Source organism: Arthrobacter mangrovi, assembly GCF_026011795.1.
GTDB lineage: Bacteria > Actinomycetota > Actinomycetes > Actinomycetales > Micrococcaceae > Crystallibacter > Crystallibacter mangrovi.
The window spans coordinates 1-173,545 of the sequence record NZ_BRVS01000003.1 but is presented as its reverse complement, the minus strand read 5'-3'; the positions used below and the strand labels follow the sequence as shown (position 1 = coordinate 173,545).

160 protein-coding genes, 2 tRNA genes and 1 riboswitch are annotated in these 173,545 nt (G+C 69.0%); of the genes, 41 read left to right on the top strand and 121 right to left on the bottom strand.

Features of this window, described 5'->3' with window-relative positions; all coding sequences use genetic code 11:
- Positions 1-592 precede the first annotated feature (592 nt).
- The 12 genes from tyrS to argC form a co-directional block, all read right to left on the bottom strand.
- Positions 593-1,903 carry a tyrosine--tRNA ligase gene (gene tyrS, locus AHIS1636_RS04100; RefSeq protein WP_264794534.1) on the bottom strand — a complete coding sequence of 437 codons (1,311 nt, stop codon included), beginning with the start codon at positions 1,901-1,903 and terminating at the stop codon, positions 593-595.
- A gap of 13 nt (positions 1,904-1,916) precedes the next feature.
- Positions 1,917-4,175: a HelD family protein gene (locus AHIS1636_RS04095; protein ID WP_264794533.1), complete on the bottom strand. Its 2,259-nt coding sequence runs from the start codon at positions 4,173-4,175 to the stop codon at positions 1,917-1,919.
- 107 nt (positions 4,176-4,282) lie between these two features.
- Complete coding sequence (locus AHIS1636_RS04090; protein ID WP_264794532.1) at positions 4,283-4,822, bottom strand: adenine phosphoribosyltransferase; 540 nt, start codon at positions 4,820-4,822, stop codon at positions 4,283-4,285.
- Between the two features lie 30 nt (positions 4,823-4,852).
- A complete protein-coding gene (locus tag AHIS1636_RS04085) occupies positions 4,853-5,479 on the bottom strand; it encodes a DNA-3-methyladenine glycosylase (RefSeq protein WP_264794531.1) in 627 nt (208 codons plus the stop codon).
- A complete protein-coding gene (locus AHIS1636_RS04080; RefSeq protein WP_264794530.1) occupies positions 5,479-6,480 on the bottom strand; it encodes an SRPBCC domain-containing protein in 1,002 nt (333 codons plus the stop codon). Before AHIS1636_RS04080 ends, AHIS1636_RS04085 begins: the two co-directional genes overlap by 1 nt.
- Before the next feature lie 167 nt (positions 6,481-6,647).
- On the bottom strand, positions 6,648-8,072 hold the full coding sequence (argH, locus tag AHIS1636_RS04075) for an argininosuccinate lyase (RefSeq protein ID WP_264794529.1): 1,425 nt from the start codon (positions 8,070-8,072) through the stop codon (positions 6,648-6,650).
- A gap of 106 nt (positions 8,073-8,178) precedes the next feature.
- Positions 8,179-8,706 carry an arginine repressor gene (locus AHIS1636_RS04070; protein ID WP_264794528.1) on the bottom strand — a complete coding sequence of 176 codons (528 nt, stop codon included), beginning with the start codon at positions 8,704-8,706 and terminating at the stop codon, positions 8,179-8,181.
- Positions 8,703-9,686, bottom strand: coding sequence for an ornithine carbamoyltransferase (argF, locus tag AHIS1636_RS04065; protein WP_264794527.1), 984 nt, complete (start codon positions 9,684-9,686; stop codon positions 8,703-8,705). Before argF ends, AHIS1636_RS04070 begins: the two co-directional genes overlap by 4 nt.
- Positions 9,683-10,948, bottom strand: coding sequence for an acetylornithine transaminase (locus tag AHIS1636_RS04060; RefSeq protein ID WP_264794526.1), 1,266 nt, complete (start codon positions 10,946-10,948; stop codon positions 9,683-9,685). The genes argF and AHIS1636_RS04060 overlap by 4 nt, the downstream gene beginning before the upstream one ends.
- Positions 10,945-11,865, bottom strand: coding sequence for an acetylglutamate kinase (gene argB, locus AHIS1636_RS04055; RefSeq protein WP_264794525.1), 921 nt, complete (start codon positions 11,863-11,865; stop codon positions 10,945-10,947). The genes AHIS1636_RS04060 and argB overlap by 4 nt, the downstream gene beginning before the upstream one ends.
- Positions 11,866-11,901: 36 nt before the next feature.
- Complete coding sequence (argJ, locus tag AHIS1636_RS04050; protein ID WP_264794524.1) at positions 11,902-13,053, bottom strand: bifunctional glutamate N-acetyltransferase/amino-acid acetyltransferase ArgJ; 1,152 nt, start codon at positions 13,051-13,053, stop codon at positions 11,902-11,904.
- Positions 13,050-14,081, bottom strand: a complete 1,032-nt coding sequence (gene argC / locus AHIS1636_RS04045; protein WP_264794523.1) for an N-acetyl-gamma-glutamyl-phosphate reductase — start codon at positions 14,079-14,081, stop codon at positions 13,050-13,052. The genes argJ and argC overlap by 4 nt, the downstream gene beginning before the upstream one ends.
- 165 nt (positions 14,082-14,246) lie before the next feature.
- Between argC and AHIS1636_RS04040 the strand changes: the two genes are divergently transcribed.
- The 3 genes from AHIS1636_RS04040 (at position 14,247) to AHIS1636_RS04030 (ending at position 20,539) form a co-directional block, all read left to right on the top strand.
- Positions 14,247-15,212, top strand: a complete 966-nt coding sequence (locus tag AHIS1636_RS04040) for a quinone oxidoreductase family protein (RefSeq protein WP_264794522.1) — start codon at positions 14,247-14,249, stop codon at positions 15,210-15,212.
- 63 nt (positions 15,213-15,275) lie between these two features.
- The gene (locus AHIS1636_RS04035; protein ID WP_264794521.1) at positions 15,276-19,148 is read left to right on the top strand and encodes a Pls/PosA family non-ribosomal peptide synthetase; all 3,873 of its coding nucleotides are present in this window, start codon (positions 15,276-15,278) and stop codon (positions 19,146-19,148) included.
- Entirely contained in the window at positions 19,145-20,539 is a 1,395-nt protein-coding gene (locus tag AHIS1636_RS04030) for a M1 family metallopeptidase (protein ID WP_264794520.1), read from the top strand. Before AHIS1636_RS04035 ends, AHIS1636_RS04030 begins: the two co-directional genes overlap by 4 nt.
- Here the strand turns inward: AHIS1636_RS04030 and AHIS1636_RS04025 are convergent.
- The 3 genes from AHIS1636_RS04025 to pheS form a co-directional block, all read right to left on the bottom strand.
- The gene (locus AHIS1636_RS04025; protein WP_264794519.1) at positions 20,505-21,221 is read right to left on the bottom strand and encodes a 4'-phosphopantetheinyl transferase family protein; all 717 of its coding nucleotides are present in this window, start codon (positions 21,219-21,221) and stop codon (positions 20,505-20,507) included. The genes AHIS1636_RS04030 and AHIS1636_RS04025 overlap by 35 nt on opposite strands.
- A 112-nt stretch (positions 21,222-21,333) precedes the next feature.
- Entirely contained in the window at positions 21,334-23,874 is a 2,541-nt protein-coding gene (pheT, locus tag AHIS1636_RS04020; protein WP_264794518.1) for a phenylalanine--tRNA ligase subunit beta, read from the bottom strand.
- 3 nt (positions 23,875-23,877) lie between these two features.
- On the bottom strand, positions 23,878-24,957 hold the full coding sequence (gene pheS, locus AHIS1636_RS04015) for a phenylalanine--tRNA ligase subunit alpha (protein ID WP_264794517.1): 1,080 nt from the start codon (positions 24,955-24,957) through the stop codon (positions 23,878-23,880).
- Between the two features lie 146 nt (positions 24,958-25,103).
- Here pheS and AHIS1636_RS04010 point away from each other — a divergent pair, with 146 nt between their 5' ends.
- Positions 25,104-25,565 (top strand): DUF4157 domain-containing protein, encoded by a 462-nt coding sequence (locus AHIS1636_RS04010; RefSeq protein ID WP_264794516.1) that lies wholly within the window; start codon positions 25,104-25,106, stop codon positions 25,563-25,565.
- 135 nt (positions 25,566-25,700) lie between these two features.
- Positions 25,701-26,771: an Rv2578c family radical SAM protein gene (locus AHIS1636_RS04005; RefSeq protein WP_264794515.1), complete on the top strand. Its 1,071-nt coding sequence runs from the start codon at positions 25,701-25,703 to the stop codon at positions 26,769-26,771.
- A gap of 18 nt (positions 26,772-26,789) precedes the next feature.
- Here the strand turns inward: AHIS1636_RS04005 and AHIS1636_RS04000 are convergent, their stop codons facing one another.
- Complete coding sequence (locus AHIS1636_RS04000) at positions 26,790-27,236, bottom strand: (deoxy)nucleoside triphosphate pyrophosphohydrolase (RefSeq protein WP_264794514.1); 447 nt, start codon at positions 27,234-27,236, stop codon at positions 26,790-26,792.
- 162 nt (positions 27,237-27,398) lie between these two features.
- Here AHIS1636_RS04000 and AHIS1636_RS03995 point away from each other — a divergent pair, with 162 nt between their 5' ends.
- Positions 27,399-28,658, top strand: coding sequence for an MFS transporter (locus tag AHIS1636_RS03995; protein WP_264794513.1), 1,260 nt, complete (start codon positions 27,399-27,401; stop codon positions 28,656-28,658).
- Positions 28,659-28,778: 120 nt separating this feature from the next.
- Here AHIS1636_RS03995 and AHIS1636_RS03990 read toward each other — a convergent pair whose 3' ends face one another.
- From AHIS1636_RS03990 to infC, 4 genes are all read right to left on the bottom strand, one after another.
- Entirely contained in the window at positions 28,779-29,687 is a 909-nt protein-coding gene (locus tag AHIS1636_RS03990) for a TrmH family RNA methyltransferase (protein ID WP_264794512.1), read from the bottom strand.
- A 45-nt stretch (positions 29,688-29,732) separates the two neighbouring features.
- The gene (gene rplT / locus AHIS1636_RS03985) at positions 29,733-30,404 is read right to left on the bottom strand and encodes a 50S ribosomal protein L20, sunset domain variant (protein ID WP_264794511.1); all 672 of its coding nucleotides are present in this window, start codon (positions 30,402-30,404) and stop codon (positions 29,733-29,735) included.
- A 110-nt stretch (positions 30,405-30,514) separates the two neighbouring features.
- Entirely contained in the window at positions 30,515-30,709 is a 195-nt protein-coding gene (rpmI, locus tag AHIS1636_RS03980; protein WP_262104161.1) for a 50S ribosomal protein L35, read from the bottom strand.
- A 136-nt stretch (positions 30,710-30,845) separates the two neighbouring features.
- Positions 30,846-31,817, bottom strand: coding sequence for a translation initiation factor IF-3 (infC, locus tag AHIS1636_RS03975; RefSeq protein ID WP_373875781.1), 972 nt, complete (start codon positions 31,815-31,817; stop codon positions 30,846-30,848).
- A gap of 341 nt (positions 31,818-32,158) precedes the next feature.
- Between infC and AHIS1636_RS03970 the strand changes: the two genes are divergently transcribed.
- Positions 32,159-32,575, top strand: coding sequence for a DUF1844 domain-containing protein (locus AHIS1636_RS03970; RefSeq protein WP_262104159.1), 417 nt, complete (start codon positions 32,159-32,161; stop codon positions 32,573-32,575).
- A 158-nt stretch (positions 32,576-32,733) separates the two neighbouring features.
- Here the strand turns inward: AHIS1636_RS03970 and AHIS1636_RS03965 are convergent, their stop codons facing one another.
- From AHIS1636_RS03965 to AHIS1636_RS03935, 7 genes are all read right to left on the bottom strand, one after another.
- Positions 32,734-33,612 (bottom strand): SseB family protein, encoded by an 879-nt coding sequence (locus AHIS1636_RS03965; RefSeq protein ID WP_264794509.1) that lies wholly within the window; start codon positions 33,610-33,612, stop codon positions 32,734-32,736.
- Between the two features lie 3 nt (positions 33,613-33,615).
- Positions 33,616-34,359: a bifunctional 1-(5-phosphoribosyl)-5-((5-phosphoribosylamino)methylideneamino)imidazole-4-carboxamide isomerase/phosphoribosylanthranilate isomerase PriA gene (gene priA, locus AHIS1636_RS03960; RefSeq protein WP_264794508.1), complete on the bottom strand. Its 744-nt coding sequence runs from the start codon at positions 34,357-34,359 to the stop codon at positions 33,616-33,618.
- Positions 34,360-34,392: 33 nt separating this feature from the next.
- Positions 34,393-34,554: a CG2302 family histidine operon protein gene (locus tag AHIS1636_RS03955; protein WP_336711715.1), complete on the bottom strand. Its 162-nt coding sequence runs from the start codon at positions 34,552-34,554 to the stop codon at positions 34,393-34,395.
- A 7-nt stretch (positions 34,555-34,561) separates the two neighbouring features.
- Positions 34,562-35,197 (bottom strand): imidazole glycerol phosphate synthase subunit HisH, encoded by a 636-nt coding sequence (gene hisH / locus AHIS1636_RS03950; RefSeq protein ID WP_264794507.1) that lies wholly within the window; start codon positions 35,195-35,197, stop codon positions 34,562-34,564.
- Between the two features lie 2 nt (positions 35,198-35,199).
- Positions 35,200-35,820, bottom strand: coding sequence for an imidazoleglycerol-phosphate dehydratase HisB (gene hisB / locus AHIS1636_RS03945; RefSeq protein WP_264794506.1), 621 nt, complete (start codon positions 35,818-35,820; stop codon positions 35,200-35,202).
- Positions 35,821-35,895: 75 nt separating this feature from the next.
- A complete protein-coding gene (locus AHIS1636_RS03940; RefSeq protein WP_264794505.1) occupies positions 35,896-36,990 on the bottom strand; it encodes a histidinol-phosphate transaminase in 1,095 nt (364 codons plus the stop codon).
- A gap of 61 nt (positions 36,991-37,051) precedes the next feature.
- Positions 37,052-37,414: a LysM peptidoglycan-binding domain-containing protein gene (locus tag AHIS1636_RS03935; protein ID WP_264794504.1), complete on the bottom strand. Its 363-nt coding sequence runs from the start codon at positions 37,412-37,414 to the stop codon at positions 37,052-37,054.
- Positions 37,415-37,666: 252 nt separating this feature from the next.
- On the opposite strand from AHIS1636_RS03935, the gene lexA reads away from it, so the two are divergent.
- Entirely contained in the window at positions 37,667-38,428 is a 762-nt protein-coding gene (lexA, locus tag AHIS1636_RS03930; protein WP_264794503.1) for a transcriptional repressor LexA, read from the top strand.
- Positions 38,429-38,446: 18 nt separating this feature from the next.
- Here lexA and AHIS1636_RS03925 read toward each other — a convergent pair whose 3' ends face one another.
- Both AHIS1636_RS03925 and hflX read right to left on the bottom strand, forming a co-directional pair.
- A complete protein-coding gene (locus AHIS1636_RS03925) occupies positions 38,447-40,402 on the bottom strand; it encodes an ATP-dependent DNA helicase (protein WP_275116363.1) in 1,956 nt (651 codons plus the stop codon).
- 46 nt (positions 40,403-40,448) lie between these two features.
- Entirely contained in the window at positions 40,449-41,999 is a 1,551-nt protein-coding gene (gene hflX, locus AHIS1636_RS03920; RefSeq protein ID WP_264794501.1) for a GTPase HflX, read from the bottom strand.
- Positions 42,000-42,401: 402 nt separating this feature from the next.
- On the opposite strand from hflX, the gene AHIS1636_RS03915 reads away from it, so the two are divergent.
- Entirely contained in the window at positions 42,402-43,022 is a 621-nt protein-coding gene (locus AHIS1636_RS03915) for a class I SAM-dependent methyltransferase (protein WP_264794500.1), read from the top strand.
- On the opposite strand, the gene dapF is transcribed toward AHIS1636_RS03915, so the two are convergent.
- From dapF to AHIS1636_RS03885, 6 genes are all read right to left on the bottom strand, one after another.
- Positions 43,012-43,944, bottom strand: a complete 933-nt coding sequence (gene dapF / locus AHIS1636_RS03910) for a diaminopimelate epimerase (RefSeq protein WP_264794499.1) — start codon at positions 43,942-43,944, stop codon at positions 43,012-43,014. The genes AHIS1636_RS03915 and dapF overlap by 11 nt on opposite strands.
- Complete coding sequence (gene miaA / locus AHIS1636_RS03905) at positions 43,941-44,864, bottom strand: tRNA (adenosine(37)-N6)-dimethylallyltransferase MiaA (RefSeq protein ID WP_264794498.1); 924 nt, start codon at positions 44,862-44,864, stop codon at positions 43,941-43,943. Before miaA ends, dapF begins: the two co-directional genes overlap by 4 nt.
- A 10-nt stretch (positions 44,865-44,874) precedes the next feature.
- Entirely contained in the window at positions 44,875-46,395 is a 1,521-nt protein-coding gene (miaB, locus tag AHIS1636_RS03900) for a tRNA (N6-isopentenyl adenosine(37)-C2)-methylthiotransferase MiaB (protein WP_264794497.1), read from the bottom strand.
- A 126-nt stretch (positions 46,396-46,521) separates the two neighbouring features.
- Positions 46,522-47,076, bottom strand: a complete 555-nt coding sequence (locus tag AHIS1636_RS03895; protein WP_309298562.1) for a regulatory protein RecX — start codon at positions 47,074-47,076, stop codon at positions 46,522-46,524.
- 5 nt (positions 47,077-47,081) lie between these two features.
- Positions 47,082-48,140 carry a recombinase RecA gene (gene recA, locus AHIS1636_RS03890; RefSeq protein ID WP_264794496.1) on the bottom strand — a complete coding sequence of 353 codons (1,059 nt, stop codon included), beginning with the start codon at positions 48,138-48,140 and terminating at the stop codon, positions 47,082-47,084.
- A 206-nt stretch (positions 48,141-48,346) separates the two neighbouring features.
- Positions 48,347-48,568: a DUF3046 domain-containing protein gene (locus tag AHIS1636_RS03885; protein ID WP_264794495.1), complete on the bottom strand. Its 222-nt coding sequence runs from the start codon at positions 48,566-48,568 to the stop codon at positions 48,347-48,349.
- 62 nt (positions 48,569-48,630) lie between these two features.
- On the opposite strand from AHIS1636_RS03885, the gene AHIS1636_RS03880 reads away from it, so the two are divergent.
- Positions 48,631-49,089 carry a MarR family winged helix-turn-helix transcriptional regulator gene (locus tag AHIS1636_RS03880; protein WP_264794494.1) on the top strand — a complete coding sequence of 153 codons (459 nt, stop codon included), beginning with the start codon at positions 48,631-48,633 and terminating at the stop codon, positions 49,087-49,089.
- Positions 49,090-49,270: 181 nt separating this feature from the next.
- Here AHIS1636_RS03880 and AHIS1636_RS03875 read toward each other — a convergent pair whose 3' ends face one another.
- The 6 genes from AHIS1636_RS03875 to dapA form a co-directional block, all read right to left on the bottom strand.
- The gene (locus tag AHIS1636_RS03875) at positions 49,271-49,711 is read right to left on the bottom strand and encodes a helix-turn-helix domain-containing protein (protein WP_275116362.1); all 441 of its coding nucleotides are present in this window, start codon (positions 49,709-49,711) and stop codon (positions 49,271-49,273) included.
- Between the two features lie 160 nt (positions 49,712-49,871).
- On the bottom strand, positions 49,872-50,366 hold the full coding sequence (locus tag AHIS1636_RS03870) for a CinA family protein (protein ID WP_264794493.1): 495 nt from the start codon (positions 50,364-50,366) through the stop codon (positions 49,872-49,874).
- Between the two features lie 3 nt (positions 50,367-50,369).
- On the bottom strand, positions 50,370-50,960 hold the full coding sequence (pgsA, locus tag AHIS1636_RS03865) for a CDP-diacylglycerol--glycerol-3-phosphate 3-phosphatidyltransferase (protein WP_264794492.1): 591 nt from the start codon (positions 50,958-50,960) through the stop codon (positions 50,370-50,372).
- A gap of 21 nt (positions 50,961-50,981) precedes the next feature.
- Positions 50,982-53,837, bottom strand: coding sequence for an FtsK/SpoIIIE family DNA translocase (locus tag AHIS1636_RS03860; protein ID WP_264794491.1), 2,856 nt, complete (start codon positions 53,835-53,837; stop codon positions 50,982-50,984).
- A gap of 93 nt (positions 53,838-53,930) precedes the next feature.
- Entirely contained in the window at positions 53,931-55,622 is a 1,692-nt protein-coding gene (locus tag AHIS1636_RS03855) for a ribonuclease J (protein ID WP_264794490.1), read from the bottom strand.
- An 8-nt stretch (positions 55,623-55,630) separates the two neighbouring features.
- Positions 55,631-56,542, bottom strand: coding sequence for a 4-hydroxy-tetrahydrodipicolinate synthase (gene dapA / locus AHIS1636_RS03850; RefSeq protein ID WP_264794489.1), 912 nt, complete (start codon positions 56,540-56,542; stop codon positions 55,631-55,633).
- Between the two features lie 151 nt (positions 56,543-56,693).
- Here dapA and AHIS1636_RS03845 point away from each other — a divergent pair, with 151 nt between their 5' ends.
- Complete coding sequence (locus AHIS1636_RS03845) at positions 56,694-57,884, top strand: heparan-alpha-glucosaminide N-acetyltransferase domain-containing protein (protein WP_264794488.1); 1,191 nt, start codon at positions 56,694-56,696, stop codon at positions 57,882-57,884.
- Positions 57,885-57,921: 37 nt separating this feature from the next.
- Here AHIS1636_RS03845 and AHIS1636_RS03840 read toward each other — a convergent pair whose 3' ends face one another.
- The 10 genes from AHIS1636_RS03840 to AHIS1636_RS03795 form a co-directional block, all read right to left on the bottom strand.
- Entirely contained in the window at positions 57,922-58,413 is a 492-nt protein-coding gene (locus AHIS1636_RS03840; RefSeq protein WP_264794487.1) for a hypothetical protein, read from the bottom strand.
- Entirely contained in the window at positions 58,406-59,164 is a 759-nt protein-coding gene (gene dapB, locus AHIS1636_RS03835; protein WP_264794486.1) for a 4-hydroxy-tetrahydrodipicolinate reductase, read from the bottom strand. Before dapB ends, AHIS1636_RS03840 begins: the two co-directional genes overlap by 8 nt.
- A 16-nt stretch (positions 59,165-59,180) precedes the next feature.
- The gene (locus AHIS1636_RS03830; protein ID WP_264794485.1) at positions 59,181-59,612 is read right to left on the bottom strand and encodes a molybdenum cofactor biosynthesis protein MoaE; all 432 of its coding nucleotides are present in this window, start codon (positions 59,610-59,612) and stop codon (positions 59,181-59,183) included.
- Entirely contained in the window at positions 59,612-60,190 is a 579-nt protein-coding gene (locus AHIS1636_RS03825) for a MogA/MoaB family molybdenum cofactor biosynthesis protein (protein ID WP_373875780.1), read from the bottom strand. The genes AHIS1636_RS03830 and AHIS1636_RS03825 overlap by 1 nt, the downstream gene beginning before the upstream one ends.
- Positions 60,187-60,672 (bottom strand): cyclic pyranopterin monophosphate synthase MoaC, encoded by a 486-nt coding sequence (moaC, locus tag AHIS1636_RS03820; RefSeq protein WP_373875782.1) that lies wholly within the window; start codon positions 60,670-60,672, stop codon positions 60,187-60,189. The genes AHIS1636_RS03825 and moaC overlap by 4 nt, the downstream gene beginning before the upstream one ends.
- On the bottom strand, positions 60,669-61,883 hold the full coding sequence (locus tag AHIS1636_RS03815) for a molybdopterin molybdotransferase MoeA (protein ID WP_264794483.1): 1,215 nt from the start codon (positions 61,881-61,883) through the stop codon (positions 60,669-60,671). The genes moaC and AHIS1636_RS03815 overlap by 4 nt, the downstream gene beginning before the upstream one ends.
- Positions 61,884-61,945: 62 nt before the next feature.
- Positions 61,946-63,016: a sulfate/molybdate ABC transporter ATP-binding protein gene (locus tag AHIS1636_RS03810; protein ID WP_264794482.1), complete on the bottom strand. Its 1,071-nt coding sequence runs from the start codon at positions 63,014-63,016 to the stop codon at positions 61,946-61,948.
- The gene (locus tag AHIS1636_RS03805; protein ID WP_264794481.1) at positions 63,013-63,870 is read right to left on the bottom strand and encodes an ABC transporter permease; all 858 of its coding nucleotides are present in this window, start codon (positions 63,868-63,870) and stop codon (positions 63,013-63,015) included. The genes AHIS1636_RS03810 and AHIS1636_RS03805 overlap by 4 nt, the downstream gene beginning before the upstream one ends.
- Positions 63,867-64,736, bottom strand: coding sequence for a molybdate ABC transporter substrate-binding protein (gene modA, locus AHIS1636_RS03800; RefSeq protein WP_264794480.1), 870 nt, complete (start codon positions 64,734-64,736; stop codon positions 63,867-63,869). Before modA ends, AHIS1636_RS03805 begins: the two co-directional genes overlap by 4 nt.
- Positions 64,733-65,152 (bottom strand): TOBE domain-containing protein, encoded by a 420-nt coding sequence (locus tag AHIS1636_RS03795; RefSeq protein ID WP_264794479.1) that lies wholly within the window; start codon positions 65,150-65,152, stop codon positions 64,733-64,735. Before AHIS1636_RS03795 ends, modA begins: the two co-directional genes overlap by 4 nt.
- A 114-nt stretch (positions 65,153-65,266) precedes the next feature.
- On the opposite strand from AHIS1636_RS03795, the gene moaA reads away from it, so the two are divergent.
- Both moaA and AHIS1636_RS03785 read left to right on the top strand, forming a co-directional pair.
- The gene (moaA, locus tag AHIS1636_RS03790) at positions 65,267-66,358 is read left to right on the top strand and encodes a GTP 3',8-cyclase MoaA (RefSeq protein WP_373875779.1); all 1,092 of its coding nucleotides are present in this window, start codon (positions 65,267-65,269) and stop codon (positions 66,356-66,358) included.
- The gene (locus AHIS1636_RS03785; protein ID WP_264794478.1) at positions 66,359-66,625 is read left to right on the top strand and encodes a MoaD/ThiS family protein; all 267 of its coding nucleotides are present in this window, start codon (positions 66,359-66,361) and stop codon (positions 66,623-66,625) included.
- Between the two features lie 13 nt (positions 66,626-66,638).
- On the opposite strand, the gene AHIS1636_RS03780 is transcribed toward AHIS1636_RS03785, so the two are convergent.
- From AHIS1636_RS03780 to rimP, 13 genes are all read right to left on the bottom strand, one after another.
- The gene (locus AHIS1636_RS03780; protein ID WP_264794477.1) at positions 66,639-67,946 is read right to left on the bottom strand and encodes a M16 family metallopeptidase; all 1,308 of its coding nucleotides are present in this window, start codon (positions 67,944-67,946) and stop codon (positions 66,639-66,641) included.
- Between the two features lie 66 nt (positions 67,947-68,012).
- Positions 68,013-70,283 (bottom strand): polyribonucleotide nucleotidyltransferase, encoded by a 2,271-nt coding sequence (locus tag AHIS1636_RS03775; protein ID WP_264794542.1) that lies wholly within the window; start codon positions 70,281-70,283, stop codon positions 68,013-68,015.
- A gap of 296 nt (positions 70,284-70,579) precedes the next feature.
- Positions 70,580-70,849 carry a 30S ribosomal protein S15 gene (gene rpsO / locus AHIS1636_RS03770; RefSeq protein WP_264794476.1) on the bottom strand — a complete coding sequence of 90 codons (270 nt, stop codon included), beginning with the start codon at positions 70,847-70,849 and terminating at the stop codon, positions 70,580-70,582.
- Positions 70,850-71,002: 153 nt separating this feature from the next.
- Positions 71,003-71,983 carry a bifunctional riboflavin kinase/FAD synthetase gene (locus tag AHIS1636_RS03765; protein WP_264794475.1) on the bottom strand — a complete coding sequence of 327 codons (981 nt, stop codon included), beginning with the start codon at positions 71,981-71,983 and terminating at the stop codon, positions 71,003-71,005.
- 94 nt (positions 71,984-72,077) lie between these two features.
- Positions 72,078-72,545 carry a hypothetical protein gene (locus tag AHIS1636_RS03760; RefSeq protein WP_264794474.1) on the bottom strand — a complete coding sequence of 156 codons (468 nt, stop codon included), beginning with the start codon at positions 72,543-72,545 and terminating at the stop codon, positions 72,078-72,080.
- 17 nt (positions 72,546-72,562) lie between these two features.
- The gene (locus tag AHIS1636_RS03755) at positions 72,563-72,940 is read right to left on the bottom strand and encodes a hypothetical protein (protein WP_264794473.1); all 378 of its coding nucleotides are present in this window, start codon (positions 72,938-72,940) and stop codon (positions 72,563-72,565) included.
- Entirely contained in the window at positions 72,940-73,848 is a 909-nt protein-coding gene (truB, locus tag AHIS1636_RS03750; RefSeq protein WP_264794472.1) for a tRNA pseudouridine(55) synthase TruB, read from the bottom strand. The genes AHIS1636_RS03755 and truB overlap by 1 nt, the downstream gene beginning before the upstream one ends.
- Before the next feature lie 47 nt (positions 73,849-73,895).
- Complete coding sequence (locus AHIS1636_RS03745) at positions 73,896-74,369, bottom strand: nucleoside deaminase (RefSeq protein WP_264794471.1); 474 nt, start codon at positions 74,367-74,369, stop codon at positions 73,896-73,898.
- 249 nt (positions 74,370-74,618) lie between these two features.
- Positions 74,619-75,095 carry a 30S ribosome-binding factor RbfA gene (gene rbfA / locus AHIS1636_RS03740; protein ID WP_264794470.1) on the bottom strand — a complete coding sequence of 159 codons (477 nt, stop codon included), beginning with the start codon at positions 75,093-75,095 and terminating at the stop codon, positions 74,619-74,621.
- Between the two features lie 85 nt (positions 75,096-75,180).
- Positions 75,181-78,057 (bottom strand): translation initiation factor IF-2, encoded by a 2,877-nt coding sequence (infB, locus tag AHIS1636_RS03735; protein ID WP_264794469.1) that lies wholly within the window; start codon positions 78,055-78,057, stop codon positions 75,181-75,183.
- A gap of 161 nt (positions 78,058-78,218) precedes the next feature.
- On the bottom strand, positions 78,219-78,527 hold the full coding sequence (locus AHIS1636_RS03730; protein ID WP_264794468.1) for a YlxR family protein: 309 nt from the start codon (positions 78,525-78,527) through the stop codon (positions 78,219-78,221).
- Positions 78,528-78,583: 56 nt separating this feature from the next.
- Entirely contained in the window at positions 78,584-79,558 is a 975-nt protein-coding gene (nusA, locus tag AHIS1636_RS03725; RefSeq protein WP_264794467.1) for a transcription termination factor NusA, read from the bottom strand.
- Between the two features lies 1 nt (position 79,559).
- The gene (rimP, locus tag AHIS1636_RS03720; protein WP_264794466.1) at positions 79,560-80,168 is read right to left on the bottom strand and encodes a ribosome maturation factor RimP; all 609 of its coding nucleotides are present in this window, start codon (positions 80,166-80,168) and stop codon (positions 79,560-79,562) included.
- 99 nt (positions 80,169-80,267) lie between these two features.
- On the opposite strand from rimP, the gene AHIS1636_RS03715 reads away from it, so the two are divergent.
- Positions 80,268-81,416: a DUF4439 domain-containing protein gene (locus AHIS1636_RS03715; protein ID WP_264794465.1), complete on the top strand. Its 1,149-nt coding sequence runs from the start codon at positions 80,268-80,270 to the stop codon at positions 81,414-81,416.
- Positions 81,417-81,492: 76 nt separating this feature from the next.
- Here the strand turns inward: AHIS1636_RS03715 and AHIS1636_RS03710 are convergent, their stop codons facing one another.
- The 12 genes from AHIS1636_RS03710 to AHIS1636_RS03655 all read right to left on the bottom strand — a co-directional run bounded on the left by AHIS1636_RS03710 (position 81,493) and on the right by AHIS1636_RS03655 (position 94,168).
- Positions 81,493-82,293 (bottom strand): sulfite exporter TauE/SafE family protein, encoded by an 801-nt coding sequence (locus AHIS1636_RS03710; RefSeq protein ID WP_264794464.1) that lies wholly within the window; start codon positions 82,291-82,293, stop codon positions 81,493-81,495.
- Positions 82,290-84,089 carry a proline--tRNA ligase gene (locus tag AHIS1636_RS03705; RefSeq protein ID WP_264794463.1) on the bottom strand — a complete coding sequence of 600 codons (1,800 nt, stop codon included), beginning with the start codon at positions 84,087-84,089 and terminating at the stop codon, positions 82,290-82,292. The genes AHIS1636_RS03710 and AHIS1636_RS03705 overlap by 4 nt, the downstream gene beginning before the upstream one ends.
- Positions 84,090-84,201: 112 nt before the next feature.
- Positions 84,202-85,128 (bottom strand): GNAT family N-acetyltransferase, encoded by a 927-nt coding sequence (locus AHIS1636_RS03700; protein ID WP_309298560.1) that lies wholly within the window; start codon positions 85,126-85,128, stop codon positions 84,202-84,204.
- Complete coding sequence (ispG, locus tag AHIS1636_RS03695) at positions 85,082-86,248, bottom strand: flavodoxin-dependent (E)-4-hydroxy-3-methylbut-2-enyl-diphosphate synthase (protein WP_264794462.1); 1,167 nt, start codon at positions 86,246-86,248, stop codon at positions 85,082-85,084. The genes AHIS1636_RS03700 and ispG overlap by 47 nt, the downstream gene beginning before the upstream one ends.
- A 92-nt stretch (positions 86,249-86,340) precedes the next feature.
- Positions 86,341-86,631, bottom strand: a complete 291-nt coding sequence (locus AHIS1636_RS03690; protein ID WP_264794461.1) for a YciI family protein — start codon at positions 86,629-86,631, stop codon at positions 86,341-86,343.
- A 37-nt stretch (positions 86,632-86,668) separates the two neighbouring features.
- On the bottom strand, positions 86,669-88,318 hold the full coding sequence (locus AHIS1636_RS03685; RefSeq protein ID WP_264794460.1) for a hypothetical protein: 1,650 nt from the start codon (positions 88,316-88,318) through the stop codon (positions 86,669-86,671).
- A gap of 105 nt (positions 88,319-88,423) precedes the next feature.
- On the bottom strand, positions 88,424-89,767 hold the full coding sequence (locus AHIS1636_RS03680; RefSeq protein WP_264794459.1) for a M50 family metallopeptidase: 1,344 nt from the start codon (positions 89,765-89,767) through the stop codon (positions 88,424-88,426).
- On the bottom strand, positions 89,764-90,981 hold the full coding sequence (gene dxr, locus AHIS1636_RS03675) for a 1-deoxy-D-xylulose-5-phosphate reductoisomerase (RefSeq protein WP_264794458.1): 1,218 nt from the start codon (positions 90,979-90,981) through the stop codon (positions 89,764-89,766). The genes AHIS1636_RS03680 and dxr overlap by 4 nt, the downstream gene beginning before the upstream one ends.
- 31 nt (positions 90,982-91,012) lie before the next feature.
- Complete coding sequence (locus AHIS1636_RS03670) at positions 91,013-91,534, bottom strand: MaoC family dehydratase (RefSeq protein ID WP_264794457.1); 522 nt, start codon at positions 91,532-91,534, stop codon at positions 91,013-91,015.
- Positions 91,531-92,184, bottom strand: coding sequence for a CoA transferase subunit B (locus AHIS1636_RS03665; protein ID WP_264794456.1), 654 nt, complete (start codon positions 92,182-92,184; stop codon positions 91,531-91,533). The genes AHIS1636_RS03670 and AHIS1636_RS03665 overlap by 4 nt, the downstream gene beginning before the upstream one ends.
- A 1-nt stretch (position 92,185) precedes the next feature.
- Positions 92,186-92,968, bottom strand: coding sequence for a CoA transferase subunit A (locus AHIS1636_RS03660; protein ID WP_264794455.1), 783 nt, complete (start codon positions 92,966-92,968; stop codon positions 92,186-92,188).
- 36 nt (positions 92,969-93,004) lie between these two features.
- Positions 93,005-94,168 carry an acyl-CoA dehydrogenase family protein gene (locus AHIS1636_RS03655; protein ID WP_264794454.1) on the bottom strand — a complete coding sequence of 388 codons (1,164 nt, stop codon included), beginning with the start codon at positions 94,166-94,168 and terminating at the stop codon, positions 93,005-93,007.
- A 281-nt stretch (positions 94,169-94,449) separates the two neighbouring features.
- Between AHIS1636_RS03655 and AHIS1636_RS03650 the strand changes: the two genes are divergently transcribed.
- Together AHIS1636_RS03650 and AHIS1636_RS03645 are read left to right on the top strand one after the other, a co-directional pair.
- Entirely contained in the window at positions 94,450-95,070 is a 621-nt protein-coding gene (locus AHIS1636_RS03650) for an SACE_7040 family transcriptional regulator (RefSeq protein ID WP_264794453.1), read from the top strand.
- 35 nt (positions 95,071-95,105) lie between these two features.
- On the top strand, positions 95,106-95,573 hold the full coding sequence (locus AHIS1636_RS03645; RefSeq protein ID WP_264794452.1) for a GNAT family N-acetyltransferase: 468 nt from the start codon (positions 95,106-95,108) through the stop codon (positions 95,571-95,573).
- On the opposite strand, the gene AHIS1636_RS03640 is transcribed toward AHIS1636_RS03645, so the two are convergent.
- From AHIS1636_RS03640 to pdhA, 3 genes are read right to left on the bottom strand one after another with little or no spacing between them, the layout of a single operon-like run.
- Positions 95,574-96,986, bottom strand: a complete 1,413-nt coding sequence (locus AHIS1636_RS03640; RefSeq protein WP_264794451.1) for a dihydrolipoamide acetyltransferase family protein — start codon at positions 96,984-96,986, stop codon at positions 95,574-95,576.
- The gene (locus AHIS1636_RS03635) at positions 96,986-97,996 is read right to left on the bottom strand and encodes an alpha-ketoacid dehydrogenase subunit beta (RefSeq protein WP_264794450.1); all 1,011 of its coding nucleotides are present in this window, start codon (positions 97,994-97,996) and stop codon (positions 96,986-96,988) included. Before AHIS1636_RS03635 ends, AHIS1636_RS03640 begins: the two co-directional genes overlap by 1 nt.
- On the bottom strand, positions 97,993-99,093 hold the full coding sequence (gene pdhA, locus AHIS1636_RS03630) for a pyruvate dehydrogenase (acetyl-transferring) E1 component subunit alpha (protein ID WP_264794540.1): 1,101 nt from the start codon (positions 99,091-99,093) through the stop codon (positions 97,993-97,995). The genes AHIS1636_RS03635 and pdhA overlap by 4 nt, the downstream gene beginning before the upstream one ends.
- A gap of 214 nt (positions 99,094-99,307) precedes the next feature.
- Here pdhA and AHIS1636_RS03625 point away from each other — a divergent pair, with 214 nt between their 5' ends.
- Entirely contained in the window at positions 99,308-99,787 is a 480-nt protein-coding gene (locus AHIS1636_RS03625) for an Lrp/AsnC family transcriptional regulator (protein WP_264794449.1), read from the top strand.
- A 114-nt stretch (positions 99,788-99,901) separates the two neighbouring features.
- Entirely contained in the window at positions 99,902-100,993 is a 1,092-nt protein-coding gene (gene ald, locus AHIS1636_RS03620) for an alanine dehydrogenase (protein WP_264794448.1), read from the top strand.
- Between the two features lie 114 nt (positions 100,994-101,107).
- On the opposite strand, the gene AHIS1636_RS03615 is transcribed toward ald, so the two are convergent.
- Both AHIS1636_RS03615 and AHIS1636_RS03610 read right to left on the bottom strand, forming a co-directional pair.
- Positions 101,108-102,724 (bottom strand): monocarboxylic acid transporter, encoded by a 1,617-nt coding sequence (locus tag AHIS1636_RS03615; RefSeq protein WP_264794539.1) that lies wholly within the window; start codon positions 102,722-102,724, stop codon positions 101,108-101,110.
- Positions 102,724-103,092, bottom strand: coding sequence for a DUF485 domain-containing protein (locus AHIS1636_RS03610; RefSeq protein WP_264794447.1), 369 nt, complete (start codon positions 103,090-103,092; stop codon positions 102,724-102,726). Before AHIS1636_RS03610 ends, AHIS1636_RS03615 begins: the two co-directional genes overlap by 1 nt.
- Before the next feature lie 149 nt (positions 103,093-103,241).
- On the opposite strand from AHIS1636_RS03610, the gene AHIS1636_RS03605 reads away from it, so the two are divergent.
- From AHIS1636_RS03605 to AHIS1636_RS03590, 4 genes are all read left to right on the top strand, one after another.
- Positions 103,242-104,441 carry a histidine kinase gene (locus tag AHIS1636_RS03605; RefSeq protein ID WP_264794446.1) on the top strand — a complete coding sequence of 400 codons (1,200 nt, stop codon included), beginning with the start codon at positions 103,242-103,244 and terminating at the stop codon, positions 104,439-104,441.
- A gap of 89 nt (positions 104,442-104,530) precedes the next feature.
- Positions 104,531-105,250: a LytR/AlgR family response regulator transcription factor gene (locus tag AHIS1636_RS03600; RefSeq protein WP_264794445.1), complete on the top strand. Its 720-nt coding sequence runs from the start codon at positions 104,531-104,533 to the stop codon at positions 105,248-105,250.
- Positions 105,247-105,672: a hypothetical protein gene (locus tag AHIS1636_RS03595; protein ID WP_264794444.1), complete on the top strand. Its 426-nt coding sequence runs from the start codon at positions 105,247-105,249 to the stop codon at positions 105,670-105,672. Before AHIS1636_RS03600 ends, AHIS1636_RS03595 begins: the two co-directional genes overlap by 4 nt.
- Complete coding sequence (locus tag AHIS1636_RS03590; RefSeq protein ID WP_264794443.1) at positions 105,669-107,165, top strand: sodium/solute symporter; 1,497 nt, start codon at positions 105,669-105,671, stop codon at positions 107,163-107,165. Before AHIS1636_RS03595 ends, AHIS1636_RS03590 begins: the two co-directional genes overlap by 4 nt.
- On the opposite strand, the gene AHIS1636_RS03585 is transcribed toward AHIS1636_RS03590, so the two are convergent.
- From AHIS1636_RS03585 to rpsB, 6 genes are all read right to left on the bottom strand, one after another.
- The gene (locus AHIS1636_RS03585; RefSeq protein ID WP_264794442.1) at positions 107,162-107,767 is read right to left on the bottom strand and encodes a DivIVA domain-containing protein; all 606 of its coding nucleotides are present in this window, start codon (positions 107,765-107,767) and stop codon (positions 107,162-107,164) included. The two genes, AHIS1636_RS03590 and AHIS1636_RS03585, sit on opposite strands and share 4 nt — an antisense overlap.
- Positions 107,768-107,910: 143 nt before the next feature.
- On the bottom strand, positions 107,911-108,834 hold the full coding sequence (locus AHIS1636_RS03580) for a phosphatidate cytidylyltransferase (RefSeq protein WP_264794441.1): 924 nt from the start codon (positions 108,832-108,834) through the stop codon (positions 107,911-107,913).
- Complete coding sequence (gene frr, locus AHIS1636_RS03575; RefSeq protein ID WP_262104090.1) at positions 108,834-109,391, bottom strand: ribosome recycling factor; 558 nt, start codon at positions 109,389-109,391, stop codon at positions 108,834-108,836. Before frr ends, AHIS1636_RS03580 begins: the two co-directional genes overlap by 1 nt.
- An 84-nt stretch (positions 109,392-109,475) precedes the next feature.
- Positions 109,476-110,225 (bottom strand): UMP kinase, encoded by a 750-nt coding sequence (pyrH, locus tag AHIS1636_RS03570; protein WP_264794440.1) that lies wholly within the window; start codon positions 110,223-110,225, stop codon positions 109,476-109,478.
- Positions 110,226-110,384: 159 nt separating this feature from the next.
- Complete coding sequence (tsf, locus tag AHIS1636_RS03565; protein WP_264794439.1) at positions 110,385-111,224, bottom strand: translation elongation factor Ts; 840 nt, start codon at positions 111,222-111,224, stop codon at positions 110,385-110,387.
- 123 nt (positions 111,225-111,347) lie between these two features.
- The gene (gene rpsB, locus AHIS1636_RS03560) at positions 111,348-112,220 is read right to left on the bottom strand and encodes a 30S ribosomal protein S2 (protein ID WP_264794438.1); all 873 of its coding nucleotides are present in this window, start codon (positions 112,218-112,220) and stop codon (positions 111,348-111,350) included.
- Between the two features lie 445 nt (positions 112,221-112,665).
- Between rpsB and AHIS1636_RS03555 the strand changes: the two genes are divergently transcribed.
- Complete coding sequence (locus tag AHIS1636_RS03555) at positions 112,666-113,193, top strand: M23 family metallopeptidase (protein ID WP_264794437.1); 528 nt, start codon at positions 112,666-112,668, stop codon at positions 113,191-113,193.
- Positions 113,194-113,199: 6 nt separating this feature from the next.
- On the opposite strand, the gene AHIS1636_RS03550 is transcribed toward AHIS1636_RS03555, so the two are convergent.
- The 6 genes from AHIS1636_RS03550 to AHIS1636_RS03525 all read right to left on the bottom strand — a co-directional run bounded on the left by AHIS1636_RS03550 (position 113,200) and on the right by AHIS1636_RS03525 (position 118,497).
- Positions 113,200-114,390: an acyl-CoA dehydrogenase family protein gene (locus AHIS1636_RS03550; RefSeq protein ID WP_264794436.1), complete on the bottom strand. Its 1,191-nt coding sequence runs from the start codon at positions 114,388-114,390 to the stop codon at positions 113,200-113,202.
- A 178-nt stretch (positions 114,391-114,568) separates the two neighbouring features.
- A tRNA-Ile gene (locus tag AHIS1636_RS03545) sits at positions 114,569-114,642 on the bottom strand.
- Between the two features lie 107 nt (positions 114,643-114,749).
- Complete coding sequence (locus tag AHIS1636_RS03540; protein ID WP_264794434.1) at positions 114,750-115,988, bottom strand: glycosyltransferase; 1,239 nt, start codon at positions 115,986-115,988, stop codon at positions 114,750-114,752.
- A 15-nt stretch (positions 115,989-116,003) separates the two neighbouring features.
- Complete coding sequence (locus AHIS1636_RS03535; protein ID WP_264794433.1) at positions 116,004-116,921, bottom strand: DMT family transporter; 918 nt, start codon at positions 116,919-116,921, stop codon at positions 116,004-116,006.
- A gap of 48 nt (positions 116,922-116,969) precedes the next feature.
- On the bottom strand, positions 116,970-117,611 hold the full coding sequence (locus AHIS1636_RS03530; RefSeq protein WP_264794432.1) for a CDP-alcohol phosphatidyltransferase family protein: 642 nt from the start codon (positions 117,609-117,611) through the stop codon (positions 116,970-116,972).
- 73 nt (positions 117,612-117,684) lie between these two features.
- On the bottom strand, positions 117,685-118,497 hold the full coding sequence (locus AHIS1636_RS03525) for a phage holin family protein (protein WP_264794431.1): 813 nt from the start codon (positions 118,495-118,497) through the stop codon (positions 117,685-117,687).
- 214 nt (positions 118,498-118,711) lie between these two features.
- Here AHIS1636_RS03525 and AHIS1636_RS03520 point away from each other — a divergent pair, with 214 nt between their 5' ends.
- Positions 118,712-120,133: a GH1 family beta-glucosidase gene (locus AHIS1636_RS03520; protein WP_264794430.1), complete on the top strand. Its 1,422-nt coding sequence runs from the start codon at positions 118,712-118,714 to the stop codon at positions 120,131-120,133.
- 92 nt (positions 120,134-120,225) lie between these two features.
- On the opposite strand, the gene AHIS1636_RS03515 is transcribed toward AHIS1636_RS03520, so the two are convergent.
- From AHIS1636_RS03515 to AHIS1636_RS03475, 9 genes are all read right to left on the bottom strand, one after another.
- A tRNA-Asn gene (locus AHIS1636_RS03515) sits at positions 120,226-120,298 on the bottom strand.
- A gap of 170 nt (positions 120,299-120,468) precedes the next feature.
- Positions 120,469-122,739: a DNA primase gene (gene dnaG, locus AHIS1636_RS03510; RefSeq protein WP_264794429.1), complete on the bottom strand. Its 2,271-nt coding sequence runs from the start codon at positions 122,737-122,739 to the stop codon at positions 120,469-120,471.
- A gap of 112 nt (positions 122,740-122,851) precedes the next feature.
- Complete coding sequence (locus AHIS1636_RS03505) at positions 122,852-124,156, bottom strand: deoxyguanosinetriphosphate triphosphohydrolase (protein WP_264794428.1); 1,305 nt, start codon at positions 124,154-124,156, stop codon at positions 122,852-122,854.
- Positions 124,140-125,321, bottom strand: a complete 1,182-nt coding sequence (dusB, locus tag AHIS1636_RS03500) for a tRNA dihydrouridine synthase DusB (protein WP_264794427.1) — start codon at positions 125,319-125,321, stop codon at positions 124,140-124,142. The genes AHIS1636_RS03505 and dusB overlap by 17 nt, the downstream gene beginning before the upstream one ends.
- A gap of 66 nt (positions 125,322-125,387) precedes the next feature.
- Positions 125,388-126,833 carry a YibE/F family protein gene (locus AHIS1636_RS03495; RefSeq protein WP_264794426.1) on the bottom strand — a complete coding sequence of 482 codons (1,446 nt, stop codon included), beginning with the start codon at positions 126,831-126,833 and terminating at the stop codon, positions 125,388-125,390.
- 3 nt (positions 126,834-126,836) lie between these two features.
- Positions 126,837-127,748, bottom strand: coding sequence for a GNAT family N-acetyltransferase (locus AHIS1636_RS03490; protein WP_264794425.1), 912 nt, complete (start codon positions 127,746-127,748; stop codon positions 126,837-126,839).
- A 38-nt stretch (positions 127,749-127,786) separates the two neighbouring features.
- Positions 127,787-129,175, bottom strand: a complete 1,389-nt coding sequence (locus AHIS1636_RS03485) for a glycine--tRNA ligase (protein ID WP_264794424.1) — start codon at positions 129,173-129,175, stop codon at positions 127,787-127,789.
- 155 nt (positions 129,176-129,330) lie between these two features.
- Complete coding sequence (locus tag AHIS1636_RS03480; RefSeq protein WP_264794423.1) at positions 129,331-130,473, bottom strand: hypothetical protein; 1,143 nt, start codon at positions 130,471-130,473, stop codon at positions 129,331-129,333.
- Positions 130,470-131,459, bottom strand: a complete 990-nt coding sequence (locus AHIS1636_RS03475) for a DMT family transporter (protein ID WP_264794422.1) — start codon at positions 131,457-131,459, stop codon at positions 130,470-130,472. Before AHIS1636_RS03475 ends, AHIS1636_RS03480 begins: the two co-directional genes overlap by 4 nt.
- 62 nt (positions 131,460-131,521) lie before the next feature.
- Between AHIS1636_RS03475 and AHIS1636_RS03470 the strand changes: the two genes are divergently transcribed.
- Positions 131,522-131,758, top strand: a complete 237-nt coding sequence (locus AHIS1636_RS03470) for an RNA-binding S4 domain-containing protein (RefSeq protein ID WP_262104071.1) — start codon at positions 131,522-131,524, stop codon at positions 131,756-131,758.
- 59 nt (positions 131,759-131,817) lie between these two features.
- Here the strand turns inward: AHIS1636_RS03470 and AHIS1636_RS03465 are convergent, their stop codons facing one another.
- Together AHIS1636_RS03465 and AHIS1636_RS03460 are read right to left on the bottom strand one after the other, a co-directional pair.
- Positions 131,818-132,468, bottom strand: a complete 651-nt coding sequence (locus tag AHIS1636_RS03465) for an alpha/beta hydrolase (protein WP_264794421.1) — start codon at positions 132,466-132,468, stop codon at positions 131,818-131,820.
- A gap of 74 nt (positions 132,469-132,542) precedes the next feature.
- Entirely contained in the window at positions 132,543-133,604 is a 1,062-nt protein-coding gene (locus AHIS1636_RS03460; protein ID WP_264794420.1) for an alpha/beta hydrolase, read from the bottom strand.
- 153 nt (positions 133,605-133,757) lie between these two features.
- Here AHIS1636_RS03460 and AHIS1636_RS03455 point away from each other — a divergent pair, with 153 nt between their 5' ends.
- Both AHIS1636_RS03455 and AHIS1636_RS03450 read left to right on the top strand, forming a co-directional pair.
- Positions 133,758-134,612: an SGNH/GDSL hydrolase family protein gene (locus tag AHIS1636_RS03455; protein WP_373875778.1), complete on the top strand. Its 855-nt coding sequence runs from the start codon at positions 133,758-133,760 to the stop codon at positions 134,610-134,612.
- A gap of 6 nt (positions 134,613-134,618) precedes the next feature.
- Positions 134,619-135,806 (top strand): winged helix DNA-binding domain-containing protein, encoded by a 1,188-nt coding sequence (locus AHIS1636_RS03450; protein WP_264794419.1) that lies wholly within the window; start codon positions 134,619-134,621, stop codon positions 135,804-135,806.
- Between the two features lie 38 nt (positions 135,807-135,844).
- On the opposite strand, the gene metX is transcribed toward AHIS1636_RS03450, so the two are convergent.
- The gene (metX, locus tag AHIS1636_RS03445; RefSeq protein ID WP_373875777.1) at positions 135,845-136,972 is read right to left on the bottom strand and encodes a homoserine O-acetyltransferase MetX; all 1,128 of its coding nucleotides are present in this window, start codon (positions 136,970-136,972) and stop codon (positions 135,845-135,847) included.
- A 33-nt stretch (positions 136,973-137,005) separates the two neighbouring features.
- Positions 137,006-138,325 carry a bifunctional o-acetylhomoserine/o-acetylserine sulfhydrylase gene (locus AHIS1636_RS03440; protein WP_264794417.1) on the bottom strand — a complete coding sequence of 440 codons (1,320 nt, stop codon included), beginning with the start codon at positions 138,323-138,325 and terminating at the stop codon, positions 137,006-137,008.
- Between the two features lie 68 nt (positions 138,326-138,393).
- Positions 138,394-138,508: riboswitch (SAM riboswitch) on the bottom strand.
- A 110-nt stretch (positions 138,509-138,618) separates the two neighbouring features.
- On the opposite strand from AHIS1636_RS03440, the gene AHIS1636_RS03435 reads away from it, so the two are divergent.
- Both AHIS1636_RS03435 and AHIS1636_RS03430 read left to right on the top strand, forming a co-directional pair.
- The gene (locus tag AHIS1636_RS03435; RefSeq protein WP_264794416.1) at positions 138,619-139,260 is read left to right on the top strand and encodes a VOC family protein; all 642 of its coding nucleotides are present in this window, start codon (positions 138,619-138,621) and stop codon (positions 139,258-139,260) included.
- A 235-nt stretch (positions 139,261-139,495) separates the two neighbouring features.
- Positions 139,496-140,062 (top strand): type IV toxin-antitoxin system AbiEi family antitoxin domain-containing protein, encoded by a 567-nt coding sequence (locus AHIS1636_RS03430; protein ID WP_264794415.1) that lies wholly within the window; start codon positions 139,496-139,498, stop codon positions 140,060-140,062.
- Between the two features lie 223 nt (positions 140,063-140,285).
- On the opposite strand, the gene AHIS1636_RS03425 is transcribed toward AHIS1636_RS03430, so the two are convergent.
- Positions 140,286-141,065 carry a CPBP family intramembrane glutamic endopeptidase gene (locus tag AHIS1636_RS03425; RefSeq protein WP_264794414.1) on the bottom strand — a complete coding sequence of 260 codons (780 nt, stop codon included), beginning with the start codon at positions 141,063-141,065 and terminating at the stop codon, positions 140,286-140,288.
- Positions 141,066-141,260: 195 nt separating this feature from the next.
- Here AHIS1636_RS03425 and AHIS1636_RS03420 point away from each other — a divergent pair, with 195 nt between their 5' ends.
- Positions 141,261-141,860, top strand: coding sequence for a TIGR03086 family metal-binding protein (locus tag AHIS1636_RS03420; protein WP_264794413.1), 600 nt, complete (start codon positions 141,261-141,263; stop codon positions 141,858-141,860).
- A 20-nt stretch (positions 141,861-141,880) separates the two neighbouring features.
- Here AHIS1636_RS03420 and AHIS1636_RS03415 read toward each other — a convergent pair whose 3' ends face one another.
- The 5 genes from AHIS1636_RS03415 to AHIS1636_RS03395 are packed head-to-tail and all read right to left on the bottom strand — an operon-like array spanning position 141,881 to position 148,141.
- Positions 141,881-143,110 (bottom strand): amidohydrolase family protein, encoded by a 1,230-nt coding sequence (locus AHIS1636_RS03415; protein WP_264794412.1) that lies wholly within the window; start codon positions 143,108-143,110, stop codon positions 141,881-141,883.
- Positions 143,107-144,525, bottom strand: coding sequence for a formimidoylglutamate deiminase (locus AHIS1636_RS03410; protein ID WP_264794411.1), 1,419 nt, complete (start codon positions 144,523-144,525; stop codon positions 143,107-143,109). Before AHIS1636_RS03410 ends, AHIS1636_RS03415 begins: the two co-directional genes overlap by 4 nt.
- Complete coding sequence (locus tag AHIS1636_RS03405) at positions 144,522-145,721, bottom strand: allantoate amidohydrolase (RefSeq protein ID WP_264794410.1); 1,200 nt, start codon at positions 145,719-145,721, stop codon at positions 144,522-144,524. The genes AHIS1636_RS03410 and AHIS1636_RS03405 overlap by 4 nt, the downstream gene beginning before the upstream one ends.
- Positions 145,722-145,731: 10 nt before the next feature.
- Positions 145,732-147,411 carry a urocanate hydratase gene (gene hutU / locus AHIS1636_RS03400; RefSeq protein ID WP_264794409.1) on the bottom strand — a complete coding sequence of 560 codons (1,680 nt, stop codon included), beginning with the start codon at positions 147,409-147,411 and terminating at the stop codon, positions 145,732-145,734.
- Positions 147,412-147,442: 31 nt separating this feature from the next.
- On the bottom strand, positions 147,443-148,141 hold the full coding sequence (locus AHIS1636_RS03395; protein WP_264794537.1) for an IclR family transcriptional regulator: 699 nt from the start codon (positions 148,139-148,141) through the stop codon (positions 147,443-147,445).
- A 182-nt stretch (positions 148,142-148,323) separates the two neighbouring features.
- Between AHIS1636_RS03395 and AHIS1636_RS03390 the strand changes: the two genes are divergently transcribed.
- The 3 genes from AHIS1636_RS03390 to AHIS1636_RS03380 are packed head-to-tail and all read left to right on the top strand — an operon-like array spanning position 148,324 to position 152,168.
- Complete coding sequence (locus AHIS1636_RS03390; RefSeq protein ID WP_264794408.1) at positions 148,324-149,352, top strand: ABC transporter substrate-binding protein; 1,029 nt, start codon at positions 148,324-148,326, stop codon at positions 149,350-149,352.
- A 55-nt stretch (positions 149,353-149,407) separates the two neighbouring features.
- Positions 149,408-151,021: a histidine ammonia-lyase gene (gene hutH, locus AHIS1636_RS03385; RefSeq protein ID WP_264794407.1), complete on the top strand. Its 1,614-nt coding sequence runs from the start codon at positions 149,408-149,410 to the stop codon at positions 151,019-151,021.
- Positions 151,022-151,079: 58 nt separating this feature from the next.
- On the top strand, positions 151,080-152,168 hold the full coding sequence (locus AHIS1636_RS03380; protein WP_264794406.1) for a sialate O-acetylesterase: 1,089 nt from the start codon (positions 151,080-151,082) through the stop codon (positions 152,166-152,168).
- Positions 152,169-152,174: 6 nt separating this feature from the next.
- Here AHIS1636_RS03380 and AHIS1636_RS03375 read toward each other — a convergent pair whose 3' ends face one another.
- From AHIS1636_RS03375 to tdh, 3 genes are read right to left on the bottom strand one after another with little or no spacing between them, the layout of a single operon-like run.
- The gene (locus AHIS1636_RS03375) at positions 152,175-153,218 is read right to left on the bottom strand and encodes a DUF695 domain-containing protein (protein WP_264794405.1); all 1,044 of its coding nucleotides are present in this window, start codon (positions 153,216-153,218) and stop codon (positions 152,175-152,177) included.
- Complete coding sequence (locus AHIS1636_RS03370) at positions 153,218-154,435, bottom strand: glycine C-acetyltransferase (protein WP_264794404.1); 1,218 nt, start codon at positions 154,433-154,435, stop codon at positions 153,218-153,220. Before AHIS1636_RS03370 ends, AHIS1636_RS03375 begins: the two co-directional genes overlap by 1 nt.
- Positions 154,436-154,445: 10 nt before the next feature.
- Entirely contained in the window at positions 154,446-155,492 is a 1,047-nt protein-coding gene (gene tdh, locus AHIS1636_RS03365) for an L-threonine 3-dehydrogenase (RefSeq protein WP_264794403.1), read from the bottom strand.
- A gap of 147 nt (positions 155,493-155,639) precedes the next feature.
- Here tdh and AHIS1636_RS03360 point away from each other — a divergent pair, with 147 nt between their 5' ends.
- The 7 genes from AHIS1636_RS03360 to AHIS1636_RS03330 all read left to right on the top strand — a co-directional run bounded on the left by AHIS1636_RS03360 (position 155,640) and on the right by AHIS1636_RS03330 (position 165,790).
- A complete protein-coding gene (locus AHIS1636_RS03360; protein ID WP_264794402.1) occupies positions 155,640-156,848 on the top strand; it encodes a cytochrome P450 in 1,209 nt (402 codons plus the stop codon).
- Positions 156,849-157,018: 170 nt separating this feature from the next.
- The gene (locus tag AHIS1636_RS03355; protein ID WP_373875776.1) at positions 157,019-158,392 is read left to right on the top strand and encodes a GAF domain-containing protein; all 1,374 of its coding nucleotides are present in this window, start codon (positions 157,019-157,021) and stop codon (positions 158,390-158,392) included.
- Positions 158,393-158,425: 33 nt separating this feature from the next.
- Entirely contained in the window at positions 158,426-160,027 is a 1,602-nt protein-coding gene (locus AHIS1636_RS03350) for a DHA2 family efflux MFS transporter permease subunit (RefSeq protein ID WP_373875775.1), read from the top strand.
- 101 nt (positions 160,028-160,128) lie between these two features.
- Positions 160,129-161,652 carry an acetaldehyde dehydrogenase ExaC gene (gene exaC / locus AHIS1636_RS03345; protein WP_264794401.1) on the top strand — a complete coding sequence of 508 codons (1,524 nt, stop codon included), beginning with the start codon at positions 160,129-160,131 and terminating at the stop codon, positions 161,650-161,652.
- Positions 161,653-161,668: 16 nt separating this feature from the next.
- Positions 161,669-162,076 carry a DUF779 domain-containing protein gene (locus AHIS1636_RS03340; protein ID WP_264794400.1) on the top strand — a complete coding sequence of 136 codons (408 nt, stop codon included), beginning with the start codon at positions 161,669-161,671 and terminating at the stop codon, positions 162,074-162,076.
- Between the two features lie 484 nt (positions 162,077-162,560).
- A complete protein-coding gene (locus tag AHIS1636_RS03335) occupies positions 162,561-164,723 on the top strand; it encodes an amylo-alpha-1,6-glucosidase (protein WP_264794399.1) in 2,163 nt (720 codons plus the stop codon).
- 14 nt (positions 164,724-164,737) lie between these two features.
- Positions 164,738-165,790, top strand: a complete 1,053-nt coding sequence (locus AHIS1636_RS03330) for a glycosyltransferase family 4 protein (RefSeq protein ID WP_264794398.1) — start codon at positions 164,738-164,740, stop codon at positions 165,788-165,790.
- An 87-nt stretch (positions 165,791-165,877) separates the two neighbouring features.
- Here AHIS1636_RS03330 and AHIS1636_RS03325 read toward each other — a convergent pair whose 3' ends face one another.
- The 6 genes from AHIS1636_RS03325 to AHIS1636_RS03300 all read right to left on the bottom strand — a co-directional run bounded on the left by AHIS1636_RS03325 (position 165,878) and on the right by AHIS1636_RS03300 (position 171,934).
- Entirely contained in the window at positions 165,878-166,852 is a 975-nt protein-coding gene (locus AHIS1636_RS03325; RefSeq protein WP_264794397.1) for an aminoglycoside phosphotransferase family protein, read from the bottom strand.
- A 292-nt stretch (positions 166,853-167,144) separates the two neighbouring features.
- Complete coding sequence (gatB, locus tag AHIS1636_RS03320; protein ID WP_264794396.1) at positions 167,145-168,659, bottom strand: Asp-tRNA(Asn)/Glu-tRNA(Gln) amidotransferase subunit GatB; 1,515 nt, start codon at positions 168,657-168,659, stop codon at positions 167,145-167,147.
- Positions 168,659-170,185 carry an Asp-tRNA(Asn)/Glu-tRNA(Gln) amidotransferase subunit GatA gene (gene gatA, locus AHIS1636_RS03315; RefSeq protein ID WP_264794395.1) on the bottom strand — a complete coding sequence of 509 codons (1,527 nt, stop codon included), beginning with the start codon at positions 170,183-170,185 and terminating at the stop codon, positions 168,659-168,661. The genes gatB and gatA overlap by 1 nt, the downstream gene beginning before the upstream one ends.
- A gap of 4 nt (positions 170,186-170,189) precedes the next feature.
- Entirely contained in the window at positions 170,190-170,486 is a 297-nt protein-coding gene (gene gatC / locus AHIS1636_RS03310; RefSeq protein ID WP_005268888.1) for an Asp-tRNA(Asn)/Glu-tRNA(Gln) amidotransferase subunit GatC, read from the bottom strand.
- A gap of 74 nt (positions 170,487-170,560) precedes the next feature.
- Complete coding sequence (locus AHIS1636_RS03305; protein ID WP_264794394.1) at positions 170,561-171,061, bottom strand: GNAT family N-acetyltransferase; 501 nt, start codon at positions 171,059-171,061, stop codon at positions 170,561-170,563.
- A gap of 165 nt (positions 171,062-171,226) precedes the next feature.
- The gene (locus AHIS1636_RS03300; RefSeq protein WP_264794393.1) at positions 171,227-171,934 is read right to left on the bottom strand and encodes a hypothetical protein; all 708 of its coding nucleotides are present in this window, start codon (positions 171,932-171,934) and stop codon (positions 171,227-171,229) included.
- A gap of 1,045 nt (positions 171,935-172,979) precedes the next feature.
- Here AHIS1636_RS03300 and AHIS1636_RS03295 point away from each other — a divergent pair.
- The coding region (locus AHIS1636_RS03295) for a hypothetical protein (protein WP_264794392.1) at positions 172,980-173,545 on the top strand (566 nt) is incomplete at its 3' end.

The window sequence follows — 173,545 nt, the reverse complement described above, 5'->3', positions numbered from 1 at the left end:
TTCCAACAGACACACACCCGACAGCCAAGGAAAATTAGCCGGCCGGGCATGCACAAAATTCAAATCCAGGCTGATAAAACATCGCAGCACACCACGGGGGTGGCACACCACGACACAATCTCAACCAACAAAAAATTGGTATCAACAAACTTGGCACACTATTGAGTTCTCAAACAACAGGAGCAAACGATTACTTTGGAAAAGACGCGGTCCGTTTTCGGATCGCATTGTTTCGCTTTTCTTCGCTGCGATGTTTCTAAGTTATTCCATCCTTTTTGTTTCTGTCAAATCGGCGTTTTCCGCGATTTTACATTCACAAAAGAATGCGCCCACGACGAATTACAAAGCATTTCCGGCTTTAGCGCGGACGCATAGCCGAACCACTTTGGATTCTCAGGGGGTTTGGCCGCCTGCTCGCATTCCGTTTTCACGGCCTCGGCGGCGACTCAGAAGACATTACACGCCCTCCGAACGGTTCGCAAATCGGCGGTAAATTCGCCCAAAACCGAGGGGCCCGGCCTGCTGCCGGCCCTGATCGGACGCTGCAGCAGGCCGGGCCCGCTCATTGGTTCCCGCTGCGGGGAACAACCAGTTAGGACGCCGCGACCACCATGGCCAGAGTGCGCTTGCCTCGGCGCATGAGCAGGTACTTGCCGTGCAGGAGTTTCGCGGAGTCGATCACGGTTTCCGGATCCGTGACCTTGGCGTTGTTCACGTACGCGCCGCCTTCGGAGATCGTGCGGCGGGCCGCGGAGTTGCTGGCCGCCAGCCCCGAGGACACGAGCAGGTCGACGATGTTGAGTTCTCCGTCGCCGGCCGGGGCACTGGGCAGTTCAGCCGTGGCCGCAACGAGTGTCGCTTCGTCCAGCGCCGCGAGATCGCCCTGCCCGAAGAGAGCGGCGGAGGCCGCAATGACCTTTTCCGTTGCCTCGGCACCGTGGACGATCGAGGTCACGTCGTAGGCGAGGGCGCGCTGGGCTTCACGGGTATGCGGCCGTTCGGCTACGGCCCGCTCCAGTTCTTCGATCTCCGCCTTGCTGCGGAACGTGAATACCTTCAGCCGCTGCACGACGTCCGCATCGGCGGTGTTCAGCCAGAACTGGTACATGGCGTAGGGCGAGCACATGGCGGCATCGAGCCAGATGGCGTTGCCCTCGCTCTTGCCGAATTTCGTGCCATCCGCGTTGGTGATCAGGGGGGTGCCGACGGCATGCACGCTCTTGCCCTCGACCTTGTGGATCAGGTCGATACCGCTGGTCAGGTTGCCCCACTGGTCGGAGCCGCCCGTCTGCAGCACGCAGCCGTACTGCCGGAACAGTTCCAGGAAGTCCATGCCCTGGAGGATCTGGTAGCTGAATTCCGCATAGCTGATGCCCTCGTCCGAGTTCAGCCGGGAGGCGACGATATCCTTCTTGACCATCGTGCCGACCCTGAAGTGCTTGCCGACGTCGCGCAGGAAATCGAGCACGCTCATTGGCGCGGTCCAGTCCAGGTTGTTGACCATCCGGGCCGCGCTGGCGCCGTCGAAGTCCAGGAACCGCTGCACCTGGCCCTGCAGGTAACCGACCCATTCCGCGACGGTCTCCTTGGTGTTCATGGTGCGTTCCGCCGTCGGACGGGGATCGCCGACCAGGCCCGTGGAACCGCCCACCAGCGCCAGGGGCCTGTGGCCCGCAAGCTGCAGGCGCCGCATGGTCAGCAGCTGCACCAGGTTGCCGAGGTGCAGGCTGGGCGCCGTCGGGTCGAACCCGCAGTAATACGTGACCGGCTCCCCGGCGAGCAGCTTTTCCAGCTCGGCCTCGTCCGTCGACACCTGGACCAGGCCTCGCCACTTGAGCTCCTGCCATACACTGGCGAAGCCCGGATCATTCTTTTGGGAACTCAGAAACGTATTCGTTGACACGGGACCTAAATTATCAGCCTTCCAAGCCTGCAGGGATATCGCGTGCCGCGATGACGCGCAGCCGCTGCGTCGGCCGGGTCATGGCCACGTACAGGTCACCCACGCGGCCGGCCGCATCGTCGAGGATTTCCGCCGGTTCCAGCAGCAGTACGCCGTCGAACTCCAGGCCCTTGGCCTCCTTGGGCCCGATGACGGTGATGTCCTGGTCCAAGCCGCCGGCACCGCCGCCGACCCTGCCGTCGTAGACCCCGGCCAAGGCCCGGCGCAGGTGCGGAACGCGGTGCTCCGCGGCGATGACGGCCAGCAGGCCGCCGTCGAGAAGTTCCACCTCCTGCGGCACCGCGTCCAGCATCCGTGCGGCTAGCTCGCCGTGGTCCACCCGGTCGACGACGGGCGCCCAACGGCCTTCGCGCACGGCCTTCGGCGCCGAGACCACCTGGCCGGCGGCGTTCGCGACGCGCACCGCAGCCTCGGCAATCTGTGCGGGTGTGCGGTAGTTGACCGTCAGTTCCTCCAACCGCCAGCGGTCCTTCGCGAAGGGCTCCAGCGCCTGCTGCCACGACTGCGCACCGGCCGACGAACTCGTCTGCGCGATGTCGCCGACGATCGTGAACGACTTCAACGGGCAGCGGCGCATCAGCAGGCGCCACTGCATGGCCGAAAGCTCCTGCGCCTCGTCCACGATGATGTGCCCGAACGCCCAGGTCCGGTCGGAGGCGGCACGTTCCGCCGCCGTGAAGCGGGTCTCCTGGGCCTGGTTGTGGGCCGCAAGGTCCTCTGCGCTGACCAGCCCGTCGATGCCCGTTTCCTTCAGCATCTCGTCCACGTTCTTCAGCGACTGTTCCGCATTGGCCACGTCGCGGGCCCGGTCGTGTTCACGCTGCGCACGGTCGCGGCCGGCCGACGCGTCCATCGGGCCGAGCAGTTCCGCCGCCTCATCCAGCAGCGCAACGTCCGCCTCCGTCCAGGCGGCGTCCCGCGGCCGCTGCAGCAGGGCGCGTTCCTGCTCGGTCATTCCGGGGGCGGCGGCCTCGAGGTGGGCCGGCTTGCTGAAGAGCTCCCCGATCAGCTGCTCCGGCGTCAGCGGCATCCAGCACAGGTTCAGCGCGATCCGCACGTCGCGGGAGGTCCTGACATCTTCGGTCAGGTAGGCCCGGTCCGTGTTGTTGCCCGCTCCTGCGGACTTGTTCAACGCGTCCGTCAGCTGCTCCGTGAGCTCGCGCAGCAGGATCTTGACGAAAGTCGTCCGTGCTTCGTTGTGCGGTTTGCCGGTGGCCCGGGCCTTGTCCCGTGCGCGGATGACCTGCCGGGGCGTGAGCGTCAGCGTGGTCCCCTCGACATTGAGCTTGCGCGGGCCCGCGGGGATGCGCTGGCGGTTGGCGACGGCGCGGGCGACCACCTTGGCCATGGACGCGCGGCCCTTGAGTTCGGCGACGGCGGGATCCGCCTCGGGGACGGCGCTGATGTCGGGCATGAGCCGGCCCACCGTCGACATGACGACGCCGGTCTCACCCAGTGACGGCAGCACGCGTTCGATGTACTTCATGAAGGAATTCGACGGGCCGACCAGCAGGACGCCGGCCGACTTCAGCCGCTCGCGGTGCATGTAGAGCAAATACGCAGCCCGGTGCAGGGCCACCGCGGTCTTGCCCGTGCCCGGTCCGCCCTGGACGACGAGCACGCCCGGCATCGGGCTGCGGATGATCCGGTCCTGTTCGGCCTGGATCGTCCCGACGATGTCCGACATATGGCCGGTCCGCTTGGAATTCAGCGCGGCCAGCAAGGCGCCCTCGCCCTGCAGGCTGCTGGAGTCCGTCAGCATCGACGCGTCCAGCACGTCGTCCTCGATGGCCTTCACTTCCCGTCCCTTGAGGACGAGGTGGCGCCGGCGGCGCACGCCGTGGCGTTCGAAGGCCGTGGCCTGGTAGAAGACGCCGGCTTCCGGGGCCCGCCAGTCAACCATGAGGCGCTGCAGGTCCGCGGTGCTCAGGCCGATGCGGCCGATGTACCGCGACTCGCCGCCGTCCAGGTCGAGCCGCCCGAAAACCAGCCGGTCGTCGACGGCGTTGAGCTGTTCCAGGCGGTCCTCGTACATGGTGGCGAACGCGTCGCGCTCCGAGATGTTCTGCATGGATCCGACTGCGCCGCTGCGGCGGACACGGTCCAGCTGCTCCTGCTTTTCGGCGCGGAGTTCATCGAGCCGGCGGTACAAACCCGCCACATATTCCCGCTCATGGCCGAGTTCGGCGTGAGCTGCAACCGTTTCCTGCATTTTCCCGTTCCCCTCCTGCAAAGGCAGACCATCCATTTTACAGTGCCGCGGGTGAATTTTCCTTCAACCGCGGGCAAACCTGCGGGAACGGCAGGAAAGGGGTGCGGCTACTCGCGGACGAGGGAACGGATGCGCCGGCCCGCGAGGTTGGCCCGGCCGCGCAGGCCCGCCAGTTCCAGCACCACACCGAAGCCCGACACCTGGACCCCGGCGCGTTCGAACAGCCGCGCGGCGGCGGCCAGCGTGCCGCCGGTGGCCAGCACGTCATCCAGAATGAGCACGCGCATGCCGGGCCGGAGATCGTCCATGTGGAGCTCCAGGGTCGCGGTGCCGTATTCCAGCGTGTAGTCCTCCGCATAGACGCGGCGCGGCAGCTTGCCCTTCTTCCGGACGGTGACGACACCGCTGCCCGAGGCGTAGGCGCCGGCGGCGGCGAGCAGGAAGCCGCGGGCTTCGATGCCGGCCACCGCGTCGAACTGGCCGGCGAACGGGTCGATCAGCGCGTGCACGATGCTGCGCAGGGCCGGCCCGTCGGCGAAGACGGGAGTCAGGTCGCGGAAGACGACGCCGGGCTGGGGATAGTCCGGGACGGTTGCCGAGAGCCGTCCAATGATCGATTCAACAGGTTCAGGAGAGCGTTCTCGCACCCGTCTACCCTACCTGTCCCGGCGGGCGGGTCAGTCGGCGCTGCGGCGCCGCGGCTTCGCGGACCGGTAGGGCGAGACGGTCTTTTCGCCCTCCAGCCAGAACCGCCAGGGATAGTTCTCGGAGCCGCCCTCGCCGCTGACGCCCACCCGGGGACCGCTGCGGACATGGGCCGCCGGCGCGGGCACCGGCGGCAGGTGCAGCTCGAGTTCGCCGGGTACGAGGGCCCGGCCGTTGTCGGCCAGGGTCAGCCCCATCGCCTGCGCCAGCCGGGCCGGGCCCCGGGCCAGTTCCAGCGGGCCGCGGGCGGACGGCCGCCGCTGCTCGGCCAGCGACACCCCCTCAACGACTTCGCCCGCCCGGATCAGCACCCCGGTCGCCTGGCCGGGATGCCCGCAGACGATGTTCACGCAATGGTGCATGCCGTAGGTGAAGTAGACATAGATGTGTCCGGCCGGGCCGAACATGGCCTTGTTGCGGTTGGTCTGGCCGCGAAAGGCGTGCGACCCGGGATCGTGCTCCCCCAGGTACGCCTCCACTTCGGTGATCCGCACGGCCACGGTGCCTTCCGCCGTCGTGCGTGCCAGTCTGCCGCCCAGCAGTCCGGGCGCGACGTCGACTGCGGACCGGGCGAGCCATTGCAGCAGTGCAGCGTCCACTACTGCTGGGTGCCGCCGGTCTGCCGCCGGTAGAAGTGGGTCAGGGCCTCAAGCCGGTGCGCCGAGAGATGGACCTCGCCGCCGGAGAGCATCAGGGCCAGCGCGTCCAGCCGGTGGTGCCAGAGGGCCAGCAGCTCGGCTGCGCGCGAGGGCGCCATGAGGTTGTGCAGCAGCTTCAGCATCGTCCGGCCGTTGCTGTCCTCCAGCAGCCAGTGGACCGAGCTGTCCCGGACCTCGGGGCTCCGCCAGCTGTACTCGAGCCCCTGGCCGGCCAGCGCGTAGGTGACGTCGCCCTCCATGGTGAAGGTGCCGAAGTCCAGCCGGATACCGCCCCCTGCCTGCAGCTCGAGGCTTCCGGGCGCGAGCCAGCGGGAAAACTGCTGCTCTTCGGTCAGCGCCTGCCAGACGGTCTCGCGGTCCCCCGGGAGCAGGCGGTCGAAGCGGATGCACGGGTGTCCGGAGTCGTGGCCGAGCGTGCCCATGGTGTTCGACAGTGTGTACTCGCTCGCGTAGGCGTCGCGCAGCTGGTCCCAGCGGCGCGGCTGCGGCTGCGGGATCCGGCCGGCCGCCACCTCCTCGAGCGCGTCCAGCAGCGTGTCCCAGCCGGCGCTGCCCTCGGTCAGGAAGTCGCGGTTTTCCGCGCGGGAGCGGAACTGCAGCAGCGTGCCGCCGTTGCTGTCCAACGTACGCCATTCGATCAGCGACTCGTCGCCGAGCTCGTCCTCCCAGGTGAACTGGAGGCTCAACGGCGGATTGAGCTGCAGGACCATGCCGGTGACCGCTCCCCCGCCAACATCCAGCTCGTAGGGCTGCCCGAGTTCGAACCCCGAGATGGGCTTGCCGAGCCATTTGGCCAGCTGGTCCGGCTCGGTCAGCAGGCTCCAGATGTAGCGGCGCGGGTAGTCGAATTGCCGGTCGAAGGCCAGCACGTAGTCCGAGTCCACCCGCTCGATCCGCCCGGAAGGGACCGCCTTTTCCTCATGCGAGCTCAGCGTCGTCATCGTCACATCCTCCGCTTCGGTTGACTCGGGGCTTCGAGTCACAAACTACCCCAAAGAGCATTGTTACCGGCGGGTAACCTCGTCCTTGCGGCCGGAGGAAGCACGACGCCGGCTCCCGCCAGGGGCGCGGCGGGAACCGGAGCGCCGGGCGCTGTTCCGCGGTATCGTCAGGAGCCCTCGGCGTACCTGCGGACGGACTCCAGCTGGCTGCCGAGCTGCTCCAGCTGCCGCGCCACGGCTTCGGGTGCCGTGCCGCCCTGGGAGCTGCGGCTGCCCAGCGAGCCCTCGACGGTCAGCACCTCGCGGACCTGCGGAGTCAGGTGCTCGGAGATGCCGGCGTAGTCCTCGTCACTCAGGTCCCACAGCTCCACGCCGCGGCCCTCCGCCAGCTGCACCGCGGCGCCCGAGAGTTCGTGCGCGTCGCGGAACGGCACGCCCTGGCGGACCAGCCACTCGGCGATGTCCGTGGCGAGGGCGAATCCTTGGGGCGCCAGCGATTCCAGCCGGTCGGTGTTGAACTTCAGCGTCGCGACCATGCCCGAAACGGCGGGCAGCAGCAGCTCGAGGGTGTCGGCGGCGTCGAAGACCGGCTCCTTGTCCTCCTGCAGGTCGCGGTTGTAGGCCAGCGGCAGGCCCTTGAGCGTGGCCAGGAGGCCGGTCAGGTCCCCGATCAGCCGGCCGGCCTTGCCGCGGGCAAGCTCGGCAACATCCGGGTTCTTCTTCTGCGGCATGATCGAGGAGCCGGTGGAGTAGGCGTCGTCGAGGGTTACGAAGGAGAACTCCTTGGTCGCCCAGAAGATGACTTCCTCGGAGATGCGCGACAGGTCCACGCCGATCATGGCCGCGACCCAGGCGAATTCAGCGAAGACGTCCCGGGACGCGGTGCCGTCGATCGAGTTCCAGGTCGCGGAGTCGAAGCCCAGCTCCTCGGCGACGGCGTTCGGGTCCAGGCCCAGCGACGAGCCGGCCAGCGCACCCGAACCGTACGGCGATACCGCGGCGCGCTTGTCCCAATCCTGCAGCCGCTGCACGTCCCGCAGCAGCGCCCAGGCATGAGCCAGCAGGTGGTGGCTGAGCAGCACCGGCTGGGCGTGCTGCAGGTGGGTCCGGCCGGGCATCGCGACGCCGTGGTGTTCCTTGGCCTGTGCGACGAGCGCATCGACGGTGGCCAGTACGCCCTGGGCAATGATGCGTGCATGGTCGCGCAGGTACATCCGTCCGAGGGTGGCGATCTGGTCGTTGCGGGAACGGCCCGCCCGCAGTTTCCCGCCGAGCCGGGGGCCGGCGCGCTCGATCAGGCCGCGCTCGAGCGAGCCGTGGACGTCCTCGTCCGTCTCCGCCGCCGTGTATGCGCCCGAACGTACATCGGCGTCCAGCTGGTCCAGCGCCGCGAGCATGCCCTTCAACTCGCCCTCGTCCAGCAGGCCGGCCTGGTGCAGCACGCGGGCGTGAGCCCGGGAGCCGGCGATGTCGTAGGGGGCCAGCCTCCAGTCGAAGTGGGTGGATTTGCTGAGGGCGGCGAGCGCATCGGCGGGACCGCCGGCAAAGCGGCCTCCCCAGAGAGCTCCTTCATTCGTTCCTTGGGCAGCCATGGCTAGAATCCTTCGTCCGTAAGTACTTGTTCGCTCATCAGTAAATCAATGTCCGCGGGCCGCAGCGTGCGGCTGCGCCGACGTCGCGGCCGGTACCGCGGCCTGCTCAGGCCTCGGCCTGCTGCGGGTCCGCCAGCGCGAGGAAGCGTGCGGCCATCTCCTCGCCGCCCTGCGGGTCGCGCGTGACCAGCAGCACCGTGTCGTCGCCGGCGATGGATCCCAAGACTGCGGGAAGCACCGAGTGGTCGATCGCCAGGGCGAGGAAATTCGCCGCGCCGGGCGGGGTCCGCAGCACCACGATGTTGCCGGAGGCTTCGGCGGTGACCAGCAGTTCGGCACAGAGCTTGGCCAGCCGGGCGTCCAGCACCTCCTGGGTCACGCCCGTCTGCGGCAGCCGGCTGCCGCCTTCGCCGCGGATCGCGTAGACAAGCCCGCCGTCGACTCCGCGGACCCGGATCGCCCCGAGTTCCACCAGGTCCCGGGACAGTGTGGCCTGGGTGACCTGCACGCCGTCGTCCGCCAGCAGCGCGGCCAGCTCCGCCTGGGACCGCACCGATTCCGCCCCCAGGATGGCCTTGATCCTGGCCTGCCGGGCGGTCTTGGTGGACGGCTGCGAGGCCGGCTGCACGCTCATCGCCCGCGGGCTGCCGCGGGTTCCGTCGCGGCCAGTCCGGACGCGGCGAGCAGCCAGGCCATCAGCGCCTTCTGCGCGTGCAGCCGGTTTTCCGCCTCGTCCCAGACCACCGACTGCGGACCGTCGATGACGTCCGCGGCGATCTCGTAACCGCGGTAGGCGGGCAGGCAGTGCAGGACGACGGCGTCCGGATCCGCGAGCTTCATGGCCGCGGCGTCGACGGCGTAGCCGCGGAACAGCTCCTGCCGGGCCGCCTTTTCCTCTTCCTGCCCCATCGAAACCCAGGTGTCCGTGGCCACCACGTCCGCCCCGGCGAGGGCTTCCGCGGGGTCGGTGGTCACCGCGACCGAGCCGCCGGTTTCCGCGGCGCGCGCCCGGGCGGCCTCGATGATCCGTTCCTCGGGCAGGTAGCCCTCGGGGCCCGCGACGCGCACGTGCATGCCCGCGGTGGCGCCGGCCAGCAGGTAGGAGTTGGCCATGTTGTTGGCGGCGTCGCCGAGGTACGCCATGGTCAGCCCGGCCAGCTTGCCCTTGTGCTCGCGCACGGTCAGCAGGTCCGCCAGCAGCTGGCACGGGTGGTAGTCGTCGCTGAGCGCGTTGATGACCGGCACGCGCGAGTCTGCCGCCATCTCCTCCAGACCCGACTGCGCGTAAGTCCGCCAGACAATGGTCGAGACCATGCGGCTTAGCACCTTGGCCGAATCCGCGATCGATTCCTTGTGCCCCAGCTGCGACTCCCCCGGGTTCACGATCAGCGTGCTGCCGCCGAGCTCGGCGATGCCGGCTGCGAACGAGACGCGGGTGCGGGTCGATGTCTTGTCGAAGAAGACGGCCACGGTCTGCGGACCGGCGAGCGGCCGGTAGCCGTAGCGGTCGCGCTTCATCGCCTCGGCGAGGTCCAGCACTTCGGCCTGCTCGGCCGGGCTGAGGTCGGTGTCCACCAGGAAGTGGCGGACGACGGCGGTGTTGGGGGTGGTCACTTTTCCTCCTTGGTGGCGGCGGCATAGAGCTCCGGCAGCGCGTCGACGAAACGCTGCACCTGTTCTGCCGTCACGATGAGCGGCGGAGCCAGGCGGACGGTCGCCGGGCCCGTGGAATTGACGATGAAGCCGGCGTCCAGCGCGCGCTGCACGAGCGCCGGCGCGGCCTCGGCAGCGAGGTCGAACCCGATCAGCAGGCCTTCCCCGCGGACTTCGGTCACGAAGTCCAGCCCGGACAGCGCCTCGCGGATGGCCTGGCCGGTCTGCCGGACGTGCACCAGCAGCTGCTGCGACTCAATGGTGTGCAGGGTGGCCAGCGCCGCCGCGGTGGCCACCGGATTGCCGCCGAACGTCGTTCCGTGCTGGCCCGTGCCCAGCAGCGTGGACACGTCCGGTCCGAAGGTAATCATGGCCCCGATCGGGAAGCCGCCGCCAAGCCCTTTGGCCAGCGTCATCGCATCCGGGAGTACGCCTTCGGAGGCGAACCACTTGCCGGTGCGGCCGACGCCGGTCTGCACCTCGTCGAAAACCAGCAGCGCGCCCGCTTCGCGGGTCAGCTCGCGGGCCAGCTCCAGGTATCCGGCCGGGTAGCCGCGGACGCCGGCCTCGCCCTGGATCGGTTCGATGAACACCGCCGCCACGGTCTCGTCGACGGCCGCGCGCAGGGCGTCGGCATCCCCGGCCGGGATGTGCTCGACACCGCCGGGCAGCGGCTCGAACGGCTCCCGGTAGGCCTGCTTCCAGGTCAGGGCCAGGGCGCCCATGGTGCGCCCGTGGAAAGCATTCTCCAGGGCGAGGATCCGCCCCCGCTTGCCCCCGGCGTCGTTATTGCCGTGGCGGCGCGCGAGCTTGAAGGCTGCCTCCAGTGCCTCGGTGCCTGAATTCGCGAAGAACACCTTGGATCCGGCCGGCGCCGCGGACAGGCCCAGCAGCTTCTCCGCGAGGGCGATCTGGGACGGGCTCGTGAAGAAGTTGGACACGTGGCCGAGCGTGGCCAGCTGGCTGGAAACCACGCTGGTCAGCAGCGGGTGGGCGTGGCCCAGCGCATTGACGGCGATCCCGCCCAGCAGGTCCAGGTACTCCTTGCCGTCCGCGTCCCAGACGGTGCAGCCGCTGCCGCGCACCAGCACGCGCTGCGGCGTGCCGAAGACACCCATCAGGGACTGGTTGTAGCGGCCGAGCAGCTCCTGGTTGTGCAGGCCCTCGAAACCCGCGAGTTCCGTGGCCGACGTTCCCGCCGTGGCAGTGGGGTTCTGGCTCATTCCGCTTCTCCGTCCGGTACGATCTGGGTTCCGATGCCGGCCGTGGTGAAGACCTCCAGCAGGATCGAGTGCGCCATCCGGCCATCGACGACGGCGGCGCGTTCCACCGTGCCGTCGACGGCCTTGAGGCAGGCCTCCATTTTGGGAATCATGCCCGATTCCAGTCCCGGCAGCAGCTCGCGCAGCTCGGAGGCGGTGAGCGAGGAGATCAGCGACGACTTGTCGGGCCAGTTCGCGTACAGGCCCTCGACGTCGGTCAGGATGACCAGCCGCGAGGCCCGCAGCGCGTCGGCCACGGCCGCTGCGGCGGTGTCCGCATTCACGTTGAGCACCTGCCCGGCGTTCTCGCCGTCGCGGCCGGTTTCCGGGGCCACGGTGGAGATGACCGGGATGCGGCCGGCCTCGAGCAGGTCCAGGATGGCCGAGGGGTTTACGCCGACGACCTCACCGACCAGCCCCAGGTCCACGTCCTCGCCGTCCACCACGGTGCCGGTGCGCACGGCCTGGAGCAGGCCGCCGTCCTCGCCGGACATCCCCACGGCGTACGGCCCGTGGGCGTTGATCAGGCCCACCAACTCGCGGCCGACCTGGCCGGTGAGCACCATGCGGACCACGTCCATGGCTTCCGGGGTGGTCACCCGCAGGCCGCCCTTGAACTCCGACTCGATACCCAGCCGCTCCAGCATCGAGTTGATCTGCGGACCGCCGCCGTGCACCACGACCGGCCTGATGCCGACGTGGTGCAGGAACACGATGTCCTCGGCGAAGGCACGGCGCAGGTCGTCATTGATCATGGCGTTGCCGCCGTACTTGACCACCATGGTGGTGCCGGCGAAGCGCTGGATCCAGGGCAGCGCCTCGACCAGCGTGGCCGCCTTGTCCTGCGCGACAAGCATCGAGTTATTCGGGGATGTCATGGCTTCCTTCCGTTGCCGCGCCGGTGGCACCGGCGGTCAGCTGGAGTAGGCGGAGTTCTCGTGGACGTAGTCATGGGTCAGGTCGTTGGTCCAGATGGTCGCCGACTCCTCCCCCGCCTTTAGGTCGATAACGACGGCGACGTCGCGCCCCTCGAGGTCGACCTGGTCCCGCGGATCGCCGACTCCGCCGTTGCGGCAGACCTGGACGCCGTTCATGGTCACGTTGAGGTTTTCGGGTTCGAAGGCCGCGTCGGTCGTGCCGACCGCGGACAGCACCCGGCCCCAGTTGGGATCCTTGCCGAAAATCGCGGTCTTGAAGAGGTTCGACCGGGCCACCGCGCGGCTGACCGTCTCGGCGTCGCGCTCGGACGCCGCGTTGATGGTGGTCACGGAGATGTCGTGGCTAGCGCCCTCGGCATCGGTGATCAGCTGGCGGGCCAGCTTCGAGCAGAGCATGCCGAGGCCCCGGCTGAACTCGTCCAGGTCCGGCACGGCGCCGGACGCCCCGGAGGCCAGCAGGACCACCGTGTCGTTGGTCGACATGCAGCCGTCGGAATCGGTCCGGTCGAAGGTGACGCGCGTGGCCTCCCGCAGCGCCATTTCGAGGGCCGCCGCTTCGATCTGCGCGTCCGTGGTGATGACCACCAGCATGGTGGCCAGGCCGGGGGCCAGCATGCCCGCCCCCTTGGCCATCCCGCCGATCGTGTAGCCGGTGCCGCTGAACACGGCCTCCTTTTTGACCGTATCGGTGGTCATGATCGCCTCGGCGGCCTCCGCTCCACCTTCACCGCTGAGTGCCTTGGCCGCCGCCTCCACGCCCGGAAGCAGCTTGTCCATGGGCAGCTGCTCGCCGATCAGGCCGGTGGAGCAGACCAGCACGTCGCCGGCGGAAACGCCGAGGAGCTCGGCCGTTTTTTCGGCGGTGCGGTGCGTGTTCTGGAATCCTTCGGCGCCCGTGCAGGCATTGGCGCCGCCGGAGTTCAGGATGACCGCGTCTGCGCGGCCGTCACTGACGGCTTGGCGGGACCACTGTACGGGGGCCGCCGCGACGCGGTTGGAGGTGAAGACGGCGGCGGCGGACCGCGACGGACCGTCGTTGACCACCAGCGCGACGTCGGGCTTCCCCGAAGCCTTCAGGCCGGCGGTCACGCCGGCTGCGCGGAATCCTTGGGCTGCGGTGACGCTCACGGGGCAACTCCCTGGTGCGATAGGCCCGTGGTCTCCTCGAGACCCAGGGCGATGTTCATGGACTGGATCGCTCCGCCGGCCGTTCCCTTGGCCAGGTTGTCGATGGCGCAGCTGACGATGACACGGCCGGCGTGCTCGTCGAAGGCCAGCTGGAGGGCGACGTGGTTGGAACCCTGCACGGCTTTCGTGTGCGGCCACTGCTCCTCGGGCAGCAGATGCACAAACGGCTCGTCGGCGTAGGCCTCGGCCCAGGCGACGCGCAGCCGCTCGCCGTCGACACCGGGTTTGACCCGGGCCGTGGCGGTAGCGAGGATCCCGCGGCTCATCGGGGCCAGCGTCGGGGTGAAGGACACCTTCACCTGCTCGCCGGCCGCCGCGGAGAGGCCCTGCTCGATTTCCGGCGTGTGGCGGTGGCTGCCACCGACGCCGTAAGGGCTCATCCCGCCCATGACCTCCGAGCCCAGCAGGTGCGGCTTGGCCGACTTGCCCGCGCCCGAGGTGCCGGACGCCGCCACGATGACGACGTCGTCGGCCTCCAGCAGACCGGCGGCAAAGCCGGGCGTGAGGGCCAGCAGCGAGCTGGTCGGGTAGCAGCCGGGCACGGCGATGCGCTTGGCCTTGCGGAGCCGTTCCCGGTGGCCGGGAAGTTCGGGCAGGCCGTAGGGCCAGGTGCCGGCATGTGCGGAGCCGTAGAACTTTTCCCACGCCAGGGGGTCCTCGAGCCGGTGGTCCGCGCCGGCGTCGATGACCAGGGTGTCCTTCGGCAGCTGGGCCGCGATCTCCGCGCTGGCGCCGTGCGGCAGCGCGAGGAACACCACGTCGTGGCCGAGGAGGTTCTCCACGGTGGTTTCGACCAAAACCCGGTCGGCCAGTGTGTGCAGGTGCGGCTGCAGCCCGCCGAGCTTGCCGCCGGCGTTGCTGTGCGCCGTGATGGCCCCTATCGACACCTCAGGATGGGATGACAGGAGCCGCAGGACCTCGCCTCCGGCGTAGCCGCTGGCCCCGGATACTGCAACGGAATAAGTCATGGCGACACTCTACAGCAAAATTATTCATGGTGAGGGATATTTATGCACGTTACGATGGTGCCAAGGTGCGCCGACTGGGCTCTACGGCCTGATTCTAGCCGTCCTCCCGGCCGATCCCGCACACCGCATGGAAATCCGGTCTTTTTTGAAGGAGTGGCAGAGCGCATGGCAAAAGCAATCGTGGCGGAAGCACCCGGCGGCCCCGAGGTCCTGCAGCTGCAGGACGTCGACAAGCCCAAGCCCGGCCCCGGACAGCTGCTCGTGAAAATGGCGGCCGCCGGCGTCAACTTCATCGAGACCTACGAACGCAGCGGGATCTACAACGTCACGTTCCCCTATACGCCCGGCAGCGAAGGGGCCGGGACGGTCGAGGCAGTCGGGGACGGCGCCGCGGACTGGGCCGCCGGGGATCGCGTGGCCTTCTGCGAAGGGGCGCGTACTTACGCCGAATACTCGCTCGTCGATGCGGACAAAGCCCTGGCGGTGCCGGACGGGATCAGCGACGAGACCGCCGCTGCCATTCCCCTGCAGGGCCTGACGGCACATTACCTGGTCAATTCCAGCTTCAAGGCTGCTTCGGGGCAGACAGTCCTGACCCATGCGGGCGCAGGCGGGGTGGGCCTGATCCTGACGCAGCTGCTCAAGGCCAAGGGCGTCCGCGTGATCACCACGGTCTCTTCCGGCGAGAAGGAAGAGCTCGCGCGCGCGGCAGGCGCCGATGAAGTCCTGCGCTACGACGGCTTCCCCGAGAAGGTGCGGCAGCTGACCGGCGGCACGGGTGTCGACGCGGTATACGACGGCGTGGGCAAGGACACGTTCGACGGTTCCCTGGCCTGCCTGCGCACCAGGGGCACCCTGGTGCTGTTCGGCGGTGCCTCCGGACAGGTTCCGCCCTTCGACCTGCAGCGCCTCAACGCCGGCGGCTCGCTGTTCGTGACCAGGCCGAAGCTCAAGGACCACCTGCTCAACGCCGACGAGCGCGGGTGGCGCGCCCGGGAAATCTTCGGCGCGGTTACGGCCGGCGACCTGGACATCAGGATCGGCGCTTCCTATCCGCTGGCGGACGCCGCGCGAGCGCACGAGGACCTGCAGGGCCGGAAAACCACCGGAAAGCTGCTGCTCATTCCGTAAGGTTGCACACCTTACACCGTAAACGGGGTCATTCGTTCATATTGATAGGGGAAACTTGGCCGGGTGACTTCCTTTGCCCCCCAGTTGCCCGGCTCAACGGAGACGCCGGAGCCCCGAACCCTCATTGACATCCTCGTCGCCAGCGCCGAGGCGCATCCCGACGCCACTGCGCTCGACGACGGCCACCGCCCGCTCAGCTACAGCGAGCTGATGGATGAGGTGCGGGCAAAAGGGCGCCGGCTCCACCTTGCCGGCCTGGGCGCCGGAGACAAGATCGGCATCCGGATCGCCTCCGGCACGAGCGAACTGTACATCGCCATCCTGGCGACCCTCTACATCGGCGCGGCCTACGTCCCGGTCGACGCCGACGACCCGGACGAGCGTGCCCGGCTCGTCTTCGGCGAGGCAAAAGTCGCCGGGATCCTGACCGACGGGGACACCATCCGGGTCACGCCCGGCCGCCCCGCGCCCTTCCCCGCGGCTCGTCCTGCCGAGCCGACCGACGACGCGTGGGTCATCTTCACTTCGGGTTCGACCGGCACACCCAAGGGCGTCGCCGTGACCCACCGCTCCGCGGCGGCCTTCGTGGACGCGGAGGCGCGGATCTTCCTGCCCGCCGAGCCCTTGGGTCCGCAGGACCGGGTACTCGCAGGCCTGTCGGTCGCCTTCGACGCCTCCTGCGAGGAGATGTGGCTGGCCTGGCGCCATGGCGCGTGCCTGGTCCCCGCGCCGCGGGCCCTGGTACGCAGCGGCATGGACCTTGGCCCGTGGCTGCTCAGCCGGAACATCACCGCCGTATCCACCGTGCCCACCCTCGCGGCCCTGTGGCCGGCCGAGGCGCTCGAGAATGTCCGGCTGCTGATCTTCGGCGGCGAAGCCTGCCCTCCCGAACTGGCACGGCGCCTCGCCGTGGAGGACCGCGAGGTCTGGAACACCTATGGCCCGACCGAGGCCACGGTCGTCGCGTGCGCCGCCCCGCTCGGGGGCGGGGGGCCCGTGCGCATCGGGCTCCCCCTGGACGGCTGGGACCTGGCCGTGGTCGACGAGGCCGGGGTTCCGGTCCCCGCCGGCGGCACCGGCGAGCTCATCATCGGCGGCGTCGGCCTCGCCCGCTACCTCGACCCGGCGAAGGACGCGGAGAAGTACGCACCGATGCCGACGCTCGGCTGGGAACGCGCCTACCGCAGCGGAGACCTGGTCACCTACGACCCTGCCGGACTGCTCTTCGTGGGCCGTGCGGACGAGCAGGTCAAGCTCGGCGGACGGCGGATCGAGCTGGGCGAGGTCGACGCGGCACTGCAGGCCCTTCCCGGAGTCTCCGGCGCTGCCGCTGCCGTCAAGACGACGGCAGCCGGCAACCAACTGCTCGTGGGCTACCTCGCGACCCCGGACGGCTACGACCTGGACCGGGCGCGCGCGGTCCTGGCCGGCCAACTGCCCGCCGCGTTGGTTCCGCTCCTCGCCGTCGTGGATACGCTGCCCGTCAAAACCAGCGGCAAGGTGGACCGCAACGCGCTGCCCTGGCCACTGCCCGGTGCGCACACCGCCGACCAGGCCGGCGTCCCGGACCTCGATCCTGAGGCGGCCTGGATCGCCGATCAGTGGGAAGCGGTGCTGGGTACGCCGATCGCTTCCCTCGACGCCGACTTCTTCGCCCACGGCGGCGGGTCGCTGGCCGCGGCCCAGCTGGTCTCCGCCCTGCGGGGCAAGTATCCGACGATCGCGGTGTCCGAGATATACGCCCACCCGCGCTTCGGGGCGCTCGTCGACGCGGTGCGGCAGTCCGTCCCGGACGACCAGCCCGCTCATCCGCGCGAGCGCGACGTCCGCCGGACCACGCGCAGGGCCCAGGTCTTCCAGACGCTGATGGGCATACCTCTGGTCATGCTCATCGGCATGCGCTGGCTGACCTACCTGATGATCATCAACAATGTGCTCTCCTACACCGGGGTGTTGACCGGCGCACCGACCGTGTCCTGGTGGTGGGTGCTCGCGCTCTGGGCCGTCTTCGTCAGCCCGGTCGGCAGGATGGGCATTGCCGTGGCGGCCGCCCGGCTGCTGCTGCGCAAGGTCACCCCGGGCAACTATCCGCGCTCGGGCAAGGTCCACTTGAGGCTCTGGCTGGCGGAGCAGATCGCGGACATGGCAGGCGCCGTGTCGCTGGCCAGCGCGCCCTTCGTGCCCTACTACGCCCGGGCACTGGGGGCGCAGATCGGACGCGACGTCGACCTGCACTCCATACCGCCCGTGACCGGCATGCTGTCCGTGGGCACCGGCGCGGCCGTCGAGCCCGAGGTCGACCTGTCCGGCTGGTGGATCGACGGGGACCGCGTCCATATCGGTCGCATCCACGTCGGCGCGGGCGCCTCCGTCGGCGCCCGCAGCACCCTGATGCCCGGGGCCAGGATCGGCGCCCACGCCACGGTCGCCCCCGGTTCCGCGGTCAGCGGCAAGGTCAAGGCCGGCCTGCACTTCTCCGGGTCGCCGGCCGTCCGGAAGGGCAAGGCACGGCAGGAGTGGCCGGACGCGCCGCCGAAGTCGTCCCCGCTGTGGTCGCTGTTCTACCCGCTGGCTTCGGCGTTCCTGGCCCTCATGCCGTACGTGGCCGCCGCGGCGGCTGTCGCCGTCGTCGTACTTTTGGTTCCCTCCGAAAGCACCCTGTCGGAGGCCTTCCTGCCGCTGCTCGCGAGCGTGCCGCTGGCGGCCGCCGTCTGGTTCGCCGGCCTCATGCTGCTCGTTGCGCTGACCGTCCGGCTGCTGGGCATCGGCCTGAAGCCCGGCTTCTACCGCGTGCGCAGCCGGGTCGGCTGGCAGGTCTGGGCCACCGAACGTGTCCTGGACATGGCGCGGGATCTGCTCTTCCCCATCTACGCCAGCCTCTTCACCCCGGCGTGGCTGCGCCTGCTTGGGGCCAAAGTCGGCAGGAATGTCGAGGCCTCAACCGTCCTGCTCATTCCCAAGATGACCACCATCGGCGAGGGCGCCTTCCTGGCCGATGACACCATGGTGGCCTCCTACGAACTCGGCGGCGGCTGGATGAAGGTTGGCCCGGCCAAGATCGGCAAGCGCTCCTTCCTGGGCAATTCGGGTATGACGGGCGCCGGGCGGCGGGTTCCGAAGAACTCCCTCGTCGCGGTCCTCTCCGCAACCCCGGCCAAGGCCAAGTCCGGGTCATCCTGGCTGGGCAGCCCGCCGGTACGGCTGCACCGCACGGAGGTCGCCGCCGACGTGAGCCTGACTTACGACCCGCCTGCCAGGCTGAAACTCGCCCGATCGCTATGGGAGCTGTGCCGGTTCGTTCCGGTCATGGTCACCGTCGCCCTGGCCCTGGCCGTCCTGGCCGCCCTAGACCGGGTCGCCGGAACCTACGGCTATCTGGTGGCCGGGTTGGCCGGAGGCCTGGTCCTTGCCGCGGCCGGCGCGGTTGCCGCCGGCAGCTCGGTGCTCGCCAAATGGCTGCTCGTCGGCCGGATCCGTGCCGGAGAACACGCGCTTTGGAGCTCCTTCATCTGGCGCAACGAGGTCGTGGACACCTTCGTGGAGCTGGTGAGCGCCCCCTGGTTCGGCCGGATCATGTCCGGTTCCCCGCCCCTGGTCTGGTGGCTCCGCGGGCTGGGCGCGAAGATCGGCCACGGCGTCTGGTGCGAAAGCTACTGGCTGCCCGAGGCGGACCTCGTCGCGCTCGGGGACGGCTCGACCGTCAGCCGGGGCTGCGTGGTCCAGACGCACTTGTTCCACGATCGCGTGATGAGCATTGATACCGTGGAGCTGGCGGCCGGCGCCACCCTAGGCCCGCACGGAGTCATTCTCCCCGCCGCTTCCATTGCCGCCGGAGCAACGGTCGGCCCCGCCTCGCTGGTGATGCGCGGCGAGACCGTCCCGGCGGCCAGCTACTGGATGGGAAACCCCGTACGACCGTGGATCACCGGAGCATGAGTTCCAACGCCGGCATCCGGCCGGAGGAGGCCGCCGCAGCGCCGCCCGCGCCGCTGTGCCCGGCCCGCCCTGACCCCTACCTTCCGGGGTCGGGCAGCACGGCGTTTGCCGTCCTGCATTACGACCTTGACCTCGAAGTGAAGCTCGCCGCCAACAGGCTCTCGGGCCGGGCCCGGCTGACGGCGCGGGTCCTGGGGCCCGTCCAGCGGCTGGAACTGGACCTGGCACGCCTGACGGTATCCAAGGTCCTGGTCAACGGCCGGCGGCCGAAGAAGGTCTCGCATCGGGGCGGCAAACTCATTGTGGCGCTGGCCTCCCCGCTGGACGCCGGCGCGGACGTGGAACTGGACATCCGCTACGAGGGATCGCCCGTTCCGGTTCGCGGTTTGTGGGGCGAAGTAGGCTGGGAAGAACTGGACGACGGCGTCCTGGTCGCAGGCCAGCCCAACGGGGCCCCTTCGTGGTTCCCCTGCAACGACCGGCCCTCCGACAAGGCGACCTACCGGATCGCGGTGACCACGGACGCCGGCTACCGGGCGGTCGCCAACGGGGACCTCGTCCAGCACACCAAGAAGTCGAGCAGGGAAACCTGGGAATACCGGATGGACCAGCCGATGGCCAGCTACCTCGCCACGGTCCAGATCGGCCGGTACGGCCTCGAGGACCTGGCGGACGGCCGGGCTGAATCCGCCACCCGCAGCCGCGGCATCGTCCGGCAGCACATCGCAGTCCCCGGACCGCTCGCGGCCGACGCGCGCAGCAGCCTGGTCCGCCAGGAACACATGATGGAAACCTTCATTGACCGTTTCGGGCCCTACCCGTTCAGCCAGTACACCGTCGTCGTCACCGAAGATGAACTGGAAATACCGCTGGAGGCCCAGTCGCTGTCCGTGCTGGGGAGCAACCACCTCAGCTCTTCCTGGGAGGCCCAGCGGCTGATCGCGCACGAACTCTCGCACCAGTGGTTCGGCAACTCCCTCACGGTGGCGAGCTGGCAGGACATCTGGCTGCACGAAGGCTTCGCCTGCTACGCGGAGTGGATTTGGTCCGAAGAATCGGGCTCAATGCCTGCAGCGGCCCGCGCCAACGCCGCGTGGAAGAGGCTCGCGGCGCTTCCGCAGGACCTCCTGGTCGGCGATCCCGGCGCGGAGCTGATGTTCGACGACCGCGTCTACAAGCGCGGCGCCTTGGCCTTGGAGGCTCTCCGCCGGTCGGTGGGCGACGCCGCCTTCTACCGCTTGTTGCACCGGTGGGCCACCGAGCACCGGTACGGCTCGGTGGACACCGGCATGTTCATCGCAGTGGCGGAGGCCGAAACGAGCTTCGACGTGCGGGGGCTTTTGGACGCGTGGCTGTTCAGCCGCGGGCTGCCAGCTCTTCCCGGAAGATAATCCCCGGTTGGGACGAGCCGCCGACGGCCAGCGAGGCGGTCAGGGAGGCCGGGACCGGGATCCCGGCCTCCCTGGCGGGCAGGTCGAGGTCGAGGAGCCGGATTCCCGGCCGCTCCCCCGCGTGTCCGGGCCAGAGCATCAGCTTGGGGCTTCCGTCCGCATCCGCCACCCCGACGGAATCGGGCGCCAGCCGCAGGCCATGGCCCGTCGACTTCAGCAGCGCTTCCTTGCGGGTCCACAGTCGCGCGCGCAGCAGCCTTGGTGAGTCCGAGGACCCGACGAGCCGCCGTTCCTCCTCGGTGAAGGCCGCGGGGTCAATATTTTCCGTCTCCCCGAAGGCGTCCGAGCCGGCGTCCTCCAGGTCGACTCCCAGCAGCACCGGACGGAAAATGAGCGCCACGAGCAGCCACTGCCCGGTCCGGCTGTAGCTGAGCCGGACCGGTGAGGGAGCCCCGTCGAGCTGCAGCTGCGGCTGCCCGTGGCTGCCGTCATTTCCACGCTCGCAGTCCCGGCAGTCGAACAGCAGCTCCAGCCGCCCGCGGGCCACGTCCAGTTCCTCGGCCGCGAGGAGCAGGACCTGCTCACGCGCCCGCCGGCGGATTCCGTCGCGGCGCATCGGCTGCCCGCTTTCCTCGGCCTCCGCCTCGAGATGGACCAGCCGGATAATCACCTCGGCCTTCATACCTGCATCATTTCCTACCCCCGGTGGCGGCAGGACCTGGGCGCACCGCCCGGTCCCGCCGTCGTTGTTCTTCACTTATTACCCGTTGGAGCGACCGCTGCCAAGCGCGGACTCAGCGTTGGACCGCGCCGAACCGCTCGGCGGCCAGCGCGACGGCGGCGGCGCGCGCTTCCGAGGCCTCGTCCGCAGTCAGCGTGCGGTCATTGGCGCGGAAGCGCAGGCCGAAGGCCAGCGACTTCTTGCCGGCTTCGATTCCCGTGCCGGAGTAGACATCGAAAAGCGCGATGTCCTCCAGCAGCTCGCCCGCACCCTCGCGGAGGGTTTCCAGCACCACGCTGGCCGGGGTCTCCTGGTCCACCACGAGCGCCACGTCCTGCGTGGCCAGGGGGAACGTCGAGATGTGCTTGGCCACGATCACATCCGGGGCCGCGGCGAAGAGCAGCTCGGCGTTCAGCTCGAGCGCCACCGTGCGGGCCGGGAGGTCGCGTGCCGCCAGCAGCTTCGGATGCAGTTCGCCGGAATAGCCGACAGTCTCGCCGCTGCGCAGCGAGATCCTGGCCGTGCGGCCGGGATGGAAGGCCTGGTGCAGTCCCTGCTCGATGACCAGTTCGACGCCGAGGACATCGCCGACCAGGCGGGCCGTGTCCAGCGCGTCGGCCCAGTCCCACGGGCGCGGCGTGTGGCCGGCGCCTGCCGGCGAATCAAGCCCCATGAAGACGGCCGCGATGTGCAGCGGCTGGTCCGGAATGCCATCGTAGAGACCATCCAGCACCTCCTCGTCCGGGAGCGCGCCCAGCGGCGGGATCGAAGCCGAGCCGAGCCGCTCGCCCGGCAGGAACACCAGGCCGGCCTCGTAGAGGGCCAGGTCGCGGAAGCCGCGCGAGTGGTTGCGCCGCGCGGTCTCCAGCAGGCCCGGCAGGACGCTGGTGCGGAGGTAGCCGTGCTCGTCGCTCAGCGGATTGGCCAGCTTCAGTGCGCTGCGGCCGGTGCCGTCCGGCGAACCGAACGTGTCGTTGTCCGCCTTGGTGGCGAACGGGTAGGAAAGCACCTCGGTCAGGCCCGCGTCCGCCAGCGACTGCAGGACGCGCCGCCGCTGCTGCTGGATCCGCGTCAGCCCCCGGCCGGGCGGGGCGACGGGCAGCGTGGCGGGAATCTTGTCGTAGCCGACCAGGCGCGCAATCTCCTCGGTCAGATCCTCCTTGATGACCAGGTCCTGGCGCCAGCTGGGCACCGTCACCCGATATCCGCCGTCGTACTTCTCGACGCCGGCGCCCAGGTCCTGCAGGGAGGAGACGATCTGGTCCTCGGTGAATTCCATACCGATGCGTTCTGCCGCGTAGTGCGCCGGCAGGTCGATGACGACGGCGGCGGGTTCCTGCCCGGCGTCCGTAGCCGTGGCGTCGGCGGTGCCGCCGGCCAGCTCGGTCAGCAGGTCCACGGCCCGCTGCGCCGCCTCGTCCGCGACCTGCCAGTCGACTCCGCGCTCGAAGCGCTTCGAAGCCTCGGACGGCAGCTTGTGCCGGCGGCGGGAGCGGGCAATGCCGACTTCCTCGAAGTGGGCCGCCTCGATCAGGACGTTGACGGTGCTGTCGGAGACCTCGGTGGCGGCGCCGCCCATGACGCCGGCGATGCCGATGGCACCCGAATCATCGGTGATGAGCAGGTCTTCCGGATCCAGCTTGCGGACCTTGCCGTCCAGCGTCTCGAGGGTTTCGCCCTGGTTCGCGCGCCGCACGACGATGTCGCCCGCGAGCCGATCCAGGTCGTAGAAGTGCAGCGGCTGCCCGAGTTCGAGCATCACGTAGTTGGAAATATCGACCACCAGCGAGATGGACCGGATGCCGGCCAGGCGCAGGCGCGAGGCCATCCACGGCGGCGTCGGACGGGACGGGTCCACGCCGCGCACCGTGCGCGCCACGAACCGGTCGCAGCCGGGCTTCCCATAGATCGGGGCCTGGTCCTCGAGCCGGACCGGGTAGCCGGGACCATCCGCCGCCGCCACCGTCACGCCCGCGGCGGGATCCGTGAATTCGGTGCCGGTGGCGTGGGCATATTCGCGGGCCACCCCGCGGATGGAGAAGCAGTAGCTCCGGTCCGGGGTGACGTTGATCTCGGCTGCCTCGTCGTGCAGGCTGAGGACCTCAAGGGCGTCGCTGCCGATCTCGGGGTCCAGGCCGAGGGTGGAGAGCACGAGGATTCCGTCGTGGTCCTCCCCAATGCCGAGCTCGCGCACCGAGGCGATCATGCCGGCGGACAGGTGGCCGTAGGTCTTCCGCGGGGTGATCCGGAAGTCCCCGGGCAGCACTGCTCCGGGCAGGGTCACGACGACCTTGTCGCCCGGTTCGAAATTGTGGGCGCCGCAGACGATGCCCTGCACGCCCGAGGGGTCGATGCCCTCGCCAGTGAGGGTCTGCCCGCTGCCTTCCGGGACCACCCGGACCTGGCACCAGTTGATCGTCTTGCCGTTGGACTGCGGTTCCTTCTCTGCGGAGAGCACCTGGCCGACGACAATGGGGCCCTTCAGCTCGTCCAGCGGACGATGGACCGCCTCTTCCTCGAGGCCGACCTTGACCAGCTGGGCCATAACGTCTTCGGCCGTCGCTCCGGCCGGAACCTGGGCATACTCCCGCAGCCAGGAAAGTGGGATACGCATTACTTAGATCTCCATCCCGAAGTGTTCGCTGAATCGGACGTCGCCTTCGATCATGTCGTGCATGTCGCCGACCTCGTTGCGGAACATGAGCGTGCGCTCGATGCCCATTCCGAAGGCGAAGCCGGAGTAGACCTCGGGATCGATGCCCGCCGCGCGGAGCACGTTCGGGTGCACCATGCCGCAGCCTCCCCATTCGATCCACTGCGGGCCGCCCTTGGCGCCGGGGTGCCAGATGTCGAGCTCGGCGGAAGGCTCCGTGAACGGGAAGAAGTTCGGGCGCAGCCGGATGGAGGCTTCCGCGCCGAACATCTGTCGGGCGAAGTGCTCCAAGGTGCCGCGCAGGTCAGCCATGGACAGCCCCTTGTCGATGGCCAGGCCCTCGAACTGGTGGAACACAGGCGTGTGCGTGGCGTCAAGTTCATCGGTCCGGAAGACCTTGCCCGGGCACAGCACGTAGACCGGCAGGTCCCGCTCCAGCATGGAACGCACTTGGACCGGCGACGTGTGCGTGCGCATCAGGAGGTGGGCCTCGGGCGGCTCGACGAAGAAGGTGTCCTGCATCTCGCGGGCGGGGTGGTCCGGCTTGAAGTTCAGCGCGTCGAAGTTGAACCACTCGGACTCCACCTCGGGACCTTCGGCGATCTCCCAGCCCATCCCGACGAAGATGTCGCTGACGCGGTCCTGCAGAACGGACAGCGGGTGCCGGGCGCCGGCACGACGACGGCGGGGGGCCGCCGTAACATCAACGGCTTCCTCCACGAGGATCTGGGCGTCGCGCGCGGCTTCGAGTTCCTCGGTCCGGGCGGCGAGCGCCTTGTTCAGGCGGCCGCGTGCGGGGCCTACCAGCTTGCCGGCGGCGGCCTTGTCCGCCTTGTCCAGCTTCCCGATCTCCCGGTTGGCCAGGCTCAGCGGGGACTTCTCCCCGGTGTGGGCAATCCGCACGGCCTTGAGCTCCTCAAGGTCGGCCGCAGCGGCCATCGCCTCCATCGCCCGCTCTACAGCGGCGGCGATGGCTGCTTCATCAAGGGGGTGCGGCACGGCGGCAACCTGGGGGGACTCGGTCCCCACGGTGGTTTCAGACATGTGTGAGTACTTACCTTCGGTTCGCGTACAAGCGCCGCGACAGCGCCGATGCGGCGCAGCCGGCCCGCAATCGGGCCTGTCGTGGCTTCCCTAAGTCTAGTGGACGCCACCGACGCCCACTGAACAGGGCGACCTATGATGAACCCATGACCGCCGGGGAACGCCTGCGCCGCCTGCTCAACTGGATCAACCTGTCGACCCTGCTTGGACTCGGAACGGCCGGCCTGGCCCGCTGCTCGCTCCACGACGGCCCCCGCGGACTCATCCTCGCCCACGGCTACACCTGGCCGCTGCCAAAGGCCGCCGCCTTCACGCTCGGCAACGTCGTCCTGTTCCGGCCGGAGTCCGCCCGGCTGGCCGCCAACCCGGTGCTGCTGGGGCACGAAGCCCGGCACAGCACCCAGTACGCCCTCTGCCTCGGCCTGCCCTTCCTGCCCCTCTACCTGGCAGCGGCACTGTGGTCCCTGCTCCGGACGGGCGACCCGGCCTCCCGGAACCCCTTCGAGCGCGCGGCCGGGCTGCGCGAAGGCGGCTACCGCGAGCGCCCGCTGCGGTCCTTCCGGCCCCGCGGCTACCGCGGGCGCCGGCCACGGCCTTCGCAGCGCTGACCGCCCGCCCCTCCGGCGGCCGGCGGCTCCCCTTCCGGCGGCCGGCAGCTCCCCTTCTGGCGGCCGGCAGCTCCCCCTTCAGGCGTTGACACCGCGCACCTTGAGCAATATTCGAAACTGTGTTCGAATTGATGCATGCGTTGGGATGGACAGTCATTGGCGGCCGAAGATACCTCCGCCCTGCCGGGCCTGACCCGGCTGGCGGGGCTGGTCCGGTCGGTCCAGACACCCGAATTCGCTGGAGTAACCTTCCACGAGATCGCCTGCAAATCAGCGCTCAGCCGGGTTCCGGCCCAATCCGGCATGCCGTTCGAGTGGACCATCAACCCCACGCGCGGCTGCCTGCATCAGTGCACCTACTGCTTCGCGCGGAAGACCCACGAGTACCTGGACCTGGACGCCGGCCGGGACTTCGACACGCAGATCATCGTCAAGACGAACGTCGTCGAGGTGCTTCAAAGGGAACTCTCCCGTCCGTCCTGGCAGGGCGAGCCCGTCGCCCTGGGCACCAATTCGGATCCCTATATGCGGGCGGAAGGCCGTTACCGGCTCATGCCCGGCATCATTCGGGCCCTCGCTGACTCCGGCACTTCCTTCTCCATCCTGACCAAAGGGCCCCTGCTCAAGCGCGACCTGCCGCTGCTGCAGCAGGCCGCGGCCGGCGTGGACGTCGGGATCGGCGTCTCGCTGGCTTTCGCCGACGCCCGGATGCAGCAGCAGGTGGAACCCGGCACGCCCACGCCGAAAGCCCGGCTGGACCTCATCCGGGCGGTCGCGGACGCCGGCTTCGAATGCGGCGTGATGGCGATGCCGATCCTGCCCTGGCTGACGGACAGTGACGAGCATCTCGACCGGCTATTTTCCCAGCTGGCTGCGGCCGGCGCCTCCGGGGTGACAGCCGGTGCCCTCCATTTGCGGCCGGGAGCGCGGGAGTGGTTCCTCCAATGGCTGGCCCGGGAGTATCCATCCTTGGTCGGCCGGTACCGCGGTCTGTACAACGGCGGCTCGTATGCCTCAAAGGACTATCGCCAGTGGCTGGCCGGCAGAGTCAGGAAGTTCAAGCTCCGCCATGGACTCAGCGGCGGCGCCGCCCAGCTGCGGGTTTCAGCGACGGCGGGCCGGCGGCGCGCGGAGGTCCGGCCGGCGGCAGAGGGGGCAGAGGGGGCATTCACCGCACTGCCGGTGCACGAACCCACCCTCTTCTAGGCTGGTCAGGGGCCGCCCTCAGGGCAGGCTGCTGTGCGCTGTTCGCGCGGCCTCCACTACGGCAGAGACGATCGGCAGGTCCGCCGGGATCCACGGCAGCGCCGTCAGTTCCTGCGGCGTCAGGTCCACCCAGCGCAGTTCATCGTGGTCCTCCAGCGGGCGAGGCTCGCCGCCAATGATCCGCACGTTCCAGACGCGCATAGCGGCCGCACCGCTCAGGGGCCACCCCTGGTCGAGCGGGCCGACGACTTCAGTCCCGAGTTCGACGTCGACGCCGAGCTCCTCGCGGATCTCGCGGCGAAGGCCGTCTTCGCAGCCCTCCCCCGGTTCCACTTTCCCGCCCGGAAACTCCCACATGCCGGCCAGCTGCTCGGGTGCGCTTCGCCGGGCGGCCAGCAGCCTCGTTGGGCTCTCCAGCGAATCGAGGATGGCGGCGCCGACAATCTGCTTCAGTCGTGGTTCCACCCCACGAGTCTACGGCCGAGGCCCGCACCCGACCGACCGGAAGGTGTCCTCCGCTACAGCACGCCCCGAAGGCCGACGTCGAAGTGTTACGTTTACGGCACCGTCCGACTCATGGCCGATCCGGCTGCGCCTTTCCCTTACCCTTACCCGAAAGTCCCGTACATGCTTTCCAAAGACGACCACGCGTCCGCGCAGAACCACGCGCGTGTCCCCATCGCGGCAGCCATCATCGCCCTCGCGGCCGGCGGCTTCGGCATCGGGACCACGGAGTTCGCGATCATGGGTCTGCTGCAGAACGTGGCGGAGGGCCTGCAGATCAGCATTCCGCAAAGCGGCCAGCTGATTTCCGCCTATGCGCTGGGCGTCGTCGTCGGCGCCCCGGTTCTGGCCGCCCTCGGTGCGCGGCTTCCCCACAAGCACATGGCGCTGGGGCTGATGGCGCTGTTTACCGTGGGAAACCTGTCGTCGGTCCTTGCCCCCGACTTCGGCTCCATGCTGGCGACCCGGTTCATCTCCGGCCTGCCGCACGGTGCCTACTTTGGGGTCGCCGCCGTCATCGCGGCCTCCCTCGTCGCGCCCTCCAAGCGCCCCCGCGCGGTCGCCGCGGTCATGCTCGGCCTGGCCGTGGCCAACGTCGTGGGTGTTCCCCTGGTGACCTGGCTTGGCCAGAACTACGGCTGGCGCCTGATGTTCGTGGCCGTCGGCGTCATCGGCGCCATCACGCTGCTCCTGATCCAGCGCTTCGTCCCGTTCAGGCCCGCGCATGCGGAGGCGAGCATGCGCCGCGAACTGCGGGCGCTGAAGAGGATCCAGGTGTGGCTCGCCCTGCTGATCGGCGTGGTCGGCTTCGGCGGATTCTTTGCCGTCTACTCGTACATCAGCCCGACCATGACGGACGTCGCCGGACTGCCCGAATCCGCGCTGCCGCTCGTCGTCGGGCTGTACGGACTGGGCATGGTGGCCGGCAACATCTTGGGCGGACGGCTGGCCGAGCGCTCGGTGATGGGCAGCATCTACCAGGTGATGACAGCCATTGTGTGCGTGCTCGCCATCTTTTGGGTGGTCGCGGATTTCGCCGTCCTGGCCGTAGCCATGGTGTTCCTGATCGGCGTCGCCGGTTCCAGCCTCATCCCCGGGCTGCAGACCCGGCTCATGGACGCCTCGCCGGACGCCCAGACGCTGGCAGCCTCGCTGAACCACTCCGCGCTGAACATGGCCAATGCCCTCGGGGCCTTCCTCGGCGGAGCCGTTATTTCCGCGGGCTGGGGCTATAAGGCGCCCGCTTTGGTCGGGGCCGGCCTGGCTGTCCTCGGCCTGGCCGTGGCGGTTATTTCGGGCCTCCTCGAACGGAAAGCCAAGGCGCCGGCCCGCTCCGGTACCGATGCCGCTCTTCCGGACCGGAAGGTACCGGGCTCCAGATAGATCGTCCGGGCGGTCGGGACGGCGTCCCCCCGCCCGGCACCATCGCTCCGGCGGGCGATTCCCTGTCCCCGGTCGGCAGGGCCGAGGCCGATCTACCGCGCCTTCCTGCTGAACCCCAAGCTAGGCCCGCTGGCGCTGGGCCCGGGCGGACGCATAAAGGCAGACCGTCGCCGCGGTGCCGACGTTCAGGCTCTCGGCCTGGCCGTAGAGGGGAACCGCTACGCGGTAGTCGGCGGCGGCCAGCTCGCCTTCAGAGAGGCCCTGGGCTTCGTTGCCGAAGAGCCAGGCCGTTTCGCCTTCCAAGGCGGGGCCCGAGGATCTGCCGTTTCCGGTTGGCAGCCCTCCGCCGCGGCGAAGGGCGCTCTCATCCTGCAGCCGGTCCAGGTCGATGTCGCCGTAGCCGTCGGCCGCCAGCACGGCCACGCTCTGTTCCTTCAGCTGCTCCACGAGGTCATCGAAGTCCGCTCCGGTGACGACGGGCAGGTGGAAGAGGGAACCCACGGTCGACCGGACCGCCTTCGGATTGTAAATATCCACGCTCCCGCCGATCAGGATGACAGCATCGGCGCCAGCGGAATCGGCCGCCCGCAGGACCGTTCCCGCGTTGCCGGGGTCCTGGACCCGCACCATGACGGCAAGCAGCTTGGGACGAGCCGCGAGAACCTCCTCCAAGGGCCGGTCCACGTAGTGGCAGACGGCCAGGATGCCCTGCGGGCTGACGGTGTCCGACATGGCCGCGATGACGTCGTCGTTCGCCAGCCGCAGGTCCGCCTCCGCTGCCAGGTCACCCAATTCGGGATAGCGGTCCAGGCAGGACTCCGTAGCGTAGACCTCGGAGACGACGGGAGGCCGCCGCCCGGCCACTGCGCTGCGGTGGGCCAGGAGCGCCTCCCGCACCGCCTGGGGCCCCTCGGCAAGGAACTGCCGCCGCTTTAAACGCGCGGGACGCCCAGCCAGCTTCGCCACGTCCTTGACCCGATCTGCTCGGGGATTGGACATAACTGCTGGTGGGCGCCCGGTAGTGCTCATAGAGCGACTATAGCGTTAGTGCTGGCTGCCGCCTGATTCGCAGAATTACTCGGCGATCTTCTGGCGTGCTTCGCCGCCGGCAGGCTCGTAGCCCGCGGCCTTGGCGGCCTCGACGGTGTTGAACCAGTAGACCGGAGTGGTCTGCTCGTACCAGGTCGAACCCGGCACGTGGTACTTCTTCGACTGGTTGCCCTTGATGGCAAAGCCCTCGGGAGCGTCCTGGCCGTCGACGGCCTTCACGGCGCCGGACAGCTCGCCCTCGGCGGCAACCGGGGCGGTGGCGGCGGCGGGAGCGGCCTTCGCAGCCGGAGCAGCCTTGGCAGCCGGAGCAGCCTTTCGCTCGGCCGGAGCCGAGGTGTCGGCGGGCAGGGAGTCCTTGGCGATCTGGACCAGCGCGGCGAAGGTGGCGGCGTCGGAGACGGCCAGCTCAGCCAGCATGCGGCGGTCAACCTGGACCTCGGCGGCCTTCAGGCCCTGGATCAGGCGGTTGTAGGTCAGGCCGTTGGCGCGCGAGGCAGCGTTGATGCGCTGGATCCAGAGGCGGCGGAAGTCGCCCTTCCGCTTGCGGCGGTCGCCGTAGCTGTACACGAACGAGTGCAGCAGCTGTTCCTTGGCCTTGCGGTAGAGACGGGACCGCTGACCGCGGTAACCGGACGCGCGCTCAAGAACTACCCGGCGCTTCTTATGGGCGTTGACTGCCCGCTTCACACGTGCCACGTGCGTACTCCTTTAGGTGTTGGACGGCCGGAACAGGTCCCCGGCGTCGGAATTGCTGAAACGACTGGCAACGGCAGCTGCGGCCGGAACCTGGTCGGAAAAGGGGTGTGCTAGATGCCCAGCATCTTCTTGATGTTCTTCACATCAGCCGGTGCCACGATCTTGTCGCTCGCCAGACGGCGGGTGAGCGTGGAGGGCTTGTGCTCCAGGTAGTGGCGGCGGTTGGCCTGCTGCCGCTTGAGCTTGCCGCTGCCGGTGAGCTTAAAGCGCTTCTTGGCGCCACTGTGGGTCTTCTGCTTCGGCATAGCTGCCGTTCTCCTTACGTATCCTCAGGCCAGGGCCGTCGGTTCGTGCGGCTCCCTGCGGGAACGCGCGGTTGACATGTCTACCGGAGCCCGGGAGCTTTGTGCTCCCGGACTGCCAGATGAACCCGGTCTCTCGTCAGCTCTTGGAGCTGCCGCGACCGGAAGGTTTGGGTGCGGACGGCTTGGCCGGGCCCGGCATCGGCTTCGGCCGCGCCTGCGGCTTCGGCATCGCCGCAGGCTTCGGTGCGGCCTGGGGCTTCGGAGCCGGTGCTGCCTTGGGGGCAGGTGCGGCCTGCGGCTTCGGTGCCTGCTGGACGGGCGGCTTGGGAGCCGATTCCTGCGGCTTCGGCTCCTGCTGGACCCGGGGCTCCGCCTTGGGCTCAGGTGCCTGCTCAACCTGCGGCTCGGGCGCCTTCTCCACCTGCGGCTCGGGCGCCGCTGCGGGTGCAGCCTCGGCTGCGGAAGGCGTCTCCGCCGGCTCCGCCGCGCTCGTGGCCAGACCCTCGGGCAACAGGTCACCCAGGCTCTGCGTCATCGGCGCCTGGTTGGAGGAAACGTCGACGCGCTCCTTCTTGGCGGCGTTGGCCGCCTTCGCCTCTGCCTTCTGCGTGGCGCGGCGGGCTTCAGCCTTGGCTTCGGCCTTGTTCTTGATCGGGCCGATCACCATGACCATGTTGCGGCCGTCGATGCGGGGACTGGACTCGACGATGCCGACCTCGGCGACGTCGTCCGCGAACTTCTGCAGCAGCCGGATACCCATCTCGGGACGCTGCTGTTCGCGCCCGCGGAACTGGATCACGGCCTTGACCTTGTCACCCGCGCCGAGGAAGCGGAGGGCGTGCCCGCGCTTGGTCTCGTAGTCGTGCTTGTCGATCTTCAGCCGGAACCGGATTTCCTTCAGAACAGTGTTGGTCTGGTTCTTGCGGGCTTCACGGGCCTTGACTGCTGCTTCGTACTTGTACTTGCCAAAATCCATGAGTTTGCACACCGGAGGCTTGGCCTGCGGTGCTACCTCAACAAGATCCAGGTCCGATTCGGCGGCCAGACGCAGGGCGTCCTCGATACGGACGATCCCCACCTGTTCGCCGGCAGGACCTACCAACCGCACCTCGGGGACGCGGATCCGATCATTGATTCGTGGCTCGCTAATGTGTGGCTCCTGATTGTTGTGGTCACGGTGACCGCCCCGCAACAGGAGAAGGCCCCCTACTGCGTGCGCAATCGGAGGCCTCGGATGCCGGCGTTCGGCGCGGCCCCCAAGGGACTGCGCGCATCAATCCCCAACGGGGACTGAATACCGACCGGGAACCCGGCAGCTGTGGATAATCCATGCCGACAGGTGGGAGACGAATCCGCTTGCAGATTGATCCGTTATTCCTTCCGGAAACCCGGTGTGCCCTCGGGCACGAAAATAACAGGAATCAATTGGTCTGTGCCAAGCTTACCAGTATGAGCACCCCAGATAACAATCCTGCCCCCGATGCCGGCCACCGCCACTCGTTCGACGGCCCGGAGAATGCCGGCCAGGACCAGGAAGTCCTTGCGCAGATGCGGGACATCGCGGAAGTACCCGCAGTGGAAGTCATTACGACGGCGGCCGTCCACCTCATGAGCGCCGCGGCAGTCAAGTGCGGGCTGGCGGCGGGCGAGGACGCCGAGCAGCTGAAGGACCTTGACGAAGCCCGCAAGCTGATCACCGCGCTGGCCGGGTTCGTCACCGCCGCGGCGCCGGAAATTGGCAGCCAGCACGCCGGCCCCTTGCGCGACGGTCTGCGCTCATTGCAGCTGGCGTTCCGTGAAGCATCGGTGCTCCCCGATGCTCCTGGCCAGGGTCCCGGAGAAAAGTTCACCGGGCCGGTCAACTGAAAAGCGCATTACCTTCCACGAAAAGGCGCCGGGCACAGCTCCGGCGCCTTTTCGCTGCCCGCGGGCACGGCCCGTCAGCCGCAGCCCTTCCGGAGGGACCCAGCCGGCCTAGCAGATCCAGGTCCTTCCGCCGCCTGCGCCCTAGGTGAGAACTACACCTAGGGCCCGGCATGCCTGCCGGCCGTGTCCCGGACAAAGCTGATCTCCAGCGAATCCACCCGCTCGGCAAAGTCCTTGGACGCGCCCAGCCGGCCTTGCAGCCGCTGGGCCAGTCCCTGCAGTTCCGCCTGGCTTAGGCCGTCCCGGGCGGCCAGGACCAACCGCAGCTCCGGACCCGGTCCCCCGCCTGCAAGGATGCGCCCCGAGGCTGTCCTGGAGGCGATGCCGCTGCCGGGGGCCAAGGCGGTGCGCAGAACGTCCGGCTCTCCCCCGACCGCCTCGGCGACGAGGTCCGCCAGCGAAGGATCGGCATAGGAGGGCACCCATTCCTGCTGCCGGGCCAGCGCCCAGAGGCCCGGCCGGCGCACCACGAAAGTCACCTCGGAGCCCGGGTCCACGACCAGCAGCTGGGCCTTTTCCGCCACTGCCGACAGCGCGGCCCGGGCGGCGTAGACGGCCACGGGCCGGGCCTCGGCATGCCATGCCTCCAGGGCGGACGTCGAGGTGAACACCGGCAGCGCCCGGCGTCCGTCGGGCGCCTGCAGGGTGACCAGAGCCATGTCCGCCTGCTTGTCGGCGGCGAGACCGCCGGCTCCGGCTGCCTCCTCGCCGAGCTGCGCCACGATCGGAACGAAGACGCGGGCCGATGCCAGTGCCTGCAGCACCTGTGGTTCTCCGCCGGTGCCGTCGCCCAGCGCCGCGACCGCCTTCAGATAGCCCTGGTCGGCGCCGCCGTCGTCCTCGTTGAAATTGTGCAGCGGATTGCCCGGCCCGCTCAGGTCGCGGCCGCTCCACGGCCTGCCTGCCGAATCCGCCGCGCCGCCAGCACCGGCCAGTGCGGCGGCAATATGGCCGGGCAGCTCCCTCTTCTCGGCCAAGGCTCAGCGGCGGCCGGCGGTATCGAGTGCCTGGGGCAGCGTGAACTTGCCGGCGTAGAGCGCCTTGCCGACAATCGCTCCCTCGACGCCGTGCGGCACCAGGGTGCGCAGGGCGGCCAGGTCATCGAGGCTGGAGATGCCGCCGGAGGCAACGACCGGCTTGGCCGTGCGGGAGGCGACCTCCTTGAGCAGGTCGAGGTTGGGGCCCTGGAGCGTGCCGTCCTTGGTCACGTCAGTGACGACGTAGCGTGCGCAGCCGGCGTCTTCCAGACGGGCGAGTACGTCCCAGAGGTCGCCGCCCTCCTTGGTCCAGCCGCGGGCGGCCAGGGTGGTGCCCCGAACATCGAGTCCGACGGCAATGGCGTCGCCGTAGCGTTCGATCGCCTTGGCCGTCCACTCCGGGTTCTCCAGCGCTGCGGTCCCGAGGTTGACCCGGGCAGCACCCAGCTCCAGCGCACGGTCCAGCGATGCGTCGTCACGGATGCCGCCAGACAGTTCAACCTTGATGTTCAGTTCCCGCACCACGCGTTGCAGCAGCTCGATATTGGAGCCCCGCCCGAAGGCCGCGTCGAGGTCCACCAGATGGACCCACTCGGCGCCGTCGTTCTGCCAGGCCAGGGCCGCGTCCAGCGGATCACCGTAGCTTGTCTCGCTGCCGGCCTCGCCCTGCACGAGCCGCACGGCCTGGCCGTCGGCGACGTCCACGGCGGGCAGCAGTTCGAGAATCGGGGCATCTTGCGTCGTCATAGGGGAATCCGCTTTCTGAACTAATCGAAGGAATTACTCGGCCGGGCCGAGGGTAAGCAGGTATGCGGCCACCAGTGCCATAGCCGCCAGGAACCAGAAGCTGATGATCAGCCATTTCGGCGCCTGCTGGCCGCGGAAGGCAATGGCGCCGCCGGCCAGGAGGCCGGCCAGGCCCATCAGGACAACACTCCACATGCGCGGGTCAGCCCAAGGTCCGAAGCCAGTTTTGCAGCAGGGCGGCGCCCGCGTCCCCGGACTTCTCGGGGTGGAACTGGGTCGCGCTCAGCGGACCGTTCTCGACGGCGGCAATGAAGGGACCGCCGTGATCGGACCACGTGACCATGGGAGGAGTCATGGCCGGCTGGTTCACATCGAAGTCCCAGCGCTGGACGCCGTAGGAATGCACGAAGTAGAACCGCTCGTCTTCGATCCCGGCAAACAACTGGCTGCCTTCAGGAGGCTGGACGGTGTTCCACCCCATGTGCGGGACGACCTCGGCGGCCAGTCGCTCGACGGTGCCCGGCCATTCACCGATGCCTTCGGTCCTCACGCCGTGCTCGACGCCGGCCTCGAACATCACCTGCAGTCCGACGCAGATCCCCAGGACCGGCCGGCTGCCGGCGACGCGCCTGCCGATCCAGCGGATGGCGTCGACGGACTTGAGGCCCTCCATTACGGTGGCAAAGGCCCCGACACCGGGCACGACCAGGCCGTCGGCTTCGAGGACTGCCTTCGAATCGTGGCTGAGGGTCACCTCGGCGCCGACATGCTCGAGCGCCCGGACCGCCGACCGGATGTTGCCCGACCCGTAGTCCAGTACGGTCACCTTTGGCCCCATGATCAGAGCGCTCCCTTGGTCGACGGAATGCCCTCGACGCGCGGATCCGGCTCCACGGCGGCGCGCAGGGCGCGGGCGAAGGCCTTGAACTGTGCCTCCACGATGTGGTGCGGGTCCCGGCCGCCGAGCACCCGCATGTGCAGGCAGATCTGCGCGTGCAGCGTGATCGCCTCGAAGACGTGGCGGGTCAGCGAACCGGTGAAGTGCCCGCCGATCAGGTGGTATTCCTGGCCGGCCGGTTCACCGTCGTGGACGAGGTAGGGTCGGCCCGAGATGTCGACCACGGCATTGGCGATGGCCTCGTCCAGCGGGACGGTGGCTTCGCCGAAACGCCGGATCCCGGCCTTGTTGCCCAGCGCGCTCTTCAGGACTTCGCCGAGCGTGATGGCGACGTCCTCGACGGTGTGGTGGGCGTCGATGTGCGTGTCCCCCGAGGCCTTCACGGTCAGGTCGATCAGCGAGTGCTTCGAGAGGGCCGTGAGCATATGGTCGTAGAACGGGACGGTGGTGCTGATATCGGACTGACCCGTGCCGTCCAGGTTCAGCTCAACCAGCACCGACGACTCGCTGGTGGTGCGTTCGAGGCGTGCTGTGCGTGCAGTGGTGGCGATATCCGCGGTCATGGAATTCCTTTGTGGCAAAAGTGGTCATTGCGGGTCCGCAGGGAACCCGCACCTATCAGTCTAGAAGACCGAAGCTCAGAGCAGTTCCCGCAGCCGGTCCAGGAAGGCGGTGGTCTCGGCCTCGGTGCCGGCGGTGACCCGCAGGTGTCCGGCGATGCCGACATCGCGGATCAGCACGCCGGCATCCAGCAACCCCTGCCAGACCTTGTGCGGGTCCTTCAAACCTCCAAAGAAAACGAAGTTCGAGTCCGACGGGGCCGGCTGCAGGCCGAGCGACGTCAGCTCGTTGACGATGCGGTCCCGCTGGCTCTTGATCTCTTCGACATTGGCAAGCAGTGCGTCGGCATGGTCGAGAGCCGCCAACGCCGTCGCCTGGGTGACGGCCGAGAGGTGGTAAGGGAGCCGCACCAGCCGGAGGGCATCCGTAATCTGGGGAGCTGCCGCAAGATAGCCCACGCGGGCGCCGGCGAGGGCGAAGGCCTTGCTCATCGTCCGCGAAACGATCAGCCGTTCCCTGCCCGGCAGCAGTGTCAGTGCACTGTCCGTCCCGACATGGGCAAATTCCGCATACGCCTCATCGACGATGATGATCGCCTGGCTCGCTTCGCCTGCTTCGTAGACAGCTTCGACGACATCGAGACCGAGCGCGGTTCCGGTCGGATTGTTCGGCGAACACAGGACGACGATGTTGGCGGCGGTATCGCGGACAGCCTTGGCTGCCTGGTCGGCAGTCAGCCCGAAGTCGGCACCGCGGCGGGCAGTGACGTACTCCGTGTCCGTGCCGCTGGCCAGGAGGGGATACATCGAGTAAGTCGGTGGAAAACTCAGCAGCCGCCGGCCCGGGCCACCGAAGGCCTGCAGGATCTGCTGCAGCACCTCATTGGATCCGTTGGCGGCCCACATGTTCCCGGCGGAAAGCCCATGCCCGAGGTACTTGGCCAGTGCCTCCCGCAGCTCCGTGAACTCACGGTCCGGGTAACGGTTCAGGCCCGCCACCGCCGACTTGACGCGCGCCGCAATCGCGTCCGCAACCTCCTGGGGCAGTCCATGCGTATTCTCGTTGACGTTGAGGAGCACGGGAACGTCGAGTTGCGGAGCTCCGTATGGAGCCAGGCCGCGCAAATTGTCACGCAGGGGCAGTCGGTTGAGTAGATCCAGCTGGTCGTTCACCTGACCAGCTTAAGCTCCGGCGGGCCCGGGGCAGGAATCGGGCCTGCCGGAGCGGCTCTTATTACAGTTCCTCATCACCCAGCGGGACGAACAGCCGCTGCCCGGCACGGACGACGGAGTCCGGCAGGTTGTTCAGCTGCTGGATCTCGGCAATGACATCATGCGGGTGGCGGTCCGGCGCTGCCAGCACGGCCACATCCCAGAGTGTCTGGCCGGGGCCGACGGCAACCGCCACCGTGCGGCCGGGGCCGAGGCCGGGCCCCGAGCTCGCCAGGGCCGGTGCCGTGAAGAAGCCGATCAGGGTCAGCAGGACGGCCGCGCCAAGCATCAGGGGCAATCCGATGAGCACCAGGCGGCCGCGGCGGGTAAGCCGCAGCGCGGGCGTCGTGCCGGACAAAGCGTGCGGGGCGAGCTGAGCAGACATGAGGGGTACCTTCCCGTTCCGCGTGCGTATGAACCAATTTTTTCGAACGCATATTCGAACTGTCGGATTCCAGTTGTAGCACCTGCGATCGAATGTTGTCGAGACGCGATCGAATAAATGTTTGAGATCGTGCAATGGCTGCCCTAGGCTTGAAGAAATGGCGGCCATGCTTGAGTGCATCACCTGCCACTGACAACATTGGACCGGCCGCCGGCTAGCCCGGATGGCCGGATAGAGAACCGGGGCCAGTTCATGTCGAGGAAGAGTGCAGCTACTTCAGGTACCGCCGGCACGGGAACCGCACGCAAGCGGCCGGCCGCGTCCCCCAAGAGCCTGACGCCGCGCCAGAAGAAGATCCTCGAAAGCATCCAGCGTTCCATCAGCGCCAAGGGCTACCCGCCGTCGATGCGCGAGATCGGCGACACGGTCGGGCTCGCCAGCCTCTCCAGCGTGACGCACCAGCTCGCGCAGCTCGAGAAGCTCGGTTATATCCGCCGCGATCCCAAGCGGCCCAGGGCCATGGAGGTCCTGACGCCGCTGACGCTCGGGACAGGTGCGGTAGAGATCGAAGGCGTGGCCGAACCGGAGAAGCTCCGCAGCACCGGCGGCCTGTCGGTGTCCGAACTGGCTACGGCTTCCGACACTGCGATCGTTCCGCTGGTCGGCAGGATCGCCGCGGGCGGCCCCATCCTGGCTGACCAGGTCGTCGAGGACGTCATGCCCCTGCCCCGGCAGCTCGTGGGACACGGTGAGCTCTTCATGCTCAAGGTCTCCGGGGACTCCATGATCGATGCGGCCATCTGCGACGGGGACTGGGTCGTCGTCCGCCGCCAGCCGAGCGCCGTCAACGGCGAGATCGTCGCCGCGCTGCTGGACGACGAGGCCACCGTCAAGACCTTCCGGCAGCGGGACGGCCACACCTGGCTGCTCCCGCAGAACACCCAGTATGAACCGATCCTCGGCGACAATGCGACGATCATGGGCAAGGTCGTCTCGGTGATGCGCGCCCTCTAGCCCCCTGTCGGCGGGTCCTCAGCCCGCCAGGCGCTGCAGGATCTGGAGCGCCGTCGCCCGGTCCTTCGTGGACCAGAACGGCGGCAGCGCCCCCCTGAGGAAGCCGCCGTAGCGGGCATTGGCCAGTCTCGAATCGAGCACGGCCACCATGCCCCGGTCCCCCGCGGCACGAATGAGCCGTCCGGCGCCTTGCGCGAGCCGGACGGCGGCGTGCGTGGCCGAAATGGTCATGAAACCGTTTCCGCCCGCCTGCGACACTGCCCGTGTACGGGCGGTCATCAGCGGATCGTCCGGCCGGGGGAAGGGGATCCTGTCGATGACCACCAGGCGGCAGGCCTCTCCCGGCACGTCGACCCCCTGCCACAGCGTCATCGTCCCGAACAGGCAGGTATTCGGTTCGCTCGAGAATTGCCGGACCAGCGCGGCCATGGACGACTCGCCCTGGCAAAGGATCGTGAAGGGCAGCCGCTCGCGCATCGCGGCAGCGGCCTCCTCTGCGGCCCGCCGCGACGAGAACAGCCCGAGAGCGCCACCGTTGGAGGCGCGCAGCAACGCTTCGAGCTCATCCAATTGTTCGGAGCTTGTTCCCCGGCCCGGCTTGGGCAGGTGGGAGGCCACATACAGCACGCCCTGCTTCGGGTAGTTGAACGGGCTCCCGACGTCGGCGCTGCTGTACTCCGGCGCTCCTTCGCCCAGCAGGCCCAGCGAGCCGGCCACCGCGTCGAACGCGTTGCCGATGGCGAGCGTCGCGGACGTGAGGACGACGGTGTGGCCCTCGAACAGCCCCTCGCGCAGCCGGGAAGCCACCGACAGCGGCGCCACGTTGAGCATCGGCGGCAGGGTTTCGTCCGGAGGTCCGTAGCCGCTGCCCGGCGTAAAGCTGCTCGGACGGGTGATCCACAGGACCTCCCGGCTGTGGGCGGTGGACACTACCCGGTCGCACAGCTCAAGGATGGCTGCAAGCCGCGACCTTGCCATCTGCCGGCCGCCGTCCACTGCCCCGGAGCCATCGGGCTTGGAGTCGGACAGTGCCGTACGAGCGGCCTCGCGCAGCTGGGTCAGGGCCAGCTCCTGCTCGGGCCGGAGGCCCGCCGCCATGAGTCCGGAGGGGACCGAGTCGAACGCGGCTTCGAAGCTTTTGGCCGCAGTGTTCAGCGCGTCGACGCTGATCGCCGTGTGCTTGCGGGCGCTGGAGGCGGCAGCCGTGATCATGACTGCCGAGAGTTGGCCCGAAACCGCTCCGGTCACGCGGTCCTGCAGCTCATGGGCCTCGTCAATAACGACGAAGTCGTAGTCCGGCAGGACGGCCAGCCCTTCGAACGCGTTGATGGCCAGCATCGCATGGTTGGTGATCACCACGTCCGCCTCGGCCGCATGCGTGCGGGCGCGCTCACTGAAGCACTCCGCCGCAACCGGACAGCGCTGGGCGCCGAGGCACTCCATGGCGCTCACGGAGACCTGCCGCCAGGCCCGGTCGCTGACTCCGGGGACAATTTCGTCCCGGTCCCCCGTTTCGGTCTCCTCCGCCCAGGCCCGCAGCCGCTTGATTTCCTGTCCCAGCGCAGTGGTCGGCCCGGGGGCCGGCGCCGGATGCGGAACGGTCTCTTCGGCGAGGTCGAAGAGCGCCTCCGGAGCATCGTCCGCAGGGAATCCGCCGTCGATCTTGTGCAGGCAGAGGTAGTTGTTGCGGCCTTTGAGCAAGGCTGCGTCGACCGGCCGCGGCAGCTCATCGGCGATGGCTTCCAGCAGCCGCGGCAGGTCCCGCTTGACGATCTGGGACTGCAGAGCGAGCGTGGCGGTCGCGACGATCGCCGGCTTCTCGCTCTCCAGGGCGTGCACGATCAGCGGGATCAGGTAAGCCAGGGACTTGCCGGTTCCCGTGCCCGCCTGGACCAGCAGGTGTTCGCGCCGCCGAAAGGCCGCGTCCACGCGGCCGGCCATTTCATGCTGGCCCTGGCGGTCCTGGCCGCCCATCGCCTGCACTGCAACGTCGAGCAGGCGCAGGGCCTCCGCCTGTTCCTCAGCCACGCCGGATGAAGGCCTCGAGTTCGGCCGCCAGGCCCTCCCGGACCATGACTTCGAGCTCGGTACCCGCTTCGCCGTGGTTCATCGACAGGATCTCTGCATCAGGGCTGTGCAGCCGGCTGACGACGTCGCCCCTGTCGTAGGGAATCAGGAGCTCGAGCTTGACGGCGGGCCGGGGAATGCCGTCGCTGATGGCCTGCAGCAGTTCGGGGATGCCCTGCCCGGTCCGGGCCGAGACCACGACATGCCGCGGTTCCCGCTGCCGCAGCCGTTCGATGACGAACGGATCAGCGGCGTCAGCCTTGTTGAGCACGATGATTTCGGGAATTTTCCGCGCATCCACTTCCGTCAGCACCTCGCGGACCGCCGCGATCTGGCCTTCGGGATCGGGATGGGAAGCGTCCACGACGTGCAGGATCAGGTCCGCGTCAGCTGCTTCCTCAAGGGTCGACCGGAAGGCTTCCACAAGCTGCGTGGGCAGCGAACGGACGAATCCGACCGTATCCGCCAGCGTGTAGCCGAGCCCGTCCGAGGTTTCGGCCTTGCGGACCGTGGGGTCGAGGGTCGCGAACAGCGCGTTCTCCACGAGGACGCCGGCGTTGGTCAGCCGGTTGAGCAGCGAGGACTTGCCGGCGTTGGTGTAGCCGACAATCGCGACCGACGGCACGGCGTTGCGCTTGCGGTTGGCGCGTTTGGTCTCCCGCGCCGGCTTCATGCCCGCGATCTCGCGCCGCAGTTTGGCCATGCGCGTGCGGATGCGCCGCCGGTCCAGCTCGATCTTGGTTTCGCCGGGGCCACGGGAACCAATGCCACCGCCGGCAGCGCCGACGCGGCCGCCGGCCTGGCGGGACATGCTCTCGCCCCAGCCACGCAGGCGCGGCAGCAGGTATTCCAGCTGTGCGAGCTCGACCTGGGCCTTGCCCTCGCGGCTTTTGGCATGCTGCGCAAAAATGTCGAGGATCAGCGCGGTGCGGTCAATCACCTTGACCTTGACGATGTCTTCAAGACCGCGCCGCTGCGAGGGCGATAGTTCACTGTCGACAATCACCGTGTCAGCGCCCGTCGACATGACAATGTCCCGCAGCTCCTGCGCCTTGCCCGATCCCAGGAACGTTCCGGGGTCAGGCTTGAGCCGTCGCTGGACGACGCCGTCGAGAACTTCCGAACCCGCGGTTTCAGCCAGTGCGGCCAATTCGCGCAGGGAGTTGTCCGCGTCCGCGGCCGTCCCCTCGGTCCACAGGCCGGCCAGGACCACCCGCTCCAGCCGGAGCTGGCGGTACTCGACCTCGGTGACGTCTTCCAGTTCCGTCGACAGACCGGCCACACGCCGCAAGGCGCGCCGCTCCTGAAGGTCCTGCTGCTCGCCGTCGAACTCCGAATGCTCTTCGTCCAGGGTGGAGATGGCCTGCGCCTTGCCCCGGAAACCGCTGCCGGTCTTGGTGCGGGCTGCGGAGTCCTTGGCCAGGATCCGGTCGATGACGGCCTGGATTTCCTCCGGGGTCAGTTCCGGTTCCTCTGCCGGCTGGCCGGCGCTGCTGTTGGTCATGCTCTCCTTCGGAAGGTCTGTAGATCTATGGTAGTCCTCCGCTGCTGCGCGGGGGTGGTTTGCCTGCGGTGGTTGTTGTCGGGTCATGGGTCCTCCTGGCCGGGAAGGCGGTCCCCCAGGCGGTGATCCGGAGCCATGCAGCGAACGATGCGCGGAGGGCGCAATGAGGTGCAGGCGCAGTCGCAGCCAAAGGGACGCGCGGGAATGACAGGTTGGTTCTCGGTAGTGGTGCCTACCGGTCCCGGAGCCGGGCTCAACGGGAGCGGCGTCTGGTGCGGGCCGAAGCCGGCCTAGACGACCGCAGTCACTTGTTCGCCATGCCGTCCAGCATAACAGGCCATGCGTGCGGCTTAGGCAGGCCTAGATACAAATTCCGCCGAGGGCGCACTAGTCTGGCGGATTATGGCCACCGATCATTACTTCAGCCCCGAGCCAGGCAAGCCGGAAATACGTAAGCCGCTGACCGTCGAACTCGACGGTCAGGTCCGGCACCTCACGACGTCGAACGGCATCTTCAGCCCCGAGGGAATCGACAAAGGGACGGCTGTGCTGCTGGCCGAGGTCCCCGCCCCGCCGCCGACCGGCAATCTGCTGGATATCGGCTGCGGCTGGGGCCCGATCGCGCTGACCCTGGGCCTGAAGTCACCTGCTGCCGCGGTGACGGCGGTCGACGTCAATACCCGCTGCATCGCATTGACCAACGACAATGCACAAGCACTGGGGCTGGAGAACGTGCGGGCCTGCCTGCCCGAGGAGGTGGACCCTGAGCTGCGCTTCGACGCCATCTGGTCGAATCCGCCGATCCGGATCGGCAAGAGTGAGCTGCACGACCTGCTGATGCTGTGGCTCCCCCGCCTGGCGCCTGGGGGCAGCGCCTGGCTGGTGGTGCAGAAGAATCTCGGTTCGGACTCCCTGCAGCGCTGGCTCGCGGCCGAACTGCCGGCCTGGTTCCGGGTCAGCCGCGAAAGCACCGCCAAGGCCTTCCGGATCCTGCGGATCCGCCGAGCGGCTGCTACGCAATAACTCCCCGGGCCACGAGGGTGGCGGGCCCGCTCAGTTCGACATGCTCGCGCCCGTCATCGGCGACAAAGAAACGTACGTTCACGGTGCCGCCGGGAACGTTGATGCGCCAATCGTCCGGTGCACCCGCTCCGGCCCAGTAGCGGATGGCGACGGCGGCCGCGCAGGCGCCGGTTCCGCAGGACTGTGTCTCTCCTACGCCGCGTTCGTGCACGCGCATGGTGATGTGACCGGCGCCATTGTGGACCAGAGGTTCAGCCGGCACCACGAATTCGACGTTGGTTCCGTTGACCGGTTTGGGCTCGACCTCCGGCGCCTCGTACAGACCGGTGGCGGCGAGTTCGGCGAGCTCGGCCAGCGCGACCACGGTGTGCGGGTTGCCCATGCTGATGCTCAAGGCGGGCCGGGGCACCTCGAGGCCCGCGGCGTTGACGACGGAGTCCGTGGCCTTTGCGGCGGCCTGGTCCGGATAGATGAACTCCCACGGGCCCATATCCACGGCGTAGCCGTCTTCCGAGCGGGTAATGACCTTGACGCCTGCACGCGTGCCGATGGACAAGGACTTGCCCTCCGCGAGGTCGGCCAGGCCCTGGTCAAGCAGGAAATGCACGAAGACGCGCACACCGTTGCCGCACATTTCCGAGACCGATCCGTCCCCGTTGCGGTAGTCCATGAACCACTCGGCTTCGGGAACCGCTTCAAGCAGTTCCCGCCCCTCCGGAAGATGCTCGGAGCGGACTGCGCGGATGAGGCCGTCGCCGCCGATGCCCTGGTGGCGGTCGCACAGCACCGAAACGGCAGCAGAGTTGATCTGGTGTTCACCGTTGGGGTCGGCGACCAGCACGAAGTCGTTGCCGGTGCCATGCCCCTTGGAAAAGGCCAGGCCGGTCAGGGAACGCAGGACAGCAGAGGAAGATTCGGTCACTGTCCAAGCTTATCGACGAGTGCAAATGCGGCGTCCACCAGCGCCGGGTCCTTCCAGTCGAGCCATGCAATCCGGGGATCCGCCCGGAACCAGGTCTGCTGCCGGCGGGCGAACTTCCGAGTGGCCACGATGGTCTCCCCGATAGCCTCGTCGACGGTCAGCTCGGCATCGAGGACCCGGAGGAACTGCGAGTAGCCGAGCGCTTTGGACGCTGTTCGACCCTCCCGCAGGCCCTCTTGGTCGAGCCGGCGGACCTCGTCCAACAGGCCTCTGTCCACCATCCGGTGCACCCGGAGCGCCAGCCGTTCCTTGAGCTCCTCCCGATCGACCGTGAGCCCCAACTGGAGGGCCGGCTGCCAGTAGCGGCGCTCCGGCATGAAGGAACTGAAGGGCCGCTGCGTCAGCTCGTACACTTCGAGGGCGCGCACTACCCTGCGGGCGTCGCCCAGGCGGCCGGCAGACACCGGGTCGACTTTTTCCAGCCGGCTCCGCAGAGCGGCCAGTCCCCCGGCGGCCAGTTCCGATTCCAGCCCGGACCGGAGGACCGGATCGGTGCCGGGAAATTCGATGACGTCGAGGGCCGCCCGAACATAGAGGCCTGATCCACCGGCCAGGATCGCCCGCCGGCCGCGCCGGTGGATGTCGGCGATCACCTCGCGGGCCTCCTCCTGGAAGGTCGAAACGCTGGCTTCATCGCGGACGTCGAGGATGTCCAGCAGATGGTGCGGCACGCCCTGCCGCTCGACCGGCGTGATCTTGGCGGTACCGATGTCCATCCCGCGGTAGAACTGCATGGCATCCGCGTTCACGACTTCGCCGTCGATACGCTGCGCGAGTGCGACCGCCAGGTCCGACTTGCCCGATCCGGTGGGACCGACCACGGCGATGACAGGCGGCATGCGCTCCGGTTCGCTCACCATCCGGGGAGCGTCAGTTGCGCACGGGCAGTGCCGGCATGCCCAGCGAAACCGCCTTGCCGCCCGCCGTCGCGCCCTCCGCCGGCACGGCGCAGGAGTCGGCCTGCGACCGGTCCCACGCGTCCCCCGCGCGCGAACGGCGCACCGAGTAGTCTGCCGGCAACGGATCGGCGATCAGGTGGAAAGGCGCGGCCTCGGTCACCGTCACGGTGACCAGGTCCCCGGGGCGCGGCGCTGCCGCTCCGTCCGGCACCGAAAAATGGACCAGCCGCTGGTCCCTGGAACGCCCCGAGAGCCGGTGTGTCTCGCTGGCCTTGCGCCCCTGCTGGGCGGTAACCAGCACCTCGACCTGCGTGCCGACCTGCTTGGCGTTTTCCTCCGCGGAGATGCGGTCCTGCAGGGCGATCAGCCGCTCGTACCGCTCCTGCACCACGGACTTGGGCAGCTGTTCCGGCAGGTCCGCGGCCGGGGTGCCCGGCCGCTTGGAGTACTGGAACGTGAATGCCGTGGCGAACCGGGACTGTTCGACGACGTCGAGCGTTGCCTGGAAATCCTCCTCCGTCTCGCCCGGGAAGCCCACGATGATGTCGGTGGAAATGGCGGCGTGCGGAATGCGATCGCGGACCTTGTCCAGGATGCCCAGGAACTTTCCGGACCGGTAGGAGCGGCGCATATCCTTGAGGACTTTGTCCGAGCCGGACTGCAGCGGCATGTGGAGTTGGGGCATGACGTTGGGCGTTTCGGCCATCGCCTCGATGACATCGTCGGTAAAGGCCGCCGGGTGCGGGCTCGTGAAGCGGACGCGCTCAAGGCCGGCGATGTTCCCGCATGCGCGGAGCAGTTTTGCGAAGGCTCCCCGGTCGCCGAATTCCACACCGTACGAGTTCACGTTCTGGCCCAGAAGGGTCACTTCAATGGCGCCGTCGTCCACCAGGGCCTGGACCTCGGCCAGGATGTCCCCCGGTCGCCGGTCCCGCTCCTTGCCCCGAAGCGACGGGACGATGCAGAAGGTGCAGGTGTTGTTGCAGCCGACGGAGATGGATACCCAGCCCGAATACACGGCGTCGCGCTTGGTGGGCAGAGTGGAGGGAAAGACATCGAGCGACTCGAGGATCTCCAGCTGCGCTTCGTTGTTGTGGCGCGCGCGCTCAAGAAGTGCGGGCAGCGAGCCCACGTTGTGGGTGCCGAAGACGACGTCGACCCACGGTGCTTTCCGCAGGATGGTTTCGCGGTCCTTCTGCGCCAGGCAGCCGCCCACCGCAATCTGCATGCCGGGACGGCGCTCCTTCACCGGCGCCAGCTGTCCCAGGTTGCCGTACAGCTTGTTGTCGGCGTTTTCCCGCACCGCACACGTGTTGAAGACGACGACATCAGCCTGCCCGTCCGTCGCCTCGACCAAGCCGGCGTTTTCCAGAAGCCCGGCCAGGCGCTCGGAATCGTGCACGTTCATCTGGCAGCCGAAGGTGCGCACCTGATAGGTGCGCCGTTCGGCACTCGAAACAACCGGATCGGGGGCAGGGAAGGTCACGCTCACTTCTTAAGGGTAAGACCTTCCCCGCCGGCCGCCACAATCCATGGTGGCGGCACAGCGACGGCCTGCCCGCCGGCCGGGAGGACTACACTCGGCGCGCGGTCGAAAGCCATCGCTGTCCGCGGGCCCTCAGTCTTCCTGCAGGGCGTCCAGTTCCTCGGAGACGACCCTGAAGGCGACGGCGGGAGGGTAGCCCTTCCTGGCCAGCATGGATGCCAGCCGCCGCGTGTGCTTGTCCCTGACCTGCCGCTCGCCCAAGTCCCAGTCAGGCCGGATCTTCCGGCGGACAAGGTCCCGGGCGCTGTCCAGCTCGTCGTCCGGGCTGAGCTGCTCAAGTGCTTCCTCGGCCAGCTCCGGCGCGATGCCCTTGTCCGCCAGTTCGCGCTTCAGTGCCCCGCGCGCCAGGGATTTGGTCTGGAACCGGCTCCGGACCCACATCCGGGCGAACTCGGCATCGTCGATCAACTGGAGGTCCTCGAAGCGATCCAGGACAGCCACGGCAACCTCTGCCGGGACGTTCCGTTCGGCCAGTTTGTCAGCCAGTTGCCGGCGGCTCCGCGGCCCCATGGTCAATTGCCTGAGGATGATGGACCGCGCGACGTCGCCGGGGTCGGCCTCGGGGGTCAGATCTGCCGGGGAGTCGGGAGTCGGCTCCTGTCCTCCCCGGCGGCCTCGGCCCTGCACGCGGCTCAGAGGCCGTCCACGGCCTTGAGCTTCGGTTCCTTGGCCGCCCCTTCGGATCCCTCGTCCGGCTTGTCGATGCCGAGCTTCAGCCGGATGCGCCGCTCGATCTCGTCCGCCAGGTCCGGATTGTCCCTCAGGAACTTCCTGGAATTCTCCTTGCCCTGGCCCAGCTGGTCGCCGTCATACGTGAACCAGGCGCCGGACTTCTTGCAGATGCCGTGTTCGACGCCCATGTCGATCAGGCCGGATTCGCGGGAGATGCCCTGGCCGTACATGATGTCGAACTCGGCCTGCTTGAAGGGCGGAGCCATCTTGTTCTTGACGATCTTGGCGCGGGTGCGGTTGCCGATCGGGTTGGAACCTTCTTTGAGGGTCTCAATCCGGCGCACGTCGATGCGGACCGAGGCATAGAACTTCAAGGCCTTGCCGCCGGTGGTCGTTTCCGGGCTGCCGAAGAAGACACCGATCTTCTCGCGGAGCTGGTTGATGAAGATCGCCGTCGTTTTGCTTTGGCTCAGGCGGCCGGTGATCTTCCGGAGGGCCTGGCTCATCAGGCGGGCCTGGAGGCCGACGTGGCTGTCACCCATTTCGCCTTCGATCTCGGCCCGCGGCACCAGGGCAGCCACCGAGTCGATCACGATGATGTCCAGCGAGCCCGAGCCGATGAGCATGTCCATGATTTCGAGGGCCTGCTCGCCGGTGTCCGGCTGGGACACCAGCAAGGCATCCGTGTCCACGCCCAGCTTCTTGGCGTACTCGGGATCCAGCGCGTGCTCGGCGTCAATGAAGGCAGCGATGCCACCGTTGCGCTGGGCGTTTGCGACAGCGTGCAGCGCCACGGTGGTCTTACCCGACGACTCAGGACCGTAGATCTCGACAACGCGGCCCCGCGGCAGGCCTCCGATGCCGAGCGCGACGTCAAGGGCGATGGAGCTGGTGGAAATCGTTTCGATCGGGGCACGTGTCTCGTCGCCGAGACGCATCACGGAGCCCTTGCCGAACTGCTTGTCGATCTGCGCGAGTGCTGCTTCCAAAGCCTTCTCGCGGTCCGGTGCTGCGGCCATTATTCACCTCGGTTTCTTCTGGCCCTGAGGGCCGTGTTCTTCGCTCGCTTCGACCGTATCGCCCCGCTCCGACAGAATGGCCAGCCGCCGTGCGGCTGTGGACAATTCCTCGATGCGGCGCCGGTTCCCGGCGCTGTGTAGGAGCATAGCCGCCCCGGGATCCAGATTCGAACATATCTGCGAATATTGTCGGGCGTGTCTGCTTTTCAGCGCGATGGCTTGATGTCGCGGCCCAGGCGCCGCGCGGGTGGAACTTCCTGCATCTCGCAGACGGCTAGCCAGACGGTTTTCGGCGGGACGCCGGCCGAGAGGGCCTCGGCGGCGGTACGGCCACCGAGCATAGTGAGGACCAGGTCCGAGGCCAGGACCCTCGAATAGCCGGAGCCGAATTCCTCGTCCATGAGCCGCCAGAAATCACTAAGTCGCACGCTGATATCTTCTCACGGCCGCCGTCCGGCCGCAGTCGCCGGCGGCTCACTACAATAGCGTCATGACCGGACAGGATTCCGCGCGGCAGGATGAGGACTTCGAGAGCGCCATCGACTCGCTCGAGCAGCAGCTGAGCATGCTCTGGCGCCGCGCACGCGCCAACTCCCACCGCGTGGCGCGCGAAGTGCATCCCGACATGGAACCGGCCGCCTACGGACTGCTGACAGTGCTCCAGCGCGAGCAGTCGATGCGCTTGACCGACCTGGCAGCCAGCATCGGCGTCGGCAAGCCCTCGGTCAGCCGCCAGGTGGCCATGCTGGAGCAGCTCGGCCTGGTCAGCAAGGAAACCGATCCCTCGGACGGCCGCGCCCAGTCCATTTCGCTGACGGAACTGGGCCTGCAGAAACTGAAATCGGCACAGGCAGCCAGGAGGTCCGCCTTCGTCTCCCGGCTCGAGGATTGGTCCGTCAAGGACCTCAATTCCCTGGCCGGGCTCCTGGACCGGCTGAACCGCTCCTAGTCCGGCCGGACCGAAACAGCGCCGGTGCCGAGCGCGGGCCCGCCGCGGCGGAGCCGGTAGCCCGGGGCGGCAGGCCCAAGCACGGGCACAGGCATGTGAAGAGCTAAAGGATCCCGGTGCCGGAGCGCGGAAAAGCCGGGCATAAGGTGCCCGGCTTTTCCCGGCCTACGGCCGGATGGCCTCAGGAGCGTGCCGAGGCGAGCCCCCTGCTGAGGTCTTCAGGCAGCTCGTCCGGAATCTCGGCAACGAATTCACGCGAAAGCTCCTGCGGGACGGTGTCCGGAATGACAACGCCTTCAGCCTCCGCAACCCGGTCACTGACCTCGCGCAGCATCAGGGACAGCGGTACGTCCAGAGCCGAGCAGATGGAGGACAGCAGCTCCGAGGAGGCCTCCTTCTGGCCGCGCTCAACTTCACTCAGGTATCCAAGGGAAACACGAGCGCTGTGTGAAACTTCACGCAGGGTGCGGCCCTGACGCTGGCGTACGTCACGCAGGACGTCGCCGATTTCGTGGCGTAGCACTACCATCTTGCGCTCCTTCTTTTCCCGTTGCGTCTCGTCGGACAGACCCACATCACGCCAACGGACAACCCCGTTCACGGATACGGGTTGCTTGACCATTTGTATCGCCTTACTCCCTCTGTGTACGCGGGTTCTACCGCGTTTTCTAAAGCTTATGGCAACAACCTTGGAAGTTGCTGCCACCTTGGATAACTATCTGGAACATTAATTTGTTCCCCGGCCTCCTCGCCCGGAGCCGGTGCGCACCATCGAACCGGTGTTAGTCCGCCGAGGCGGCGGCCGATTCGACGGCCTCCAGCAGCGCGGACAGGGCGGCATCCGTTGCCTGCTCCCGGATTTCTGCCCGGCCACCTGCAAAGGAGAAGGCCTCGGCGCGGGATCCCGCGGCGGTGGCGACGCCGACGAAGACCGTGCCTACGGGTTTGCCGCCGTGCGGTTCGGGCCCGGCGGCACCGGTCGTGGCCACAGCGATATCCGCCTCCAGGCGGCGGCGCACTCCCTCGGCCATCTCGCGCGCCACCTGCGGATCGACGGCCCCGTTGCGCTCCAGTAGCGAGGCGTCCACACCGAGCAGGCCGGACTTCACGCGGTTCTGGTAGGAGACCACTGCTCCTTGGAGGGCACCGGAAGCACCGGGGACGGCCGCCAGCGCTGCCGACACCATGCCCGCCGTGAGCGATTCAGCCGACGAGATGGTCAGGCCCTTCGCCACCGCCGCCAGGATGACCTGCTCGGCAAGGTTGTGCCGGTCCACGACTCAGTTCCTCCGTCCGGCCGCACGCAGGCGCAGGGCCTTGATCACATAGTCGGCACCGGTAACGACCGTGACCGCGACCGCGACGAGCATCACGATATTGGCGACGACGACGGCCCAGTCCCCCAGCCACGTCCCCAGGGGCAGCAGGTAAAGGAAAATCGCCAGTGTCTGGAGCACAGTCTTGAGCTTTCCCCCGCGCGAGGCCGGCATGACGCCGTACCTGATGACGACGAAACGCAGCAGGGTGATGCCGATTTCGCGGACGAGGATCACCACCGTGATCCACCACGGAAGCTCGCCCAGGACGGAGAGCAGGATCAGCGCCGAGCCGATCAGCAGTTTGTCCGCGATCGGATCGGCAATCTTGCCGAAGTTGGTGATCAGCCCGCGGCTCCGGGCCAGGTCCCCGTCGAGCTTGTCCGTGTAGATGGCGACCGCGAAAACGAGGACGGCGAGCCAGCGCAGGAGGCCGTCATTGCCGTTATCAGCCAGCATGAACCAGATGAAGAACGGCACCAGCACGATCCGGATGGTGGTGAGGACGTTGGCGATATTGAGGGTCGGTACCGGGCTGGCAGGCGAATCAGTCACGTCCCCACACTACCTAACCCGCTAACGTCCAGTGAGGCTCCAGGCGTCCTCGCCACCCGACTCGCCGTCGTCGTCGTAATAGTCCACCGCCTGCGGGCGGGCATCCAGGTCCTCGGCCACGAGGTCCCGGGGACCGTCAAAGCCGTGGTTGGCGTTGGCGTTGTCCGCCAGGGCGGCGGTGCGCGGATCGGCCGCCGCCGAGGCGGCCGGGTCCGCCGGGGGCGGCCCGTCGCCCCGGATGGCGGCCAGCGTGGCGGCCAGGTCATCCGGCTGGACCAGCACGTCGCGCGCCTTCGAGCCCTCGGAGGGGCCCACCACTCCCCTGGACTCCAGCAGGTCCATCAGCCGGCCCGCCTTGGCGAAGCCGACGCGCAGCTTGCGCTGGAGCATGGAGGTCGAGCCGAACTGCGTCGTGACCACGAGCTCCGTGGCCTGGAGCAGCACGTCGAGGTCGTCCCCGATGTCGTCATCGATCTGCTTCTTCGGCGCCTCGACGGCGACGTCCTCGCGGTAGTCGGCCTTCAGCTGGCTCTTGACGTGCTCCACGACTTCGTGGATCTCGGACTCCGAGACCCACGCGCCCTGGACACGCATCGGCTTGGAGGCGCCCATCGGCAGGAAGAGCGCGTCGCCCTGCCCGATCAGCTTCTCGGCGCCGGGCTGGTCCAGCACGACGCGCGAGTCGGTGACGGACGACGTGGCGAACGCCATGCGGGACGGAACGTTGGCCTTGATCAGGCCCGTGACCACGTCCACCGAGGGGCGCTGGGTCGCCAGTACCAGGTGGATGCCGGCGGCGCGAGCCAGCTGGGTGATGCGCACGATCGAGTCTTCGACGTCCCGCGGGGCGACCATCATCAGGTCCGCGAGCTCGTCCACGATCACCAGCAGGTACGGATAGGGCTTGATGACGCGCTGCGAGCCCTCCGGCGGGACCACCTTGCCGTTCCGCACGGCTTTGTTGAAGTCGTCGATGTGCTTGTAGCCGAAGTTCGCCAGGTCGTCGTAGCGGGTGTCCATCTCGCGGACCACCCATTGCAGGGCTTCGGCCGCCTTCTTCGGGCTCGTGATGATCGGCGTGATCAGGTGCGGGACGCCTTCATAGGCGGTGAGTTCCACGCGTTTGGGGTCCACCATCACCATGCGCACCTCGTCCGGCGTCGCACGCATCAGGATCGAAGTGATCATCGAGTTCACGAACGAGGACTTACCGGCACCGGTGGCACCGGCGACCAGCATGTGCGGCATCTTGGCCAGGTTGGCCACAACAAAGCCGCCCTCGACGTCCTTGCCGACGCCCATGACCATCGGGTGCTCCGTCTTGCGCGCGTTGTTCGAGCGCAGCACGTCTCCGAGCGAGACGGTCTCCCGGTCCGTGTTCGGGATCTCGATGCCGATCGCCGACTTGCCCGGGATGGGGCTGAGGATGCGCACGTCCGAGCTGGCGACGGCGTAGGAGATGTTCTTGGAGAGCGCGGTGACGCGCTCGACCTTGGTTCCCGGGGAAAGCTCGATCTCGTAGCGGGTGACCGTCGGGCCTCGGGAGAAGCCGGTCACCTTCGCGTCCACCTTGAACTGGTCCAGGGTTTCGGTCAGGGCATTGACGACGGCGTCGTTCGCCTCGGACCGTTCCTTCGACGGCGGTCCGGGCGGAAGGAAGTCCGACGGCGGCAGCGTGTAGGTCACGTCGCCCGAGAGCTGCAGCTGCTCCGTGCGCTGCGGAATCGGGGTCGTGGGAGGCTGCGGCTGCACCGGGTTGGCAGGCACCGGCGGCACGGCGGGCGCCGCCTGCGGCAGTACCGGAAGGGCTTCGGTGGCGCCCTCCGGCAGCAGGCCTTGCTCCCGCTTGAGCTGTTCTGCCGCCAGTTCGGACTGCGTGGGGCGCCGGACTCCGGGCGGCACCTTGGGTGTCGCCGGGACGGTCGGCACCGGGCCGGTCTCCGGCCCGTCATCGATTACCGGCGTTTCGAACGCTTCGTCCCCGTAGAAGCCCCCGTCGTCGTAATCCCCCTTCTCTTCGGCCTCGGCCGGCTTCCCGCGCGCGAACACGCGTTTGCGCTGCTTCTTCTGCTTGGGCCGCCCGGGCTCCTCGCCGTACAGGTAGCTCTGGTCATGCTCGTCCCCGCGCTGGGGCCGGTCCGCCGGCTCCTGTCCCATCAGCTTCTCGTAGACGGCGCGCAGCCGGGCCGGGATATGCCGGAAGGGGGTCGCCGTGACGATCAGGAGGCTAACGAAGGCCAGCAGCGAGTAGACGGCGACGGGAAGGATCCAGGTGATGGTCGCCAGCGGCGAGGAGATGAGGAAACCCACCATCCCCCCGGCGGCCCACAGCGCGTCCAGGCCGTCCGAGAGTGCGGGCCGGCCGCCGATGACGTGGGCAAGGCCGGTGCCCGACAGCGTCATCAGGGTCAGCCCGATGGCGATGCGGTTGTTGCCGGCGACATCCTCCGGGCTGCGCATCAGCCGGACCGAGAAGACCAGGAGGAACATCGGCAGCAGCAGGGCCATCCAGCCGAAGGTGCCCCCGAAGACAGCATGGACTACGTCGGCGAAACCGCCCTTGAGCGCCCACCATTCGACGGCGGCGATCAAGACCGCCAGCAGCAGCATGAAGAAGCCCGTGCCGTCGCGGCGGAGTTCCTTGTCGGGAAGCACGTTCGGGCCGAGCTTACGCACGCCGGCAGCCACGAGATGGGCTACGCCCATCCACGCGCCCCGGACCATCCGCAGCGGCAGCGGCAGCGGGTCCTCGGCCGGCAGCTCGATTGCCTTGGTCTTGGCGGTGGAACGCCCGGACGATGAGCGCGCAGTACTGCCCGAGGTCTTGCCGCGCGACTGCTGGGTGCCTTTTTTGGCAGGGGAAGTTCGAGTCGCCATACCGGCAAGACTACCTGCCGAGGCCGTCCGGCGTCGGGATTGACCTACCGGTCAGGGCATGGGTGTCAGCCGGATCACGCCCCGCCGCAGCGCTCAGGCTTCCAGCACCACCGGGACGATCATCGGCCGGCGCCGGTGCCGCTTGTTGACCCAGCTGCCGATGACCCGCCGGACCACCTGCTGCAGCTGGTACGTGGTGTGGTCCTTGCTGCTGACAACGGCTTCCTCGAGCGAGGCAATGATCTGCGGCTTGATGTTGTCGAAGACCGAGTCGTCCTCGGCGAACCCGCGGGCGTGGATTTCCGGACCGGACACGATCTTTCCGGTGCTCCGGTTGACCACGCAGATCACCGAGATGAATCCCTCTTCGCCCAGGATCCGCCGGTCTTTGAGGTCCGCGTCGGTGATCTCGCCGACGCTGGAGCCGTCCACGTAGACGAAGCCGCACTCGATCTGGCCGACGATCCTTGCCCTGCCGTCCGCAAGGTCCACGACCGTGCCGTCGTCCCCGAGCAGCACGTTCTCCGCCGGGATTCCGGTGGCCCGGGCCAGCTTGCCGTTGGCGATCAGGTGCCGGGTCTCGCCGTGGACCGGCATGGCGTTGCGCGGCTTCAGGATGTTGTAGCAGTACAGCAGCTCGCCGGCGGCCGCGTGGCCGGAGACGTGGACCTTGGCATTGCCCTTGTGGATGACGTCCGCCCCGAGCTTGAGCAGCCCGTTGATCACCCGGAACACGGCGTTCTCGTTGCCGGGGATCAGCGATGAGGCGAGGATGACCGTGTCCCCCGCGCCGACCTGGATCCGGTGGTCCCCGTTGGCCATCCGGGACAGCGCCGCCATGGGTTCCCCCTGCGAGCCCGTGGACATCAGGACCACCCGGTCGTCCGGCAGTTCCTCGACGTTCTTCAGGTCCACGATCGTGCCGGCGGGAACGTTCAGGTAGCCCAGCTTCTCCGCGATCGCCATGTTCCGGACCATCGACCGGCCCACGAAGGCGACATGCCGGTTGTGGGCGGCCGCGGCGTCGAGCACTTGCTGCACGCGGTGGATGTGCGAGGAGAAGGAAGCAACGATGATGCGCTTCTCGACCTGGCCGAAGAGCCTCTCCAGGACCGGCCCGATCTCCTTCTCCGCGGTGGTGAAGCCCGGGACGTCGGCGTTGGTGGAGTCCGCCATGAACAGGTCGACGCCCTCTTCGCCCAGCCGGGCGAACGCGCGCAGGTCCGTGATGCGGCCGTCGAGCGGCAGCTGGTCCATCTTGAAGTCGCCGGTGTGCAGCACGTTGCCGGCCGCTGTCCGGATGAACACGGCCAGCGCGTCCGGAATCGAGTGGTTGACCGCAACGAATTCGCACCCGAACGGGCCGAACTGCTCGACCTGGCCTTCGGTAACCGTGATCGTGTACGGCCTGATCCGGTGCTCGGCGAGCTTCGCCTCGACCAGCGCCAGCGTCAGCTGCGAGCCGATCAGCGGCAGGTCCTCGCGCAGCCGCAGCAGGTAGGGCACGGCGCCGATGTGGTCCTCGTGGCCATGCGTCAGCACCACTCCGACGATGTCATCGAGCCGGTCCTCGATGTAGGAGAAGTCCGGCAGGATGAGGTCGACGCCGGGCTGGTATTCCTCGGGGAACAGGACCCCGCAATCCACAATCAGCAGCTTCGAATCGATTTCGAACACGGCCATGTTCCGGCCGATCTCTCCGAGGCCCCCCAGCGGGACGATCCGCAGGGTGCCGTCGGCGAGCTCCGGCGGGGTGCGCAGCTGTGAAATTGTGGATTCGCTCATGCTGTTGGTCAGGCCTCCAGGTTCCAGCCGGCCTCTTCGAGGTCTGCGCGGATCGGTGCGATCTCGGCATCGGTCGGCTCCACCAGGGGCAGGCGGACCACCGAGTTGGACAGTACGGACTGCCACTTGAGGATCAGTTTGGCCGCGACGGCGCCCTGGATGTGGGACATCACCGCGCGCTGCACGGGGTCCAGTTCGAAGTGCAGGCGGCGTGCGGTGGCGAGGTCGCCGGCCAGCATGGCGTCGACGAGCGCCCGGTACTTGGCGGTGGCCACGTGCGCGGTCACGGACACGACGCCGACGGCACCGGCCGCCATCAGCGGCAGGGTTAGTCCGTCGTCGCCGGAGTAGACGTCCAGGTCAGTGTTGGCCAGCACCCGGGTGGTCTCCTGGTAGTCCGCCTTGGCGTCCTTCAGGGCCACGATCCGCGGGTGCTCCGCGAGCCGGTAGAGGGTCTCGGTTGCGATCGCGATCCCGGCCCGGCCCGGAATGTCGTAGACCATGACGGGAAGGTCCGTGGCGTCCGCGACGGCTTCGACGTGGGCGCGCACGCCGGCCTGGCTCGGCTTGTTGTAGTACGGCGCGGTGACCAGCAGCCCGTCCACGCCCAGGTCCGCCGCCTGCTTGGAGAGCCGCACGGAGTGCCGTGTGTCGTTGGTGGTGGAGCCGGCGATGACCTTCGCGCGGCCGCCGACGGCCTCCTGGACCGTCTTGAACATGCCCAGGTTCTCTTCGTCCGTCAGGGTGGAGGTCTCCCCCGTGGTGCCGGTGACGACCAGGCCGTCGCAGCCGTCGTCGACAAGCTTTTCCGCGAGTTCCCCGGCCTTGCGGTAGTCCACCTCACCGTCCTCGGTGAAGGGGGTAACCATGGCGGTCACAAGGGTTCCGAAAGTGTATTCGCGGGCAGTGGACTCAGACATACAGGAAACGTTACCGTGCCGGCCTGCGTTTCCAGCAACGGCGGCCGGGAGTTTCGCGTCACGACGACGCGGATCATGCGCCTGCCGGCAGCCGTCGACGAGGTGCCTCCGCCGGAGCAGCCCGGCGGGACTGCTGTGAGATTATCGGACCATGGCATCCACACAGACCGGCCGCCGCCTCGCCGGCATCGACGCGGCGCGCGGCTTGGCGCTGCTGGGCATGATGGCCACCCACATCTACCCCCTCTGGACGCAGGGGGCGGATCCGCAGCCGAACTTCACCGGGCTGGTGCTCTCCGGCCGTTCGTCCGCGTTGTTCGCGGTGCTGGCCGGCGTAGGGCTCGCCCTGCTCTCCGGCGGCAGCAAACCGCACCACGGGCGCGCCCTGCTCGCCGACCGCGGGGGCATCGCGGTGCGGGCCGCGCTGATCGCCGCCGTCGGCCTGATGCTCGGCACGCTGGAGGTCAACATCGCCGTCATCCTGGTGCACTACGCCGTGCTCTTCTTGTGCGCCCTGCCGTTCCTGCAGCTGAGGCTGCCGGTACTGGCCGCATGGGCCGCGGGCTGGCTGGTGCTCTCCCCTGTCGCCGCCTACCTGGTGCGCGGCGGACTTGGGGCTGCGCTGGAGCCTTCAAGCCTGGGGCACAATCCGAATGTGCTGGACCTCTTCACGCCAGTGACGTTCCTGGCCGACATCTTCGTCACCGGGTTCTATCCGGTGCTGCAGTGGCTCGGCTACATCCTGGTCGGACTCGTCATCGGCCGGCTCGAGATCCGCAGGACGGTAGTGCAGTTGTGGCTGCTGGCCGGCGGGCTGGCGGCCGCCGCCCTGGGCAAGGCCGGTTCCGCCTTCGTGATGGGGCAGCTCGGCGGCTTCGCGGGGCTGGCATCCACGGAAGCAGCGGAGCGGCCGGACTTCGGGCTGATCTACCAGGTCAACCTCGGCTGGGTCGACATGGACGACTCCTGGTGGTGGCTCGGGGTGGCGGGGCCGCACTCGGGCACCACCTTCGACCTGCTGCATACCTCCGGCACGGCGGCGGCGGTCCTGGCCGTCTGCCTGCTGCTGACCAGCCGCAGGCCGAGGCTGCTGCTGCCGCTCTCGGGCGCGGGGGCGATGACGCTCTCGCTGTACGCCGCGCACGTGTGGGTCATGAGCATCGTGCCGGACGGAGCCGCAGCCCCGTCCGACCACGTGCTCTACTGGGGCCAGGTCATCGTCGCGCTGTCGGTCGGCATGGCATTCAGTGTCTTGTCCCTCCGGGGGCCCCTGGAGCTGGTAACGTCCTCCGCCTCGCGCCTGACCCGGAATTCCCTGCGCGGCAACCGCCAGCTCCGCTAGGCCTTTCGGCCGGATTCTCCTGCGGCCGAGGGCCGGATCAGCCCTGCCGGCTGAGCGAGATCGCGTGCCGCATCGATTCGCGGGCGCGCTTGCGGTCCCGGGCGGCATCGTAGGCGCAGGAAAGCCGGAACCAGCTGCGCCAGTCTTCCGGCGCAGCCTCCGCCTCCGCCTTGTACTTCTCGAACTCTGCGTCCGCCGCTTCCTGCACGATCCGCCCGCCCGGGGTGCGCGGCAGGTTGTCCGGCGGCAGCCCTCCTTCGGCCTCCAGCACCTTCGCCAGCCGGGACATCCTGGCCCCGAAGAGCACTTCCCGGATCAGTGCCCAGGCGCCGACGAGCGGGAGGATCAGCAGGGCGGCGCCGATCGCCTTGGCGATGAGCTGCGGGTCCTGCAGAAGCAGCCACGCCCGGTGCACGGTCAGCGACATGTAGGCCAGCAGCAGCAGGATGATGACGGAGACCCAGATCTTCTCCCCGTGCCGCGCATACCAGGAGACGGTGTGCTCCGTTCCGCCTGCCGGCTCAGTCATTGAGGTCAAGGTAGCCGTCCAGCCCGTAGGTCAGGCCCGGATGAGCCGCCACCTGGCGGACACCGAGCAGGACCCCCGGCATGAAGGAGGCGCGGTCGAAGGAATCGTGCCGGATGGTCAACTGCTCGCCCGGCCCGCCCAGCAGCACTTCCTGGTGCGCGACCAGGCCGCGGAGCCGGACGCTGTGCACCTTGACGCCGTCGACATCCGCACCCCGGGCCCCTTCCAGCGACTTGGTGGTGGCGTCCGGGCTGGCCGGCACGCCGGCCTGCGCGCGGGCTGCCGACACCAGCTGCGCGGTCCGGACGGCCGTGCCCGACGGCGCGTCCACCTTGTCCGGATGGTGCAGTTCGATGATCTCGACCGACTCGAAGTAGCGGGAGGCCTTCGCCGCGAACGCCGAGGCCAGCACGGAACCGAGGGCGAAATTCGGTGCAATCAGCACGCCGGTCTGCGGGGTCTCCTCCAGCAGCGCGGCCAAGGACCGGCGCTTGGCCTCGTCCCACCCGGTGGTGCCGACGACGGCGTGCATGCCGTGCTCGACGGCAAAACGCACGTTCTCCTCGGTGCTGTCCGGCGTGGTGAGGTCGACGACGATATCCGCTCGCGCCTCCACCAGGGCCTGCAGGCTGTCCGAACGGCCCAGGGCCGCCACGAGCTTCATGTCTTCCGCGGCGTCAACGGCTTTGACCGCCTCCGCGCCCATCCGTCCGCCGGCGCCCAGCACGGCCACCGCCCATTGTTCAGTCATGGTTTCCAGCCTATCGTTACTGGCCGATGCCCACCCATTCGGTGCTGCCGTCGGCGAAGCGCTGTTCCTTCCAGACCGGCACCCGTTCCTTCACGGTGTCCACCAGCTCGGCCGCGGCCGCGAAAGCCGCCGCACGGTGGGCCGACGCGACGGCGGCCACCAGCGCCGCATCCCCGATCTCCAGCGCCCCGGTGCGGTGTGCCACCCAGATGCGCACGCCGTCGTACTTCTGCGCGACCTCAGCGGCGACGTCGGCCATGACCCGCCCGGCGGACGGATGGGACGAGTACCCCAGCGCCGCCACCGCCTGGCCGCCGTCGTGGTTGCGGACCACGCCGCTGAACGTAACCACGGCTCCGCACTCGGCGGACTCCGCTGCCGCCATCGCAACGGCGACGTCGAGCGGCTCCGCGGTGACCTCCGCGTGCAGGACCTCGCTACTGACCATCAGGACCTCCGGTGTTGTTGTGCGGGGGCGGCGGGATGCCCGGCGTCGCGCTGCCCCGCAAGCTGTGTGCAAATGTGTTTTAGTATCGGTGCGAGGACCTCCAGCCCGTCCCGCACGCCGCCGGCCGATCCCGGCAGATTGACGATGAATGTCCGGCCCGAGACCCCGGCCAGCCCGCGGCTGAGCACCGCCAGCGGCGTCTTGGCCGCGCCGGCCGCGCGCAGCGCCTCGGCGACACCGGGAAGCTGCTTCTGGAGGAATCCCGCAGTCATTTCCGGGGTCAGGTCGTCCGCCGTGATCCCCGTGCCGCCGCTGGTGATGATTACGCCGGGCGCCTCCTCGAGCAAGGCGGCCAGCGCATCCCGGACCGGGGCGCCGTCAGGCACGACGCGGACCGGCAGCGGGGCGAACCCCTGTTCCTGCAGCCATTGGCTGATAACCGGTCCCGTGCGGTCAGGGTAGGAACCGGCCGCCGCGCGATTGGAGGCGATAACGACGCCGGCAGAGCGGTTCACCGGGCGGGGAGCCTTGAGGTCGGGTACTGCGGGCAGCGGCGCGGCAGCGTCTGCCGCGCTCACAGTGACCAGTCCCCGCTCTTGCCGCCGGACTTGGCCAGCACCCTGACGTCCCCGATGACGGCGTGCTTGTCTACGGCCTTGATCATGTCGTACAGGCTGAGGGCCGCGACCGAGGCGGCCGTGAGGGCCTCCATTTCGACGCCGGTCACGCCGCGGGTCCGCACGGTCGCCTCGATCCGCACGTCGCGTTCGCCGGGATGGAAATCCACGGTGACCTTGCTCAGGGGCAGCGGGTGGCAGAGCGGGATCAGCGAGGGAGTCTGCTTCGCGGCCATAATGCCGGCAACCCTGCTCACGGCGAGGGCGTCCCCCTTGGGCAGCCCGCCGGAGACGAGCAGCCCGACCACGTCCGGCCGCATGCTCAGCACGGCCTGGGCGGTCGCTTCGCGCGTGGTTTCCGGCTTGGCGCTGACGTCCACCATGTGGGCGGAGCCGTCCTCGCGGACATGGGTCAGCGCGGCAGTTGTTTCGGAGTCCTTCATAGCAGCCATATTTCCACGTTTTCGCCGGCTGCGGCCGCGGTCGTGTCCGCGGGCAGGTGCACCAGCGCGTTCGCCTGCGCCAGCGCGTGCAGCAGGTGGGAGCCCGCGCCGCCCACGAGGCTGACCGCGGCGCCGTCGTAATAGCCCCGCCGGACCTGGTGCTTGCCCTCCGGGGATTCCACGGCCTCGGCCAGCGGCACGCGCAGCGAGGGCCGGGGTGCCGGCGCGCCCAGCACTTCGCCCAGCGCCGGCCGCAGGAACATCTCGAAGGAGATGAGGGAGCTGACGGGGTTGCCCGGAAAGCCGAGGAAGGCGACCGAGTCCACGGTGCCGATGGCCTGCGGGCCGCCCGGCTGCATCGCGACGGATTCGAACCGCACGTCCTCGGCGGCCAGCGCCTGCTTGACGACTTCGAAGGCGCCCTTGCTGATCCCGCCGGATGTGACCAGCAACTGCGGGCGGTGCTGCCGCAGGTCCTCGCGCAGCCGTGCCCCGAACGCCTCCGGCGAGTCGGCGAGGATCCGGCTGCCGGCCACGTCAGCGCCGGCCTGCGCCAGTGATGCGGCCAGCAGGGTGTTGTTCGCGTCGAAGATCTGTCCGGGCGCAGGGACCGTACCGGGCGGAACCACCTCGTCTCCGGTGCTGAGCAGCAGGACGCGGGGCCGCGGCAGCACCGGAACCCGGTCCAGGCCGAGCGCGGCCAGCAGGCCCAGCTGCGGGGCATCGAGCCGGGTGCCGCGGCGCAGTGCCAGGGTTCCGGCGGCGATGTCGCTACCGGCCGGCCGGACGAACTGCCCGGCCGGGACGCGGGCCGGCAGGGTGACGGTCTGTCCCGCGCGGAACGGCCTGAAGCCGTCCGGACGGGCCTGTTCAATGGGGACGACGGCGTCCGCTCCGGGAGGCAGCATCGCCCCGGTCATGACGGGGAGGGCCGCCCCGGGCGGCAGCGGCGGGGCCGGGTGGCCCGCGGCAACGGTCTCCCCGACCGGGAATTCAGTGCCGGCGTGCGTGGCCGAGCTGGCCACGGCGTATCCGTCCATTTGCGAATTGTCGAACGGCGGCAGGCTCACGGGCGCGGTGATGTCCCGGGCGAGCGGGCGGCCGATGGCTTGCAGCAGCCCCACGGTCTCCGCGTCGCCCGCGAGGTCTGCCAGCGCTGTGCGGAGCAGCTCAGTGACCGCGTTCCGGTGCTCGGCTACCGATCTTGGCACCGCGCCTCCCTTCCCTCTGGTGCCATCCTAGGGCACCGCCTCCGCCGCCCGGGACCGGTCCGTCAGGCGGCGCTGCGTGCCGGGTAGACGGCCACCTCGCTGGCCTTGACTGCGAAAAAGACCCGGCGCCCGGGATGAAGGTCCAGCTCCGCCGCCGCGGCGGGGGTGACCTCGGCGGCCAGCCGGCCGGCGCGGACCACCAGATGTCCGGCAGCGGGTTCCAGCTCGTCGACGACAGCTGCGACGACGTTCCGCGGGCTGCCGTGGGGACGTTCGGTGAAGACGCTGACGGCCGCCGGGCTGAAAGCCGCGACGGCTGGCTCGCCATCGAGCAGTTCGGGTGCCCGGTTGCCGAAGACCGTGGTTCCGGCCGGGATCGGGGGTTGCTGCGCCGCCGCACCGAGTCCGCCGACAGCGGCGCGGCCGCTGATGAGGTTCAGGCCGGCCAGCCCCGCGGCGAAACCGCTGCGCGGCCTGGCGAGCAGCTGCCGCGGTGTCCCTTCCTCCGCCACTCGGCCGGCTTCCAGCACCACGATCCGGTCTGCCAGGTGCAGCGCGTCCAGGATGTCGTGCGTAACAATGAGGGCACGCCGGCCGTCCAGCACGCGCCGCAGCATCCGCCGGATCACCGGCGCCACGGCGACGTCGAGGGCGGCCAGCGGTTCGTCCAGGAGCAGCAGCGACGGTTCGGCGGCCAGGGCGCGGGCGATGGCCACCCGCTGTGCCTGCCCGCCGGACAGCGCGGACGGCCGGCGCTCCGCCAGTTCGGCGGCCTCGGCCTCCGCCAGCCAGCGTCGGGCGTGGTCCCTGGCTTCCCGCCGGGATGCGCCGCTGCTGCGCGGCCCGAAGGCCACGTTCTCCAGCACGGTGAGCTGCGGAAACAGCAGCGCCTCCTGCGAGAGCAGGGCCACCGAGCGCCGGTGCGGCGGCACCCAGTGGCCGGGACCGAACAACCTGCGCCCCTGCAGCACGGCCTCGCCGCGGTCCGCACGCAGCAGGCCGGCAGCCAGCCCCAGCACGCTGGACTTGCCGGCGCCGTTGGCTCCCATCAGCGCCACCGTTTCGCCGTCCCCGATCCGCAGTCCCACGTCCAGGCCGCGGTCCGCCAGGCCGGCGTCCATCGTGAAGGTCATGCCCGGCCGTCCCGGCCTCGGGTACCACGGCCGTAGGTCAGGGCCACGATCACGACGGCGGTCGCCATCAGCAGCATGGACAAAGCCATGGCCGCCTCCGGGTCCGTCTCGTGCTGCAGGTAGATCTCCAGCGGCAGCGTCCGGGTCACCCCGGCGAGGCTGCCGGCGAAGGTCAGGGTGGCTCCGAACTCGCCCAGCGCCCGGGCAAAGCAGAGGATCGTCCCGGACAACAGCGACGGCAGCAGCAGGGGCACGGTCACGCGCCGCAGGACGATGCCCGGCGCGGCGCCCAGGGTGGCGGCCACGCCCTCGAACCTGGTACCCGCCGTGCGCAGCGCCGCCTCGACGCTGAGCACCAGGAAGGGCATCGCCACGAACGTCTGCGCCAGCACCACCGCCGTGGTCGAGAACGCGATCTGGACTCCCAGGACTTCGAAGGCCTCACCCAGCAGGCCGCGGCGCCCGAACGTGTAGAGCAGCGCCATACCGCCCACGACGGGCGGCAGGACCAGCGGCACCAGCACAAGTGCCCGCAGCAGCTTCAGGCCGCGGAACCGGGCACGGGCCAGCACCAGGGCCATCGGCGTGCCCAGCAGGACGCAAATCAGGGTGCTCACGGCCGCCGTGCGCAGGCTTAGGCCCAGGGCGGCCAGCGCGCCGCTGCTGGTGACCAGCGCCGGGAAGTCGGCCCAGTTGGTGCGCAGCGCCACCGCGAGCAGCGGCAGCACGATCAACAGCGCGCCCGCAGCGGCGCAGGCGAAGACCCAGCCGGGCAGGCCGAGGGCTATGGACCGGCGGCCGCCCGCACGCCTCAATCGGGCCGGGCGTTGTTCCTCGGCGAGTTCGCGGGTCATGGCTTCCCGAACCCGGCCCGCGCCAGCACCTCGCGGCCCTCCCTGCCTGCGACGTACTGCACGAAGTCCTCGGCCAGCGCCGAGCGGTCCGACCCCCCGCCACCCTTCGTCGCAGCGATCGGGTAAATCACCGCCGCCCGGTCCGCATGGTCGACCGGGATCGACTCGACCTCTCGGCCCGCGCGTACGGCGTCGGTGCGGTACACGAGGCCGGCATCTGCCTCGCCGGCACGTACCTTCGCCAGCACCGCCGTCACGGAACTCTCCTCGCTGACCGGCCGGATGGTGACCGAGTTGGCCGCGGCCAGCCGCCGCGCGGCAGCCCCGCACGGGACCTGCTCGGCGCACATGACTACGGCAACGCCGTCGTTGCCAAGATCCGGGAGTCCCCCGATACCAGCCGGGTTGCCCGCCGGCACCACCAGTGCCGGGACATTCGACGCGAAGTCCCGGGGGCCGCCGTAGAGCTCCCCCGCGTCCTGCACACGCTGCATCGTCGCCGTGTCCGCCGCCGCGAAGACGTCGGCGGGAGCCCCTTCGAGGATCTGCGTCGCCAGCTCGGAAGAGCCCGCGAAATTCAACCGGACGGAGGTGCCAGGTTCGGCCGCCTCGAAGGAACGGGCAAGTTCGGTGAACGGCTCGGCAAGCGACGCGGCGGCGTAGACCGTCAGCACTGTGCCGCCGGATGTCCCGGCGGGGGGCTGGTCCGGGGTGTCCGCGCAGCCGGACAGCAGCAGCGGGCCCGCGGCCGCGGCCGCCAGCACCGCCGTACGGAGGGAGCGGCGGGGCCGCCGGCCATCGGGCCGCCCCGGTCCGCCAACCCGCACCAAGCCGCCGCTCCGCCGCCGCAGGTTCCGCGCCCTCACGCCCGCTGCCTCTGCCCCGGGGCGGACGGCGTCTGCACAATCACGTTCGTCGCTTTGATGACGGCGGTGGCAACCGACCCGGGTTCCAGTCCGAGCTCCCGCACCGCCTCCGTGCTCATCAGCGACACCACGCGGTGGGGGCCGCACTGCAGCTCCACCTGCGCCATGACCTTGTCCATGACAACCGAGGTGACCAGCCCGACGAACCGGTTGCGCGCCGAGCTCCCCGCCGCGGCCGTGTCCGCAGGAAGCCCTGCCTGCTTCTTCGCCAGGGCCGCCAGCTCCGTTCCCTCGACCACGGTCCGCCCGGAGGCATCGCGCGCCCCCGACAGGGTTCCCCCGTCGATCCAGCGCCGAACCGTGTCATCGCTGACGCCCAGAAAACGCGCGGCGTCGGAAACTCGTATTTGCGTCACAGAAGCCATCCTAGAGCCGCAGATGCGTCAGCAACAGAGGCGCCGGATCCGCCGCCAACACGAGCACCGCCGTCGTCCCCTGCAACGGCGCCGCAGCTGACGTACCCTCGATACATGAGCGTTGAGTTGGGCATGCCCCGGGTCCCAGGGAGGTCCCCTGAACCGCGCCCGCCGGGTACCGGTCCGGGCCTTGTCGACAGGTTCGGGCGCCGCGCAACAGACCTGCGGATCTCGCTGACCGACAAGTGCAACCTGCGCTGCACGTACTGTATGCCTGCGGAGGGTCTCGACTGGCTGCCGAAGGAGCAGGTGCTCGCCGACAGCGAGATCGTCCGGCTGGTGCGGATCGGCGTCGAACACCTCGGCGTCCGCGAACTGCGCCTCACCGGCGGCGAACCCCTGGTCCGCGCGGGCCTGGCAGACATCATCGGGGCAGTCCGCGCCAACCATCCGGACCTGCCGGTCTCGCTGACCACCAACGGCCTCGGCCTGGACAAAAAAGCGCGCGGGCTCAAGGCCGCCGGGCTAACCCGCATCAACGTATCCATGGACTCGCTGCACCCCGAAACCTTCGCCCGACTGACCCGCCGTCCCTTCCTGGACCGCGTGCTCAACGGCATCGACGCCGCCCGCGACGCCGGGCTCGGGCCGATCAAGATCAACGCCGTCCTGATGCGCGGCATCAACGACCAGGAGGCCCCGGGCCTGCTGGACTGGGCCGTCACGCGCGGCTACGAACTGCGCTTCATCGAACAGATGCCCCTGGACGCGGACCACGGCTGGACCCGGCAGGACATGATCACCGCGGCCGAGATCCGCGGGCTCCTCGAGCGTGCCTTCATCCTGGGCCCCGACCCCCGGCAGCGCGACGGCGCACCGGCGGAACGCTGGGAAGTACGACGGCGGAACTCGCCGGAGGAGGTCATCGGCACGGTGGGTATCATCGCCTCGGTGACGGAGCCGTTCTGCGCGGACTGCAGGCGCACCAGGATCACCGCCGAGGGCAAGGTCCGGTCCTGCCTCTTCTCGCACGAGGAAACAGACCTGCGGGACCTGCTCCGCAGCGGCGCAGGAGACGAAGCGGTCGCCGAGCGCTGGCGCGCGGCCATGTGGGCCAAACCGCGGGCGCACGGCATGGACCATACGGGCCTGGACAGCGCCGACTACGTCCAGCCCGACCGCAGCATGAGCGCGATAGGCGGCTAAATGATCATCAGGTATTTCGGCGCCGCGCAGGCGGCAGCCGGCACCGGCGAGGAGACCCTCGACCTGCCGAACGGCAGCACCCTCGGAGAGCTCCTGCGGCTGCTGGCTGAGCGCCATGCCGCCCCGGCCAGCTCCGGCGCGCCGGAGCTGGCCGCGGTCATCAACCGCAGCAGCTTCCTGGTCAATGAACTGGCCGCCCGCGACCGGGCGATGAAGCTCATTGACGCCGATACGATCGACATCCTCCCGCCCTTCGCCGGCGGGTAAGGATAACGGGACCTCAGAGCCCGAAGTCCGCCGGACTGTCGAACGGCCCGACCACGGTGATGGTGCGGGGAGCGGCGGCCAGCTCGGCCGCCAGCGCCTGCACCTCGGCCGCGGTGACGGACTGGATGCGGGCCAGCGTCTCGTCGGCGTCGAGGAACTCGCCGGTCACGAGTTCTGCCCGGCCAAGCCGGGACATCCGGGAACCGCTGTCCTCGAGCGCCAGGACGATGCCGCCCGAGAGCTGTCCGACGGCCTTGCGCAGTTCCTCGTCGGTGATGCCCGTGGCGGCGAGCTTGTCCAGCTCGGCACCTAGCAGCCCGATGACCTGCTTGGTCTTGGACGGCGAGCAGCCCGCGTACATCCCGAAGTACCCGGCGTCCGCATAGGCGCCGGCGAAGGAGTAGGTGGCGTAGACGAGTCCCCGCTTCTCGCGGATCTCCTGGAACAGCCGGGAAGACATGCCGCCGCCGAGCACTGCGTTGAGCACGCTCATGGCGAACCGCCGTGGGTCCGTCGCGACGATGGACTGGCAGCCCATCACGATGTTGACCTGCTCGACTGGGCGCCGGTGGACGTGGATGCCGGAGATGGAGTCGATCGGGGCCGGTTCCGTGGGGCGCCGCTCGACCGGTTGCGCAGTTGGGTCCAGGACCCAGCCCGCACGCTCCAGGGCCTGCAGGACCAGCGCGCACACCTCGTCATGATCCAGCCCGCCGGCAGCCGTGACCACCAGTTCGTCGGGACGGTAATACCGCTCGTAGTGCTCCCAGACCGCCTGCCGCGGCACGGCCATGATCGCTTCGGGGCTTCCGCCGATCGGCCGGCCAAGCTCGTGGCCAGCCAGCACGGCCTCCACGAACTTCTCGTGGCAGACGTCTGAGGGATCGTCATTGTCCATGGCGATCTCCTCGAGGATGACGTGCCGCTCCTGCTCGAGCTCGTCCTTGTCGAGGACCGCCGACGTCACCATGTCCGCGATGACGTCGATGGCCATGGGCAGGTCCGTGTCCAGCACCCGCGCGTAGTAGCAGGTGTTTTCCTTCGCGGTGGCCGCGTTGGATTCGCCGCCGACCTCGTCGAAGGCCGAGGCGATGTCCAGCGCAGTGCGGTTCCGGGTGCCCTTGAACAGCAGATGCTCGAGGAAGTGGGTCGACCCGAAGTGGCCCTCGGCCTCGTCCCTGGAGCCGACGCCGACCCAGAACCCGAGGGTTGCCGAACGCATTCCGGGCATGGCTTCGGTCAGGACCCGGACACCGCCGGGCAGCACGGAACGGCGGACGATGGCGTTGTCCTGGCTGCTTTGCCGGATTTCCAGGGGCATAGCGGAACTCCCCGCCGCCGAGCCTTGCTCTGCAGCGGGGAGTTCCCGGTCAAATGCTTCAGGCATTTAGTCGTCGGAGCCTTCCGCAGCTTCCTCGGTGTGCTCGCGCCCGCCCTCTGCCTCGGCGGATTCCTCGGCCACGACCGGGGACAGGGAGAGCTTGCCGCGGTCGTCGATCTTGGTGATCTCGACCTGGACCTTCTGGCCCACGGAGACGACGTCTTCGACGTTGTCCACGCGCTTGCCGCCGGCGAGCTTGCGCAGCTCGGAGATGTGCAGCAGGCCGTCCTTGCCCGGAGTCAGGGAGACGAAGGCACCGAAGGTGGTGGTCTTCACGACCGTGCCCAGGTACCGCTCGCCGACCTCGGGGATCTGCGGGTTGGCGATGGCGTTGACCGCCGCGCGGGCAGCCTCGGCCGAGGAGCCGTCCGTGGCGCCGATCAGCACCGTGCCGTCGTCCTCGATGGAGATGTCCGCACCGGTGTCTTCCTGGATCTGGTTGATCATCTTGCCCTTGGGGCCGATGACCTCGCCGATCTTGTCCACCGGGATCTTCACGGAGATGATCCGCGGAGCGAACTCGGAGAGCTCATCCGGGGTATCGATTGCCGCGTTGATTACGCCGAGGATGTGCAGCCGTGCCTCGCGGGCCTGCTTCAGCGCCGCCGCGAGGACCGAGGCGGGGATGCCGTCCAGCTTGGTGTCGAGCTGGATGGCGGTCACGAACTCGGACGTTCCGGCAACCTTGAAGTCCATGTCGCCGTAGGCGTCTTCGGCACCCAGGATGTCCGTCAGCGCGGCGTAACGGGTCTCGCCGTCGACCTGGTCGGAAACCAGGCCCATGGCGATGCCGGCAACCGGCGCCTTCAGCGGCACGCCCGCGTTGAGCATCGACAGCGTCGACGCGCAGACCGAGCCCATCGAGGTGGAGCCGTTGGAGCCCAGCGCCTCGGAGACCTGGCGGATCGCGTACGGGAACTCTTCGCGGGAGGGCAGCACCGGAACCAGGGCGCGCTCGGCGAGGGCGCCGTGGCCGATTTCGCGGCGCTTGGGCGAACCCACGCGACCGGTCTCGCCCGTGGAGAACGGCGGGAAGTTGTAGTGGTGCAGGTAGCGCTTGTGCGTGACCGGGGACAGCGAGTCGATCTGCTGTTCCATCTTGAGCATGTTCAGCGTGGTCACGCCCATGATCTGGGTTTCGCCGCGCTCGAAGATAGCGGAACCGTGCACCCGCGGGAGCACCTCGACCTCCGCGGTCAGCTTGCGGATGTCCGTCAGGCCGCGGCCGTCGATGCGGACCTGCTCCTTCAGGATGCGCTGGCGCACGACCTGCTTGGTAACGGAGTTGAACGCGGCGCTGATCTCACGCTCGCGGCCGGCGAAAGCGGAGTCCTCGGAGCCGGCAAGCTGTGCCAGGACCTCGGCCTTGAATTCATCGGCGGCGTCGTTGCGGGCCTGCTTGTCGGCGATGGAGAAGATCTCCGCCAGCTTGCCGGCGGCAGCGGACTCGACGGCGGCGTAAGCGTCATCCTCGTAGTCCTTGAAGACCGGGAACTCGACGGTCGGCTTCGCGGCACGGGCCGCGAGGTCCGACTGGGCCTCGCACAGGGCACGGATGAACGGCTTGGCAGCCTCCAGGCCCTCTGCCACGACCTCTTCGGTCGGCGCGGTGGCACCCTCGTCCTTGATCAGGTTCCAGGCGTTGTCGGTAGCCTCTGCCTCGACCATCATGATGGCAACGTCGTCGCCGTTGGCATCGGAGACCACGCGTCCGGCAACAACCATGCTGAAAACGGCGCGTTCGAGCTCCGAGTGCTTCGGGAAAGCGACCCACTGGTCCTCGATCAGGGCAACGCGGACGCCGCCGATCGGGCCGGAGAACGGCAGGCCGCTCAGCTGGGTGGACATGGACGAAGCGTTGATGGCAACGACGTCGTAGAGCACGTCCGGGTTGATGGACAGGACCGTCACGACGATCTGCACCTCGTTGCGCAGGCCCTTGACGAAGGCCGGGCGCAACGGGCGGTCCATCAGGCGGCAGGCCAGGATGGCTTCCGTGGACGGACGCCCCTCGCGGCGGAAGAACGAACCGGGGATGCGGCCGGCAGCGTACATGCGCTCCTCGACATCCACGGTCAGCGGGAAGAAGTCGAAGCCTTCGCGCGGGGACTTGCCGGCGGTCGTCGCCGACAGCAGGGCGGTGTCTTCGTCGATGTAGACCATCGCGGAGCCGGCGGCCTGCTGCGCAAGGCGGCCGGTTTCGAACCGGACGACGCGCTGGCCGAAGCGGCCGTTGTCGATAACGGCTTCGGAGAACTGGATTTCGGGACCCTCCAAGAGAGCCACCTCCGTTTCTTTCGGTGGCGGAGGAAACCGGCACCGCCGCCAGGCTTGCCTGCCGGCCTTGGTGGTCGGCGCCTGGTTGCGGCCTTTGGGCCGGATCAACACCCGGTCTTCGATCGAGACGCCCGGGGCGGCGCTGCGTTGCAGCTGCCTCCCGGAGGTCACTACCGAGGACCGCGAATGCTGACGATGCCGGTCAACTCCTGTTGATGTAATTTCGGTGGTGCAAACAAAAGGCGGCTCCCCCAGGTGCGCTCAGCAGATCCGAGAGAGCCGCCTTCGTTGTCAGACTAGCGGCGCAGGCCGAGACGCTCAATGAGCGAACGGTAGCGGGCGATGTCGGTGTCGTGCAGGTAGGCAAGCATGCGCCGGCGGCGACCGACCAGGGCCATCAGGCCGCGGCGGGTGTGGTGGTCATGCTTGTGCATCTTCAGGTGTTCCGTCAGGTCCGAGATGCGGCGGGACAGAACAGCGATCTGTACCTCGGGAGAACCCGTGTCGCCCTCGTGGGTGGCGTATTCCTTGATGATTTCCTGCTTGATAGCGGCGTCCAATGCCACAGTAACTCCTAGAAGTTGTGCCGTGAGGCCCGAATCAGCACTTCGCTGCCGGGGGCTCCGCGAACCCTGCAGCGGACTGGCCGGCAGGCACGGATAAAATCCAGCCGCCACGGACCGCAGCCGGATTCGCGCTCCAGTCTACCCGGCGCGTACTTACTCTGTCGAAAGCAGGGCCCGGCACTGGGCCACATCGAGCTGCATCTGGGTCACCAGCGCCTCCGCCCCGGTGTACGCCACCATCCCCCGGAGCCGCTGCACGAATTCCACCACGACCTGCTGGCCGTAGAGGTCGAAGTCCGCCGTCCGCTCGACGGGCCGGTCAATCACGTGGGCCTCGACGCGGCGGCTGGCACCGACGAACGTCGGATTGGAGCCGACGGAAATGGCCGCGGGCCACCGCGTCCCGGCCTGGTCGATCAGCCACCCGGCGTACACGCCGTCGGCCGGAACCAGTCCGCTCGCGTCGGTGGAGAGATTCGCGGTCGGGAAACCTAGCTCGCGCCCGCGGGCATCCCCGTGCACGACTTCGCCGCGCACCCGGTGCAGGCGGCCCAGGATCTGCGCGGCGGTGGCGACGTCGCCCTCGATCAGTGCCTCCCGCACCCAGGACGAGGAGCAGCGCCGGTCCCCGTTCAGCACGTCCGGCGCGTCCGGCTGGTCCGAGCCGTACTCCTCGATGACGTCCACTGCGAAGCCGAACTGCTCGCCGAGTTCCTGCATGGTCACCAAGTCCCCCGAATTGTCCTTGCCGAAGCGGACATCGTGGCCGATGACGACGGCGCAGGCGCCGAGCGCTTCCACGAACACCTTGCGGACGAACTCTTCCGGCGTGTCGGCGGCCAGCTCCAGCGTGTAGGTCATCATCAGCAGGCCGTCGATGCCGGTTTCTTCCAGCGCGGCGACCCGGTCAGCCAGGCCCATGATCTGCGGCGGGGCGGACTCGGGCCGGTGCACCTGGGCAGGATGCGGGTCGAAGGAGATGGCTACCGCACTGGCGCTGTGCCGCGCGGCGGTCTCCACCAGGGTGGTGAGCACCTGCTGGTGGCCGCGGTGGACGCCGTCGAAGTTGCCCAGGGTTACCACTGAGGGACCAAAGCCGGACGGTACTTCGGCCAGGTCTTTCCAGTAGTGCACAGTTTCTCCTCGCGTTGTTCGGCTTCGGCGGCGGCTGCCGGCCCGCGCAGGCGCGGACGGGAAGACCTCATCCATTATGCAGACGGCGGCACTGTTACCGCATTCCGGGCCGGCCCGGGCGGTGCCTCCACAGCCACCATAGCCCCAGCAGCGGCAGGAGCAGCGGGACGTAGCCGTAGCCCTTGCCGAAGCCGGACCACACCGTGTCGTCCGGCAGCAGCGCGGCGTCGAACACGCTGAGCAGGCCGACCGCGAGCACCCCCAGCAGTTCCACGCTGATGGCGGCCACGGAAGTCCAGAACCAGCGCAGGCCCTTCTTGGCCAGGGCGACGGCGGCGAGGATGTAGACGGCGGCGGCGAACGCTGACAGCAGGTACGCCGCGGGGGCCGCGGAGAACTTGGTGGCGATCTGGTAGGCCGCCCGCGCCGTGGCGGAGACGGCGAAGATCCCGTAGACGGCGATGATCAGCCGCCCCGGGCCGCTGGCGCGCTGTTCGGCGCGCACAGCACCGCCGGCCTGTTCCTGCTCGGATTCCCGGCCGGCCGGACTGGTTGAGCTCATGGTTCCTGACTTCGCTTTCATAGTGCCGTCCCCGCCATGTCCCAGATCTGTTCCATCCGGACCAGCATCACGGCGATGGTGAGTCCGACGGCGCCCAGGACCAGGTTGCTCCAGCGGCTTCGTTCCAGCATGGACCACCAGAACGCCGCGACCGGGACCAGGAGGGCCGTGATCCAGTAGCCCCAGAACTCCCAGGCCTCCCCGGCGACCGGCTCTCCCCCGAGCTGCCGGAAGACCGCGGCCACGCCGTAGACGAGCAGGAAGAGTTCGACGGCGGCCACTGCCAGGATCGTGATATCATTCGGCGGCTGCCGGATGATCGCAGCGACGATGCAGATAAGCGCCGACACCAGGCAGATCACTACGCCGGTGATGAAGAATCCGTCGACTGCCACTACCGCCCGGCCTCGTCGTTACCCGGTGCGAACACCAGCAGCGGCTTCGCGTCGGAACCCTTGTTGTCCAGCAGTGCCACGAGCCGCCCGTCCGGCGCGAACGCCGCAACCGGTCCTGCCTCGGTGCTGGCGGAGATGCGGCGCCCGTGAGAGAGGTCGGCCGCCTCGGCCGGCTCCAACTCGCGCGCCGGGAAGAGCGCGCGGGCCGCGTCGTCGAGTTCCAGCAGCTGCAGCTCCTCGGCCAGCTCTTCCAACGTCGCGGCAGCGTCGATCCCGTACGGACCAACCTGGGTCCGCCGGAGCGCCGTCAGGTGCCCGCCAACCCCCAAGGCATCGCCCAGGTCCCTGGCCAGCGCGCGGATGTAGGTGCCGGAGGAGCATTCCACTGTGGCGTCGATGTCCAGGAGCTTGCCGCCCCGTTCGCGCCGGATGTCGTGGATGTCGAAGCGGTGCACCGTGACCGGCCTGGCGGGCAGATCCACCTCGGCGCCGGCCCGTACCCTCGCATAGGACCGCTGGCCGTTGACCTTGATCGCGGAGACGCTGCTGGGCACCTGCTCGATGTCCCCGGTCAGGTTGGCGACGGCGGCGCGGATCGCGTCCTCGGTGACGGCAGCGGCGATGGTCTCGTTCGTGACGTCGCCCTCGGCGTCGTCGGTCACCGTTGACTGGCCCAGCCGAATGGTTGCGGTGTAGGTCTTCCGGGTGCCCACGATGTAGGTCAGGAGCCGCGTGGCGCGGTTGATCCCCACAACCAGGACGCCGGTAGCCATCGGGTCCAGCGTGCCGGCGTGTCCCACCTTCCGGGTACCCGCCAGCCGCCGCATGCGGCCGACCACGTCATGGCTGGTCCACCCCTGCGGCTTGTCCACGATAATCAGTCCTGAACGGAGCGGCCCGGAATTCACGCCTTCCAGTATATGGGCGTCCGGAAGCTGCGAATGACGCCGCCGTCTCAGTACTCGGTCTTCGCGTCCAGTTGTTCCCAGCTGCGGAAGGGCTCCTGGGACGTCGGGACCGTGATCTGGGAGACCGGCATCAGCGCTTCCTGGCCCCGTCCCATGATGTAGTCGTAGAAGGCGGCGTCGTCGAAGCCCGCCCGCGCCGCGTCGTGGCGGTCGGCTGCGAAATAGACCCGGTCCAGCCGGGACCACAACGCGGCGGAGAGGCAGAGCGGGCAGGGCTCGCAGCTGCTGTACAGCGAGGCGCCGTCCAGGTTGAACGTCCCCAGCTCCTGGCAGGCGCGCCGGATGGCGACGACCTCGGCATGCGCGGTCGGGTCGTTGTTTGCAGTGACCCGGTTGGTGCCTTCGAAGACCCTGCCGTCCGCAGCGACGACGATGGCGCCGAAGGGGCCGCCCTGCGCGTCGACGTTCCTGACCGCCAGTTCCACGGCATGGGTCAGGTATTCGGCGATCTTGTCGTCCATGGCACCACCTTGTTTCGAGGACACTGCTTCGGTCGTTGACAGCTCCCGTTGCCGGGAATAGCTCGACCCTACTGCACCATCGTGTGCCGGACCCCGCGCCGTCATCAAAACCGTCGTTAAAGGAGACTGCCCGGAACCGTGGAGGGCACGCATGGCATGCTCTGGTCCACAGTTCCGGGCGGTACCGGAGTCTCCCTCCGGCGGGGGCAGGTGCTGCACGGCCCCCTCGGCCAGGTCAGCTCGACGGAATCAGCGGGTGCCGTCGCGCTCGTCGGGATCGTCCGCGAAGTCTTCCTCGTCGTCGTCCTCTTCATCCTTGCGATAGGGATCGGAGTCGCCGGCAAAGCTCGCGCCCTCGGCGAGGGCGGCCACCTCGGCGTCCCGGGCCTTGGCCGTGCGCAGGAGTTCCTCCAGGTTGCTGGCGTTGACCGGGATCTCGTCCGGCACGAATTCCAGGGTCGGCGTCAGCCGGGCCGTGATGTTCTTGCCGACCTCCGAGCGGAGGATGCCCTTGGCCGACTCGAGGGCCTTGCGTGTGTCGCTCTGCTGCGCCTCGTCCCCGAAGACGGTGTAGTACAGCGTGGCGTGCTGCAGGTCGTTGGTGACGCGGGCGTCGGTGATGGTGACGAAGCCGAGCCGCGGATCCTTCACCCTGCGGTCCAGCGCCTGTGCTACGACGACCTTGATCCGGTCAGCCAGCTTGGCTGCGCGGGCTGGATCAGCCATGGGTCCCCTCCTCATGTCGGGTGGTTAAGGGGCGGACGCCTGGCCGGCTGTGCGGCCGGTCCAGGCGCCCGCCCGGGAGAACTGACTAGACGCGCGGCTTCTCGCGCATCTCGTAGGTCTCGATGATGTCGCCTTCCTTGAGGTCGTTGAACGACCCCAGGCCGATACCGCACTCGAAGCCCTCGCGGACCTCGGTCGCATCGTCCTTGAACCGCTTGAGCGACTCAACGGTGAGGTTCTCGCCGATGACGTTGCCGTCGCGGGAGACGCGCGCCTTGGAGTTACGGCGGATCGTGCCCGAGCGGACAATCGAGCCGGCGATGTTGCCGAACTTGGAGGAGCGGAAGATCTCGCGGATCTCGGCGGTGCCGAGCTGCGCTTCCTCGTACTCCGGCTTCAGCATGCCCTTCAGCGCCAGTTCGATGTCATCGATTGCGGCGTAGATGACCGAGTAGAAGCGCATGTCGACGCCTTCGCGGTCGGCCAGTTCGGCCACGCGCTCGGCCGGCTTGACGTTGAAGCCGATGATGATCGCGTTGTCCACGGTCGCCAGGTTGACGTCGTTCTGCGTGATCGCACCGACACCGCGGTGGATAACGCGCAGCTGGACATCTTCGCCGACGTCAATCTTGAGCAGCGAGTCCTCCAGCGCTTCGACCGCACCGGACACGTCGCCCTTGAGGATGAGGTTGAGGGTGTCAACCTTGCCCTCGGCCACGGCCTTGTCGAAGTCCTCGAGGCTGATGCGCTTGCGGCGCTTGGCCAGTGCGGCGTTGCGGTCCGCAGCTTCGCGCTTCTCGGCGATCTGGCGGGCAGTGCGCTCGTCGTCGGTCACCAGGAAGGTGTCGCCGGCGCGGGGCACCGTGGACAGGCCGAGGACCTGCACCGGACGGGACGGCGCGGCTGCCTCGACCTGGTCGCCGTTCTCGTCGAACATGGCACGCACGCGGCCATGCGCAATGCCGGCCACGATCGTGTCGCCCACCTTCAGCGTTCCGGACTGGACCAGCACGGTCGCGACTGCGCCGCGGCCCTTGTCCAGGTTCGCTTCGATGGCGATGCCGCGGGCGTCCTTGTTCGGGTTGGCCCGCAGGTCCAGCGCCGCGTCCGCGGTCAGCAGGACTGCCGAGAGCAGGTCGTCGATGTTGAGGTTCTGGCGTGCCGAGACGTCGACGAACATCGTGTCGCCGCCGTACTCCTCGGGTACCAGGCCGTACTCGGTCAGCTGGCCGCGGATCTTGTCCGGGTTCGCGCCTTCCTTATCGATCTTGTTCACGGCCACCACGATCGGCACCCCGGCGGCCTGCGCGTGGTTGAGCGCCTCCACGGTCTGCGGCATGACGCCGTCGTCCGCGGCGACCACCAGGATGGCGATGTCGGTGACCTTCGCACCGCGGGCACGCATGGCGGTGAACGCCTCGTGGCCCGGGGTATCGATGAAGGTGATCCGGCGCTGCCGGCCGTCGTGGTCGAAACCGATCTGGTAGGCACCGATGTGCTGGGTGATGCCGCCGTGTTCGCCCTCGACAACGTTCGAGTGCCGGATGGCGTCCAGCAGGCGGGTCTTACCGTGGTCCACGTGGCCCATGACGGTCACGACCGCCGGACGCTTCTCCAGGTCCGCGTCGCCCTCGGCCTCGAGTTCGGCCTCGAGGTCGATGTCGAACGAATCGAGCAGCTCGCGCTCCTCGTCCTCGGGGGAAACAACCTGGATCTTGTAGCCCAGCTCCGCGCCGAGGACCTCGAAGGTCGCCTCGTCCAGGGACTGGGTGGCCGTGGCCATCTCACCCAGGTGGAAGAGCACGGTCACCAGTGCGGCCGGGTTCGCCTCGATCTTGTCGGCAAAATCCGTGATGGAGGAGCCGCGGCGCAGGCGGACAACCGTGTTGCCATCGCCGCGGGGAACGCTCACGCCGCCCAGCGACGGTGCGCTCATCTGCTCCAGTTCCTGGCGCTTCGCGCGCTTCGACTTGCGCTGCTTGCCGCGGCCGGCGCCCCCCTTGCCGAAGGCGCCCTGCGTGCCGCCGCGTCCGCGGCCGCCCTTGCCGAAGCCGCCGCCGGCCGGAGCGCCACCCGGGGCACCGCCCGGACGGCCGGGAGCGCCCGGACGACCGGGACCGCCGGAGCGGCCGGCAGGTGCCGGGCGCTCGGTGCGGTTAGGCATCATGCCCGGCGTCGGACGCGCGCCACCGGGACCGCCGCCGGGCCGCGGGGCACCGGGACGGGGTGCGCCCGGACGGGGCGCTCCCGGACGGGGTGCGCCGGGACGCGGTGCGCCCGGACGCGGACCGCCCTGGCCCGCTGCGGGACGGGGACCACCCTGGCCGGCAGCCGGACGGGGTGCGCCGTCGCGGCCGCCCCGGGGCATGCCCTGGGAGGTAGCGAAGGGGTTGTTGCCCGGACGCGGAGCACGATCGGAATCGCGGTCGCGGCCGCCCCGGGGCATGCCCTGGGACGTGGCAAACGGATTGTTGCCCGGGCGCGGACCGGAAGGCCGCGGGGCGCCGGGGCGCGGGGCGGCGGAACCGGGCTTGGGAGCAGCCGGGGTTTCGGCAGGGGCCGGAGCGGACGCTTCAGCCGGAGCCGACGGTGCGGCCTGGGCGGCAGGTGCCTGCGGTTCGGCAGGTACCGAGGGAGCGGACGGTGCCGCAGGTTCGGCCTGCTGGGAAGCCGCCGGGGCCTGCGGAGCCGGCGAGGGCTTGGCGCCCGGCCGCGGCGACGGGGCGGCACCGGGCTTGGGCCCGGGAGCCGGGCGTCCGGCAGGCGCCTGCCGGCCGGCGGGCGCGGCTGCGCCCTTTGCACCGGCGGCCGGGTAGGCATCACGAAGCTTCTTGACTACGGGTGCCTCGATAGTCGACGAGGCGGACCGGACGAATTCGCCCAGTTCCTGCAGTTTGGCAACTGCATCTTTAGAGGTAATACCGAGCTCTTTCGCGAGCTCGTGTACGCGGACCTTGGCCACATTTCTCCTGTCTCGGTCCGCACCGAGCCAGGTACGAACCGTCTATTTCTTGCTGCGGTCTCCCGCACCGCACGTGGGGTGCTGCGGAGAACGACCGTGAGCAGTGCACAACAGATGAGTCATCGTTGGGCACTCATCGCTTGGCACTCATCGGGTTTCCATCAGTTTTCTGACCCGCTTTCAGGTTGGACGGTTGTTCGCGCGCTGAAGTAGCTTTCGACGGCGCGGCTATCAACTTTACCCCTAAAGGCTCGGTTGAAGGCACGCCGCTTCAAAGCCAAGGCCATGCACGCGGAATCCGGGTGCAACCAGGCACCCCTCCCGGGCGAGCGGCGGCGGAGATCGACGACGACGGCACCAAGGCCGTCCGGCGCGATGGCCAAACGCAGCAGGCCGGGCTGGTCATCCTGCTTCCGGCAGCCAATGCAGGTACGCTGCGGCGGCTTCCGGGGAGACCGGACCGTATTCATTCTAGCGCTTTCGGCAAGCCGGCCACGAACCGGGCCGGTCGGATCGGGCAGGGAGGCTATTGGACGGCCACCGCATCCGAGACGATGTCGATCCGCCAGCCGGTCAGCTTGGCCGCGAGGCGGGCGTTCTGGCCCTCCTTGCCGATGGCCAGCGACAGCTGGTAGTCCGGCACCACCACGCGGGCCGAGCGGGCGTCCGTATCCGTGATCGTGACGGAGGTGACGCGCGACGGCGACAGCGCGTTGCCGATGAAGGTCGCCGGGTCCTCGCTGAAGTCCACGATGTCGATCTTTTCGTCGTGCAGCTCGGTCATGACCGCGCGCACCCGCGAACCCATCTCCCCGATGCAGGCGCCCTTGGCGTTCAGGCCCGGCACGTTCGCCTTGACGGCGATCTTGGTCCGGTGTCCGGCCTCGCGCGCCAGCGCCACGATCTCGACGCTGTGGTCCGCGATCTCCGGAACCTCGAGTTCGAAAAGCTTGCGGACCAGCCCCGGATGCGAGCGGGAAAGGGTGATCGACGGGCCCTTCAGGCCGCGGTGGACATCCACGACGTAGGCCCGGAGCCGCGCGCCGTGCGGATAGCTCTCCCCCGGCACCTGCTCGGGCGGCGGGAGCAGCGCCTCGACCGTGCCCAGGTCCACCTGCACCATGTTCGGGTTGTGCCCCTGCTGGATGACGCCGGAGACCAGCTCGCCTTCCTTGCCGCGGAAAACACCGAGCACGTTGTCATCCTCGGCGTCGCGGAGGCGCTGCAGGATGATCTGCCGGGCGGTCGATGCCGCGATGCGGCCGAAGCCGTTGGGCGTGTCGTCGAACTCGCCGACGACCTCGCCGTCCTCGTCAACCTCGGCGGCCCAGATGGTCACGTGCCCGCTCTTGCGGTCCAGTTCGGCCCGGGCCTTCTCGATGGAGCCGGGCGTCTTGTGGTACGCCACCAGCAGCGCCTGCTCGATCGTTGGAATGAGCAGATCCAAGGGGATTTCGCGTTCGCGTTCCAGCAGCCGCAGGGCGCTCATGTCGATATCCATGTCAGTCTTCCTCATTCTCAAGTTCGCCGCGCCGCTCAGCCGCGGCCAGTTCTTCGTCCAGCTGGGTGAATTCTATTTCCACTTTCCCGCTGCGGATATTGCCGAAGGCCAGCTCCACGGGTTCGCCTTCCTTGGGCTTCATTCCCTTCCGGACGGCCAGCTGCGGCCGGAGGGTGACGCCATCTTCCCGGACCTCCAGCAGGCGCCCGGTCACGTCCTCGCCGTCGATCACCTTGGCGCGTACCAGCCGGCCGAGGTTCCGCCGCCAGTGCCGCGGTTCGGTCAGCGGCCGGCTCACACCCGGCGATGACACTTCAAGATCGTACGCGTCGCCGGTGTCGTGCGGATCCTCGTCCAGGATCTTCGACAGCACCTGCGACAGCTCGGCGATGGTGTCCAGTCCCACACCGCCCACCCGGTCCTCAGGCAGGTCCACGACGACGTGCACGGTGCGCTGGGTGCCCGCGGTGCGCACCTCGACATCCTCCAGGTAGAGCTCCTTGGCGGCCACGGCCGGCGCTACGAGTTCCTTCAGGCGATCCGCCTCTGCATGGGTGCCGGTTGGATTCCCCGGCTGGAACCCGCCGGTGCGATCGGGCCGATCGGCCATTGCTGCCTCCCGCTAGATGATGTTGTAGCTACTAGCCTAGCGACTTTCCCGGACAGTCGTTGACGCCCGCCCCGGCGCGGCATGGCATCATCGACTGTTGTGGAACCGTCTCCTGCACCGTCCGCCGCCGCGAAGTCCGGGCGGTTCCTGCGCCGCACGCTCCTGCTGCTGCTGGCCGGCGCCCTGGTCATCGGCCTGGGCACCGTGGTCGCCCCGGTCGACGAAGGCCCGCCGCCCCTGAGCACCGCGGACCAGCTGCGCGTGGACGCGGAGGACAGCCTGCTGGATGCCGCCGACCGCCTCGAGGCACTGGCCGCACGGGAGGAAGGAAACAACGACGGCGGATCGCGGCTGGCGTCCCGGCTCGCCGGAGACCTGCGCCGCCAGGCGGCGATGTTCCCGCTGGTCACCACCTGGCCGTCCGGCTCCCCCGCGGCGCAGGACGGTTCGGGCGAGGCCCGGCCCTCCGCAGGGACGGCGCCGTCCGCGGGCGGCGAGCATTCCGCCATCGCATCCGGCACGGCCGCGAGCCAACCCGAGCCGGATCCGCAGCAGGCACTTGACACGCTGTCCGCCGCGTACAAGCTCCTGCTCGACGGCTCGCAGGCTGCCGAACCGGGGCTGGCACGACTGCTCGCCTCCGTCGGTGCCTCCGTTTACAGCCAGGCCGTCGCCCTGCACGGCGCCTTCCCTCAGACCCGGAGTCCCGCACCGTGGACGCCTCCCTCGGCGGCCGCAGCGGAATGCACGCCCGCTGCCGGCGGAGCCTCCTCGTCTTCCCCGGTCCCGGAGCCTCAGCCCGCGGACACCACCTCCCCCGGCACCCAGGGGAGCAACGAAGCGCGGGCCGTGGCCGGCGTCGTCGTCACCGAATACCGCACCATCTTCATCTACGAGGCCGCGCTGCCCAGGCTCTCGGGAAAGGATCGCGCTGCCGCCGAGGAACGCTACGCGGCGCACCGCGCGCTGGCGGGCCGGTGGGAGGACCTCGCCGCCTCGGCCTGCCTGGCGCTGCCGGAGCGCGCGGCCGCGTACCCGTTCCCTGCGGATCCGGCTGCGCAGCCGCTCGAGGCTCTGGCCGCAGCCGAACGGGACACGGCCTCCGCACTGGCCGACGCCGTCGCCTTCGACCGGTCCCTCCGCGGAGCGGCGGCCGCCGACCTTGCCGCGGCGGCTGTCCGGCTCGCCGAGGCCGGAGGCCGGCCGCCGCTCACTCCGGGGCTGGACGAGGACGGCGGCGAAGGCTGAGCCGCTGCGCGGCCGGGCGGCAGACGCCGGGCCGCAGCCAACGGGACAGCCCGGCGTCGGAGCTACCGGCTACCGGCTACCGGCCCGGCATGTTCTCCTGCACCACGTCGTAGCCGAGCTTGATGATCAGCGCGGCCACGACGAGCAGGAACACAACCCGGATGAACCGGCTGCCCTTGGTGATCGCCATCCGGGCGCCGACATAGCCGCCGGCCATATTGGCCGCCCCGAGCACCAGGCCGAGGCCCCATAGCAGGGCGCCGCTGGGCAGGAAGAACATCAGGGCGCCGGCGTTGGTCGCCATGTTGACGATCTTGGCCTTGGCGCTGGCGGCCAGGAAGTTGTAGCCGAGCATGGCCACCATCGCGATGATCAGGAACGAGCCGGTTCCCGGGCCGATCAGGCCGTCATAGAAGCCGATGACGAGCCCGATCCCGGCGGCGGCGCCAAAGTGCCGCACGCCGCTGTAGCGCAGCTTCGTGAGGGTTCCGGCGGTGGGTCGGAGCGCCGTGAAGACGGCAACGACGACCAGGGCGGCGATGATGATCGGCTTGAAGACCTCCGCCGGCAGCACGGTGGCGACGATGGCGCCGCCGAAGCTGCCCGCCAGCGCCACGCCGGCCATCGGCAGCGCCGTCTTCAGGTCGGGGTGGGCCCGGCGGTAGTACGTCACGGCGCTGGTCGTGGTGCCGAAGATGGAGCCCATCTTGTTCGTGGCCAGCGCCTGGACCGGGCTGATGCCGGGCACCAGCAGCAGGGCGGGAAGCTGGACCAGCCCTCCGCCGCCGACCACGGCATCCACCCAGCCCGCCGCGAAACCGGCGACGACCACCAGGAGGATCGTCGCCAGCTCGAGCTCTTCGAGCCCGGAGGTCACTTGCCGGCAAGCGCCGCCACGTGGGCGACCGCGTCCTCCAGGGCAATGTTCTGCGCCTCGCCGGTGGCGCGGTCCTTCACCTCGACGACGCCGTCAGCCAGGCCGCGCCCGACGACCACGATCGTCGGCACGCCGATCAGTTCGGCGTCGCCGAACTTCACGCCCGGGGAGACCTTGGGCCGGTCGTCGTAGATGACCTCGAGGCCGGCGGCTTCGAATTCGTCAGCGAGCTCGGCGGCAGCCTCGAAGATTTCCGTTCCCTTGCCCGTGGCCACGAGGTGCACGTCCGCCGGTGCGACGTTCCGTGGCCAGACCAGCCCCCTGCCGTCATGGTTGGACTCGGCCAGTGCGGCCACGGCGCGGGTGACGCCGACACCGTAGGAGCCCATGGTCACGGTGGTGAGCTTGCCGTTGGAGTCGAGGACCTGCAGTCCGAGCGCCTCCGCGTACTTCCGGCCGAGCTGGAAGATGTGCCCCATTTCGATGCCGCGCGCGGCCTCGAGCGGACCGGAGCCGTCCGGGGCGGGGTCGCCCGCGCGCACCTCGACGGACTCGATCACGCCGTCCCAGCCGAAGTCGCGCCCGGCGACGAGGCCGAACACGTGCTTGCCGTCGAGGTTGGCGCCGGTGATCCAGCTGCTTCCGGAGACCACGCGCGGATCCACCAGGAACAGCAGGCCGGTCTTGCCCTCGGTGCCCAGCACCGCGGCGTCGAGGCTCTCCCCCGGCCCGATGTAGCCCTTGACCAGGCCCGGGTGCTTCTTCAGGTCGTCTTCGGTGGCCGGCTCGATGCCCACTTCGCCGCCGACCGGCAGGAAGCCTGCGATGTTGGCTTCCACGCGCTTGAGGTCGACTGCGCGGTCGCCCGGGACGCCGATCACCAGGATCCGGCGTTCCCCGGTCGGCAGCGTGGCGGCCAGCACCACGTTCTTGAGCGTGTCGGCGGCGGTCCACGGCCGGTCGGCCCGCGGCGCGATCTGGTTGGCGGCGGCCACCAGGGTCTCGATGGTCGGCGTGTCCGGCGTGTCCTTGACCTCGGCCGCGGGTGCTTCGCTGAAGTCGATGGCCGGCGGAACCACGGTGGTAACCGCCTCGACGTTGGCGGCATATCCGCCGGCGGAGCGGACGAACGTGTCCTCGCCGACGTCGGTCGGATGCAGGAATTCCTCGCTCTTGGAGCCGCCCATGGCGCCCGCGGTCGCCTTGACCGGGACGACTTCCAGTCCCAGCCGGTCGAAGATGCGCAGGTACGCGGCCCGGTGCGCCGCATAGCTCGCGTCCAGTCCGGCGTCGTCGATGTCGAAGGAGTAGGAGTCCTTCATGATGAATTCGCGGCCGCGCAGCAGGCCTGCCCGCGGGCGGGCCTCGTCGCGGTACTTCGTCTGGATCTGGTACAGGCAGACCGGCAGGTCCTTGTAGGACGAGTACAGGTCCTTGACCAGCAGCGTGAACATTTCCTCGTGCGTGGGCGCCAGCAGGTAGTCCGCGTCCTTGCGGTCCTTCAGCCGGAAAAGCCCCTCGCCGTACTCGGTCCAGCGGTTCGTCGCCTCGTACGGTTCGCGCGGCAGCAGCGCCGGGAAATGGACTTCCTGCGCGCCGATCGAGTTCATCTCCTCGCGCACGATCGCCTCGACCTTGCCCAGGACCTTCAGGCCCAGCGGCAGCCAGGAGTAGATGCCCGGAGCGGCCCGGCGGATGTAGCCCGCGCGGACCAGCAGCTTGTGGCTGGCGACCTCTGCGTCAACCGGGTCTTCGCGCAAAGTGCGCAGGAACAGAGTGGAAAGTCGCAGGACCACGCTTGGAATCCGTTTCTGGGTCTGGGAGGAAGAATCAGTTACCCATCCTACGGTTCCTCGGCCCGCAGGCGTGAACCGGGCGGCCGCCGGCTGTCCGTCCGCTGCCCGGACGTCAGAACAGCACGGTCGCGAAGGTGCCGACCTGGGTGAAGCCGACCCGCTCGTACGCCAGGATCGCCCGGTGGTTGTAGTCGTTGACGTAGAGGCTCGCCACCGGTGCGAACCTGCGGGAAAGTTCGACGACGGCGGCCAGCGCCGGCGCGGCCAGTCCCCGGCCGCGGTACTTGGGATTCATCCACACGCCCTGCAGCTGCACGGCGGCGGAAGAGACGTTGCCCAGCTCGGCCTTGAAGACCACCTCGCCGTTGCTGTCGCGCTGGATGAGCGAATGCCCCTTGCCGATCAGGCTGCGCACGCGCTGGCGGTAGTGCTGGCCGCCGCCGGACATCGGCGAGTAGCCGACTTCCTCTTCGAACATGGCGACGCAGGCCGGCAGCAGCACGTCCAGGTCCTCCGGCTCGGAAAACCTGACGTCCGGCGAAGCGGGGACGGCCGGTTCGCCGCGCAGTTCCATCAGCGGCTGCCGCGGGCGGACGTCGAAGGGCCGGCTCGCGGTCTGCTGGTAAGACGACCAGATGCCCATCACGGCCTCGGCCGGACCGAAGATCGACGAAGTGCGCCGGTTCGCCGCGGCGAGGAAGCTGCCGAGGCGGGCGCCTTCCTCCGCGCTCAGCCCGGTGGGGACGACGTTGACCCCGGCCCAGCACGCCCCGGTCAATCCTTCGGGGGTGAAATAGCCGAGGATCTCGGCGCCCGAGCCGGTCGGTCCCGCGGTCTTGGCGGCCTCGAGGTGGGCAGCAAGGAACACGTTGCCCACCGGATCCCGGTTGACCACGTCCCACAGGGCGGACGTGTCCTCATCGGCCAGGACCCGGATGCCGGCCTCGGCGGGCGCCTCCTGTGCGGCGCCCGCCGTGCGGTCCCGCTGCCTGCTAGCTGACGGTAACCACGGGGCTACCCTGGACAGCATCTTCGCCATCGGCGTCCCCCATTTCCTCGGCAATTCTCATTGCTTCTTCGATGAGTGTCTCAACAATCCGGTCTTCGGGCACGGTCTTGATGACTTCGCCCTTCACGAAGATCTGGCCCTTGCCGTTGCCGGAGGCCACGCCGAGGTCCGCTTCCCGGGCTTCGCCCGGACCGTTGACGACGCAGCCCATGACGGCCACGCGCAGCGGAACCTCCATCCCTTCCAGCCCGGCGGTCACCTCGTCCGCCAAGGTGTAGACGTCCACCTGGGCCCGCCCGCAGGAGGGGCACGAGACGATCTCGAGCTTCCGCTCGCGCAGGTTCAGCGACTGCAGGATCTGCAGGCCGACCTTGATCTCCTCCACCGGCGGCGCCGACAGCGAGACGCGGATGGTATCCCCGATGCCCTTGGACAGCAGGGCGCCGAAAGCGGTGGCGGACTTGATAGTGCCCTGGAAGGCCGGCCCGGCCTCGGTCACGCCCAGGTGCAGCGGCCAGTCCCCGCGCTCGGCCAGCAGCTCGTAGGCGCGGACCATGACCACCGGGTCATTGTGCTTGACGGAAATCTTGAAGTCGTGGAAGTCGTGCTCCTCGAAGAGCGACGCCTCCCACACGGCGGATTCGACGAGGGCCTCGGGAGTGGCCTTGCCGTACTTCTGCAGCAGCCGGGGATCCAGCGAGCCGGCGTTGACGCCGATCCGGATGGAGGTGCCGGCCGCCTTGGCCGCCTCCGCGATCTCCTTGACCTGGTCATCGAACTTGCGGATGTTGCCGGGATTCACGCGGACGGCCGCACAGCCGGCGTCGATCGCGGCGAACACGTACTTGGGCTGGAAGTGGATGTCCGCGATGACCGGGATCTGGGACTTCTTCGCGATGATGGGCAGTGCCTCGGCGTCGTCGGCGCTCGGGCAGGCGACACGGACCATGTCGCAGCCCGCGGCGGTGAGCTCGGCGATCTGCTGCAGCGTCGCGTTGATGTCCGTCGTGGGAGTGGTGGTCATGGACTGGACGCTGACGGGCGAATCCGACCCTACTCCGACCGAGCCGACTTTGATCTGGCGGGTCTTGCGCCGCGGAGCCAAAACGGGCGGCGGCGCCGCCGGCATACCTAGGTTGACCGAAGTCAATGCATCCTCCATGAGCCTTGGGGCAGTTGCTGATCAGGTTTCATTATCCTCCTCGCGGCGCGGCCTTTCGATTGCGCGCCGTGTGGGAAACCTCATGCGTAGTCGGCGAACGCTCCCGTGACCGGCTGCCACTCGGTGACCTTCAGTGCCGAAACCAGGTTCTGCACGTTGAACGGGTCCTGCTTCAGCTCCTGCAGGAGGCCGGCCTCGTCCGGGGCGGTGAAGATCAGCAGGGCGCCGGCGCCATCCGCATAGGGCCCGGAGGCCAGCAGCCGGCCGGCGGCGACGAAGCCGTTAAGCCATTCGCGGTGTGCCGGACGGTGCTCGTCGCGTGCGGCTTCCGAGTCGGCGGCGTAGACATACTCCACAGCAAAAACAGTCATGGTGGACACCTTACCGCCCCGGGGACCACCGGATTAATCACTGGTAGGACACGAACCACGGCGCCGGACTGACGCCGCGATACGTCCGCTCCGGCGTGAAAGCGGGCATGTCCTCGTCGTAGAAGTTCTTCCACCCCATCCACGTACCCTGCGGCAGGTCCTGCCGCAGGGTACGCCAGGTGTCCATCTTCTGTTCCGGGGTGCCGTGGCCGTCCGCATGGACGACGACGGCGAGTTCCTCGTGCGACATGTCCAGGTCTTCGCGGTTGCTGATCATGCGCGGCTGGAACTGGTGCAGGATCAGCACCTTCTGCGGCAGGTTGTTCCGGCGGATGAGGCCGGCCAGCCAGGCCGACACTTCGTTGATCTCCGCCGCCGGCACCGAGCCGATCTGTTCCATGTGCCGCTGCCCCGGCTGAAGCCGCCACTCCGGATCCAGGGCCAGGCCGACGTGCGGCAGCTTCAGCAGTTCTTCATACCGCTTGGCCTGGGTCAGGAAATCCGTGGTTCCCGGCTGCAGGTCCAGCACCACGTAGACGCCCGCCTCGCCGGCCGCGTCCACCCAGCGGCGCAGTTCGGACACATCCGACTCCGCCGAGTAGTCGCCGTCCGCCCCGGCCGCGTCGGTGGCGACGGTCGCGATGATCTCGAAGGCCGGCTGCACCGGCTGGTCGCTGTACGGCTGGTACTGCTTCGCGAGTTCCTTGGCCCGCTCGATGGACGCCTGCACGTCCTGCTCCCCCAGAGCGCCGAGTGCAGCACCGGACGGATGGCCGTAGAGCGCCACCATGCGCCGGCTCGGGAACGCGAGTAGCCCTCCGCCGGGGAGTTCCGGCGCAGTGAGGGCCGCCTCGGTGCGGGCGGCGAACATCTCGGCGTCCCCGAAGGCCGCACCCAGACCGATCACGTTGTTGTCCGGTGCCGCCCGCAGGAAGTCGATGGTCTTCGGGTCTTCGCGCGGGTCCGCCGCCGGGTCCTGCTGCACGCGGGCACCGGCAGCGCGCGCGACCGCGACCGCCGCCGGCAGCTCCTCTTCCGCTTCGGGAGCAAGCAGCACGGAGCCGGGCGCCGTTCCGCCCGCCCCGGCGGGACGCGACGCCGGGTCGTCCGGTCCGAGGAGTCCGATTCCGGGCAGCAGCGCGGACCACCCGGCCTCCGGCGCTGCCGAGGAGGCCGCGGGCCGGGAAGTTCCGTCGGACCGCTGACCTTGGGCCGCTCCCCCGCTGGCACCGGGCGAGGCGCCCGGCGCCGCCGCCGTCGTGCTCGGTTCGGGCGTGCCGAAGACCTTGGCGCTGCGCACCCCCAGCCGCTCGAGCTCGGCCATCAGTCCGTCTGCCGCCAGCAGGAGCGGCACGCCCAGCCTGACCGCCTCCGTGACGGCCTGCTTGACGGCCGCGGGGTCCTCGGGCGGCGCGAGCACCGCGAGGGGGCTGGACTCGAAGAGGGCGCGGCTGGCCGCGAAAGCCGCCTCGGCGTCGGTACCGGCAATCAGCTGGGGCGCCGCTCCCGCGGGCTTCAGGACAACGCGGGCCTGCTCGTGCCGGGCCGACTCGCCCGGGGAAGCACCGACCTCCGCCGCGGAACAGCCGCCGAGGGCCAGCGCCGCCGCGGCCGCGGCCGCCGCCAGCACCCGGGCACGATGCCGGTGCCCGCCCGAGGGCTCGCGCCCCGGCCGCCTGTCCGCCATGGCTCTCCTCCCCGCCGTCGCCAGTACTGCCAGCCTAGGCCGGTCGCGAAGCATTGGAGAGGCAGCCTCGGTCCCCCGGGCGTGTCCGGGGGGCAGCCGCGGGCGCTAGCCGAAAATGTTCACCGGTTTGACGATGTCCGCGTAGATCAGCAGCGCGCCCATGCCCAGCATGAGGATCGCGACCGCGTACGTCAGCGGCAGCAGCCGGGCGATGTCCACCGGGCCCGGGTCGGGGCGGCGGAAGAGCCTCGCCACGCCGCGGCGCACGGCCTCCCAGAGGGCACCGGCGATGTGCCCGCCGTCCAGCGGCAGCAGCGGGATCAGGTTGAAGACGAACAGGGCCAGGTTGACCGAGCCGACGAGCCCGATCAGCGACGCCGCCCGTGCCTCCATCGGGATTTCGTCCATCGCCGTGATTTCGCCGGCGATCCGGCCCACGCCCACCACGCTCATCGGGCCGTTGGGATCGCGCGGGGCATCGCTGAACGCGGCCTCAGCGACGTCCGCCAGCCGCTGCGGGAGGTGGAGTACGACGCCGGTAATCGCCTGCAGGTTTTCGCCCACCGCGGGCAGCACCTCCGTGACGGGCTGCGGGGCCAGTTCCGTGGTGGAACCCATGCCGACGAAGCCGGCCTGCTCCACGACCGGGTCGCCGCTGGCATCCAGCACCGGCTGGTTGTCCTCGCCCAGCACGGGGCGCTCGGTCAGGATCGGGGTGATGGTGGTGCGGATGGTCTGTCCGCCGCGTTCGAGCACGATCGGGGTCTGCTGGCCGGCGGCGTCGCGGATCCAGCGGGTGAGCTCGTACCAGTCGGTCACCGGCTTGCCGTCGAATTCGGTGACGGTGTCCCCCGGCCGGATGCCGGCGGCGGTGGCAGGCGCCTCGGGGTCGGAGGGCAGGCAGTCCGTCTGGCCGGTCTCGGCCTGCTGGCTGGCAGGGACCACGCACTTGTTGACCTGCGCGATCGTGGTGCTCGGCTGGGCCGTGCCGAAGCCGACCATCACAATGCCGAGCAGTACGACGCCGATCAGCAGGTTCATGAACGGGCCGCCGAGCATGATGATGATCCGCTTGTACACGGGCAGCTTGTAGAAGAGCCGGTTCTCGTCCCCCGGCTGCAGCCGCTCGGCGTCGGCCGTCCGGGCGTCCTCCGCCAACTGCTGGAACAGCCCCGTGCTGGACCTGCGCACCCTGCCGTCGCCGCCCTTCGCGGGCGGATACATGCCGATCATGGAGACATAGCCGCCGGCGGGGACCGCCTTGAGGCCGTACTCCGTCTCCCCCTTGCGCCGGGAGAACAGGGTCTTGCCGAAGCCCACCATGTACTGGGTGACGCGCACGCCGAACAGCTTGGCCGGCACGAGGTGGCCGACCTCGTGCAGCGCGATGGACACGGCGATGCCGACGGCCACGAAGAGCACGCCGAGGACAAAAAGAAGTACGGTCACAACATTCCTAAACGCTCGCGTGCGGTTTTCCGTGCCCACTGTTCCGCGGCCAGCACCGATTCGACGGTCAGCTCCGCGGCGGGTGCGTGCTGCTCCAGCACCGCCGCGATCGTTTCCACGATGGCCGGGAAGCCGATCCGGCCCTCGTGGAAGGCATGCACGGCCTCTTCATTGGCGGCGTTGTACACGGCCATTCCCGTGTCCGACGCGGCGCTGGCCTCCTTGGCCAGCCGCACCGCCGGGAACACGTCCTCGTCCAGCGGCTCGAACGTCCAGCTCGTGGCCTTCGACCAGTCGCAGGCCGCGGCGGCGCCGGGAACACGGTCCGGCCAGCCCATGCCGAGCGCAATCGGCAGCCGCATGTCCGGCGGCGAGGCCTGGGCGATGGTGGAGCCGTCGGTGAACTGCACCATCGAGTGCACCACCGACTGCGGGTGGACCACGACGTCGATCCGCTTCAGCGGCACATCGAAGAGCAGATGCGCCTCGATCACCTCGAGCGCCTTGTTGACCATGCTCGCGGAGTTCGTGGTGACCATGCGGCCCATGTCCCACGTGGGATGGGCCAGCGCCTGCGCGGGCGTTACGCCGGCCAGCTGCCGCCGGGTGAAGCCGCGGAACGGGCCGCCGGAGGCGGTCACGATCAGCCGGTCCACCTCGCTGGCGGCCCCCGCGCGCAGTGCCTGGGCCAGCGCCGAATGCTCGGAATCCACCGGCACGATCTGACCCGGCCCGGCGGCGGCCTTCACCAGCGGGCCGCCGGCAATCAGCGACTCCTTGTTCGCCAGCGCGAGCACGTGCCCGGCTTCGAGCGCGGCCAGGGTGGGCGCCAGCCCGATGGAGCCGGTGATGCCATTGAGCACGACGTCGGCGTCCTCCCACGCTGCGGTCCTCGCCGCCGCGTCCGGGCCGGCAAAAAGCTGCGGCGCGTAGCCTGCGAGCGCGGCGTCCTCCGCGGCGGCCTTGATCGCCGTCGACAATTCCTCCACCGTCCCGGAAGCGATGCCCACGGCCTGGGCGCGGGTATGGACCGCCTGCCGCGCGACCAGCTCCAGCTGTCCGCCGCCGGCGGCGAGCGCGGTCACTTCGAAACGCTCCGGCGCGGCGTCGACGACGTCGATGGCCTGGGTGCCGATGGAGCCCGTGGAGCCGAGCAGCACGACCTTCCGTCGGGTCGGCGGGGCAGCGTCTCGGCTCTGGTCGCGGAACTCCATAGCTTCCAGTATCCCGCACCGGCCGCGCTGCCTATCCCTCGGCCGGCCCCGGAGCCGTTGCCGCTGCCTCGAGCGCGTTGCGGTGACCTTCCTCCGTCCACATCAGGCAGCTTCGGCTGGCCGTGGCAACGACGACGCCGTGCTGGTTCCGCCCAGTATGCGCCATCGTGACGATCCCCTGGCCTGGCCGCGAGGATGAGAGACGCTTGTCTGTCACGACCGTCTCCGTGTAGAGCGTGTCCCCGTGGAAGAGCGGATGCGGGAACGTCACGTCGGTCAGCCCCAGCTGCGCCACGATCGTGCCCTGGGTCAGTTGGGTGACCGACTGCCCGACCAGGGTGGCCAGCGTGAACATGGAATTCACCAGCCGCTGGCCGAATGGCTGGGTTTCGGACCAGGCCGCGTCCAGGTGGAGCGCCTGCGTGTTCATGGTGGCTGTGGTGAACAGCACGTTGTCCGTCTCGGTCACCGTCCGGCCCGGCCGGTGGACATAGGTCGCACCCACCTCGATCTCCTCGAAGTACAGGCCGCGCTGGACGACGGTCCTGTTCATACGTCGTCCACCTCGTGCTCCTCGATCTTCAACTCCGCTCCCGTCGCGGCGACCACCTCGTCCACCGGGACGCCGGGCGAGACTTCGCGCAGCACCAGGCCTCCGTCCGTGACATCGATGACCGCCAGGTCCGTGATGATCCGGTCCACGCAGCCCCTGCCGGTCACCGGAAGCGTGCACTCGGCCAGGATCTTGGGGCTGCCGTTGCGGTCCACGTGCTCCATCATGACGATCAACCGCTTGGCGCCGAAGACCAGGTCCATCGCGCCGCCCATGCCCTTGACCATCTTGCCCGGGACCATCCAGTTGGCCAGGTCTCCGTTTTCGGCGACCTGCATGGCTCCGAGCACGGCCACGTCCACATGCCCGCCCCGGATCATGCCGAAGGAGGTGGCGGAGTCGAAGATTGCCGCGCCCTTGTTCAGGGTCACGGTCTCCTTGCCTGCGTTGATCAGGTCCGGATCCACCATGTCGTCGGCAGGATACGGTCCCACGCCAAGAATCCCGTTTTCGGAGTGCAGCACCACCTCCACCCCGGCGGGAATGTAGTTGGGTATCAGCGTGGGCATCCCGATACCCAGGTTCACGTACTGCCCGTTCCTCAGTTCCCGGGCCGCGCGGGCCGCCAGTTCGGTGCGGGAGAGCGCCATGTCAGTTCCCCTCTCCGCCTGTTCCCGCCGGCTGCGCGGCGGCGACGGTACGCTTTTCGATCCGCTTCTCCACATTGCCGGCGACGACAACGCGCTGGACGAAGATGCCCGGCGTGTGGATCTGCTGCGGATCCAGCTCCCCCGGTTCCACCAGCTCTTCCACCTCCGCGATGGTGGTCCGGCCGGCCATCGCGCAGAGCGGGTTGAAGTTCATCGCCGTCACGTGGAAGACCAGGTTCCCTAGCCGGTCGCCCCGCCAGGCGTGCACCAGTCCGAAATCCGGGCGCAGCGACTCCTCGAGCACGTAGTCCTCGCCGCCGAAACTGCGCACCTCCTTGGGCTCCGACGCGATCGCGACGTTCCCCTCGGCGTCGTACTTCTGCGGCAGCCCGCCCTCGCTGACCTGGGTGCCTACGCCCGCCGGCGTGTAGAAGGCCGGAATTCCCGCGCCGCCCGCACGCAGCTTCTCGGCGAGGGTGCCCTGCGGAGTGAGGACCACCTCCAGCTCTCCGGCCAGGTACTGCCGCGCGAACTCCTTGTTCTCGCCCACGTAGGAGCTGATGGTGCGGCGGATGCGCCCGTCCTTCAGCAGCACTCCGAGGCCCCAGTCGTCCACCCCGCAGTTGTTGCTGATGGTTTCAAGGTCCGTGGTGCCGGCGTCGTGCACGGCCTGGATCAGCGCCACGGGGATGCCGCACAGCCCGAACCCGCCGACCGCCAGCGAGGCCCCGTTGCGGATGTCCGCCACGGCCTCGGCGGCGCTGGCTACAACCTTGTTGATCACTGCAGTCCTCCTTCGGGCCTTCGGCCGGCCACTCGGTTACAGGCCCAGCCCCCGGGCAATCAGCATCAGCTGCACCTCCGTGGTCCCCTCCCCGACTTCCAGGATCTTCGAGTCCCTGTAGTGCCGGGCCACGCGGAATTCGTTGATGAACCCGAAGCCGCCGAAGATCTGCGTGGCATCCCGGGCATTGTCCATCGCTGCTTCGCCTGACACCATCTTGGCAATCGCGGACTGGGTTTTGAAGGGCTTGCCAGCCAGCATCCGGGCCGCCGCATCGTAATAGGCCAGCCTCGCGGTGTGCGCGCGGGCCTGCATCCGGGCGATCTTGAACTGGATGGCCTGGTAATGGCCGATGTTGTGGCCGAACGCCTGCCGCTGCTTGGCGTAGGTCAGCGCCTCGTCCACGCAGCCCTGCGCCGCGCCGGTGGCCAGGGCGGCGATGGCAATCCGTCCCTCGTCCAGGATCTGGAGGAAATTGGCATAGCCGCGCCCGCGCTGCCCGAGCAGGTTGGCCTCCGGCACCCGCACGTCGTCGAGGGTGAGCGGGTGCGTGTCCGAGGCGTTCCAGCCGACCTTGTTGTAGGCCTTCTCCGCGGTGAAACCGGGCGTATCCGTGGGCACCAGGATGGTGGAGATCTCCTTGCCGGCGCTCCCGTCCGCCCGCTGTACGGCGCCCGTGACCGCCGTGACCGTGACCAGCCGGCTGATCCGCGTCCCGGAGTTGGTGATGAATTCCTTGCGGCCGTTCACCACCCACTGGCCTTCCTCCAGCCGCGCCGTGGTCTTGGTGCCGCCCGCGTCCGAGCCTGCCTCCGGTTCGGTCAGCCCGAAGCCGGCGAGGGCGTCGCCGCTGGTGAGCATGGGCAGCCACTGCCGGCGTTGCTCCTCCGTGCCGAAGCGGTAGACCGGCATGGCCCCGAGCGAGACGCCCGCCTCAAGCGTGATGGCCACGGACTGGTCCACCCGCCCGAGCTGTTCCAGCGCGAGGGCGAGGGCGAAGTAGTCCCCGCCCATGCCGCCGTACTCTTCGGGGAATGGCAGGCCGAACAGTCCCAGCTCGCCCATCTGCTTCACGATTTCGTACGGGAACGAGTGCTCCTCGTCATGCTTCACGGAGGCAGGGGCCACCACCTCGTCGGCGAATTCGTGCACGGTGTCCACCAGGTCCTGGTAGTCCTCGCTCAGGGAGAAATCAGGCATCGCTTGGCCTCTTTCTGTACGGGCCCGTCCGCCGCCGGACCGGAAACGGCCGCCGGCGCCCCGGGCCGGCGCCCCGGGCACCGCGTCCGCGGGAACGCCGGGCTGGTAATGTCCACCCGGGAAGGCAGAGTCCACATCGACGCCGTTCTTCCTCCGGGGGCCGCGGAAACGGCCCGGGGCTGGCCTCGGCCAGCCGTTTTGGTTAGTGTGGATTAACTGAAATTCAGCGTAATGTCCATCACATCAAATGTCCAGCACCACAGCTGGCAGGAGGAAATGCCGTGTCCGTCAACGCCGCCGCCGACGCCGGACGGGTCACCGGACGCAGCCAAGCCAAGGCTTCCCGCCGCGCGGCCCTGCTGGCCGCCGCCGCCCGGCTTTTCGCCGAACGGGGCTTCAACGGAGTCTCCATCGAAGACCTCGGCGCTGCGGCGGGCGTCAGCGGGCCGGCCGTCTACCGGCATTTCAGCAGCAAGCACGCGGTCCTGTCCGCCCTGCTGACCGGGGTCAGCCAGGACCTGCTGGACGGCGGGCGTGCCGTCGTCGACAGTTCCCCCGACCCCGAGGACGCCCTGCGCGGGCTGATCGAATTCCATGTCGACTTCGCCCTGAGCAATCCGGACGTCATCCGCGTGCACGACCGGGACCTGGACAGCCTCCCGCCGGAGGAATCGGCCCATGTGCGGGACCTGCAGCGCCAGTATGTCGAGGTTTGGGTGGCCGTGCTGTCCCAGATGCTCCCCGCCCAGGACACTCCGCGGCTGCGGATGCGCGCGCACGCCGCGTTCGGACTGATCAACTCCACGCCGCACTCGCTGCACCGGGGCAAGCGCCAGCGGGACAAGGGCTGGCGCCGAAACCTGCTGGAACAAATGGCATGGGCAGCACTGAAAGCCGAGTAGTCTGTTGAGACCACCTAGACCCGAAAGGTTCCAAAATGATTGAGCTGCGCCCCGTGGAGCCGGCGGACCTGGACAAGTTCTTCGAGTACCAGCGGGACCCGGATGCCAACCACATGGCCGCATTCTCCGCCAAGGACCCTTCCGACCGAGGCGTCTTCAACCACCACTGGCAGAACATCCTCAACGATGAGCAGATTGTTGTCCGCACCGTCACTGCCGACGGCGAGGTCGTCGGCAGTGTCCTTGCCTATCCGTCCGAGGGCTACCCGGAACTCAGCTTCTGGACCGCCAAGTCGCACTGGGGCCGCGGCATCACCTCCGCGGCGGTAGAGAAGTTCCTGGCCGAGTTCACCGCCCGCCCGATCCGTGCCCGCGCTGTCAAGGACAACCTTGGCTCCATCAAGGTGCTCGAAAAGGCCGGGTTCAAGCCGGTCGGCGAGTCCAAGGGGTTCGCCAACGCCCGCGCAGCCGTGGTGACCGAGGAGATCCTCGAGCTGGTCTGATCAGACCATCGCCAGCAGAACGGCGGGGTCGCTGATGATCGCGCCGACATCGGACAGGAACCGTGCCGCCTGCTCCCCGTCCACCAACCGGTGGTCGAAGGACAGGCTCAGCGTCATCACTTGGCGCAGTTCAATTCCGCCGCGGTACTCCCACGGCCGCCGCTGCACTGCGCCGGTGGCGAGGATCGCCGTCTCTCCCGGGTTGAGGATGGGCGTGCCGGCGTCGATGCCGAAAACGCCGATGTTGGTCAGCGAGATGGTGCCGCCGGAGAGTTCGGCGGGCGCCGTCCTGCCCGCGCGCGCCCGGCTGGCGAGTTCCGCCAGCGCGCCGGCAAGCGCCACCAGGTCCAGGGCCTGCGCATCCTTGATGTTCGGGACCAGCAGACCGCGCGGCGTCGCGGCGGCGATGCCCAGGTTGACGTAGTTCTGCTGCACGATTTCCTGGTGCTCCTCGTCCCATCGTGCATTCAGCAGCGGGTGGCGGTCCAGCGCGATGCAGAGGGCCTTCGCCGTCAAGGTCAATGGGGTCAGCTTGGTTCCCGCGAAAGCGCGCTGCCCGCGGAGCCGGTCCAGCAGGTCCAGGCCTGCCGTTGCGTCGACCGTCAGGAAAGACGTGGCATGCGGAGCCGTGAAGGCGCTGGCCACCATCGCCGCGGCCATCTGCCTGCGCACGCCCTTGACCGGCAGGCGGCTTTCACGCTCGGCGGCGCCGCCGAGCCAACGCCCGTCGGCAGCCGCAGGCGCCCCTGCGGGCGGCATGGCAGGCGGCATGGCGGCACCGGCACGGAAGCCTTCGACGTCCGCACGCGTGATCAGCCCGTCCCGCCCTGTGCCGCGGACGAGCGCTAAGTCGACTCCGAGCTCCCTGGCCAGCTTGCGCACCGGCGGCGTCGAACGCGGCCGTTCCTTCACCTCCGGCTCCGTCCCGCCGGCGGGGACGGGCGGGCCCGCAAACGGCGGAGCTGTGGGGGCTGCACCGGGCGGCGGCGGATCGAAAGTACGACGGCGGCGCGCCGGTTTCCCGGTTCCCTCGGTTTGGGCGCCGTACCCGACCAGGACTGCCTCGCGGGCCGAGGCGGACACCGGCGCAGCCGCGGGTTCGCCCGCCGCTCCATGCCCGGCCCGTCCGCCAGGTGCCTCTCCTGCCTCTGCCGGGCCGGTGTTCGCCTCGCCGGCCACCTCGAAGGAGACGATCGGTTCGCCCACGTTGACCGTCGTTCCGGGAGCCTCATGCAGGATCTTGACCACGCCGGCGAACGGCGAGGGCAGCTCCACGACGGCCTTGGCCGTCTCCACCTCGCCCAGGATCTGGTTGAGTTCGACCTTGTCCCCCTCGGCCACCCGCCAGCTCACGATCTCCGACTCGGTCAGGCCCTCGCCCAGGTCCGGCAGCTTGAAGACGCGGACCGCCATCAGTATCCCTCCCCGCCGCCGAGCGAATTCCGGCGGTCCAGCACCCGGTCCACGCCGTCGAGGATGCGGTCCAGGTTGGGGAGATGGTGCTGCTCCATCTTGGCCGGCGGGTACGGGATGTCGAAGCCGGTGATCCGCTCCGGTGCGTGCTCCAGGTGGTAGAAGCAGCGCTCGGTGATGGAAGCGGCCAGTTCGGCGCCCAGGCCGCCGGTCCGGGCCGCCTCATGGGCCACGACCAGCCGGCCGGTCTTGCGCACCGAGGCCTCCACCGTGCCGAAGTCGATGGGCGACAGCGAGCGCAGGTCGATCACCTCGAGGGAGATTCCGTCCCCGCGGGCCGCTTCCGCCGCCTCCCGGGCCACCTGCACCAGCGGACCGTAGGTGACGAGCGTTGCGTCGTCCCCGGAAACCTCCACCCTGGCCTGCTCCATCGGATAGCCGTCCAGCCCGGCCTCCTCGTCCACTTCTCCCTTGGTGTGGTAGCGGCGCTTGGGCTCGAAGAAGAGCACCGGGTCATCGCAGGCAATGGCCTGCTGGATCATGAGGAACGCATCCTGCGGGTTCGACACTGAGACCACGCGCAGGCCCGGGGTGTGCAGAAAGTACGCTTCCGGTGATTCCGAATGATGCTCCGCCGCCCCGATTCCGCCGCCGAACGGAACCCGGATGGTCAGTGGCATCTTGACCCTCCCCCGGGTGCGGTAATGCAGCTTGGCCACCTGGCTCACAATCTGGTTGAACGCCGGATAGATGAACCCGTCAAACTGGATTTCGCACACCGGGCGGTATCCGCGGTAGGCCATGCCGACGGCCGTACCCAGAATTGCGGATTCCGCCAGTGGGGCATCGATGACCCGGTGGGCACCGAAGTCTTTTTGCAGCTCGTCCGTGATCCGGAAGACGCCGCCCAGCATCCCGATGTCCTCGCCGATGAGGACCACCTTCGAATCCCGCTCCATCGCGCGGCGCAGGCCGGAGTTGATCGCCCGCCCGAAGGTCATGGTGCTCATGACGCGCCTCCCGGAGCCGCCTCGAAGGATGCCAGGTACCGCTGGTAGTCCCGGCGCTGGCCGGCGAGGACCGCGTGGGGCGTGGCGTAGACGTTGTCGAACACCTCGAGCTCGCCGGGCTCGGGCATGCTGACGCAGGCCTCGCGCAGCTCGCCGGCCGCCCGGTCCGCCGCCGCCCGGACCCGTTCCGAGACCTCCGCCCCGAGGAGCCCCTCGGCTTCCAGCAGCCGGCCGAGCCGGTCGATGGGATCGCGCCCCTTCCAGTCCTCAAGCTCATTGGGATCCCGGTAGCGCGAAGGATCATCCGCCGTCGTGTGCGGCCCCATCCGGTAGGTCACCGCCTCGATGAACGTGGGACCGCCGCCGCCCCGGGCCCGGTCCAGGGCCTGGCGGGTCACCGCAAGGCAGGCCAGCACATCGTTGCCGTCCACCCGGACGCTCGGGATGCCGAAACCGGGAGCACGGTCCGCAATGTCCCGCTGCGCCTGCAGCCGCACGGGCTCGGAGATGGCCCACTGGTTGTTCTGGCAGAAAAAGATGACGGGAGCCTGGAAGCTGGCGGCAAACACCATCGCCTCGTTGGAGTCCCCTTGGCTCGTTGCGCCGTCGCCGAAGTACGAGACCGCCACCGAGTCGGCGCCGTCGAACTTGGTGGCCATCGCATAGCCGGTTGCGTGCAGCGTCTGCGCGCCGATGATGACCTGCGGCGTGGCCATGTTGACCGCGTACGGATCCCAGCCGGAGGGGGCGTTGCCGCGCCAGACCCGGAGCATGTCCGCATAGCCCACGCCCCGGCAGTAGGCCACGCCGTTTTCGCGGTAGCTGGAGAAGACGAAGTCGTCCTTGCGCAGGGCGCGGCCGGAGCCGATCTGCGCCGCCTCCTGCCCGAGCAGCGGCGGCCACAGCGCCAGCTCCCCCTGCCGCTGCAGGGCGGTGGCTTCCTGGTCGAGCCGGCGCACTACGACCATGTCCTCGTAGAGGCCCTGCAGCGCCGCGCCGTCGACGTCCTCGATCCATTCGTCGAAGCCGGAGCCGGCGGTCCGGCTGCCGTCCGGCGCGAGAAGCTGGATGAGGTCTTCCTGTGGAACCGGGCCCATGGCATGTAGGGACACTGCTGCACGCGCTCCTTCGCTCGTGGTCCGGCCGCCCCGGTGTTCTTGTGGATGTCCGGACCGGCGTAGGGCCTTCCGACGCCCTTGTCGGAAGGTATTTGTGACGATACTCACAGGAGGCATCAAGCGCAATCTCCATCGCCGTGTCTGCGCATAATGCTCTGTCGGAGCAGGTTTGATCGTGCTAACGTTTCGCACTATGCGGCCCCTGGACGGCACTGACATCCGGTTGCTGACGGCCCTGTCGGGGGACGCCCGCAGCACTGTCGTCGCGCTCGCGCAGCAACTGGGACTCTCCCGCAACACCGTGCAGGCGCGGCTTGCCCAGCTCGAGGCCGGGGACGTGTTCCTGACGTTCGAGCGCCGGATCAGTCCGGCCGCTTTGGGCTACCCGCTGATGGCGTTCATCCACATCCATGTGCAGCAGCGCAAACTGGAGCAGATCACCGCGGAGCTGGCGCTGATTCCCGAGCTACTGGAGGCCTACGGCGTCACCGGCAATGCGGACATCCTCGCCCAGGTGGTATCGAGGAGCGCGGAGGACCTGTTCCGGATCAACAGCCAGGTGCTGGCCATCGACGGCGTGGAGCGCACGGACACGTCCCTGGCCATGCATGAGCTCGTTCCGTTCCGCGTCGGCCCGCTGCTGCGCCGGGCCGAGGACCCTTCGGCCGGCTGACTGCTGCGCAGCCGGGCGGTTCGGGAGTAGGCTCGGGGCACGGCGGCCCGCGCACCAGGTGCAAGCCGGGAGTACGACGGCGGTCCGGGCCCAAGGTGCGAAGGAGTCAGTGCCATGCAGATCGGCGTTCCCCGCGAAGTCAAGAACAACGAGTTCCGGGTGGCGATCACCCCGGCCGGCGTCAACGAACTGATCCTGTCCGGCCACTCGGTGACCGTGGAAACCGGGGCCGGCCTCGGCTCCGCGATCACCGACGAGGACTACACGGCCGCCGGAGCCCGCATCGCCGCCTCCGCGGACGAGACCTGGTCGGAGTCGGAACTCGTCCTGAAGGTGAAGGAACCCGTGGCGGAGGAGTACCACCGGCTCCGCCCGGATCTGACCCTCTTCACGTACCTGCACCTGGCCGCGGACGCCCAGCTGACGGCGCAGCTGTGCGAACAGCGGGTGACCGCAGTGGCCTATGAGACCGTGCAGCTGCCGGACCGCACGCTCCCGCTGCTGGCGCCGATGTCCGAGGTCGCCGGGCGGCTGGCGCCCCAGGTCGGAGCACAGACCCTGCTCAAGCCCCAGGGCGGCCGCGGCGTGCTCATGGGCGGCGTGCCGGGCACGCACGCCGCCAACGTCGTCGTGATCGGCGCGGGCGTGGCCGGGGCCAACGCCGTCTCGATGGCGGTCGGCATGCGGGCGAACGTGACCGTGCTGGACACGAACGTGCGCCGGCTCCAGCAGCTCGACGACCTCTACCAGGGGCGGGTCAACACCATCGCGAGCAATGCCTGGGAGCTGGAGACGGCGGTGCTGCAGGCGGACCTGGTGATCGGCGCCGTCCTGGTCCCCGGGGCGAAGGCGCCGAAGCTCATCACCAACGATCTCGTCTCGCGCATGCGGCCGGGCGCCGTGCTCGTCGACATCTCGATCGACCAGGGCGGCTGCTTCGAAGACTCCCGCCCGACCACGCATGCGGATCCGACGTTCGCAGTGCATGACACCGTGTTCTACTGTGTCGCCAACATGCCCGGCGCCGTTCCGCGGACGTCGACCTACGGCTTGACCAACGCCACGCTGCCCTACGTCAGGGCGATCGCCGAGGAAGGCGTGGACGCCGCGGCCCGGCGGCTGCCCGAACTGCTGCCCGGCGTCAACACCCGGGACGGCCACATCGTCTCCGAACCGGTCAAGCTCGCCCACCCGCAGCTCGCCTGACCCCGCAAGCCCTTCCGCAGCTGCCGGGACGACGGCGGGCGGGCCCGGAATGCTCCGGACCCGCCCGTGGTCATTCTGCTCTGGCCGCCGGAACGCCCGGCGGCCCGGTGAGGCCTAGTGTTCGACCGCCTTCTCGGCGCCTACGCCGGTGAGCGAACGGACCTCCATCTCGGCCTGCTTCGCCGGGTCCTCGACCGTCTTGTCCAGCACCGTGCCGAGCCATCCGAGGAAGAACGCCAGCGGGATGGACACGATGCCCGGGTTCTTCAGCGGGAACCAAGCGAAGTCGGCGCCGGGGATCATGGACGTTTCGGCTCCGGAAACCACCGGGGAGAAGGCGATCAGGACGACGGCGGCGGCGAGGCCTCCGTACATCGACCACACGGCGCCCCGGGTGGAGAACTTCTTCCAGAACAGGGAGTAGATGATCGTCGGCAGGTTCGCCGAGGCCGCGACCGCGAAGGCCAGCGCCACGAGGAAGGCCACGTTCTGTCCCTGGGCGCCGATGCCGCCGAGGATGGACAGGACGCCGATGACCACGACGGTGCGGCGGGCGACCTTGACCTCGCCGTCCGCGTCGACCTTGCCCTTGCGGACCACATTGGCGTAGATGTCGTGGGCGAAGGACGCCGCGGCCGTGATGGTCAGGCCGGCGACGACGGCCAGGATGGTGGCGAACGCGACGGCGGAGATCACGCCCAGCAGCAGCGGGCCGCCGAGGTGGAACGCCAGCAGCGGGGCCGCGGAGTTCACGCCTCCCGGGGCCGCATTGATGGCGTCCGGTCCGATCAGCGCGCCGGCGCCGTAGCCGAGCACCAGGGTGAACAGGTAGAACGCGCCGATCAGCCAGATGGCCCAGACCACCGAGCGGCGGGCCTCCTTCGCCGTCGGAACGGTGTAGAAGCGCATCAGTACGTGGGGCAGGGCCGCGGTGCCAAGCACCAACGCCAGGGCCAGCGAGATGAAGTCGAACTTGGACGTTTCGCTCACGCCGTACTGGAGCCCCGGGTTGAGGATCTCGGGATTGCCTGCCGTCGCGGCGGCGTCGCCGAGCAGCGCCGAGAGGTTGAAGCCGTACAGGGCCAGCACCCAGACGGTCATGACGAAAGCGCCGGCGATCAGCAGGCAGGCCTTGATGATCTGCACCCAGGTGGTGCCCTTCATGCCGCCCACCAGGACGTACAGGATCATCAGCGCGCCGACGACGGTGATGACGATGGACTGGCCGAGCCGGTCGTCGATGCCGAGCAGCAGCGAGACCAGCGCGCCCGCGCCCGCCATCTGCGCCAGGAGGTAGAAGAAGCAGACGGCCAGCGTCGTCGTCGCCGCAGCGATCCGCACCGGGCGTTGCTTCAACCGGAAGGACAGCACGTCCGCCATGGTGAATTTGCCGGTATTGCGCAGCAGTTCGGCCACCAGCAGCAGCGCCACCAGCCACGCCACCAGGAAGCCGATCGAGTAGAGGAAGCCGTCGTAGCCGTTGATGGCGATGGCCCCGACGATGCCGAGGAAGGAGGCGGCGGAGAGGTAGTCGCCGGCGATGGCGGTGCCGTTCTGGGAGCCGGTGAAGGATCGGCCGGCGGCGTAGTAGTCCGCCGCTGTCTTGTTGTTACGGCTGGCCCGGAGCACGATCACCATGGTGATGGCTACGAACAGGCCGAAGATCGTCATGTTCAGCCACGGCTCGCCCACCTGCGTGGTTTCCTGCGTGACGGTGGTGAGCGGAAGCATCACTTGGTCCCTCCTGCCGGGGGCTGCTCGGCGGACTCCAGGTCATGCCGGATACCGGCGGCAATGGGGTCCAGCTTCTTGTTGGCGTAGCTGACGTACCACATGGTGATCGCGACGGTGCTCACGAACTGGAGCAGGCCCAGAACCAGGCCGACGTTGATGTTGCCCACGAGCTTGATGGACATGAAGTCGTGCGCGTAATCGGCCAGCAGCACGTACAGGAAGTACCACAGCAGGAATGCGATGGCCATTGGGAAGACGAAACTGCGGTGGCGGTGCCGGAGCTCCTTGAACTCGGGCCGCTGCTGGACTTCCTGGAAGTCCACGGTGGCCGTCGGGTCGGCCTCCGGGCTGGGATGTTGTCCCATGTCTGCCTCCTTGTGAGGGTGTGTGACTGGGATCACTCTGCTACGTGGCCATGCCCGCTGTCCCGCCCTGCGCGCTGCTGATCGCCGAACGGCGACTGCGCTGCGCCGAATGGCGGCCTGATGCGCCGAACTGCCGTTAGGGTGAAGGCATGGTCAGCCCGGCGGTCGATATTGCCCTCATCGCGGCGATCGCCATTATTACCGTGGCGGTCGTCTCACTGGTGGGCTTCAAGCTCAGCCGGTCCAGCCGGGAACTGGGTTCCGAGGCGGAACTGGCCACGTACAACACGCTGCACACCGCGGGGCTCGCGGGGCCGCACCTGCGCAGGGGGCTGACGCCGGAGGGTGCGGCCAAGGCCGCGGGCTATCTTCGCGGGATGCTGGACAGCAGCCGGCTGGTGATCACCGACGAGGCCGGCGTGCTGGCGTGGGACCCGCAGACGGAGGACCATGACGCGGACGCCATGGTGCTGGCGGGCAAGGTGCTGGAGTCCGGGCGGACCCAGGTCTACCGCCGTCCGCCGGGAACTCCAGCGGACGGCGCGGCGGAGGGACTCGCGGCGGAGGCGGTCTTCTCCCCCATCCGGGTCCAGGAGCGCGTAGTGGGAACCATCGGTGCCTACAGCGCCCAGGTGAAGCCGTCGCTGGTCCGCGCCACGAACGAGGTGGCAGCCTGGGTCGCCACGCAGATCGAACTGGCCGAACTCGATGCTTCCCGGACCCTGTTGATGGAGGCCGAGGTCCGGGCCCTGCGCGCGCAGATCAGCCCGCACTTCATCTACAACTCGCTCAACGCGATCGCCTCCTACATCCTCACGGATCCGGTCCGCGCCCGCGAACTGGTGATCGAGTTCGCCGACTTCACCCGCTACTCCTTTCGCCGCCACGGGGACTTCACCACGGTCGCGGAGGAGCTCCGGTCGATCGACCGCTACCTGCTGCTCGAGCGGGCACGGTTCGGCGAGCGGCTCAAGGTCAGCCTGCAGATCGGCCCCGAGGTGCTGAGCACCGTCATTCCGTTCCTGTCCCTGCAGCCGCTGGTCGAGAATGCCGTCCGCCACGGGCTGGAGGCCCGGGAAGGTCCCGGCCATATCACCATCACCGGACGGGACGACGGCGAGTATGCGGTCCTGGGCATCGAGGACGACGGCGTGGGCATGGACCCGGAACGGCTGCGCCAGATGCTGGCCGGGCACACGGCCGGGGACCACGTGGGCCTGCGCAACGTCGATTCCCGGCTGCGCCAGGTCTACGGCGACGACCATGGCCTGGTCATCGAGACCGCGCCGGGGGCCGGGACGCTGATCACGATGCGGATCCCCAAGTTCCAGCCCGGCCACGAGGTGTGAGCGGGCCGGCGCCCATGGCCGGCCAGGACGCCGTACAGCCCGGGCCAGTGCAAACTTCCCGGGCCGCGGGACTCAGTAGACTGTCCCGTATGGTCAACGTTGTCATCGCCGACGATGAAGTCCCCGCCGTCGAAGCCCTCGCCTACCTCCTCGCCCGGGATCCCCGGATCGGGAGGATCCACAAGGCGACCAGCGGGGCGGAAGCACTCCGGGCGCTTCAGGACCACGACGTTGACGCGATGTTCCTGGACATCCACATGCCGGCCCTGACCGGCCTGGACATCGCCAGGGTGATTTCGCGCTTCAGCCGGCCTCCCGCCGTCGTCTTTGTCACGGCTGACGAAGACCAGGCCCTGGAGGCCTTCAACCTGGCCGCGGTGGACTACCTGCTGAAGCCGGTGCGCGCCGAGCGGCTCGCCGAATCGGTCCGGCGGGTGTGCGAGCTGATGGAAGACGGCGCGGCCCAACCGGAAGTGATCACGGTGGACCAGGGCGGCATCACGAAGATGATCAGGCGGGACGAGATCAAGTTCGTCCAGGCCCAGGGCGACTACGCCCGGCTGCACACCGCCGAGGGCAGCTACCTGATCCGGGTGCCGCTGAACGACCTGGAGCGCCAGTGGGCCGATGCCGGCTACCTGCGGATCCACCGCTCCTACCTGGTGTCGGTCGGCGCGATCCAGCAGATGCGCACCACCGGCGGACGGGCCAGCGTGCTGGTCGACGGCGCCGAGCTCCCGGTCAGCCGGCGCAGCCTGCCTGCGGTCCGCGACCGGCTGGAGGCGAACCGCGTCAGGCCCGGCGGATGAGCCAGGAGCCGCAACGCCGGCCGCCGGCTCGGATCCGTGTCACCGCTCCCCGCACCCGCGCGGCCGCCGCCAGGAGCCGCTACAGTGTCTCGCGCGAGCTGGCGGAGCAATCCGAACTGGGCGAAATGTTCATCCGCTCGCTGATGCGTTCCCAGCTCCGGCTCGCCCTGGTCGTGGCCGGAGGGTTCGGGCTGATCCTGCTCGGCGTGCCCGTGCTGATGCTGCTCTTCCCCAGCATCAACGGAATGAGCGTCTTCACGGTGCCGCTGCCGTGGCTGCTGCTCGGCGCGGGTGTCTACCCCGTCATCCTCGTCTGCGCGGTCCTCTACACCCGGGCGGCGGCGCGCAACGAGGACCGCTTCCGGCGGCTGGTCGACGACGACCGCAGCTCCCGGCCGGCCTGGTCGGCGGAGCCCGAATGACCCCGGCGGTTCTCGTCGGACTCGGTGCCGTCTGCGTGGCCACGGTGCTGATCAGTGTCTACGGGCTGCGGATTTCCAGGACCACCGGGGACTTCTACGTCGCGTCCAGGACGGTGCGTCCTTGGTGGAACGCGTCGGCGATCGGCGGCGAATACCTGTCCGCCGCCAGCTTCCTTGGCGTCGCCGGGCTCATCCTCGTTTCGGGAATCGATGCGCTCTGGTTCCCGATCGGCTACACGGCCGGCTACCTGATGCTGCTGCTGTTCGTCGCCGCGCCCCTGCGCCGCTCGGGCGCCTACACCCTCCCGGACTTCGCCGCGGCACGGCTCGACTCGCGTCCGGCGCGCCGGGTGACCAGCGTCCTGGTGGTCACTATTGGCTGGCTGTACATCGTGCCTCAGCTGCACGGCGCCGCCCTGACCGTACGCATCACCACCGGGCTCCCCGCGTGGGTGGGCGCCGCCGTCGTTGTTGTGGTGGTCGTGCTGACGGTGATGGCCGGCGGGATGCGCTCCATCACCTTCGTCCAGGCCTTCCAGTACTGGCTGAAGCTGACGGCGCTTGCGGTGCCGGCCGTCTTCGCGCTGCTCACGCTCGGCGCGCAGGGGGCTCCCATCACCGACGGCGGGGCTGCCTTCCACCCGGACCTGGACGTCACCGACGCGGCCTCGCTCTACCGCAACGTTTCGCTGATCATCGCGCTGCTGTTCGGCACCCTCGGGCTGCCGCACGTCCTGGTTCGCTTCTACACCAACCCGGACGGGACCGCCGCGCGGCGGACCACGGTCATCGTGCTGGGGCTGCTCGCGCTCTTCTACCTCTTCCCCACCATCTTCGGGGTGCTCGGGCGGATCTACACGCCCGATCTTGCGACGGGCGGCCAGGCCGACGCCACGGTGCTGCTCCTCCCGCAGCGGGTGCTCGGTTCGGCCGGCGGCGACCTGCTGGCCGCGCTGGTCACCGGCGGCGCGTTCGCCGCGTTCCTGTCGACGACCTCGGGACTGGTGGTCTCGCTGGCCGGCGTGGTCAGCCAGGACCTCTTCCGCGGCAGCGTCAAGGGATTCCGCGTCGCCGCCGTCCTGTCCGCTGCCGTTCCCCTGGTGGTCGCCCTGGCCACCGATTCAAGAGCGCTGGCCGGCAGCATCGGAACGGTCTTCGCGTTTACGGCCTCCACCATCTGCCCGATGCTGCTGCTGGGCATCTGGTGGCGCGGCCTGACGGCGGCCGGCGCCATCGCCGGTATGGCCGCCGGCGCCGCGGTCTGCGGTTCGGCGATCGTCGCCGCGGCGGTCGGCGGCGAGGGGCTCGGTCCGTTCGCGGAACTGCTGGCCCAGCCCGCCGCCTGGAGCGTGCCGCTCGCGTTCACCGTCATGGTCGTGGTCTCGAAGCTGACGGCTTCGCACCGGCCCGCGACCGTCAGCCGCGTCATGGCGCGGCTGCACGCGCCGGAACGGGCGGAAACCGGGTGGCGCCCGGCGGGGCCGCCGGCCTAGTCGATCGCCGCCATCAGTTCGACCGCGCGGTCCAGGAAGGCGTCCACCTGGGCCTCTTCGTAGCCCTCTTCGCCCTTGGCCTCGCGGAATACCGCCCGGCGGACCACGTCAACGCTCAACTGCTGGTCCCTCTCCAGGTAACCCAGCAGCTCTTCGCACAGGGCGTCCACGTCTTCGATGTTGTAGCTCGGTGCGTTGCGCTTGGTCGGCCGGCGGAACCGTTCGCCGGGCTCACGATGCAGCCGGGCGCGCAGCACGGCGGAAACCCGGCCGATCTGTCCCAGCCAGGCCTCCTCGCCCTCGGCGTCGATCAGGGCGTCGCGCTCACGCTGGGCGAAGACGTCCTCCAGCCGGTCCAGGGCCGCGTCGACGGCGCCGGGGTCATATCCGCCGCGTGCCGGTTCGAAGGTCATTGCCCGGACGTCGCGGCTGGTGATCCGGCCGCCGTCGGCTTCGTGGGAGTTGAAGTGCTCCCGGGCGCGGGCCAGGAACTGATCCACCTGGCGGACGTTGTAGCCGAGTTCGCGGCGTCCCACCCGTTCGAAGGGCGCCGGTTCCCTGTCCGCATCACTTGCTAGTCGCGCCATGGTCAGCTGGAGCATCCCCCTTCAAGAGCGGCTTCAGTCGCCGCGGTCCACGCTTCGTCCGGCCCTGCTGCCGGACGAATCAGATAATAGTTTAAGCGGTCATGCCGCCTGCGTATGCCGCCCGGCAATACGGCGCACCCGGTGCCCGGCACAAGGCTTCACATGATGGCGCCGGGCGCCAGCAGCACGGCCAGCACGTAGGCCACCGGCGAGGCGAAGACAATCGAATCCAGCCGGTCCATCACGCCGCCGTGACCGGGCAGGATGTTGCTCATGTCCTTGATGCCCAGTTCCCGCTTGACCATGGACTCCGCCAAGTCGCCGGCCGTGGAGGCGGCGACCGTTGCGATGGCCAGCACGAGCCCGAACCACCATTGCAGGTCCAGGATGAAGACCGAGCAGAGCACGCCCACCGCGACGGCGCCGCCCACCGATCCGGCGAATCCCTCCCAGGACTTCTTCGGGCTGATCTTCGGAGCCATGGGGTGCTTCCCGAACAGCACGCCGACGAGGTAGCCGAACGTGTCGTTAGCCACGACAAGCAGCAGCATGGTGGCGACCTTGAGCGCTCCGTCCGGCTCGTCGAGGAGCAGCAGGGCGAAGCTGATGAACAGCGGCACCCAGCAGAGGATGAACACCCCCGACATGATCCGCCGCACCGCGTCCCGGGCCGTATCCAGGCACTGGTAGACCATGATGGCCACCACCGTCCCGACCAGCGCGAAGGCCTGCGCCTCCGGCCCGCCGTAGTACGCGGCGAAGGGCATGGCTACCGCCCCGGCAAACAGCGGGGGCTTGGGCACGAGGATATCCTTGACGGCCAGCGCCCGGGAGACCTCCCACACGCCGATGACGCAGAAACCCCCGACCAGTGCAACGAAGGCATCCGGCAGGAAGAACAATCCGACCAGGACCGTGACCAGCAGCGTCAAGCCGACGGCGATGGCGGCGGGAAGGTTGCGGCCGGCGCGCGACGGCTGCCCGGTAGCCCGCTTCCGGCGGCGCCGGGCCGCCTGCACGCCGGAACCAGCCTCGGGAGCCGGCGGACCGCCAGCCCGGGTTGAAGGCTGGTCCGTATCCATCAGACTTCGAGCAGCTCTGCTTCTTTGCGCTTGAGCAGCTCGTCCACATTGTCGGTGTGGGACTTCGTCTTGGCGTCCAGGTCCTTCTCGGCGCGGGAGCCCTCGTCCTCCCCGATGTCGCCGTCCTTGACCAGCTTGCCGATCGTGTCCATCGCCCGGCGGCGGATGTTGCGGATCGAGACCTTCGCGTCCTCGGCCTTGCCACGCACCACCTTGACGTACTCCTTGCGGCGCTCTTCGGTCAGTTCCGGCAGGACGACCCGGATGACGTTGCCGTCGTTGGCCGGGTTGGCACCGATGTCGGAGTCGCGCAGCGCCTTCTCGATGTCGTTCAGCGCCGACTTGTCGTACGGCGTGATGAGCAGGGTGCGGGCTTCCGGATTCTGGAAGGACGCGAGCTGCTGCAGCGGCGTCGGAGTGCCGTAGTAGTCCACGGTGACCTTGGAGAACAGTGCCGGGTTCGCGCGGCCCGTCCGGACGGTCGCGAAGTCTTCCTTGGCCACTTCCACGGCCTTGTCCATCTTCTCGACAGCCTCGTGCAATGTTTCCTGAATCACGGTCTCTCCTTCGACAATCTGTGTCCGCCTCGCGGCGGCAGGGGCTCTGCTATCCATCCTAGGCCATGCTCCGCGGCCCTTCGGCTAAGCGGAAACCGCGGTACCGATCTTCTCGCCGAGGATGGCACGCGTGACGTTGCCTTCGCCCTCCATGCCGAAGACGACCATGGACAGCTTGTAATCCTTGCAGAGGCTGAAAGCGGTCTGGTCCATGACCCGGATGTTCCGCCGCATGGCGTCGTCGTAGGTCAGCGTGTCGAGCTTCTGCGCCTGCGGGTCCTTCTTCGGGTCGGCCGTGTAGACCCCGTCCACCCCGTTCTTCGCCATGAGTACGACGTCGGCATGCACTTCCAGCGCGCGCTGGGCTGCGACGGTGTCGGTGGAGAAATAAGGCAGACCGGCGCCGGCGCCGAAGATCACGACCCGGCCCTTCTCCATGTGGCGGATGGCGCGGCGCGGAATGTAGGCCTCGGCTACCTGGCCCATGGTGATGGCGCTCTGGACGCGGGTGTCCACGCCCGCCTGCTCCAGGAAGTCCTGGAGGGCCAGGCAGTTCATCACGGTGCCGAGCATGCCCATGTAGTCGGCGCGGGACCGGTCCATGCCGGACTGGGAGAGCTCCGCACCGCGGAAGAAGTTCCCGCCGCCGACGACGATGGCGACTTCGACCTCACCGACGGTCGCCGCGATCTGCTTGGCGATCCCCCGCACGGTATCGGGATCGACGCCGAGCTTGCCGCCGCCGAAGACCTCACCGGAGAGCTTGAGAAGGACCCGCCGCCTCTTGGGAAGAACGTCTGCGTGCTTGGTTTCGGTTACGGTCTGGGATTCCATCGTGCCTCCCGGGCGTGCTTTGGTTCGACAGTTGTAGCTGGGTTCGTTGACGGTTTCGGGCAGGAAAAAGGGGCGGCCACCGCTGGTGACCACCCCCTCCTCGCTGGTCGGATCAGTGCCTGTCGGCGCCGGATCCTCTAGATGCTATCCGCGATGCTATCAGGCACCCACGCGGAAACGCGCGAAAGCGGTTGCGTTGGCGCCGGCCTGCTCGAGGACCTTGCCAACGGAGACCTTCGGGTCCTTGGCGAACGGCTGGTCGAGCAGCACGATCTCCTTGAAGAAGCCGTTCAGCCGGCCTTCGACGATCTTCGGCAGCGCGGCCTCGGGCTTGTTCTCGGCGCGTGCGGTCTCGTCGGCGATGCGGCGCTCGTTCTCGACGGTCTCGGCCGGAACTTCCTCGCGGGTGAGGTAGGTCGGAGCGAAGGCAGCGGTGTGGACGGCCACGTCGTGGGCGGCCGCCACAGCCGCGTCACCCTCGGCGTCGACGGCGAACAGCACGCCGACCTGGGCCGGGAGGTCCTTGGACGTCTTGTGCAGGTAGGCATCGACGGTCTTGCCCTCGACGCGGGCCAGGCGGCGGACAACGACCTTCTCGCCCAGCACGGCGCCCTCTTCGACGACGACCTCGTTCAGCGGCTTGCCGTCCACCTGGGCGGCCAGCAGCGATTCCAGGTCCGAAGCGCCGGAATCGACGGCGACGGACAGGACCTTGTCGGCGAGGTCGATGAACTTGGCGGACTTGGCCACAAAGTCGGTCTCGCAGTTGACCTCGACCATGACGCCGACGGTTCCGTCGATGACCTTGGCAGCTACCAGGCCCTCGGCGGTGGAACGGCCTTCGCGCTTGGTTGCGCCCTTCAGGCCCTTGATACGGATAAGCTCCACGGCCTTGTCGGCATCGCCGTTGGCCTCGTCGAGAGCCTTCTTCACATCCATCATGCCGGCGCCGGTGCGCTCGCGCAGAGCCTTGATATCAGCAGCGGTGTAATTCGCCATTTGGACTCCAGTCCCTCCGTAGTAAGTACTAATGCTGTTCCGCCGCTGCGGCTGGCCGGGTACCGGCCAGCCGCAGCAGTGGAGACCCGGCAGGCCGCGAACGGAGTGCCGGGGAGATCGGATTTACTTTTCGGTCTCGCCCTCGGCCGGGGCTTCGGCGGATGCTTCGGCCGAAGCGGCCTCGGCAGCCGGAGCCTCCGCAGCCGGAGCCTCGGCGGAAGCGGAACCCTCGAGCAGCTCGCGTTCCCACTCGGCCAGCGGCTCTTCGGTGCCGCCGGCAGCAGCGCCGCCGCCCGCAGCACGGTTGTTGCGCGCGATCAGGCCCTCGGCAACGGCGTCGGCCACGACGCGGGTCAGCAGGTTTACGGAGCGGATGGCGTCGTCGTTGCCCGGGATCGGGAAGTCGACCTCATCCGGGTCGCAGTTGGTGTCGAGGATGGCCACCACGGGGATGTTCAGCTTCTTGGCCTCGTCAACGGCCAGGTGCTCCTTCTTGGTGTCCACGATCCAGACCACGGACGGAGCCTTGGTCAGGTTGCGGATGCCGCCCAAGGTGGTTTCCAGCTTGGTCTTCTCGCGCTGCAGCAGCAGGAGTTCCTTCTTGGTGTGGCTGGAACCGGCTACATCTTCGAAGTCGATCTCTTCGAGCTCCTTCAGGCGCTGGATGCGCTTGGAGACCGTGGAGAAGTTGGTGAGCATGCCGCCCAGCCAGCGCTGGTTGACGTACGGCTGGCCAACGCGGGTGGCCTGCTCGGCGATGGCTTCCTGCGCCTGCTTCTTGGTGCCGACGAACAGCACGGTGCCGCCGTGGGCCACGGTGGCCTTGACGAACTCGTAGGCGCGGTCGATGTAGGACAGCGACTGCTGCAGGTCGATGATGTAGATGCCGTTGCGCTCGGTGAAGATGAAGCGCTTCATCTTCGGGTTCCAGCGACGGGTCTGGTGGCCAAAATGAACGCCGCTGTCGAGCAGCTGGCGCATGGTAACGACTGGCATGTCGTCACTCCTTCCGGCAGTATCCGCGCGCGTCGCGCAGGCCATACTGCCTATAGACGGTTGTCAGCCCGCAGCCCGGTTGGGCGGGGCTCCTGGCACCGGCCAGCCCTGGTCAACGAGGATCAGGGCGCACGTCCGGACCGGCCGAGCCGGACCGCCTGGACATACCCCGATCGGGGAGAATCCCCGGCGGGTAACAGATGCGCGTAGTCAGTTCGTTCTTCATCTCAGATCCGCACTTCGTTTGGACATGACTCATGGAGACAGGAAACTGCTCCGCCTAGTGTACTACAGCGCGAGGGCACCAACTTACGGAGAGCCCGGCCGGACCGCAGCCTCCGGACCTCTCCGCACTCCCCCTGCACAGGCCTGCCAGAGGTGACGCCCGCCCACATTCCGGCACACGCCATGCCCGCCCGGACAGCCCGGCCGGCAGGATCGGAGCATGGCGATTCATGCAATGGCAATGCGGGCGGCCGCGCCCCTCCTGGCCGCGGCCCTGGTACTACCGATGCCAGCTGCCGGGACCGGAGCCGCAGCCGCCGGCTTCGCACCCGACTGGGACTGGCCGGCGGATCCTGCCCCCGAGGTCCTGGGCACTTTCGACCCACCGCCGGAGCCGTGGCTCAGCGGCCACCGCGGAGTGGACCTGGCCGGGGCGGACGGAAGCGACGTGCTGGCTCCCGAGGCAGGCCGGGTCAGCTTCGTCGGCACTGTCGTCGACCGCGGAGTCGTCACTATCGACCACGGCGGCGGACTGCGCAGCAGCTTCGAGCCCGTGGAGAGCGGCCTGCGCAAGGGTGATTCGGTGGCGGCGGGGGACATCCTAGGCACCATAGCCGGAACCACCCATTGCTCCCCCGGCTGCTTCCACTGGGGTGTCAGGCTGGGCGAGGAGTACGTCAACCCGCTGCAGTTCGTCATCGACCTGCGCCCCTCCGTACTCCTCCCCCGCCCCGGGCAGGGTAGCTAGCCGGGCCTAAACGAAGGCGGGAATGCCGGTGACGGAGCGGCCGACGACCAGGCTGTTGATCTCGTGCGTTCCCTCGTAGGAGTAGATGGCTTCCGCATCGGCGAAGATCTTGGCCATCTCATAGTCGGTGACAATGCCGTTGCCGCCCAGGATGCTGCGCCCCAACGCTACGCTTTCCCGCATGCGCGCCGTCGTGAATGCTTTGGCGAGGGCGGACTGTTCGTCGCGCGCGGCCCCGGCATCCTCCAGCCGCGCCAGCTGCACCATCATCCCCATGGACGCGACGGCATTGCCGAGGATCTGCACAAGCTGGTCCTGCACGAGCTGGAAGGATGCCAGCGGCCTGCCGAACTGCTGGCGCTCCAGCGAGTAGCGGCGGGCCACATCGAAGGCTGCCAGCTGCTGTCCGACCGCCTGCCACGCGACAGCAAGCCGGGTGACCTTCAGCACCTTGTTGGTGTCCTTGAAGCTGTTGGCGCCCTTCAGGTGGAACTCATCCGGAACGGCAACATTGTCCAGGAGGATATCGGCGTTCTGCACGGTACGCAGGCTGATCTTGTTCTCGATCCTGGTCGCGGAAAAGCCCGGAAGCGTGGTGTCGACGAGGAAGCCCTTGACCTGGTCATCCTGGACGTCGCGGGCGTAGATGACCACCCAGTCGGAGAAGGTGGCGTTGCCGATCCACCGCTTGGCCCCGTTGAGGATCCATTGGCCGCCGTCGCGCCTGGCCGTGGTGCGGGTGCCGCCGGCAACGTCGGATCCGCCCAGAGGCTCGGTCAGGCCGAAGGCCCCGATCTTCTTGAGCGCGTAGATGTCCGGCAGCCAGGCCTGCTTCTGCTCCTCCGACGCCAGCGCTTCGATGGAGCCGGTGAACAAACCGTCGTGGACCCCCATGAAGGTCGCGATGGAGGTGTCGGCCCGGGTGAACTCGGCGTGGATCATGCCGGCCAGCAGATTGGAGTAGCCCTGCCGCCGGACCGGCGAGACAACGTCCAGTTCAGCCAGTTTGGGAATGATTTCCATCGGAAACTCGGCCCTGTTCCAGCAGTCCACTGCAATTGGCCGGACCTCCTTGTCCAGCCATCCGCGCACCTCTTGGAGCCGCTCGCGTTCGGCCGGCTCCAGCTGCCGCTCGAAGCCGAAGAAGTCTCCGTCGGAATAAGGAAGGTTGTTCAGATCGATCGGGGGTCGCCCCATTGCTGCTCCTTTGCCGCTCGCCGGCGCGACTGCCGCCGCACCACTATGTTACTCATGAGTAACATAGTCGATGAGCGGCTGCAGGGCAATGAAGGCCCGGAACCGGGGAGGCAGCGGAGGGAAAAAGAGAACGCCCAGCCGGTTCCCCCGAATCCGGGACCGACTAGGCGTTCTGCTGTAGGGCGACTGGGACTTGAACCCAGGACCAAAGGATTATGAGTCCTCTGCTCTGACCGGCTGAGCTACCGCCCCCTGCCAGCTGCAGGCCGCACACGGACCGCGTCCGGCGCACAAGCCAACGTAGACATACTAGTGGCTCCCAACTCCCGGATGCACTTCGCCCCGCGGCGGACGCCGAATCAGGGCCTGAAGTCCTCCGCTGAAGCACCCCGGTAGAGCCTCTCGAAAGTATCCATCGTCTTGTCGATCGCGTGTCGGGCGGCCTTGGCGTGGCTGGCCTCCCCCATCGCTTCGAGCTCCGCCTCGGACTGCCCGAGGACCAGTTCCAGTTTCGCCGCCAGGTCCGTCGCATCACGGGGCGCGAACAGGTAGCCGTTCACGCCGTCGTCCACCAGGTGCGGCAGCGCCATGGCGTTGGCCAGGAGCACGGGCTTACTGGCAGACATCGCTTCCAGCGAGACCAGCGACTGCAGTTCCGCCGTGCCGGGCTGGCAGAAGACCGTGGCACGCAGGTACGCGCGGCGCAGTTCGTCATCATCGACGTAGCCGAGGAACTTCACCCGTCCGCCGAGGTCCAGTTCGGAGACCTTGGCCTCGAGCTGGGGCCGCACCTCGCCGTCGCCAACGATCTCGGCGTGCACGTTGAGGGCCGGGTCCGTCTTGGCCAGCGCCTCGATCAATACATCCACGTGCTTCTCCTGGGCCAGGCGGCCGACGAAGAGCACCGTGGGATGCTCCGGCCTGTCGATGACCTCCCCGTCCGCGGGCTCGTAATGCGCAGAGTCGATTCCGTTGGACAGCGGCAGCACGCTTTCCAGGCGCGCGTGGTCCTTCATCGCCTTGGCCGCCAGCGGCGTCGGCGTGGTCACCACGGCGGCCCTGCCCATGATCTTGCCCATGTCGCGCCAGGAATTCCGCGCGACGATATCGAGGAACCACTGCGGGAATGGCAGGAACGGTTCCAGGTTCTCCGGCATGAAGTGGTTGGTGGCGATCGTTCGGATGCCGCGCCGGACCGACTCCGCGATGGTGGCCTGGCCGATCATGTAGTGGCACTGGATGTGCACGACGTCGGGCTGCACGTCATCGAAAATCCGCCGGATCTCCGACTTGATCTCCCAGGGGAAGCAGATTCGCCAGCTCTCGTGCGTGGGAACCGAGTGCGACCGCAGCCGGTGGACGCGGGCCTCCTGCCGTTCCTCGAGGTAGCTGGCGCCCTTGCCCGGACGGGCCGCGATCACATGGACATCGTGGCCCCTCCGCGTCATGGCCTGTGCCAGCCGAAGGCCGAAAACCGCGGCACCATTGACGTCCGGCAGGTAGGTATCGGCCGCGATGAGGATCTTCAGCGGCCGCTGCCCCTTGCCGTTGTCCGCCTCTTGCAGAACTCCCTGCTGGTCAATCGCAATGCTGTTCATATGCTCTGTTCGTACCTAGGGTTTCCTCGTGGCGGCGGACTGTGCCCGCCGTCGTGCTTCTTCCTGCTTCTGCAGGACGTCAGGATGGTGGCGGGATAGAACGATGACCCCCACAATAGCAACCAACCCCATGCCAACCATGGCAATTGCGATCACGGGTTCGACGTCGGGTCGCAGTTCGCCGAGCACGAAAATGCCGATGGCGATACCGACGAGCGGGTCGATGACGGTAAGCCCGGCGATCACCAGGTCCGGCGGCCCGCTCGAATAGGCGCTCTGGACGAACCAGGAACCGAGGCCTGCAGCGGCGGCGATGGCGATGACGCTGAAGACCGGGACATTGGCTAGGAAGCCGCCGTCCGGATTGAACAGGTTCAGGCCGATGATCCGGACCAGCACGGCCACGAAACCGAACAGCATGCCCGCGCCCAGGATGTAGGTGAACGCGTTCAGGCGACGCCTGAATGTCAGCTGCAGTGTGAGGAACACGGCAACGACGACGGCGAGCAGAAGTACCGTCGACAGCTCCTCTGCGGGGGTGACCGGATGGTTTTCGCCCGTGACGTTCACGGCCAGCAGCACGAAACCCGCGCTGCCGGCAACGCAGGCGGTGATGGCCACGACGGTGATCCGGTTGAGCCGGATCCCCTGGTCCTTGGAGTTGATGATCGTCGTAATGACCAGCGCGATGGCGCCTATGGGCTGGACCACGGTGAGCGGCGCGCTCACCAGTGCGAAGACGTTCAGGCCCATGCCGACGCCCAGCATCAATAGTCCGAGGACCCACCGCGGATTGCGGAGCATGCGCAGGAGGCCGCCCACCGTCAGCGACAGCCCTCCGGTGTTCGCCTGGACGGCGCTCGCCTGGCGCTGCGTTCCCAGCGCCAGGAAGAAGGCGCCGCATAGGGCGCTGAGGATGGCTAGCCAGACCATGCGGTCCTGACTGCGGCCGGCGCTCCCGCGGGGCGCCCGGTTCCGGGGTCACTCATGTGCCCGGGCTTCCGGAACATCGTCGCCCAGGGTCGGCCGCAGCGTGCGGTGCTTGAGCCGCGCGGCGCGCATGTACCCCCACCAGGCGACCAGGTGCCCCAGGCAGCCCAGCACCAGCAGGACGTAGGCGAGGACCTGCAGCCATTCATGCCCGGGTTCCAGGGCCCGGTGGAGCAACAGCAGCGGCGTCCCGGCCAGGAGCAGCGCCGTCCGGATCTTGCCGATGTACGTCACGGGCAGGTCCGGGATTCCCCGGAACAGCACCAGCGCGTAGACCAGCAGGATCGCATCGGGTATCACGAGGACGAGCAGCAGCCACAGCGGCGCAATGCCTGTGGCGAAGAACGTCACGGCGACGACGATCATCGCCAGCCGGTCCGCCAGCGGATCCAGCCATTTGCCCACGCTTGAGATCTGGTCGAAACGCCGGGCGATGTACCCGTCCACCCAGTCGGTCGATCCCAGGACTGCCAGCACGATCGTCGCCTCGAGGTAGTCCCCCCGGACCACCAGCCAGACGAACAATGGCACCGCCAGGAAGCGCAGGACCGTGATCAGGTTGGGGACGGTCCAGAAGGTGTGGAGTTCGCGGTATTCGTGGTCTTCGCGTGTCCCGGCCCCGATGATCCTCATGCTGCCCCTCCCCTCCCGGCATGCTGCCTGTCCTGCAAGGGCAGGCCAGGCGGGTTCCCCGACTGTGATGCAGCTACTTGCGCAGCAGGCGCCGCAGCAGGACCGCGAACGTGGCCAGCGAGGCGGCCAGGGCGGCCAGCGGCTTCCACCGCTCCTGCAGGTCGTAGCCCGCACCGGCGGAACCGCTGCCGGCGCTGCGCTTGACGGCGGCAATCCGCAGCTCCGCTGCGTGCCTGGCGCGGGAAGCGGCCGAGGCTGCGTCCGACTTGATCCTCTCGGACTGCGGCTTGACGTCCAGTTTCTGGCCCAGTCCGTCACGGATCCGGGCCAAATGTTCGCGGCGTTCGCCTGCGCGGGCCCGCAGCTCCTCCAGCGAGGGAGCCGGCTCCTTCGGGACCTGCGCCTCCTCCTTCTCCTTCCTGGGCTCTTCCTTCGGCTCGGGCTTCTGGTCCAGAGTCGACGGATCGAAGCTGCGCCCTTCCTTCAGCACGCCGATGTCGTGCTTGATGCCGCGGATCGCATTCTCGGGCAGTAGCGGCAGTTCCTTCTTGACCCGCAGGGCCCCGATGAGTCCCAGGATGCCGCCGACGATCAGGAAAAAGGCGGCGAACAGCAGCGCGGACAACCACGGGGCGATGGCTTCGCCCAGGCCGAGAATCGCGGCAACGAGCAGGGAAACCGCCATGGCCGCCAGCAGGAGCAGGGCCCCGGCGAGCAGGCCGGCGGCAACCCCTACCTTGACGCCCTTGGCCCTAAGCTCGGCAACGGCCAGTGAGACTTCATCACTCAGCTGGCGGGGCAGCAGGCGGCCCGCCACTTGGACAAGTCCCACCAGCGACGACCTGTCGGCGACCGCAATGGTCCTGTTGTTGTCTACGCGAGTCATGGACCCTGCCTCCATTGCTAGATCGGTAGTGCTCGTGATGCCTGTGTCTAAAATTATCATTCGGCGCAGCCGGAACCGGTCAGCCGAAGGAAGTACGTCTGCGCCCCCAATCCGTCCATTGCAGCAGGTCACGGGGCCGAAAGCCATGACCAAAGCTGTCCCGGGCGCTATGCTGGCGGGCAATTGCCCAGCGCAGAGCCTCCGGGGGAAACGAATGACCGCACAATTGCAGTTTCCGGACGAGTTTGTTTGGGGCGCGGCCACTGCGGCCTACCAGATCGAGGGCGCGGCGGCAGAGGACGGCAGGCGCGACTCCATCTGGGACACTTTCTGCCGTTTGCCGGGGGCCGTTGCCGGCTCCGACTCAGGGAGCACCGCCTGCGATCATTACCATCGCTACGCGGAAGACATCGCCCTGATGCGCCGGATGGGCCTCGGAGCCTACCGCTTCTCAACGTCGTGGGCCCGGATCCGTCCCGACGGCGGACCGGTCAATCCCCGGGGCGTGGACTTCTATTCCCGGCTCGTCGACGGACTGCTCGAGGCCGGCATCACGCCCTGGCTGACGCTCTATCACTGGGACCTTCCCCAGGCCTTGGAGGACAGCGGGGGCTGGGCCAGCAGGGACACGTCGTATGCCTTTGCGGAGTACGCGCTGAGCGTGCACGACCGGCTGGGCGATCGGGTCCGGATGTGGACCACCTTGAACGAACCGTGGTGTTCGGCCTTCCTCGGCTACTGCTCCGGCGTCCATGCCCCGGGCCGGCAGTCGAGGCCGGATGCCCTGGCCGCCATGCACCACCTCCTGCTGGGCCACGGACTGGCGGCGGCCGCGCTGCGCGAACGGGATCCCGAGGCCCAACTGGGGCTGACGCTCAACCTGACGGTCCCGGACCCGGCGGATCCCGCGGACCCGGTCGACCGGGACGCCGCGCGGCGCATCGACGGGCAGTTCAACCGGGCCTTCCTCGATCCGGTGTTCCGCCAGTCGTACCCCTCTGACTTCCTCGCCGACGTCGCAGCGTACGGGCTGGAACGGCATGTCCGCCCGGGAGACCTCGAATTGATCGGCACCCCTATCGACTTCCTGGGCGTCAACTACTATCACGGTGAAGCCGTGACCGGGCATCAGGCCACCGACCGGCTGCTCGCCCACGGCGCTCCTGTGGAGCGGCCGGCGGCCTCGCCGTACCCGGCCGCCGACGAAGTCTCAGTGGTGCCGCGGGGATTTCCGACGACGGCGATGGGCTGGGAGGTCCAGCCGGAGGGATTGTTCCGGCTGCTGATGCGTCTGCAGGACGAGTATGCGGGCCCCGCCGGAACGGCGCTTTATGTCACGGAAAACGGCGCCGCCTACGACGACCGTGTCTCTGCGGACGGTTCAATCCAGGACCTGGACAGGCTGGAATTCGTCCGGGCCCACGTGGCCGAGTGCCACCGGGCCATCCGGGCGGGAGCCGATCTGCGGGGCTACTTTGCATGGTCGCTGCTGGACAATTTCGAATGGGCGTGGGGCTACGCCCAGCGCTTCGGCCTTGTCCGTGTGGACTACGACACCCTCATCCGGACCATCAAGGCCAGCGGGGAGTGGTTCGGCCGGACAGCTGCCGCCAATAGCGTTGCCGACGGCACGTAGTCCTGGAAGTCCTCCCTCGCCGCCAAACAGATTGGCTGCCACCAGACAAAAGAGCCCGTCCTGACGAATCAGGACGGGCTCTTTATCTTTTGCTCCCCCGACTGGACTCGAACCAGTAACCCTTCGATTAACAGTCGAATGCTCTGCCAATTGAGCTACGGGGGAAAGCAGCAGAGACAACCTTACAAGGCTTTTTCCCGGAAATGAAATCCTGTCGAGCGGTAGAAAACCGCCGTGCAGGACCCCTTTTTTCCGAACCTCTCGGGCTCCCTCGGGCCTCAACGAGTTTACTAAAGAGCTGCGGGAAACACCAAATCGGCTCCCGCGGCCGTCGGCTACTCGCTGCGCAGCGCCCGTCGCTGCATCTCCAGCTCCATCAGTTCGCGGTTCAGGCGCTGGAACGCCTCGGGGTCCGCCGCAGGATCGGTGCGCTGCAATTGGCCCATCTTGTCCGCCTTGAGCTGCGTGATCTGGACGTCGAAGAGCCGGTTCAGGATGCCCCGGCAGTAGAGCCGGACAGCATCGTCGTTATGGGCCGGCAGCGGCGTGACGGCAAGTTCGGAGACCAGCCCCCTAAGTTCCTCGGGGACCGCCTGCCGCACGCTCTCGACCCACTGCGAGGGCGTCGCCCCGGCAAAACCGGCTGCACGGATGGCCTCGTGCACCAGGGCATGCGCCGGGGCTCGGAAGTTTGCTTCCGTGAAGTGCTGCCACTGCTCGGCGTCGAGCAGTCCCGGCTGCTGCAGTGCGACGATCAAGGCGTCGCGTTCCATTCGTACCGAGGGATCCCGCAGGTCGGGCAGGCTGACTGCCGGCTCCGACGGGGCAGCCTCTTCCGGATACCCGGCGCCCGGGGTCGCGTAGCCGGCCTCACCCGGATACCCGGCTTCCCCCGGATACTGGGAATGCTGCTGCTCGCCGCGCTCGACCGCACGGTCATGGCCGCCGTACCGGCCACCGTCACCCTGGCCGCCGTACCGGCCACCGTCACCCTGACCCCCGTACCGGCCGCCGTCACCCTGACCCCCGTACCGGCCGCCGTCACCCTGACCGCCATACCGGCCGCGGTCACCCTGGCCGCCATACCCGGGGCCGTCGGGACGGCCCGGGCCGCCCGAGTAACCCCGCGGCCGGCCTCGGTCCTGGTGCTGGCTCCCTCCGTGCTGTCCGTCCCCGCGGTAGTGCTGGCCCGGGCCGGAATGCTGCCGCGCGGGTTGGCGCTGCTGGGCACCGGGACGTTGCGTGCCACCGGAGGCCACCGTGTCCTGCTGGTCCTTGGCCCGCTTGCCCGCCGCGGCAACCGCCCGCAGCACGTCCTCGACTTCAGTTCCGAGCCAGCCGGCGAGCTCGCGCGAGTAGGCGGGCCGCATCGCCGGGTCCCGGATCTGCGCCACTACGGGTGCGGCCGCGCGCAAGGCCTGGACGCGGCCTTCCACGGTGTTGAGGTCGAACCGCTTCAAGGTCGCCTTGATGGCGAATTCGAACAATGGCCGGCGGGAGGAGATCAGTTCCCTGACCGCCGGTTCGCCGCGGGTCATCCGCAGGTCGCAGGGGTCCGCGCCGGTCGGCTCGACGGCCACGAACGTCTGGGCGATGAACCGCTGGTCTTCCTCGAATGCGCGCAGGGCCGCCTTCTGTCCGGCCTCGTCGCCGTCGAACGTGAAGACGACCTCTCCCCCGCTGCCATCGTCGGACAGCAGGCGCCGGGCAATCTTGATGTGGTCGGCGCCGAAGGCCGTGCCGCAGGTGGCCACCGCGGTGGTGATGCCGGCCAGATGGCAGGCCATGACGTCCGTGTACCCCTCGACGACGACCAGCTGCCGGTTCCGCGCGATGTCGCGCTTGGCCAGGTCGATGCCGTAGAGGACCTGGGACTTCTTGTACAGCGTGGTCTCGGGAGTGTTCAGGTATTTCGGGCCCTGGTCGTCCTCGAACAGCTTGCGCGCGCCGAAACCGATGGTGTCCCCGGAGATGTCACGGATGGGCCAGATCAGCCGGCCGCGGAAGCGGTCGTAGATTCCCCTGTTTCCCTCGGAAAACATGCCCGTGAGCTTGAGCTCGTCCTGGCTGAAGCCGCGGCCGGTCAGGTGCTTGAGCAGCCCGTCCCACCCCTGCGGGGCGTATCCCACTCCGAAGTGCTCGGCCGCCGCCTGGTCGAAGCCCCGCCCCTCGAGGAACTGCCGGCCGGCGGCGCCGCCCGGCGTGAGAAGCTGTGCGCGGAAGAATTCCGCGGCGATCTTGTGCGCGTCAAGCAGCCGCTGCCGTTTGCCGACGTCTTCGCGGCGCGGCCCGGTCCCGCCGTCTTCGTAGCGCAGCGTGTAGTTGATCCGGTGCGCGAGTTTCTCCACCGTCTCGCTGAAGGTGGTGTGGTCCATCTTCTGCACGAAGGAGATGACGTCTCCGCCTTCACCGCAGCCGAAGCAGTGGTAGGTGCCCACCTGCGGCCGGACATGGAACGACGGCGAACGTTCGTCGTGGAAGGGGCACAGGCCCTTGAAGGAGCCGATGCCGGCGGACTTGAGCGTGACGTAGCCGTCGACGATCTCCTTGATATCCGTGCGCTGGCGGACCTCGTCAATGTCTTCGCGTTTGATCAGTCCGGCCATGAGAATAGTTTAGGCAACCCGGCCAAATCCGAGGTCCGCCGCCCCGGCCCGTGTAGGACAGGTCACGGCACAGGCACGGCCGAGCAGGAACGCCGGGGCAGGCACCGCCCCTTTAGAGCAGGGTGCGGTGCGATCCCATGAGCCTCTCGTGCAGCGCGATCGCGGAAACGTCGGTGAGGGACGCGATCTGGTCGATGACCACGCGAAGGCGCGCACCGTCGTCGGCCGCGGCCTGCCAGTCCGCCGCGAAGGCCTGCTCCAGGTGGCGGGCCCCCGTGGCGTGCAGTTCGTGGACCAGGTCCGTCAGGATTTCCTGCTGGCGCTCGTAGATCGGCTGGCGAAGGTCCGCGGTCATGACGAACGTGGTCGCCAGGCCCTTCATGACGGCGATTTCCAGCACTGTCTCCTGCGGGACCACCAGTTCGGCGGCATAGCGGGTCAGGGGGTCCGGCCCGTAAATCGCGCGCGTGGCTTCCAGCGCGCTGGAACAGAACCGGCCAATGAGCTGGCTGGTCATGTCCTTCAGCGCCGCCATGGACCTGCGGCTGCCGTCCGCTTCCGGCACCCAGACGCCGGACTCCTGGAGCCTGCTCAGCGCGGCGTCCACTTCCGCAGGGTCTGTGTGCGGCAGGTACCACTGCCGGGTGTAGCCGATGACGCGGCTGCGGTGGTCGGCGGTATCCATCCACTTGAGCTGGACGCGGCCGGCGACGATGGCGTCCTCGACGTCGTGTACCGAATAGGAGATGTCGTCCGCAAGGTCCATCACCTGGGCCTCGATGCAGGACCGACGCTCGGGCGCTCCCTCGCGCAGCCACTGGAAGACCGGCAGGTCATCCTCGTAGGCACCGAACTTGCTGGTGCGCTTGCCATGGATCACCGGGGCATCCGCCGCGGACCAGGGGTACTTGCTGGCGGCGTCCAGGCTGGCGCGGGTCAGGTTCAGGCCCGCGGGGGTGCCGTCCGGACGGACGACCTTCGGCTCCAGCCGGGTCAGCAGGCGCAGGGTCTGGGCGTTGCCTTCGAAGCCGCCGACCGCGTGGGCCGCCGCGTTGAGCGCGGCTTCGCCGTTGTGGCCGAACGGCGGATGGCCGAGGTCATGGGCGAGGCACGCGGTGTCCACGACGTCCGGATCGCAGCCCAGGCTGCGTCCCAGCTCCCGGCCGACCTGGGCGACCTCGAGGCTGTGGGTCAGGCGTGTCCGGACGAAGTCGTCCGTGGACGGCGAAACGACCTGCGTCTTGGCACCGAGCCTGCGGAGCGCGGAGGAATGCAGCACGCGGGCGCGGTCCCGCTCGAAGTGCGTGCGGTAGGTGCTCTTGGCGGGCTCCGCGACCCAGCGTTCCTGGTCCGTCTCTGTGTAGCCCGGCATCAGCGGGGCCGGCGTCAGCGCCACCTGCTCAGCCACCGGAAACATCCAGTTCGGCCGCGGCGATCATGGCCCGGTGGTTCTCGTCCAGCTCCCGGCTGTTCAGCCAGCCGTCCGGCAGGGCCGGCCGTTTAGGCGTACCGGCCCGCCCGCGCGGCCCTTCGGCGTCCGCGCCGGGGTACGGCGCGGACGGATCCAGCTGGTCCAGCAGGCCGCGCAGGACCTCGAGCGTGGGCACGGCGGCCAGGGCAGCCCGCAGTTCGCCGCCGACCTGGTAGCCCTTGAAATACCAGGCCACGTGCTTGCGGATGTCGCGCAGGGCCTTGCCCTCGTCCTCGAAGTAGTCGACCAGCAGTTCGGCGTGCCGGTAGAAGCTGTCCGCCACCTCCTTCAGCCCGGGCCGGAAGCGCCGGTCCGTCCCCTCGAACGCGGCCTGCAGATCGCCGAAGAGCCAGGGCCGCCCCTGGCAGCCGCGGCCGACGACGATGCCGTCCACGCCGGTCTGGCGCACCATCCGCACGGCGTCCTCCGCGCTCCAGATGTCCCCGTTGCCGAGGACGGGGATGTCCGGCAGGGCTTCCCGGAGCCGGGCAATCGAGTCCCAGTCCGCCGTGCCCGAGTAGAACTGGCTGGTGGTGCGGCCGTGCAGTGCCACGGCGGCGACACCGGCGTCGCGCGCGATCCTGCCGGCATCGATATATGTCAGGTGGTCCTCGTCGATGCCCTTGCGCATCTTGATGGTCAGCGGGATGTTGCCGCGGCCGGCTTCCCGGGTGGCCGCCTGGACGATCGCGGTGAACAGTTCCGTCTTCCACGGCAGCGCCGAGCCGCCGCCCCGGCGGGTGACCTTGGGCACCGGGCAGCCGAAGTTGAGGTCGATGTGGTCCGCCCGCTCCTCCTCGACCAGCATCCGCACGGCGGCTCCGACCGTCTTGGGATCGACGCCGTACAGCTGGACCGACCGGACCTTCTCATCCTCGTCATGCGAGATGATCCGCATCGATTCGCGGTTGCGCTCCACCAGTGCCCGGGAGGTGACCATTTCGGCCACGTAAAGGCCGCCGCCGTACTCGCGGCAGAGCCGGCGGAAGGCCTTGTTGGTGATGCCGGCCATGGGAGCCAGGACCACCGGGGTGTCGATGGTCAGCGGCCCGAGCTTCAGCGGAGGGAGCTCCAGTCGGGTGGCGGAGGCGGGTACAGCGGTAACAGTCACCTGCCTATTCTCTCAAATCCGGGCAAATCCATGCGCCTACCTGTGGACGGCGCCGCAGGCGCGGCCTCAATCCCGCTCGGCGCGCCGCCGGGCCCTGCGGCTCAGCGGTTGTTCCGCGGGCTTGCCCGCCGGCACCGGAACCGGGGCGCCGCCGTCGTCCGCCCCGCCGGGAAGGGAGGCACCGGCGCCGTCGCCGCCCGGATACCGTACCGCGGTGCCGTGCCCCGGGGGCGAAGAAACCATCGCCGGTTCGCCTCCCGCCACGTCCACCGTGACGTCCGAGGCGCGGCGGATGCCGGTGGCCTTGACTACCAGGACGGCGATCAGCGTGGTCATCGGGATGGCCAGCACCAGGCCAATGGAGCCGACCAGGGTCCGGACGATCTCTTCGGCCAGTTCCCCGCTGGAGAGTGTGTCGAACAGGGGCCGCTCGTAGAGCGAGACAAGGATGAGCACCGGAAGTGCGGCACCGGCATACGCGAACGCGATCGTGTACACGGTGGAGGCGATATGGTCGCGGCCCACGCGCATGGCCCCGGTAAACAGCCGGCGCGCGGAAGCCTGCGGAGCCAGTTCGTACATTTCCCAGACGGCCGAGGACTGCGTGATGGTCACGTCGTTGAGCACGCCGAGGCCCGAGATGATCAGTCCGCACATGATGACCCCGGAGAGCGAGATCGTGTCGGCCATGTTGACCAGCTGGTAGGTGTCCTCATCCCCCACGCCGGTCAGGTAGGCGGCGTCCGTGGCCCAGCCGGCCATCAGGGCCGTCACGCCCAGGCCGAACATGGTGCCGAGCAGGGCCGTGGAGGTCCGCGCCGAAAAGCCGTGGGCGAAGTAGAGGACCCCGACCATGATCACCACCGAGCCGATCAGCCCCAGCAGCAGCGGCGGCTTGCCCTCGACCAGGCCGGGCAGGACGAACTGCGCCAGCACCACGAACGCGCCGGCCAGGCCCAGGATCGCCCGGAAGCCGCGCCAGCGCGCCACCGCCACGACGACGACGGCGTACAGCACGGCGAGCAGCACCATCGGCACGCTGCGGACAAAGTCGACAAAGATCAGCGTGTTCGGCTGGTCCGGCATGATCCGGCTGAGGTCCAGGTAGCGGATGGTATCCCCGGCCTCCACGCCGCGGGACTGCGCGATTTCCGGGGTGATTTCGACCGGCTGGAGCGTGCCTCCCGACGTCGGCTCGGTGTAGGCCACCATGCACTGCTGGCCTTCGCCGCCGGCGTCGATCGCGGACTGCGAGGACGGACAGGTCTCGGTTTCCACGCGCTGCACCGTGCCGGTCTCGAAGGAGACGCCCGGGGCCGTGGCGTACGGGTCCACCACGGTCACGCCGGAGCGGTCCCCCGACGGCCACAGGGCGATCATGCCGACCAGGGTCAGGACGGTGACCGGCAGCAGGATGGCCGCGAGCAGCAGGTTGGCCTTGCGCCGGGCAGCCAGCGTCCCCGGATCCGGAGGGGCCGCCGCGTCATGCGTGTGGGGGTGCCCGTGTCCCACGCCTTAGTCGCTGACGATGGCGGTTGCCGGGCCGGTCCTGGCCGCCGTGCCCGCCGCCAGCAGCGGCTCGAGCACGGCGACGACGGCGGTCATCGAGTCATCGACCTCCACCTGCACGGGGTACTGGTGGACCAGCATCGCGAGCAGGCTGCGTACGGCCTGCTCGGCCTCCGCCGGAGCCAGTGACGTGTCATAGCCCAGCAGCACGTCGGCCGGGGCATCGGTCCGCTGCTGCGTATAGCTGACGGCGAATGCGCTGATGGTGCCGCCCTGGTCCTTCGGCGCGCTCCGCAGCACCACCGCTCCGGATGCGCCGGCCGCGTCGTTGAGCAGGATCTGCTGGGCGCGGCCCAGGGTCATGTCCGCCCGGTCCCACACGTGCACGGAATTGTAGAAGTCCGTGACCGCCGTCGTCAGTTCCACCGAACCGGTGGCAGCTTCTTCCAGGCGCGGGCCTCCCTCCGCGGCCAGGTCCGGCAGCGGCAGGGCGCCGGGCTGGACCGTGACCACCCGCGAGGTCTGGATCGGGCTGAGCCCGGCGGCGGCGGCGAAACCGGCGCCGGAGCTCTCCGGCACCACCTTCGCGCGCAGCCTTTTCACGCCCGACGGCGAGTGTTCGGCTTCCCCGCGCAGCATGCCCAGGAGCGTGGACCCCACCCCGGCGCGGCGGTGGTCCTTGGCCACTTCGACGTAGGCCCAGAGCCGCTCCGGGTGCAGGCTCGTCTCGTAGACCACGCCCGCGGCGACCGGAACCCCCTGGTCCTCGGCCACGATGCAGCGGGACCAGGGCGCGTCGGAGGAGGGGCGCAGGATCGCGCGGAAGTGCTCCACCTGGGCGGTTTCCGGGTCGCCCCAGATTTCCAGCAGGGCGAGGTCGTCGCCGTCGCGCCATTGCCGGTAGTTCAGCTCTGCCATGTTGCTCCTAGGAAGTTGCGTCGCTTCGGCGCTGCAGGTCAGGCCCCGACGAGGCGGCCGGCCAGGTAGCTTTCCACCTTGTCCAGGCTGACCCGGTCCTGCGACATCGTGTCCCGCTCGCGGATGGTCACGGCCTGGTCCTCGAGCGTGTCGAAGTCCACCGTGATGCAGAACGGCGTGCCGATCTCGTCCTGCCGGCGGTAGCGGCGGCCGATCGCGCCGGCGTCGTCGAACTCGATGTTCCAGTTCCGGCGCAGCTGCGCGCCGAGTTCCTTCGCCTTGGGCGAGAGGTCCTCGTTGCGGCTCAGCGGCAGGACCGCGGCCTTGACCGGCGCCAGCCGGGGGTCGAGCTTCAGCACGGTGCGCTTGTCCACACCGCCCTTGGCATTCGGGGCCTCGTCCTCGGCGTAGGCATCGACGAGGAAGGCCATGAAGGAGCGGGTCAGGCCGGCCGCCGGCTCGATCACGTACGGGGTGTAGCGCTCGTTCGTGGCCTGGTTGAAGTAGCTCAGGTCCGTGCCGGAGTGCTTGGAGTGGGTGCTCAGGTCGAAGTCCGTGCGGTTGGCGATGCCTTCCAGCTCGCCCCATTCCGAGCCCTGGAAACCGAAGCGGTATTCGATGTCCGTGGTGCCCTTGGAGTAGTGGCTGAGCTTGTCCAGCGGGTGCTCGAAGAGGCGCAGGTTCTCCGGGTTGATGCCCAGGTCGGTGTACCACTGCAGGCGGGTTTCGATCCAGTACTTGTGCCACTCGTCATCGGTGCCGGGCTCGACGAAGAACTCCATCTCCATCTGCTCGAACTCGCGGGTGCGGAAGATGAAGTTGCCGGGGGTGATTTCGTTCCGGAAGCTCTTGCCGATCTGGCCGATGCCGAACGGGGGCTTCCGCCGCGACGTGGTGAGCACGTTGTTGAAGTTCACGAAAATGCCCTGCGCGGTTTCCGGGCGAAGGTAGTGCAGGCCTTCTTCGCTGGCCACGGGTCCCAGGAAGGTCTTGAGCAGGCCGGAGAATTCCTGCGGTTCGGTCCATTCGCCCTTGGTGCCGCAGTTGGCGCAGGCGATGTCCTTCAGGCCGTTCTCGGCCGGCCGGCCCTTCTTCTCCTCGTACTCTTCCTCGAGGTGGTCGGCGCGGTAGCGCTTGTGGCAGCTCAGGCACTCCACCAGCGGGTCGGAAAAGACCTCGACGTGGCCGGAGGCCTCCCAGACCTGGCGGGGCAGGATGACGGAGGAATCGAGGCCGACGACGTCCTCGCGGCCGCGGACCACGGACTGCCACCACTGCCGCTTGATGTTCTCCTTGAGCTCGACGCCCAGGGGGCCGTAGTCCCAGGCCGAGCGGGATCCGCCGTAGATCTCGCCGGCTTGGAAGACAAAGCCGCGGCGCTTGGCCAGCGAGATGATCGGATCGAGCTTGGATTTGGCAGCTGCCATCAGGTGGTTCTCCAGTCTCTGCAAGGGCCGCTGGGTGCGGTCCGTGGCGTGTGGTTGGTGCGAAGCGAAACTACAACGTTAGCCTACCGAAACGGCGGCACGGCGCAGGTATGGCGGCCGCAGGATGACGAGCCGGGTGCGTCCGGACGGGCAGCCTACCCGGGGAAGGGCACGACGGCGCCGCGGCCGGTGACGCGGCGGGCCAGGCTCTCCATGGTCAGCCGGTCGCTGTCGATCCCGGCGTGGCTGCGCGCATCACTCAGGCTGTCCGCGGATCCGCGCAACCGGGGCGACCAGACAGCCTCGGCCAACGTCCCGCCGGCGAAGAGTGCCGAAAGTTCCGGGTCGGCCGCGACATTCTCCTCAAGGCCGAGCAGCGGGGTATCCGGCTGCTCTTCCAGGGCGTGGTGGATCAGGTACAGCAGCGACTTGTTGTAGAACCTGACTCCCCGGACTTCGCAGACGTCGTCGAGGGCCCGCTGCCGGCCGAGGCTGAACTGCGACAGGCCCCTGATCCGGTCCCCTAGCAGCGGCAGCAGCCCGGTCTTGAAGTCCTCAGTGGCCAGGGCCGGGTCCAGCAACGCCAGGGAATCGAAGGCCCCGACGCCCTCTTCGAAGGCCGCCCGCAGGAAGCCGGACTGGAAGATGGCACCGGCGCTGTGGCCGACTGCATGCAGCCCGATGGCCCCGGTGTGTGCCCGGTTGAAGGCCGCGAGCCGGCGGGCGACGTGGCGGGCACCTCCTTCGCCGGTCAGGCTGCCGGCCGTGGCCCCGGCCCGGGCGGCGTTGGCCTTGATGTCCGCCCAGACCGCCGGGCCGCCGGCGTGCCGGGCCAGCCATTCAACGAATGCGTCGGCGGCTTCCGCCAGCGGCGGCAGCGCCCGCGGCATGAGGGCAGGCACCGCGGCGGCGGCTCCCTCGCTGCCGGCCCTCATCAGGCTCAGTGCCGGAAACAGCCGGTACCGCTGGGCGCCGCGGCGGATCCGGTCGGCCAGGACCTGCAGCAGGCCGGTCTCCCAGACGAAGTAGACCGGGTAGACCCCGTTGGCCAGCCACCACTGCAGTTGCCGGGCCGCAGCCTCCAGGCCGGTCCGCTCATCCACCAGCCCGCCGTGCGCCCAGAACAGCACGGGGACCGGCCCCGGCCGCCCGGACATGAACCGGGGCAGGTGCTCCTCGAAGATCCGGTCCACGTCCGCGGCCGTGGTCGAGACCAGGCCGCCCGGAGACAGTTGGCCGCTGGCCAGGTTTACCAGGTGCGGCCGCAGCCCGTCGAAGTCGGCCACGGCTTCGCTCACCGCTGCCCCTTCCGCCGCCGCAGGACGGCGAAGGAGTTGCGGGGCCAGGGCAGGGTGGCGAGCACCACCGCAGCCAGGGTCAGCAGCGTACCCAGGACGGTCGCCGTCGTAATAATGGTCCCGGGTGCGGGAAAGAGCACGTCCAGCAGCAGCGAACCGAGCACCTGTCCGGCAATCATGCCGAGGCCGGTGAGCAGGACGCCGAGGGACCGGACCAGCACGGTGGCGAAGTTGATGAAGAGGCAGCCGATGGGACCGCCGAGGTAGTACCACCACTCGGCCGGCAGCGGATTGCCCGGGCCGGCCACGGCGACCTTGACCAGCCACGCGATGTACAGCAGCACGGTTCCGACGATGAAGTTGACCATCGTGGCCGGGAATGGCGAGCCGTAGTGCGCGGACTGGGTGCCGTTGAAGGCCTGCTGGAAGCTTTGCAGGAACCCGGCCACCAGCGGCAGCAGCACGAGGGCGAGCAGGCCGGCCTGATCCGTGCCGGCGGAAAACTTCGGCGAAACGGCCCAGGCGACGGCGGCCACGGTGAGCAGGGCGCTGAGGACGCGGAGGGGTGTGATGCTCTTTTTTCCCGCCGGTCCAAGGCCGAGCCGGTCCACGAGCAGGCCGCTGACGGACTGTCCGGTGACGGCGGCGACGGTGAAGAGCGCGATGCCGATGAGCGCGACGGTGACGCCCTGGCTCAGCACCAGGATGGCTCCGCTGGCTCCGGCCAGCAGGTACCACCACGGAAACTTCCTGGCCCGGATGGCCGGCAGCACGCGGCGCATCCCGGAGCGCGCGCCGGGCGCGAGGACGCAGATCAGGACCATCAGCACCAGTCCCGTGCTGAAGCTGACGACGGCGGCCGCCAGTCCGTCGTCGAGCCTCGCCCCGAGCGCACCATTGATCCGCCCCTGGACCGGCATCGACAACCCCGCGAACAGGGACAGGGGCAGGCCGACGGCAAGGGGCATCTTGGGGTTCATCGGCACACATTCACCCTATCGCCCGGCGCGTGGCTCCCCGGGAGTGCGCGACACGGCATGATGGAACCATGGCTGCCGACGATATTGACGGAATTGAAGATGTCCACATTCGAGACGAGATGATCCGCCTGGGCCAGCTGCTGAAGCTGGCCAACCTGGCCGAGGACGGCCTGCAGGCCAAGGAGTTCATCGAGGACGCCCAGGTCCAGGTGAACGGCGAGACCGAGACCCGCCGCGGCCGGCAGCTCCACCCCGGAGACACGGTGAGCTTCGGCGGGCGAACGGTGCGCGTCGCCCGCGGCTGACGGAACATTAACGACGGCGAGGGGACGTCTTGAGCCGTCCCCTCGCCTGTGTCCTGCGGCTACTTGGCGTTGAGCACCTTGTAGGTCAGGAACTCCTTGACGTGTGCCAGCTCCTGGGCGTTGATCCCGTGGCCGGTGCCAGCGTAGAGCACCTTGGTCAGGTTGACGTTCTCATTGAGCCAGGCGTGCGTGTACTCGATCTTGTCCGGCGTGATGACCTGGTCTGCCTGGTCGCGGCCCCAGAACACGGCGGGCTTGAGCGACTTGACCGCTTCGTCCTGGAAGAAGGCGTCGCCGTCGGCGGGGACGACGAAGCCGGACAGCCCGACGACGGCGGCGATCTCGTCCGGGCGGTGGCGCATGACGGAGGTAGCCACGGCCATGCCCATGGAGAAGCCGAGCACCGAGACGCTGGAATGCTGGTCCTTGACGGAGTCGAGCCAGCCCCACACGTCCGCCACGGCGCTGGTCACCTTGTCCACGGAGAAGTCGGGCTCATGCATCAGCGGGAACCAGCTGAAGCCCGGACCCAGCGCAACCGGCGCGCGCACGGCGGCAACGGTAAACTCTTCTGGAAGGCCGGGAACCAGGCCCATGAGGTCCTGTTCGTTGGAGAGGTAGCCGTGGAAGAGCACGAGCAGCGGCGTGCCGGCGCGCTCGGCCTCCGGCTTGGACCAGACAACGACGGGCTTGTAAGTAGTTTCGGTCATGCCGCCATCATCCCACAGAACTACTTGAAGCTTCAAGTTAGCTCGCGGGGCGTCCCCGCCCTTCCGCGGCGGGGCTAATGCGCTCCCTCGGCCGCTTCGATATGGGCGGTCAGCTCGGCCAGGAATTCGGCCGGATACTCAAGGTGCGGCGAATGCCCGCAGTTGGGCAGCACTACCTCCCGCGAACTGCCGCCGGCGGCCGCATACTCCTCCAGCAGGGCGCGGGTCTGAGTGACCATTGGCTGCGGCGGCGCCACGTCTTCGCCGGGCCAGCCCGGGATGATGCCGGCTTTGCCCAGCTGGTTGACATCGAAGAACGACGCGTCCGAGACAATGGCATCCGCGTCTCCGCGGATCCACAGGACGGGCGGCTTCTCCGCCAGTCCGGCGAGGGCGCCGACATTGAAGTACCCGGGCGCCATCGCATTCGCTATGCCCCGCTTGCCCGCCGCGAAGCCCGGCCAGTTGTCCGAGGGCACCGAGTCGCCCGGGTAATGGTCATCGCCGGTTCGGGTGCTGAGCATCGAGTCCACCCAAACACCCTCGAGCGGGGAGCTAAAGCCCGCGTGCACGTAGGCCGAGCGGTAGACGTTCAGCGGCGACGTCGGCGCCTCGGCGCTCCGGTCGCCGGCACGCAGCCGGGCCACAAAATCCGGGTTTACTCCCCCGCCCCCGCACCCGGCGTCGTCGTCGGTGAGCCGCCGGCCCTCGGGGCCTGCCGTGCCGCCGAACCCGTACGGAGGGACCGGCGCCTGCAGCGTGATCGAGCGCGCCGGGTGCTCCAGTGCGTACTGCATCACGACGCCGCCGCCCATGCTCCAGCCGACCAGGTGAACCGAGGCCAGCCCCAGGGCCTCCCGGGTGGCGGCGAGGTCATCGCTGAAGTCGCCGAGTCCCCTGGTGGCATCGACGGGCGCCGGGTCGGTCTCCCCGAATCCGCGCAGGTCGACCGCGATGACCCGGTAGTTCGCCGGCAGCCGGAGCATCAGCTCCTGCCAGAAGAGCGCCGACGAGACGTTGCCGTGGACCAGGAGCACCGGTATTCCCCCGGGACTGTCCCCTTGCCGTTCCAGCACGTTGACGGCCAGCCGGTCCGTGGGCAGTAGGCGGGCAGTGATGCCGTCGAGCAGCGTCATGGTTCCTCCCGAGGGCTTGGCGGCGGCCCCCGTCGGCCCCCGTGGACCCCCACATTAGCGCCGCTCCCGCCCGGGGCGCCAGCATTTTCCTGAAAGGCGATTCAGGTATTTGGCCAACCGTTTCGGTGGCAAAGTCCGCAGGCCGGAGAGACCATGGTGCTTGTGACCAACCTGAGCCGTGCCGAACGATTGTCTTCTCCGGACTCCGCTGCCGACCATCCGTGGAGCCGCTTCGTCGCGATCGGCGATTCCTTTACCGAAGGCATCGGCGATCCCGACCCCGGCAGCCCCGGCGGCCACCGCGGCTGGGCGGACCGGGTGGCAGAGGAACTCAGCCGCGGCCACGCCGACTTCGCCTACGCCAACCTGGCCATCCGCGGCCGGCTGCTGCAGCAGATCATCGACGAGCAGCTGCAGCCGGCGCTGGACCTGTCGCCTGACCTGATTTCCATCTGTGCCGGCGGCAACGACGTCATCCGGCGCAGCGGGGACCCGGATGCGCTGGCCGAGAAAATGGACGTCGCCATTGCCAAGCTGGCCGACTCGGGGGCCACGATCGTGCTCTTCACAGCCCCGGATATCGGCGACACGCCCGTCATCGGCAGCGTCCGCGGCAAGGCCGCCATCTACAACGAGAACCTGCGCACCGTGGCCGCCCGGCACGACGCGATCATCGCCGATATGTGGGCGCTGCGCCAGCTCAAGGATGCGCGGATGTGGGCGCCGGACCGGCTGCATTTCTCCCCGCTGGGCCATCACACGGTGGCAGCGATGGTGCTCGACGCCCTGAATGTCCGGCACACGCTGCACCCCGAAATCCCGAAGCCGCTGCCGCCGAAGCACTGGCGGACGGCCCGGGCCGAGGACCTGGTCTGGGCGCGGCAGCATCTGGTCCCCTGGGTGCTGCGCCGGCTGCGGCACCGGTCCTCCGGCGACGGCATCTCGCCGAAGCGTCCGACGGCGGGCCCCATTTTCGGCCCGGGCATGCCGCCGGGCGCGGCCGAGTAGCGCCGGATGCCGGGGCCGCTGACCTCCGCTGCGATTCCGCGCCGGCGGCTGCTGGCCCAGCGGCTCTGGGGCCCCGGAGCCGCGGACGCACCCGCCGCGGTGAAGGCCCTGCTGGCTGTCCAGGCCCAGGAGTACGCATACGCGCGCTGGTCCCTGGCCCAGCGGTGCGCCGGTCCGGGGAAGGACGACGCGGGGGCCGTCGACTCGGCCATCGAGGACGGAACCATCCTGCGCACTCATGTACTTCGACCGACCTGGCACTTCGTGCACCGAGGGGACCTGCGCTGGCTGATGATGCTTTCCGCCCCGCGGCTGCGGGCCGTCAACAAGTCGCGGGACGGCCAGCTGGGGATCGACGCCGAAACGGTGCGCCGCAGCAACGAGGTGGTTGGCGCCGTCGTCGCGGGCGGCCGGCACGGTACCCGGGAGGACCTCGCCGGCGCCTTGGAACGGGCCGGACTCCTGCCGGACACCGGAGAGAAACTCATGGGCTCCCCGCTGCGCAACCAGCGGCTGGCCCATCTGGTCTACCACGCGGAGCTGGACGAGGTGCTGGTCAGCGGCGTGCCACGGCCGGCCTCCGGCGGCACGGTGCGGCAGACCTATGCCGCCTTCGACGAGCGTGTGCCCCGGCTGCCCTGCGGCTTCGACCGGGACGCGGCGCTCGCGATGCTGGTCCGCCGCTACTTTTCCGGCCACGGCCCGGCCATTGTCAAGGACTGCGCGCTGTGGTCCGGCCTGACGCAGTCGGACGTCCGGCGCGGACTCGCGGTTGCGGCCAGCTGCACTGACGGTGCCGCCGCTGTTGAGTCTGCCGCGGTCGACGGCCACGAATTCCTCTGGTTCGACGGCGGCGGACCACCCGCGCGGGGTCCGCGCAGTCCCCGGGTCGACCTGATCCAGTGCTACGACGAATACGTCATGGGCTACACCCCGACCCGTAACTATCTCGGCGGCGCTGCTCCGGCCCCGGCCAACGCGAAGGTGCCCAGCCACGTTGTGCTTTTGGACGGGCGGATGATCGGGAACTGGCAGCACGCGCTCAAGCCGGGCGCCGCCGTCGTCAATCTCCTGCTGCACCGGACGCTGGAGGATGGCGAAGAGCAGGCGCTGCACAGTGCGCTGGAACGCTACCGGACGTTCCTCGCCCGGCCGCTGAGCGCGAACATCTCCGTGCGCGCCCCCGCGAGATAGCGGCCTCCGATGCCGGCTCGGCCGGCGGTGGCGCGAACCTAGCCGCGCGGGAAGAAGCTGGCGCTGAGTTCGTCGTGCAGCTGGTGGATGTCCGTCAGGAAGCCATCATGGCCGGTCGGCACCTGGATCATGTGGACCTTCACGGGGTTGGGCAGGGCCGCGGCGAGCTGCCGCGACTGCTCCGGGAAGTACAGCCGGTCCGAGTCGACTGCGGCGACCAGGAACTCGGAATCCACTCCGGCCAGCGCCTCGGCGACCGAACCGCGTCCGCGGGCCACGTCATGGCTCATCAGGGCCTCCGTCATGTGGATGTAGCTGTTCGCGTCGAAGCGGCCGGCCAGCTTGGTGGCCTGGTGGTCCAGGTAGCTTTCCACAGCATAGCGGCCGCGGCCGGCGGCGGTGACGCTGCCGAAGGGCTGCTCCGTGCCCTGGGCGTTGCGGCCGAAGCGGTACTCGAACTCCGGCTCGGAGCGGTAGTTGATGTGCGCGATCCGGCGGGCAATGCCGAGGCCGTCCACCGGGGCCTGGCCCTCGTAGTAGTCGCCGCCGTTGAAGTTCGGGTCGAGCCGGATGGCCAGGACCTGTGCCTGGGCGAAGGCGATCTGCTCGGCCGTGCTGGCGGCGCCGCAGGCAATCACGGCGCAGCGGGCCGTGCGCTCGGGATAAGTCGCGGCCCATTCAAGCGCCCGCGCCCCGCCCATGGAGCCGCCGAGGACGGCGTGCCAGCGGCGGATGCCGAGCAGGTCCGCGAGCCGGGCCTCGGCATGGACCGAATCACGGATGGTGACCATCGGAAAGCGGGAGCCCCAGGGACGCCCGTCGGGAGCCGGCGAGGCCGGGCCGGTGGACCCGTAGCAGCCGCCAACCATGTTGGCGGCCACCACGAAGTATTTGTCCGTATCGATGGTGGCCCCTGGGCCCACCAGCGGATCCCACCAGCCCGGCTCGTCGGAATCTCCACGGGCAACATGCGTGCTGCCGGTCAGGGCATGCTGGATGAGCACGGCGTTGGAGGCATCCTCGTTCAGGGTGCCCCAGGTCTCATAGCCGAGGACAACCTCCGGCAGGTAGCCGCCGGTCTCGAATTCCAGGGCTCCGATGGATGCGTGGCGCAAGATGCCGTCCGCTGCCGTGTTCAGCACTTCCTGTGGTTGCAATGTTGTCAAAGTGATGCCTGTGGTTCCTTCATCTCAAAGCGCCTAGGCTGCGCCCTTGGCCGCGCGGAAACCGGCTTCCAGGTCCGCGATGATATCGTCGATGTGTTCAATGCCGACGGCGAGCCGGACGAGGCCCGGAGTGACGCCGGCGGCGACCTGGGCCTCGGGCGACAGCTGCGCGTGCGTGGTAGACGCCGGGTGGATCACCAGCGAGCGTACGTCGCCGACGTTGGCCACATGCGAGTGGAGTTCCAGTCCGTCGACGAAGCGCTTGCCGGCTTCGAGCCCGCCGGCGATCTCGAAGGCAATGATGGCCCCGGTTCCCTTCGGGCCGTACTTGCGGCCGCGCTCATACCACGGGCTGGAAGGCAGCCCCGCGTACGCAACGGACTCGACGGCGTCGTTCTTTTCCAGCCAGTGCGCCACCTGCTGCGCGTTGGAAACGTGCCGCTCCACGCGCAGGCTCAGGGTCTCGAGGCCCTGGGCGATGAGGAAGGCGTTGAACGGCGCCACGGAGGAGCCCAGGTCGCGCAGCAGCTGGACGCGGGCCTTGAGGATGTAGGCCAGGTTTGCGCCAAGCGCGCCGCCGACGCCGAGGTCGCGGGCGAAGACCAGGCCGTTGTAGCTCTCGTCCGGGGTGTTGAAGCCCGGGAACCTGTCCGGATCCGTGGCGAAGTCGAAGTTGCCCGAGTCCACGACGACGCCGGCGATGGCGCTGCCGTGGCCGCCCAGGTACTTGGTGGCGGAGTGCACCACGATGTCCGCGCCCCATTCGATCGGGCGGATCAGGTACGGGGTGGCCAGGGTGTTGTCGACGATCAGCGGCACGCCGGCCTCGTGGGCGACGGCGCTGACGCCCTCGATGTCCAGGACATCCTGGCGCGGGTTCGAGACGACCTCGCCGAAGAAGGCCTTGGTGTTCGGCTGCACGGCCGCGCGCCACTGGTCCAGATCGTCCGGGTCAGCTACGAAGGTCACCTGCACGCCGAACTTCCGCAGGGTGTTCTGGAGCAGGTTGTAGGTGCCGCCGTAGAGGCTCGGGCTCGCGACGATGTGGTCCCCGGCCTCGGCCAGGTTCAGGATGGAGAACGTGGACGCGGCCTGGCCGGAGGAGAGCAGGAGCGCGCCAACGCCGCCTTCGAGGCTGGCGATGCGGGTTTCGACGGCTTCCTGCGTGGGATTGCCGATCCGGGTGTAGATAGGCGCCAGCTCCTGCAGCGCGAAGCGGTCGGCCGCGCTGTCGGTGCTGGGGAAGACGAACGACGTGGTCTGGTAGATCGGCAGCGCCCGGGCTCCGGTTGCCGCATCCGGCTCCTGGCCGGCGTGGATCTGACGGGTTTCGAATGACCAGTTGTTGGACATAACTGCAACTCCCTCGCTGATATGAAGGGGTCAGCACTGCGCCCGCCGGTGGCGTGGCTGCAGGTTGCGACCCGCGCTTGCTTCACGCCTGATGGCGGAAACCAGGTCTTCACCCGGGGCACCCCACCGCGGTTGGAGGGTTGCCGGCCAGCAAGCCGGGGCTCGATGCTGGCGCTCATGACCTGTATCAAGGTTCGGCGAAGGCCTTCGGATCGGCAAGTATGTGACGGTGTGTGAATGTCCCTTAGGTCACCCTAAGTCGAGAGGCACATCACAAAATGTCAAGATGAGTTATGCGTTTCGACCACGTTTCCTATGCATGTGAACCCGATGGCCTGGCTGCCACCACCGAGCGTATTGCCTCGGCCCTGGGCATCGAGGCAGTCAAGGGCGGGGTGCACCCCCGCTTCGGTACCCGGAACATGATTTTCCCCCTGACGGACCACCACTATCTCGAGGTCGTCGAGGTCCTGGCGCACCCGGCGTCGGACAAGGCACCCTTCGGACAGGCGGTGCGCGCCCGGTCCGAGGCCGGCGGCGGCTGGATGGGCTGGTGCGTCGAAGTTGACGACCTGGCGCCCTTCGAGGAGCGGCTGGGCCGCAATGCCGTCCCGGGCAACCGCAAGTTCCCGGACGGCCGTGAGCTGACCTGGCAGCAGATCGGCATCAAGGGCCTGATCGCGGACCCGCAGGTGCCGTACATGCTGCGTTGGGACGAAGGCACCGAGGACCTGCACCCCTCCAAGGCCTACGAGGCGACCGCCAAGCTGATCGGCCTGACGATCGCCGGCTCGTCGGCCCGCGTGGCGGACTGGCTGGGCACCCCGGTCGACGCGCTCCTGGACGATGTCAAGGTCGCGTGGACGGCGCCGAACGGCACGCCGGGCATCATGTCCGTGCGGTTCGAGACGCCCAACGGCATCGTCGAACTCTAGCAACGGCGTCGTCGGGGATCTGACTACCGGCCCCCCGCGCCCTCATACCCGGCGCCCCGCGCCCCTCTATGCAGGAGGCTCCGTTTTGGTTGCCTTGCTCCGCTTCGAGTTGGAGCGAGGCGACCAAAGCGGAGCTTTTGCTTTCCGGCCTACACAGCTGCGTCGAGATGCCATGGGATCCACAACGCGTTCATGACCATGCCCGGACGATGTTGCCTGGCGGCAGTCTGTGAACATGCGGCTCATCTACACGCGGGACATCGAGATTGCGGGCCAGGACCGGCATGCTTTGGCGGCAAGAGTTGGAAGCGGAGAGCTCATCAGGCTGCGCCGCGGCGTGTATGCCGAGGCGGCGCCCTTTGAACAGCTGCCGCGGTGGGAGCAACAGCGGATCCGCATCGACGCTGTCATCGGGACCAGCAGGAGGGACCGGGCCCTGATCCGACAATCCGCCGCCGCGATTTGGGGCATCCCGGTTATCCGCCAGCCGGTCGACGATCCGCAAGGCAGCAGAGTCGGAATCCTGGACTTCTATTGGCCGCTGCAAAACCTGGCGGGCGAGTTCGATGGAGCGGTCAAATACTCCCGGGACGCATACCTGAAGGGCAACGCCCCGGCAGGCGCGGTTGTCCGGGAGAAAAGGCGCGAGGACCGCATCAGAGCAACCGGGATCCAGGTTTCCCGCTGGATGTGGGATGACATCTGGCAGTCGGATTCCACCGAGCCGGCCTGTTTGGTGTCCATCCTTCACCGAGCAGGCCTACGGCAGGATCGCTGGAGCAATTACTGGACCAACATGTAGCGACGTCTTCGTCCGCGGCCTCCCGCTGCTCCGATTTGGGCTGTTGCTCCGTTTTGGCTGCGTGGCTCCCGCTCGAGCTGGAGCCATGCAGCCAAAACGGAGCGGGTTGGGCGGGGCGAGTCGGGTGCGCGAGTGCGGGGTAGGCGGGTGCGGGGTCGGTGGGCAGGGTCGGTGGGCGGGTGCGGGGTCGGTGGGCAGGGTCGGGGTGGGCGAGGAGGGGTGGTCAGGTGCCGATGCCGATGGCGGGGCCGAGGAGGGCGTAGCCGACGAAGCCTGCGATGTCGAGGAGGGCGTGGGCGACGACGAGCGGCATGACGCGCCGGGTGCGGGTGTAGGCGTATCCGAAGATGAGGCCCATCAGGAAGTTGCCGACGCCGGGCCCGATCCCCTGGTAGAGGTGGTAGCTGCCGCGGATCGCGGCGCTGGTGAGGATGACGGTCCAGGTCCCCCAGCCGAGCCTGGCCAGCCGGTCGAACAGGTAGCCGACCATGACGACTTCCTCCAGGACAGCGTGGCGGAGGGCGGAGAGGACGAGCACGGGAACCGTCCACCAGTACTGGTCGAGGGCGGCCGGGACCACCGCCGTCGTTATTCCCAGGGCCCGTCCGGCAGCGTAGACGCCTAAAGTGCCGGCGCCGATCAGGGCGGCCAGTCCGAAGCCGAGGCCGAAGTCGATGCCCGGCCGGGAGAACGTGAAGCCGATCTTCCGGAAGGCGGTCTTGCCGGGCGAGGTCATCAGGAGCACCACGAGCGCCACCGGCATGAGGGCGAAGAAGATGCCGAGCAACTGGTAGAGCAGGTCGAAGAACTCGCGCTCGTTGAGCACCGGGTTCAGGGACGTGGTCTGCGAGGCCAGCGGGCCGCGGGTCATTTTGTCGGCCAGGTTCACGATGGAGTAGACGGCGGACTGGCCCAGCGATAGGCCGAGCACGATCAGGACCTCGTACCTGTAGTACTTGCGGGTGCGGGGCATCGCCTCGGTCGTCACGGTCTCGCTCTGCATGGGTCTATCTTGCCAAGCCGGCGGCCATGGGGCGTGCACGCGGCGCAGGCCGTGCGTTGAGGCACGTGCGGCGATCCGTCCGGGCACCTGGACAGCGCTCATTCCGGGCGCCGGCCGGGTGTTGGGCCCCTTGCGGCCTGCGTGGCCCGCGTCCACACTGGAGCAACGGCACGCGAGCGTCCAGGGAGGACCGGCATGATCGACCTAGTTCCGGCAGCGCGCGAAGTTGCCATGTTGGCCGTCGGCATCCAGGACCGGCAGCTGCACGCTGCGACGCCGTGCGAAGGAAAGACCGTCGGGGACCTGCTGGACCATTTCATGGGTCTCACCGTCGCCTTCCGCGATGCGGCGACGAAGGCTTCCCTGGACGCCGGCTACGATGACCGGCTGCAGGGCACACCAACGGACATGTGGGGCTCCGCCGAGCGGCTGGATCCGGATTGGCGCCGGCTGCTGCCGCTCCGGCTGGATGAGCTGGCGGCGGCATGGGCCGATCCCGCGTCGTGGGAGGGCATGGCGCGGGCCGGCGGCGTCACCTTGCCCGCCAATGTGATGGGGCTGGTCGCCCTGGACGAGCTGGTCCTCCACGGGTGGGACCTCTCCCGCGGCACGGACCAGCCGTTCAGCTGCGATCCGGCCAGCCTGAAGGCCGTCCACGGTTTCGCCTTGCAGTCGGCGGAGGATCCCGCCGCCCGGGAGGGCCTCTTCGGGCCGGTGATCGAGGTGCCGGAGGATGCGCGGCTGCTGGACCGTACCCTGGGCCTGGCAGGCCGCGACCCGGGCTGGACGCCGTAGCCGCCGGGCCGGACGGGGCCTCAGACAGCCCGTTCGCCCGCCCGCCACACGGCCGCGGTCATCGGCATGCCCGGCCGGTAGGCCAGGTGGGTCGCGGACGGGGCGTTGAGCAGGTGGAGGTCGGCGCGGTGTCCGACGGCGATCGATCCCACCGCCCGCAGCCCGTCCTCGTCCGGGCCAACGTGCCGGCCCAGCGCGAGTGCGCCGCCGTAGGTTGCCGCACGGACGGCCTCCTGCACGCTCAACCCCATCTGCAGCACGGCCGTGGCCACGCAGTAGTTCATCGAGCTGGTGTACGAGGTGCCGGGATTGCAGTTGGAGGCCAGCGCGACTTCGACGCCGGCATCGAGCAGGCGCCGGCCCGGGGCCAGCGGCTGGCGGGTCGACAGGTCGCAGGCCGGCAGGCACGTGGCGACGGTGCCGCGCTGCCCCGTCCCGCCGCGTGTGTCCCAGCCGGACCACGTGCCCGCGAGCGCGTCCACGTCGTCGTCGTTAAGGTAATTGACGTGGTCGACGCTGGCAGCGCCGAACTCCACCGCCAGCCGGACCCCGGGCCCCTCGCCCAACTGGTTGCCGTGCACCCGCAGGCCCAGCCCGGCGTCCCGGCAGGCCGCGAGCACCCGGCGCGACTGCGCCTCGGTGAACGCGCCGCGCTCGCAGAAGACGTCCGCCCACTGCACGTAGGGCCGCACCGCCGCCAGCATGCCGCCGCAGACCAGGTCCGTGTACTCGTCCGCGTCCATGCCGGCAGGCACCAGATGGGCGCCCAGGTAGGTCACCTGGTCCGCCACGGTGGAGGCGATCCGGGCGCTGCGGGCCTCCTGCTCGATGGAGAGCCCGTAGCCCGTCTTGGTCTCCAGGTAAGTGGTGCCACCGGCGACGGCCTCCGCGGCGCGGCCGAGCAGCAGCCGGGTCAGGTCGTAGTCGCTGGCGCCGCGGGTGGCGGCGACCGTCACCGCGATCCCGCCGGCGGCGTAGTCCTGCCCCGCCATCCGCGCCTCGAATTCGGCCGTCCGGTCCCCGGCAAAGACCAAGTGCGTGTGCGAGTCCACCCAGCCAGGCAGCACGGCGCGGCCCTCGGCGTCGAACCGCGCGTCCGCGTCCGGGGCGCCCGCGGCGGGGCCGAGCCAGCTGATCCGCTCCCCCTCCATCACGACGGCGGCATCGCGCAGCACGCCCTCCGTGCCCCGGGCGGGATCCACGGTGGCAAGCTCCCCGATGTTGGTGATCAGCGTCGAAGGCCCGGTCATGCCGAAACGCCGTCCGCCGCGGAGACCGAAGGCTCGCCGTGGCGGCCGACGGCGCGTGCGCCCGCGGCGTCCACCCGCTCGATCGCCGCGGCGAGGAGGCGTGCGGGGTCGCCCAGCGTGGCGTGTATGCCGTGGCGCGCGGCCAGGCGCCCGCTCACGACGACGGCGGTGACGTCCTGCGCGGTGGCGGTGAGGGCCAGCTGGTCGGGCCGGGAGCCGACGGTGCGCACGCTGGCAGGGTCCACCGCCATCAGGTCGGCGTAGCTGCCCGGCCGGAAGCCCGCGGATTTCCGTCCGAGTGACAAGGCGCCGCTGTCCGTGGCCGACTGGTGGAGGTCCTCGGGCCGGAACCAGCCGCGCTGGCCCGAGCGCAGCCGTTCGCCGTGTTCCAGCGCGCGCATCTCCAGCCAGGGGTCGACGACGGCGTGCTGGTCCGTGCCGAGGGCGATCCGGGCGCCCGCGTCGCGCAGCTTCGCGGCGGGGCCGATCCCGTCCGCCAGGTCCGCCTCGGTCGTCGGGCACATCACGATGGTGGCGTGGGCGCGGCCGAGCAGCGCGATGTCCGCCTCGGTCAGGTGCGTAGCGTGCACGGCGCTGAGCCGGTCGGTGAGCAGTCCGTGCCGGTGCAGCAGGGCCGTCGGCGTCATGCCGGTGGCCTGCTGGCACGCCTGGTTCTCGGCGGGCTGCTCGGACAGGTGGATGTGCAGCGGCAGGTCCGCCGGAAGCTGTTCGGCGATGTCCGGCAGCGCCTCGGACGGCACCCCGCGGACGGAGTGCAGGGCCGCGCCGACGGTGACCTGGTCCGGCCCGAACTTCCGCGCCACCGTCTCGCGCAGCGACTGCAGCCGGGTCAGCCATGCCTGCGCATCGGCGTCCCCGAACCTGGCCTGCTCGGGCGCCAGCGGCTGGCCGATGCCGCCGGCCAGGTAGCAGGTGTCGAGGAGCGTCAGCCGGATCCGCGCGTTCACCGCCGCACGGGCCAGCGCGAGCTCCATGGCATGTTCGCCGCCGGAGTCCGGGCCGTAGGGCGTGCCGTCCGGCCGGTGGTGGACGTAGTGGAATTCCGCCACGCTGGTGAAGCCGGCGACGACCATCTCGGCGAAGACCGCCGTGGCCAGCTGCTCGTAGACCTCGGGCGTCAGCGCGCCGGCGGCCTTGTACATCTGCTCGCGCCAGCTCCAGAAGCTGCCCACGCCCATGTCGTGGGTGCGGCCGCGCAGCACCCGATGGAAGGCGTGCGAGTGCGCATTCGCCGCCGCCGGGAACACCACTCCGGACAGCCGGACGTCGGCCGGCTCCGGCTGCGCGCCGGTCCTCATCCGGGTCACGATCCCGCCCTCGTCGACTTCCAGCCGGACCCCCTGGAGCACACCGCGCCCGCGGATCCAGCCGGCCTCGCACCAGACGCCGCTCACAGCAGGGCCTCCAGCACGTCCGCGAGCGCCTCGGCGCCGGCATCGGCGTCCGCGTCCTCCACGTGTTCCTCGGGGGAATGCGAGATGCCGGTCGGGTTGCGGACAAAGACCATGGCCGACGGCGCAAAGCCCGCCAGCACGCCGGCATCGTGTCCCGCCCCGGTGGCCAGCACGGGGGCGCCGGGCAGGGCGTTGCCGACCTGCCGCTGCAGTGCCGCGTCGAACTGCACCGTCCCGCTGAAGGACTCCTCGGTGAGCGTCGCCGTGCAGCCCTCGAAAGCGGCGATTTTCTGCGCCTTGCCGTGGATGGCCTCCACCAGGCCGGCCGTCACCTCGTCGTCGGGATGCCGGACGTCCAGCCAGAGGTCCACGCGGGAGGCGATGACGTTGGTCCCGCCCGGCACCGGCTGGAGCCGCCCCACCGTGGCCCGCGCGTCCCGGCGGCCGGCGGCGACCTGCCGCACGGCCAGCACGATCTGCGCCGCGGCGACCATGGGATCCTGCCGGTCCTCCATCAGGGTGGTGCCGGCGTGGTTGCCCTGGCCGTGCACGCTCAGCTTCCAGCGGCCGTGGCCAAGGATGGAACTTCCGACGGCGACGGCGGGCCCGTCCTCTCCGAGGCCGCGGCCCTGCTCGACGTGCAGTTCGATGAAGTCCCCGATCCGCCCGAGCGCCTCCTCGTCCCGGCCCAGCAGCCGGGGATCCAGCCCGTTGCGGCGGGCCACGTCGGCCAGGGTATTGCCGTCGTCGTCGCTCAGGTTCCTCGCCCTGTCCGCGTCGATGGCGCCGGTGAGCAGCCGTGAGCCGAGGCAGGCGACGCCGAACCTGGAGCCCTCCTCCTCGGGAAAGACCGCCACGGCCAGCGACCGGTTCGGCTCCACGCCGCGTGCCTTGAGCACGTCCACGGCCACCAGCGCCGAGGCGACGCCCAGCGGCCCGTCGAAGGCCCCGCCGCCCGGGACCGAATCCAGGTGGCTGCCGGTGACCAGGGCGCCCCGCTGGGGTTCGCCCCACCAGGCCCAGAGGATGCCGTTACGGTCGGTGTCGACCGCCAGCCCGCGGCGTCCGGCCTGCTCGCTGAACCACGCGCGCAGGTCCAGTTCGGCCGCGGAGTAGACCGGCCGGGTATAGCCCCCGCGCACAGGGTCGCGTCCGACGTCGGCAATGGAGTCCAGCAACGATGTCACGGTGTCCATGGGCACTACCCTACTCACCCATCGGGATGCGCACCCCGCGCTCGGCGGCAACCTCCGCGGCGCGCTCGTAGCCGGCGTCGACGTGGCGGATGACGCCCATGCCGGGGTCGTTGGTGAGCAGGCGCTCCAGCTTCTGCGCGGCGAGCTCGGTGCCGTCGGCCACGGAGACCTGCCCGGCGTGGATGGAGCGGCCGATGCCCACGCCGCCGCCGTGGTGGATGGAGACCCAGGTGGCGCCGGAAGACGTGTTGACCAGCGCGTTGAGCAGCGGCCAGTCCGCGATCGCGTCCGAGCCGTCCGCCATGGCCTCTGTTTCCCGGTACGGACTGGCGACCGACCCGGAATCCAGATGGTCCCGACCGATCACGATCGGCGCCGAGACCTTGCCTTCGGCCACAAGCCGGTTGAAGAGCAGGCCCGCCTTGTGCCGCTCGCCGTAGCCGAGCCAGCAGATGCGTGCGGGCAGGCCCTCGAACTCGACGTGTTCGGCGGCGGCGTCGATCCAGCGGTGCAGGTGCTCGTTGTCCGGGAAGAGCTCCTTGATCGCCTGGTCCGTGACCCGGATGTCCTCGGGGTCGCCGGAGAGCGCCACCCAGCGGAACGGGCCCAGGCCCTCGCAGAACAGCGGGCGGATGTAGGCCGGCACGAAGCCGGGGAACTCGAAGGCCCGTTCGTAGCCGCCCTTGCGGGCCTCATCGCGGATCGAGTTGCCGTAGTCGAACACCTCGGCGCCGGCGTCCTGGAACTCCACCATCGCCTGCACGTGCCGGGCCATCGACGCCTGCGCCTTCTTGGTGAAGCCGGCCGGGTCCGCCTCGGCCTCGGCGCGCCAGTCCTCGAACGCGATGTCTTCGGGCAGGTAGCTCAGCGGGTCGTGGGCGGACGTCTGGTCCGTCACGATGTCGACGGTCAGCTCGCCCGCCCGGTGCCGGCGCAGCAGCTCGGGGAAGACCCCGGCGGCGTTGCCCACGTAGCCCACGGAGAGCGGACGCTTCTCCTCCTTGGCCTTCAAAACCTTTGCGACGGCGGCGTCAAGGTCCGTCTCCACCTCGTCCAGGTAGCGCTTGCCGGCCCGGCGGCGCAGCCGCGACTCGTCGACGTCGACGATTAGGCAGGCTCCGCCGTTGAGCGTCACGGCGAGCGGCTGCGCCCCGCCCATGCCGCCGCAGCCGCCGGTCAGGGTCAGCGTGCCGGCGAGCGTCGAGCCGAACTTCTTCGCTGCCACGGCGGCGAAGGTTTCGAAGGTGCCCTGCAGGATGCCCTGGGTACCGATGTAAATCCAGGAGCCGGCGGTCATCTGGCCGTACATCATCAGGCCCTCGGCCTCGAGCCGGCGGAACTCCGGCCAGTTGGCCCAGTCCCCCACCAGGTTCGAGTTGGCGATCAGCACCCGCGGGGCCCACTCGTGGGTGCGCAGCACGCCGACCGGCTTGCCGGACTGGACCAGCAGGGTCTCGTCCTTCTCCAGGGTTTCGAGGGTGCGGATGATCGCGTCGTAGGCTTCCCAGCTGCGCGCGGCACGGCCGGTGCCGCCGTACACGACCAGGTCCTCCGGCCGCTCGGCGACCTCGGGATCGAGGTTGTTCATCAGCATCCGCAACGGCGCCTCGGTCTGCCAGCTCTTGGCGGTCAGGGCCGTGCCGCGGGGCGCGCGGATGGAGCGGGAGGAATCGTGCCGGGTGAACGTCATGGTGTCGAACTCTTTCTGTCCGTCGGGGCTGTCAGGAGGCGAACGGTGCGGTGGCGGCGGCCGGATCGACCACCGTGGGGTTGGCGAAGAGGCGGCCGGCTTCCGCGGCGACGAGTTCGCCGAGCGACCGGGCTGCCTCCTCGGTGGTCCGGTAGCTGGGTGCGACGATGCTCAGGGCTGCCACGACTTTGGATCCGGCCAGGACCGGCGCGGCCACCGCGGTGATGTCCGGCTCCACCCCGTTGGCCACGATGGCGAACGACCCCGGCTCCACGCCGCCCGCCAGGGCCTGGCCGGCGGCGCTGCCGTCCAGCGGGAAGGTGCGGCCCACCCAGTTGACGTGCCGGACCGTGTGCGTGCCCTCTTCGATGGCCAGGTACAGGCCGTGGGCGGGTCCGGTGGCAACGCTCAGATAGGCCGATTCGCCGGTCCGCTCCACCAGGGCCCGCAGCGAGGCCCGGCTCGTCGCCACCAGCGACTCGTGGCTCAGGGCCTGCACGCCCAGCTGCACCATCCGGAAACCCGGCCGGTAGAGCCCGTCCCCTCGCTTCGCCACGAACCCGCTGGCCTCGAGGGTGCGCAGCAGCCGCAGCGCCGTGCTGGCCGACAGATCGACTTCCTTGGCAGCATCGGCGAGCTTGACGCCGTCGCGCTCGCAGACCACGCGCAGCAGGCCGAGGGCGCGGTCTGCTGCGCGGGTGGTGGCATCGGGCCCGTTGGCGGCGGCCATGGTCACGCTCCGGATTCTCGTGGATTTCGTTGCACTCAGTAAAACACCCATTTCATTGTCCGGCAATACTTCAGGTCGAAAAGCATTGACGCGGGACCGCTCCCTCTGTACCTTTCAGTTAGCAGTTCGACGTTTTACAGAACGAAATACCCCTACCGCCCTACGGCACATCGGGAGAACACATGTTGACACAGCCCCCGGCCTCCAAGTCCCTCCGCCGCCGAGCCGCCAGGACCACGGCGGCCGCCGCAGCAGCCGCAGCCGCCCTGGTATTGGCGGGCTGCGGCGGAGGCAGTCCGTCCTCCGGCGATTCGGCTCCCGCGGAGGGCGGCGAAGGCGCCGGGAACCTGGAACAGGTCAGCGTCGGGCTCATCCCCATCACCGACGTCGCCCCCGTCTACCTGGGCATCCAGGAGGGCTACTTCGAGGAGGAAGGGATCGACCTCGAGGTCCAGCTGGCGCAGGGCGGGGCCGCCATCGTGCCGGCGGTCATGACCGGCGAGTACCAGTTCGGCTACTCGAACGCCGTCTCGCTGCTGGTCGCCCAGGACAAGGGGCTTCCGGTGTCCGTCGTCTCCAACGGCTCCAGTTCCACGAACGAAGCCGGGGCCGACGTCACGGAGGTCGCCGCCATGCCGGACAGCGGCATCAAGGACGCCGCGGACCTGGCCGGAAAGACCGTGGCCGTCAATGCCCTCAACAACTTCGCCGATGTCACCATCCGCAACTCGATGGAGAAGGCCGGCGCCGATCCGCAGAGCGTCGACTTCGTCGAGATGCCCTACCCGAACATGCCTGCCGCCCTTGAGCGCGGCGACGTGGACGCCGCCTGGACCACCGAGCCGTTCCGCACGCAGATCCTGGACGCCGGCGGCACGATCGTCGCCAGCCCGATGACCGACCTGGCGGACAACTTCGATTCCGCCTTCTACTTCGCCTCGCGCCAGACCCTGCAGGAGAATCCGGAACTCGTGGACCGCTTCCGGCGGGCGCTGGCCAAGTCCTTCGAGTTCGCCGCCGCCAATGACGACGAGGTCCGCACCGTCATCCAGGACTACGCGAAGATCACACCCGAGCTGGCCGGCGAGGTGGAGATGTCCAAGTGGCACAAGGACGTCAACATGGACGCCCTCGAGAAGCTGGGCACCGCCGCCCGGACGTACGGCGTCCTCGAAAAGGAGCCCGACTACCAGGCCCTGATCGCCGACTAATTACCCGACCCGGGACGCGCACCCCTTCCCCTGCCCGCAGCATCCGAAAGGCACCATGACCACGCCCGCTACCCCTCCGGCCCCCGCCACCCTCCCGGCTCCGGCCGCCGTCACAATCTCCACCGGTCCGCTCTCCCCCGCCGACGTGGTCTCCGTCGCCCGCCACGGGGCCCGGGTCGAGCTCAGCGACGCTTCGCTGGCGGCGATGGCGGCCTCGCGCGCCGTGATCGAGGCCCTGGTCACGGACGACAAGCCGCACTACGGGGTCTCCACAGGCTTCGGTGCGCTCGCCACGCGGCAGATCCCCATCGAGCAGCGGACCCAGCTCCAGCGCAGCCTGATCCGCAGCCACGCCGCCAGCTCCGGCGCCGAGGTGGACCGGGAAGTGGTCCGCGGGCTGATGCTCAACCGGCTGGCCACCATGGCGACCGGCCGCACCGGGGTGCGTCCCGCCGTCGCGCAGGCCTATGCCGGCATCCTCAACGCCGGGATCACGCCCGTGATCGGCGAATATGGTTCGCTGGGCTGTTCCGGTGACCTCGCGCCGCTGGCCCACTGCGCCCTCGCCCTGATGGGTGAAGGCCAGGTGCGCATGCACGACGGCGGTCTGGTGCCGGCCGCGGAGGCGCTGGCGGCCGCTGGACTTGAGCCGGTGGAACTGCGGGAAAAAGAAGGCCTCGCGCTGATCAACGGCACGGACGGCATGCTCGGCATGCTGCTCATGGCGGCGGACGACCTGCACCGGCTGCTGAAGACCGCGGACCTCGCAGCGGCGATGAGCATCGAGGGCCTGCTCGGCACCGACGACGTGCTGGCCGAGGACCTGCACGCGCTGCGCCCGCACCCGGGGCAGATCAGCGCGGCGTCGAACATGCGCCGGATCCTGGCCGGCTCGGACCTGATCGCGCGGCAGAAGGAAGCCGGCGGCGAGGGGCACCGCTTCACCAGGGTCCAGGATGCTTACTCCCTGCGCTGCGCCCCGCAGGTACACGGCGCCGCCCGCTCCACCCTGGCGCACGCCGAGTCCGTCGCCGGCTACGAACTGGCCTCGGCGATCGACAACCCCGTGGTCACCGTGGACGGCCGCGTGGAGTCGAACGGCAACTTCCACGGCGCCCCGGTCGGCTACGTGCTGGACTTCCTGGCCATCGCGGTGGCGGACCTGGCTTCCATGAGCGAACGCCGCACCGACCGCTTCCTGGATGCCGCGCGCAGCCACGGGCTGAACGCCTTCCTGGCCGGCGACCCCGGCGTGGACTCCGGCCACATGATCGCGCAGTACACCCAGGCCGGCATCGTCTCCGAGCTCAAGCGGCTGGCCAACCCCGCCTCGGCCGATTCCATCCCGTCCTCGGCGATGCAGGAGGACCACGTCTCCATGGGCTGGGCCGCCGGGCTGAAGCTGCGTCGGGCGGTGGACGGGCTCACCCGCGTGCTGGCGGTCGAGCTGCTGACCTCGGCCCGGGCCCTGGACATGCGCGACGGCGGCGTCGACACCTCCCGCAGTGCGACCGCCATCACCGCGGCCCGGCGCCGGATCCGCAAGGTCGTCGAGGGGCCGGGTCCGGACCGCTACCTGGCCCCGGAGATCGAAGCCGTCCGTGCACTTGTCTCGGCCGGGACGATCCTGGAGGCGGTCGAGCAGGAGCTGGATTCGCCGCTAGACTGATTCCCGTCTCCGGCCGGCAGCCCTAGCGCCGGCCGTCGCTGCGCGGGAGGGGCGCTTCGTGGAACCAGAGAAGTCCGAGCCGGCCGCAGAGGGCGGGCAGAGTCCCAGCCGCCGCACGCTGCTGCGGCGCGCCGTTCCCATCATCGCCGTCGGCCTGGGCGCCGGGACGGCAGGCGCGGCCGCGACCCACGCCGCCACGGGCGCCCCGGGGATCCCGGGCGGCGGGCTGGCCGCAGCCCCGTCGGACGAAGACATCGCCCGGCTGGTCGCCGACCCGTCCTCGGCCACCCACCGCGCCCTCGCGGAACTCCTCCGGCCGGCCGCCTCGGACAGCCGGGCCGCCGGCCTCCCCGCCCCGGACAACGGCCGCGCCGATCCGCGCAAGGCAGGCGCCGACGTCGTGCTCCTGGTCGGCCAGTCCAACATGCAGGGTGCCGGGCTGCCATACGATCCCGCGCTCGACATCGGGTTCGACGGCGTCGAACAGTTCGCCGGCTCGGGGCCGCACGCGGGCAAGGTGCTCCCGGCCGAGGACTCGCTCTTCCACGTCACCCAGTACCTGTTCGGCGGATCGCCTGCCGTCGGGCCGGGGATGGAGTTCGGCCGCCAGCTCTGGCTCCACCAGGAGGCGGACCGCAAAGTCCTGCTCGTGCCGGCCGCCCGCGGCGGGACCGGCTTCACGGGCAACGCGGACTACAGCTGGGACCCGGATAACAAGGCCGCGGCGGTCAACCTCGCCCGCCGCGCCGCCGACGCCTGCGCCCGCGCGCTGGCGCTGAACCCGGCCCACCGGCTCGCGGCGATCCTCTGGCACCAGGGCGAGGCGGACGCCATGGCCGGGGCGGACGAGCGGTGGTACCGGCGGAAGCTGCTGCAGCTAGTCGACCTGTTCCGGGCGGAGTTCGGACCGGTGCCGTTCCTGGCCGGCGGGATGGTGCCGGAGTGGGTCGCGGGCAGCCCGTCGGCGCGCGGCATCGACCGCGTGCACCGCTCGATCGCCTCGGAACGGCCGCTGGCGGCCTTCGTCGAGGGGCCGCAGGGAGCCGCGACGGCCGGCGACATCATCCACTACGACGCCGCCGGTGCGCGCGAACTGGGCCTGCGCTACTTCCGCGCCTACGGCAAGCTGACCGGCGGCCTCAGCTAGCGGGACTCAACGCAGCCGCAGGTGCTTCACCGAGGACCAGGACGGATCCATTTCGGCGCCCACGCCGACCTGCCCCTCCGGCCAGTCCACGCTGCCGGCCTCCAGCTGCCACGCGGCCGCGGTGGCGGAGTCCACGTAGAAATGCAGGGTCCGGCTGCCGGGCGTGGTCTCCGTCGCCACCAGCCTGCCGTCGGCGCCCAGGCCGGCGGAGAGCGCTTCCTCCAGCTCCTGCAGCCGCTGCGCCGAGGTGCCTCCGGGCTGGCCGCCGCCGAGTTCCGTCTGGTAGGCCAGCCTGATGGCCACGTGCTGGTCGAAGTCAGGCCAGAAGGCGGGAACCAGCGGAACCTGGACGACGGCGGTGATCGGCTCCCCGTCCGCGGCCACCCCGTGCAGTTCCTCCCAGATGGGCTGCCCGTGCTCGTCCAGGGCGCCTGCACGCAGCCGGTCGACGACCTCGCGCAGGCCGGTGAGCGGGATGTCCTCCGGGTGGGGCTGCAGCACCGGTTCGATGATGCCGATCCAGGCCGCGGCGTCGGCCTGCCCGATGGCATGGTCCAGCATTACTGAGACCGGCAGCATCCGCTTGTCCTCGGGCAGTTGGGCGAGGTTGGGGTGGTAGACCGCGATGTCGGCGGAGTAGCGGTTGAGCAACAGCCGCACCCGGAAGTCTTCGGCCGCGAAGTCCTGGCCGGAGATGCCCAGCGTGAGCTCCTCGAAGTCCGCCGCCGCCTGCCGCCGGTCCGAGTATTCCCAGTGCAGGTCCGGGGCCGGGGCCGCCTTCAGCACGCGCCGCGCGAGCGCGGCCTGCGCCGGCTGCTCGGCGAAGATGACCAGTTCGTGCTCGGCCACCGTGCCGGCGCCCAGTTCCCAGGCCAGGCCCCGGCTGATCCGCGAGATCCGCTGGTTCAGCCGCTTGACGTAGGCGTCGGCGAACACCTCGCCGCCGCTGCAGATTTTCTCCGCAGCCTCGGACTCCCACCACTGCCAGAACGCCCGCACCATCGCGTCCTGCGACGGCCGCCGCTTCCTGAGCCGGTGCCGCAGTCCCATCAGCCCCCGCCTAACGCCGCGCGGGCGGCAACGAAGGCAGCGACGCACTGCTCGACGTCGTCCCTGCTATGCGCGGCAGACAGCTGGACGCGGATCCGGGCCGTGTCGCGGGGCACAACGGGGAAGCTGAAGGCCGTGACGTAGACGCCGCGCCGCAGCATCTCCTCGGCGGTCCTCGCGGCGAGCACGGCGTCGCCGAACATGACCGGGACGATCGGGTGCTCGCCCGGCAGCAGGTCGAACCCCTCCTCGGCCATCCGGCTCCGGAACAGCGCTGCATTCTTCCGCAGCCGGCCGCGCAGCTCCCCGGAGCCGGCAACCAGGTCGAGGGCCCGCAGCGTGGCGGCGACGATCGCCGGGGCCACGGAATTCGAGAACAGGTAGGGCCGGGCGCGCTGGCGCAGCATCGCGACGATCTCGGCGCGGCCGGACACGTACCCCCCGGAGGCGCCGCCGAGCGCCTTGCCGAACGTGCCGGTGTAGATGTCCACCCGGTCCGCGACGCCGGCATGCTCCGGCGTTCCCGCGCCGGTCTCCCCCATGAACCCGACGGCGTGCGAATCGTCCACCATCACGAGGGCGTCGTACTGCTCGGCCAGGTCGCAGATGGCGCCCAGCGGGGACAGGTAGCCGTCCATGGAGAAGACGCCGTCGGTGACGATGATCCGCCGCCTGGCCCCGCCGCCGTCGTTCATTTCCGCGGTTTCCCGCAGCCGCGCCTCCAGCTCCGCCATGTCCCGGTTGGCGTAGCGGTACCGCTGCGCCTTCGAGAGCCGGATCCCGTCGATGATCGATGCGTGGTTCAGCGCGTCGGAGATGATGGCGTCCTCCGGGCCGAAGAGCGCCTCGAAAACGCCGCCGTTGGCGTCGAAGCAGGAGGAGAACAGGATGGTGTCCTCGGTGCCGAGGAACTGCGAGACCCGCCGCTCCAGCTCGAGGTGCTTGTCCTGCGTGCCGCAGATGAAGCGCACGCTGGCCATGCCGAAGCCGCGCTCGTCCAGCGCCGTCTTCGCGGCCGCGATCAGCTCCGGGTGGTCGGCCAGGCCCAGGTAGTTGTTGGCGCAGAAGTTCAGCACCGGCGCCGGCGGCGAGTCAGGGCTGCCGGCCGTGATGTGGCTCGACTGCGGGGATGTGATCGGCCGCTCCGCCTTGAACAGCCCGGCGTCCCGGATCCCCTGCAGTTCGGCGGCGAGCTGCTCCTTCATGGCTGCGTACATTGGTCCTCCCTCAGATCCGGGTCCAGTCCAGGACGACTTTGCCGCCGCTGCCTTCGCGCGCGATCTCGAAGCCCGCGGCCCAGCCGGAAGCCGGCAGCACATCGGTGATGACCCCGGAGACCGCCTCATGCAGCTGCGGGTTGGACTGGAGCATGGCGCTCATCGCGTACCAGGTCTCGAACATTTCCCGTCCGTAGATGCCCTTGAGCGTGAGCATGTGCGTGACCACCTTGCCCCAATCGACGGCGATCTCCTCGGCGGGCAGGCCGAGCAGCGCAATCCGTCCCCCGTGCGTCATATTGTCGATCATCTCGCGCAGCGCCGACGCGCGGCCACTCATTTCCAGGCCGATATCGAACCCCTCGGCCAGGTGCAGCTGCGCCTGGGCCTCGTCCAGGTGCATGCGGCTGACGTCCACGGCCATGTCCGCGCCCATCCGCTTGGCCAGCTCCAGCCGCGAGGCGGAGACGTCGGTTATGGCGATCTTGCGGGCCCCTGCGTGGCGGGCCACTGCCACGGCCATCAGGCCGATGGGCCCGGCCCCGGTGATCAGCACGTCCTCGCCGACCAGCGGAAAGCTCAGCGCGGTGTGGACCGCGTTGCCGAACGGGTCGAAGATCGCCCCCAGTTCCGGCGTGATCGACTCGTCGTGGTGGACCCAGGCGTTGGTGTCGGGGATGACGACGTACTCGGCGAACGCTCCGTCCCGCTGGACGCCGACACTGACGGTGCGGATGCACATCTGCCGCCGGCCGGCCCGGCAGTTCCGGCAGGTCCCGCAGACGATGTGGCCCTCGCCTGAGACCCGGTCCCCGACCTTGATGTCCTGCACCAGCGGCCCGGCCTCCACCACCTCGCCGTAGAACTCGTGGCCGGGAACCAGCGGCGTGGGCACATTCGCTTGCGCCCAGGGGTCCCACGCCTGGATGTGCAGGTCGGTACCGCAGATGCCTGTGGTCATGACGCGGATCTTCACGTCCCGGTCACCCGGCACCGGCTCGGGCCGGTCGACGAGCTCGAAGCCTGGCTGCGGACCGGACTTGAACAACGCTTTCACGCAATTTCCTCCCGGGAGGTCGGGCCGTGAGGCTGGTCACCCTGTACCCACTCTACGTAAAGACGGCGCCCGCGCGCCCCCTCCAGGCGGGGCGGAAGCGGCGGCTGGGCTAGGGTGGAGCCATTCTTCGACGCTGAGGGAGCCCACATGGCGGAAGTACTGGAGTACACGGCAGCGGCGGCCTGCCGCGAGGACCCGTATTCGGACGCGAACCTGGCGGACCCGTACCCGCTGTTCGACCGGATGCGGGCGGCGGGGCCCGCTGTCTACCTGGAGAAGTACGGCGTCCTCGCGTTCACCCGCTACGCCGAGTGCCGCGACATCCTGGCCGACCCCGCGACGTTCATCAGCGGCGCCGGCGTGGGTCCGCGGAACCTGCACCGGGAGCCCTCCTGGAAGCCGCAGGGCATCCTGGACTCCGACCCGCCGGTGCACACCCGGCTGCGGAAGGCGATGGCCTCGGTCATCTCGCCGAAGGGCGTCCGCGCGCTTCGGGCCGGGTTCGAGGCCTACGCCGCGGAACTGCTGCCGGAACTGCTGGCCCGCGGCACGATCGACGGGGTCAAGGACCTGGCCGAGGCCTTTCCGCTGCGGGTCTTCGGCGACGCCGTCGGCATTCCGCGGGAGGGGCGGGCCGAGAACCTGATCAGCCAGGGCGCGATGAGTTTCAGCTACTTCGGGCCCGAGGACGAACGCCAGCGCCGCTTCGTGGAGCGGGGCGCCGGCACCTTCGAATGGGTGATGGACCGCACCGCCCGCGACAACCTGGCGCCGGGCGGGCTGGGCGCCCGGCTGTGGGAGCTCGCCGACGCCGGCGGCATCGGCGCGGACGAGGCGCCGCTGCTGGTCCGCGCCCTCCTCTCCGCCGGGCTGGACACCACGGTCATCGGGATCGGCAACGCCCTGAGGCTGCTGGCCTGGCACCCGGAGGAATGGGCCCGCATCCGCGGGAATCCCCGCCTTGCCAAGTTCGCGATCGACGAGGTGCTCCGCTTCGAATCGCCGTTCCAGTCCTTTTTCCGCACCACCGCGGCGGACACCGTGTTCCGCGGGATCAGCATCCCCGGCGGCACCAAGATCCTGCTCTTCCTCGGCGCCGCCAACCGGGATCCGGCGCAGTTCGGCCCGGACGCGGACCGCTTCCGCGTCGAGCGCGACGCCTCGGGCATGATCGCGTTCGGTACCGGGATCCACCGCTGCGTCGGGCAGCCGGTCACGCGGCTCGAAATGGAAGTGGTACTGGACTGGCTGTGCGCGCACGTCGAACGGCTCGAGCCGGCCGGCGAACCGGTCCCCTACCTGCACAGCACCCTGAAGGGCTGGGAGTCGCTGCCGCTGCGCCTGGTTCCGGCCTGAGCGTCATCTCCAGGCCGCCGGGCAGGAGCGTTCGACGCCGGCGGCCCCTGCCCCGGGCTTGCTGCCTTCCGCGGTGCACGGCCGACGACGGCCGGCGGCCTTGCCATCGCAGGTAGACTGTGATGCGTGCCACTTTGACGATGGTGCGGGGGAACTGTGTGAGTGGAGCAATGGTGCGTTCTCAACTGCAATCCGGAGCGCGGCCTGCGCAGCGGCAGGCCTACGCCGCCCATGAAGTGCTGGACCAGGCCGCCGGCGGCAGCGCCCGCCGGCTGGTCCGCTATGACGGGGCCGAGGCCGGCGCCTTGTTGAACGGCGTCCGCGAGGTGGTCCGCGATTCCTGGCAGCGTTCGCTGTCGTTCGCCGACCCGGATTCCGCGCTGGCCCGGATGGACCTGGCCGAGGACGATTTCCGGGAGTACCGGCTGAACCACCCGATGGCCGGCATCATGCCGGTCGTCCAAAAGCTCCTGGTCGAACCCAGCCACGAATCGGGCATGCTGGTGGCCGTCGGCGACGAGCACGGGCGGCTGCTCTGGGTGGATGGCGACGCGTCACTGAAGCGCCAGGCCGAGGCTATGCGCTTCGTCGCAGGCGCCGACTGGTCCGAGCGCACCGTCGGCACCAGCGCTCCCGGCACGGCCCTGGCCGTGGGCCGCGGCGTCCAGATTTCCGGGGCCGAGCACTTCAGCCGGATCGTCCACCCGTGGAGCTGTACCGCCGTGCCGGTGCGCGATCCGGACACCGGCGCGGTCATCGGCGTCGTGGACATCACCGGCCGGGAGCAGGCCGTCGCCGCCCACACCCTGTCGCTGGTGCAGGCCACCGTCGCCGCCGCCGAGGCACAATTGCGGATTCACCGGCTCGAGCAGCGAGCGCGTCCCCGCCGCCCCGAACCCCGGCCCGCACGCACCGCCGCCGGCACCGGCACCGGCACTCTCCGGCAGCGGCGGCCCGCACCCACCCTGCAGCTGACCGGACGTGACCAGGGCCTGCTGGACATCGGCGGCCGCGCCATCGAACTGACGCTCCGGCACACCGAGATCCTGGCCCTGCTGGCGCTCCATCCGGCCGGGCTGAGCGCCGGAGAGCTGGCGGCGCTGCTCTACCCGGATGCCAGCAGCATCACCCTGCGGGCGGAAATGGTGCGGCTGCGCAAGGTCCTCGGCGCCGCGGATCCGCGGGTCATTCCGCAGTCCCGGCCCTACCGGCTGCCGGACCCGCCGCTCCTCGACGCGCGGCAGGTGCTCGACCACCTGCGGCGCGGCGCGCACCGGCTGGCCCTCAACCACTACCGCGGCACGGTGCTGCCGGCGTCCGAGGCGCCGGGCATCGTCCGCCTCCGCCGGGAGGTGAGCGCCAACCTGCGCGAGGCGGTGCTCAGCGACGCGTCGCCGGACACCCTCCTGCGCTACCTCGAACTCCCGGAAGCCGAGTACGACGCCGAGGGGTGGGGGGCCGCGCTCCGCCTCCTTCCGCCCCGGTCGCCCAGGCGGTCCGCCGTCGTCGCACACCTGCAGCGGATCGAAGCCGAGCTCGCCTGACCGCAGCACCGGAACGCGTGATAGGTTCCTGCAGTGGCTACTCCCGTACGCCCCTGGCCGGCCATGTGGTCACTGGTCATCGGCTTCTTTATGATCCTCGTCGATACCACCATCGTGTCCGTCGCCAATCCCGCCATCATGCGCGGCCTGTCGACCGACATCAATTCGGTGATCTGGGTGACCAGCGCCTACCTGCTCGCCTACGCCGTCCCCCTGCTGATCACCGGGCGGCTCGGCGACCGGCTCGGCCCGAAGAACCTGTACCTGACCGGCCTGGTCATGTTCACGCTGGCCTCGGCTTGGTGCGGTTTCGCCAGCGACATCCGGATGCTGATCGTCGCCCGCGTCTTCCAGGGACTCGGCGCCTCGATCATGACACCGCAGACCATGGCGGTCATCACCCGGATCTTCCCGCCGGACCGCCGCGGCGCGGCCATGGGCCTGTGGGGCGCGGTGGCAGGCCTGGCCGCGCTCACGGGTCCGATCGTCGGCGGCCTGCTCGTCGACTCGCTGGGCTGGGAATGGATCTTCTTCGTCAACGTGCCCGTGGGTTTCCTGGCCTTCGTGATGGCCTGGCGCTTCGTACCGTCCCTTCCCCGGCACGCCCACCAATTTGACGTGCTCGGCGTGCTGCTCAGCGCCGCAGGCATGTTCCTGCTGGTGTTCGGCATCCAGCAGGGCGAGACCTACGACTGGGGAACCATCGCCGGACCGATCACGGTCTGGACCCTAATCGCCGGCGGGCTGGTCATCCTGGCCCTCTTCGTGTTCTGGCAGTCCCGCAACCGCAGGGAGCCGCTGCTGCCGCTGAAGATTTTCCGCGACCGGAACTTCTCGCTGGCCAACGGCGGCATCAGCACCGTCGGGTTCGCGGTCACGAGCATGTCACTGCCGCTGATCTTCTTCTACCAGAGCGTCCTCGGCCTCACGCCGACCCAGTCCGCGCTGATGCTCGCGCCCACCGCGATCATCTCAGCCGGGCTGGCTCCCGTGGTCGGCCGGCTGATCGACCGGTTCAACCCCAAGTACTTCGCTACCACGGGCCTCCTGCTGATGGCGGGCGGACTCACCTGGTACGCGTTCCTGCTGGCCCCGCAGACCGCCATCTGGCTGCTCCTGCTCCCCGCCGCGGTGCTGGGCCTGGCCAACGCCTGCATCTGGGGCCCGCTCTCCACCACGGCGACCCGGAACCTGAAGCCGGCCCTGGCCGGTGCCGGCTCCGGCGTCTACAACACCACCCGCCAGATCGGCGCCGTGCTCGGTAGTGCCTCCATCGCCGCCCTCATGCAGGCCCGGCTCAGCGCTGAACTGCCCGGCGCGGCCTCCGGTGTCCCAGCCGAGGGCGGTTCCGCCGTCCTGCCGGATGCCCTGCATGACGGGTTCGCCGCGGCGATGGGCCAGTCCCTGCTGCTGCCTGCGGCTGTCGCGGTCGCCGGCGCGCTCATTACCGTCTTCTTCGCCAAGCCCCAGCCGGTCTCCGGCTGGGACCAGGAAGAAGCGACCGGCCCCGCCCAAGCCGTGCGGCCGCCGTCGTCCCCCAGTGCCGCGCACCCGGCGCCGTCCGCGTCGCCCGTATCCGTGCGGCCGCCGTCGTCCCCCGATGCCGGCAGCGGACGGGCGGCCAGGCGGCGCTGACGTCAGTGGTTGCAACGTCTGTGCAACGTTGCCCGTCCTAGGCTGTCTGCTACGAGTCCGAGGTCAACGATGCCCGGCTCGAGACTGCTGAAGGAGTAGCAATGACTGTTTACGCACAGCCCGGTCAGGACGGTTCGCCGGTCAGCTTCAAGCCCCGCTACGAGAACTGGATCGGCGGAGAATGGGTGGCCCCGGTCAAGGGCCAGTACTTCGAGAACATCTCCCCCGTGACCGGAAAGCCGTTCTGCGAGGTCGCCCGCGGCACCGCAGAGGACATCGACCTCGCCCTGGATGCCGCGCACAAGGCGGCGCCGGCCTGGGGCAAGACCTCGGTGGCCGAGCGCGCGGCAGTGCTGAACCGGATCGCCGACCGGATCGAGGAGAACCTCGAGCTGCTCGCCGTCGCCGAGACCTGGGACAACGGCAAGGCCGTCCGCGAGACCCTCGCGGCGGACATCCCGCTGGCCGCCGACCACTTCCGCTACTTTGCCTCCGCCGTCCGGGCGCAGGAGGGCCGCCTGTCCCAGCTGGACGACGACACCACCGCCTACCACTACCACGAGCCGCTCGGCGTCGTCGGCCAGATCATCCCCTGGAACTTCCCCATCCTGATGGCCGTCTGGAAGCTGGCCCCGGCGCTGGCGGCCGGCAACGCCGTCGTCCTCAAGCCCGCGGAACAGACCCCGGCGTCCATCCTGGTACTGATGGAACTCATCGCCGACATCCTGCCGGCCGGCGTGGTCAACGTGGTCAACGGCTTCGGCGTGGAGGCCGGCAAGCCGCTGGCGTCCAGCCCGCGGATCCGCAAGATCGCGTTCACCGGCGAGACCACCACCGGCCGGCTGATCAGCCAGTACGCCTCGCAGAACCTCATTCCGGTCACGCTGGAGCTCGGCGGCAAGAGCCCCAACATCTTCTTCTCCGACGTCGCGGCCGAGAACGACGCGTTCTACGACAAGGCACTGGAGGGCTTCGCGCTCTTCGCCTTCAACCAGGGCGAGGTCTGCACCTGCCCGTCGCGTGCGCTGGTGCAGGACTCGATCTACGACTCCTTCATGGCGGACGCCTTGGCGCGCACGGGCAGGATCATCCAAGGCAACCCGCTGGATACCGACACACAGATCGGCGCCCAGGCCTCGAACGACCAGCTGGAGAAGATCCTCAGCTACATGGACATCGGCAAGCAGGAGGGCGCCAAGGTCCTGATCGGCGGCGAGCGCAACATCCTCGACGGCGACCTGGCCGAGGGCTACTACGTGAAGCCGACGGTCTTCGAAGGCACCAACAACATGCGCATCTTCCAGGAGGAGATCTTCGGGCCGGTCGTCTCGGTGACCCGGTTCGGCGACTACGCGGAGGCCATGGAAATCGCCAACGACACGCTCTACGGCCTCGGCGCCGGCGTGTGGAGCCGCAACGGCAACGTCGCCTACCGCGCGGGCCGCGAGATCCAGGCCGGCCGGGTGTGGGTGAACAACTACCACGCCTACCCGGCGGGCGCGGCGTTCGGCGGCTACAAGTCCTCGGGCATCGGCCGCGAGAACCACGCGATGATGCTGGACCACTACCAGCAGACCAAGAACCTGCTGGTGAGCTACAACGAGAACAAGCTCGGCTTCTTCTAGGATCGGAGGCACCGGGATGGAGCCCAATACCGACGCCGGCCTGCAGGCCGCCGCGGTCATCCCCGGCGAGGACTTCTCACGGGTCTCGCTGACTCCGGCCGCGGTGGCACTGCTGGAGAAGCTCCGGGACCGCCACGGGCCGCTGATGTTCCACCAGTCCGGCGGCTGCTGCGACGGCTCCTCGCCGATGTGCTACCCGGCCGGGGACTTCATCACGGCCGAGGCCGACGTGCTGCTGGGGACCTTCGGGATGCCCGGCGGCGACAGCCTGGATTTCTGGATGTCGCGCGAGCAGTTCGAGTACTGGAAGCACACCCATCTGACCGTGGACGTGGTGGACGGACGCGGCAGCGGCTTCTCCGTGGAGGCGCCGGAGGGCAAGCGGTTCCTCATCCGCTCCGCGCTGATCGACAACCGGGGCTGAACCGGGACGCCGTGAGGGCGGCCGGGCCGAAAGGTCCGGCCGCCCTTTTTGACGCGTACCGCCGGCTTGGTGCCCTCGCTTCGCTGGGCGCAGCCCACAGCCGCCCGAGGGCGCGTTCGGCGCGCACCGCCGTCGTCGTTCCCCCAATCCCGGGGCGCACCGCCGTCGTCGTTCCCCCAATCCCGGCGCGCACCGCCGTCGTCGGTCCCGCAATCCCGGGGCGCACCGCCGTCGTTGTTTTCACCATCTCAGGTGTGCACCGAGCCGTGGATTCCATCGATTCGCGGGGCGCTGGCGACGGCGGCTGTGCACCTTTTGCTGTGCTGCTTTTGGTGCTTTTATGTTAGGGGGGCCCTAAACCCGAGACATCGGAGCACGACGTGGCCGGTCAGCTGTTCAGGATTTTTCGTTCCGCTCGCCGCCACGATCCGCCGGACATGGGTAGACGTTTCAACCCCGTCCCGGTACCAGGGAAGGCCCGGCCATGACCGGCTGGAGCGAGGAAAACACCGCCGGTTCCGCCGGCGAAGGCGCGGTGACCCTGCTGGAAGGGACGTCCTTCTGTATCTCCTTCGCCAACGGCGACATCAATTCCGAACGGCCGCACGGCTTCTTCTACCGCGACACCCGGTTCATTTCTGACTGGCTGCTGACCATCAACGAGCGGCCGGTCGAGGCGCTGGAGGCCATTGTCTTCGAGCCGTACCGGGCGGTGTTCATCGGCCGCGCGCAACGCACTGATGGCCTGGCCGACAGCCATCTGCTGGTGGAACGGCGCAGGAGCATCAACGTGGGCGTCCACGAGGAAGTAACGGTCTCCAACTACTCGCGGGAGCCGGCAGCCTGCAAGCTCGCGCTGACGGTGGGAGCGGACTTCGCGGACCTGTTCGAGGTGAAGGCCGGGCTGACCCAGGTGGCCCATGCCCAAGGTGCGGAGCTGCTCGGTGACAAGCTGGTGGTGGAATCCAAGGGCCTGCCAATGCAGGCACGCACCGTTGTGGCCGCGCAGGATGCCCGCGTCGACGGCAACCGGATCAGCTACGACATGGTGATCCCGGCCCAGCAGAGCTGGACAGCCTCGATCTCGGCGCTCCCAGGCATGGACGCCAGCAGTCCTGTCGAAGAGCTCGCCATTCCCCATCAGCAGGTGCATTCATCGCTACCGCAAGAGCGGCTGATGGAATGGCGCCGGAACTCCCCGCTGGCCCGTTTCGACAATCCGGACTTCGAGAAGGTTCTCGAGCAGAGCCAGTCGGACCTGGGGTCGCTGCGGATTTTCGACCCCGACCATCCCGGCCGTGTGGTGGTCGCCGCAGGATCACCCTGGTTCATGGCGCTCTTCGGCCGCGACTCGCTGCTGACCTCGTTCATGAGCCTGCCGCTGGACCCGTCCTTGGCACTCGGGACGCTGCAGACCCTCGCCGAACGCCAGGGCACGGAGGTGGATCCCCGCAGCGAGGAGCAGCCGGGCAAGATCCTGCACGAGGTACGCTTCGGCGCGAGCGTTGGCAGGCTGCTCGGCGGGGACAGCGCCTACTACGGTTCCATTGACGCGACACCCCTATTCGTCACGCTGGCGGGCGAACTGACCCGCTGGGGCTTCTGGTCCGAGGTCCAGGCTTCCCTCATGCCCGCGGTCGACCGTGCCTTGGACTGGATCATGGAGTACGGCGACGCCGACGGCGACGGCTTCGTGGAGTATGCAAGGGCCACCGAGAAGGGCCTGCTGAACCAAGGCTGGAAGGACTCTTGGGACGGCATCAATTTTGCCGACGGCAGCCTGGCCCAGGCACCCATCGCACTCTGCGAGGTGCAGGGCTACGTCTACGCCGCCTACATCAGCCGCGCCCTCATGGCACAGGCCGCCGGGGACCTCCAGCTTGCCGCCGACTGGGGAGCCCGTGCCGCGGCGCTAAAGAAGGAGTTCAACGAGCGGTTCTGGCTGGAAGACCGCGGCTACTTCGCCATCGCCTTGGACCGGGACAAGCGCCCGGTCGACTCCTGCGCGTCCAATATGGGGCACTGCCTGTGGAGCGGCATCGTGGATAGCGAGAAGGCGCCGCAGGTGGCCAAGCGGCTGCTGTCCCCGGAGATGTTCTCCGGTTGGGGCGTGCGCACGCTGGCGACCGACATGGGCGCCTACAACCCCGCCAGCTACCACAACGGCTCGGTCTGGCCGCACGACAACGCGTTGGTCGCTGCCGGGCTGATGCGCTATGGCTTCCTGGACGAAGCCCTCCAGATCACGCGCGGGCTCTTCGCAGCAGCGAACATTTTCGGCGGACGGCTGCCGGAACTGTTCTGCGGCCTGGACCGGCGGACCTATCCGATGCCTGTTCCGTACCCGACCTCCTGCTCGCCGCAGGCATGGGCGGCGGCCGCTCCGGTGCACCTGATGCGGGTCATGCTCAGGTTCGACCCGTGCATGACGCACAACGGCGTATGGCTCGCGCCGACCGTTCCCGAGGAGATCGGAGACCTGAAGGTCTCGAACGTCCCCCTGGCCGGCGCCCGCATCTCGATCTCGGTTGCCGGCGGACAAACCGAGGTGGAGGGCGTCCCCGATTCCATCGAACTTCACTACGCGCCGCGAAAACCGCTGGCAGACCTGCTGGACGTCCACGCCGCAGGCCAGGCCGGCCTTTAGGCAGGAGCAACACCATGCGTATAGGTATCGTCGCCCCACCATGGCTCCGGGTTCCGCCCTCCGGCTACGGAGGCATCGAATCCGTGGTCGACTCCCTGGCGCGGGAGTTCGCCGCTGCCGGACATGATGTCCTCCTGGCAGCCGCCGAGGGCAGCATGTGCCCCGTCGACCAGGTTCCCGGCATTCCCGCCCGGCAGCTCACCGGTTTGGGGACCAGCATCGACGAACTGGCACAATCGGTGCTGGCCCACGAAGCGCTTTCCGGCGTGGACATCATCCACGACCACACCCTCGCCGGCCCCTTGTCGCGCCACCGACCGCCCGGCATCCCACTGGTCACCACTGCGCATGGTCCCCTGGCCGGAGCGTTCCGCACCCTCTACCGGGCCATCGCCATGCACGCGCCGCTGATCGCCATCGCGCGGCACCAGGCGGTCGCGGCTCCCGAGGTGCGGATCCGCCAAGTCATCCACCACGGCATCGACGCCGCCGCGGTCCCGGTTGGCAGCGGCGACGGGGGCTACGCCTGCTTCCTCGGCCGCATGCATCCGGACAAAGGCCTGCACCAGGCCATCGAGATAGCCCGCGAAGCCGACGTGCCATTGCGGATCGCCGCCCGCGTGCAGGGCGACTGCGAGTGCGAGTACTTCGAATCGGTCATCAAGCCGTTGCTGCAGCCGCCGGTCGAATTCCTCGGCGAGCTGACGACACGCGAGAAATACGAGCTGCTCGGCGGAGCAGTGGCACTGCTGAACCCCATCCAGTGGCCGGAGCCGTTCGGAATGGTGATGATCGAGGCGATGGCGGCCGGGACACCTGTCGTCGCCACGCTGCGGGGCTCCGCGCCCGAAATCATCGAAGACGGCAGCACCGGTTTCCTCCGGAGCGGCAACCGGCAGCTCGCCACCGCTCTGCAGCAGGCGGAGACTTTGGACCGGGCCCGGTGCCGCAAGGTGACCGAGACGTACTTCAGCGCGGAGCGTATGGCTGAAGAACATTTGCGGCTGTTTGCCGAAGTGATCGACCACCAGCCCGGCCGCCGCGGCAGCCCCGTCCCGGCTCGCTGAAAGCCGCCCCCTTCCGCTGCGGTTGAAGGTATCCCGTCCCTGCAACGGGGGCCCGGCGCGGCCCCGTTCGCGGAGCCTGTCGCCGGCTCAGTCAGCGAGAACCTGGTCCAGCGCCTCTTCTCCGATTGCCCGGATCACCTCATTGTCCTCCGAGGCGTCCAGCATTGCGGTGGCCATCGACAGCGCCCAGCCGCGGGCGCGGATCCACGTCGCTTCGTCGACGGCGGCCACCGAGCCGATCCGCGGCGTGTCGATCCGCGCCGAGCCGATCCGCGACGTGTCGACTTGAGGCGAGCCGATCCACTGGGTGTCGATCCGCGCCGCGCCGAGACTGTCCCTGAAGTCGCGCCTGCCGGCCTCGTCGAAGACCAGCCAGGCCGCCGCGAGATCCGTGGCCGGGTCCCCCGCGGCCAGGTCGCCGAAATCGATCACCGCCGCGAGCCGGCCGTCGCGCAGGATCAGGTTCTCCGGGTGCAGGTCCCCATGCAGCCACAGAGGCTCCCCGGTCCACGGCGGGGCCGCGCTGAGCTGCTGCCAAAGCCGGCCAGCCTCCGCCGCGTGCGGAACCAGCCCGCCCGCGAGCCGTCGGCGCACCTGCGGATCCCGCGCCGGCAGCGGCACGCCGCGAACGGGATTGCGCGGCGCCTCGGGCGGGGCCGGACGGTGGAAGGCGGCCACGAACTCCGCCAGCCCGCCCGCCGCCCCGCGACGCTGACCCGCGGCGACGCGTGCCGCCGTCGTACCTTCGATCCACGGGACCACGGACCACGGCCAGGGGAAGAACGACGACGGGACGCCGCACCGTAGCGGAGCCGGCGTCGCGACGGCCAGTCCCGCTGCCAGTTCCGGCAGCCAGCGCTGTTCATGGCGCAGCAACGGCACTGCCGCTTCCCGGCGCGGCAACCGCACCGCGAGGTCTATGCCGAGGCGGAACACGGCGTTGTCCCAGCCGTTCGCCGCCAGCCGCACCGGCAGCCCGGCAAGGGCCGGAGCCTGCTCGGCGAGCAGCCGGCGTACCAGCGGGGCGTCGATCTCGAGGTCGGCTGCGGGCATCAGGGCCATGCTCCCCATTAAACCCGCCGGTTAACGCAAACCGCTCCGGTTTGGTTCTTCCGCTCCGCCTCGAAGCGGAGCAGGGAATCCAAACCGGAGCGGGAGCCCAAATCGGAGCGGCGGCCAAGCCTGACCGCGCATTCCAGACCGGAGCCGTGACCCGAACCGGAGCGCCGATTCCAAACCGGAGCGGCGGCCAAGCCTGACCGCGCATTCCGAACCGGAGCCGTGGCCCGAACCGGAGCGCCGATTCCAAACCGAAGCGGCGGCCTGGAGCACCGGCGCAGCGGATCCGGGTTGCTTAGCCCTGGACGCCGAGGCGTTCGAAGATCAGCTCGCGGACCCGGCCGGCGTCGGCCTGGCCGCGGGTGGCCTTCATGACGCCGCCGACGATGGCGCCGGCCGCCTGTACCTTGCCGCCGCGGATCTTCTCCGCCACGTCGGGCTGAGCGGCGAGGGCCGCGTCGATGGCCTCAAGGAGGGGGCCGTCGTCGGACACCACGGCCAGGCCGCGCTTGGCGATGACCTCCTCGGGCGTGCCCTCGCCGGCGAGGACGCCGTCGAGCACCTGGCGGGCCAGCTTGTCGTTGATCTTGCCTGCCTGGACGAGCTTGTCCAGCTCGACGACCAGTTCCGGGGTGACGCCCACGTCCACCGGATCCACTTCGGCTTCCTTCGCGCGGCGGGAGATTTCGCCCATCCACCACTTGCGGGCGACGGCGGCGGACGCGCCGGCGGCGATGGTCTCCTCGATCGCGTCCATCACTCCGGCGTTGAGCACGTCGCGGAACTCGGCGTCGGAGTAACCCCAGGCGGCCTTGAGCTTCTTGCGCCGCTCAGCCGGCGGCTCGGGCAGCCGGCTGCGCAGCTCCTCGATCCACTCCGGGGTGGTGACGACGGGGACGAGGTCCGGCTCCGGGAAGTAGCGGTAGTCGTCCGCGTCCGACTTGGGCCGGCCCGAGGTGGTGGTGCGCGTGTCCTCATGCCAGTGCCGGGTTTCCTGCGTGACCTTGGCGCCAGAGTCGAGGACCGCGGCGTGCCGCTGGATTTCGAAGCGGACAGCGCGCTCGACCGACCGCAGCGAGTTCACGTTCTTGGTCTCCGAGCGGGTGCCGAACGTGCTGGTGCCCTTCGGCATCAGCGAGACGTTGGCGTCGCAGCGGACATTGCCGCGCTCCATGCGTGCATCGGACACGCCGAGATTCTTCACGATCTCCCGGATGGCGGCGACGTACGCCTTGGCCAGCTCGGGTGCGCGGGAGCCCGCCCCAACGATCGGCTTGGTAACGATCTCGACGAGCGGCACGCCGGCGCGGTTGTAGTCCACCAGCGAGTACTCGGCGCCCTGGATGCGGCCGGTTGCGCCGCCCATATGGGTGAGCTTGCCGGCGTCCTCTTCCATGTGCGCCCGCTCGATCTCGACGCGGAACACTTCGCCGTCCTCGAGTTCGATGTCCAGGTAGCCGTCGTAGCAGATCGGGTCCTCGTACTGCGAGGTCTGGAAGTTCTTCGGAGTGTCCGGGTAGAAGTAGTTCTTCCGGGCGAAGAAGCAGGATTCGGCGATCTTGCAGTTCAGGGCCAGGCCGATCATGATCGAGTATTCGACCGCGGCTTTGTTGACCACCGGTAGCACGCCCGGCAAGCCGAGGTCCACCGGGGAAATGGCGGTGTTCGGCTCATCGCCGAAGATGTTCGGGGCTGCGGAGAACATCTTGGTCTTGGTGTTGAGCTCCACGTGGACCTCGAAACCAAGCACCGGGTCGTACTTCTCCATGGCCTCATCGAAGGACAGGATTTCGTCCGTAACAGCGGTCATTAGTTGGCTCCTGACATGGTTTCGGCGGTGCTGGCGCTCAGGTCGGGGACCTGGGCCAGCAGCGGCCCGCCCCACTTCTCCTCCAGCAGCGATTCGAGCACGTGGCCCACCCGGTACAGCCGGGCGTCCTCCCGCGCCGGGGCGAGGAACTGGATGCCCACCGGCAGTCCGTCCGCCAGGCCGCCGGGCACGGAGATACCGGGCACGCCGGCCAGGTTCGCCGGGATGGTCGCGACGTCGTTCAGGTACATGGCCAGCGGATCGTCGAGCTTCTCCCCTAGTTTGAAGGCCGTGGTCGGAGCCGTCGGAGAGATCAGGACGTCCGCCTGCGCGAAGGCGGCGTCGAAGTCGCGCTGCACGAGCGTGCGGACCTTCTGGGCCGAACCGTAGTAGGCGTCGTAGTAGCCGGCCGAGAGGGCGTAGGTGCCCAGGATGATGCGGCGCTTGACCTCGTCGCCGAAACCGGCAGCACGGGTCGCGCCCATGACCCGCTCGATCGTCAGCGGGCCGTCCGTCGGCAGCACCCGCTGCCCGTACCGCACGCCGTCGAACTTGGCCAGGTTGGAGGACGCCTCGCTCGGCATGATCAGGTAGTAGGCACCCAGCGCGTACCGGAAGTTCGGGCAGGAAACCTCGACGATCTCCGCCCCCGCGCCGCGCAGCAGCTCAAGGGACTCGTCGAAGCGCTCCTGGACACCGGCGTCGTACCCCTCGCCCTGAAGCTCGCGGACCACGCCGATCCGCAGCCCGCGCACGTCGCCGTTCCGCGCGGCCTCGGCGAGGGCGCCCACGGGATCGGTCAGGGACGTCGAGTCGTGCGGATCGTGGCCGCCGATAACCTCATGCAGCAGCGCCGAGTCCAGCACCGTGCGGGAGACCGGGCCGATCTGGTCCAGCGAGGAGGCCATGGCGATGGCGCCATAGCGGGAGACTCCGCCATAGGTCGGCTTGACGCCGACCGAGCCGGTCACCGACGCCGGCTGCCGGATGGAGCCGCCGGTATCGGTGCCCAGCGCCAGCGGAGCTTCGAATGCCGCGACGGCAGCCGCGGACCCGCCGCCCGAGCCGCCCGGGATCCGGTCCAGGTCCCACGGGTTGCGGGTCGGTCCGTAGGCGGAGTGCTCAGTGGAGGAGCCCATCGCGAACTCGTCCAGGTTGGTCTTGCCCAGCATCGGCATCTTCGCCGCGCGGATCTTCTTGATCACCGTCGCGTCGTACGGGCTCATCCAGCCCTCGAGGATCTTCGAACCTGCCGTGGTCGGCTGGCCGACGGTGACGATCAGGTCCTTGATGGCGATCGGCACGCCGGCCAGCACCGGCAGGTCCTCGCCCGCGGCACGGGCCTTGTCCACGTCGGCCGCGACGGCCAGCGCTTCCTCGGTGTTGACGTGCAGGAAGGCATTGACGCTGCCGTCCACCTCGGCGATGCGGTCCAGATGCGCCTGCGTGACCTCGACGGAGGATACTTCCTTGGCGGCCAGCAGTTCGGCCAGCCGGGCGGCGCTGTTGCGGATCAGTTCTGTCATGTCTTTACTCCTCGTCCAGGATGGCGGGGACCTTGAAGCGGCCGTCGGCCGAATCCGGCGCGCCGGACAGTGCCTGCTCGTTGGTCAGCGTCTCGCCGACAACGTCCTCGCGGAAGACGTTGGTCAGCGGGATCGGGTGGGATGTGGCCGGCACGTCGTCGCCGGCGGCCTCCTGGACGGATTTGATCGAGTCAACGATGACATCGAGCTCGCCGGCCATACGGTCCAGCTCAGCGTCGGTCATCTCAATGTGGGCCAGCCGCGCTAGATGCGCCACAGCCTCACGGTTGATCTCAGACATGAGTCTCCTACGCGGATTGATTGGGTTTTCTACCAACCAGTCTACTTGCGCGCCGGATGCGCCGGGCGCGCGGTTCAGCGGGCCAGCGGCTTCACGAACACCAGCAGCGCAATATCCTCGTCCGGCACCTTCCAGTCCCGCTCGGGCACGCGGACGAACCCGAGCGATTCGTAGAGCCGGTGGGCCCCGCGCATATTGTCCACGCTGGTCAAGCTCACCGAATGGATGCCAGGAAGGGTCTGCGCATAATCGAGGATGGCCTTCACCATCGCCCTCCCCACGCCGCCGCGCTGCAACTGCGGATCCACCGCAAGCATCCTGAACTCCAGCTCCCCCGGACGCGCGATATCCGAATATTCCTGGCCCTCCAGCGTCAATGCGACTGAGCCGGCAACCCGCCCGTCCACCTCGGCCACCCACACAATGGCATGCTCTGCACGGTGGGCAACGTCACCCAATATCTCAAGATATTCGTCCTCCTCCCGCAGATGCCCGCCGGCAAGGTACGCCTGCCGGGTAATCCGGGCAACGTCGTCGTAATCAAGCGCAGTAGCGGGGCGGATGGTGATGCTCATGAAACGGCAAAAGTCCTTCGGCAATCGGGGGAAGTACGACGGCGGCCTGCCGCCGTTCCATTCTGCCTCACCCCAGGCAGCGGCCAGCGAGTGCCCCCGCAGCCCCTGCCGGCCAAACCGTCCGGTCAGCGCCGTCCCACGCACGCCCTTCAGCCAACACAACCGCTACGAGGCGCGGGCGCCATCCGGGCCGTCCCGCAGCGGCGCCAACTCCGGAGCCACCCGCCGCTCAAGCGCGGCCACGGCCTCGGGCGGCAGGGCCAGCAACCCGTCCAATTCCTTCCGCGCCCTGCGATAGGCGAGCTGCCGCTCAGCCGAAGTGCCCGCGCTATCCACCGCAATGGTCAGCAAACGCCGGGCCGTGTTGAGCCTCTGGCGCTCCGGCCCGGTGAAATGCTGGTCCTTGACCCGGCGGGCCTCACGCTCGGCGATCTCGAATGCAACCTCGTAGGCACGCACCGCATCGCGGTACTCCTGCAGCCGTTCCGCCGTCGAGATGTCCTCGACGACCACAGGTCTCAGCCCATCAGCAACGCGCTTGGCCCGGAGGAACCCGACAGTAAGGGGCTCGCGCACGTCGGACATCATCGGGTAATCGATCAGCTTGGCCACGTCCAGCTCGTACTCCAGCCAGCGGGCGTTCACCGCAGCATGGTCCGCCATCACCGCTGCCGTGTCACGGCGAAGCTGGTCCACCCACGCCGCCGCGCTTTCCCTGCGCTCACGCTCCGCACGCCCCTCCGCCTCGCGGCGCGCCCTGTGCTTCAGGTGCTTCCGGCGGGTGCGGTGGAACTTCTGCCCCATGCCCGAGAACACGGCGAAGCCCACCCAGATCATCCACCAAGGAAAACCATCCGAGAAGAGCTCATTCATCGCCGCTCACTCCTCCATGGTGGCATGCACCCGGCAGCGGCTCAATCCTCCCGCCCGCCCAGCGTTCCGCCCACCCCTACCCCCGTGTCTCCCGACCCCGCCAAAGGCTCCGCCGATTCCGTTGTGCCTCCACATGGCCATCGGTTGGCAGACTCTCCACATTCAAAGAAGCCGGCCGAATACTGTCAGTACCGGCTTATAGCGTTGGGACATGGAAAAGGTTCCTGAAGAGCAGCATGAGGCCTGGATGATCAGTCCCGCGCCCGCGCTCGCTCGTGGGGGTCGTTTCTCAGTCCTCGAATATCAGCTGCACAAAGCCCTGCTCGAGCAGTGGCTGCGCAGTATGTACCCGGGCAGCGACACCAACCCAACGGGTGCACAGGACCCCTCACCGCGCCGGTCCGCTCGGGCCATCGCCGCCCGTCGAAACGACAGCGGAATTTCCGTCCCCATCGACGGGCCGAACGACGAGGACGCCGCGGCTGCAGCGGACTGCAGTACGCCTGCAGAAGGATCCCAAGTCGACCCCGATGTGCCTCAGATTGCTGCTGGGGCTGATTCCGCACCAATCGCTGTTCCGTCTCCGCCTGCCGAAGGAACTGAAACCCCAGCCACAGAGGCCACTGAGGAACCGGACCCCATTCCAGTGCCCGCTGCCGAGCCTGACGGTTCGGGCGACGCCGAGCGCGTTTCAGCTGACCCCCTGACCGCCTCCAAGCCGACGGAACCGGTTTCCGATAAAGTCCAAGCTACGTCCGGGACAGCGGCGGACGCCGCCGATCCCGACACTGCATCTGGGACTGCGGAGCCGCCTGCTGATCCCCATTCTGCTTCCGGACCTGAGGAGCCGGTTGCCCCTGATCCCCAAGCCGCATCCGACCCAGCGGATCCGGTTTCCCGTGACTCGCAATCAGCAACCGATGCGGTTGAGCCGTCCGCCGATCCCCAGGCTGCTTCCGGGCCTGAGGAGCCGGTTTCCGCTGATCTGGAGGCTGTCTTCGGGCCGGTTGAGGATGAGGGTGAGGACGGGATACCGGATTGGGCGTTGTCTCCGGCGCAGCGGGCCAAGCGGGAGAAAGCCAGGGAAGCGGCGAAGCCGCGGCCGCCGGCGCTGGTGGAGCACGGGCCGGTGGAATGGTTCCAGGCCTGGCGGGACATCACACCGGCGGACCTGGCCGTCGTGCTCGCCCGGCAGGACGTCAAGGACCTGGCGGACGGGGTGCTGCTGGAGTATCTGGCCGCGGTGGAGAAGGTGACCGCGTCCTGGCAGGCGGCCCGCGTGCGGGGGCTGGACGAGTTCGCGTCCCGCCGCACCGAACCCGGCTCCCCGCTGATGGGGCCGGAGGGCCATGACCGGGGCACCGTGCGGGAACTGGCCGCGCACCTGCACCAGTCCCAGAAAACCCTCCACACGGACCTCGCCGACGCGGTCCAGCTCTGCGCGCACTTCCCGGCCACCCTGGAAGCGATGGACGCGGGGCGGGTCGACCTGGGGAGGGCGACCGCGATCGTGCGCGGCTCCCGCGACCTGCCCGCGAACCTGTTGGGCGAGTACGAGGCGCAGGTGCTGCCCGGCGCCGGGAACGTGGTGAGGGAGACCGTGCAGGACCG

Bases quoted from the DNA above. Each gene is read 5' to 3' on its own strand.
- gatC (WP_005268888.1), bottom strand. From the start codon at position 170,486: ATGTCTGAGATCAACCGTGAGGCTGTGGCGCATCTAGCGCGGCTGGCC.
- AHIS1636_RS03490 (WP_264794425.1), bottom strand. From the start codon at position 127,748: ATGGCAGAGCTGAACTACCGGCAATGGCGCGACGGCGACGACCTCGCC.
- pheT (WP_264794518.1), bottom strand. From the start codon at position 23,874: ATGCGTATCCCACTTTCCTGGCTGCGGGAGTATGCCCAGGTTCCGGCC.
- AHIS1636_RS03585 (WP_264794442.1), bottom strand. From the start codon at position 107,767: ATGCTCCAGCTGACCATGGCGCGACTAGCAAGTGATGCGGACAGGGAA.
- gatB (WP_264794396.1), bottom strand. From the start codon at position 168,659: ATGACCGCTGTTACGGACGAAATCCTGTCCTTCGATGAGGCCATGGAG.
- AHIS1636_RS03955 (WP_336711715.1), bottom strand. From the start codon at position 34,554: ATGTGGAGTGTTGTCCTGATGGGCCTGGCCGGCCTCCTGGCCGGCGGC.
- AHIS1636_RS03880 (WP_264794494.1), top strand. From the start codon at position 48,631: ATGACCGGACAGGATTCCGCGCGGCAGGATGAGGACTTCGAGAGCGCC.
- AHIS1636_RS03785 (WP_264794478.1), top strand. From the start codon at position 66,359: ATGATCATCAGGTATTTCGGCGCCGCGCAGGCGGCAGCCGGCACCGGC.
- AHIS1636_RS03610 (WP_264794447.1), bottom strand. From the start codon at position 103,092: ATGGGACAACATCCCAGCCCGGAGGCCGACCCGACGGCCACCGTGGAC.
- pheS (WP_264794517.1), bottom strand. From the start codon at position 24,957: ATGTCTGAAACCACCGTGGGGACCGAGTCCCCCCAGGTTGCCGCCGTG.
- AHIS1636_RS03325 (WP_264794397.1), bottom strand. From the start codon at position 166,852: ATGGCCCTGATGCCCGCAGCCGACCTCGAGATCGACGCCCCGCTGGTA.
- moaC (WP_373875782.1), bottom strand. From the start codon at position 60,672: ATGAAGGACTCCGAAACAACTGCCGCGCTGACCCATGTCCGCGAGGAC.
- AHIS1636_RS03300 (WP_264794393.1), bottom strand. From the start codon at position 171,934: ATGAATGAGCTCTTCTCGGATGGTTTTCCTTGGTGGATGATCTGGGTG.
- dapA (WP_264794489.1), bottom strand. From the start codon at position 56,542: ATGTCTGAGTCCACTGCCCGCGAATACACTTTCGGAACCCTTGTGACC.
- AHIS1636_RS03590 (WP_264794443.1), top strand. From the start codon at position 105,669: ATGACCCCGGCGGTTCTCGTCGGACTCGGTGCCGTCTGCGTGGCCACG.
- AHIS1636_RS03305 (WP_264794394.1), bottom strand. From the start codon at position 171,061: ATGAGCATCACCATCCGCCCCGCTACTGCGCTTGATTACGACGACGTT.
- AHIS1636_RS03420 (WP_264794413.1), top strand. From the start codon at position 141,261: ATGATCGACCTAGTTCCGGCAGCGCGCGAAGTTGCCATGTTGGCCGTC.
- AHIS1636_RS03525 (WP_264794431.1), bottom strand. From the start codon at position 118,497: ATGACTCGCGTAGACAACAACAGGACCATTGCGGTCGCCGACAGGTCG.
- AHIS1636_RS03780 (WP_264794477.1), bottom strand. From the start codon at position 67,946: ATGCCCCTGGAAATCCGGCAAAGCAGCCAGGACAACGCCATCGTCCGC.
- gatA (WP_264794395.1), bottom strand. From the start codon at position 170,185: ATGACAGAACTGATCCGCAACAGCGCCGCCCGGCTGGCCGAACTGCTG.
- AHIS1636_RS03745 (WP_264794471.1), bottom strand. From the start codon at position 74,369: ATGGACGACAAGATCGCCGAATACCTGACCCATGCCGTGGAACTGGCG.
- argC (WP_264794523.1), bottom strand. From the start codon at position 14,081: ATGACTTATTCCGTTGCAGTATCCGGGGCCAGCGGCTACGCCGGAGGC.
- AHIS1636_RS03845 (WP_264794488.1), top strand. From the start codon at position 56,694: ATGGCATCCACACAGACCGGCCGCCGCCTCGCCGGCATCGACGCGGCG.
- AHIS1636_RS03430 (WP_264794415.1), top strand. From the start codon at position 139,496: ATGCGGCTCATCTACACGCGGGACATCGAGATTGCGGGCCAGGACCGG.
- AHIS1636_RS03340 (WP_264794400.1), top strand. From the start codon at position 161,669: ATGGAGCCCAATACCGACGCCGGCCTGCAGGCCGCCGCGGTCATCCCC.
- dapB (WP_264794486.1), bottom strand. From the start codon at position 59,164: ATGACTGAACAATGGGCGGTGGCCGTGCTGGGCGCCGGCGGACGGATG.
- AHIS1636_RS03760 (WP_264794474.1), bottom strand. From the start codon at position 72,545: ATGAGCTCAACCAGTCCGGCCGGCCGGGAATCCGAGCAGGAACAGGCC.
- AHIS1636_RS04005 (WP_264794515.1), top strand. From the start codon at position 25,701: ATGCGTTGGGATGGACAGTCATTGGCGGCCGAAGATACCTCCGCCCTG.
- AHIS1636_RS03390 (WP_264794408.1), top strand. From the start codon at position 148,324: ATGTTGACACAGCCCCCGGCCTCCAAGTCCCTCCGCCGCCGAGCCGCC.
- tsf (WP_264794439.1), bottom strand. From the start codon at position 111,224: ATGGCGAATTACACCGCTGCTGATATCAAGGCTCTGCGCGAGCGCACC.
- AHIS1636_RS03690 (WP_264794461.1), bottom strand. From the start codon at position 86,631: ATGACTGTTTTTGCTGTGGAGTATGTCTACGCCGCCGACTCGGAAGCC.
- AHIS1636_RS03370 (WP_264794404.1), bottom strand. From the start codon at position 154,435: ATGTACGCAGCCATGAAGGAGCAGCTCGCCGCCGAACTGCAGGGGATC.
- AHIS1636_RS04070 (WP_264794528.1), bottom strand. From the start codon at position 8,706: ATGAGCGTGCAGCCGGCCTCGCAGCCGTCCACCAAGACCGCCCGGCAG.
- AHIS1636_RS04095 (WP_264794533.1), bottom strand. From the start codon at position 4,175: ATGCAGGAAACGGTTGCAGCTCACGCCGAACTCGGCCATGAGCGGGAA.
- AHIS1636_RS03415 (WP_264794412.1), bottom strand. From the start codon at position 143,110: ATGACCGGGCCTTCGACGCTGATCACCAACATCGGGGAGCTTGCCACC.
- AHIS1636_RS03665 (WP_264794456.1), bottom strand. From the start codon at position 92,184: ATGGCGCTCTCCCGCACCGAACTGGCGGCCCGCGCGGCCCGGGAACTG.
- hutH (WP_264794407.1), top strand. From the start codon at position 149,408: ATGACCACGCCCGCTACCCCTCCGGCCCCCGCCACCCTCCCGGCTCCG.
- hisB (WP_264794506.1), bottom strand. From the start codon at position 35,820: ATGACCGCGGATATCGCCACCACTGCACGCACAGCACGCCTCGAACGC.
- AHIS1636_RS03995 (WP_264794513.1), top strand. From the start codon at position 27,399: ATGCTTTCCAAAGACGACCACGCGTCCGCGCAGAACCACGCGCGTGTC.
- AHIS1636_RS03335 (WP_264794399.1), top strand. From the start codon at position 162,561: ATGACCGGCTGGAGCGAGGAAAACACCGCCGGTTCCGCCGGCGAAGGC.
- AHIS1636_RS03360 (WP_264794402.1), top strand. From the start codon at position 155,640: ATGGCGGAAGTACTGGAGTACACGGCAGCGGCGGCCTGCCGCGAGGAC.
- ald (WP_264794448.1), top strand. From the start codon at position 99,902: ATGCAGATCGGCGTTCCCCGCGAAGTCAAGAACAACGAGTTCCGGGTG.
- AHIS1636_RS03915 (WP_264794500.1), top strand. From the start codon at position 42,402: ATGGCCACCGATCATTACTTCAGCCCCGAGCCAGGCAAGCCGGAAATA.
- AHIS1636_RS03465 (WP_264794421.1), bottom strand. From the start codon at position 132,468: ATGACCGAAACTACTTACAAGCCCGTCGTTGTCTGGTCCAAGCCGGAG.
- AHIS1636_RS04040 (WP_264794522.1), top strand. From the start codon at position 14,247: ATGGCAAAAGCAATCGTGGCGGAAGCACCCGGCGGCCCCGAGGTCCTG.
- AHIS1636_RS03470 (WP_262104071.1), top strand. From the start codon at position 131,522: ATGGCTGCCGACGATATTGACGGAATTGAAGATGTCCACATTCGAGAC.
- AHIS1636_RS03685 (WP_264794460.1), bottom strand. From the start codon at position 88,318: ATGGCGGACAGGCGGCCGGGGCGCGAGCCCTCGGGCGGGCACCGGCAT.
- AHIS1636_RS03330 (WP_264794398.1), top strand. From the start codon at position 164,738: ATGCGTATAGGTATCGTCGCCCCACCATGGCTCCGGGTTCCGCCCTCC.
- AHIS1636_RS03615 (WP_264794539.1), bottom strand. From the start codon at position 102,724: ATGCTTCCGCTCACCACCGTCACGCAGGAAACCACGCAGGTGGGCGAG.
- AHIS1636_RS03460 (WP_264794420.1), bottom strand. From the start codon at position 133,604: ATGACGCTGCTCGACGGCATCACTGCCCGCCTACTGCCCACGGACCGG.
- AHIS1636_RS03635 (WP_264794450.1), bottom strand. From the start codon at position 97,996: ATGAGCACCATGACCTTCGGGCGGGCGATCAACTCCGGCCTGCGCCGC.
- AHIS1636_RS03355 (WP_373875776.1), top strand. From the start codon at position 157,019: ATGGTGCGTTCTCAACTGCAATCCGGAGCGCGGCCTGCGCAGCGGCAG.
- AHIS1636_RS03580 (WP_264794441.1), bottom strand. From the start codon at position 108,834: ATGGATACGGACCAGCCTTCAACCCGGGCTGGCGGTCCGCCGGCTCCC.
- rpsB (WP_264794438.1), bottom strand. From the start codon at position 112,220: ATGCCAGTCGTTACCATGCGCCAGCTGCTCGACAGCGGCGTTCATTTT.
- AHIS1636_RS03450 (WP_264794419.1), top strand. From the start codon at position 134,619: ATGCCGGGGCCGCTGACCTCCGCTGCGATTCCGCGCCGGCGGCTGCTG.
- AHIS1636_RS03505 (WP_264794428.1), bottom strand. From the start codon at position 124,156: ATGTTTCCGGTGGCTGAGCAGGTGGCGCTGACGCCGGCCCCGCTGATG.
- AHIS1636_RS03855 (WP_264794490.1), bottom strand. From the start codon at position 55,622: ATGAGCGAATCCACAATTTCACAGCTGCGCACCCCGCCGGAGCTCGCC.
- rimP (WP_264794466.1), bottom strand. From the start codon at position 80,168: ATGGCCGATCGGCCCGATCGCACCGGCGGGTTCCAGCCGGGGAATCCA.
- AHIS1636_RS03520 (WP_264794430.1), top strand. From the start codon at position 118,712: ATGACCGCACAATTGCAGTTTCCGGACGAGTTTGTTTGGGGCGCGGCC.
- AHIS1636_RS03540 (WP_264794434.1), bottom strand. From the start codon at position 115,988: ATGAACAGCATTGCGATTGACCAGCAGGGAGTTCTGCAAGAGGCGGAC.
- hutU (WP_264794409.1), bottom strand. From the start codon at position 147,411: ATGACGTTCACCCGGCACGATTCCTCCCGCTCCATCCGCGCGCCCCGC.
- AHIS1636_RS03425 (WP_264794414.1), bottom strand. From the start codon at position 141,065: ATGCAGAGCGAGACCGTGACGACCGAGGCGATGCCCCGCACCCGCAAG.
- argB (WP_264794525.1), bottom strand. From the start codon at position 11,865: ATGACATCCCCGAATAACTCGATGCTTGTCGCGCAGGACAAGGCGGCC.
- AHIS1636_RS03535 (WP_264794433.1), bottom strand. From the start codon at position 116,921: ATGGTCTGGCTAGCCATCCTCAGCGCCCTATGCGGCGCCTTCTTCCTG.
- AHIS1636_RS03990 (WP_264794512.1), bottom strand. From the start codon at position 29,687: ATGAGCACTACCGGGCGCCCACCAGCAGTTATGTCCAATCCCCGAGCA.
- AHIS1636_RS03730 (WP_264794468.1), bottom strand. From the start codon at position 78,527: ATGAATACGGTCCGGTCTCCCCGGAAGCCGCCGCAGCGTACCTGCATT.
- AHIS1636_RS03670 (WP_264794457.1), bottom strand. From the start codon at position 91,534: ATGAACAGGACCGTCGTCCAGCGCGGCCTGTACTTCGAGGAGATCGAG.
- dxr (WP_264794458.1), bottom strand. From the start codon at position 90,981: ATGGAGTTCCGCGACCAGAGCCGAGACGCTGCCCCGCCGACCCGACGG.
- AHIS1636_RS03600 (WP_264794445.1), top strand. From the start codon at position 104,531: ATGGTCAACGTTGTCATCGCCGACGATGAAGTCCCCGCCGTCGAAGCC.
- AHIS1636_RS03395 (WP_264794537.1), bottom strand. From the start codon at position 148,141: ATGGCCGCCGCCAACGGGCCCGATGCCACCACCCGCGCAGCAGACCGC.
- AHIS1636_RS03440 (WP_264794417.1), bottom strand. From the start codon at position 138,325: ATGTCCAACAACTGGTCATTCGAAACCCGTCAGATCCACGCCGGCCAG.
- AHIS1636_RS03530 (WP_264794432.1), bottom strand. From the start codon at position 117,611: ATGAGGATCATCGGGGCCGGGACACGCGAAGACCACGAATACCGCGAA.
- lexA (WP_264794503.1), top strand. From the start codon at position 37,667: ATGTCGAGGAAGAGTGCAGCTACTTCAGGTACCGCCGGCACGGGAACC.
- AHIS1636_RS03860 (WP_264794491.1), bottom strand. From the start codon at position 53,837: ATGGCGACTCGAACTTCCCCTGCCAAAAAAGGCACCCAGCAGTCGCGC.
- AHIS1636_RS03485 (WP_264794424.1), bottom strand. From the start codon at position 129,175: ATGGCAGCTGCCAAATCCAAGCTCGATCCGATCATCTCGCTGGCCAAG.
- pdhA (WP_264794540.1), bottom strand. From the start codon at position 99,093: ATGGGCCCGGTTCCACAGGAAGACCTCATCCAGCTTCTCGCGCCGGAC.
- AHIS1636_RS03625 (WP_264794449.1), top strand. From the start codon at position 99,308: ATGCGGCCCCTGGACGGCACTGACATCCGGTTGCTGACGGCCCTGTCG.
- hflX (WP_264794501.1), bottom strand. From the start codon at position 41,999: ATGACCAACAGCAGCGCCGGCCAGCCGGCAGAGGAACCGGAACTGACC.
- rpmI (WP_262104161.1), bottom strand. From the start codon at position 30,709: ATGCCGAAGCAGAAGACCCACAGTGGCGCCAAGAAGCGCTTTAAGCTC.
- AHIS1636_RS03455 (WP_373875778.1), top strand. From the start codon at position 133,758: ATGGTGCTTGTGACCAACCTGAGCCGTGCCGAACGATTGTCTTCTCCG.
- AHIS1636_RS03810 (WP_264794482.1), bottom strand. From the start codon at position 63,016: ATGACCTTCACGATGGACGCCGGCCTGGCGGACCGCGGCCTGGACGTG.
- nusA (WP_264794467.1), bottom strand. From the start codon at position 79,558: ATGGATATCGACATGAGCGCCCTGCGGCTGCTGGAACGCGAACGCGAA.
- AHIS1636_RS03805 (WP_264794481.1), bottom strand. From the start codon at position 63,870: ATGACCCGCGAACTCGCCGAGGAACAACGCCCGGCCCGATTGAGGCGT.
- AHIS1636_RS03840 (WP_264794487.1), bottom strand. From the start codon at position 58,413: ATGACTGAGCCGGCAGGCGGAACGGAGCACACCGTCTCCTGGTATGCG.
- dnaG (WP_264794429.1), bottom strand. From the start codon at position 122,739: ATGGCCGGACTGATCAAACGCGAAGACATTGACGAGGTCCGCCAGCGC.
- AHIS1636_RS03970 (WP_262104159.1), top strand. From the start codon at position 32,159: ATGAGCACCCCAGATAACAATCCTGCCCCCGATGCCGGCCACCGCCAC.
- AHIS1636_RS03830 (WP_264794485.1), bottom strand. From the start codon at position 59,612: ATGGTCAGTAGCGAGGTCCTGCACGCGGAGGTCACCGCGGAGCCGCTC.
- exaC (WP_264794401.1), top strand. From the start codon at position 160,129: ATGACTGTTTACGCACAGCCCGGTCAGGACGGTTCGCCGGTCAGCTTC.
- AHIS1636_RS03405 (WP_264794410.1), bottom strand. From the start codon at position 145,721: ATGGACACCGTGACATCGTTGCTGGACTCCATTGCCGACGTCGGACGC.
- AHIS1636_RS03375 (WP_264794405.1), bottom strand. From the start codon at position 153,218: ATGGGACTGCGGCACCGGCTCAGGAAGCGGCGGCCGTCGCAGGACGCG.
- AHIS1636_RS03700 (WP_309298560.1), bottom strand. From the start codon at position 85,128: ATGGCGAAGATGCTGTCCAGGGTAGCCCCGTGGTTACCGTCAGCTAGC.
- AHIS1636_RS04080 (WP_264794530.1), bottom strand. From the start codon at position 6,480: ATGACGACGCTGAGCTCGCATGAGGAAAAGGCGGTCCCTTCCGGGCGG.
- pyrH (WP_264794440.1), bottom strand. From the start codon at position 110,225: ATGGAATCCCAGACCGTAACCGAAACCAAGCACGCAGACGTTCTTCCC.
- AHIS1636_RS03605 (WP_264794446.1), top strand. From the start codon at position 103,242: ATGGTCAGCCCGGCGGTCGATATTGCCCTCATCGCGGCGATCGCCATT.
- AHIS1636_RS04010 (WP_264794516.1), top strand. From the start codon at position 25,104: ATGACCGCCGGGGAACGCCTGCGCCGCCTGCTCAACTGGATCAACCTG.
- AHIS1636_RS04025 (WP_264794519.1), bottom strand. From the start codon at position 21,221: ATGAAGGCCGAGGTGATTATCCGGCTGGTCCATCTCGAGGCGGAGGCC.
- hisH (WP_264794507.1), bottom strand. From the start codon at position 35,197: ATGGGGCCAAAGGTGACCGTACTGGACTACGGGTCGGGCAACATCCGG.
- AHIS1636_RS04030 (WP_264794520.1), top strand. From the start codon at position 19,145: ATGAGTTCCAACGCCGGCATCCGGCCGGAGGAGGCCGCCGCAGCGCCG.
- AHIS1636_RS03655 (WP_264794454.1), bottom strand. From the start codon at position 94,168: ATGCCTGATTTCTCCCTGAGCGAGGACTACCAGGACCTGGTGGACACC.
- AHIS1636_RS03435 (WP_264794416.1), top strand. From the start codon at position 138,619: ATGCGTTTCGACCACGTTTCCTATGCATGTGAACCCGATGGCCTGGCT.
- moaA (WP_373875779.1), top strand. From the start codon at position 65,267: ATGAGCGTTGAGTTGGGCATGCCCCGGGTCCCAGGGAGGTCCCCTGAA.
- AHIS1636_RS03935 (WP_264794504.1), bottom strand. From the start codon at position 37,414: ATGTCTGCTCAGCTCGCCCCGCACGCTTTGTCCGGCACGACGCCCGCG.
- miaA (WP_264794498.1), bottom strand. From the start codon at position 44,864: ATGGTGAGCGAACCGGAGCGCATGCCGCCTGTCATCGCCGTGGTCGGT.
- AHIS1636_RS03645 (WP_264794452.1), top strand. From the start codon at position 95,106: ATGATTGAGCTGCGCCCCGTGGAGCCGGCGGACCTGGACAAGTTCTTC.
- AHIS1636_RS03595 (WP_264794444.1), top strand. From the start codon at position 105,247: ATGAGCCAGGAGCCGCAACGCCGGCCGCCGGCTCGGATCCGTGTCACC.
- AHIS1636_RS03925 (WP_275116363.1), bottom strand. From the start codon at position 40,402: ATGGGCGGCCAGGACCGCCAGGGCCAGCATGAAATGGCCGGCCGCGTG.
- AHIS1636_RS03640 (WP_264794451.1), bottom strand. From the start codon at position 96,986: ATGGCGGTCCGCGTCTTCAAGCTGCCGGACCTGGGCGAGGGCCTGACC.
- AHIS1636_RS03550 (WP_264794436.1), bottom strand. From the start codon at position 114,390: ATGGGGCGACCCCCGATCGATCTGAACAACCTTCCTTATTCCGACGGA.
- AHIS1636_RS03555 (WP_264794437.1), top strand. From the start codon at position 112,666: ATGGCGATTCATGCAATGGCAATGCGGGCGGCCGCGCCCCTCCTGGCC.
- AHIS1636_RS03875 (WP_275116362.1), bottom strand. From the start codon at position 49,711: ATGGTCAAGCAACCCGTATCCGTGAACGGGGTTGTCCGTTGGCGTGAT.
- argH (WP_264794529.1), bottom strand. From the start codon at position 8,072: ATGGCTGCCCAAGGAACGAATGAAGGAGCTCTCTGGGGAGGCCGCTTT.
- rbfA (WP_264794470.1), bottom strand. From the start codon at position 75,095: ATGGCTGATCCAGCCCGCGCAGCCAAGCTGGCTGACCGGATCAAGGTC.
- priA (WP_264794508.1), bottom strand. From the start codon at position 34,359: ATGACGACGCAAGATGCCCCGATTCTCGAACTGCTGCCCGCCGTGGAC.
- AHIS1636_RS04060 (WP_264794526.1), bottom strand. From the start codon at position 10,948: ATGAGCCAGAACCCCACTGCCACGGCGGGAACGTCGGCCACGGAACTC.
- recA (WP_264794496.1), bottom strand. From the start codon at position 48,140: ATGGCCGCAGCACCGGACCGCGAGAAGGCTTTGGAAGCAGCACTCGCG.